The sequence below is a fragment of the Micromonospora sp. NPDC048835 genome (genome assembly GCF_040649995.1).
In the GTDB taxonomy this organism is placed as follows: Bacteria; Actinomycetota; Actinomycetes; order Mycobacteriales; family Micromonosporaceae; genus Micromonospora.
In genome coordinates, this window is the sequence record NZ_JBEZGM010000001.1 from 1 (window position 1) to 230,686 (window position 230,686).

The following is a 230,686-nucleotide window of genomic DNA, read 5'->3' on the forward strand; positions in this document are numbered from 1 at the left end:
CGCCGCACCCTGACCTGGGACTGCGGCACCGAAATGGCCGAACACGCCGCCCTGAGCATCGCCGCCGGTATTGATGTCTACTTCGCCCACCCCCACAGCCCCTGGCAACGCGGCACCAACGAGAGCACCAACCGATGGATCCGCGAATACCTACCCCGCGGCACCGTCATCCCCAACGACCACGACCACCTCAACGCCATCGCCGACCGACTCAACAACCGACCCCGCCGTATCCTCGGCTACAAGAAGCCCAAAGAAGTCTTCGCCGAACTGCTGACCAGCCAGATTGCTTCCACCGGCTGAGCACGGGGTTGCCTCCCGGCAGCGCGAGACCACTACATCCAGGATCGAGCACGATCATGAGGGGCCGCGCGAACGTCACGTCGCCAGGTGGCGCGCATCGGGGTGCAGTGCGGCGCACATTGGGGTGCAGTGCGGCGCACATCAGGGTGCAGTGCGGCGCGCACCGGGGGTGTACGGCGCGCTACGGCACTGCGGGGCGGTGCGGTGCGCATTCGGGTGCAGTGCTGCGCGAAGCGGCACCGCGGTGCGGCGCGCATTGGGGTGCAGTGCGGGCGGGTGTTCGGTGAGCGCGGGTGGGTCAGGGGGCCGGGAAGAGGTGGGCGTGCAGGGCGGCCGGGTCGGTCATCTCGGGTAGGCCGCGGGCGGCGAGCCAGGCTGCGGCGGCGGCCCCGTCGCCGGCGGTGCGTAGTGGCGCGTCCGGCCAGTGTCGGGTGATCTCGGCGCGGACGGCGGTGGCCAGTGGGGTGTCGGCGGTGAGGAGGCCGCCGCCGAGCACGATGGGTGTCACGGCTCCGGTGGGGCGGATGCGGCTCACGCTGTCGCTCAGGTGCGTGGCGGCTTCGGTGATCAGCGCGGTGGCGACCGGGTCGCCGTGGGTGGCCGCGTCGATGACCAGCGGCGCGAGTCGGGCCAGCTCGATGGCGGGTCGACGGGTCACCGTCTGGATGGTGGCGTCGACGGTGTCGCGGGGGCGGGCGGCGATGTCGGCGCTGCCCAGCAGCTCAGTGAGCACTGTGGTGGCCAGCGCGCCGAGCCTGCGGTCGGCGTCGAGGTCGGCGAGGAGCCGGCGTACCGCTTCCCGGCCGAGCCAGAAGCCGGAGCCGGCGTCGCCGAGGAGCCAGCCGTGCCCGTCGGCGATCCGGTCGAGCCGCAGGTCGTGCACCTGCGCGGTGATCGCCCCGGTGCCGGCGATGAGGATGGTGCCGTCCGGGGCGGCGGTGCCGGAGGCGTACGCGACCAGGGCGTCGCCGTGCACCTCGTACGGGCAGCGCAGGCCGGCGTCGTGCCAGGCCTGGTCGAAGGCGGCCCGCCCGGCCGGGTCGGCGAGGAGCCGGCCGGCTCCGGCGAGCCCGATGGTGCCGGCGGCCACCCGGGTCGGGTCGACGTCGGAGAGGGCCTCGCGCAGGGCGGTGAGCAGTTCGGCGGCGGCGTGTTCGGCGCCGTGACTTGTGGGGTTGCCACCGCCGGCGCGGCCGGTGCCGACGCGTTGCCCGGTGAGGGTGAGGGCGGTCGCCCGGGTGGACGTACCGCCGACGTCGAGGCCTACCACGACGGTGTCGGACATCGGCACGGGTCTCCTTGCGCGGAACGGCGATCTGGCCTGTTCATGCTGGTCGGCGGCGTCGTGCGAGGCAAGTTGTGGCGGGCGTGGAGGGCTGTGCGGCAGGTAACAGTTTGAAAACTTCGCCCACAGTCTTGACACGGAGGGGCGTTCAGTAAGAACTTTTACCACTAACAGTTAACAGTCTTTTCGGAAAGCTGAGGCTACTCATGGTTGATCACGAGGTGGACGCCGCCGCGGGGACCGCGGTGGTCGACGCCGACGTGATCGAGCGGAGAAGCTCCGCCTCCGACGGGGTGCTGGCCCGGGTCCGCAACGGGCTCGGCGAGTTGACCGGAGCGCTGCGCCGGGTCGCCGAGCACGTGCTCAGCGACCCGGAGGCCGCCGCCCGCTCGACCATAGTCGAGCTGGCCGAGCGCAGCGGCACCTCACCGGCGACCATCACCCGCTTCTGCCGGGCGATGGGCTTCGAGGGGTACGCGGACCTGCGGCTGGGCATCGCCTCCGAGACCGGCCGGGCCCGCTCGGCCGGCTGGACCGTCGACATCGGACGGGAGATCCAGCCGAGCGACCCGCTCGGACGGGTGCTCGACCAGATCATGGCCGCCGACACCCGGGCCATGCACGACACCGCCACCCTGCTCGACCTCACCGAGGTGGAGCGGGCCGCGGTGGCGATCGCCGGTGCCAGTCGGGTGAACATCTTCGGCGCCAGCGGCAGCGCCCTGGTGGGCGAGGAGATGCAGTTCAGCCTGCACCGCATCGGGGTGGCGGCGTGGGCGTGGAACGACGTGCACGAGGGGCTGGCCAGCGCCGCGCTGCTGCGGTCGGGGGACGTGGCGCTCGGCATCTCGCACACCGGGCAGACCCGGGAGACCATCGAGACGCTCGCCGAGGCCGGCAGTCGGGGCGCCACCACGCTCGCGCTCACCGGCTTCCCCCGCTCACCGTTGGCCGAGCTGGCCGACATCGTGCTGCTCACGGCCAGCCAGGCGACCACCTTCCGGCCGGACGCGCTCTCCGCCCGGCACCCACAGTTGGTGGTGCTCGACCTGCTGTACATCGCCGTCGCCCAACGCACGCACGACCGCGCGCACGCGGCTTTCCGGCGTACCGCGCAGGCCGTCGACGGGCACAAGGCAGCGAAGGGAACCCTCTCATGATCAGCGCCCAGGGGTACGCGGACGCCGTCCGCCCGGTCCTCGACCGGCTGCTCGACTCGGAGGCCGACGGGATCACCCGGGCCGCCGACCTGATCGCCGACAGCCTGCGCGACGGCGGCGTGCTCCAGGCGTTCGGCGCCGGGCACTCGGAGGCGTTCGCCGCCGAGCTGGTGGCGCGGGCCGGTGGGTTGGTCCCCACCAACCGGCTCTCGGTCCGGGACCTCGTGATGCACGGTGACGCCCCGCGTGACGTGCTCGCCGACCCCAAGCTGGAACGTGATCCCTCCATCGCCCACCAGATCTACGCGCTCGCGGCGCCCCAGCCGCGCGACGTGTTCGTGGTGGCGTCCCAATCCGGCATCAACGGCTCGGTGGTCGAGCTGGCGGCGCTGGTCACCGAGCGCGGTCACCCGTTGATCGCGGTCACCTCGGTCGAGCACACCGCGCGGGTGGCTCCACGGCACCCGTCCGGGCACCGGCTCGCCGACCTCGCCGACGTCGTGCTGGACAACGGCGCGCCGTACGGCGATGCACTGCTGCCGCTCGAGGGCGGCGGCGCGGTCTGTGCGGTCTCCTCGGTCACCACGGCGCTCCTGGCGCAGCTGTTGACCGCGGAGGTCGTACGACGGTTCCACCAGGCCGGGGAGGTACCCCCTATCTACCTCTCCGCCAACGTCCCCGGCGGGGACGAGCACAACCTCGCCCTCGAGTCGCGGTACGCCGGACGTCTCCGGCGTACCGCATGACCCGAATTCCACAAGGAGAGACGACGATGTCGATTACCCCCGAACACCCGGCCGCACTCGACCGTCGCACGGTGCTGCGTCGTGCCGCCGCCGTGGGCGTGCTCGCCACTCCGGCCATCGGCCTGCTTGGCGCCTGCGCCACCAGTGGCAGCGACGGTGACAACGAGCAGGTCGCCGGCGGCACCAAGAGCGAGAAGAACCCGCTGGGCGTCAAGGAGGACGCCGCGATCGAGGTGGTCATCTTCAACGGTGGCTACGGCGAGAAGTACGCCACCGACGTGCACGAGCCGCTCTACAAGGCGGCGTTCCCCAAGGCCGAGGTCAAGCACCAGGCCACCCAGGCCGTCTCCACCGTGCTCCAGCCCCGGTTCGCCTCCGGCAACCCGCCGGAGTTCGTGAACAACTCGGGCGAGAAGCTGATCGACTTCGGTTCGCTCGTCGCCGATGGTCAGCTCCAGGACCTCACCGAGCTGTGGGACGCGCCGTCGGTCGACGACCCGGCCAAGAAGGTCCGCGACACGGTGGTGCCCGGCACCATCGAGGCGGGTTCGTTCAACGGCAAGCCGTACGTCCTGTACTACGTCTCCACGGTCTTCGGTATCTGGTACTCGGCGAAGCTGTTCAAGGACAACGGCTGGGCGCCGGCCAAGACCTGGGACGAGTTCATCACCCTGCTCACCAACATCAAGGCCAAGGGCATCACGCCGTACGGCTACGCCGGTGCGAACGCGGCCTACTACCAGTGGAACGTGATCCTCACCCAGGCCGCCAAGATCGGCGGCACGGACGTGCTGAAGAACATCGACAACCTGGAGGACGGCGCCTGGAAGCAGGACGCCGTGAAGCAGGCTGCCGCCGCGTGGGCAGAGGTCGGGGCGAAGTTCAGCGACAAGAGCTTCGAGGGCCTCAAGCACACCGACGTGCAGTTGCGGCAGAACCAGTACAAGGTGGCCCTCTACCCCAGCGGTGACTGGATCGAGGGCGAGCAGAAGAAGGACACCCCGGCCGGCTTCGACTACCAGCTCATGCCGGTGCCGAGCCTGACCGCGTCGGACAAGCTGCCGGCCACCGCGCTGCGGGCCACCGCGGGTGAGGGCTACTTCGTCTCGGCGAAGAGCAAGAACCCCAAGGGCGGTCTGGAGTACATGCGTCAGATGCTGTCGAAGGCGGGCGCGAAGGGCTTCACCGAGGTGGTCAAGGCCCCGACCGTGGTCACCGCCGGCTCGGAGGGCTTCTCCTTCCCGCCCGGTGTGGCCAGCTCGCAGGCCGCGCTCAAGGCGGCCGGTCAGGACGTGTTCAACCTGTACTTCGACGGCTGGTACAAGGAGCTCGACACGGAGGCGCGGACCGCCACCAACGAGCTGATGTTCGGCCGGATCAACGCCGACGCGTTCGTGGAGCGGATCCAGAAGCGCGCCGACGCCATCAAGAAGGACAGCTCCGTCACCAAGTTCAAGCGCTGATCGATCGGAGCTAGGGTCATGCGGCACGGCAAGTATCCATTCGTGATCGGGTTCCTGTTCGCCCCGGTCGCGCTGTACGTGACATTCGTGATCTGGCCGTACGCGCAGGCGTTCCAGATCTCGATGACCAACTGGCGGGGGCTGTCCGCCCCGCAGTGGGTGGGCTTCGACAACTACCGGAGGTTGCTCGACGATGGGGCCTTCTGGAAGGCGGTCCAGCACCACGGCGTACTGCTGCTTGCCCTGCCGCTGATCACCATTGCCATCGCGCTGTTCTTTTCGTTCCTGCTCAACGTGGGCGGCAAGAGCAGCGGTGGTCAACGCCAGGGGGTCTGGGGGTCGAAGTTCTACCGGGTGGTGTTCTTCTTCCCCCAGGTCCTGGCGGTGGCCATCATCGCGGTGTTGTTCCAGATGGTGTACCGGCCGAACGAGTCCGGCCTGATCAACGGTGTGCTGATGAAGTTCGGCCTGGAGCCGATCCTCTTCCTGGTCAAGCCGAACCTGGCCCTGTGGTCGATCCTCGCGGTGCTGGTCTGGCAGGCGGTCGGCTTCTACGTGGTGCTCTTCTCGGCGGGCATGGCCTCCATCCCCGGTGAGATCTACGAGGCCGCCGAGATGGACGGGGCGACGAGGGTGACGCTGTTCTTCCGGGTCACCCTGCCGCTGCTGTGGGACACCCTCCAGGTGGCCTGGGTGTACCTCGGGATCGCGGCGTTCGACGCGTTCGCCATCGTGGCGGTGCTCTCGGTGGACGGTGGCGGGCCGGACGGCGCCACCACCGTGCTGGCCATGGAGATCTACCGCAACGCGTTCGTCTACTCGAAGTACGGCTACGCCTCGGCGATGGGCGTGGCGTTGTTCTTCCTCACCCTCACGTTCGCGGCGTTGACGCTGCGGCTCAGCAAGCGGGAAAGCGTGGAGTACTGATGAATCCGCAGTCGACGCTGCCGCCGACCCCGGCCGCGCTGCCGCCGAAGACCGGCGACCCGTCCGCCCCCGCCCGGCCGGGGCCCAAGGACCCTCGCTCGGAGGTACGGCTCTTCGCCGGCCTGGGGCACGTCGCGCTCGCCGTGTGGGCGGTGATCGTGATCGTGCCGATCCTCTGGACCTTCCTCGCCGCGTTCAAGAACACCAGCGAGATCTTCAGCAGCCCGTGGACGCTCCCGGCCGAGCTGCGGTGGGAGAACTTCGGTCGGGCCTGGACCAAGGCGCACGTCGGCAGGTACTTCGTCAACAGCGTGATCGTGGTGTCGTGCAGCACGTTCCTCACCATGCTGCTCGGCTCGATGGCCGCGTACGTGCTGGCGCGCTACAAGTTCTGGGGCAACCGGGCGGTCTACTACCTGTTCGTCTCCGGGTTGGCCTTCCCGGTCTTCCTGGCTCTGGTGCCGCTCTTCTTCGTGGTGAAGAACCTGGGTCTGCTGGACACCCACACCGGCGTGGTGCTGGTCTACACGGCGTACTCGTTGCCGTTCACGGTGTTCTTCCTGGCCGCGTTCTTCAAGACGCTGCCGTCGTCGGTGGCCGAGGCGGGGATGATCGACGGCTGCTCGCACACCCGGTTGTTCTTCCAGGTGATGATGCCGATGGCGAAGCCGGGCCTGATCAGCGTGGCGATCTTCAACATCATCGGCCAGTGGGCGCAGTACCAGTTGCCGTTGGTGCTGCTCTCCAACGCCCAGGACAAGTGGGTGCTCACCCAGGGCATCGCCGACATCTCGGTCAACGCCGGTTACGAGGCGGACTGGTCCGGGTTGTTCGCCGCGCTGACCATCGCCATCCTCCCGATGATCATCGTGTACGCGGTGTTCCAGCGTCAGATCCAGGCCGGCCTCACCTCGGGCGCGGTGAAGTAACAGACGCTCACCGCTCGCCGGTCGGGGTGTGCCAGGAGCGCCACAGCGCCGCGTACGCCCCGCCGGCGGCGACCAGCTCGTCGTGGCTGCCGATCTCGGTGATCCGGCCGTCGGCGAGCACGGCGACCCGGTCGGCGTCGTGCGCGGTGTTGAGCCGGTGCGCGATCGCGATGACCGTCCGCCCGACCAGCACGGCGGCAAGGGCGCGTTCGGTCCGCCGGGCGGTGGTCGGGTCGAGCGCGGCGGTCGCCTCGTCCAGGATCAGCGTGTGCGGGTCGGCGAGCACGAGCCGGGCCAACGCGAGTTGTTGGGCCTCGGCCGCCCCGAGCTGACGGGCGCCGTCGCCGAGCTGGGTGTCCAGGTCGTCGGGCAGCTCCGCGTACCAGTCGGCGCCCACGGTGAGTAGCGCGGCGCGCATCTGTTCGTCGGAGGCGTCCGGCGCGGCGAACGCCAGGTTGTCGCGTACCGAGCCGATGAAGACGTGGTGCTCCTGGGTGACCAGGGCGATCCGGCGGCGACGCTCGGCCGGGTCGAGGTCGGTGATGGGGCAGCCACCGATGCTGACCACGCCCTGGCGGGGCGCGTCGATGCCGGCCACCAACCGGGCCAGGGTGGACTTGCCGGCCCCGGACGGGCCGACGATGGCCAGCCGTTCACCGGGCTGGACCTCCAGGTCGATGCCGTGCAGCACGTCCGGTCCGTCGGAGTAGGCGAACCGCGCCCCCCGGACGACGAGCCGCTCACCAGACGACGACGCCATCCTGCCGGGTGACTCCGGCGGGACCAGGCCGACGCCGAGCACCCGGGCGTACGAGGCGAAGCCGCGCTGCGCCTGCTCCGTCCAGATCAACAGCCGGTCCAACGGCTCGATCGCCTGTTGCAGGTAGAGCGCGGCGGCGACCACCGCGCCGAGCGACACCATGTCCCGGGTGAGCAGGAAGCCCCCGACCAGCAGGATCATCGCGATCGGGAGCGGGTAGCTGGCCTCGACGACCGAGAAGAAGACGGTCCGCAGCGCGAGGGTGGCCCGGCGGGTACGCCACAGCACGGCGACGCGGCTGGTGCCGTGCCGGACGCGGTCGTCGGTCAGCCGCAGCGCCTCCACGGTGCGGGCGCCCTCGGCGGTGGTGGTCAGCGTCTCGGTCAACTCGGCGGCTGCCGCGCCCTCGGCGAGGTACGCGGGGCTGGCCCGGCGCAGGTACCACCGGGTGACCGCGACGATCGACGGGAGCCCGGCGAGCGCGGCCAGCCCGAGCAGCGGGTGCAGCAGGAAGACCGCGCCGAACAGCAGCGTCAACTGCACCGAGGTGATGACGATCGTCGGCACCACCTCCCGGACGGTGGTGCCGACCGTCGCGACGTCGACCGAACTGCGGGTGGCCAGGTCCCCGGAGCCGGCGCGCTCGACGACCGAGACCGGCAGGCCGAGGGTCCGGGAGACGAACCCCTCACGCAGTTCGGCGATGGCGCGTTCGCCGAAGCGGTGGCCGGCGTACTGGGCGTAGCGGGTGAGTACGGCGCTGGCCACGACACAGCCGGTGATGGCCAGCGCCAGCCGGTCGACGGTGGCCACCCCCGCGCCGGCGGTGACCCGGTCGACGATGGTGCCCAGCAGCCACGGCGGGGCGAGCCCGGCGACGGCGGCGGCGCAGTGCAGCGTCAGCAGGACCGCGACCGCCCGTCGTTGCCGGCTGATCAGGTCCCGCAACGCTCGGCGTACGGTGCGGCGGTCGGCCACCGGCAGTCCGGTCACCGGTACACCTCCTCGGCGTCGGCCGGGTTCTCCAGGTCGGGGTCCTCGCTGCCCCGGGCCACCAGGTGGCGGTAGCCGGGGTCTCGGTCGAGCAGGTCGGCGTGGCTGCCGGTGGCGGTGATCCGGTTGCCGCTCAGGTACGCGACCAGGTCGGCGCGGCCGAGCAGCAGTGGCGACGTGGCGATCAGCACGGTCGTCCGTCCGGCCCGCGCCGATCGCAGCCGCTCGGCGATCCGGGCCTCGGTGTGCGCGTCGACAGCCGACGTCGGGTCGACGAGGATCAGCACTTCCGGCTCGTGGTGCAGCGCCCGGGCCAGGCGGACCCGTTGCCGCTGGCCGCCGGAGAGCGTGCGACCGCGGGCGTCTATCGGGGTGTCCAGCCCGGCCGGGAGGGCGTCGACGACGTCCTCAGCCGAGGCGGTCCGCAGGGCCGCGCCGAGTCGCTCGTCGGTGTCGTCGGAGCCGGCGCGCAGGATGTCGCGCAGGGCGCCGGCGAAGACGTACGAGTCGTGGTCGGCGACGAGGATCCGGGCGCGCACCTCGTCCAGGGCGATCCCGGTCAACGGCACGCCGCCCCAGGTGACCCGGCTGGGCACGTACCGACCGAGCCGGTCGGCCAGGGCCAGGGCCGCCGCCGGGTCGTCCGCCGCGACCCCGGTCAGCCGGCCGGCGGGCACGGTCAGGCCGGTCACCGGGTCGTGCAGGTCGGCGGGTGCGGCCGGGCCGGCGGGCGCGGACGGGTCACCCGCGCGGCGCGCCTCGGGCACGGCTGCCGGCCACCGGCGACCCGGCCCGCCGACGTCGTCAGGTGCCACGTTCAGCAGGTCGGCGATCCGCCGGGCGGCGACCCGACCACGGATGAGCTGGTGACTGCCCTCGAGCAGGAACCAGACCGGCACGATCAGGGTCGCCACGTAGCCGTAGACGGCGACCAGCTCGCCGATCGTGACGTCACCGCTCACCGCCATCCGGGCCGTCAGCCACACCACCGCCGCCAGGAACAACCCGGGGATGGCGATCGTGGCCGCCTCGATCCAGCTGTTGACCGCGCCGACCCGGTAGCCCTCGGCGCGCAGCTCCTGGGACCGGGCCGCGTACCGCCTGGCGAACAGGTCCCGACCACCCACCCCGGCGAGCACGCGCAGCCCGGCCACGATGTCGCCGGACCGGGCGGTGAGCGCGCCCTGCTGCCCCCGGTAGACCGACTCGACCCGTTCCAGTCGGCGCAGCAGCGGCCCGATGACCAGCCCGACCACCGGCACTCCCAGCAGCACGCAGAGGGCGAGCAGCGGGGAGACCGACCAGAGCAGCACGGCGATCACCCCGTACGCCACGACCGCGCCGACGCCCGGCCCGGTCAGCGTCAGCACCTGCGCCGTCCACTCGATGTCGGAGCCACCGACGGTGGCCACCTCACCCGCGCCGACCCGGCGCGGCAGCACCGCGCCGATCCGGGACAGGTGACGCAGCAGAACCTCCGCCGAGCGGGCCTTGGCGTCCTCGCGGATGAAGGTCATCGTGCGGTGCCGCATGATGCCGAGGTAGGACTCCACCACACCCCCGAGGACGATCACCACGACCCAGAACGCCAGGGCGCGGGTGTCGCGTTCGCGCAGGCCGTCGTCGACCGCGCGGGAGATCAGGTAGGGCCGGGTCGCGAGCCCGATCATCCAGGCCGTGCCGATCAGGCTGCCGCGCAGCACCCGCCAGGGTTGGCAGCGCACCAGCCACCACAGGTACCGCATCGGACCGCGAGTGTCAGGAGTGCCGGGATCGGGATGCGGGATCTGCATGGGCACCTGGTCACGCTACCGAGCGGCCCCGACACCGCACCGACCCGGAACGGGTGAGGTGCGCCTCCGTTCCTGTCGCAGGTGGGAGGCAGAATCGCGTTCGTGCTGGTGGCGGTGGTGTCCGACGAGCGGGGTGGGGGTGTGCTGTGCCCGCTGGACGCCGCCGGCCAGCCGACCGGCCCGGCCGAGGCCGTCGTCGACCTGGCCGCCGCGGTCGCCGCCCGGGAGGCTGCTGCGCACCCACGCTGGGTCTGGTCCAGCGCCACGCTGGTCTACCCGTCGCTGCTGCGCGACGGCGTCCGGGTCGACAGGTGTCACGACGTGGAGTTGACCGAGGCGTTGCTGCTCGGGCACGCGGGCCGCTGGGGTGAGCCCCGCTCGCTGGCCGCCGCCTGGGCCCGGCTGACCGGCGCGGCGGTGCCGCCCGACCCGCCGCCGCGCGCCGCCGCGCCCCCCGGGCACGGCCAGGGCGCGCTCTTCGACACCCTGCCCGGCCCGTCGGGCCCGGGCATCGAGGCACTGACCCGGGTGTACGCCGACCAACTGGCCCGTGTCGCCGCGACCGAGCACCCCGGTCGGTTCCGGTTGCTGGTGGCCGCCGAGTCGGCCGGCGCGCTGGTCGCGGCGGAGATGGGCGTCGCCGGGCTGCCCTGGCGCGCCGACGTGCACAACGAGATCCTGCACGGGCTGCTCGGTGAGGCGTCCCCGGTCGGTGGGCCGCCGCGCCGGCTCGCCGAGCTGTCCGCTCGCATCGCCGACGCGCTCGGCGTACGCGGCCTGCACGCCGACTCTCCGGCGGAGCTGCTCAAGGCGTTCGCCCGGGTCGGGGTGGAGCTGCCCAACACCCGGGCCTGGGTGCTGCGCGGGGTGGACCATCCGGCGGTCCCGCTGCTGCTGGAATACAAGGAGCTCTACCGCATCTGGACGGCGCACGGCTGGGCTTGGCTCGATCAGTGGGTGCGCGACGGCCGGTTCCAACCGGAGTACGTCCCGGGTGGTGTCGTCTCCGGCCGGTGGGCCACCCGGGGTGGTGGCGCGCTGCAGATCCCGAAGGTGATCCGGCGGGCGGTGGTGGCCGATCCGGGTTGGCGGTTGGTGGTGGCCGACGCCGGTCAGTTGGAGCCTCGGGTGTTGGCCGCGGTCTCCGGCGACGAACGGCTGGCGGCGGCGGGCGGTGCCGGTGACCTCTACGCGGCCCTGGCCCGGGACTCGTTCGGTGGCGACCGGGCCAAGGCCAAGGTCGCCCTGCTCGGCGCGATGTACGGCCAGACCGGCGGGTCCGCGGTGCCCGCGTTGGCGGTGCTCAAGCGCAGCTACCCGACGGCGTTCGGTTACGTCGAGGCGGCCGCTCGGACCGGCGAGACGGGTGGCCTGGTGCGGTCGTGGCTGGGGCGCACGTGCCCGCCCGGTTCGGCCGGGTTCGGTGACCTCGACGACGAGCCGTCCGATCCGGTGGGGGCGCTCGACCCGCACAGTCCGCGGGCGCGGGCCGCCCGGTCCCGGGGGCGTTTCACACGCAACTTCGTCATCCAGGCCACGGCGGCGGAGTGGGCCTCCACGTTGCTTGCCACGTTGCGCGCGGAGCTGTCCGGCACCGACGCGGAGCTGGTCTTCTTCCAGCACGACGAGGTGGTCGTGCACGCTCCCGCGGGTCAGGCGGCGGCGGTCGCCGAGGCTGTCCGCCGGGCCGGCGAGCGAGCCTCCGGTCTGCTCTTCGGCGCGACGCCGGTCCGGTTTCCACTGGACCTGTCCATCGTCGACTGTTACGCCGACGCGGCCTGAGCCACGGGCCCCGGTCGGGGCGGGGCGCCCCCGGGCGGTGCGGTGCACGGTCCCGGCCCGGCGTGTAACGGTTGTGCTATTTCTCCTTTTCGCCCCGCTACCCTCGGCTGGCCGTCCTCGTTGCAGTGTCCGTAGGAGGGGCCGATCGGTAACGGTCGGTCCCGTGCTGGAGGGGGCGCAGCTGAACGGGATCGCAGGAATGATCATCGCGGCGGGTGGCGGACGACGGATCGGTGGTCCGGAGGCGCTGCTGCACCAGGGGGACAAGCCCCTGGTCAACCAGATGATCGACACGATGACCGAGGCGGGATGCGAGCAGATCGTGGTCGTCCTGGGCGCCGCCGCCGAGCAGGTTCAGGAGACCGCCGACCTGAGCAAGGTCACCGTTGTGATCAACAAGGCGTGGGGCACCGGAGTCGGCTCGTCCATCCGGGCCGGCCTGGCCGCGATGGACGACGAGGGGATCGAGGCGGTGGTGGTGGTCCCGGTCGACATGCCGGGTCTGACCGCCGAGGCGGTCAGCCGGGTGGCCGCGCTGCCGTACCCGGACGTGCTGGTCTGCGCCACCTACGACGGGCTGCGCGGCTACCCGATGCTGTTCGGCCGTCGGCACTGGCCCGGCATCGCCACCCTGGCCAGCGCGGACGTGGGCGCCCGACCGTACCTGTTGGCGCACAAGGACCAGATCGTCGACATCGCCTGCGACTCGGTGGCCGACGGCAGCCGGGTCGACACCCCGGAGCTGATGGAGATGTACGGGCTCACCGTCCCGCCGCAGCGCGTCGGGGTCTGACATCGCGCCCTCGCCGCCCTCGCCGCCCCGCCTGTCCGCGTCGATCATGGAGTTGTGGTGCCCGAGTTGGGCGCGAGAGGGAAGCTTGTCCCCCACCACAACTCCATGATCGACGGGCGGGACGGGGTGGGGCCGGGCAGCCTTGTGGGGCTGCCCGGCGGGGTGGGGTCTACTCCAGCTCGCCGGTGGCGGCGAGGCGCTGGTACCAGTGGGCGCTGTCCTTCCAGGTGCGGACCTGGGTGTCGTAGTCGACCCGGATGATCCCGAAGCGGCGGTCGTAGCCGTAGCCCCACTCGAAGTTGTCCAGCAGCGACCAGACGAAGTAGCCCCGCACGTCCGCGCCCTGCGCGCGGGCGTCGGCCACCGCGCCGATGTGCCCACGCAGGTAGTCGATGCGCCGGTCGTCGTGGATGCGACCGTCGGCCGACACCTCGTCGTCGAACGCCGCGCCGTTCTCAGTGATCATCATGGGCTGGTTCGGGTACTCGCGCCGCAGGCGCAGCAGCAGCTCGGTCAGCGCCGGCGGGTCGATGTTCCACCCCATCGCCGTGTACGGGCCGGGCTGCGGCAGGAAGTCGACGTTGTCCGCGGCAACCCACGGCGTCGAGGTCGACGCGCCGTGCCCGTCGGCGTCGGAGCGGGCCGACACCCCGTCCCACGCGCGGACCAGGGTGCTGGAGTAGTAGTTGACCCCGAGCACGTCAAGCGGCACCGCGATCGCCTTCTCGTCGCCCTCACGGACGAACGACCAGTCGGTGACGGACGCGGTGTCGGCCAGCAGGTCGGCCGGGTACTCCCCGTCGAGCATCGGGCCGAGGAACGCCCGGTTCGCCAACGCGTCGATCCGCCGGACCGCGTCCTGGTCGGCGGCCGAGTCCGACGCACCCCGGATGACGTGCAGGTTCAGCGTCACCGACAGCTCGGCGGAGGGCGCCAGCTCCCGGACCACCCGACCGGCCAGGCCGTGCGCGAGGTTGAGGTGGTGCACCGCGGCAAGCGCCGCCGCCGGCTCGGTCCGACCGGGCGCGTGCACCCCGGAGGCGTAGCCCAGGTACGCGGAGCACCACGGCTCGTTGAGCGTCGTCCAGGTGTGCACCCGGTCGCCGAGCGCGCCGACGATGCCCGCCGCGTACTCCTGGAAGCGCAACGCGGTCTCCCGCACCGCCCACCCGCCGGCGTCCTCCAACTCCTGTGGCAGGTCCCAGTGGTACATGGTCGCCACCGGGCGGACGCCCCGCTCGAGCAGCCCGTCCACCAGCCGCGAGTAGAAGTCGATGCCCGCCTGGTTGAAGGCGCCCGAGCCGCCCGGCTGCACCCGGGGCCAGGAGATGGAGAACCGGTACGCGTCGAGCCCGAGGTCGGCGATGTGCCCGAGGTCCTCGGTCCACCGGTGGTAGTGGTCGGCGGCCACGTCGCCGGTGTCCCCGTTGAGCGTCCGGCCCGGGGTGTGGCTGTAGGTGTCCCAGATGGACGGCCCGCGCCCGCCCTCGGTCGCCGCGCCCTCGATCTGGTACGCGGCCGTCGCGGAGCCCCAGACGAAGCTCTCCGGGAATTGGTGTTGCGTCATCGTTCCGTCCCCTGGATCTCGCAGATGTAGCCCGTCGAGGTGCCGGCTACCAGTTCGGCACTGGCCGTCCCACCCTCGTAGCGCACGTCGAACTCGGCGCCCGGCCCGTTGCCGGGTGACGGTACCCGTACCCGGGTGCGCTGCCCCTCGGCCGGTGCGTACACCCGCAGCCGCACATCGTCGGCCCACTCGTAGTCCGGTCGGTCCGTGCGGGAGCCGAACGGGATGACCGCGCCGGGCCGGGCCAGCACCGGCAGGCTGTCGAAGCAGTGCTTCTCGGTAAGCCACGCCGGGCCGGTGACCTGCGCGCCGGTGATCAGGTGCGTCCAGGTGCCGGCGGGTACGTAGTAGGTGACGTCGCCGTCGGCGCTGAGCACCGGGGCGACGAGCACGTCCGGGCCGAGCATGTACTGCCGGTCCAGGTACGCCGTCGCCGGGTCGTCCGGGAACTCCAGGAACATCGGCCGCATCACCGGCGTACCGTGACGGTGCGCCTCCTCGGCGGCGGCCGCCAGGTACGGCATCAGGCCGAGCTTGAGGTGGGTGAAGTGCCGCAGCACGTCCACGGCCTCCTCGTCGTACGCCCACGGCACCCGGTAGGAGCCGGACCCGTGCAGCCGGGAGTGCGAGGAGAGCAGCCCGAAGGCGACCCAGCGTTTGAACACCGCCGGGTCGGGGGTGCCCTCGAAGCCGCCGATGTCGTGGCTCCAGTAGCCGAAGCCCGACGACGCCAGGGACAGGCCGCCGCGCAGCGACTCGGCCATCGCGACGAACGTCGCCTCGCAGTCGCCGCCCCAGTGCACCGGGAACTGCTGCCCGCCGGTGGTCGCCGAGCGTGCGAACACCACCGCCTCGCCCTTGCCGCGCTCGGTCTCCAGTAGCTCGAAGACCGCCTTGTTGTAGAGGTACGAGTAGTAGTTGTGCATGCGCTGCGGGTCGGAGCCGTCGTGCCACACCACGTCGGTGGGGATGCGCTCGCCGAAGTCGGTCTTGAAGCAGTCGACGCCCATGTCCAGCAGTGCCTTGAGCTTGCCGGTGAACCAGGCGACCGCGTCCGGGTTGGTGAAGTCGACGAGCGCCATGCCGGCCTGCCACATGTCCCACTGCCAGACCGAGCCGTCCGGGTTGCGGACCAGGTAGCCGGCCTCGCGGCCCTCCTCGAAGAGGTACGAGCGCTGCGCGATGTACGGGTTGATCCAGACGCACACCTTCAGGTCGCGCTCGTGCAGCCGGCGCAGCATCCCCTCCGGGTCGGGGAAGGTCGCCGGGTCCCAGACGAAGTCGACCCAGTGGAACTGGCGCATCCAGAAGCAGTCGAAGTGGAACACCGACAGCGGCAGCCCGCGCTCGGCCATCCCGTCGACGAACTCGGTCACCGTCTTCTCGTCGTACGAGGTGGTGAACGAGGTGGACAGCCAGAGCCCGTACGACCACGCGGGGACCCGGGCCGGCCGGCCGGTGAGCGCGGTGTACCGGCGCAGCACGTCCTTCGGGGTGGGCCCGTCGATGACGTAGTAGGTCAGCGACTGGCCCTCGACGCTGAACTGGGTCTGCGTGACGACCTCGGAGCCGACCTCGAACGACACGTGCTCCGGGTGGTCCACGAAGACCCCGTAGCCGGCGCTGCTGAGGTAGAACGGCACGTTCTTGTACGCCTGCTCGCTTGCGGTGCCGCCGTCGGCGTTCCAGATGTCGACGGTCTGCCCGTTCTTGACGAACGGGCCGAAGCGCTCGCCCAGCCCGTACACCGTCTCACCGACGCCGAGGGCGAGCCGTTCGTGCACGTGCGGGCGGCCCTCGGCGTCGGTGACGACGCCGATGCTGCGCGCGGTGGACGCGGTGAGCAGCCGGTCGCCGTGCCGGAAGTCGACCCGCCACCCGTCGACGAGCGCGACCCGCGCGGTCAGCTCGCCGGTGGTCAGCGTCGCGCTGAGCCCGGTGACGTCGACGGTGACCGGGTGCGTGTCGTCGGTGCTCAACCCGAAGTGCGGCTCGCGGGGAAGCCCGCCGGTGTGGTGGGCGATGGTCACCCCGACGACGCCGGGGGCGGGGGAGAAGAACCGGACGGTGACCAGGGGGCGGTTGAGGGTGTCACCGCGGCCGCTGATCTGACCGGTGGGTGCGAAGACGGTGAAGCCGTGCTCGTCCGGCTCGACCGACTCGACGGTGCCGGGGCGCAGGACGCTGACGCCGGGGCGCAGCTGCCAGTACCCGTCGGTGAACTTCACTTCTCGGCTCCTGCCGTGATGCCGCGCGCCAGGGTGCGCTGGAAGATGAGGAAGAAGAGGATGGCCGGCACCAGACTGATCAGCGCGCCGGCGTTCGTGGTCGGCGCGTCCATCAGCCGGTCGCCCTGCAACGACGCGAGCGCGACCGGGATGGTCTGTGTCTGGTTGTCGATGAGCATGACCAGCGGGATGAGGAACTCGTTCCACGTCCAGATGAAGAAGAAGATGAGCAGCACCGCGAGGGTGGGCCGCAGGTTGGGGAAGACCACCCGCCACAGCACCGTCCACTTGCCGGCGCCGTCGAGCGCGGCGGCCTCCAGCAGCGAGCGCGGGAACGTGCCCAGCACCGAGGCGAGCAGGTACGTGCCGAACGCGCTCTGGATCACGGTGAAGATGATGATCACCGAGAGTTGGGTGTTGTAGAGGCCGACCTGCTTCGCCACGTAGTACAGCGGGTAGATCAGCGCCTCCTGCGGCAGCATGTTTGCAAGCAGGAACAGGCCGACGATCCACAGCCGGCCGCGGACCCGGCCGATACCCAGGGCGTACGCGTTGAGCAGCGAGACGACGACGCCGAGCACGGCCACCGAGCCGGCGATGACCGCGGAGTTCCAGAACTTGAGCGGGAAGTTCACCTCGGTCCAGTAGGTGCGCAGACCCGTGGTGTAGAACCCCGTCGGCCAGCTCAACGGGCCGCCCGACGAGTAGTCGCCGGGCGACTTGAACGCGTTGAGCAGCATGAACGCGAACGGCACCAGCATGACGAGCGCGCCGACGGTGACCAGGGCGAGCACCACCCAGCGGCTGACCCCCCGGTGGTGCCGGTCGGGTACTGGCCGGGCCGGTGTCACCGGCGCGGGGCTCGGTGTGAGCGTGACGGCCATGTCAGATCCCCCGGTCCCGGCGCTCGCTGCGGGCCTGCACCCAGATGAAGACCCCGGCGACCACCACGATGATCAGTGTCAGCACCATGGAGATCGCGGAGCCGTAGCCGACCTGCAACTTCTTGAAGAACGTGTAGTAGGCGAAGTAGGACGGCACGTTCGTGGCGTTGTCCGGGCCGCCCCGGGTCAGCGCGAAGATCGGCCCGAACACCTTCAACGCGGCGATGGTGCAGGTCAGGGCCACTACGAAGGTCTCCGGCCGGATCTGCGGGAGGGTGATCGCCCGGAACCGGTGCAGCCAGTTCGCGCCGTCGACCTCGGCCGCCTCGTATAACTCGGGGTCGACCCGCTGCAACGCCGCCATGAAGACGACCACCGGGTAGCCGATCTGCACCCAGATCATCACGGCCATCACGGCCGGCAGGGCGGTGTCCGGGTCGCCGAGCCAGTCGTGGCGTAACGCGCCGAGACCCACCGCGTCGAGGAGGCTGTTGAACGCGCCGTCGGGGCGGAGGATCCAGCCCCAGACGATGCCGGCCACCACCACCGGCAGTACCTGCGGGAGGTAGAACGCGGCCCGCAGGGCGGCGGCGGTGCGGGGCTTGAACCGGCGGCCGATGACGTCGAAGAGCACCGCGGCGAGCAGCAGCCCGAGCAGGGTTGGCACCACCACCATCGCGACGAGCATCCAGACGGTGTTGCGGAACGAGGCCCAGAACACGTCGTCGTGCAGCAACTGCTGGTAGTTGTCCAGGCCGACCCAGCGGGGGTCGCCGATGCCGGACCACTTGGTCAGCGACAGGTAGAGCGTGCCGACCAGCGGCGCGCCGACGACCAGCAGGAAGAGCACCGCTCCGGGGAGCAGGTAGAGCCAGTACGCCGCGTCGCGGCCGCGGCGTCGGCGGCGGGGCGCGGGCGGGGTGGGGGTCGCGGCCGGCGGTGTGGCGGCGACCGTCTCGGAGACTGCCATGGAAGATCCTTCCCGGTGGAGCGGGCGGGCGCGCCCGTGGTGCCGGTCGCGCCCGCCGCTCGCCGTGTCACTTGCCGGTGATCTCCTTGACGCCATCGGCGTACGGCTTGGCGATCGTGTCGAGGACCTGGTCGGGCGACTTCGAGCCGTTGATCAGACCCTGGAAGCCGGAGACCAGCACGTCGTAGTAGCCGGGAACCGGCCAGTCCGGGTAGAAGGCGAGCCCGTCGGACTTGCTGACCGTGTTGAAGTCCTCGATCAGCTTGCGGTCCTTCGGGTCGCTGATCTTCGACGCGTCGGCGGCCACCGGGACACCACCGTTGTTGCCGATCAGGTCCTGGATCTCCGGACGCAGGGTGATGTCGATGAAGTCGTACGCCAGGCCCTTGGCCTTGCTGTTCTCCGGGACCACCCAGATGTTGCCGGAGGAGCCGGCGTGCAGGGTGTTGCCGGGGAAGAGGAAGGTGTCCCAGTTGGCCTTCATCTCGGTCTTGAACCGGCCGTACCACCAGCTACCCGAGACGATCATCGGAACCTTGCCGCTGATGAAGGCGGTGCCCATGTCCTCGGCCTTGAGACTTGCCGAGTTCTTCGCGACGTAGCCCTTCTGCACCCACTGGGCGAAGGTGTCCGCACCGTACTTGAGCGGGTCGGCCTTGAAGTCGACCGGGCTCTTGTAGAGCTGGTAGTTGTCGACGAACTGCCGGTCGCCCTTGGAGAGCGCGAGCTGGTAGAAGAGCTGCCCGGCCGGGTACTCGGCGCCGGCCATGCCCAGCGGGGTGACGCCCTTGCCGACGAAGGTGTCCATCGCGGCGGTCATCTCGGCCATCGTGGTCGGGACCGTGACGCCGTTTCGCTGGAACAGGTCCTTGTTGTAGTAGACCGTCACGTACTCGCCGTAGTTCGGCACGCCGAACCACTTGCCCGAACCCATCACGCCCTTGTCGCTGTACCTGGCGGTGGTCTGCAGGCTGGGGCTGAGCTTGCCGGCCCAGCCGCGCTTGTCGGCCTCGCTGCTCAGGTCGGCCAACAGGCCCTGGGAGGAGAGCAGCCCGGCCGTCGCGTTGCCCTTGTTGTACTCCATGATGTCCGGGCCCTCGGACGAATTGATGATCATGCTGGCGTTCTGCTGGATCTGCTCGAACGCCTTGCGCTCGAAGCGCACCTCGACGCCCGGGTGCTCGGACTTGAAGATCTCGATCGCCTTGTCCCAGCCGACGCCCATGGCGCTGTTCTCGCTCTCGTAGTGCCAGAGCTTCAGGACCTTGGCGTCGCTGTCGTCCCCGCTGTCACCACCGCCGCAGGCGGCCACGGTGGTCGTCGCCATCGCGGCCAGGGCGATCGCGGCGACGAGCCGGTGGAATCGCTGCATTAGCATCCTCCTCGTTGAGTATCTAGCCGGTACTTCACGAGGCCCGTCGTCGCGTTGCAGCGCGGCGGCGGGCCGTCTACTGATCAGCCCCCATAGGTGGGTGGCTTCGGGGCGCGGCGGTCGACCCCCGGACCTCCAACGCGCACGGCAACAGTTGCTGGTGGCGCTCGGCGGCGGAGCCGCTGAGATGGCGCTCGGCGGCGGAGCCGTTCGGATGGCGCTCGGCCGCGGGGCCGTCCAGGTGGCGCACCAGGGCCTCGATCGCGATCCGACCCAACGCCGAGCCGGGTGACGTCATCGCGGTCAGCGCCGGGGTGGCCAGCTCGGCGACCTGCGGCGAGGTGACCATCGAGACGACCGAGACGTCGTCGGGCACCGACAACCCACGGCCGGTCAGCTCGCCGAGGATGCCGAAGATCGCGCTCTCGTTCATGGCCAGCACCGCGGTCAGCTCCGGAGCCTGCGCGAACGCGGCGGCCAGCGCGGCCCGCCCGCCGGCGGCGCTGTCCTCGGCCGCGATCATCACCGGCTCCAGGCCGTGCCCGGCCATCGCCGCCGTGAAGGCGTCCCGGGTACGCAGCGCGGGCCCGTAACCGCTGGCCAGCGTCGCGGCCGAGTGGTTGACGTAGACGATCCGACGGTGCCCGAGGCCGACCAGGTGCGCGACGGCCTCCCGGACGGTCTGGTCGAAGTCGATGTCGACGTAGGAGAGCGTGCCAGCGTCGCCGGTACGGCCGATCAGCACCAGCGGCACCCCCGCCTCCTGGAGCACGGTGACCCGCTCGTCAGCCAACTGGACCTCCATCAGCACGACCCCGTCCAGCATCCGCTGGCTGGCCAGCCGACGCAGGTCGTCGAGGTTGCTCCCGCCGACCGGCGAGAGCACCAGGTGGTAGCCGGCGCTGCTGGCCGCGGCGGCGGCGCCGGTGACGAAGGCGGTCTCGGTGGCGCCGAGGCCGCGTTCGTCCATCGGCATCAGCAGGCCGAGGATCCGGCTGCGGCGACTGGCCAGCCCCCGGGCCATCGCGTTGGGCTGGTAGTCGAGCTGCGCCATCGCCGCGAGCACCTTGTTACGGGTGGCCTGCGAGATCGGCCGGGTGCCGGTGAGCACGTACGACACCGTGCTGACCGAGACCTGCGCGAGGCGGGCGACGTCGTGCATGGTGGCCACCGCGCACCTCCTCCGGTCGGGGTGGGAACGCTCCCGAAACTGCGTCGAAGCGTTTCGACGAAGCGATTCGACAGGACGCTAGGCCACCTGTTACGGCGACGTCAATAGCCGATGTCGAAAAGAATTCACCGACCCCGCAGCACCCTGCGCCCGCCCGCCCGGCACCCTGCGCCCTGCGCCCGCCCGGCACCCTGCGCCCGCCCGGCACCTGGCACCCTGCGCCCGCCCGGCACCTGGCACCCTGCGCCCGCCCGGCACCTGGCACCCTGCGCCCGCCCGGCACTCTGCGCCCCGCGCCTGCCCCCACCCTGTACCCGCCGCGCGCCTGCCCTGCGCCGTCATCGCACCCGCGCTGTCCGTCCCTGCGCCTGCCCTGCGCCGTCCCCGCGCTCGCTGTCGCTCGCGCATGATCGTCGCCGCCAAGATCCGCGCAACATCGGGGATGTTGCTGCCTCCCGGTCGTCTGAGGCAGCAACATCCAGGAAGTTGCTCGGACCGCCCTCACCGCGCAACGAGTCGGCGGCAAGATCGTGCTCGATCCTGGATGTAGTGGTCTCGGCGCGTCGGCGATGCCACTACATCCAAGATCGAGCACGATCTTGGCGCGGGGCGCGGGGCGCGGGGCGCGGGGCGCGGGGCGCGGGGCGCGGGGCGCGGGGCGCGGGGCGCGGGGCGCGGGGCGCGGGGCGCGGGGCACGGGGCACGGGGGTGGGGCGAAGGGGCGGCCCGGTGCGTGGGCTGCGGGCATGGGCAGAGTGCGCGGGGGCGGCGGGCGGGTCCGTGGTGGTGTGTGCGCGGCGGGGGCGCGGGTCAGGGCAGGTTGAAGAGGGTGGCGGCGCTTTCCCAGCAGACCGCGCGCAGCCAGTCGTCGCCCAGGTCCAGCCGTGCCAGCCCGGTCAGTTGGTCGGCGTACGGGTACGGGATGTTCGGGAAGTCGCTGCCCAACAGGACCTTGCCGGCCAGCCCCAACTCGCGCAACCGGGGCAACTCGTCGGTGGGGAAGGGGATGAACTGGTCGAAGAAGGGCGTGAACGCCATTGTGGTGTCCAGCCGGACCTGCTCGTACGTCTCGGCGAGGTCCAGGAAGGCCCGGTAGTCCGGGGCGCCCATGTGCGCCACCACCGCGGTCAGCCGAGGGTGGCGGGCGAGCAGGGCGGCGAACGGGTCGGGGCCGGTGTGGAGGGTCCCGACCGGGGCGTGCCCGGCGTGCACCACCACCGGCACACCCGCGTCGGAGAGCATTCCCCAGACCTGGTCCAGCGCCGGGTCGGTGGGCGCGAACCCGCCGACCTGCAGGTGCAGCTTGAACAGTCGGGCGCCTTCCGCGAGGGCCGCCTCGACGTACCCGGGGGCGTCGGGCTCGGGGTAGAACGTGGCCGAGGCCAGGCACCCGGGGGTGTCGCGGGCGAAGTCCAGGGTCCAGCGGTTGAGGTCCGCCGCCATGCCCGGGCGGTGTGCGTACGCCAGGGCGCTGAACGCCCGTACGCCGAGCCGGCGCAGGTGCGCGATCCGGTCGGCGTCGCTCCAGCGGTACAGGATTGGCCATTCGGTGCCGACCAGGGGCCCGGCGGCGTCGAAGTAGGCCCACACCCGACGCAGCAGTCGCGGCGGCAGGAAGTGCACGTGCACGTCGGCGAGGCCGGGCAGGCCCAGCGCACGGCAGAAGTCCGGTACGCGTTCGTCCGCGTCGGGCGGCACCGTCAGGTGTTCGTCGGCCGCGTCGGGTGGGACCGGCAGGTAGTCGTCCGCGTCAGGCGGCACCGTCAGGTGTTCGTCGGCCGCGTCGGGCGGGACCGGCAGGTCGTCGTCGGCCGTGCCGCGCGGCTCCGGCGCGGGGTCGGTCATATGTCGATGTCGAATCGGCTCAGCACGGAGGGAGCGATCAGCCCGACGGTGGCGAGTGCCGAGACGACGGTCAGGGCGATGCGCATTCCGACCACTTCGGCCTTGCTGCCGACGCGTAGGGCGATGCGGTTGGGTAGGCCGATCATCATCCACATGCGCCGCTTGATCGGGATCGGCCAGAGGATCGGCACGCCGGCTCGGGTGATCATGTCGCCGAGGATGTGCACGAAGCAGCCCACGCCAAGGGCGGTGCCGATCAGTGGATAGCCGCGTCCGCCCGGCAGGTTGGCAAAGGTGAACCAGGCCGCCCCGGCCGATGCGAGGGTGATGATCACCCAGCCGGCCCGCTCGGCCCACTCGTCGAACAGCCCGCGTAGCGCCAGGCCGAACATGAAGAACAGGATGGTGATGACCGCCCACTTGCCGTACGCGGCGCAGAGCGCGGTGGTGCCCCAGCCGACCAGCACGGTGAACGGCAGCGTGTGGGTGAGCGTCCGGTGTCCGTTGTTGCGGCGTGGGTCCTTGCTGAGCTTCGTGGCGTAGTAGACCCCGAGGGAGATCTTCTCCATCACCTCGGCGGCGAAGAGTGAGAAGACTCCGAAGGTGCGGGCCACGGTGGCCCCGCCCTGGTTCTTGGTCACCTTGCCCGACATGTCGAGGTCGGGAAAGAGCGCGCCACCGGCGCACACCGCGGTGCCCACCGCCAGCGCGAGCGGCGACTGGTGGTAGTCGGCGAACTGCTCCAGTGCCCAGGAGCCAGCCAGCCACACCGCCGCGCCGGACAGCGCGTGTTGCGGTCCCATCATTTCGGCTCACCCTCCCCAGGGATCTTGAGCGCCCAAAACTACGCCACTGTAGTCAGCGTCGGCGCCGCAGGGGCATCACCCGGAAGGTCCACATTGGAGCGTGTCACAGGGTGGGGGTGAAGCTCTGCCGAATCATCGGCAAGTATGCCGCGTTGACCTGCCAGTCGAACTCTTCTGTCAACCACGAGACGGTGTAGGAGCGGTCGGCCGAGGTGTTGGCGAGCAACCGGAAGCTGTGCACCGGAACGCCGAGGGCGTTCTGCCAGCCGCACTCCCACACCGCGCCGCCCTCGAAGATGTCCATCGCGGAGATGTCCACCTTGCGGTAGCCGGGTAGGGCACCACTGACGGTCAGCCGCGCCTCCTCGGCCGTCCAGTGCGCCACCGGGTCGGCGCGGGCCGGCCCCGCCTCCACGCTGAGCACCCGGGAGCCGGCGGACTTCCGGAAGCAGGTCACCGGGCCCTCGGTCCAGCGCGCCCAACCCACCGGGGCGGCGATCCGGAACCCGGTCGGGTCGTCGTACCAGGTCCAACCCTCGCGCAGCCCGTACTTGGCGTCGGCCGGCGGCGAGACCGCCACCACCGGCGTCGCCGACGGCGGCGGCACCGACGCGCAGGCGAACGCCGCCGGCCGGGAGGTCGGCGCGCCACCACCCGCGCCGGACGGTGGGGTGCGCTCATCGTGCCGGTCGACAAGCGCCAGGGTGACGCCTCCCGCGACGAGCAGGGCGGTGGCCGCGCCACCCAGGGCGATCAGACGCCGCCGCCGGCGTGTCGGGCGCGGTGCCGGCGCCGCCGGCTCGCCCGGCGGAGTCACCGGGTCGGCCGGTCGGGGCGCGACGACCCGGCTGACGCCGCGGATCGCCGCGACCGCCGAGGAACGTCCGGATGCGGGCTCGTCGTCGCCTGTTGCCGCGCTGCGCAGCAGCGGCTCCGCCTCGACGGCGGTCAGCCGCCGCCAGGGGTCGCGTTGCAACAGGCCGGTGAGGACGGGACGCAACGGGCCGGCCCGACGCATCGGATCCGGGGGTTCGGTGGCCAACGCGCTGAGCGTCGCCATCGCGCTCGACCTGGCGTACGGTGACTGCCCCTCGACCGTCGCGTAGAGCGTCGCGCCCAGCGACCACATGTCGGTCCGCGCGTCGGACACCCCTTCGCGGGCTCGCTCGGGGGCGACGAACTGGGGTGAGCCGAGCACCGTGCCGGGCCCGGTCATCGCGCCGTCGCCGCCGTCGAAGGTGGCCAGCCCAAAGTCGGTGAGCATCACCCGCCCGTCGTCGGCCACCAGCACGTTGTGCGGTTTCACGTCACGGTGCAGCACTCCGGCGGTGTGCGCGGCCCGCAACGCGGCGAGGACCGCCAGCCCGATCCGGGCGGTACGCTGCGGGCTCAGCGGGCCGTCCGCGCTGATGATCTGCTGCACCGAGCGGGACGGTACGTACTCCATCACGATCCAGGGGCTCTCCCGGTCGTGCACCACGTCGTAGAGGCGGACCACGTTCGGATGGTTGAGCCGGGCGGCGGTGCGCGCCTCGCGCAGCGTCCGGAGCCGCAACTCCTCGCGCTCGGTCTCGGCCAGCCAGGACGGCGGTACGACCTCCTTCACTGCGACGTCGCGGTGCAGCATCTCGTCGCTAGCGAGCCACACCCGGCCCATCCCGCCGGTGCCGACCAGGTCGAGCAGCCGGTACCGACCCGCGATCAGCAACTGCTGCACGGCCGCTCCCCCTTGGTCACCCCGGAATCCACGATAGCCACCAATGGCGGCTTTCTCATCCACTGAGCGGCCTCGATCCACGCCGGACGGTGGTTCGGATCATGGCCATACGGTGCAGGTCAGCGGGGTGGTCGGAAACTATTTCGCACCGGTTGCCAGTCGGTGACGGCCCCGCCCCAGTCCTTGTCGTGGGTGATCCACCCGAGCGTCCAGCGGCCGGTGTCGACGGTCTGCTGCCGGGCGTGCAGCCACGGGCCGCTGTGGGGGGCCTGCCACCGGCACTCCCACTCCGCCCCGCCGTCGGCGCTGGCGAGCCGGATCTCGTCGTACGCCGGCAGGGCCCCGGCCCCGATGGCCGCGTCCCGGGCCGCGCGCAGCCGGACCAGCGGGTCGGCGCCGTTGCCGGGGGTGACGCTGAAGGCCCGACCGGTCGACGGGTCCTGGAAGCAGGCCACCCCGTCGTCGCGGGAGTAGTACCAGGTCGCCGGCACGGAGACCCGGAAGCCGGTGGTGTCGACGTGCCAGATCCAGCCCGGCGGCGGTCGGAACAGTTCGCCGGAGGCCGGGTCGCCGGCCTGCACCGGCGTGCCGGAGATGTGCGGGCGGACACACGCGAACGGCGGTGGGGGGCCGTCCCGCCCGTCCGGCGGCGGCCCGGGCCGGTCGGGGCCCGGTCCGCCCGGTCCCCCCGGGCCGCCGTCGGGTGGACGGTTCCACGGCTGCGGCGAGGGCGAGCTGGCGACGTCGTCGGGCTTGTCGCCGGAGAAGGTCAGCGCGGTACCGACACCTGTCGCGGCGGCCACCAGCAGCGCCACGCCGATCAGTGCCATCCGGCGGCCGGCGCGCCCCCGGGCCGCCCGGTCCGCGCCGGGCGCGGGGGAGGCCGTGGTGGGGCCGGAGGACGGGTCGGGGAGCGGGATGGTGACGTCCTCGTTCTCGTCGTCGACGGTGGCGGGATGGGCGACCAGGCCCGTCGTCGGCCCTGCGGTCGGGAGCCGGCCGCCCGGCGACGGCGGCTCGGCACGGCCGGTCGCGGCCACCGTGAGCAACCGACGGGCGGCGTCGTGGTCGAGGCGGTCACGGGGGTCGCGGCGCAGCAACCCCGCCAACACCGGCGCGAGCGCCCCGGCGTGCGGGGCCGGGTCCGGCGGTCCGGCGGCGAGTGCGCTCAGGGTGGCCATCGCGGTGCTGCGGGCGTACGGGGACTGCCCCTCGACGGCGGCGTGCAGGGTCGCCCCGAGCGACCACAGGTCGGCCGCCACCGTGGACGCCCCCTCGGCGGCCCGCTCCGGGGCCACGTACTGCGGGGAGCCGAGGACCATGCCGGGGCGGGTCATCGCGCCGTCGCCGCCGTCGAAGGTGGCCAGCCCGAAGTCGGTGAGCAGCACCCGGCCGTCGTACGCCACGAGCACGTTCTGCGGTTTGATGTCGCGGTGCAGCACCCCGGCGGTGTGCGCGGCCTGTAGGGCGTCGAGCACGGCCAGGCCGATCCGGGCCGCGCGGGTCGGGTCGAGGGGCCCTTCGGCGTCCACGACGTCCTGCAGGGTGCGCGACGGGACGTACTCCATGACGATCCACGGGCTGCCGTCGACCGCGACGACGTCGTAGAGCCGGACCACGGCGGGGTGGTTGAGTCGGGCGGCGGCGCGCGCCTCCCGCATGGTGCGCGAGCGCACCTCGTCGCGTTCGTGGTCGGTCAACCAACTCGGCGGAACGATCTCCTTGACCGCGACCTCGCGGTGCAGCATCTCGTCGTGGGCGCGCCACACCCGACCCATGCCCCCGCGACCCACCAGGCCGAGCAGTCGGTACCGACCGACGATCAGCACCTGTGCACGCTCCTCCTCAGCCGCTGTCCGGGCTACACCCTAACCAGCGGATCGGGAGTCACCTATCGGTCGGCCGACTCAGCCCAGCGCGGCGGTGAGCAGGTTTCCCTCCGGGATGGCGATCCGGGTGCGTCCGCCGGCCAGTTTCGCGGCGGCGCGGCGGGCCTGCACGGGGCCGTGTTCGCGGCGGGCGGTGGCGTAGCTGGCGGCGGTGCGGGCCGCGATGGTGGCCCAGCCGTACCGCTCGCCGACCATCGTGCGGGCCCGGCGGGCCAACCGCCGGGCGAAGACCTCGTCGCCGAGGAGTTGGTCGACCGCGCCGGCGAGCGCGTCCGGGTCGCTGTGCGGGAAGGTCACCCCGGTCACCCCGGGTTCGACGATCTCGGCGAGGCCGCCGGTACGGGCCACGGCGAGGGGTGCCCCGGCGGCCGCCGCCTCCAGCGCCACCATGCCGAACGGTTCGTAGAGGCTGGGGACCACTGTCGCGTCGGTCGCGCCGAGCATGGCCGGCAGTTGGGTGGAGTCGAGGAACCCGGTGAACCGGACGGTCGAGCTGAGCGCCAGTCGCCGGGCCTCGGCCTCCAACTCGGTGCGGTACGGGCCGTCGCCGGCGATCACCACGCGCAGCCCCGGGTGCCGTTCGCGCAGCCGGGGGATGGCGTGCACCAGGTGCTGGACGCCCTTCTCGTAGACCAGTCGCCCGGCGTACCCGACGAGGGGGCCGTCCGCGGCGAACCGTGCTCGGGCCGACGCGACCGCTCGGGGGCGGGCCCGCCAGGCCCGGTCGTCGACCCCGTTGGGCACCACGTCGACCTGGGCGGCCGGTACGTCGAAGAGCGCGGTCACCTGGTCGCGCATGTAGCCCGAGCAGGTGATCACCCGGATGGAGGAGCCGCTGAGCCAGTGCTCGACGCCGTGGATGGTGCGGTTCATCTCCTCCGGCAGCCAACCCTGGTGCCGACCGGCCTCGGTGGCGTGGATGGTGGTGACCAGGGGCAGGTCCAGGTGCTCGGCGAGGGTGACGGCGGTGTGGGCGACGAGCCAGTCGTGGGCGTGGATGACGTCGTAGGCGCCGGCCTGGGTGGCACGCAGCGCGGTGCGGGTGAGGGTGTGGTTGAAGGCCATCGTCCAGGCCAGCAGGCTGTTGGTGGCGAGCGGGAAGGCGACCGGGTCCTCGGGGGCGCGCAGGATGCGCACGCCGTCGGCGTACTCCTCCAGGGGTGCGCCGTCGGCGTGCCGGGTGACCACGGTGACCTCGTGCCCGGCGGCGGCCAGGGCGACGGAGAGGGCGTGCACGTGTCGGCCGAGACCGCCGACGAGCACCGGCGGGTACTCCCAGGAGAGCATCAGCACCCGTAGCTGTCGGGCGGGGTTGATGTCGATCACGTGGGCATCGAGTGACATGCGGCCCCCTTTGAGTTGTCCCCGGGCGCGCGCCGACCGACACCGGAGTCGATGTCGCCGTCGCGTCTGGATCGAGGCCAATCCTGCCGGGATCGCGATAACCAGCGGCGACACCACCGTTGCGGTCGTGTAAAGCGCTACCGGCTCTTTCGTCGCACCCGCAGCAGCTCGGCCACCGACCATGCCTGGAACGGGCACCCGGTAGCGCTGTGTGGCGCGAGGCCGTCGGCCGTTTCGCTTACTGAGCCTATCCCATATTCCATCAAATGTGCCTCAATGCCGACGAACACGTCATCGACGGACATCTTTCCTCGTCGGGCGGCGTCCACGTACGGGCCGAGCAGCCACGGCCAGACCGTGCCCTGGTGGTAGCCCCCGTCCCGGTCGGCCGGGCCGCCCCGGTGCCGGCCCACGAACTCCGCGGAGTCCGGGGCGAGGCTGCGCGGCCCGAGCGGGGTGAGCAACCCGCCCGCGACCCGCCGCAGCGTCACCTCGTCCGGCTGCATCGGCGCGTACGGCAGCGACCAGGCCAGCAGTTGGTTGGGGCGCAACGCGTCGTCGTCGTGCAGCGCGGCGCCTCCCAGCGGGTACGCCGGCGCGGGCGCGTCGAGCACGTCGTGCAGCCAACCGGTCGGCGCCGGGAACCGCTCCCGGAACGAGGCGGTGGCCTGCCCGTGTCGGCGCCACAGCTCGTCGGCGTTCTGCCCGGCCAACTCGGTCAGCTCGGCGAGCCCGGCCAGCCCGTTGATCCACAACGCGTTGACCTCGACCGGCTTGCCGGTACGCGGGGTGACCGGCACCCCGTACACCCGGGCGTCCATCCAGGTCAGCGCGGTGCCGGCGGCGCCCTGGGTGAGCAGACCGTCGGCCGGGTCGACGCGGATCCCGTACCGGGTGCCGGCGGTGTGGGCGTCGACCACGGCGCGTAGCGCCGGCAGCAACTCGTCGCCGAGGTCGGTGTCGCCGGTGACGGTGACGTGCCGGCTCACCGCGTGCAGGAACCACAGCGTGCCGTCGACGGTGTTGTACTCCACCCGACCGGTGTCGGCCGTGTTGGCGAGCATCCCCTCGGAGAGCGTCGCCGCGTACGCCCGCAGCAGCTCCCGGCCCTCGTCGGCGCGACCCGTGCAGAGGAACAACCCCTCGTACGAGATCATCGTGTCCCGCGACCACGCCCCGAACCACGGGTAGCCGGCCACCACGTCGACCGCCGCCTGCCGGGTGCGCACCACGAACGCGTCGGCGGCAAGCGTCAGGGTGGCCTCGATGTCGTCGGCGGGCTTCGCCGCCGCCACCACCCGCCGGTTGCGCTGACGCGCCGCCGCCACGATCTCCGGGGCCGGTGGCGGCTCCTCGTCGAGTCGACCGGCCCAGGCCCGCACCGACACCGTGTCGCCGGGACGTTCCAGCTCACCGGCGAAGCGGCCCGCGTACCACAGGTCCTCGTCCGCGTTCAGGCCCCGGTTGGCCTCCTCCCGATGGTGTACGCCAAGCCACCACTGCCCCTCGGGCGACCAACCCGGGCCGGAGAGCCGGTACGCGCCCTCGACCACCGCGCCGTCGGCCACCGCCTCGACCTGCGGGACCGGGCCGTCGGCCCGCCGTTCACCGTGCGCGTCGCGCCAGGTGCAGGCGGCCGACAACTCCAGCCGGACGGGACCACCGGCGACGAGCCGGTGCACCACCGCGACGCAGGAGCGGCCGGGAAACATCGCCAGCTCCCGTTCGATCACCACCGCGCCGATCCGCCACCGCCACCGGGGCAGCCCGTCGACCAGGTCGAAGCGCTCCAACAGCTCGAAGCCGCGCGGGTCCACGTCGCCCGAGGCCCACTCGTGCGCACCGAGGCGGACCCGTGCGCCGGACGGCAGGGTGACCGCAGGATCGAGACTGACCAGTCCCACCTGGCGGGCGGCCGGCGTCTCGCCGGGAACCACGAGCAGCCCGTGGTAGCGACGCGTCCGCAGCCCGCCGACAGTGCCCATCGCATAGCCGCCCAGCCCGTCGGGGACCAGCCACTCACGGCTTGCCGCGCTGGTCAGGTCGCCACAGACCTGCGGGCCGAAGTGAATGTCGATCAACTTTCCTCCACCGTCGGCAACGTGTAACACGCCACGACGAGAATGGCCGCTGTGGTCAAGTACCGCGGCGACGTCAAAGATGTGCATGTGATCACCGACCGATCGTCCTCCGACGCCTCGCCACCCGACGCTGAGCGGCTCCGGCTCGCCCAGGCCGACTCGGGGGAGCAGGACTGGCGTGCATGGGGTCCCTATCTGTCCGAACGGGCGTGGGGGACGGTACGGGAGGACTACAGCGAGCACGGTACGGCCTGGGACTACTTCCCGCATGACCATGCGCGGTCCAGAGCCTACCGGTGGAGTGAAGACGGGATGGCCGGCGTCTGCGACGAACGACAGACCTTCGCGTTCGCCCTCGCCCTCTGGAACGGCAAGGACCCGATCCTCAAGGAGCGGATGTTCGGCCTCGGCGGCGACAGCGGCAACCACGGCGAGGACGCCAAGGAGTACTGGTGGTACGAGGACTCCACGCCCACCCACTCCTGGATGCGCTGGCGCTACCACTACCCGCAGGCCGCCTTCCCGTACGACGAACTCGTCGCGGTGAACGCGTTGCGCGGCCGCGACGACACCGAGTACGAGCTGGTGGACACCGGAGTCTTCGACGACGACAGGTACTGGGCGGTGACCGTCGACTACGCCAAGGCGTCCCCGACCGACCTCTGCATGGTGGTGACCGTCGCCAACCGGGGCGACCAGCCGGCGACCCTGCACGTCCTGCCCACCCTGTGGTTCCGTAACACCTGGTCCTGGGGCCTGCCCGGCGGCGACCGGATCCCCCGGCTGACCGGCCAGGGCACTCGGCTCGTCGGCGAGCACCGGGTGCTCGGCCAACTGCTGCTGGAGGGCGACGGCGGCCCGGTGCCGCTGCTCTGCGACAACGACACCAACGCCGAACGGCTCTGGGGCCTGCCGGGCCGCTCGCCCTACCCGAAGGACGGCATCAACGACCACGTCGTCAACGGCGCGGCCACGGTCAACCCGGCCCGGGAGGGCACCAAGGGCGCGCTGCACTACGTGCTCGACGTGCCAGCCGGCGGGCAGCGCCAGATCCGGCTGCGGCTGACCCGTACCGCGTCGCCGCCGGCCGCCGCCCCGCCACCCCCGGCCGACCTCAGCGACGGCTTCGAGGCCGTGGTGTGGGCGCGGCGGGCCGAGGCCAACCGCTTCTTCGCCGGGGTGATCCCGCCTGCCGCCACCCCCGACGAGGCGCTTGTCGCCCGGACGGCAATCGCCGGGCTGATGTGGGGCAAGCAGTTCTACCACTTCGACGTCAAACGCTGGCTCGACGGCGACCCCGGCTCGACCCCGCCGGCCGGGCGTCGACACGGGCGCAACAGCGCCTGGTGGCACATGACCAGCTTCGACGTCATCTCCATGCCCGACCCGTGGGAATACCCCTGGTACGCCGCCTGGGACCTGGCCTTCCACTGCGTCAGCATCGCCCGGGTCGACCCGGGCTTCGCCAAGGAGCAGATCCTGCTCCTGCTGCGCGAGTGGTACCTGCACCCCAACGGGCAGATCCCGGCGTACGAGTGGGCGTTCGGTGACGTGAACCCGCCGGTGCACGCCTGGGCGGCGCTGAAGGTGTTCGAGATCGACGGCGGCCGGGACTACGAGTTCCTGGCCCGGGTGATGCACAAACTGCTGCTCAACTTCACCTGGTGGGTCAACCGTAAGGACACCGGCGGCAACAACGTCTTCGAGGGCGGCTTCCTCGGGCTGGACAACGTCGGGCCGTTCGACCGCTCGGCGGCGCTGCCGGTCGCCGGCGTCCTGGAGCAGTCCGACGGCACCGGCTGGATGGGCATGTACGCGCTCAACCTGCTGGACATCGCGATCGTGCTGGCCGAGCACGACCGGACCTGGGTGGACACCGCCACCAAGTTCTTCGAACACTTCGCCTACATCGCCGCCGCCGCGTACGAGCAGGGCCTGTGGGACGACGAGGACGCCTTCTTCTACGACGTGCTGCGCCTCGCCGACGGCACGAAGGTGCCGCTGAAGGTCCGCTCCGTCGTCGGGCTGCTGCCGCTGGCCGCCACCACCCGGCTCACCGCCCGGACCCTGCACCACCTACCGGAGCTGGGCGCACGGCTGCGCTGGTTCCTCACCAACCGACCGGAGTACGCCCAGGTGATCGGCAGCCGCCGACTGGGCCCCGACGGCCGCCAGCAGCGACTGCTGTCCATGGTCGGCCCGGAGCAGGTGGTCCGCCTCCTCGCCCGGATGCTCGACCCCGACGAGTTCCTCTCCGACTTCGGCCTCCGTACGCTGTCCCGCGCGCACCTGGACAAACCGTTCTCGGTCACCCTCGGCGGTCAGGAGTTCTCCGTCGGCTACGAGCCGGCCGAGTCGACAAGCGGCCTGTTCGGCGGCAACTCCAACTGGCGCGGGCCGATCTGGATGCCGACGAACTTCCTGCTGATCAGCGCGCTGCGCGACTACGCGGCGTTTTTCGGCGACGACCTCCAGGTGGAGTACCCGACCCGCTCCGGGGTGAAGCGCACCCTCGACGAGATCGCCGACGACCTCTCCGCACGGCTGATCTCGCTCTTCACCCAGGACGACTGGGGTCGACGGCCGATCTACGGCGCCGCACAGATGTTCCAGACCCACCCGGACTGGCGCGACCTGATCGCCTTCCCCGAGTACTTCCACGGCGACAACGGGGCCGGGTTGGGTGCCTGGCACCAGACCGGCTGGACGGCCCTGGTCGCCGACCTGATCCTCACCCTGCGCCGCTGACCCCCACCAGCGCCGCCGCCGGCCTGCCCCGCCCGCCTGCCTGCGCCACCGCCCGCGTGCCCCACCGCTCGTCCGCGCCGCTCGTCCGCCCGTCTGCCGCCGTCCGCGCCGCTCGTCCGCGCCGCTCGTCCGCCCGTCTGCCGCCGTCCGCGCCGCTCGTCCGCCCGCCTGCCGCTGCTCGCTCCGGATCACCCACCTGCCGGCAAGATCTGCGCAACTTCGCGGATGTTGCTGTGTCAGGGGCTGCGGAGGCAGCAGCATCAGGGATGTTGCACGGATCTTGCTGGGCCACCCGGGCCTCAACCCCGCTGGCGATGGGCATGATCGTGCTCGATCCATGATGTAGTGGTGTCGCCGGCGCGGGGAGGCCACTCGATCCTGGATCGAGCACGATCATGCAGGTCTCGGAGAGGTTCGCAGTTTGCACGGGCGTCGGCGCGTGGGCGGCGAGTGTGCACGGCCCGCAGCCCAGCCAGGTTGCTTGGGCAGCGAATGTGCGCACTCCTCACTATCGTGATCGGTCGTGGGGGAGTCGGTGGAGCCGGTGGGCGAGTTGAAGGTCCTCGATCAGTCCCGGCTGTGGCCCGCCATCGCGATACCGGGCGTGCTCATGGTCGTGATGATCGTTATCTGGGTGCTCTTCGACCTGGTCGGCTGGACCGTCCTGGCGTTCGGCGTTGGCCCGATCATCGTCGCCGTCACGCGCTCGCGAAACGCGGTGTTCGCCGACGACCTGGGTCTGCTGGTCCGTGATCGATCAGGTCTGCGGCGCTCGTACGCCTGGGCTGAGATCGAGCGGATGGGCTGGGTGGATATGGGGATGTGGGGAAGCAGCCTGGCGGTCTACCCCCGAGGCGGTCCCTACGACGTACCGGGGCCCAACGCGTCCACAAATGTGGGGCGCATCTGGCGTCTCGGCCGTCGGCGCTCCGTGAACCCCGTACCCGAGCTGCTCAAGACCCATGGCATCAAGGCGCTTACTGATCAGTGAGCCGTTCACGAAGCTCACGCCCGCAAGATCCGCGCAACATCTCGGATGTTGCTGTCTCAGGGGCCGCGGAGGCAGCAACATCGGGGAAGTTGCGCGGATCATGCGACGGGCGACGGGCGACGGGCGACGGGCGACGGGCGACGGGAGGGCCGGCGAGCCCCGCCAGTTCGAGCTATTCGACGAGCACCTTCACCGTGTCGGAGAGCCCGTCGTTGCGGTTGATGCCGACGAAGAATTCGCTTCCCACATGGGTGACATCTTCGATCTCGTCGACCAGGTTGTTGCTCGGGATTCCGATGTCGCTCTCCACATCGCCCCCGGACCAGTTGTACTGGTACACCCAGTTCCATCCGGTCGCGGGCGTCGAGGTGTTGATCGACTTGGTGTTCCAGATGTAGTTCTCCGAGCAGTCGATGCCCTGGTCGGAACGATTGTCGTGGCTTGTCAGGTTGCTCTTGACCAGCGTCCATCCACTGGTCAGCGCGCCGGCGCCGGGATGGGTCCACAGGCTGCCCAACCGGCGGGCCGCGTATTTGCCCGCACCGCTGGCCGCCGTCGCGCTGTAGCAGAACCCGCTGATGTTGCCGATCGGCAGGCGCACCTCACTGGTGGTGCCGACAGTTCCGTTGCTGTTCAGGCGAATGATCGTCACTTTGTCGCTCAGGAATGCGGACTGGCTCCCCTGGGCGGCAATCAGGGCCGGGCCCTGGCCCAGGTAGTTGGCGTTGTAGGCGAGGTCGTTACCGTGGCCGAGGGTCGGTATGGAGGTGGGTTCCCCGGAGCAGACCCAGCTGGCGCCGTCCCAGGTCGAGCCGTCCCGCAGCCACCGGGACAGGACGGGCTCCGCGCCGGCCGCCTTCGTGAAGACGATGTAGAGCTGACCGCCTGGCCCTGCCACCATGCCCTGCATGACCGTGCGACCGGCCTTGCACGCACTGCTGTTGGGGATGTCCAACCGGACCGCCCCACTTCGGTTGGTAGCGGCGGAGGCAGCGGCTGCCGGGGCGATGGCGATTCCGACTGAGAGTGTGAGCACGGTGGCGACGCTCGAGAGTTTCGTCAATTCGGTGTCTCTTCTCCAGGGGTGCGGCGGGCGAGAAGAGTGTATAGGCAGGTAGGAACCTGTCTATGTCCCGCTGTCACGGTAGCGCGCCGCCCGGGCGCTCACTGGTAGCCGACGTGAATGATCAGCTTGCCCTCTCTGGGGTCGGCCCCCACGTAGACGGACGCGGGGTCGAAGAGGGTCGGAGGCAGGCTCTGCTCCTCGGTGAGGCCCATCTCGCGGGCCAGCTCTTCGGGGGTCTGCCCGGCGGCCGGGGCCAGGGTGAGCTGCCACCAGCACCCACCGGAGGCGCACTCCTTGCCTTCGTCGACGACGCTCGCCCCGGCTGGCATCTCCGGTATTCGCGACTTCGGCGGCAACGCACCCTCGGAGCTGAAGACCCGCAACGTGAGAAACCACAGCACCCACAGGCAGGACAGCACGCCCACTGTGACGGCGGCGGCCACGAGCACGTGTTTCCTGCGTCTGCGCGGCGGGGTCCGCGATGTCATCCGGCGAGGATAGCGAGGCAGTGCCGGTCAGCCGGGGCGGCGGCGGACCCGGGTCAGCCGGTGAAGGGTTCGGGTGCGAGGCGGCCCCAGGCCACGAACGCGGCCACCGCGAGGTAGACGAGGTTCAGGGCGATGAACTTCGCCTCGTCATGACGCAGGTGGGTGATCACCGCGCCGATCATCAGCAGGACCCAGCAGATGGCGGTCACTGGCACCAGCACCGGCGCGATGCCCAGTACGGCGGGCAGGATGAGACCGGCAGCGGCCAGGAGTTCGAGGATTCCGAGGGTCTTGACGAAGCCCACGCTGGCGTCGCGGGTCCAGCCGCCGCCGTTGATCGAGGCCAACTTTTCCTTGGGTACGAAGATCTTGGTGATGCCGCCGGTCAGCGCGACTGCCGCCAACAGGCCGGCCGCGATCCACAGAGCCAGGTTCATGAGGTCCCTTTCGTGTCGAGGTCGCTCATGGGACACCGCTGGGCCGCGCGCTGTGACAGGTCTCCGGGTGACGCGGCCCACCGATGCCGGGTGTCACAGGCGGCGGGTGGCCGGTGTCTGGTGGGCGACGGGGTCGAGGTCGACGAGACTGGAGGGAATCGATGGATGCGGGGAGCACAATCGTGGGTGTGGACGGTCGTGGGGGAGCTGTCGACGCTTTCGTCACCCACCGGAACCTGCTCTTCACCGTTGCGTACGAGATGCTCGGCTCGGCCGCCGACGCGGAGGACGTACTCCAGGAGACCTGGCTGCGGTGGGCGGACGCCGACCTTGCGGCGGTGCGGGACCAGCGTGCCTACCTGGTGCGGATCACCACCCGGTTGTCGCTGAACCGGCTACGGGCGGTCGGCCGGCGCAGGGAGTCCTACGTCGGCTCCTGGTTGCCGGAGCCGCTGCTGACCGCACCCGACGTCGCCGACGACGTCGAGCTGGCCGAGAGCGTTTCGATGGCGATGCTGCTGGTGCTGGAGACGCTCGCGCCGACCGAGCGGGCGGTGTTCGTCCTCCGTGAGGTCTTCGACGTGGCGTACGACGAGATCGCCGAAGCGGTCGACAAGAGTCCTGCCGCCGTCCGCCAGATCGCCAGCCGGGCGCGGGCGCACGTCGCCGCCCGTCGGCCGCGTGGGGTGGTTTCTCCGGACGAGGGTCGGCGGGTGCTCAGCGCGTTCCGGTCGGCTCTGGAGACCGGTGACGTGCAGGGTCTGCTCGATGTCCTCGCGCCGGACGTGGTGCTCCTCGGCGACGGCGGCGGGATCCGGCAGGCGGTGCTGCGGCCGGTCGCCGGTGCCGACAAGGTGGCCCGACTGTTGTGTGCCACCCACCTGCGGGTCGCGACCATGGCGTTGCACTTCGCCGAGGTCAACGGTCGTCCGGCGCTGATTCTGCGGCTCGACGGCGCCGTGGACACCGTCCTCACGCTGCGGATCGACGACGGCCTCGTCAGCGGGGTCTACGCCGTGCGTAACCCGGAGAAGTTGTCGCACCTGCGGCACGCGACCGCCCTGCGCCGATGATGACCGCACAACCTAGTACGGCGGCGTCGGTGTGTCCGGTGGGTGCCGGCGTGCGCGTCGGGTGTCCGCAGCGGCGACGCCGAGCAGGACCAGGGCGGTGGCCGCGCCCGCGGTGAGTGGCTCGACGTGCGAACCGACCGGAGTCAGCAGGCCGAGGGCCAGTAGGCCGAGGGTCAGCAGGCCGACCAGCCGGGACCGGGAGACCCGGGCGAAGACCTGGTACTCGAGCGCCGCTCGGCCGGCGAGGAAGAGCACCGGGCCGCCGACGATGGCGATGAGCCAGGTCCCCGGGAGGTGACCGAGCGGCTCGGTGATGAACAGTTCGAAGCCGACGCCGGTCAGCACGATCCCCGCGATCATGATCATGTGGGCGAACGCCATGTCGGTGGCGAGCCGGGCGGCGTCGCGGGAGCGGTCGACGGCGGTGTCCAGCAGCCCTCCCGCCACGTGGAAGTAGATCCGCCAGAGGAGGACTGTGGCCGCCAGCGACAGGACGAACCCGGCCGTCTGGTCGGCGTGGAAGTCGCTGCCGCTGAAGGCGAGCCCGATCACGAAGATCGCCTCGCCGAGCGCGATGAGGAGGAACTGTTGGTACCGCTCGGCCAAGTGCTCGGCGGCGATCATCTCGACGCCGAGCCGTTTCGCGCCGAGTCGGGGGGTCGGCCAGCCGAGGAGCAGCCCGCTGTAGTCGCTCAGCACGGCGAGGGTCCAGAGTGCCCCACGGACGGTGCCGTCGTCGAGCAGCCCGCCGACGACCCAGAGTGGTGCGCTCAGGCCGAGCCAGAACAGGATCCGGATGGACTGTCGCGGGTCCGGTCGGCCGTGCCCGGCGATGTGGAAGTACAGCACTCGGCCGATCTGGAGGGTCACCAACGTGATGGCGAAGAGCGCGGCCCGTTCGCCGAAGGCGTCGGGCACGGCGACGGCCATCGTCATGGACCCGCCGAGCGTCATGATGATGACGGTCTGGACGATCGGCGCGTCCGGGTCCAGCCAACTTGTCGACCAGACCGTCACCGACCAGACCGCCCAGAGGGCCAGGAACAGCAGCAGGGCCTGTCCGAGGCCCGCGTACACGCCGCGTGGGCCGTCGGTGAAGTCGACGATCAGCCGCGCGGTGATCCGGGTGAGGGCGAAGACGAAGACCAGGTCCAGGAAGAGTTCCAGGAAGGTGGCCCGCTGTCGGGTGGTGTCGCCGCGCACCAGCCGGCTGGGGGTGCTCCTCATCGGCCCGCCTGGTGCCGCCGCCGAACGACCACGTGCCCTCCCGTCGCGGTGATCCGCTCGCCTAACGAGGCAGGGGGCGGTGGGGCACGTGCGGAGGGCGGCGCGCCCACCGACATCAGTCACCAATCTGTCACCTGGCGGGTACGGCAGGTGTGCGCCCTTACGCTCGTGGACGTGCCCGGACCTGCCGAGAAGGCCACTGAACAGGACCGGCGTGACCTGATCGTCACGGTCGCGCGAGAGTTGGCCGAGACGGAGGGTTGGGCGGGTCTGACCACCCGCCGGCTCGCCGAACGCACCGAGATCGACATGGGCGACATCTATCGGCACTTCCCTGACCTGGAGGCGCTGATCGCCGCCGTGGCGGTGTGTGCCTTCGCCGACCTGGCCGCCGATCTCGCCGAGGCGCACGCGGAGAGCGTCGGCGGCCCCGAGGGGGTCTGGCCGGCGGTCGCGAGCGCGTACCTCGACTTCGCGTACACGAATCCGGAGGTCTATGACGCGATGCTCGCGCTGACCCCCGACCTGGCCCTCGGCGTGGATGGCGTGCCGGCCGCGCCGCGGGCGGTCTTCGCCGAGCTGCGGGCGGCGCTGACGCCGCTGGCCGAGGGGCGGGACCCGGACACCCTCGCCGAGGTGGGTTGGAGCCTGTTGCACGGCGTGGTGATGCTGACCCGTGGTGGCCGGCTCCGACCCGAGGGACAGGACGACCGTGAGGCGTTGATCGCGCAACGGCTGCTGCGGTGGCCGTGACCACGGCACCGCCCACCCTCAGTTGAGGGGCTCGCGGTCGGCCGGGCCCTTGTCGGTGAAGCGGAACGTGGTGTTCAGCTTGGCGTTGCCCAACTCCTTGAGGATGAGGCCGTTGCCGGGGAGGTGCTGGAGGAACCGGGTCTCGCTGCCGATCGCGTACGTGCCGTTGCCCTTGGGGATGATGGTGAACCGCTGGATGGGGTCGTCCTGGTCGCAGACGGCGGAGGTGATGGTCAGCTCGGGCTCGATGTCCAGGCCGTTCACCTGCCAGCACGAGGGGTCGTCGTTGGCGGGGTGGCCGTCCTTCACACCGAAGGCCCTGATCACGTATTGGTCATTGCCGATCGGGGTGGGCACGAACAGGGTGCGACCGCCGGTGTCGCCGCCCTCCTCGATCCGCCCGCCCATCTCCAGCGCCTCCCCCGAACCCTGCACCCGGGTGATCGTGATTTCGCGTTTGCCGGACAGCAGTGGGTCGGTCGCCGCCGCTGCCGAGGTTGCGGGAGCCGCTGCCGTCGGCGTCGGCGCACTCGTCACGGCGCCCGTCGGCGTCGGCGTGCCCGCCGAGGTGCCCGGCGCCTTGTCGGCAGCACCCTGGCATCCCGCAAGCGCGCTGGTGCAGACCAGTAAGGCCGCGCCGGTGATCCACTTCATGTTAACCATGCCGTACTCCTCGAGAGCCGTCCCGAACCTGCCGGGCGGGAATCATCATGGGTGTCGCCTGCGCATGACGGCGGCCGCGCTGGAACGGTTCACGAAAATCCGGAAGATCTCAAATGGATCTTCCACCTATCCTGTCTGTCGGCCTATGAGGCGGTGGCACGGGGAGGGGACGGCATGACGGTCGACGTGGCGGCGCGGCGGCAGGCACAGGTGTTGATCTTCGATGCGGACGACACGTTGTGGGAGAACAACGTCGTCTTCGAGCGGGTGATCGACGACTTCCTCGGCTGGCTGGACCACCCCACCCTGGACCGGGTCGAGCTGCGGGCCGTCCTGGACGACATCGAGCGGGCCAACGCGGTGGCGCACGGGTACGGCAGCAAGGTCTTCCTGCGGAGCCTGGCGGAGTGCCTGGAACGGCTGCGCGAGCGGCCGGCCACCGACTCCGAACGGCAGGAGATCGACAGGTTGGCGGTGGCCCTCGTCGAGCACCAGGTGGAGCTGATGCCCGGGGTGGCCGACGCCCTCGACGAACTGGCCGAACGGCACGAACTGCTGCTGCTCACCAAGGGCGACCAGGAGGAGCAGCAGCGCAAGCTGGACGCCTGCGGCCTGCTGCACCACTTCGGGGCCGCGCACATCGTCGCCGAGAAGAACGTCGACACGTACCGGTGGCTCACCCGGCAGCACGGCTTCGCGCCGGCCGGCGCGTGGATGATCGGCAACTCCCCGAAGTCCGACATCCTGCCGGCGCGGGCGGCCGGGTTGAACGCGGTGTTCATCCCGAACGCGAACACGTGGGTGCTCGAGGACGACGAGTTGGACCCGACCGACGACGGGGTGCTGCGGCTCGCCGCGTTCCGTGACCTGCTGGCGCACTTCTGAGCCGTAACGAAAGCAAACAGCGTCCGCGATCATGGTCGCGTTACGCCGACCTGCCCGATTTTCACCGTGGGATCAGTCCTGCCGTCTGCCGCCCGACGTGGCTTGTCCGGCCGGTCGGAGCCGCCTAACCTGGGCCGGCGCTCACGGCCCTTCGGGGTGTGTCGGGGGCGCGTCGGCGTTCGGCGGGTGAGCACCGTGGAGCTGAGTGCGGAGCGGCCGCTCACCCCGTGACGGCGCCTGGCATCGTGCAGGCCCGCGCCGCGGGGTGCCCGGAGCTGTCCGCTCCCCTGTCGGACGGCCGAGGGTCAGGGCCGGGTAGTTGCGGACCCGGTCCTGGCCCGGCCCGCGAATTGTTCCCACCGTGCCGTGCGGGGCAGACCGCGCGCCGGTTCGACTGTCAGGATGGCGGCATGAAGCGCAGATCTCTCCTGCTCGGTGCGGCGGCAGGTCTGGCCGCCCCGGCCGTGCTCACCCCGGCCGCGCCCGCGCTCGGTGCGAGCGGGCCGCTGCGGCCGGCCTGGGGCACGGCCCCGGTGCCCGGTTCCCGGTTGGCGCTGCCGCTGCACAACCGGGCGAGTGAACTGCGGACGCTGCCGGCGGAGACGAAGCAGGTGATCATCGTCGGCGCCGCCAGCTACACCACCACGTACGCGACGCTTGAGGCGTACGTGCGGGTGCGCAACGGCTGGCAGCCGGCCGCGGCGAAGTTGCCCGCCCGGATCGGCTCGAAGGGCTTCAGCGACAACCACGTGGAGGGGGTGCCGACGACGCCGACCGGGGTCTACTCGATCGGCCCCACCATGTACGGCATCGCCGCCGACCCGGGCGTGCGGTTCCCCTACCACCGGTTGGTCAGCGGTGACTGGTGGAACGAGAACCCGTCGTCGTCGCGCTACAACACCTTCCAGCACAGCGCGACCAACCCGGGCGGGGCGAGCGAGGCGCTGTGGAAGGAGGTCCCCGCTTACACGCACTTCGCGGTGATCACCTACAACATGCCGCCGAACGTGTCGAAGCCGGTGCCGAACGCGGGCAGCGGGATCTTCCTGCACCAGTTCAGCACCAGCGCCGGCAACGCCACCGCCGGCTGTGTCTCCCTCGCCCACGATCACCTGGTCGACGTGCTCAACTGGCTGGACCCGGCGCTGTCACCGAGGATCGTGCTCAGCCCGTACGCCCAGCTCAGTCGATACTGAGGTCGCCTCGGCTCAGCCGGCCTCGCGCCGGACGATCGCCACCGCCACCCGGCAGAACTCGTCCATGTCCGGGTTGAACCCGGCGGCGATGTCGGGGTGCAACCCGGAGCGGGTCTCCTCCAACAGCCGCTGGCAGACCTGCTCGACCGGTTCGCCGGCGTAGCCGGCGCGGACCCGGTCGGTGGCCGCCTGAAGCGCCGAGGTCAGCTGTTCCTCCAACGGGCCGCGCAGCTTCTGCTGCACAGCGTCGAGCCCGCGGGGGTCGAGCGTGACATGTGGCTCCGACATCGGTGCTCCCTTCGTCGGCGTCCGCGATACCCCACCGCGGACGTCGGTCAAACCCCTGTCGGTACGGCGGCGACCCGCACCTGGTACGAGAAGTCCTCGGCCGGCTCCTCGTGGTACGACAGCCGGCGGATCTGCCGGTCGTCGTCGTAGAGAGCGACGTCCACCAGGACGCCGAGATGGGTGAGGCCGATGCTCGACACCCTCTTCTTGTCCTGCAACACGGCGCAGATGCCGCCGAGCAGGGTGCTGGCGTCGGACGTACGGTGCCCGGGCGGGCAGCGCAGCACCAGGTCGACCTCGATCGGCCCGGGCAACGGCGTCCAGCCGGTGCGCTGGGCCGCGATGAGAGCGGCCTGGAGCAGGGTGCGGACCCTCGTCGCCTGCCGGTGCCCGGCGGCGAAGATGGACAACGCTTCGGTCTTGACCGGTGGCAGGCCGCTCACCTCGAACGTCAGGGCGAGAGCGCGGGTGTCCTGCACGTCGGCACCTCCTCGTTGGGACGATCCTGCCCAACCGGGGGAGCGGCGGTGGGACGTTCCCGCGATTACCAACCGTTCGGGCAGGCGTGGGGTCGGCCGGAGGCGTGTCGACGGCGGCGGCGAACGCGCCAGCTACGGCGCTACGGAAACGCTAGCCGACGATGCCGTCGCTCGGTAGTCGGTCGTTCACCCGGTGGGGCGTGGTGCGAAGGCGCAGAACTCGTTGCCCTCGGGGTCGGCAAGCACCCACCACCAGTGCGCCTCGTCGAGCGGTTCGCGCAGCAGCGTCGCGCCCGCCGTGATCAGCGCCATCGGCTCCGGGTCGGCCAGCTCGACGTCCCAGTGCATGCGGTTCTTGACCGTCTTGGGCTCGGTCACCCCGTCGAACACCCAGTGCTGCCACGGGAGACCGGCCGCGCCTTCCACCGACGCGTCGATCGACCCGTGCTCGGCGGTGCCGCCGAGCACGCCGGCCCACCACGTCGCCTGGGCGGGCGGGTCGAGCGCGGCCACCACCAACTGGAACGGACCCGGACGGCTGTCGGCGTCGGCCGCGAGCGCGCAGAACTCGTTGCCCTCGGGGTCGGCAAGCACCCACCGGCCGTCGTCGTTCGGCTCGCGGACCAGCCGGGCGCCGTCCGCGAGCAGCGGCGCCGGGTCCGCGCCGGGCAACCGCAGATCCAGGTGTACGCGGGTACGCCCGACCCGAGGCTCCGGCACCTTGTTCACCCAGATCGACTCGGCTTTGGAGCGCGCCGAGCGGGGGTCCACCCGGGTGTCGTCGTCACCGGCGTCGGCCACGTCACCGTCGAGCATCCGGGCCCAGAAGGCGCCGAGGGCGAGCGGGTCGTTGGCGTCCAGACAGAGGTCCTTGAAGCGCGCGATCATGGTGCCAGCATGCCTGGTCCCGAGGGTTGCCCGCGCGCGTTGCGGAGCCAGCCCCGCCCGACGCCTCGTCGATCAAGGAGTTGTGCTGGGTGACAAAGTCCTCGCGGGACACCGAAACGGGCACCACAACTCCATGATCGACCGGGCCTTGGCCTGCCCTGCCCTGCCCGCGATCTTGCACTTACTGTCCCGGCATAGGTGGCATTCCACGCTTTTTGGCGACCGAAACTGCAAGATCGACGCGGTTGGCGGGGGCGGGGCGGGGCGGGGCACGCCTCGGGGGTGGGTCTTTCCGGGTCAGTGCTGCTTGGCGTACTCGATGAAGGTTTTCCAGGCCGTGGGGGCGATGTGCAGGGTGCCGCCGTCGCGGTCCTTGGTGTCGCGCACCAGCACCACGCTCGGCAGGTTGTCGGCGACCTCGACGCAGGAGCCGCCGTTGCCGCCGGACCGGGTCGACTTGCGCCACTGGGGGGTCAGCATGCCCATGACTTCGCCACTTCCTTGATCAGCTCGGTTGACTGCCGGCGGGGGAGCGCCTCGTTCCGCACGATCTCCCACGTCTTCGCCAGCTTAGCGACATCGGTTGGCGCATCGACGAACTGCGCGGTGAGCTGGTTGTCGGCGTGGGCCACCCGCTCGCCGTCCGGCATCTCGGCGATGATGAACTGACCGGCCAGCCCCAGATACATTCCAGCATCGACCGGGACGACGTGCACCTGGATATGCTCCGCCACCGCCAACTGGGCCAGGTGCTCGCACTGCTCGACCATGAGGCCCGGCTGGTCGAGCACCGGCCGGCGCAGCACCGCCTCGTCCAGCACGGCGATGAGCTGCGGCGGGCGTGGGCGGTGCAGGATCGTCTGCCGTTCCAGCCGTGAGGCGACGATCCGGTCCACGTCCTCGGCGTCGAACCGGCCGCCGGCCAGCGTCGCGCGGGCGTACCGCTCGGTCTGGAGCAGGCCCGGCACGTACGCCAACTCGAACCAGCGCAACGTGGTCGCCTCCCGCTCGAACTCGATCCACTCGCGCAGCCAGGCCGGCTCGGCGTCGAGCCGGGCCAACCCGTCGAGCATGCGGAGGAAGCGCCCGTCGGTCTGGTGGTGGGTGTCGACCGCCCTCATGTACTCCTTCGTGGGCGGTCGCCCGCCGGTCTCCACCGAGCTGACGTGCGACCCCGAATAGCCGATGCTCCTGCCGAAGTCGTCCTGACTGAGCCCCAGGCCCGTTCGGAACAGGCGCAGTTCCTCAAGCACGTAGTCGGTGACGCTGCCCATCGATTCCCCAACCTTCGCTCAGTCTCGCCCGGTGTGTCCTTCATGGGTGCTCACCTCGACCGCTGAGCTGCACGGATGACGCGAGCACGTATCGACGGTAGTGGTGTCATCACCAGACTGTCACCAGTGGCGGGTCCGCCGGTGGCCGCAATGGCGGCGGCAGGCTCTGCACCCGGGGTCGCTCCCGTTCCCCCCTTGCGGGAGCGGCCCCTTCACCCACCTTCAGGAGGACGATGTGTTGAGCCCTTTGGCGCGGTGGTGGTGATGGTGGTCCGGCCGCCCGTCCCGCACGTCGCCATGCGCCCGCTGTGGCGGTGCCGCAACTGCGGCCGGGAATGGCCCTGCCAGCCGGCAAAGCTCGCCCTGCTGACGGAGTACCGGACCAGCAGGACCGCGCTGCTGATCTACCTCGGCACCCTGATGCACGAGGCGACGAACCAGCTCACCCAACTCCACCCGGACCATCCACCGGCCCGGATGACCGAGCGCTTCCTCTCCTGGGCGAGGGCCCGCGGCTGACGCTCTCCGCAGTCGGCTGGGTGGCTGCGCCGGCGCCGCAGGTGTTCTACGGGATCAACTCAGCCGCGGAAAGCGCCTTGTCCAGCCGGCCGGCGACCAGGTCGTCGTGACGGATCACGAAGCTCCCGTCGCTCCGGTAGTAGTGCTCGTTCTCCACCGGGAAGCGGGCGAGCGACACCCACTCACTTGTCAGCCGGTGCGTCTCCGCCTCCACATGGGAATACCACTTGGCGACCGGGATGACCATCTCGCCGGTCTTCTCGCGCCACGCGAGGGTCTGCTCCGCGAAACTCTTGATCACCTCATGGTCGACATACCCGCCGATACAAGCGCTGGCGTACCCGTTGTCAGACGGCCAGAGGCCCTTGGCCAGGGTACGGAGTTCGTCCAGGTGCGGCAGGTCGCGCTTGAGGTCACGGGCCAACTGCTGCTGGAAGGACGACAGGTCGTCCTCGTCCTCGTGCTCCTCGTCGTCCTCGTCGTCCTCGTCGAGCCAATCGGGGAACTCCGCGCGCAGCGTGGCGACGACGTCGTACTGCTTGTCGACGGACGCATGGTCGGCGGGTCCTGCCGCCACCTCGGTGTCGGTGCCGACCGGCACATAGACCACTCGTCCGTACCTCTGCTCCCCGGTGGCAGCGGCCTGCCTGTGGTTCAGGAAGAACACCAGCGTGCCGTCTGCCGGCAGGCCGAAGCCGTCGACTCGTGGCAGCGCCGCGCAGTCGACCGAGAAGATGAACGGCAACGGACCGATCCCGTCGGACGGCCAGTCGATGCCCACCGGCAGCCGAGGCAACCCACCGAACTGTCCGACCGGACCGCCGCTGGATCCGCCGCTCAACCGGATCGACAGACGGAGGTGCTGGATGAACCGGCTGACCTCGTCGTCCGGGATGCCCGATGCGAGCGCTGCACGACGAAGCTGCCCCTGATGATCCATAGCGCAACATGGTGTCACGAGGACCAGCCCAGCGACCGGGGGCTGTCATGCCGACGAGCGCCGGGTAGGCCGCCATCAGGAGGCCGTAGCCGAGCGCGGCCGTCCGGGGCGTCCGGGGCGAGCGGGGGTCGCACGCCAGGGCGCGTCGGCAGGTCACCGCGTGCAGTTCCGTTGTGACAGCCAGGTTTCGCGACTTCACGGGTGGGGCAGTGTAGCCGCACAGAGCATCCGGACCGGAGCGTTTCCGCAGCTCACCGGCTCGGAATGTTTCGCCGTGCGCCGGGGCACGGATGCCCCTCCCCGGTCTTTCGCCGAGGAGAGGGGGAGGGCGATGACGGACCCCGAAACGGCTCGACACCGACGCCGGCCGGTAGCACGGCTGGGAGCGGCGGCCGCCGCACTGGCGCTCGTCGCACCGCTTGCCGCGTGCGGCGCGGACGACGCTGGCGGCCCGCCGACGATCAACCTGTACTACCCGCCCGAGCAGAACCTGCAGAAGGTCGTCGACGACTGCAACGCGCAGGCCCAGGGACGGTACGAGATCGCCTACCGGGTGCTGCCCCGGCAGGCCGACGACCAGCGGGTGCAGATGGTGCGCCGACTGGCCGCCGAGGACAGCGGCATGGACCTGCTCGGGCTGGACGTCACCTGGACCCAGGAGTTCGCAAGCGCCGACTGGATCCGCGAGTGGACCGGCCAGGACAAGGCCGAGGTCGAGCAGGGCACCCTCGCCGGGCCGCTCGACACCGCCCGCTACGAGGACAAACTGTACGCGGCGCCGAAGAACACAAACGTCCAACTGCTCTGGTACCGCAAGGACCTGGTGCCGCAGCCGCCGACCACCTGGGATCAGATGATCAGCGCGGCGCAGCAGCTCAAGGACCAGGGCAAGCCGTACCAGGTGCTCACCATGGGCGCCCAGTACGAGGGCCTGGTCGTCCTCTACAACACCCTCGCCGAGAGCGCCGGTGGGAAGATCCTCAGCGACGACGGCAAGAAGGCCGTGATGGACGACGGTACGGTCCGGGCGCTGGAGCAGCTGAAGAAGTTCGCCACGTCCGGTGTGACCTCGCCGTCGTTCAGCAACGCCACCGAGGACCCGGTCCGGTTGGAGTTCCAGTCCGGCTCGGGCGCGTTCCAGGTGAACTGGCCGTTCGTCTACCCGGCCCTGCAGGAGGCGAACCCGGAGCTGGCCAAGCAGGTCGGCTGGGCCCGGATCCCGGGCATCGACGAAGGTACGCCCAGCAAGGTCACCATCGGCGGGGTCAACCTGGCGGTCAGCTCCTACTCCAAGCACCCGGAGCAGTCCTTCGAGGCGGCCCGGTGCATCCGCAGCGCCGAGCACCAGAAGTTCTCCGCCATCAACGACGGTGTGCCACCCACCATCGAGGCCGTCTTCGACGACCCGGAGATGACCGAGGCGTACCCGATGAAGGACACCATCCTGGAAGAGCTGAAGGAGCCGGCGACGCGTCCGCTGACCCCCGCCTACCAGAGCATCTCGACCGTGATGTCGGCGATCCTGTCGCCGCCGTCCGGGATCCGTCCGCAGCAGACCGCCGACGAGCTGCGTGACGCCATCGCCGACGCCCTCCAGTCGAAGGGGGTCCTGCCATGAGCATCAACGCCACGCCGGCCGGCGCCGATGTCGCCGCCGACGAGACCACCGAAACCACCGGCCAGCGCCCCACCGTGCCCACCCAGCGTGGCGGCCGTCGCAAGCCCCCATTGAGCGAGAACAAGAAAGCCGAACGCCGGCTCGGTCTGCTGCTCTGCGCGCCGGCCGCGCTGGTCATGGTCGCGGTGACCGCGTACCCGATCATCTATTCGGTCTGGCTGTCGTTGCAGCGCTACGACCTGCGCTTCCCCGACCAGCGTGAGTTCATCGGGCTGGAGAACTACGTCACCGTGCTCACCAACGAGTTCTGGTGGACGGCGTTCGGGGTGACCGCGCTGATCACGGTGGTCACCGTGGCCGTCGAGTTGGTGCTCGGCATGGGCCTGGCGATCATCATGCACCGCACCCTGGTCGGCCGCGGTCTGGTTCGGACCTCGGCGCTGATCCCGTACGGGATCGTCACCGTGGTCGCGGCGTTCTCCTGGCGGTACGCCTGGACGCCCGGCACCGGCTACCTCGCCGACCTGTTCAGCGACGGCGCGCCCCTCACCGAGCGGGCCAGCTCGCTGGCGATCATCATGCTGGCGGAGATCTGGAAGACCACCCCGTTCATGGCGCTGCTGCTGATGGCCGGGCTGGCGCTGGTGCCCGAGGACCTGCTCAAGGCGGCCTCCACCGACGGCGCGACCGCCTGGCAGAAGTTCACCAAGGTGATGCTGCCGGTGATGAAGCCGGCGATCCTGGTCGCGTTGCTGTTCCGCACCCTGGACGCGTTCCGGGTCTTCGACAACATCTTCGTGCTGACCGCCGGGGGCAACGAGACCTCGTCGGTGTCGATGCTCGCCTACAACAACCTGATCCGGGGTCTCAACCTCGGCATCGGCTCGACGATGTCGGTGCTGATCTTCATCACCGTGGCGATCATCGCCTTCGTCTTCGTGAAGCTGTTCGGCACCGCTGCCCCGGGCAGCGACGACGGGGAGAGGCGCTGACATGGCTGTCGAAACCACGACCAGGGCAAAGCTGCGCTGGGGTCTGCTCGACGTCCTCGTGGTCGTCTTCGCGCTGGTCCCGGTGCTGTGGATCGCGTCGCTGTCGTTCAAGACGCCGGCCACCCTCACCGACGGCAACTTCATCCCCCGGGAGTGGACGCTCGACAACTACCGGACCATCTTCGACACCGACCAGTTCGTGCGCGCGCTGATCAACTCGATCGGCATCGCGCTGATCGCCACGCTGATCGCGGTGGTGCTCGGTGCGATGGCCGCGTACGCGATCAGTCGGCTGGACTTCCCCGGCAAGAAGGCACTCGTCGGCGTGTCCCTGCTGATCGCGATGTTCCCGCAGGTGTCACTGGTCTCGCCGCTGTTCGAGATCGAGCGCCAGCTCAAGATCTTCGACACCTGGCCGGGGCTGATCCTGCCGTACATCACGTTCGCGCTGCCGCTGGCGATCTACACGCTGTCGGCGTTCTTCAAGCAGATCCCGTGGGATCTGGAGAAGGCCGCGAAGATGGACGGCGCCACCCAGGGTCAGGCATTCCGGCGGGTGATCGCGCCACTGGCCGCGCCCGGGCTGTTCACCACGGCGATCCTGGTCTTCATCTTCTGCTGGAACGACTTCCTGTTCGCCATCTCACTGACCTCGACCGAGCGATCCCGCACGGTGCCCGCCGCGCTGTCGTTCTTCACCGGCGCGTCCCAGTTCGAAGACCCCACCGGGGCGATCTGCGCCGCCGCCGTGGTGATCACCGTACCGATCATTCTGTTCGTCCTCTTCTTCCAGCGTCGCATCGTGTCCGGTCTGACCTCCGGCGCGGTCAAGGGATAGGTGGGTAGTCATGGCTGACATCGTGCTGGACAAGGTGAGCAAGAGCTTCCCGGACGGGACCGTCGCCGTGCAGGACGTCGACCTGGAGATCGCCGACGGCGAGTTCGTGATCCTGGTCGGGCCCTCCGGCTGCGGCAAGTCCACCACCCTCAACATGATCGCCGGACTGGAGGACATCAGCTCCGGTGAGCTGCGCATCGCCGGGCAGCGGGTCAACGACAAAGCCCCCCGGGACCGGGACATCGCCATGGTGTTCCAGTCGTACGCGCTGTACCCGAACATGACCGTGCGGGAGAACATGGCGTTCCCGCTGCGGCTGGCGAAGCTCGACAAGGAGACCATCAACCGCAAGGTCGACGAGGCGGCGAAGGTGCTGGAGCTGACCTCGCTGCTGGACCGCAAGCCGGCGAACCTCTCCGGTGGCCAGCGTCAGCGGGTGGCGATGGGCCGGGCGATCGTCCGTCAACCGAAGGCGTTCCTGATGGACGAGCCGCTGTCCAACCTCGACGCCAAGCTGCGGGTGCAGATGCGTACCGTGGTGTCCCGCCTGCAGAAGCAGCTCGGCACCACCACCGTCTACGTCACCCACGACCAGACCGAGGCGATGACCCTCGGCGACCGCGTGGTGATCATGCGCGGGGGCGCGGTGCAGCAGGTCGGGCCACCACAGGAGCTGTACGACCACCCGCGCAACCTCTTCGTGGCCGGCTTCATCGGCTCACCGTCGATGAACTTCCTGCACGCCGCCGTGCAGGACGGCGAGCTGCACACCGCCCTGGGCACGGTGCCGCTCGGCGACCGGGTCCGCCGGGAGCTGGAGGCGGCCGACGCGCCGCGCGAGCTGATCCTCGGCATCCGGCCCGAGCACTTCGAGGACGCCGAACTGGTCGACGACGACACCCGCCGCCGGGGCCTGGAGTTCGAGGCACCGGTGGACATCGTCGAGTCGATGGGCTCGGACAAGTACGTCTACTTCACCGTCGAGGGTGAGAAGGCCAGCGCCGCCGAGTTGGAGGAGTTGGCCGCCGACGCGGGCGGCGCCGACTTCGCCGGTGCCGGCGGCCACCTGGTCACCCGGTTGTCCGCCGAGTCCCCGGTCGCCGAGGGGCAGAGCCGAAGGGTCTGGTTCAACCTGGAGAAGATCCACCTGTTCGACCCGGGCACCGGCCGCAACCTGACCCTGCACGAGGGCCGCTCAGCGGGTGCCCTCGCCGACTGACGCCCGAGCTGGACTTGACGACCGCGCGGGGCTGGGTTGAGGTCCCGGGCCGCGCGGGGCAGGGTTTACGTCTAGAACCGCGCCGATCTTGCAGTTTCGGTTGTCGATAGGGGCGGGATACGCCTTTTGTCGCCACAGGAAGTGCAAGATCGGCGCTCGGGAGGGAGGCGCGAGGGCGTGGGCGCGGGGGCGCGGGGGCGCGGGGCGGGGGTGTTTTCTGCGGGGTGGGGCTTTGCGTGGCAGGGTTGTTGTGGGTTCGTCGTGGAGCGGGGGGCACATGAATCGACGACTGGCCGCGTTGGCCACTGCGCACGGTGTCTCCACCTGGTACGAGGACTGGCGGCACCGGCGTGTCGAGGTGGCACCGGAGACCGTGGTGGGTGTGCTGGGGTTGCTCGGCGTGGATGCCAGCAGCCCGTCCGCCGTCGACGACGCGCTCGCCGCCGCCCGTGCCGTCGACCGGAACGCCCTGCCGGAGACGATCGTGCTCACCCGCGGCCGAGGTCGGGCGCTGCCCGGCCCGGGAGTGGTGACCCTGGAGGACGGTGGTCGCCACGCGGTCGACGGTGAGCTGCCGGCGGACCTGCCGCTGGGTTGGCACCGGCTGGCCTGCGCCGGCCGCGAGGTGACGCTTGTGGTGGTGCCCCGTCGGCTGCCCGTGCCTCCGCGCACCTGGGGGTGGATGCTCCAGCTCTACGCGCTCACCTCGGAGCACTCCTGGGGCATGGGCGATCTCGGCGACCTCGCCGAGTTCACCGGGTGGGCCGGTGCCACCGGGGCGGGGCTGGTGCTGCTCAACCCGTTGCACGCGGTCGGGCCGGCGCACCCGGTGGCGACCTCCCCGTACTCGCCGGCCAGTCGACGCTTCGTCAACCCGCTCTACCTGCGGGTCAGCGACACCGCCGCGTACGGTGCGGTGGACCCGGCGACCCGTGCGGTGGTCGACGCGTTGCGTCCCGACCGGGGGCCCCTGATCGACTACGACGAGGTGTGGGCCGCCAAGCGGCACGCGCTGGAGTTGCTGCACCCGTACGCCTCGCCGGTGGATCTTGCCGCGGACCCGGCGCTGACCAGCTTCGCCACCTGGTGCGCGCTCGCCGAGCGGCACGGCAACGACTGGCGCGCGTGGCCGGCGGAGCTGCACCACCCCGACGGCCCGGCGGTCGCCGAGCAGCGTCGGCAGCTCGCCGACCGGGTCGCGTTCTACGCCTGGTTGCAACACCTCTGCGACGAGCAGTTGGACGCCGTCACGGCGGCGGCCCGCTCGGCGGGGATGCCGGTCGGTGTCGTGCACGACCTGGCCGTGGGCATCGACCCGGGCGGCGCGGACGGGTGGCAGCTCGCCGACGTGCTGGCCCAGGGTGTACGGGTCGGCGCGCCGCCGGACGACTTCAACCAGCTCGGCCAGGACTGGGGGCTCGCCGCGTGGCGTCCGGACCGGCTCGCGGCCACTGGTTACGCCGCCTACCGGGACATGCTGCGCCGCGTCCTGCGGCACGCGGGTGGCCTGCGGGTCGACCACGTCGCCGGGCTGTGGCGACTGTGGTGGGTGCCGCCGGGCGGGGGTGCGGCCGAGGGCACCTATGTGCGCTACGACGCCGAGGCGATGCTCGGCATCCTCGCGTTGGAGGCGCACCGGGCCGGCGCGGTGGTGGTCGGTGAGGATCTCGGTACGGTCCAGCCGGCGGTGACCCGAGGGTTGCGGGGGCGCAACATGCTCGGCTCGACAGTGCTGTGGTTCGCCCGCGACGAGGCCGGTGACTTCGTGGCACCGGCGCGGTGGCCCCGCAACGCGCTCGCCACGATCTCCACCCATGACCTTCCCACCGCGCCGGGTTTCCTGACCGGTGAGCACGTGCGGGTGCGCGACGAGTTGAAGCTTCTCGGCACCGACGTGGCGGTGGAGCGGGACCGCGCCGCCGCCGACCGGGAACGGCTGGTGAGCATGTTGCGCGCCGAGAACCTGCTGCCCGGGCCGATGCCGCAGCTACCGTCCGTGACTGGCGCTTCCGCGGGTGCAGAGCAAAGGACGGATGTCGAGCCAACGCTGCCCGGCGCGACCGCGACCGCAGCGACGGCTGACGACGGCGAGGTGGTGGTGGCGATGCACGCCGCGCTCGCGGCCAGCCCGACCCGGCTGCTGGGCGTCTCCCTCTACGACGTGCTGGGCGAGGTACGCCAGCCCAACATGCCGGGCACGGTGCACGAGTATCCGAACTGGCGGTTGCCGCTGCCGGCAAGCGTGGCGCAGATCCGTGCGGACCCCCGGGTGGCCCGCATCGTGGACCTGCTCAGCGCCGCCCGCCCCCGACCGAACGACCCGGCAGCGCCGAAGCAGTGACGCCGGCGGGCAGTCAGGTCTGCCAGTCGTAGCGGGCCGGCAGCCCGAGGAAGTCGGCGTAGCGCCCGAGCGCCTGCTCCACCCGGGCGCGCGCGGCGGTGTCGAGCGTGGTGAGCGGCTGGATGGTCACGGTGACGGCGGTGCGGCCGATCTTGCGTTTCCACACGCCCACCACCCGGCCGGCGCGGACCACTGTGGCCTGGAAGATGCCGTTGTTGCCCGGCACCACGGCGGCCTGGTGGGCGGGGTCGAGCATCAACGTGCGGTCCCGGTAGCCGAGCAGATACTCGTCGAAGCCGGGCAGCGCCAGCACGTCGTCCGGTGCGGCCCGTGGCGCATCGGTAAGGGCCGCGTCGCTCAGGGCCGCGTCGGCCAGCGCCGCGTCGACGTACATCGGGGTGCCGTCGACGCGTACGGTGCTCAGCGCTTCGCCGGCGGCGACCAGGCCGCGGCGGGCGTCGGTCAGCGTGAGGCCGCTCCACCCGGCGAACTCGCGGTCGGTGACGGGCCCGTGGCCGCGGACGTAGCGGTGGGCCAGCACGGCCAGTGCCTCGTCCCGCTCCAGCCGGTGCGACCGGGGCGCCCACTCGTCGAGCAGGGCGAAGGTCTGCTCGGTGCCGACGTTCGGCGCCACGCAGGTCACGCCGCGCACGCTGGCAAACCACAGCAGGTGGTAGCCGCGCTGGCCGTCGGTGCCGAGGCCGGCTGCCCGCAGGGCGGCCAGGCACTGGGCGCGGGTGAGTCGACCGCCGCCGGCCAGCGCGGTGCCGAGGACGTCCACCGCCCGGTCCGCGTCGGTCTCGGTGAGCCCGAGCTGCGCCCGCCGGGTCGCCACGCCGGCAAGCGAGCGTACGCCGGTCAGCTCCAGCATCCAGCGGGCGTCAGCGGGTGGGACGAGGTGCACGGTGCCCCGCATCGGCCAGGTGCGCAGCGCCTCGCGTCGTTCCAACGCCGCCTGCACGTCGGCGATGCCGTGACCGGGCAGCCGGGCACCCAGCGACCACAGCCCGCTGGCCAGGTCCTGTGCCTGCATCGCACCGAACCACTCGACCACGTCGGCGACGGTGTCGGGTCGGGTGCCCGGGTGTGGGCGCAGCAGGAGGCTTGTCATCCGCAGCGTGAGCGCGGCGGCGGCGCTGTGGTCGACAGGCATCGGGCGCTCCTCATCGTGGCCGGGCGGTCAGCCTAAGGTCGTCCACCGACACTCCCGCTGGTGGGAGGCGTAACGGCGGTGGTCGGGGGAAAGCGGCGGCGGAAGTACGCGCGCCGCGCGTACGGAGGGGAGCCTCATGACTGCGGCAAGCGAGCCGGCCCGGGGCGCCGGCGTGACGGCCGGGTCCCGTACCCATCGGGGGGACGCCCGCGCCAAGACGAGCGCTGCGGCGACCTTCGCCCTGGTGTTCGGGGTGGCCGGTCTGTTCAGTGTGTTGACGGCGATCCTCGCCTGGCTGGGGTTGGTGCTCGGCATCATCGGGATCATCCTGGGCATCGTCGGCCTGAAGATGGCGAGCCGACCCGGGGTCACCGGTCGTGGCGTGTCGATCGGCGGCCTGGTGCTCAGCATCCTGGCCGTGCTGATCGGGCTCGGTCTGGCTGCGGGGATCACCACGTTCGTCAACAACGAGAACGCGGTGGACCGCCTGCAGACCCAGGTCGACAAGCTACGGGACAAGATCGACTGACATTGACGCGGTGAGCGGGGGCCAGGTGTGTCGCTGGCCCCCGCCCGGACGTGGGCGTGCCGGTGCGACTGGTGCCGGGCAGGCGACCCTGCCTGCGCTACAGTCGAAGCGGATCGCCGTTCCACTAACACGAGGAGCGTCGACCGTAGGAGCGCCCCGTGAAGGAGAGTCAGTGGCGGCGACGAGCCAGTCCCCGGAGGTACCGGCCCGCGGCAGACGGGCCGACGCGCTGCGCAACCAGCAGACACTCCTCGCGGCCGCCGCCGCGGTGTTCGTCACCTCAGGTGTCGAGGCGCCGATCCGGGAGATCGCGGCCCGCGCCGGGGTCGGCATCGGAACGATCTACCGGCACTTCCCGACCCGGGCGGACCTCGTCGTCGCCGTCTACCGTCATCAGGTGGAGGCCTGCGCCGAGGCCGGCCCGACCCTGCTGGCGAACGCCGCCTCACCCCTGGCCGCCCTCCGCCAGTGGGTCGACCAGTTCACCGACTTCCTGGTGACCAAGCACGGGCTGGCCAACGCGCTGCAGTCGGACGCCAGCGGCTTCGACGCGCTGCACACCTTCTTCGTCGACCGCCTCGTGCCGGTCTGCGGGCAACTGCTCGACGCCGCCGTCGACTCGGGCGAGATCACCCCCGGCACCGGCCCCTACGAGCTGATGCGCGGCATCGGCAACCTCTGCATCGGCCGCGACAACGACCCGCGATACGACCCCCGCCGGCTCGTCGACCTGCTCCTGCGTGGTCTCCAGCGACCACGCTGACCCGGCCTCGGAGATCACAGTAGGGTGGGCCACGTGCTTCGCCAGGTCACCGCGATCCGCTACGTCACCCCGCTGCGTGAAGGCGGGTCGCTGCCGGGCGTGGTGGAGGCCGACGACCTCGGCACCTACGTGGCGAAGTTCCGGGGCGCCGGGCAGGGCCCCAAGGCGCTGATCGCCGAGGTGATCTGCGGTGAGCTGGCGCGCCGGTTGGGATTGCGGGTGCCACCGCTCGTGGTCCTCGACATCGACCCGGTCATCGGGCGGGCCGAGCCCGACCAGGAGGTGCAGGAGTTGCTGCGCAACAGCGGCGGCGCGAACCTCGGGATGGACTTCCTGCCCGGAGCGCTGGGCTTCGACCCGGTCGCGCACCCCGTCGACCCGGCGCTGGCCTCTCGGGTGCTGTGGTTCGACGCGTACGTGGAGAACGTCGACCGGAGCTGGCGCAACCCGAACCTGCTGGTATGGCACCGGGAGCTGTGGCTCATCGACCACGGCGCCTCGCTCTACTTCCACCACAACTGGCCGCGCGCCGAGGCCGCCGTGCACCGCGCCTACCGGGCCGAGGACCACGTGCTCGCCCCGTACGCCGACCGGCTCGCCGAGGCCGACAGCGACCTGGCCCCACGGGTCACCGCGGACCTGCTCACCGAGGTGCTGGCCATGGTGCCGGACGAGTGGCTGACAGCCGCCGACTTCGAGTCCGCCGACGAGGCGCGGGCCGCGTACCTCAGGCACCTGACGGCCCGGGTCGCCCGCCCGGCCGACTGGCTGCCGCAGGGGAGCGGGGCATGAGACAACCCTTCGAGTACGCGGTGATCCGGCTCGTGCCCCGCATCGAGCGCGGCGAGCAGATCAACGTCGGGGTGTTGCTCTACTGCCAGCAGCGCGACTTCCTGGCCGCGCGGACGCACCTGGACGCCGACCGGGTTCGCGCCCTGGCACCCGACGTCGACCTGCCGGCGGTGGCAGCGGTGCTCGACTCCTGGGACCGGACCTGCTCCGGCGACGGGCCGGCGACCCGGATGCGCCTCGGTGAGCGGTTCCACTGGCTGGCCGCACCGCGCAGCACGATGATCCAGACCGGGCCGGTGCACACCGGTCTCACCGGTGACCCGGCGGCCGAGCTGGACCGGCTGATGGAGACTCTGGTCCGCTGACGCGGCCTTTCCCCTGATCGCGCTACGCCAGCGTCGTTGCCGGCGGAGCGCGATCCCCCGTTCAGGTGCCCGGTGCGGGGCGGCGGCTCGATCCCACCGGCACCGATGGCATCAGGATCGCCGTCCGCGCCCGTCGTCGGGCCGGAACGACCGGGAAGTTGCGGAAAAATTGAGACGGCGGACCGACACACGGCAGTGGCGCGCGCTGTCGTTAGACCGCGTCGGCAGCGGGTAGTCGCGGGAGCTGACCCGAGACGAGAAGGGGACACTCTGATGGCTGCCCAGACCAAGGTAGCGGTGATCTACTACAGCGCCACCGGCACCACGTACCAGATGGCGCAGGCCGCGTGCGAGGCCGCCGGAGAGGCGGGTGCCGAGGTGCGGCTGCGCAAGGTGCGCGAGTTGGCGCCGGACGAGGCGATCAGATCGAACGCCGGTTGGCACGCCCACAGCCTGGAGACCCAGGACGTGCCCGAAGCGATGATCGACGACCTGTCCTGGGCCGACGTGGCGATCTTCGGCGCGCCGACCCGGTTCGGCATGATCGCCGCGCAGCTCAAGCAGTTCATCGACACCACCGGCCCGCTCTGGAGCCAAGGCACGCTCGTCAACAAGGTCTACGCCGGGTTCACCTCGTCGGGGACGGTGCACGGCGGGCAGGAGACGACCCTGACCTCACTCTTCAACGTCTTCTACCACTGGGGTGGAGTCGTGGTCGCCCCCGGTTACACCGACAGCAGCCAGTTCATCGCCGGCAACCCGTACGGCGCCTCGCACACCAGTAACAACGGGGAGATCCCCCCGGACGCGGTGGCGCTCGGGGCCTGCGCGCTCACCGCCCGTCGTGCGGTGCTGCTGGGGACCGCGCTGAAGGCGGGCCTGGCCGGCTGACCGGCGGGGCGACTGAGCGGACGAGGGCGACCGGTGGCGCGGGCGGGGGCTCTCGGCCCGTCCACACCACCGGTCCATCCAGCCCTACCCCCGGGCCGGGGCGACTATGCGCCTCCGCCTGTGGTGGTCAGCGCATCCTGGCGGTTGGCGGGCAGCAGGTCGGTCACCAGCTCGCTGAGCACGGCGAGGCCGTCCGGGCTCAGCACCGACTCGGCGTGGAACTGCACCCCGGCGAAGCCGCGCCCACGCAGGGCGTGCACGGCGCCGTCGTCCGGGTCCCGGGCCAGCTCCACCGGCCCGTACGCGGTGGCCAGCCGGTCGGTGTCGGCGCGGGCGGTGAACGTGGAGTAGAACCCGACCCGGCGGGTCCTGCCGAACAATGCGACCTCCCGTTGCAACCCCTGGTAGGGCGCCTCCCGACGGCGCAGGGTCAGCCCGAGCAGCCCGGCCAGCACCTGATGGCCGAGGCAGACCGCGAGGGTGGGACGCCCGGTCGCCAGCAGCCCGGTCAGCAGCTCGCGCAGTGCCGCCATCTTCGGCTCGTCCACGTGCCGGGGGTCGCCCGGCCCCGGGCCGGCCACCACCAGGTCGTAGTCGTCGACCGGGCCGCTCGCGTGCCACGGCCGGGTCGTCACCGCGAGACCCAACGCGCTCAGTTGGTGGGCGAGCATGCCGGTGAAGGTGTCCTCGGCGTCCACGATCAGTGCCCGGCGGCCGACCAGCCCGGGGAGTCCGGGTGCGTCAGGTGAGCGCTGGTCGAGCCAGAACCGGGCCAGCGGGGCGTTGCGCGCGGCAAGCGCGTCGCGTACCGCCGGGTCGTCGGTAAGCGGTGCGACCGGCCCGCGGTCGCCGACGGACGCCGCGGGCGCGAGGCCGAGCGCGGCCAGCACACCGGCGGCCTTGGCGTGCGTCTCGGCCACCTCGCCGGCCGTCGTCGAGTGCCGGACCAGGGTCGCGCCGACCGGCACCCGCAGCCGGCCGGTGGGGGAGATCTCGGCGGTGCGGATCAGGATCGGGGCGTCGAGCGTCTGCCGGCCGGCCTGGTCGTGGCCGAGCAGCGCCAGGACGCCCCCGTAGTAGCCCCGGCCCCGGCGCTCGTGGCGGGCGATCACCCGGCAGGCGTTCTCGATCGGGCTGCCCGTCACGGTGGGGGCGAACATCGTCTCGCGCAGCACCTCCCGGGCGTCACGGGTGCCCCGCCCGGCGAGCAGGTACTCGGTGTGCGCCAGGTGCGACATCTCCTTGAGGTACGGCCCGATCACCTGGCCGCCGTGCTCGGCGACGGTGGCCATCATCTTCAGCTCCTCGTCGAGCACCATGTACAGCTCTTCGATCTCCTTCGGGTCGGCGAGGAAGCGCAGCAGGTCCGCCCGGTCGGCGACGCCGCCGGGGCAGCGGAAGGTGCCGCTGATCGGGTTCATCAGCACCAGCCCGTCGTCGACGCTGACGTGCCGCTCCGGGCTGGCACCGACAAGCGTGCGGGTGCCGGTGTGCACCACGAACGTCCAGTACGCGCCGCGCTCGGCGACGAGCAGCCGGCGCAGCGCGGCCAGCGCGGCCCCCAGCGGTGAGCCCTGCACGCGGGCGTGCAGGGAGCGGTGGATGACGAAGTTCGCGCCCTCGCCGCGGCCGATCTCCTCGGACAGCACCCGCTGCACGGTCCGCGCGTACTCCTCGTCGCTGACGTCGAAGCCGACGTCGACGGTGTGCACCGGCTCGTCGGGCAGCGCGGCGAGAACGTCGGAGAGTGGGATCCGCTGGTGCTCGCGGACCTGGAGGAACTCCAGCGGGGCGCCGTCGTCGACGCACGCGAAGCCGCGTTCGGTGATCTGCCGGTACGGCACCACGGCCAGTGTCCGTGCCCCGGGCGGGCCGGACGGCAGCGGAAGGTCGGTGAGCGCCTCGACGGTGTCGACCGGGCCGGTGAACAGGTCCAGGTCGTCGGCGCCGTCGCGGCGCAGCAGCGCGAAGGGGCCGGGGTCGACGCCGTCGGCGACGGCGGCGAGCAGGTCGGTCAGGTGGGTCATCGGAGTCTCCGTCGGGGTCGGTGCCGCCGTCGGGCGGCCCTGCGACCGGGAGATCCGGCGACCGCCTCGATGGCGGCCGCGTGGGTGGAGCTACGCGCGGGAGATGGCCGCCGGGTCGGCGGGCCACCAACTGGTCAGGTGCGCGAGCATGTGATCCACCCTACGCGCCCGTCGCCCGCCTGACACGGGGTAACTTGACCGGCGATGAACATTCTCGCGCTCGACCTGGGCACCTCCTCGGTACGCGGGCTGGTGCTGGACGCGGACGCCCAGCCGCTGCCCGGCGCCCTGGCCCGTCGCAAGGTCGACCTGGCCATGGGCGACGACGGCAGCGGCACGCTGTCGGGTCGGGACTACCTGGCGAGCCTGGTCGAGTGCCTGGACGAGCTGGCCGAGGCGGGGCACCTGCACGACGTCGGCTTGGTGGCGGTCTCCGCCCAGTGGCACTCGGTGCTTCCCCTGGACCGTGCCGGCGCCCCGCTGGGCCCGGTGGTCACCTGGCTGGACACCCGGCCCGCCCCGGTCGGGGGCACCGCCGGGCCGGCCGACCCGGACAGCTTCCACCAGCGCACCGGCTGCTGGTGGCACCGTTCGTACTGGTCCATGCGGTTGCCGTGGTTGCGGGAGCAGTCCGGCACGCCGATCGCCAGGTTCGTGGGTCTGCCCGAGTACGTGCTTGGCGAGTTGCTCGACACCGCGCCGATGTCGATCTCCCAGGCGTCCGGGACCGGCCTGTTGGACCTGCGCACGCTGCGGTGGGACGAGGAGGCGCTGGCGCTTGCCGAGGTGCGGGCGGAGGAGCTGCCGACCCTCGGTGAGCTGCACGGGCACGGGCGGCTGCGGGTCGACCTGGCTCGTCGGTGGCCGCAGTTGGCGCAGGCCCGGTGGTCCCCGCCGGTCGGTGACGGTGGGGCGTCGAACGTCGGCTCGGGCTGCGTCGACCCGAGCCGGGCCGCGGTCACCGTGGGCACCTCCGCGGCGGTACGGCTGATGCAGCGGATCCCGGCGGGCGAGCCGATGCCCCGTCTGCCCGAGCGGTTGTGGCGTTACCGGGTCGACCACGACCACGTGGTGACCGGGGCCGCGTACGCCAACGGGGGCAACCTGTTCGCCTGGGCGAACCGGGAGCTGCGGTTGCCCCGGGGCGCCGAGCTGGACGCGGCGTTGGCGCTGGTGCCGGCGGGCGGTGGCCGACCGGCGGACCCCCGCTTCGGCGGCGACCGGGCGCCCGGGCTGGTGCCGGCGGGCAGCGGTGAGCTGCGCGGTCTCAGCTTCGGCACCACCGCGGTCGACATCCTGGCCGGGCTGATGCAGGGGCTGTGTGACCTGGTGGCCGACGATCTCAGGGTGCTGGAGTCCACCATCGACAAACCGGTCGGTGTGGTGCTCGGCGGTGGGGCGGTGGCCGCGTCGGTGTGGTGGCGGCAGGCGTTCGCCACCGTGCTCGCACCGCGGCCGGTGTCGCATCAGCGCAACCCGGAAATCGGCGCCACCGGGGCCGCGTTGGTGGCGTTGGGGCGCTTCGGTGACGCGATCGAGCTCGCCGGCATCGGCCGGACGGACGAGCTTGTTTTACCGACCACGGCAGGACGTTCGCACCCGCAGTATCCTTCCTGAACCCCAGCCTCGCCCGGGCCGTTGACAGCGGTACCGAGCCTGGTTGGATGGACTGCGCTCCCCCGACCGCGGTGGACGCGGTAGGACGGAGGAGGCAGGGTGGCGGCAGGTCCCGACCCGGCGAACGGCGCGGTGTCGAACCATCGCCGGCGTCGCTTCGATGTCCGAGTTGTTCCGCATCGACGGCGGTCGCCGTTCCGGCTGCGCGACTGGCGGATGAGCACGAAGCTCGCCACCGTGCTCGTGGTGCCGTCGATGGCGTTCCTCCTGCTCGCCGGAGTGCAGACCAGCACCCTGGTGGGGCGGACGACGGCGTTGAACGACTTCTCCAGTCAGGTCGGCATCGGCCGGCAGATCACCGCGGCGGTGCACCAGCTCCAGCAGGAGCGGGACCGCTCGGCGGGGGAGTTGGCCGAGCTGCGTAAGGGTGGTGACCGGCAGACCACCGCGAACGACCTGAAGCCGTTGCAGGCGGCCACGGACAGGGCCATCGTGGACCTCAGTCGGGCCGCCGAGCCGTTGGCGGACGCGGACGCGTCCTGGCGGGTCGCCTTCTCCGAGGCGTTGGAGACGTACGACCAGGTGGTCGACATCCGCTCGGCGATTCCGCCGGCGGTGCTCAGCAACGAGACCATCCTGGGCAACTACAACCGGGCCGTCGGGTCGTTGCTGGATCTGCTCGCCGAGCCGAAGCCGGGCCAGAACCAGCCGGCGTTGAACGACGCGGTGCTGCGCTACGTCCAGTTGGCCCGGGTCAAGGAGCTCTCCTCGCGGGTGGGGGCCCAGCTCTACGCCGCCTCCCGTGCCGGCGGGTACGGCACCGAGGACCGGGTGGTCCTCGCCGACCTGCGCGGTCAGCAGCTGACCGCGCTCGGCGCGTTCCGGGTGGCCGCGACGAGCGCGCAGATCCAACGCTACGACGAGACCTCGGTGTCGCCGATGTTCCTGGTCGCCACCGGGTTGGAGGAGCGCAGCCTGTCCTCTGGTGGCGCGTCGCCCCAGGTGCTGCCGTCGGAGCAGTGGTGGTCGGCCAGCCAGCAGCGTCAGGAGTTGCTGCGCCAGCTTGAGGCGGGCGTGCTCGACGACGCCGTGCGGCAGGCCGAGGAGGCCAGCGATGATCAGCTGCGGACGACGCTGCTGGTCGTCGGTGGGGTCGCCACCGTCCTGCTGGCCGCGCTGCTGATCTCGTTGCTGATCGGGCGGTCGGTGGCCCGGTCGATGCGGCGGCTGCGCAGTCAGGCGCTGCGCATCGCCCAGGTCGAGTTGCCGGACGCGCTGGACCGCCTGAAGACCGTGACCGGTGGTGTACCCCGGATCGAGGTCGCGCCGGCGGTGGTCCGCTCGCTCGACGAGATCGGCGAGTTGGCCGAGGCGTTCGTGGCGGTGCACCGCAGCGCGGTCACGGTCGCCGTCGAGCAGGCGCTGATGCGGCGCAACGTCAACGCGATGTTCGTCAACCTGGCCCGCCGCAGCCAGGTGCTGGTGGAGCGCCAGTTGGAGTTGCTCGACGACCTGGAGCGCGAGGAGAGCGACCCGGACCAGCTTGAGAACCTGTTCAAGCTCGACCACCTGGCCGCCCGGATGCGTCGTAACGACGAGAGTCTGCTGGTGCTCGCCGGCACCGACTCCACCCGACGGTGGAACCGGCCGGTCGGCCTCGGTGCGGTGCTGCTGGCAGCCGCGGCCGAGATCGAGCAGTACCAGCGGGTCCGCAACGAGTCGGTGGCCGACGTGTACGTGGTCGGGCACGCCGTGGGTGAGTTGGTGCACCTGCTCGCCGAGCTGCTGGAGAACGCCACTGCCTTCTCCCGCCCGGACACCGTGGTGGTGGTGACCGCCCGGGTCGAGGCGGAGGCCCCGCTGATCGAGATCGTCGACCGTGGTCTGGGCATGAGCCCGGCGGCTCTGGTGCAGGCGAACGAGGTGCTTGCCAGTCCGCCGGCCGCGGACGTCGCGGCGGTGGAGCGGATGGGTCTCTTCGTGGTCAGCCACCTGGCGGCCCGGTTGGGCGTACGGGTGTGGTTGGCCGGCGGCGAGGACGGTCTGGTCGCCCGGCTCTCCCTGCCGGCGGAGTTGCTGGCGCCGGCGGGCACCGTGGAGCTGGACGCGCCCCCGTCGGCGCGGATGCTGGCGGCCACTGCGGCGCGCGGGGTGGCGTCGCCGTCCGGTGCGCTGCGGCAGTCCGCTGCCCCGTTGCCGGCCGGACTGGTGCGGGACCTGCCGGTGGCCGGCCGGCCGCCGGGCGTCGGTGTGCCGCGTCAGGGCCGCCCGGTGCCGGTGCGCGCCGAGGACGTGTTGAACCCGCCCGCCGCTCGTGGTGCCGGCGGGGGCTGGTATTCGCGGCAGGGCCCGGCCGCGCCGGTGGTGCCCGCACCGGCGGCGCCGCCGAGCATCCCGGTGACGGCCGGCACCAATGAGCGGGGGTTGCCGGTGCGGGTGCCCATGGCGCAGTTGAGCGCGGTCACCCGTTCGGCACAACCGATGACGGCACCAACCCGCACCGACCCGGACCCGGAGGCGGTCGGCGGCATGCTCTCGCGGCTCTACAGCGGGGTACGGCGCGCCGAGGCTGAGGACACCACCGAGATACCCGTGCCACCGTCCGGGGGGCACGACGAAGGGGGACGACGACAGTGACGACGTTGAGCCAGGAGGCGCGTGACCTGAGCTGGCTGGTGAGCGCGTTCGCGGAGCGGGTGCCGGGTGTGGCGCACGCGGTGGTGGTCTCCTCCGACGGGCTGCTGGTGGCGATCTCCGACCACCTGCCCCGTGACAACGCGGACAAGCTCGCCGCGGTGACCTCCGGGCTGATGAGTATCACCGCTGGCGCGGCCTCGATGTTCGACGGCGATGTCGTCAAGCAGACGGTGGTCGAGATGGGCCGCGGCTACTTCCTGGTGATGCAGATCCGCGACGGGTCGATTCTGGCCACGTTGGCCGCCGGTGACGCGGACATCGGCGTGGTGGGCTACGAGATGGCCAGGTTGGCGAAGCAGGCGGGGGAGATGCTCACCCCGGCCCTGCGGGCGGAGTTGCAGCAGGCGCTGCCCCGCTGAGTGCGCCGGCCGAGGCCCGGACGGTCACCGGCTCACCCGAGCCGAGCCGTCCGGGCCCGGGCGTCCGGGTGGCGGCGCGGTCAGAAGCCGCCGTCGGCGATGACGGACCGGTACCAGACGGCGGAGTTCTTGAGCACCCGCCGCTGGGTGGCGTAGTCGACGTAGACGAGGCCCCAGCGCTGGTCGTAGCCCTGGTCCCACTCGAAGTTGTCAAGCAGTGACCAGACGTGGAAGCTCTCCAGCGGCACCCCGTCGGCGATGGCCCGGTGCGCGGCGGTGAGGTGGTCGCGCAGGAAGGTGATGCGGCCGTTGTCCTGGACGGTGTCGTCGGTGCCCAGGGTGTCCGGTGTGGGCAGCCCGTTCTCGGTGATGGTGAGCGGGATCGGGCCGTAGTCGCGGGTGACCCGGGTCAGGAGGTCGTACATCCCCTCGGGGTAGATCTGCTGCCATTCGGCCTCGGAGGTCGCCCAGCGGTGTGCGGTGCCGCCGTCGGCGGTGACGTAGATCGGGGTGTAGTACTGCACGGCCAGCAGGTCGATCGGCGCGGAGATGATCTTCAAGTCGCCGTCGCGGATGCCCTGGGCCATCCGGCTGTGCGGGCCGAGGTCGGCGAGCAGGTCCTCCGGGTAGCTGCCCCGCAGCACGGAGTCGAGGTAGAGGCGGTTCTCGTAGCCGTCGTAGAGGTGGGCGGCCGCGGCGGCCTGCGGGGAGTCGTCGGCGGGGTAGCACGGGTGCAGGTTGAGCGCGGGGCCGATGCGGCTGTCGCTGCCGGTGGCCCGCAGCGCGCCGACGGCGAGCCCGTGGGCGAGTTGCAGGTGGTGGGCGACCAGGTAGGCGGCGTCCGGGTCCCGTCGGCCGGGGGCGTGGTGGCCGGTGAGGTAACCGTTCTGCACGACGGTCTTGGGCTCGTTGATGGTGAGCCAGGCCGGCACCCGGTCGCCGAGGGCGCGGAAGACCACGTCGGCGTAGTCGGCGAAGCGCTGGGCGGTGTCGCGTGACTCCCAGCCGCCGGCGTCCTGCAGCGCCTGGGGCAGGTCCCAGTGGAACAGGGTGGCCATCGGGGTGATCCCGCGCTCGTGCAGACCGTCGAGGAGGCGGCGGTAGAAGTCGAGGCCACGTTGGTTGGGCGTGCCGGTGCCGTCGGGCTGGATCCGGGGCCAGGAGATCGAGAAGCGGTAGCTGCGCAACCCGAGGTCACGCATGAGGTCGAGGTCCTCGGCGTAGCGGTGGTAGTGGTCGATGGCCACGTCGCCGGTGTCGCCGTTGCGGGTGCGCCCCGGAACGCGGCTGAAGGTGTCCCAGACCGATTCGCCGCGCCCGTCCTCCTTGGTGGCACCCTCGATCTGGTAGGCGGAGGTGGCCGCGCCCCAGCCGAAGGTGTCCGGGAAGCGCAGCGGGCCGGCGGGCCCAGTAGGTATCGACATGGATTCTCCTCATGGATACGGGACCACCGCCGAAGATTCGGGAGCGCTCCCATGATAGGGCAGGCGCTGCCAGCCGGTCAGCCGGCCGTCAGAGCGGCAGGCGTTGGCGGGTGAGAGGCGGGTGTGGCCCCGAGCAGCGAACGAGGCCGTCCGGGCGGCGCGGTGCGCCTGTCCCGTCGGCCTCTTTTCCTATCGTGTACGGGGGTTTAGTGTGGGGACGGGGGAGGGCAACCCCCGTCCCCACCGTAACTGCACACACACGGGCGAGATTTGGGTCCTGCCGTGCGTGTCGCGCGGGAGCCGGGCCACGCGAGTGGCTCTGGTTCCACCTCCCTCCATGTGGCGGGACGATGGCTGACGACGGCGTCCGGGCTGGCCCGTCGTCGGCCCTCGGTCTGGTTCCCCGGGCTCGTCAGAGACGATCCCAGCGATCTTCTTGTTGGAACCTTGTCGATGGAAGCGCTCCCATCGACCGATGTTGCGACTGTAACGCCCGTCACGCCTTTGTGAAAGCCCCAAAACGAGATCGAAACAAGGAGCTGATCCGGCGCTCCGCGCGCTTGTTGTGGGAGCGCTTCCATGGCACACTGTCGATTCGACGCGGCACGAGCCACACCGCGTGAGTGCGGGTCCACCGAGGGCAGCCGGCAGCACCAGCTCCGGTCACGGTCACCCGATCAGCCGGCGGGACCCCTCCCGTGCGGGCTGCACCGCCGTACCCCGGCCGGGCCCGGGGGAAGACCACCTTCCCGGCGCCTCGACATCCCCGCGGACCACCACCCTCGCGGGCAGGCGCCTTCGCCGGGACCATCCCGGCCTGGCCCGAGGAGACACCGCGCACATGAGACAACTGGCACGACGCCGTCGAGTGGCGATAGTCGCCGCCGCCGTGCTCGCCGTCGGCGGGGTGACCCTGCCCGCCGGTGCCGCACAGGCCGCGCCCGCCTGCGACGTGGTCTACGCGACCAACGACTGGAACACCGGCTTCACCGCCAACGTCACCATCAAGAACCTGGGCGACCCGATCACCAACTGGACGCTCAAGTGGACCTTCCCGACCAGCGGGCAGCGCGTCACCCAGGGCTGGTCGGCCCGGTTCAGCCAGTCCGGCAGCGAGGTCACCGCGACCAACGAGTCGTACAACGGCAACATCGGCACCGGGGGATCCACCACCATCGGCTTCAACGGCGCCCACACCGGGAGCAACCCGAAGCCCACCGCGTTCACCCTGAACGGCACGCCCTGCAACGGCACCCCGGCCAACCAGCCGCCGACGGTCTCGCTGGGCCTGCCGAGCGGGCCGTTCACCGCGCCGGCCGACGTGCCGCTGACCGCGACCGCGAGTGACCCGGACGGGACGATCAGCAAGGTCGAGTTCTACCGCAACGGCCTGCTGATCAACACCGACACCAGCGCGCCGTACGCCTACACCCAGGAGGACCTGCCGGCCGGCAGTTACACCGTGCAGGCCAAGGCGTACGACAACGGCAACGGCATCGGGGTCGACGAGAAGGCGTTCACCGTCGGCGCCGCCAGCGGTCCGACCCTGGTCGCCACGCCGTCCGCGGTGAGCGTGAGTGAGGGTGGCACCTCCACCTTCAACCTGAAGCTCAGCTCCGCACCGACGGCAAGCGTGCCGGTCACCCTCACCCGCACCGGCGACGCGGACATCACCGTCTCGCCGACCAGCGCCACGCTGACCCCGAGCAACTGGAACACCGGGGTCACCGTCACGGTCGCCGCGGCGGAGGACACCGACACCCTCGGTGGTGCCGCCACCATCACCGCCGCCGCCACGGGTCTCGCCTCGCTTGCGGTCACCGCCACCGAGATCGACAACGACACCCCGGGCGGCGACAACACCTACATCGCGAAGTTCCTCGAGCAGTACGGCAAGATCAAGAACTCGGGCTACTTCAGCCCCGAGGGCGTGCCGTACCACTCGGTGGAGACGCTGATCGTGGAAGCACCCGACCACGGTCACGAGACCACCTCCGAGGCGTTCAGCTTCTGGCTCTGGCTGGAGGCGAACTACGGGCGGGTCACCCAGAACTGGGCCCCGTTCAACAACGCCTGGACGGTGATGGAGAAGTACATCATCCCGACGCACGCCGACCAGCCGACCTCCGGCTCGGCGGGCACCCCGCAGTACGCCGCGGAGTACAACCTGCCCAGCCAGTACCCCTCGGCCCTGAACCCGAACATCTCGGTCGGGCAGGACCCGCTCCGCTCGGAGCTGCAGTCCACCTACGGCACCGGCGACATCTACGGCATGCACTGGCTGATGGACGTCGACAACACCTACGGGTTCGGCCGCTGCGGTGACGGCACCACCAAGCCCGCCTACATCAACACCTTCCAGCGGGGCACCCAGGAGTCGGTGTGGGAGACCATCCCGCAGCCCTCCTGCGACACCTTCAAGCACGGCGGCCAGTACGGCTACCTCGACCTGTTCGTCAAGGACACCGGCGCCCCCGCCAAGCAGTGGAAGTACACAAACGCCCCGGACGCCGACGCCCGCGCCGTGCAGGCCGCGTACTGGGCGCTGACCTGGGCCAAGGCGCAGAACAAGCAGGCCGACGTCGCGGCGACCATCGCCAAGGCCGCCAAGATGGGCGACTACCTGCGGTACGCGATGTTCGACAAGTACTTCAAGAAGATCGGCAACTGCGTCGGGGCGAGCACCTGCCCCGCCGGCAGCGGCCGGGACTCAGCGCACTACCTGCTGTCCTGGTACTACGCCTGGGGCGGCGCGTACGACACCAGCCAGAACTGGTCCTGGCGGATCGGCTCCAGCCACAACCACTTCGGCTACCAGAACCCGTTCGCGGCCTGGGCGCTGACCAACACCCCGGAGCTGGCGCCGAAGTCGCCGACCGCCGCAAGCGACTGGACCAAGAGCTTCGAGCGCCAGCTCGAGTTCTACACCTGGCTGCAGTCCGCCGAGGGCGGCATCGCCGGCGGTGCCACCAACAGCTGGGACGGCAGCTACGCCCAGCCGCCGTCGGGCACCAGCACCTTCTACGGCATGTTCTACGACGTCGACCCGGTCTACAACGACCCGCCGTCGAACCAGTGGTTCGGCATGCAGGCCTGGTCGATGCAGCGCATCGCCGAGCTGTACCTGCAGACCGGCAACGCGAAGGCCAAGGCGCTGCTGGACAAGTGGGTGCCGTGGGCGATCGCCAACACCACGCTCGGCACCACCTGGTCGATCCCGTCGGACATGGCGTGGACCGGTCAGCCGACCACCTGGAACCCGACCAACCCGCAGCCCAACACCGGCCTGCACGTCGAGGTGATCAGCAAGGGCCAGGACGTCGGTGTCGCCGCCGCCTACGCCCGGATCCTGATCGCGTACGCGGCCAAGTCGGGCAGCACGGCGGCGAAGACCACCGCCAAGGGTCTGCTCGACGCGCTGTCGGCCGCCAGCGACGCCAAGGGTGTCTCCACCACCGAGAAGCGTGGCGACTACCGGCGCTTCGACGACGTCTACAACGCGTCCACCGGGCAGGGCCTCTACGTCCCGCCGGGCTGGACCGGGAAGATGCCGAACGGTGACGCCATCGCCGCCGGCAAGAGCTTCCTCGACATCCGGTCCTTCTACAAGAACGACCCGGACTGGCCCAAGGTGCAGGCGTACCTGAACGGTGGTCCGGAGCCCGAGTTCAACTACCACCGGTTCTGGGCACAGGCTGACGTCGCCATGGCGTACGCCGACTACGGCAGCCTGTTCCCGAACGGCTGAGACGACCCGGGGTGGGTGGCGTGGACCGCCCACCCCGGGATCCGGCCCGGTCCGGGGAACGACGGACCGGGGCCGGCGGACGGCCTGACACCCACGGTCAGGCCGGGGTGGGCCGGCCATCTGGCCGACGCAGCGGATCGGTCGGCCCACCCCACCGCCCGGACTGAAGCTAGCCGCGAAAAAGCCCAGAAATTCAGGCCGTCGCGGGATCACACCGAGGACTGTGACGGAGTAACGTACGTCACCGGAGAGGCCGCTCCCCCCGTGGCGGCCTCTCCACTTATTTGCCCCGAGTCCGGCCGCGCCCGATCCAGTCAGCGGGGCCGCGTGACCGGGTGACGCAGCCCCGGGTGCCCGGCCGGCAGCGAACGCCGCAGCACCACCCAGCTCAGCGCCAACGCCGCGGCGACCAGCGGCCAGGTCAGCGCCACCCGGGCCACCACCAGCGCGAGCACCTGCCCACCCAGGTAGAGCGGCACGAACACGGCCAGCCGCAGCAGGTAGGTCGCCGTCCACACCCAACTGGCCCGGCCGTAGCCGCGCAGCAGCGCCGGATCGCGCCGCCACCGGGCACGCTGGCCCAGCACCGCGCCCACCAGCACACCCAGCAGCGGCCAGCGCACCACGATGCTGACCGTCCACGCCAGAGCGCTCGCTGCGTTGGACAACACCTGGATCAGAAAGAAGTTCTCGGCCCGGCCGGTGCGCACCGCGATCAACGCCGCGACGCAGACGGCGAGCAGCCCGATCAGCACCGAGCGCGGCCGGTCACCGCGGCGCAGCCGTACGCCGGCCACCACCGCGCCCACGGCCAACGCCGCGCCGACCCCGCCCCACAGCGACTCGCCGCCCAGCAGCCAGCCCGCCGCGAAGGCCAGCGGCGGCAGGGTGGCGTCGACGGCACCGCGCCGCCCGCCCAGCAGATCCGTCAACGACTCGGCCCGCGCCGGCTCTGCCGGACCGGTGTCGGCACCGGCCCGCGCCGGCCCTGTCGGACCGGTGTCGGCGCTGGTGCGCGCCGGCTCCGCCGGCCCCCGGCCGTCACCCACCCGTCGCTGCGGACCGGGCTCGGTCGGGTCGCTGTCGCGCTCCGGTGCTCCGCTCACCACCGCCTCCTCGCCTCCGGCACAACCTAACCGGCGATTGGCGGCAGGCCACCGATCGGAGCGCCGACACCTGCCGCTACGGTGTGCGGATGCGCGCGACGGCACGGGGTTGGACCGCGGTCTGGTTGGTCGTACTGGCCCTCGTCCAGGCGGCTGCCTTCCTCGCCGTGTGGCGGGTGGCCGTGCACTCCGAGGTCGGTCAGTGGGTGGACACGGTCGCCCTCACCGGCAACCGGATCGGGCAGGACACCATCGACGGTCCGGTCGACCGGATCCTCAACGCGATGTCGGTGGTCTCACTGCTGGCCGCGACCGCGACGATCGGGTTCATCGCCCTGATCCGGGGGCGGATCGCCCTGGCGATCACGGCGACCCTGCTGATCGCCGGCGCGAACGTCACGACCCAACTGCTCAAGTACGGGCTGAACCGGCCCGACTACGGTGTCGACCCGGAACGCGCCGCGGTGGGCAACAGCCTGCCCAGCGGGCACGCCACGGTGGCCGCCTCGGTGGCGGTCGCGTTGATGCTCGTGCTGCCGCGCAAGGTGCGGGCCGCCGGTGCCTTCATCGGTGCCGGCTACGCCGCGGCCGCCGGGGTGGCCACCCTCTCCGCCGGCTGGCACCGGCCCAGCGACGCGGTCGCCGCGTACCTCGTGGTGGGTGTGTGGGCGGCGTTGGCCGGGCTGCTCCTGTTGATCACCCAGCGGGAGCAGGCCGAGATCGCCCCGGGTGACGCGCACCGGGTCGCGGCGCTGGTGCTCGGGCTCGGCGGTGTGCTCGCCCTGGTCGCCTGCGGGTTCTCCCTGGCCTGGCTGCTCGACCTGCGCGACACCGGGCCGGAGGAGTTGGCCCGCCGGCCGCTGTTCGTCGGGTACGCGGGCAGCGCCGCCGGGATCGCCGGCGCGATGGCCGTGGTGATGGCGTTGGCGCTCACCGTCGTGCACCGGCTGGTGCCCCGGGTCAAGGGCTGAGCCGCCGGGTGGAGCCGGTTCGGGCGGCGTTCGCGGCCGAGTGCGGACGGTTCGGCGGGGTGCTGTCCGAGCTGACCGACGATGATCTCGGCCGGCCCACCGACTGCCCTCCGTGGACCGTTCGGGACCTGGTCGCGCACGTCCGCACCGGGGTCGGCCGGCTGGCCGACATGCTCGCCGCGCCGGCCCCGCCCCGCGCCGAGGTGGACGCCGCCGGGTACTTCGGCGTCGCGAAGTTCACCGCCGAGGTCGACGCCGACCGGATCGCCGGTGGACAGCGGGAGGCGCTGCGGGTGGGCCGGGCGGCGCTGGCGACCGAGTTCGACCGGGCCTGGCGGGCCACCGAGGCGGCGGTCGCCGCCGCGCCGCCGGACCGGGTGGTGCGAACGCGGCACGGCGACGCGATGCTCGTCGGCGAGTTCCTGCGCACCCGGGTCGTCGAGGTGGGTGCGCACGGGTTGGATCTGGCCGCCGCGCTGGGCCGGCCCGCGTGGCTCACCACATCGGCGGCGGCGGTCATCGGCGACCTGCTCACCGACGGGCGGCCGACTCCGGCGGGGTTGGGCTGGGACCGGCCGGCCCTGATCCGCAAGGTCACCCGCCGGGTGGCGTTGACCGCCCCGGAGCGGGCCGTGATCGACGCCGCCGGCTTCCGGTGGCTCTCCTTCGGTCGCTGACCCCGCGCGCCGTCGGCCGCAGCCCCTGCGGCGCGAGCCCGACCCCGAGGTCCGTGCAACTTCGGGGAAACTGTCCCCTCGGGGCTCCTGGACGCAGCAGTTTCCCCGAAACTGTGCGGATCTTGAAGGGGCGACGGTGGGGCGCGTCGGGTCAGCTCGCGGCGCGCGGGGCGGGGACGTGCGGGACGACACCGCGCAGGTGGCTGAGCACCACCGGGTCGATGCGACCCGGCACCAGCCGCTCCTCCAGGTTTTCCAGGCCGGCCCAGGAGACCAACGCCGCTTCCGTGTCGTCGGCGTGCACGGGATGGCCGAGCGCGGTGAGCAACGCCGCCACCTCGGCGGCGACCGCGCCGCTCAGGTCCAGCAGGGTGGCCGGGTCCGGCCGCCCGAACAGCATGGTGTGCACCGTGAGCAGCCGGCCCAACTCGGTGACCGGCTCCGGGTGGTCGTCCACGCGCAGGTCCACCACCACGTCGCTGGTGCCGCCGTACCCGGCGCCGCGCTCGACCACCAGCAGCCCGGCGCTCTGCCGACCCCGCCGGTCGCCGCCGGCCTCGTCGCCGGCCCGCAGCGCGGCGACCAGCCGCTCGGCGAACGGCAGTGCCGCTCCGGCCTCCCAGGCCGCGCCGAGGGCGTCCACGACCTCCGGCCCGGTGAGGATGTTGCCCTGTGCGGCCCACCCGTCGCCGGCCCGCCCGCCGGCCCACGGGTGGCAGGCCGGCCCGGTCCAGGTGGCACCGGCACCGCTGGCCCCCACCACGCCGAGTTGGCGGTGGTCCCGTTCCGGGTCGGCGGCGATCAGCCCGGCCACCACGTCGGCGGGGGCCACCCCGGTGCGCAGCAGGGTGAGGCCCTGCGGGCGGTAGGCGAGGTTGACGTGGGCCTGGGTGGCCAGCGCACCGACCTCGGCGGCGGCGGCCGGCACCAACGCCCCGGCGGCGAGAAACTTGCTGGCGACGGCGACGCCGTGCAGGCGGCCGTCGGCGGAGCGGGCGACGAGCGAGAAGGTCACCGGCCGACATTAGCCCTCCGCGCCGCGAAGACTCGGGTACGCGGGGCTCAGGGCGTGTGTCAAAGCCCCTTGCCGGACCGCCGCCTGGACTCCGCCTCGGCTCGGCCGAGGACTTTGACACACGCCCTAGAACGGCGGTGCGGCGGGCTCCGGCGGGGCGCCGTGGGCCCGGCGGGCGTCAGCCACCGCGACCGCGGCCAGCACCACCGCCCCGACCGCGGTCGCGGCGACCCCGGGCAGGTGCCGCAGCGGCACGGCCGACGCCAGCAGCACCAGCAGGGCGATCCACCGGGACGGGGAGACCCGTGCGAACACCTCGTACTCCAGGCGGGACCGCCCGGCCAGGAAAAGGATCGGACCGCCGAGCACCATGACCAGCCACGGCCCGGGGATCCGCTCCAGCGGACTCTCGATGATCAGCTCGTACCCGATCGCGGTGGCGGCGAGACCGATCACCATCAGCAGGTGGGTGTCGGCGGCGGACCGGCCGATGTTCGCGGGGTGCCGGGCCTTCGTCACCGCCTCGCCCAGGATCCGCCCGGCCCGCTGCACGTAGATCCGCCACAGCATGATCGAGGTGGCGAGCGCCAGCGCGAACGCCCACGCGTGCCCCGCCTCGTACGGGCCCTTGCTGTACGCGAAACCGGCCACCAGGATCGTCTCGCCAAGCGCGACGAGGAAGAACTGCTGGTACCGCTCGGCCAGGTGCTCGCCGGCGATCTCCCACTTGGAGATCCTCGAGCGGCCCAGGCCGGGCACCGGCCAGCCGCAGCGGGCCGCCAGGTACTCGAACGCCAGCGCCGTCGACCAGAGCACCACCTGCGCGTTGGTGCCCAGCATCGCGCCGCTGATCCAGAGCACCCCGCTCAGCGCGAAGATCACCGCCATCCGTACCTTCAGCCGGCGGTACGGGTGCGCGCCCAACGCGATCGACAGGATCACCGGCCGGGTCACCTGGGCGATCACGTACGCCACCGCGAACATCAGCGCGGTCTGGCTGAACGCCCGGGGGATCGCGACGCCCATCAGCATGCTGCACACCAACGCGGTGATCACCACGGTCTGCAGCGGCACCCGGTAGGGGTCGTAGCGGCTGGTCGTCCACGCGGTGCCCTGCCAGACCGCCCAGAGCGCGAGCAGCAACAGCAGGGTCTTGCCGCTGCCGGTGACCGCCTCCCAGATGTACTTCCGGCCCGTCTCCTCGGTCAGGTCCTCGAATGCGCGCGCCGAGATCCGGGTGAGCGCGAAGACGTACACCAGGTCGAAGAAGAGTTCCAGGAAGGTGGCCCGGCCCGGGGTGGCCACCCCGGGGACCGGCTCCAGGTGTCCTGCCGCCCTGGAACCCATGGTCAGCGGCCTGCGCCGTCGGTCCGGTCCACCTCGAAGTGGTAGCACTTCCCGTCGGCCCGTACGGCCGGAAGCTGGCGATTCTGCCCAACCCGGGGATCTTGCCCGGGGCCTGCGTCAACGGGCACGATCGATCGGTGACGAATCGATGGGGTATGACGGTGCCGCTGGGCGGGATCGCGCTGGCGCACCACGACGCGGCCTACGCGGCGCTCGACCGGGCCGGGTTCACCGACGTCTGGTCCTCCGAGGTCGCCGGGACCGACGCGTTCACCCCGTTGGCGCTCGCCGCGGCCTGGCAGCCGGGGCTGCGGCTCGGCACCGCGATCACCCCGGTCTTCACCCGGGGGCCCGGGTTGCTGGCGATGAGCGCGGCGGCGCTTGCCGAGGCCGCGCCGGGCCGGTTCGCGCTCGGCATCGGCGCGTCCTCACCGGTGCTCGTCCGGGACTGGAACGCGGTGCCGTTCGACGAGCCGTTCCGCCGCACCCGCGACGTGCTGCGTTTCCTGCGCGCCGCGCTGGCCGGTGAGACCGTCGACGAGGTCTACGACACGTTCACCATCCGCCGCTTCACACTTGAAGCACCACCGGCGACGCCACCGCCGATCCTGCTCGCCGCGCTGCGCCCGGGGATGCTGCGGCTGGCCGGCGCGGAGGCCGACGGGGTCATCCTCAACTGGCTCGGCGCCGACGACGTGCCGCGTGCCCTGGCCGAGCTGGGCGAGCGGCGGGCCGGCTTCGAGGTCGCCGCCCGGATCTTCGTCTGCCCCACCGAGGACACCGCCTACGCCCGGGCGCTGGGCCGCCGGCTCATCACCAGCTACCTCACCGTGCCGGCGTACGCCGAGTTCCACCGCTGGCTCGGCCGCGACGAGACGCTCGCGCCGATGTGGGCGGCGTGGGCCGCCGGTGACCGGCGCGGCGCCAACGCGGCGGTGCCCGACGAGGTGGTCGACGCGTTGGTGCTGCACGGCTCCCCGGAGCGGTGTCGCGCCGAGGTGCGCCGCTACGCGGACGCCGGTGTGGACGTGCCGATCATGGCGCTGCTGCCCACCCCCGAGGTCAGCGCCGGCGGCGCGGACGCGCTGCTCGGCCTGATCACCCGGTTGGGCACCACCTCCGTGGAGGTGGCAGCGTGAACCTCACCGACCGGATCGTCGTGGTCACCGGCGCGGCCGGCGGCATCGGCGCGGCGCTGTCGCGCCGGTTCGCCGCCGAGGGGGCCGCCGCCGTGGTGGTCGCCGACCTGGACGCCGAGGCGGCCCGCGCGGTGGCCGAGGACATCGGCCCGGTCGCGCACCCCCGCGCCGTCGACGTCACCGACGAGGAGCAGGTCCGCGCGCTTGTCGCCGACACCGAGCAGCGGTACGGCCGGATCGACCTGTTCTGCGCCAACGCGGGGGTGACCACCGGCGGGGGAGTGGAGGTCGACGACGCCGGGTGGGACCGGGCGTGGCGGGTCAACATGCTCGCCCACGTCTACTCGGCCCGCGCGGTGCTGCCCGGGATGCTCACCCGCGGCGGTGGGCACCTGCTGCACACCTGCTCGGCGGCGGGTGTGCTGACGGCGGTGGGCGACGCCGCGTACACGGCGACGAAGCACGCCTCGGTGGGGTTCGCCGAGTGGTTGGCGATCACCTACCGGGACCGGGGCATCCGGGTCAGCGCGCTCTGCCCGCAGGGGGTGGACACCCCGATGCTCGCTGACGGGCTCGCCGAGGGGCACCTGGGTGCGCGGGTGGTCGCCGCGTCCGGTGCGGTGCTCACCCCGGACGAGGTCGCCGCGGCGGCTGTCGCCGGGCTGGCCGAGGAGCGTTTCCTGATCCTGCCGCACCCCGAGGTCGCCGACTACGCGCGCCGCCGCGCCGAGGACCCGGACGGCTGGCAGGCCGGCATGCGCAAACTCATCCGCCGGTTGACCTCCTGACGGGTCAGGGCGCCGGAACGCGCCCGGCGGCCAGGAGGTGGGAACTGGCGGCGATCAGCGCCGGCTCGCTGCTGTAGACCCGAGCGAGGTCCACCGCCGCGGCGAAGACCGCGTCCCGCGCCGGCCCGTTCGCCGCCGCCTCCGCTGCCGTCCAGGCCGGGCCCTCGACCCCATGTACGACGATGTCGGTCAGCCCCACGGCGGAGCACTCGTCGGTGATCTCCTCGACCCGGTGGAAGTAGGCGTGGGTGAAACCGAGGCGCGGATCGTTGACGCCGTCGCTCAGCAGCGCCCGGGCCTCGTCGAGCAGTCTCTCGTCGAGTCGTCCGGTGGCGGCGGCGTCCAGCGGGCCGGCGAACCGGGAGATGGCAGCGGCCACGACGAGGCCGCCGGGGCGGGTGACCCGGGCCGCCTCGCGGAGGGCCTGAAGCCGGTCGGCTCGGCGGACCAGGTGGTAGAGCGGGCCGAGGAGCAGCGCGGCGTCGTACGTGTCGTCGGCGTCGGGGAGCGCACGCGCGTCGGCGACCCGCGCGTCGACCGGAGGGTGCCCGTCGCCTGCCTGCGCGACGTGACTCGGTACCAGGTCGACGAGGCGGACGTCGTAGCCGGCGACGACGAGAGCCCGCGCGTACTCGCCGGTGCCTCCACCGATGTCCAGCACCCGGGCACCCGGGTCGGGGAGGAGATCGCGCAGGAGCTGCATGGTGCGGATCCACTCCAGTCGCGCCTGCGGCCTGCCGGTGAGCCGCTGGTCCTCGCGGTAGTGCCGCGTGTAGTAGTCGACGATGTCGCTCGCATGCGTGTCCACGCGTCGATGGTCGCCGGTGGACGGTGCGCGGGGCCACCGTGTTTCGCCCGGACCCGCCCCCGGACCCGCCCCCGGCCCCGCCCCCGGCCCTGCCCCCGGACCCTGCCGTCGCTGATCAAGAGGTTTGCGTCAGGAGGAGGCCCGCAGCCGACGCAAAGCTCTTGATCACCGCGAGGAGCGGCGGGCGTGGCGCAGGGGAGTGGGGTTGACCGACCAGAGCAGGCGGCGCCACCAGGGGCGGGCGGAGCGCAGGCTGGTCACGTAGGCGGTGGACAGCTCGGCGGCGCGAGCCGCCTGGTCGGATGTCGCGGCGCCGGGGGCGAAGCCCACCTGGTTGAGCAGGGTGGCCAGTTCGTCGACGGCCGGGGCGGACGAGTCAGCCGAAGCCGGGCCACCGGCGGTTGTTGCGTCGCCGGTGCCTGCTCGGTCGTCACCGGCGGCCGTTTCGTCGCCCGAGGCGCCCGCTCGGGCGTCGGCGAGAGCGCGGTGGGCGTGCCCGGCGACCTCGGTGGCGGCCAGGTCGTCCCCGATCGGTCTGCCGGCCAGCCGGAGCGCGTCGGTGACCTCCCGCCAGGCGCCGGCGATGCGCTGGCCGGGGTCGCCCCGCACGAGCCGGCTGCGGGTCAGGGAGCGGCGCATCGCTAGCAGAGTGAGCAGGAGCGCCCCGACCACCAGCAGCAGGCCGCCGCTGCCGCCGGCGACAAGCACCGGCGTGGAGATCCCGTCGTTGCCGGGCTTGGCGTCGGCACCGGCTGCGGGCTCCGGTGAGGTGCTCGGCTCGGCGGTCGGCGCCGGTGCCTCCGACGGGGGCGGGTCCTCAGGTGTTGGACGGAAGTCCTCCTCCACCGGTCGCGGTTCGTCGTTCGGGCGGGGCAGTGGGTCGAACGCCACCCAGCCGAGCCCGTCGAAGAGCACCTCCGGCCAGGCGAACGCGTCACCGGCAAGCACCGGCCCCTGCCCGCTGGTCCGGAAGCCCACCACCACCCGCGTCGGGAGCCCGGAGAGTCTGCCGAGGACCGCGAACGCCGCCGCGAACTGCTCGGAGGTGCCCTCCTGCCCGCCGCCGTTGCGGGGTCCGAACAGGAAGAAACCCAGATTGGGGTACGCGTGCCCGCTCGGTGCGTCCGCCACCACCCGGTAGTGCTCGGCGAGGAACTGCTCGATCGCCGACGCCCTCGCGTACGGTGCGCCGTTGTCCTCGGCGAGTTGGGTGGCGAGCCGACGCATCGGGTCGGGCACCCCGTCCGCGACCCGCAGCACCCGGGCCACCTCGTCGCCGGCGGGCACGTTCGCGGTGGGCAGCAGGTTGGAGTCGGGGCGTTCCTCGGTGGAGGTCACCGCGTACCGCAGCCCCGGCGTCAGCCCCTCCGGTCGGATCAGCGTCCCGCTCGCCGGGTCGTACGCCACGCGTGCGCCACTGACCTGCTGGGGTGTCGCCACTGCGGGCAGCAGCCGACCGCTCAGCTCCGCCACGCTGATCTGCTGCCGGACCGTCTGCACGGTGCTGTCGCGGGCCGGGTCCGCGGCCGGCAGGATCCGGCCGGCGTTGCGGTACGTCGCGCCGACCCGCCAGGTCACCCCGTCGTAGTCGCTGAGCACCGCCAACCGCATCCGCACACTGAGCGTGCTGTCTGCCGACGGCTCGCTCGTCGGCGGGTCGGCCTCCGGGGCAGGGCCGGCGGGTGGTGCGTCGGGGCGTTGCGTGCTCACCTCGAGCAGTTTCTGCTCCGGGTGCAGGGCCCAGCCGGAGATGCGGATCAGCGGGTTCTCGTCGAGGGTCTGCACCTGTGGTGGTTCCACGTACCGGCGTGGGTCCACCGGCCGGCCGTCGACCTGCCCGGCGACGACCGGGCCGAGCAGCGCGACCAGCCCGATCACCAGGGCCACCCCGAGCGCCGCGCTGGCGGTCAGCCGCAGCCGCACCGCCGCGCGTACCCGGGGGGACAGGTCGGCGGTCGGATCGCCACCGCCGGACGACGTGGTGGGCGTCGCCAGGCCGAGGGCCGCGATCGCGGCGAACGCCACCGTCGGGGCGAGCGCCGGTTCGGCGTTCGGACCGACCATGTAGAGGGTGGCGGCGTAGAGCCCGGCCGCCGGCAGGTAGCCCAGCAGCACCCTGCCGGTGCGCAGCGCCACCTCCGCGCCGGTCAGCCCGGCCAGCCAGGCGGCGACCACCGGGACGAGCACCGTGTCCGGGGTGGGCTCCACCGGGATCATCGCGGTGAGCAGCCGGGGGATGCCGTTGCGGGCAGCGTCCACGGTGACCTCCAGCAGGCCACCGGGCATCTCGGCGTGGGTGGCGGCCAGCCGCAGCGACCACAGTGTCCAGCCGGCCATCGCGGCGACCGACACCGGCGCCACCAACCAGGACGGCAGCCGTCGGGCGGCCACGCTGACCAGCACCGAACCCGCAGCGGCACCGAGGACCAGCCAGGTCAGCAGGCCGCCCGCGTACACCCGGCCGAGCACCACCCCGGCGAGCGCCGTCAGCCCGATCAACGCCAGCGGCAGGACCGCCGCCCGCAGCGCCCGCACGGCCCGGGTCACCACCGGCGTACCCCGTCCCACTCGGCGGCGAACTGCGCGCCGTCGGCGGCGTCGACGACCACCAGGCCGGCGGTGCCCGGTGGCGTCGGCTCGGCCGCGCCGAACACCCCGACCACCACCGAGGGGTACGCCCCGCGCAGCGCGCCGACGTGGCCCAGCTCGTCGCGGCCGCCCGGCCCGGTCAGGAAGATCAGCGTGTCGCCGAGCCGGTCCTGCCGCAGCCGGGTGGTGGCCGCCCGCACCGCGTCGCGGTCCTCGGACAGTTCGGCGGCGGCGAGCCGGTCCAGTGGCCCGAGCGGGCCGTCGGCCCCGCCGTCGGGCGTCACGGTTTCGGCGGCGACCGACAGCAGCAGCACCGGCAGGTCGGCGCGGTGTGCGGCGGTGACGACCGACGCCGCCGCCTCACAGGCCGACTCGAACGACTCCGCGACCCCACCAGAGCGTTGCGGGTGCGCGGCGGCGCGGTTGTCCAGCAGGACGACCAGGCGCGGCAGGCTGGTGTCGACGTTCTCCCGGACCATCAGCTCACCCACCCGGGCGCTGGTGCGCCAGTGCACCCGGCGCAGCTCGTCGCCGACCACGTACTCGCGCAGCGAGTCGAACGTGATCGACCCGTGCGGGACCCCGTCCACCCGGCCGTCGAGGCTGCGCCCGGCGCCGCGGGGCACCGCCGTCAGCGGGTGGATGCGGGGGTACACCCAGACCGGCACCGCCGCGCCGTAGGGGCGGGCCAGCGCCACCAACCCCAGCGGGTCGCGTCGGGTCACCCGCAGCGGGCCGACCGGCACGACCCCGCGCCGGTCGGTCGGCACGTCGTAGCGGACCTCGGTGTCGCGCCCGGGTCGTAGGCGTAGCACCGGCACCGGCACGGTCCGCTGGCCGCACCGGTCCTCGGCGAGCAGGTTCGCCGAGCGCAGCCGGCCGGTGTTGCGCACGGTCAGCGTCATGCTCGCCGGTTCTCCGCGCGCCACCCGGTCCGGGTCCGCGTGGCGGGTCACCGTCAGCCGGGGTCGCCAGGCCGCGACAAGCGCGGCGTAGCCGACGGCCGCGCCGGCCGCCGCGCCGAGCAGCGTCAGCTCGGGGTACGCGAACCGGAAGCCCGCGCCCAGCAGCAGGACGGCGGCGACGAGCAGCCCGGTGCCACGGGCGGTGATCCCCATCGCGGTGCTGCCGGTCAGCCCTGCACCGGAGCGGGTTGCCCCGACGGCAGCGGCACCGGCACCGAGGCGACGGCCTGGCGGAGCACCTCCGCGGGGGTCAGCCCCCGCACCTGCGCGTCCGGGGTGAGCAGCAGCCGGTGCGCGAACACCGCCTCGGCGAGCGCCTTCAGGTCCTCCGGCATGATCCAGCCCCGCCCGTCGATGAGCGCGTACGCGCACGCCGCGCGGGTCAACGCGATCACGCCCCGGGGGCTGACCCCGACGCGTACCTGCGGGTGGGTGCGGGTGGCCGCGGCCAGCCGGACCGCGTACGCGTAGAGCGGCTCGGCGATGTGCACCCGGCGGGCCATCCGGACCATCTCTCCGACGGTGGCGGTGTCGGTGATCGGGGCGAGCGCCTCGGGGGAGCGCACCGTCGCGCCGCGCAGCACCTCCACCTCGACGGCCTCGTCCGGGTAGCCGACGGAGAGCTTCACCAGGAACCGGTCCAGTTGCGCCTCGGGCAGTCGGTAGGTGCCGTCCATCTCGACCGGGTTCTGGGTGGCGACCACCAGGAACGGCGACGGCACCGGGTGCCGGACCCCGTCCACGGTGACCGTCCGTTCCTCCATCACCTCCAGCAGCGCCGACTGGGTCTTCGGCGACGCCCGGTTGATCTCGTCGGCGATGACGATGTTGGCGAAGACCGGCCCCGGGTGGAACTCGAAGTCCCGGGTCGCCTGGTTGAAGATGGTCACGCCGGACACGTCCGACGGGAGCAGGTCGGGGGTGAACTGGATGCGCCGCCACTCACCCTTCACGGTGGCGGCGATGGCCCGCGCCAGGGTGGTCTTGCCGACCCCGGGCACGTCCTCCAACAGCACGTGCCCCTGGGCGAAGAGCGCGGTCAGCGCCAGCCGCACCACCTGCGGCTTGCCGAGCACCACCGCGTTGACGTTCTCGGCCAGCCGGGCGGCGAGGGCGGCGAAACCCTGCACCTCCGGCTGGGTGAGCGGCTCGTGGGTGTTCACGGTCGGTGGTGCTCCTCGCCTGGTGGTTCAGCAGGTGGGCAGGACCTTGATGTCATCGCCGCCCTCCAGGTTGAGCCAGGCCCAGGGAATGTAGTTCTTCCCACCCTTGTAGCTGACCTGCACCCACCAGGTGCTGCGCTTCTCGTTGTTGTAGATGTAGGCGTAGACCTCTTCGCCCGACTTCTTGCAGTACGCCTGGAGCCGGGTGCCCGGCTTGGCCCACCCCACCTGCTTGTCGTTGTCCTGCCGGGTGACCGAGAAGATCTCGTTGCCGTTGCGGCCTTCCCGGTCCCGGTCGCAGTAGGTCGACTCGGGCCCGGACGCACCGTTGCGGCAGGTCGCGACCCCGAACAGCGGCTGGGTGGCCTGCGCCTTCGTGGCGGTGCCCTTGCCGGCGGCGTTGCTCGCCGTCACCGTGAACGTGTAGGTGGTGCCCGGGGTCAGGCCGGTCATCGTGATGCTGGAGCACGCCCCGGCCTTCGCCGGCTTGCCGGTGGTGCTCAGCGTGCAGGTGGCCTGGCCGCCGCCGGCGTCCACGGTGAACGTCACGGTCGCCCCGGTGGCCGTCGACGACGAGCCGGTCACGGTGATCCGTGGCTCGGCGACCGTGCGGGCGGTGGCGGTGGCCTCCGGACCCGGCCCGGCCTCGTTGACCGCCTTCACCTTCACCGTGACGTTCTGGCCGTTGCCGAGCCCGGTGACTGTCGTGCGGGTGTCGGTCACCTCGCTGACCTTCCCACCGACGTCCACCAGGTACTTCGTCACCGGCCGGCCGTTGGCCTCGGCCGGCGCCCACTGCACCGTCACCGCACCCGGCTGGTTGGCGACCGTGCCGGCGCGCAGTTGCAGCGGCTGACCGGGCGCCGCGAACGGGACCACCGTGTTGCTGACCGGCGACGCCGCCGACCCGGCGCCCTTGCTGTTGACCGCCACCACGGTGAACGCGTACTGGGTGCCGTACTCCAGCTCACCGGCGGGCACCACCAGCTCCGTCTTGGTCGACTCGCCGGCCGGCGCGTTCGTCCCCGCCGAACTGGCCGTCACCGCGTACCTCGCGATGGTGTTGCCCTGCCCGTTCGCCGCCGGCCACTTCACCAGGACCGTGCCGTCCGGGCGTTCCTGCGCGGTGACGCTCGCCGGCGGGTCGGGCACCGCCGCCGTCGGCGTCACCGGGTTGCTGGTGCGCGGCGGCCCGTCGCCCTTGGCGTTGACGGCGTGCACCGCGAACCGGTACGTCTCACCGTTGGTCAGACCCTTGACCTCCACCGCACGCTGGTTCGCGCCCACCTGCAGGCGTTGGCCGGCGCCCTCCACCACGTACTTGATGATCTCGGCGCCGTTCGCGGCGGCCGGGCGCCAACTCACCCGCGCCTGGGCGTTGCCGGCGGCGGCGGTGACGCTTCGCGGCGCGCTCGGCTTGCCCACCCGCGGCTTCTTCGGCGGGGGCGGCGGCGGGGGAGCCGGCGGCGGGTCGCCACCGAGCACATCGTTGGCGTACTTGTTGACCTCGCGCACCTGGTGCTTGTCGTCCACCACCCGGGCGGTCGACGCGTCGGGGGAGTTGATGAACAGGTGGTTCTCCCGAACCTCCAGCTCCAGCGGCCCGTTGGCGCGCCCCCGGATCGTCTCGACGAGCTGGCCAGCCGCGTCGAAGGAGTAGATCGCCCCGGTCGCCTCGTCGGCGCAGTAGAACCGGTTCGCCCAGGCCACCGCCGGGCTGAGCCGATCCCCCTCACCCGGCACCGTGAACGTGCTCTCCTGCCCACCGTCACCGACGAGCACCACCCGCCGCTCCGCGGTCACCGTGACCGGAACCCGGGCGCCGCTGGTACGCGCGGGCAGCGCCGCCGGGCCGGACAGCGTCAGCGAAGTCGGGTGCACCTCACCGCCCTGCACCCGCACCAGCTTCCCGGCCGTGCGGTCGAGCACCGCCACCCCGTCGTCCAGGGCGGAGACCACCAGCTCGTGGCTGGCGTCGGCGACGTCGTACGACTCGACCTGCTTCGGGCTGAGCCCGGCACTCGCCGTGGCCGGCGCGGACGGCAGCTTGGCCGCGGTGATCGCCGAGACCGTGCCCTGGCTGGGCACCGCGATCCAGAGTCGACCCTTACCGTCGAAGGTGCCGCCGGTGATGCCCGGCGGATAGCGCACCGGCTCACCGACCGGGGTCAACGACCGCGGGTCGAGCTGCCGGACGATGCCCTGCACGGCGTCGACGACGAACGCCGCGTCCTCGTGCAGGGCCACACTCACACCCAGGCCGGGGGTGGTCCGGGTGGTCGCGCTGAGTTGCAGGGTCGCCAGGTCCAGGGAGCTGACCTGCCCCGTCTGCAAATCGCGCAGGACCAGCAGCCGGTCGGTCTGGGTGATCTGCATCGGGTGCTGCCGGGCATTGGGGATCTCGGTGCGGGTGTCGACCCGGGCGGTGACCCCGTTGACCCGGGCCAGCTCGCTGCGCGCCGCGCTCCACAGCCAGGAACTCGCGTCGTAGTTGGCCACCGCGTTGTCCGCCGCGCCCAACCCGAGCACGGTCAGCCCCATGGCGGCCAGCAGCGCGGCCACCGTGCCGACGGTCACCAGCCCGCCGCGCAGCCGGGACCGGGAGCGAAGAGCCTCGGTCGGTACGGCGTCGTCGATGCTGGCCACAGCCGGCTGCCTCCCCTGAGTCGTGGCAGGTGGCGCGCGCCTCGCGGCGACCCCTCCCCTGAGCCGGGTGCCATCATATGGCGCTGGTGGTGGCGGGGGAACCCGCACCGTCACCCCTGTGGATACCGAGCGTGTGCGCTGTGGACGTCCAGCTCAGCGCGGTGCCCGCTCGTTCTGGCCCGGCTCGCGCTCGCCTCAGCGCGGTGACGGCCGGTCGGACGGCTCCCCACTGGACGGGGCGGTGCGCTCCCGCCTCGTGCAGACCTGCCCCGAAGTCGCAAAGCTGTCAGTCGAGTAGACCGCCAACACGGTGAAACAGTGATCCACCCGGGAGTTCAGCCCGTTCACCGTGTAGCTGGTCCGCCCCGGGTCCACCGTGGCCATCACCCCCAGCGCCTGCCCGGCCCGCCCGGCGGCGACCATGAACGGCACCGCCCCGCCGGTCGGGTCCGTCCAGGTCAACGTGATCGTGGTCGAGTCGTCGCGAAGCTTCAGATCACCCGGCGGGAGCCCGGCCGCCGTCGATGCCGCCGCCGTCGGCGCGGTCCCGGTCGGCGGCGGGTCGTCCCGGGTCACCATCACCACACCCAGGCCGGCCACCGCCACGACGGCCACCCCGGCCGCCACGACCGCGCCGACAAGCGCCGCCCGGTTACGGCCCGCCGATCCAGCACGATCGGTGTACGCCGGCCGGTACGCCTCCGGCGCCGGGTGGTACTGCTGACCCGGGTACGGGGCGTGGTGCTGGTCCTGTGCTGGGTAGGGCGTCTGGGCCGGTTGCTGGTCCTGGCCTGGGTAGGGCGTCTGGGCCGGTTGCTGACCGTGTGCCGGGTAGGGCGCCTGGACCGGGTGCTGGGCCTGCGCCGAGAAGGGCGGCTGGACCGCGTGCTGGTCGTATGCCGGGTACGGGATCTGCTGCGGCTGGTCCTGATACTGGTCAGCCTGCGGCGGCGCGGCTGGTGGCGTCAGCGCCGAACTGACGCCCGGTGACCAGGCCGGTTGGGCAACGGGACTCGATCGAACGGCACCGGGGCCGGCCTGAGCGATGGTCGGGTTCGCCCGAGCGGCGGCGACGGTCGCGGGGTCCGCATTGGCGGCCATCGGGGCGGGCTGAGTGGCGGGCCAGCCCAGGCTGGCCTCGACCCCGACCGGCTCGCTCTGCGACGGAACGGCAGGCAACACCACGGTCTGGTCGGACAGTGCGCTACCGGCCTGCCCGGTCGGTGCCACCGGGGCGTCGAGGATGCCCAGCCCGGAGTCACCGTCCACGCCGATGCCGACCGGGTCCACTGTGATCTGCTTTGCGGTCGCGGGCTGCTTTGCGGTCGTGGTCTGCTTTGCGGTCGTGGTCTGCGCAGGGGTCGTGGCCTCTGCGGTCGTGGCCTGCTCTGCGATCGTGGTTTGCGTAGGCGTCGTGGTCTGGTCGGTGGGGTCGGCACCTGAAATGGGCAGGGGCTGCGGTGGTGCGGTGCTGCTCCAGGGCGGTGCGGTAATCCCCCAGGGCGGCACGGGCGGAGCGCTCACCGGAGGAGCGGAGACGGGGTGACCGTAGGGCGGCCCCGAGACAGGCGGCCCGAACCCGGGCGGTGCGGACACCGGGTAGCTGTGCCCGGGTGGTGCGGACACGGGCTGCCCGTAGCCGGCCGCTGCGAAGGTGGGCTGGCTGTAGCCGGGTGGCGCGGAGACCGGGTACGTGTGCCCGGGGGGCGCGGAAACCGGTGGGCCGTAGCCCGGCAGTCCGGAGGTGGGCTGGCCGTGGCCGGGTGGTGCGGAGATGGGCTGGCTGTAGCCCGGCGGTGCGGAGACCGGGTACGCGTGTCCGGGCGGAGCGGAGACTGGTTGGCCGTGGCTGGGGGGTGCGGAGACGGGTTGGCCGTAGCCGGGTGGTGCGGAGACCGGGTAGGGCGGGGCTGGTGGGCCCGACACCGGATACGGCGGGCTGGGCGGCGCGGAGATCGGATGCGGAGTGACGATCGGCGTGCTGATGGGCTGCGCCGGTGGCCCACCCGTCGGGTACATCGGCGCTGGGCGGTCAACGGTCCGGGAGGGGCCGGCCGTTGATGTCACCTCGGTGCCGGACACCGTGTGCGACTCGCTCAGCCCGCTTGGTGCGTGCGGTGCGCTCGGCGCGCTTGGCTGGGCGGCTGCGCGGGCGGCCTCCTCGGCGAGCAGCGGCTCGATCTGCCGTACCTGGACGGTGGGGTCGTCCCAGCGCGGTGCCGGCACGGCCGGTGTTGCCGGCGGGGCGCTCGACGCCGGCGCGGTTGGGGTCGACGGGCGAGGTGGCGCGGCGACCGCCGGCGGGGCCACCTGGTCACCCACTCGCTGACGTGGTGCCACGGCCGGCCCGGACGATGCCCGCTGCCCGGCCGGCGTGGTCGGCGGTATCTCCGTCATCCGCCGGGCCATCGGGTCGACCGTGGGTCGGCCCGGTCCGGGCGGTTGCTCGTCGGCGCGCGGCCGGGCCGGCGTCACCGCACTGGATGCGGCCGTCGGCGGGCCAGGCTGCGCCGATGCGGTAGAGGAGGCTGCCGGACGGACGGGCGCGATCCGAGGAGCCGGGATCGGTGCCGTTGGGGCGTTGACGGGTGGTGCGGGTGCGCGTACCGCTGGATTGGTTGATGGCGGCGTGGTCGGCGGTTGCGGCGGCGCCCACGGTGAGAGGGTGGGCGGCGGGCCACCGGCGGCGGGCCGCATCGCGGCGAGGGTCGCCAGCGACAGGGTCGGGCCGGAGAGCGCCGACCGGGCACCCGCCTCGGTCACCGGGGTGGCCACGGTTGGGTCGGGCGTCGGCGCGGGGTGCTGCTCGCCCGCCGTCGACGCGGGTGGGCTGAGGTAGGCGCGGGCTGCGCGTACCGCCGGATGGTCCTCGCCGAGCGCGGCGGGCCCGGCGGTGGCGACGCGGGTGTAGTTGCGGCGGGCCTCGTGGCGGTTGCCGAGTTCCTCGGCCACCTCGGCGAGTTCGAAGGCGAGTGCGAGCATCAACGGGTCAGAGTGCTCCCAGCGGCGCTCGCCCGCCGCGAACGCCTCCTCCAACACCCGGCGGGCGGCGAGCGGGTCGTCCTCCTCCCGGTGCAGCCGTGCCAGCACGTGCGCGGTGTGCAGCACCTCGGGATGATCGTCACCGTAGGGCGGGGGAGCGGACTCGACGGCCTCCGCGAGCAGGTGCCGGGCGGCGCTGAGGTCGCCCGCGGCGCGCAGGGCGAAGGCTCGGTGCTGGGCGGCTGCAAAGGGGGAGGGATGGGACACGGGGCAATGCTGCCGTCAGAGGGCCGCCGGACGCTACCCGTACACGGTTGGATGGTGGGTCGGTCAGGCTATTTGGGGCGGCTTGAGCAGCGGTGGAAGCACTCGGGGAGAGCTGCCGGAAGGCGATGTGCATGATCCACGGGCGGCGTGTACAGTAACTCCCCGTGCGGCCCGCCGCGCCGAACAGCAGGTGGAAAGATCATCTGGTCGGCAAGGTAGGCTGAACGTGTAGGTCCGGGTGGCGGAATGGCAGACGCGCTAGCTTGAGGTGCTAGTGCCCGTATAGGGCGTGGGGGTTCAAGTCCCCCCTCGGACACGAACCATAACCCCACGGTGCGCGCTGAGATCCACTGCAGCGCGCACCGTTTGCGTTTCGGTTTGGTAGGTGAGTCGCAATCCGAGTTGCCGGTAGACCTCGGCTTTGTCGTCCGGGTCGGCGTCGCGCAACACGGCGACGATGTCGCCGAGCGCTCGGACTAGGTCGGCGATCTGGGAGTGGCTCATTCGGCGTGGCTCTGTCTGCTGGGTCGTTTGAAGATCAGTTTCGGCTCGTGTCCGTTCGGCTTGGGTTTGGGTTATCCAGCCGGTGACTAGTGCGGGGTCTGCGCCGGCGTCGAGGGCGGCCCGGTATTGGGCGAGCTTTGCGTCACAGGCTGCGATCGTGGCCTGTGTTGCGGCCGTCTGTGGCGTTGTGTCCGTTGGTTGGGCGTCGCACATGGCGGTGATCGTTTGGTCGAGGTGGTCAGGGGTGAACGCGGATGCCAGCCACTCGTCGAGCGGGTCGGTGAGGGCGTCCTCGCGCAGGTAGACGTTGCGGGGGTGTTCGACCTCGTTGGCCAGGGCGTATTCCTGGGGGAAGCGGCAGCGGTAGTAGGCGGCGCCGTGGTTGTACTGACCTTGCATGCGTCGCTGACAGACGGCGCAGTAGATCATCCCCCGGAAGACGTAGGGGTTGCGGGCGCGGCGTTGGCGCTCCTGACGGTCGACGGCTCGCGCGCGACGGGTGAGTAGGGCTTGCGCTTGCTCGAAGGTCTCGTCGTCGATCAGGGGTGGGTGGGTGATCTCCTTCGAGACCACCCATTTGTCACGGGCGTTCCAGCGCATGACGCCGGTGTGGCCCAGTGCGACGTCGTCGACGTCGAGGAGGACTTCGTCGGTGCGTTGTTTGTTCCACACCTGCCGGCCGGTGTAGCGGGGGTTGGTGAGGATGACGCGGATGGCGCTTTTGGACCAGGCGATGCCGCTGCGGTGTCTGTTGCGGGCCCGGTCGTGTGCCGAGGGGCAGGGCACGTGGTTGGCGGTGAGTCCTTCCGCGATGGCGAATAGTCCGTAGCCGGCGAGGAACTCGTCGAAGATCCGGCGGACGATGGGGGAGGTCTGGGCATCCGGGGTGAGCCCGCGGAGGTGTTTGCCGTCGGCGGCCTTCGCGGGGTTGGGGTGAGGGCCGAGATCACGCAGGGTGTAGCCGTATGGCGGGCGTCCGCCGAGGTATCGGCCTTCCAGGAGTGTCTGGGCGGCCATGGCGGTGCGGACGCGCAACTTGATGCGGTTGCGTTCGCCTTTGCTCATGCCGCCGAAGACGGACATGACAAGTTCGTGTGCCTCGTTGTCGGGGTCGATGGGGCCGCCGATCTCGGGTACCCAGAGTTCGACGCCGTAGTGCGCGAAGAGTGGCACCGTGAGACCGAACTGGTTGCCGTAGAAGGCCCGGTGGGGCTCCCCCACAACGACGGCGGAGAAGCCCCGCCGGGGGTTACGTAGCGCAGAGAGAAGAGTGTTGGCCTGGGTTCGGCGTTGCCAGGGCAGCGAGCGGCTCTGGCCCACGTCGAAGTACTCAGTGACGATGCGGCCGCCGTGAGGCTGGATCAGCGCTGTCGCCCGGGTGAGTTGCCACCCTCGCGACGATTCCGGATCTTGGTTGTCCTCGGTGGAGACACGGCCATAAAAGGCGAAGGGCTTTGGTTGGGGGGAGGTCATCCGTTCTCCTGCTTTGAGTGCTCGGTGTGGCGGTCGTTCAGGTGTGTGAGCAGCTTTAGTAAGGCGGCAGCCGCCTGAGGGTTTAGCTCGGGTGGTTGGTCTGGAGCCACCACACTGCTAACCCCGGTAGATGTGCCACCGTCGACGTTGCCGACCGTCCATGAACGGCTGTTTGCGTTAGGTCGGTCAAGTTGCCTGCCTGGCGCTGATGGTGGCGTCGGGAGTGATGGCCGCTCGTGTGGGTCGCTGGATGGCTGCGTCATGCGCCTCCGTCCGGTGGTCGACCTGCAAGCCAGCCTTCTTGCGTTGCCCGCGTCTCGACTTTGGCTACTCGCATCCGAGGCTCGGCCGTTGGGTGGGCGTTGGCAGCGCCGGTGCGGTTGTGAGGCGATTCCGAGGCGTGGTGCCTTGATGCGTGGCTGGTTGGCGCCGTAGCGGTTGGGTGGGTTGTCATGGGTGAGTTCCTCCGGGAGCTGGATGGCTTGCTGGTTGGCGTCAGGACATAGGGAAGCGGCCGATGCCTGAGGCATCGGCCGCTGGTCACGTGGAGCGGGCGCTAGGAGTGCATGGCAATCGAGTAGGTGAACTTGCGGGATGTGGCGAGCCGCGCTGCCGGAGTGCGTTGCTGCGCTTCAGCACGGATCAGCAGTGCTCCGAGAGCGCTTCGTTCACACCGAAGAGGTCGCTGGTTCGATACCAGCATCGCCCACTCTCAGTTTTTGCAGGTCAGAAGCCCGTTACCGGAGTCATCGGTAACGGGCTTTGCGGTATGTGCGGCTTACATTGGGAGCAGATTGGGAGCAGCGCGGCTGGCTCTGGGTTCGGACCGGCATGGACCCGCCCGGCTGCGTGACCTGATTTGCAGCCCCGAGTGGGGACTGCTGGCTAGTTGAGACGCTGGTCCTACCGCTACCGGCGCCCACATCACGGGAGGGTGCCCCCGCGCTGTGGCTCACGGGCTGACTGGTGGCCGTCGGTCCGGTGGTCCGCCCACTCGCCGGTCCACATTGCGAGGTCGTGTACCCAGGTCTCCGTGCTTCGCCGAGACTTGGCGGCCCACTTCGTTGCGTTTTTTGAAGCGAAGTCGTCCAGGACCAGACGGTCAGTCGCGGTCCATGCGGGGAACTGGGTGAGCCACTGTTCTGCCTGTTCGGCGCTGTGGCCGCTACCGATCAGCCAAGGGATGAGCATCGCGAGTTCGACCCATGCGGCGGCCTTGGTTGCCCACGCCCAGTCGACGATGCGTAGGCCGAGTGGTGTCACGATCAGGTTCGCCGGATTGAGGTCCGAATGGATGAGTGTCTCGCCGTCCATCGCTGGGTGCGCGAATCCGAGCCGGGTTGCCGGGGTGAACCACGTCTCGTCGGGCGCCGGCGTCTCCTGAAGTGCTTTCAGTGCGGCTAGGAGCAGATTGAGATCCCTGCTGCCGGGAGACAGGTCGGGGTGGCGACCGGCAAGATGCTCGGTCCCCACCACCAGCCAGCCATCGGATTCGAACTGCCACAGGACTGCGGGCGGGTGCCGGTCGATGGCCCGGGTTACCGCCAGTTCGTAACGCAGAGACCGGACGCTCAACTCACCGGAGGCCGCCTTGACGAAGACCTGTCCGGCTGGTCCGGTCACTGTCGAGGCGATCTCAGCGTGGTCGCCGCTGGAAGCCTGGGCGACGTCAAAGGTTCCGCCGACCCGTTCGGCGATCCCTGCCGTGACACTCTCCGGCAGAGCGGTCCAATCCCTAGGCATTAATTCTCTTCTCTGCTACATGCCCGGCTGAGGCGGGATTGGCGGACAGCAGGGCGCAGCCCCGCCACCCCAAAGTTTGAGGTCGGCCCGATAGCCGGTCTCATGTCTCGTCCTCGCGAGTGGCGGATGGGTCATGGTCGCAGACTTGGATGACCGCTTTGGCCCTCGGTCGCGGTCGTCCTGGTTGGCTGGACGTCGCCGTGGAGAGGGCTGCGACGCATCGAACAGATGACCGGGCCTTCGGGCAATTGAATCGCCGATCCTGGGATGTAGCCATGCCGGACATGCAGGCTCTGCGCGTCGGGGGTGGTGCTCGTCCAGGACAGCAGGTTCACATGGTCGAGTCGGCTGCGATGGTGGCCGAGCAGGGCCGTGCCGTGTCCTGACCGCCTCGCGCTGGGCGACACGGCGAGGAACGCGAGGTGGTAGTGGGGCTCACTGGGTCGGTCTTCGGCGAGTAGCCGATCGAGTAGGTCGAAGCGATCGCTGTGGGCGCCTGCGGCATCCCCTAGGCGGGTGGGGTAGTTCGCTGGCGGCGGGATGGGTCGGTATCGGTGGAAGCCGACGGTGGCGGCGGTGGCGTCGTCGGTGAGGTGGACGTCGCCGTAGAACAGGGCGTGCTCGACCCAGATGGCGAGGACGTCGGTGAGGATGCGATGTCGTGGGCCCGGGTCGGGGATCAGCCATGTTGCGAGAGGGCTGGGATGGAGGGCGTCGGCGATGAGTGCGGCGACGTGGTCTTTGTCCGCCCAGCGGGCGGCGCGGATACGCGGGACAGTGTCCATGGCTGGGGTTCCTTAGAAGGCTCTTGGTTGCGGGGTCAGGAGTTGCTGCTGCTGGTTGCACGGGTGTGGACGAGGAACAGTTGGTAGTCGTCGACCAGGGGGCCGGTGCGGTCGCTGCCGGTTGGCGGTGTGAGTGCTGCTCTTTCGTAGGCGAGTAGTTCGCCGGTGGTGGGGTTGAGGATCAGCAGGAAGCGGATGGCGTCGGAGGTGGCGCTGACGCCGATGCCGGTTCGGCCTGCCCGGTCGGTCACCGGGCCGTGGTAGGTAATTCCGGGGGTGTCGCACCGGACGGTGAGGACCGCGGTGCGGGCGGCTTGGTTGGGAGTACGCCAGCCGAGCAGGTTGACGAGGCCGCGAATGACGGCGGTGGGCCCGAGGAATCGGGGCTGGGTGGCGTCGATGTTCGCATTGAGCGCTGTCGGGTCGGCAGCGATCGGGCCGATGGGTCCGTCCAGCTCGCCGGGGTAGTAGGTGCTGTCGTCGGTCGGCTGGTTGCTGTCGGGGTAGCGGCTGCGAACGACGCGTCCGGAGGCGTCATCGGCACGCCAGCGTTGCTCTTCGAACAGCACGATCCGCGTGGTGGTGCTGTTGCCCGCGATGGTGGTGTCCGTGGCCCACTGGAGTAAGTGGACGTAGGCGAACCGGCCCGGGATGGCATCGCAGCCGGACGGCCCCGCCGTGACCGCTGTGAGAGCCTGCCCCGCCGGGGACGACGCCGGCAGACGCGTCGGCGACGGGTCAAGTTTCTGCTGTGCGCGTGCCTTGAGCTGGGCTGCGGTCAGGGCGGCGGGCGACAGACACGGCGCCACGGCGGGGAGAGGCGCGGTGGCGTTGGAAGTCGAGGGTGCGGATTGGGTCGGCCCAGCGGTGCCCGTCCAGATCGGGATGGCCGTGGCGGTGGCGAGGAGGCCGAGCGCGCAGGCGGCGGCAGTGACCTTCACGGCTCGCCGGCCTACAGGGTGGGGCTTGTCGGTCGGGGGTCGCAGGTGGGGCAGGTTGTTCACGGTCAGCTTTCTTGAGGTGAGGTGAGGTGACTTGGGGCTAGCGGTAGGCGGCCGTGGCGAGGTCACCCACGGTGGCGTCTACGGCGGCGGTGATGTCCTGTACCGGCTGGTAGTGCTGCCCGGCGATGGCCTTCAAGCGGCTGGTCAGAGTGGTGATGTTGTTGTCGAGGTAAAGGTGGTGGGTGAGGCCGAGGTCGGCGACGAGGCCGGCAAGGGCTGCGGTGTGGTTGTCGGGTTGTTCGCGGCCGGAGGCGAGGTAGCGCAGGCGGGAGCGGGCGATGACGGCCCATTTGCTGTCGGTGGGCAGGTAGGTGTCGGCGCGCATGAGGCCGCCGAGGCGCCGGCGGGTGTGCTGGCGCAGGATCCCGCCGGCGACGAGGCCGGCGCGGGTGCGGTCGTAGAGGTCGTCGGAGAACCCGCGCAGCCACCCGCGCAGGGGTGGGTGGGTGTGGCGGATGGTGGCGGTCGCGGCGTCGGCGATCAGGTCCCCGACTGGCCGGTCGATGTGCGGGTGTATCCGTTGGTGGCTGGCCGGGCGGGTGTCGTCCTTCGGGTCGAGGGTCACCCGCCCGGCCAGGTACAGGTCGATCAGGACCGCGCCCGCGAGCCCGAGGGCGAGGGTCTGCTGGTGCACGTGGGGGTGTCCGGTGTCGTCGTCGTGGCCGAGGAGGAACAGGTCATCGCGCAGGGGCAGGCGCGGGATCGACGCGGTCATCGCCGGGTTCCTACCGCAGCCCGGCGGTGAGCCGCCGCAGCCGCTCGTGCGCCCCGCCATAGGCGGGACCGGCGGCGGGGAGCAGGGTCTTGTCGATGGCGGCGAGGACGGTGTAGTTGGGGTCGCACACGTTGCCGATCGGCGCCCGTCCCGCCTGCGACACGAGTTGGTAGGCGTCCAGGGTTTCCAGGCCGGTGAGGGCGCTGGCCCAGCGGACGAGGTCGTGCTGGGCGATGCGGTAGGCGTCCTCAAGGGGTCTCGCGCAACCGATAGTCAAGATGTCCCAGTCGGTCTCCAACCGAGGCCACCGGGTGGTGACGCCTTTGATGACGTCGATGGCGAGGGTGGTGGTCGTGGCGATTTCCACGCCGACGCCGCAGGCCTCGCCCTCGCCCTGGCGGGCGTGCCCGTCGCCGAGGGCCAGCATCGCCCCGTGGACGTTCACACCGAGGTAGAGGGTGGTGCCGGCGCGCAGGTGCGGGGTGTCGAGGTTCCCGCCGTGGGTGTCGGGCACGAGTGTGGATCGGGCTTCGAACGCGCCGGGGGCGACACCGATCGTGCCGATCATTGGGTCCAGCGGCAGGTCCACGCTGTGGTCGCTGCGGGTGGCCTGAAACCGTACGGTCCCGGCCTGCCGGTCGATGCCGTACACCCACACCCGCTCCTCCAGCGGTGGTTGCAGGGTGGCGGTGTGGGAGGTGGACGTTAGCGCCCCAAAGTGCGGGAACGTTGAGGACACACCCCAGTCCCGGGCCGGGGTGATGGCGGCGAGGTGGACGGCGAGCGTGTCGCCGGGCTCGGCGTCCTCGACGAAGAACGGCCCGGACACCGGATTGAGGTACGGCATGCGGCACACCTGCGACGGCAGGTCCGCCGGTCCCCTCACGAGACCACCGAAGCAGTCCTCGGTCGCGACGGTGAACACGTCCCTGCCGCGCACGTGCGCGACCGGCATCCGACCGCCGAAGGTATACGCCAACTCGTCCCGAGCGGGCCGGTAGGTGAACGAGTCCATGCCGGTCACACCCGCTCCACGTGACGTGCCTGCGGCTGCGCCGCCGCCAGCCCGGAGAGGGCAGGCCGGCGGCCCGACAGGTACAGACCAGCCAGGACGACCATCCCGAGGGTGAGCCAGGCCAGGCCGAGGCGCTGGGCGGCAATGTTGCCGTTGACCACCACCCACACCAAAATGGCGAAGCCGACCGCGGGCATGACCAGGTGCGCCCACCAGTTCCCGCTGCGCCGCCGGATGAGGTGATGCACCACGACGGAGACGTGCAGGACGAGGAACGCGACCATCGCCCCGAAGTTGATCAGCGACGACAATAGGGTGATCCCGTCCGAGCGGGTCGCCATGTACAGGCCCAGCGCCAGGGACACCGCGCCGGTGAGTAGCGTGGCGTTGATCGGCACGTTGCGCCGGATCGACACCTTCGCCAGGAACGCCGGCAACTGCTGGTCCCGGGCCATCGCGTACAGCAGCCGAGAGGTCGCGACCTGAGCGACCATCGAGTTCGGCAACCCCCACGCGATGGCTGTCGCGACCGCGCACAGCGTCGCCAGCCAGCCCCCGCCAGCCACGGCGGCGGCGTCGTAGAACGCGGTCCCGTTCGGATCACCGTCGGCGAGAAGCCCGCCCGGGTCGGGGACGAGCATCGCCGCCAGCCACGTCTGCGCGACGAACAACGCCCCCGCCAAGACGAGAACCGCGGCCATCGCCCTGCCGATCTGCCGGGAGCCGCCCTTGGTCTCCTCGGCCAACATCGAGATGCCATCGAATCCGAGGAAGGACAGCACCGCGATCGACACCGCCCCCGCCACCACCGACCAGGTGAACGTGTCGGAGTTGTAGAAGGCGTCCCAGCTGAACCGGCCCCTACCCGAGGCGAGGGCCCACCCGGCGACGGCCAGGAACACCGCCAGCACGATCAGCTCGCCAATAAGCATCACCCGAGTGACCACCGCGGTCATGCGGATGCCGACCGAGTTGACTATCGTGTTGACCGCGACGAAACCGAGTAGCCACACCCACACCGGCACCGCCGGGACCGTGGCGTGCATCGCCACCGACGCCACCAGATACAACAGCCCCGGTACGAGGACGTAGTCCAGGAGGATCACCCAGCCGGCGAGGAACCCAACCGGCGGGCTGATGCCGCGGCCTGCGTAGTTGTAGACGCTGCCCGACATCGGGAACGCCCGCACCATCTGCGCGTACGAGAACGCGGTGAACACCAACGCCACCACACCGACCGCGTACGCCAGGGCGACCATCCCGCCGGAGCCGGCATAGACGCTGCCGAAGATCGCCATCGGGGCGATCGGCACCATGTACACCAAGCCGTACGCCACCAGATCCCGGAAACGCAGCCTTCGGGCCAACTCCTGGTGGTACCCGTAACGCGCTAAGCCCTCTTGTAAATGCACTGCAGCCTTCCGATCCGATTGAGTCTTGATTGGGCGGGGACATCTTTACCGGCCAGGCCTGCGGGCCTTTCCGCTTCGAAAGGGTCGCTCGGTTTGAATAGCCGGGTCGATACCGGAAATGCGGACAGGGGAGTTGTCCGCATGAAGAGGGCGATGACACGGCGGCCCGGCCAGCGCCCGGTTCGGCATACGGCGTCCCGCGACTTGGGGCGGACGACTCCGGCGTAGAGTCGCCGATGTCCGAGGAGCACTCGTGCCGGTCCGGCGACGGGCGGGCCACGCAGAGTTGTTCGAGGAGGGGCCCGTGAACGTGGCGGATTCTGTTGCTGCTGTCTCGCTGGGCGACGCCGTCAGCGCGTCCGTCAGCTACGACCAGCTGCGCGTCTCGGACGGCACGCTTTATTGGTTAGAAACTCGCCCGGACGCAGGTGGTGTCACGACATTGACGCGCTGGCGGGGCGGCGAGGGCGTACGCGATGCCAGCCCTGCGGGGTTTAATGTGACTAACAGTGTCCACGCCTACGGTGGTGGATCTTTCGCGGTCGCCGAGGGATGGCTGTGGTGCGCTGGCGAAGGTGGCCTGTACGAGGGTCGTCACGGCGGTGAGCTCGACCTGGTCAGCCGGGCTTCCTTGGGAGATCTGACACTCGGCGACGGCGAGTTGCTGGCAGTGCGAGAGTCGGACCACGGCGACGAGCTGATCGCGATTCCGCTAACGGGCACACGACAGCGGAGAACCCTCGTCGCGAGCAGAGGTTTCCTCAGCGCACCGCGGCCAGGTCCAAGCTCCCTGGCCTGGTCTGCTTGGAGCGAGCGCGACATGCCTTGGGACGCCTGCGAGGTATGGGTGGCGTCCTACTCACCGCACGGGCACATTGAGTCACCGGTGAAGGTCGCCGGCGATGCCGACGAGTCGGCGATCGAGCCTCGGTGGGGACCCGATGGCGCGTTGTACTTCATGTCAGACCGCAGCGGTTGGTGGAATCTGTTCCGCTGGGATGGAGACAAGGTCGAGGCGGTGGCATCCATCATCGGTGAGTGCGCCGCAGAGCCGTGGGAGCTGGGTTACGCGTCATACGACTTCCTCGAAGACGGTCGAATCGTCGTGGCAGTACAGGACGGGCCGCGACACCGACTCGTTCTCATCGAATCTTCCGGCGCTGTCCGTCCTGTGGATCTGCCATACACGTCGATCAAGCCCTACCTGGCCGCGCTGGGGACGACGGTGGCGCTGATCGGGTCGTCACCGACGGTGGCGCCTCAGATCGCGCTCGTTCACCTGGGCAATAACGACCCGCAGGTGGAGGTGCTTGCCAAGTCGGAACATGTCGGGCTTGCGAGGGTTGAGGTGTCGACGCCGACGGAGCTGCGGGTCCGCGTCACAGACGGTCGTGAGGTGCTGGCGCTGGTGTATCCACCGGCGGGCTCGCCGGCGTCATGGCGGGCACCCGTGATCGTTCGGGCGCACCCTGGGCCAACCGCATCCTGCCTGCTGCGCCTGGACTGGCAGGCACAGTTCTTCACCAGTCGCGGATTCGCCGTTGTCGACGTGGACTACCTCGGCAGCACGGGGTACGGCCGGGCCTTCCGGGAATCTCTGTATGGCCGGTGGGGCCTGGACGACGTTGACGACTGTGCAGCAGTGGCAAACCACCTCTTAGCAGCAGGGCAAGCCACGCCAGGACAGGTTTTCATCCGCGGTGCCAGCGCTGGCGGATACACGGCGCTGCATGCCGTGGCACAGCAGGGCCCGTTCGCCGCTGCTACCGCCATTTCAGCGATCGTGGACCCTGACCGATGGACAAAGACGGTGCCCCGGTTCCAGCGTGCGCACGCCATGAGGCTTCGCGGTGGTGCCGGGCGAGTCGAGGCCGCCGCCGTCCGGCGACCCGTGCTGTTCATCCACGGCACTGCCGATGAAGTGGCAGCGATGGAGGATGTATGCGAGCTAGCCGATGATCTGGCGGCTCGAGGCGTTCCCCATGAGCTGCTGCTTCTTTCCGACGTCGGCCATTACGTGGCGACGTCCACGGGCGCCGGCGCCGCATTGGAGGCGGAGTTGGCTCACTACCGTGCTGCGGTGGCGGCTGCGGCGACCAGTTGAGGGGTCACACTGCCGCATGAGGCAGCTGATCGCGCACATACTCGCCGAACTCACGTACCTCCAGCTCGCACCGGTAGGGCTCAAGGTCCGCCTGGACCTCGACGACGCGCTGCAAGCAGCGGTGCGAAGCGGTCTTCGCCGTGTGATCTACCGCCTGTCGAGCGGCAGCGCAGGCTTCGTCGATGCGGCCGGCAGCGGCCAACGACGAGGCCAGTAGCGCGGTGTCGATGGCAAGACGACGAACATGCGTGGGGCTCAGCGCGCCGAGAGCGTCCCGCAGGTGCCGTTGGGTTTCCTGCGGTCTGCCCAGGTCATGGAAGCAGTGCGCGATCTCATCAGCCAGGTAGGCCGACGTGAAGTAGCGGATCCACGTCGGCTCGTCCTCAGGTCGGCTGCGGGCCAGCTGCCTTTCCGCGATGTCGAGGTGGTTGAGGCACTCGCCCTGTTGTCCGAGTCGAGCGTGCGACCGCGCTACCACGGCGTGCAGCCCTGCGCGCACTGCGGGCGTCGCCCGCGTCTGGCCCCCGTGCACCGCTGCGAGCGCCATCCGCAGAGCCGGCGCGGGATGACCGCAGTGCAGTGCGAGGTGGCCGATGTTCACGGCGAGCAGATAGCTGCCGTAAAGGCGGTCGTCCGCGGCCTCCGTCAGCCGCAGGGCGCGTAGGTAGCGACGCTGCGCGAGACCGTGGGCACCGGTATCAACCGCCTGATAGCCGCACAACTCAAAGAAGCCCGCTGCCAGTGTGCTGAGGCGCCGCCCAATCGCCGCCGAGCCGGGCGTCTTCGCAAGCAGGTGGTTCAACTCATCTTCTATGAAGCGCTGCACCTGGGCATGCACCCGACCAGCACCATGTGTGTGGTCCAGTTGCCTGAACATCGCCAGGGCGGTCTCAGCGGAGAAAAGATCCTCTTCGCAGACCTGATCCGGAGAGCCGGGTCGTTCGGCCATCGACAGAAGAGGGCTGGCTGTGGTGTTTAACCAGTCCAGAGCGGCACGATCAAGGACCCCGGGCTGGAACGGAACCCGCACGAGCATGCCAGGCGTTCCCGATGGTTGCGCCGAGTAGGTGGGCAACAGGTTGGTTACGCCAAGGTGGCCTGTGGGCGGCTCGCGCACGTTGTTGCGGCTCGCTTCAAGCAGCGGCAGCAGCCGCATCAAGGACCCGCTGGCTTCTAACGCCTTATCGCAGGCCTCAACGAACTCCCGGGAGGGAAACCGGTCCGCTGTCTCGACCCGACGAACCAGATCAGCGCTAAATCGGATCATTGCGCCCAAGCGTGCCTGAGACAGGCCGGCCCGCTCACGCAGCTGGCGTAGTTCGGCACCGAAGAAGTGGCGCTCGGACAGGGATGGCTGGAGATCCCGGGGGGCCTGACCCATGCACTGCCTCCTCGGGTCGTCGCTCCAAATCAAACGGCGGCCAGCAGCGTGGACACCGCCCAACTAGGGTCACGCACCCCTCGGTGCGATGCAACCAAGCATGCCTAGGACAGGTTGATTACCCACCCGCTTCGTGGATGCCTGGCATGCGGACACCGGATTCGTCCGCATGCCAGGCATTACCTTTCAGGGCCTCGAAGAGTGAATGTGAGAGCCAGGGAGCCGCCCACCCGTCAGCTCCGCACCCGGTGGCAAAGCGCCGGTCGATCGTTGGAAGCAGGAGCGCCGCCGGAGCTTTGGCGGTCTCTACCTACCGGAGGGAGCAGCCCATGAGCGTCAGCACCATAGACAGCGCGGCTTTGCGCCGTGCAATGGTCGATCGCCTGGCCCATGACCATGCGGCCAAGGGTCTGACGTTGCGGCCTGAGGTGGAAGCCGCAATGCGGAAGGTGCCTCGCGAGCTGTTCACGCCCGGCCTTCCCCTGGAGGAGGCGTACGAGAACAGGGCGGTCATCACGAAGCGGCGCGGTGAGGAGAACATCAGCTCGGTGTCGGCGCCATTCCTCATCGCGGAGATGCTCGGCCAGGCGGCCGACGCGCTGGGCGGCCTCCGCGGCCGTCACGTGCTGGAGATCGGTAGCGGCGGCTACAACGCCTCGCTGCTGCGGGAACTCGTTGGCGCGGCCGGTTCCGTGACCACGGTGGACATCGACCCAGACGTCACGGACCGAGCAGTCGCTTGCCTCAAGGCGGCGGGCTATGACGATGTCAAGGTCGTGTGCGCCGATGCCGAACATCCTGTTGAACCCGGCCGTCGCTACGGCTTGATCATCGTCACTGCTGGGGCGTGGGACGTCCCGCCGGCATGGCGCGAGCAGCTCACCGACGACGGCGTCCTGGTGGTGCCGCTGCGCACGTTCGGGATGACTCGATCGTGGGCGCTTCGCCGTTCCGGGGTCGGCCTGGTCAGCATGAGCGATCGGCAGTGCGGGTTCGTGCCGGTACAGGGCGACGGGGCATACGACGTGCAGTACGTCGACGTGGCCGATGGGGTCCACCTGCGCCTCGATGAGGGCCAGCAGCTTGACTCCCGGAGCCTCGACGGCTTGCTCGAGACGCGCCGGCAGGAGGCATGGGCCGGAGTAAGCCTGCCGCCTCCCACCGTGCTGGCGGACCTGGACCTGTGGCTTGCGACTCGCGTCGCTGCCGCAGGACAGGAGTTCGTCGTGCTGACCGCCCAGGATGCCGCTATCTCGTCCGGTGTCGTCGCGCCGTCGTGGCGGTTCGGGACACCTGCTGTCCTGCACGACGACGGCACGTTCGCCTACCGGTCGGAGCTGCGGTGGACCGGCGACGCGTTCGATTTGGGCGCGTACGCCCACGGCCCTGACACCTCCGCGGCGGCTGCGGCAGCGGGGCGATTGGTCGAGCACATGCGGGCTTGGGTGAGCGCCGGCTGTCCTGCGCCGGCACTGCACGTTCTGCCCGCGCAGACCCCCGACGGCGACTTGCCGGCCGGGACGGCCGTGGACAAGCGGCACAGCCGCATCGTCCTGGCCTTCACCACTGAGGGAAGGGAGTCCTGATGGAGTTCGACGAGTACGAGGTCGGCCAGGAACGCGTGGAGGGCGAGCTCAACCTCCGGCTGGTCGACGCTGGCCCGGCGTTGAGCGCGTACGCGACTGCCACCGACGACGGCTGCGGCTCGGGCAACACTGGCTCGAACGCCTGCTCCGGCGGCGGCAAGTAACAGCGGTCCCGCGCGGTGGGGTCCGACCTCACGAGGTCGGGCCCCACCCTCACATCCCTCTCCTTTGCCCCGCCGGTTCCGGGAGCGCGCGATGTTCCAAGCGACGGGTGCGGCCCTCGTCAGGGCAGCGTCCTACCCTTCCGATCTGACGTTGCCGACGTGGCCCGACCTGGCTGTCGAGCAGCCAGAACGGTGGCGGGAATGGCTACGGCAGGCCTGGGTGCTACCAGGGTTCGCCGCTGCCGTTACCCACGCCGCGCCGCAGCTGGCCGACCAGATCGCCCGTGTACTCGCCGAGGAAGCCGTGACCGGGCCGAGACTGCGCCGCGTGGTGGAGGCGACAGTCCGATACCTCCTGAGGTGGACGACGCGCGCGACGCCGTTCGGTCGATTCGCCGGAGTCGCTCCCGTGCAGCTTGGCCCGCGTGCGGCAGTCCGCTGGGGTGCCGAGCACCGGGAGGTGAGGTGCCCCGATGGCCGGTTCATCGTCGAGCACACAGCCCAGGCGGAACGGGACCTGCACGTGCTCCGCTCGGTCAGGGTCGTCACGAACCCGATCGGGTATCCGCGTGGCGGTACGTGGGTGGTGCCCTGCGGCCACAGCGACGGCGACCGGATCAGTAACGTGGAAATTGACCTCACCGACCCGGTACGACTGGCGGTGAAGCTTGCCAGCTCACCGATCGCGTTCGTCGACTTGACGGCCCGGATGGTCGAGCGGACCAACACGAGCCTGCCGGACCGCGCCGAGCGGCTCCTTGCCGCTCTCGTTGCCGCCGGCGTCCTCGTGTCCGAGATCCGCCCACCGGTGACGGTAACCGAGCCAGTCGCTCACCTCAGTCAGCACATCGACCTGCCTGACCCTGGCGAGGGTGTCCAGGTTGACCTGCGCGTCGACTGCGCCGTAACGCTGCCACCGGCCGTGGTCCGCGAGGCATGCGAGGCCGCAGCAGTACTTGTCAGCGTGGCACCGCGCCTGCCGGGCTGGGCTGTCTACCACTCCGCGTTCATCGAACGCTGGGGACCAGGCGCGGCCGTACCGCTGCCCGACGTCCTACGCGTCCTGGGTTTCCCCGCCGGATACCGCGGCTCACTGCGCCGCGACGCAACGGAGCTGACTAAACGCGACGTCCTCGTCGCGGAACTCGCCCAGCGCGCGGCCCTGCAGAACTGCGCCGAGGTGATGCTCGACGCCAAGCTCGTCGACCAACTGCGTGGCGACGACGATCGGCCTCCGGTCCCGCACACCGAACTTCAATTCACCCTTGCCGCAGCTACGCTCCGGGACCTCGACCGTGGCGACTTCACGCTCACGGTCGTCAGCGGCGCCCGCCACGCGGGCGCCGCAGCGGGCCGGTTTCTGCACCTGTTCACCCCGTCCGAACTCGCGCGGTTCTCGGACGTCTACACCCACCTGCCGACGACGCTGCCGGGCGCGGACGCGGTACAGATATCCGGCCCTCCACTGGGCAGCCGATTGGCCGCGCTCGCCCGCGCTCCCGAACTGCTGCCCGTCCTGCCCGTCGGCGACTTCCACCCCGAACCGCAGTGGACGCTCGCGGACCTGGCCGTCGCAGGTGATGGTCAGCGGCTTTGGCTCGTGTCGCGTAGGACAGGCCGGCCGGTCGAGCCGATGCTGCTCAACTGCCTGCTGCTGCCGACGCTGCAGCAGCCGCTCATCCGGTTCCTGACGGAGATCCCCATCGCGTGGACGGCACCGTGCGTCCCGTTCGACTGGGGCCGCTGCAACGGCCTGCCGTTCCTGCCACGCGTACGGCGAGGCCGGTCGATCCTGCATCCGGCCTGCTGGACCATCACCGCAGCCGCCCTACCCGAGCACGGTGCGCCGTGGCACCAGTGGCGGGCGGCCTGGCAGCGGCACCGTGACCAGCACCGGCTACCCGCAGACGTACTCCTTGGCAGCGGTGACGCACGGCTACGCCTCGACCTAGACGACCCCGCCCACCTGGCGCTGCTGCGCAGCCACCTCGACCGGCGCAGATACGCCACACTCACCGAGGCGCCGGGATGGGCCGGCTGGATTGACGGCAGACCCTCCGAACTCCTGCTCACCCTGACCCGCACCCCGCCGCGCGATGAGCTGCCTCCTCGACCGGCGCGTCCCGCCAGCACCGTGCAGCACCGACCCGGCCAATCGCTGTGGCTGGACGTCCGCCTCACCGGCCGAACCGAGCACATCCTCGCCGACCTGTCGAAACGCCCCGAGGTGTTGCCGGCTGGCTGGTGGTTCCTGCGCTACCCCGACCCGCAGCCCCACCTGCGGCTGCGCGTTCCATTGCGTGACGCCAACCAGTTCGCGGACGTTGCCCGCGACGTTGCCGTATGGGCTGAACGGCTCGACGAGCAGGGCCTGCTGACTGATTACAGCCTGGCCACCTACCGGCCCGAGACACGCCACGGCACCGGGCCCACCCTCGCCGCAGCCGAAGCCGTGTTCGCCGCCGACTCCCGCGCCGTCCTCGCCAACCTCACCGGCGACCGGCACGCCACCACCGCTGCCAGCATGCTCACCATCGCCCACGGCTTCAGCGGCGGCGGCCCACGCTGGATAACCGAACACGTCCCGCACCGCGGCGGCCCACGCCTGGACCCCACCCAGCTCAGTGACGCCCGCCGGACCCACCGAGACGACGAACTAACAGCGGCGCTCACCACGGCGCTAACCGCCTACCGGACACTCGTCGACCGAGACGGCCTCGACCCGGACCAAGTGCTGGCCGACCTGCTCCACCTGCACCACGCCCGCATGATCGGCGTCGACCTCGCCTCCGAACGGCACTGTCTCCGCCTCGCCCGCGCCGTCGCCCACACCATTCTCATCCGCGGCACGCCATGACCGCAGGACAGTCACTCGCCGACGGGGCAGCCGGCATCGCCCTCTGGCACCTCGAAACCGGCAGATGGCAGGCGGCATACGCCGCACTCCAGCAAGCAACCGCCGACGGAGTCAGCGCCACCGACAACGCCAGCCTCTACTACGGCGTACCCGCGCTCGCATTCGTCCTCGCCGCATCCGACCACCCCGCGCTCATCCGAGCCCAGGGCGTCGCCGCCGCCGCAACCGCCACGGTGGCCCGCCGTCGGCTGCACACCGCGCACCGCCGCATCGACCAACGCCAACAGCCCCCGTACGCAGAATTTGACCTCATCCGCGGCCTCACCGGCCTCGGCGTCGCCCTGCGTCGCATCGGCGACCTCGACATCCTCCGCGAGGTACTGACCTACCTCGTACGACTCACCGAACCCATCGGCGCGCTCCCCGGCTGGTGGTGCCCACACGGCCCCAACCGCACTGAGCCAGGACCAGCCGGAGGCCACAGCAACCACGGCATCGCCCACGGCATCACCGGCCCACTCGCACTCCTGGCACTCACCCTCCTCGACGGCATCACCGTCGACGGACACACCCAGGCGATAAATCGCGTCTGCCAGTGGCTCGACACCTGGCAACGCCGCACCAGCACCGGAACGTGGTGGCCCCAGACCATCACGCTCGATGACCTCCGCCGCGGCGACCCAAGCCAGCGCGGACCGCTCCGGCCGTCCTGGTGCTATGGCACGCCCGGCATGGCCCGCGCCCAGCAACTCACCGCGCTCGCCCTCGGCGACACAGCACGCCAACACCTTGCCGAAAGCGCGCTTATCGCTTGTCTGAACGACGCGGCCCAGATCCCTCAGCTCACCGACCGCGCCCTGTGCCACGGAACCGGCGGCCTCCTTACGACCGCCCGCCGCATCGCCGTCGACGCCCTGACACCCATACCCCTCGCGCCACTGGAGCGTCTCCACCAGCAGGCGCAAGAGGCGACCGACGAACCCGCAGGCTTCCTCGACGGGACATCCGGCGCCGCCTTGGCCGCGACCGGAACCACGAAGACCTCGTGGGACGCCTGCCTGCTCCTCTGCTAACCCGCCACCATCGACCGGACGGAACTGATGGAACAGAACTCCTGGAAGCAGGTGAACCTCGCCTACCTTGGCCCAGACCCCAGACATCGGGAAAGGCAAGCCGTCGAACACCTCACCCGCGTGCTACCCGCCGCCGAAGCCAAGGGCCTCATCACTTCGTGGTGGTTCATCCGCAAAGGCCCGTGGCGGATCCGCTACCTCCCCGCCACGTCCACCAACGATCCGATGCACCTACTGCTCACCGACACCGTGAACTGGACCACCGACATCTACGAACCAGAAACCCATGCCTTCGGTGGATCCGCCAGCATGAACGCCGCCCACGCCCTGTTCCACCACGACAGCCGACACCTCCTGGACTACCTGAGCGACAACCCCGACGACCGGCGGGAACACGCACTCATCCTCTGCACTGCGCTCATGCGCGCTGCCGACCTCGACATCAACGAGCAAGGCGACATCTGGGCTAGGATCGCCGATCAGCGCGGCCAATTGACCAGCCCAGGAACTCCCCAGGACCTGCGAGCCTGGACTGATCTCACCGCTGGTGTCCGCCGCCTCCTACTCGGCTCACCTCTCGTGGGCGGCATCGCCAGCGAGTGGCTGAGGGCCTTCGAAGACACCGGGAAGGCGCTGCGCACCCTCCGTGAGTCGGGCGGGCTCACCCGAGGAATCCGCGGAGTCATCGCGATGCACGTGATCTTCCACATGAACCGCCTCGGAATCCGCGCAAGCATCCAAGGCACCCTCGCCCGCGCCGCCAAGGAAGCAATCTTCGACGGCGTCTCTACCTAGAGTGAGAGCGCCGGCTGGCGAACGACCCGCTCGCTAGGCTCAGCCTGGATCTCCTAGCGACGAAGACCTGGTGTGGGCTTGCAGGCCGTGCGCGTCGCCATTTCCAGTCGGGCCCCATCTGGAACGCCGCGTTCTACGCCGGTCGGTGGAGTTGGTCGAGCGCAGAAACGACGGAAGCCTGTGGTGGCTCCGGCTCCACGATCGCCCTGATGGACAGTCGTAGAGGCCCTGTCGGTTCCCGGAGGGCGCCGTGTGCCGCCGTCGTGGCCTTTCATAGCTCGCCGAGGATCCGGGTGCGTTGCTCGGCGTATTCGCCGTCGCTGATCAGACCCTGCTGGTACACGGCGGCGAGTTGGCGGAGCCGGTCGGCGATCGGGTTGGGGGGCGGGGTTGTCGGGTCGGAGTGTGGACGCGTGACAGGGTTGTCGAAATCCGACTCGACAACGTCCACGGCGCCCGACGCGCTGCCCTTAGAGGTGGGGCGTCGACGGAGCGGGCGATGCTCCAAAAATCTTCGTCGAGGGCGGTGCTGCTGCAGGCGGCGGCGTGACGGCTGGCGAGGATGTCCATCGTCACGGGGGTTGCGATGTCTGCCTGGGTTGCCAGCTCGGCGGGGGAGATGCCGGCGAATTCGGCGTAGACGCATAGGTAGCGGGCCAACGCCCGGCGGGCGGGTGGTGCCTGCGCGTCGATTGTGGCAATGAGGAGCCCGAAGCGGATCCGACGGCGGGTGGCGGGCAGCTACCGTCGGCGCCCGACTGCTACTGCTGGAGTGCGTCGTACTTTTCGCCGGTAGTTCGGATGTGCTCAGAGATCGCTGACCACACTTGTTCTGCTGTCCTGTCGCCGAGCAGTCGTTGCGCCAGGTCCATCTCGCTGACGGCTTGACGCCACATCAGGCGTACTTCGTGCGACCAGGCTGACCGGTAGATACGTTCGGCGAGTTCGTCCAAAATTCTAGTTCGCTCGGGATGAGGGGACAGGATCTCAGCTGCTAGGCGCGGAGCTCGGGCTTGTTCGTCGAGGTGCAACTGCCCGAACTGGTCAAGGAACAGCCCCTCTACGACTCCTTCGCGATAGCCTAAGGGCCAAGCAACCGCGTCTTGACTCAGCGCGCATGCCTCGACCCCGTCGATGCGCACAGTGAAGGTGTTGCGAGACGCCCGCTGCCCAACGGCCACACCTAGCTGACGCTGATCGGCATGCTCCAACTGCGGAAGGCCCACCGCCGCGAGCCGGGTAGCGAGGGAGCCTATGCTGAACGAGCTCGTGCTGAGATCGGCGATCAAAGGCTGCAGCGATCCGAGGAGTACCAGCTGTAACCGCCGGAGGGCCCAGCGGGTCCACAACAGAGCCGCGTCAACGGCGGTTTCCAAGATCTCGTCTTCAAGAATTGGCAGGACTGATCGGCCATGACCAGTGCCGTAGGTATTGCGTAGCTCGCGCAACATCCCGGCCAGCTTGCGAGCCGAATTGGCGGCTTGGCGGACCACCGCGTTCGCCGCTACTCCCGGTCCCACCTTGTACTCAATCTCGCGATGTGCGTCACCCAACACCTTGTCGAACTCTTCGCCACTACCGGCGGGGCGACCGCGAGCATCGAGCACAACGCGCGCGGTCGCCTCGACGAGGTCCTTGGCCGAACCAACCACCAGCGGACGGTCATTCGTAGCCACCGCTGACCGCAGTCGTTGAAACGGATCTTGGATTGCTGCCCAAGCGGCGTGTCCCAACGCCTCCGGCCGGGGAAGCTCTGCAGTCAGCACGTGCGTCGTCATTCGTGGATCATGCCAGCCCGGACCACACCGAGCAGCAAGTGGCTATCGGGATCGAACCGTTATCCCCGCCGTTCGCTCGGTGCCGTGGCCTTCACATTTGAACGGTGGCTGACCGCCGCGAAGCGCTGTTGGTCCGCGGATGGGAGGCTACGAGGATGCTTCGGGTTGGGCGGCCGACGTGCCGATCAGAAGTTCCCGGCCCCCGCCCACCTCTTCTCCTGCGAGTCAATTTACTGCTGCCCTAAACTGCGGCTACCTCCACGGTTGCCGCGGCAGCTCGATCGGCCGGTGATGCGATGAAGGGGTGCTCGGAGAGCGTCTTCTGGACCTTGAGGCGCCACCCGTCCTTGAGGTCACCAACCTGTAAAAACATGTCGGCCACGACACTGAGGAACCGTCGTTCGTCAGTCAGAGGAATGTCCGGAGCGGGATGTGGCCGGTGTTGCTCGACGGGGGAGGGTCCGGAGGGGACGAGGTCGAGCATGAGGTCGAGGGTGCAAGCTCGCACGCCCCGCTTGGCGTGGTCAGTCTCATTTTCGCTGTGAACCATCTCGCAGCCCACAGCGCGTAGGCCGGCGGTCTGCAGCGCGCCGAAGACGGCGGCCCAGGCGCGTGGGCTTCGGTTGGCGTAACTAAAGATGAGGTGTCCATCCGGACGGAGCGTCCGTCGGGCCTCCTTGAAGATGCGGCCTAGCAGCGCCTCGTAGGCACCGTCATCGACGAGTTGGCCAGTGGTGCTGTTGACCACGGCTTCGCCGGTGAGCGCCTCGTTGGTGAGCTTTTCGTTTGCGAGGCGAGCCCAAGCACGCAAGGGGCCCGACAGTTCTGCGTACTGAACATCGTCGTGATACGGCGGATCGGTCAGGGCAAGGTGCACCGAGTTTGCCGGCAGAACCATCTGTTCACTGCTACCTTCGACAACCCGTACGTCCCACTCGTTCATAGCTGCGGCCGGTGCGTTGGTGGTGAGCGGCCCTTGGACGAGAAGCTCGCGGCCGGTCTTTTCCTGCAGCCATGTTGCGGACTTGACGAGCTGGTTGAGGCGCCGAAGGACGGTTCCCCGCCCGCGGCCGACGCCGCCCCAGACGTTGGGCTCGACGGCGACGGTGGTGAGATTGAATCGATGGCCCGCCATCGATTCGAAGCTCTTGAGGTAGAACCGGTCCCATCGAGACAGGTGGCCGGCCATCTCAGCGCTGCCGACGACGGCCAATTCCGCCGCGCGCACGACAGAGGGATCTTGCGAGCAGCGGCTTGCGAGGTCGAGTATCCGTTCGAGCATGTGCCGCTGCCGGCGCGGGTAAAGGTCCTGCCAGCGGTGGAAGCCGTGACGGGTGAGCACGCTGGTTTCTTGGCCGGGTGGAATTGGCCCCAGGTCAGCCACCGGCTGCCATCCGCTTGAATCGGCCGTCTCGCGCTCAGCGGCGGTGGGGATGTCGACCTCACGGGCCGTACGGCTGGAACGGTCGACGAGCACGATCTCCCACTGCCAGGTCTTGGCTCGATCGGCAAGGCGGTCTGTTTTGCCGCATTCGCAGGTGATCGTTCGCATCGGGGTGTAGGTGGCCGTTGGCTCGACTAGGAGGCGGCAGATCGGGCATCGTCGACGTTTGTCGGACATGGCTGAGAACAGGTGGCCTCGTCGGCATGCCAACCACGCTTGGGGGTTTCCGCTCTCCTTGCGAGCACGTAGCGACACGAGCGCATGAGGGAACATGCGCGCGCGCTTACCACAGTCGGTGCACTCGCCAGTTGCTACTCGGATCGTGTGGGATACGACGCCCCTGGTGCCGTCGGAGAGTGTGGTGCCGTAGGCGGCTTCGACCTCACTGTGGATCCACTGCTCGATCGTCGACGCCGCCTCCCGGAGTTTGTCGGGCGCGGGCAGACCGAGCATTGCGGTGAGTCCAGCCGCTGGCCAGGGGTTGAGGTCCTGGGCGTACACCTGGTGACCTCGTGCGACGGCTGCGAGCGGGATCACGCCACCGCCGGCGAACATGTCAGCTACGAGCAGTCGACCGGGCATCATCGCGTTGAACGCGTCGATGACCGCTCCGTTGACGGCGCTAGTTCGCCGAGCCCACCATCGGTAGGTGCTGACCGGCGGAAGGTGGAGTTCCCGGTTGCGGCTTTCGGCTCGCGCTTCCGCACTGACCTTGAGGTAGTCGAGCCCGCCGAGTGGGCTGCGGAGCGGTTCATTCCGGGGGGACGACGGGGACGGCGTTGGCGGGTCGGTCGTTGGGGCCGTCATCGCGGTCATCGTTGTCCTAGGTTCGCTCACTTAACCGTGGGGGCGTTCGTGTCACGTACGTGAGGGTGCGTGTCGTATAGCTGAACAACTGATCATGTTACGGCGTGGTTCGCCTGATTGGGAATCACCCATGCAGGCTTTCGATCTAGCACGGTTCGTCCGGCTTGCGAAGCGGAAGGCCGGAACGGAGGCATTGAGCACTGAGCGTAATTCGACATGACGCCCAGCGGCCTCGCAGCTGGCCGCCGCCGAGTGGCGGGTCCGCAGGCAGCGCAGCGGCGAAATCGCTGTGAGTGAGCCATCCGGCGACCTGCATGACCGGCTCGCCGGTGGCGGGATCCTGCTCCCGGCGGGTAACCACCAGCGACCATCGAGGGTCGCGTTCGGCGACGGTGGCCTCATTTCGGCTAATGAAGAATTCAACCCAGCCCGGTGGTGCTGAGGTGGCCTTGACCTCGAGCCGGTGACGCTGACCGGTGGCATCGGGGCTGGCAATGTCGTAGCCCAAGGTGTCGTCGATCAGGCTGACCTGGGCCACGTCGGGGAGCATATGCTGCATTCCCGCGCTGCGCAGATGGGTCCGGCATGCATCGAGTACCGCCTGCTCGCCTTCGTCCCCGAACTCCTGCAGCACCTGAAGATCAACCTTCCTGGCCGCAGCAAGTAGCATGGCGTCGCGTTCGCGCTCGTCTTCGAAGGTAGAGGCAAGCGCCGTAGCAACGTCGTAGGGCACGAGCTCCCAACGGACCTCGTCGGTCGTCGCCATTTGCGCCAGCCACACCTCGCGCTGGTCGGTCAGAATCTTGAAGAGCAGCGCCTCAACGAACGTGTCCACCGGCAATCGGGACATGGCCAGCAGATCGTTGGACGGGACGACAAGGTGTCGCTGAGTCGCGACCAGGCCCGCTCGGGTAAGCAGTCGTTCACCCTCGGTGAGGCTGCGGTGATCGTGTAGCGCCCCCGTCGCGAGACTCCGGTAGCTTCGGTCGAGCGCGTGCCGAGGCTCGCCATCCGGCTTGAGTAGCCGGGCGACGTAGAACGCCGCCTGAAGGTGACGGTGACTGGGATGGATCGGTACCGGCTCGGACAGCACAGCTGCTCACTGTTCCTGGCCGGTGATATGGGCAAGCAACGCGGCCATATCCGCATCGGTCTCGATAGGCGGTCCGTAGTCTTCGTCGTCGGGCAATGACATCCTTACCAGCTCCTTGTCGTCCAAGGCGCGGGCAAGGTTGGTGGCCTTGTCCCGGATCCGGGCATCGACAACCTGATCAACGGTGTCATCCGTGATCATGAAGAGCAGTGTCGTGCGCTGGCCGGGATCCATGCCGAGTCGATGGATGCGGTCGATGCTCTGCAGGTAGTGGCCGGCGTTGAAGGTCCTGTCGAAGTAGATCGCGTCATGGCAGTCGTGGTGCAGGCTGACGCCCTCGCTCATCGCCGCTGGATTGGCCAGCAGCACTTTGCAGTCGTCGTCAGTCCGGAAGCGCCGCAGCTCCGACTCCCGGGTGACCGCTGCGGTCGGCGCAGTTGTGACGGACGGAACCCCGCCATGGATCATGGCGGGCTGGTAATCGGCCAGCCACCGTTTCAGGCCTTCCAGGTTCGAGACAAAGTTTGACCACACCAAAGTCTTACGGGGGCCGGTCGGATCAGCGGCGTTCTGAGCGACGATTTCGCGGAGACGGGTGAACTTGGGGGGTGTCTCGTAGCGACCGTAGCCGACGATCATTTCCCACAGACGGCTTCCGGGTTCGACGGGCAACGGTGGGTGGGCGAACTCGCCAGGCAGGTCGCGGGATCCGACCGCGAGCAGCTGAGGGTTGCTCGCCGCCTCGAGCAGGTACATGACGATCGTGCCCATGCGGGCCAGCTCGACGCGGTCGTTCATTGACACTCGCAGCATGCCGGCGTAGCGATCGCGAAGACCTGAGTAGATCTCGCGCTGCAGACCGCTTAGCGGAACCACGACCCGGCGCAGAGTGGGAGGCGGCAGCTCCAATTCCCTTTTTGTGGTCCGCACGAAGAGCGGCTGAATCGCCCGGTTGATTGCGTGGAGTGCCTCCGGCTGAGGATTGGTCGTCAGTGCCTCACCCGGAATGATCCGTCGGGACTGCCCGGGCCACAGAAACTCGTACAGGGCGACGAAGTCCTGCGCCGACTGTGGGGCGGGCGTACCCGTCAGGATGTCCCGTCGAGAGGCGGAGAATGCAAGATCGAGGCACGCGCTGCCGTGCTGGCCGACACGGCCGGCCTTCATCCGGTGTGCCTCGTCGAGCAGCACCATGGTCCGGCCTTTGCGGACCCACTTGGTGAGCCCGCTAAGGTTCGCCGCTAAGCGGTGATAGTTGACCAGCAGGATCTCGGCTTCCTGGCTGCCAGGCGTACCGAATACCTTGACGTGCGGTGCCGTGCCCGGCTCGAAGCACGCCTCGACCTCGGTCTGCCACGCGTCGAACGCCGAAAGCGGCGCAACTACCAGGAGCTGGTCGATTCTCCCGGCATGGTGCTCGGTCTCATAGACCGCGTAAGCCACGGTTGTCTTGCCGGCACCGGGTACGGAGAAATTCGCGCCGTGCGCCAGGCTGAGCAATTTGGCCGCATCGCGAAGTTGGAACGGCTTGAGCCGCCTGGCGAAGCGGCTGCCGTCTAGTTGGTGCTGCACCTCTTGGGTAGTCACCAGTGCGCTTTCCTGGTGACGTGCACGCTCGAGCTGTTTGCGTTCACGCTTGATGGTGGTGATGATCGCTATTGCCTCAGGCGCCCAAGCGATGTCGACGTTGTAGCGGTTACAGGCAGGACTTAGCCAGCCGATGTTCTCGCGGAAGCGCTCGAGCGGCACCCGGACTGAGCGTGCCGGGTCGCCTTCGTAGCCCCACTCGACACGCAGCTGGCCCCAGAACACATCTGGGACGGCACCGACCTTCTGAGCGAGAACCACGTTCGCCGCCGAGTCGAAGTCGAGCGAGATGGCCGGGCCGTCGGTCACAGTCGATTCTCCGCGGTGGCGAACCCGCGTTCTGCCAGGTAGTGCAGCAGTTCGTCGTGCGAGCGCAAGTAGGCTTCGAGTGCCTGTTCGAGCGCTGCCGGGTCCGGCTGGTCGCCGTCATCCTCGAGCTCGCTGTGTGCCCGTCGTACTCGGTCACAGGCGGCACCAGCAGCGTTCAGCTGTCGCCGCGGGACGTCCAGGGCATCCTGGCCCTGATCATCCTGTGCCTTGCTGTCTGCCGCCGTTTGCATGGCAGTCTTGACCGCGTCGAAGAACGTATTCTTGGGCAAGGTCGTGGTGCCCTCGTCGGTCGGCACCTCAACCTCGGCGTCCCAGTCGTTGTCATTGTCGACCTTGCCGTGACGGACGAGCACGTCGAACAGCGGCTGAAGAGTGACCTCGCCGGGTTGATCGACAGGCAGGTCCTCGTCGAGGTCGTCGAGGATGGAAAGGCCACCCAGGTCCGCGTGGGGAGCCGTCTGTTGTCCGATCGTCAGAGCCTTCGCAGCGGGCCGTAAGTTCGGCTGCTCCTCGAACGCCTGGAGCACGTAGCTGTCCAGATAGGACTCGTCGATGTGCCGCACCCTGCGGTAATCCATTCCCGCCAAAAGGCCGACTAGTTTCGCCTGCTTGACACGCCGCGCAGCATCAGGGCCCTTGCGTGTGACCATCCTCCGGTAGGATTCGTCAATCTCAATCAAATTCTGACGGTCGTCATCAAAATCCGGCCAGCGAAGTGCTCCACTGCTGGCGGCGATCAGTTCTTCAATGATCTGCCGAAGCCGGTCTTCGGCCTCTACCTCCTCGGCAGCTGCACGGCGGTCCTTTGGCGATGCGGGATCATAGTGCGGCTTCATCTGCACGCCGATCTCGTCCGGTTTGAGACCAGAGTCCAACAGGTCCTTGATGAAGATCAACTGATTAGTGAACGAGTACGGCTGCTGGTAGTTCCGCCGCATTTGAAAGCTGAACTCGATCTTCATGATCTCGTCGCTGTCGGCGTTATCCGGCAGCACTTGGACCTTGACGAATTCAAAGCGACTCTCGTGCGGAAGCTCCTCATGCAAGTCCCGCAGCGCAACTGCCCTGGTGTTTGCGTTGATCAAAACACCTTCGTGCGTCACCAGCCCGGGCTCGCGCTGATAGTCGTAGCGAAGCATGGCCTTGACCTCGCTGTAACCGCTGGTTTCTCGAATGAGGTCAGCCAGGAGCCGCTGCGCCTCGTCGCTATGCGGGTCCGTCTCGATGATGGAGCCACTCGCCCCAAGACTATCGACCTGAGCTCGTACGCGATGCGTGCGGTGGTTCAGCAAGACATCGCCTACTGGGACAGTGACCACGGGCAGCATGATGTTCTCGCCGCGCCATTCGAACGGTCTGCGCTCGTTCTGATCCGTAACTGCCGCCTTAGCCGCCGCGACGACCTCGCGCCTGGCTTGCTGAGTCAGCGAGTTCATGAGCGAACCTCCAATGGATCAATAACCAGCTCGACGGGCTGCGCGCCGCTATCCTGCCCGGTCGGTATGACACCCCCACCCTCTGCAACCATCGCGGCGAGCGCATCCGCCAGCTCAGCGACCGTCCGCTCCGTATAGATTCGTCCATCAAATGGACGAGCAAGCTCGGCCGTGGTGTTCCGTTCTGCCCAACCTGGGCCAACCAGAACCACGCTGCAAGCGATGCCCAGGCGCGCCGGAAGTGTGCCCAGCCTGGCACCGCTTTTCCTCGCGGTTCCGCCGTCCCGTGCAACCGAGACGGCGACCGCGTGCGTCACCGTCGGCGAATGCACCAGCACGGCGAGTTGCCCACCCTCGTTGCGGCCATTCTCTGCGGCAGCGGCCGGGTTGGCTCCTACGCGCGTCAGCAGCTCACGTGACGCCCCGTCCATCGCAAGCCGGCGGTACGGGACCGGGCGCTCGTCAAGCAGCTCGCACAGGGAGGCCGTTACCGCAGCTTGGACCTTCTTGCCGGTACTGCTCCGATGGGCGACCCATGCACTGCCCACCGCTCGCTGGGTCAGCAAAATTTCGTAGGGGACGCCGTGAGCCCGCATCTGCTCAACCAGCGCCCAGCCGCGCTGCCGCCCAGGCTCGTCGTCGATTTCAGGCAGCAGGTGTTCGACCGGTCGGGCCGGCTGGGCGGCCGGACTGCTCGCCGTCACTCGGCCGGTGATAACCGCGTCGATGACGTCAAACACTGCCTTCAGCTGGTCGTTTTTCCACTTGCCACATAGGTCGGTGGGGACCGACGCGCCGCGGACTCTGGCGCGCAGATCCCGATAAGACAAGCCCGCTGCTGCGCAGAGCGCGGTCACGACATTGCGGTCGTCCTGCTGCGCGGCGATGACGGCGGCCAGCGTCACGCTCGTCAGGGTGCGAGTCGCGGTGCGGGCGGCCAGCGTGTCAAGGGCGGCTCTGTATTGCGCCGGACGTAACACCTCATCCAACGCGAGAAGCTCCTGGCTCGGATCCAGTTCGGAAACCACCTCTGCGCGGCAGACCTGCCGAATCACCCGGCCAGCTAGTCCTTGAACATCGGCCACCGGCGCCTGATCCTCAATCGTCAGCAAGGACGCCAAGAGGTTCGGCAGATCGATCGGCTGAGACACCGCCCGTTCTTCGCTGAGCCACGCCAGTGCATCCCTTGTAGACGATCTTCGGGTGACTCTCCGGATGTACGCCTCGGCGTCCTGCAGATCCAAACTAGATCCTTTCAACTTGCGGGACGAACCCCAGGCACCCTTACCCGACGCGTCATCGCCAACGCAGCAATGGTGACCGCCAAGGCGGCCGGTCCGATTCTGCCGCACGACGGGTGGTTACGTCCTACCCCGAAGGGCGGACGGGCGGCTTCTTGTGAGCAGGCCGCAGCGGCACGACGTGTGGCAGTGAGCCGTGCCGCCAGGTCCCGCGCAACTAGGCGAGCATTACTGCGCAACGCGGCAGACCCGCCGTCGGTCTTGCATCCCCGACCCTCAACTCGATCGATGATGTTCACGCCGACCAGCCTTTACGGCATCGCCCGCCGTCGGCACAGAATCACCGCCTAACGGTTCATATAGCAACTATCCACCGTCAGCTAGGGCACCTGGGCTTACCACTGCGACGACCGGCTGACTGTTCGCGCCCGCGTCCCCTGAGAGCACCTGTGTGGCGATGAGGGCTTCGACGGGCGAACTCGCCGGCAACAGCGCTGACACCGGCTCTCGGCAAATTTCCCCCGGTTCACGGCGTCGACCAGCGCTACCGAGCCCGCTGCACTGTCGGAAAGTCGACCTGAAAGTTGAGTCGATTCACTTGGGTGCGCAGGCCCGAGCCCGGTCGACCGCCGCCGCCCGGGCTCGAAATGCGCGTCGTCACTGACGCAGGCGGCACCCGCCTTGCCGCGAGCCTGACCATTGGCAACCCTGCATAGTCAGGCGCTTGCCGACCGGCTTGACCGCGTGTGGTCGAGTCCTCGCTCATCGGCCTCGAACTGAGCGCAGGAGTGATGGGCGACCAAGGCAGCGATCCTGCGAGGCCAGCCGTTGGCCAGTAGCCACCGACCACCATCGAGAGCGTTTAGGCCTGTGTCTGCAGCGCCAGGTGCTTAGCCCAGGTCGCGTAGCCCGGCCGAAGCCAGCAGCGCCCGAGCGTCAGCGTCGTCGAGAACATGAGCTATGCGGTCAGCCTTCGAAGCGACTGCCTGCACCGAGCAAGACCGGACGTCCGTGGACTGCAGTGGACGCTGCAATCAGGTGTAGCCGCTGCTCGCGCAGCTCATCGACGGCTGCTTGCTCCTTCACACCGGAGAGGTCGACGAGGCCAAGAGCGCGCTGAGGAACAGCAATTAGCCCGATGTCTCGACGTGCTTCACGATGTAGCCGTCACACGGGTAGGTTTCCGCCATGCAGGCGACGCCCCAGCCGGTCCATGAAGCAGCCGCCGGTCACGCCGAAGCGATCAACGCGCTCGGCAGCCGCGCGTTCGGAGTCAGCTGGAGCCTTGCGTTCCCACGACCGGGGAACTTGCACAGCACAATCACCCAATCGCCCCGAAACGGTTGGGCGTTCACCGTCACCCTCGACGACAACAACCAGGTGACCGGGTTCGCCGTGATCAAGCCTCACATGGGCGAGGGCCACGTCATGCACGAAAGCGTCTGGTGCGAACTCGCGTTCGTAGCCGTTGCGGACACCCATCGTGGCCACGGGCTTGGAACGTACCTCGTCGCCGACGCGCGGCGCCGCGCCCTCGCCGCCGGCCGGCTCGGGATGATGGCCACTATCCAAACCAAATCCGTCGACTGGTACAGCCGCCTCGGTTGGCGCATCGGTGACCATAGCCACGCCCTCGTGATCCCCGACGTTCGCACCCGACGCTACGGACCGATGGTGTGGATCCACCAGTCCAGGATGACCCACCCCCGATGGGCGTGGACCCGCCTCGACTCCACCCGACCCGTTACCGCCTGGACGTCTCGCGGCGGACACGTCGCCCAGCGCGATCTCCTCGCTGAACTGGCCGCACAGGAAGCGTGGACCTGACTGAGGCCCTTCCACGGCAGGGTCCTCTATTCAGTCGATCCGGTGACCAGACAGCTCTTCGCTGACCTAGGCGTTCAGAAGATCTGAAAGCAGCCTCGTCAACCGGTCATGGTGCGCAGTGCTGGCATCAAGTAGCAGGTCAGCCTTTGGACTGGCGAGGGTCACGGCCTCTGAGGGTGCCTGCGCTCGTCAGGACACGATCCGTCGAGACGCGGGCGCACGGGATCCGTCTCGGAGAAACACCATAGTGACTCTTATGGACGACGGACTGGAGCTCCTCCCGCTCTGGCGGAGCGAGGGTGACTGGCTACGGTTGGTGCAGGGCTGGTGGCTCGTGTCCACGGCGGGTTGTCCTGGCGGATATGTCAGCGAGGTGGTGACGATCCGAGTCACCGGCTTGCACCATCAGGGCCGCCCGGATCACCGAGGTGCGTACCCGGTTGGCTGAGGGTGACGACGGTCATGACCCTGATGACTCATCACTGGGTTCGCTAGCTTGCAGGCCCGCCAGGACAACCGGATTGTCCAAGTCAGGATGTTGGGCGCCGGGCTGCGGCCCACGAACCTCCTGCTCGAACTGCCGTCGCGCGATACTCGCGGACTCCGCCGCTGTCTCGATGAGCGTGTCAATTAGTGGTGACACTCAAGTCTTGGATGAAATTCTGGGGCAGCGCCAGTTGCGCCTGACCTCGAAGCTCGGCAGCTGTTTGGCATCTGGCAGGAACCATCCACTGGTGGATAGGTATGACCGCAACGATCACGGCTGACCCTGCCGGGGCCTCACACGTAGCATCACCGCAGTCATCTTCGGATTGCACCAGGGGGGCCGTTTACCGAGTCCTGCTACCGAAAGTGCTGGTCAGGGCGGCCACGGGGGAGGTCGCGACTCCACCAAGCACAAGCACGAGGGTTGCACCACCGCACCCAACCCGCGCGGCAAGCCACTGCAGTCACAGCGGCAAATGCCGGGTGTGACCCCGATGGCCGATACTCTGGGTGCTCTCCGGAGGTCGACCGCTCGCCGTATCGGCCCTCGGGGTCTGCTCGGGCCGCACTACCCTGCGTCGGCGCGGATCGTCCGACTGCAATATGGGCTGTTCGCGGTCGAAGGGTACGCGGGTATCGGGAGGCAGCGCGAGTGGTGCGGAGTAACGCTTCTCGCGGTTTCAGATTGGGTCTGGCTGCGGGAGCGCTCATCGGCTATGTCGTCAGTCGCCGCGGGTACAGCATGGTGCAGAGCGTGTTGCCGAACGCCGCCCCGGCGGGTGCGAGCGAGAACGCCGGCGATGGTGCGAGCGGGAATGCCTCCGGCCCTGGGGTACCCGGGTCGTCCGGGCAGCAGGTTGGTCGACTGCCCGGCCCGGCCGCGGTCCGCAAGCTGCGCGACGTCGACGACCAGGACCGGGCCGTCGCGAAGCGGCAGATGGTGGCCCTGATGGTCTTGCTTGTGCTGGCGGGTTCCGCGAGCGCGTTCGGATACAGCCGGATCAGCTACCAGGCCCCGCCGCTTCGGGACAACGCCGACAGCCCTGCCTACGAGCTGACCGTGGGGGCCAGGATCCATTCAATGAGGTTCGAGATCAACAATCTGGTCACGACCATTCAATTTGCAATCTCCGGATGGGGCTCTGAATCCAAGGTGGCCCTCAGCTCGAACGACGGAGACAACGCGGAGATTCTGGAGGCGAAAGCGCAGGCCGTCAACGGGGAATCGATCGAGGCGAGCGGCTGGCGCGCAGTCACCAGCGAGGACGGCTATCTCGAACTCGTCCCGCAGATGAACTCGCCGCCGTCGTCGATCACCCTGACCCTCAGGAACGGCAGCCTGACCCGTTCAGGTCAATACCAGTTCCTACGGACCAAACGGATCGACATCAGTGGTGCGGACGGCTCGACCGAAACGGCCGATGGCCTCGTGCTAGTCAACTCCGGCTCCTACACCGTCGAACGCCTCGCGACTGGAGGCGTGAGCCGTCCAGGAGAAACGGAGGGCGCCACCACCCGGTACGCGGTGAACGTCGCCCAGATCCGCGGAAGCTGGAACAGCGTTCTCCCCGTACCGGCGGTCTCCATCGACATGGTCGACGTCGAACGACAGCGCGGCCGGGATCCTCTCCTGCTCGCCCTCGGCGCGGGGCTCGGGTTCGCCGGCGGCCTGCTGATCGAGATAGTGCTCACCGCCGCTCACCTCGTAACGTCGAGGAGGCGGACGAACCCACCGGCCGGGTCGGAAATCGAACATGACTACCCATGCCGCGGCAAGTAGCAGGCTCACCTTACCGCGCAGATGTCCCCGGCCCCGATCCGCTTGATCGTATCGGCATCGGTCAGCCCTGTCGAAAAGCCCATTAGCACAGGCCAGCCATCCTGTTCCTCCGCAATGTAAAACTCCGGCCCGAGACTGTTCTCTTCCAACATGAACCGCGCCCCGTAGATCTGCCGTGCCTTCCCAACACTGTCGCCCAACCGCAGACCCTCGACCGTCGCCGCCGCCTGCACATCTTTCCCCACCGGAGTGATCGGGTCGGCTGGCCTCGGCCCGATCAAATAGCCCATCAATCCGTCCGCGCTGAAGACCAGAAACACACCGTCCCAGTTTAGGAACTTGGACATCGCATGGCTGTCGCACCCCGCCTCTCTCGACTCGAAAGGGCCATACTTGGCATGGACCCGGCCGGAGACCGACTCGATCGAGTCACCAAACTTCGCCAAGCCGATGCCGTCCTTACTCAACACCAACGACGTAGTGCCGGGCGCCTTTCCATCACCAGGCGACGAGGAACCGGAACACGCCGCAGCCACCAACACCGTGACCGCGAACACCGCGATGGCCGTCCTTCGGACGGACCCACGAACATCACTGGACACCTGGCCTCCCGAACATGTCTGCTGTTGCCGGCGTACACCTCAGCACCCGGGCGCACCGTAGCCCAACCGGCTCCAGACCCTCGGGGCCGGCGGACAGGTAACGAGACGCTGCAACTCTTCACCGTCGTCCGCCCCACGGGGGAGTTAACGCAATTGTCAACCGAATCCGCTCTTCGCACCGGCGCGATCGTGGCCCTGCCCAGCGGCCGAGTGGCCTACACCGAACGCGGCTCCGGCCCGACCGTTGTGTTCGTGCACGGTCTGCTGGTCAACGCCAACCTCTGGCGCAAGGTCGTGCCAGCCATCGCGGACTCGGGGTTTCGCTGCATCGCCCCGGACTGGCCGCTCGGCGCGCACCAGTTGCCCATGCCGGCCGGCGCCAACATGACGCCCACCGGCGTCGCCAAGCTGATGGCAGAGTTCCTCGACGCGCTCGACCTGACCGACGTCACCGTGGTCGCCAACGACACCGGCGGCGCCCTCACCCAGATCCTGATGGCCAACCATCCGGAGCGGCTCGGCCGTGTCGTGCTCACCCCGTGCGACGCGTTCGAGGAATTCCTGCCCGAGCCGTTCACCCGGCTGCCCAAGCTGGTTCGACTGCCTGGCGCGGTCTGGCTGGCCAGCCGACTGCTCCGGCTGCCGATCGTGCAGCGGCGGCCGTCCACCTTCGGCTGGCTGGCCAAGCGTGGCATCCCCGCCGAGATCATCGACTCCTACCTACGGCCGAGCTACGACAGCCAGCAGATCCGCAGGGATACCAAGCGGTTCATCGTTGGTGTGCACAACAGGTACACGCTGGCCGCTGCCGAGGCACTGACCGGATTCAGCAAGCCGGTGTTGCTGGTCCGCGTGGGGGACGACCGGATCTTCCCTGCCCGGCTCTTCGAACGACTCGCAGCAACCCTGCCCGACGCCCGCCTGGTCACGGTCGCCGATTCGTCCACCTTCGTGTCGGAGGATCAGCCCTCCGAACTCGCCCGGCTGGTCGTGAGCTTCGCCGCCGCTTAAGCACTCATGTTCAGCGCTGGTCGCAGGTCGGCGCGGGTGAGCGGGGTCTCGCCGGGGTGCTTGCCAACCTGGCGGGGATCGAGGCGCATCGGCGTCGGCGCGAGGAGGCGCCGGCGACCGTCCGCCACGCGGAGCGGATCTGGGGCTGGCTCAGCGACGACGATCCGTCGGTGTATCGGCCCGAACTGGCGCTCACCCTGAACACGGTCAGCCTGCGCCACAACGAGCTGGGGCAGGTGAGCGCCGCGGTGGCGGCTGCCGAGGAGGCGGTGGGATCTTCCGCGACCCCGTCCGGGCAACGCGGGGCCTTCGAACTCGACCTGGCCTCTGCCTTGGCAAACCTGAGCGGCTACCTCTGGCAGCTGGCCCGTCGCACCGAGGCGTTCCAGTACAACGCCGAGGCCGAGGAGGTCTTCGGCCGCTGGGGCGGGGCGAACCCGCAGGCTTTCTCCCTGCACCTGCGCCACGTCGGGAGAGCATCGCGGCGATGCGCGCCAAGCAGTCTCCGGTCGACCTGCTTCGCCGGGAGCTGGGCGCAGTCGTTCAACAGCTGACGGCGTACCTCACCTGCTCGGAACAGGCCGCCGGCGAGGCTGGGTAGAGCCGACCCGGCTCGTGCCCACACGCCAGCCGCTGAGCGCTTCAAAGTTTCCTGGCTGCTTCCTCACCCCTTCACAAACACGTCCTTCGATGGCAACGATCGTCAGAGACGGTTGCCGTCCACCCAGTGCCGAGGAGGCCCCTATGCGGGTAACCCGAGTCCCTGCCCGTTTCCCACGCGTCACACGCCACGCCGCCGCAGTCGTCCTCGCCGCCGTCGCTGCTCTGGTCGGCATCAGCGCACAGCCCGCGTCCGCCGCACCTCCCGGAATCCCATCGAAGGCGACGGCGCAGTCGCAGCTCAACGCCCTGACCGTGGCGACGCAGGGCTCAACGAGTGGCTACTCGCGGGACCTGTTCCCGCACTGGATCACGATCAGTGGTAGCTGCAACACCCGCGAGCAGGTCCTCAAGCGCGACGGCACCTCCGTCGTCGTCGACAGTTCCTGCGCGGCCACCTCGGGCCGTTGGTACAGCCCGTACGACGGCGCGACCTGGACGGCGGCCTCCGACGTCGACATCGACCACGTCGTGCCCCTGGCCGAGGCGTGGCGCTCCGGCGCCAACTCCTGGACCACCAGCCGTCGGCAAAGCTTTGCCAACGACCTCACCCGTCCGCAGCTGATCGCGGTGACGGATAACGTCAACCAGTCCAAGGGCGACCAGGACCCCTCCACCTGGCAGCCGTCGTTGTCGTCGTATCGGTGCACCTACAGCAAGATGTGGATCACCGTGAAGTACAGCTGGGGCTTGACCCTGCAGTCGTCGGAAAAGTCCGCCCTGCAGAGCATGCTCAACACCTGTAGCTCCTGAGCGCGATCCGGCTGGCGGTCTGCGCCCCCGAGGTGCGGACCGTCAGCCGGGTGCTAGGTCTGCTGTGGCGGCTGGCTGTCGCCGGACTGCTTGCGCCACTGGCCGCCCGCGTCGGCGGCGAGCAGACGCTTGACCATGGCGAGCGCCTCGTCTTCGGTGTCGAACTCCCACCGGAGCACCCGGCCGGTCTCGCTGTCGCCGGCTCGGGCGGTGACCTTCCACCGGACCTGGCGGGTGAGCCACACATCTCGGCGGCCCAGGCGCCCCCAGATCCCGTTCCACCAGCGCGCCGCCACATCCTCCACCAGCGAATCGTACAAGCGTTCGATCAGCGGATGATGTTGGGTAGCGATGTGGCCGGGCCGGGGTGGTGTCGTTCTCTGGTCGGAACACAGGCCGCCGCGGCTTTGGTCGGTTGGCTGCCCATGCCGACGTCACTGGTCCTGGGGGACAGGTCCGTCGTACCGGAAGGTTGGCGGGTCGACCTCCCCGGCGCAGCGGAGGTAGCGGTGCTGCACCGGCTGGCTGGGATGCTCGCGGGCACCGAGGTAGGCGCCGCTCTGCGGCAGAACGATGGCCTGCGGAAGGGACCCGTCGTCGTCAACCTCAATGTGGGTGAAGCGGCCGTCGGCAGGTCCGCCGAGCAGCCATGCCTCGACGGCGGGCATCAGCGACTCACCGTCAGCGTGGCGGCGGCTGTCAGTAGCCCGGCGACGGCGGCGATGAGGGCGGCCGTTGCGCCGATCAGGCCAGTGACACCGGCGAGGTGCTCCAGCGGTGTCGGCCTGTCGGTGCGCCGTGATCGGTTGCGTCCACCCCGGGTCATGGCTGCACTCCTTCGTCATTGGATGGGACATGGCGTCGTCCCCGCGGAGGTACTTCAGCAGTGGTGGTCCAGCCGATCAATGCCTGATCGCATTTGCTGTGGACAACTCAGGTCCCTGTGGATAACCAGATGATCACCGCGGGCGTCTGGGATCATGCGCCGCTCGTTGCCGACCCCGAGCGAGGTGGGTCGATGAGAACGCCGTCATGGGCCCACACGTGGTGACCGTCGGGCCATTGAATAGCTGGCCCGTCGTCGGCATGGAGACGGTCCTGCTCGTCGAGTGTGAGCAGGGTGGGTCGCTCACTCATGACCACGGTTTCCGGGAAGGGCCACCAGGGTCCGCTAGTGAGCGCGACGTCCCGGCAGCCCTGCCAGGCGGCGCCGGGGTCCGTATCGAAGACTCTGCGGTAGGTGTCGATGGCCGCCAGGACCATGAGGTCGGGGTAGAGGCACCAGGCCGGGTCGAAGAATCGGTCGTTGAGCTCCGGTGTGCTGTAGCGGACGACGGCACGGGCCTCATCGTTCTGGTCGACGAGCCCGTGCTCGTCGGACCAGTACCAGGCCGGTTGGAGCGTGTAATCCGCGCTGATCGCGTGGTCGATCGCCGACCACGCCGGGCTCAGGACGTGCCGGTAGGTCTGATGCACGGCGTGAAGCACGGGCCGCAGCGCCGACCGCTCGGACGGCAGGACCGGCGGGCACCGGTAGGGGCGCTCCATGAGGTCGTACCGCTCGTCCATGCCGTCGTAGCGTTGCTCGCCGTAGAACCCCTTGCGTTCGAAGTGGTAGTGGAACTCGCCGAAGGCGCTGAACCGCTCAGTGTCGCTGGCCCGATCGATGAGTGGGGCGCGGGCTGCGGACAGCGCCTGGTTCAACACCGCGCGACGCACGGAATTGACGAGGGGAGCCTGCCCTTCTTCGAGCAAACTCCTGATGAGCTCGAGTGCGGGCCAGGGAGACGGGCACCAGATGAACTCTGTGGGCTCGGGCCTGCCTGCGGTGCGGTAGGCGGCGCGGGCTGCGGCTTCGGCGGTGTCGTGGTCGGCGGGTTCGGTTGTCAGGACTGCGCGGGCCCATGTGCGGGCGATGCCGTCGATGGGGTGGGCGGGTGTGTTCGAGGGCTTCACGGTTCCATCCAATGCGTGTTGATGTCGTTGGCAAGAGGCACGTAGGCGGGAGACGGCCTCACCATGCGGATTCCTCGAGGAGGTTCGTCGGCGGTTCGGCGGACGGTGACGCTGGTGCGGTTTCGGCTGGCCTCTGCTGGCCGTGAGTGATTGACAGGTGACGTGAATGTGATCCTCATGTTTGACTATGGACATGGGGTCGGGGGAAGCACGGTTGTCGATCGACTGCGGCAGCGCCGGCACCCAGGCCGTCCTGGCGTGGGCCGACGGCAGCGCGCACGTGCTGTCATTCGACGGGAACCCAGCCCTACACAGCGCGTCATACTTGCCTGCGAACGGACAGGCGGCAGGGCCGCCCGCAGCGTTCATTCCGGGCCCGCGCGGTCCGGTGGAGGACGCGGCGGCAGGTGACGCTGGTGGCGACGCGCTGGAGGTGGCGGCGTCGCCGCTGCGCCGGGTCGCCGCCGAAGCCGAGCGGGTCGTCGGTCAGCCGGTGCGGGATGTGCGGGTGGTAGTCCCGGCGGGGTGGGGGCCCCGGCGGCGGACCTGGATGCGGCAGGTCGCCCACCGGGCCGGGTTGCCGCAACCGCGTCTGGTGGAGGCCCCGGTGGCGGTCGCCGAGTATCTACTCACCACTGGTGTGCGGGTGCCGGTCGGTGCGTTCCTTGTCGTCTGTGACGTCGGCGCTGGCGCGGAGGTGACGGTGCTGCGCCGCGGGCCGGCCGGGTTCGAGGTCCTCGCGACCCTCGCCGACGCCGCGGCTGGCGGCACGGCAATCGATCACGCGCTCGCCGACGCCCTCATCGGCCCGTCGATGGCAGAGGGCCAGCGCGCGTCGGTGGCGGACAGCGTTCGAGTGGCCAAGGAAGCGTTGGTAAGCCATCCGGCGGTCACGGTTCCGCTCCCGGACCGGCCGCCGGTGATAGCGAACAGCGCGATGCTCGACGAGGCCGTCCGGCCGGTGGCGTGGCGCGTGGCGCAGCTGACGCAGGAGACAGTCGCCGCCGCCGAGCTCACGGTCGGCGACCTCGCCGGCATCTACTGTGTGGGCGGCAGCGCCCAGCTACCGCACCTCGCGGCGGCGATCGCCGAGCACACAGGCACCGCACCCATAGTCGTGCCCGAGCCGAGGCTGGTCGCGGCTCGGGGCGCCGCGGACGTCGGCGCCGTCGATACCGGAACTGTCGAGCGGGTGGAGGTGCCGGTTCCGCCCGTGCGGCGGGCGGCGGCGATCGCGGTACCCGGCTTCGCGTCGCTCGCCCTGATCTGGCAGTGCCTCCTGACCGCCGAGGAGCACGGGGTGCTCGGTGTGTACTACTCGGTGAGTGTGAACTGGGGCGAGTTCACGATGGCGGCCGTGATGGCCCTGCTGGCGTGCCTGGCCGCGGGCACGGTCCTCGGCTCGCTGATCGCCGCCCGCAGTCCCACCCCCGGCACCCGAACCGAAGGGGGAAGGGTCAGCGTCGGGATCCTCGCCGCGGTGTCCCTCGGCGCGGCGATCGCTGGCCTGTACGCGGTGGTCACCAGCCAATACTTCGGAATGCCCGTAGGCCCGTACCTGAAGTGGGCGCTGTGGCCCATCGCACCGGTGTCGGTAATGGCCGTGGCGATGGCGGTCGTCGCCGCCCGGCAATGGCGTTCCCCGCACGGCGGCTGGTCGGCGCTGCTGGCCGCGCCGACCGGATCCATCGTCGCCGCCACGCTCGGCATGGGGTTGATCCAGTACTCCCTGACCGCCGACCGGTGGCCGGACCGGATCCTGTGGATCGACATCGCCGGCCGCGTCGGCGGTCTCCTCCTCGGCGTCGCCGTGGTCATGGCCGTGGTGACGCCCCTGATGTTCCGCCTCATCCTCGCCGCCCCGCTGGCGGTGATCTGCGCGGCGATCGTCAGTAGACGGGCCGCCGGCATGCTCGGCGTCATCTACGCCATCGCCGTCGCGACCTGGTGGGCTACTCGGCTCTGGAGCCGAATCCTGCGCCCCGCCCCGCCCAGTCCCGCCGCAGCGCCCACGGGCCCGGTTCGGGCGCACATGTCACCGGGTGGAGGCGGGTGACATGCGGTGGCCGCGGCAGCTGATGTCGCTACTGTTCGTCCTGACCCTTCTGGCCGGCCCTCCGATAGTGCTGCTGTCACTGGTCGGAGCACCCATACAAGGTTGGCCGAACGCCGCTCAGGCACGGCAGTGGGTGCAGAACCCGCTGACCGAACAGACCCTCACCGCCGCGCTGACCATCGCGGCCTGGCTGGTGTGGCTCCTGCTCGCCTACACGGTCACGATCCGGGTGCTGACCCGCCTGAGCGCGACCGTGTCGTGGCTGCGGCGCATGCCGCTGCCGACACCCTTGCAAGCCACCGCCGGTGGCATCGCCGGCGCAGCCGTCCTCGGCGTCAGCTCCCACGCGATCACCGCACCGCCACCGCCGCCCACCCAGCCGGTAGCGGCAGGAAACCTGGATGAGGCCGGTAACCCCACCCCACCAAATAGCGACGTCCTGGCCGACGCGGGGATCAGCGTCGCCGGTGGCTGGCTGCCGCGCGACGTGGCGGAGCAGGTCAGCGCCGCGGTGGCGCTGGTGTGGCTCCGCCGCCGCCGCTCCTACCGGCCCCGCCCGCCCGGTCCATCGAGCCGCGAGGACACGGACCTGGCGCCGCTGCCCCCGACAGTGGCGGCCGTGCAAGCCGCCCTCGCCGATGCGACGCCACCGCCTAGCGAACCCGGTGCCGCCTCGGCGGGCTCGTCGCCGCTCGACCGGCCAACCGTTGGCGGGGCTTTCCCCCGAGCTGGGGTCGGCCTCAGCGGGCTGGGGGCGCAGGACGCGGCGCGAGGCCTGCTCGTCACCAGCCTCCTAGCTGGGCGTCATCACCCGGCAGCGTCCGTGGTGGTCACCCGATCCGTCCTGGCCGGGTTGCTCGGCACCACCGCCGAAATGCTGGGTCGGCGCCTGCCGGGGCTGGCCGTCATCGACAACCTCGGGCAGGCAGCAGGGTTCTTTCCCGGAGACCACCCTGGTCGTGGCCTGGGCGGACGAGACCCGGCACACCGAGACACGCAGGAGGGCGCCGGCCCACCCGGACCAACCCTCATCGTCGACGAGGCGTCCGCGACGGACAACGCCGAGACCCTGGCGAGTCTGGCCACCGCCTCCGCCGCGGTGGCCGTGCTGGGACGGTGGCCGGCCGGCCAGACGCGGCAGGTCGACCCGTCGGGGCGCAGCCATCACCTGGACGGCAGCGGGTCAGCCGGGCCACGGATGTGCGTCCTTACCCAGGTCACGGCTACCGACCTGCTCACCGTCATCGCCCACCCCGACCCGGCACCGCCAGAGCCTGGCACCTCCGCCCCGTCGCGCAGCTCCGCCCTGGCAGGCCGGTCCCCGCAGTGGGAGGTCACTGCCCAAGACCACCCCGTCCGCTCCGGCAACGACAAACGACGCCTTCAGCTGCGCGTGCTGGGCGAACCGACACTGCTGCTGGACGGCCACCCTGTGGAGGTCCGGCGGACCGCCGCGCTCCAAGTCCTCGTGTTCCTCGCCGCCCACCCCGACGGCGCCGACACCCGACAACTGACCGACGCTATCTGGCCGGGCCTGCCCCGCCGCTCTCTCACCGGCCGCCTCTACACCACCCTCAGCGACCTCCGCGCCACCATCCGGTCCACCGCCGGGGTGAACCTCATCGAGCACAGCGACGACCGGTACCGCCTTGACCCCACCGGCGTCACCGTCGACCTGTGGCGCTTCCACCACGCGGTCCGCGACGCCACCACCGCCGTCGCCACCGATGCGACGACCTGGAAGGCGGTCATCGACGCCTACCCCGCTGACCTCGCCGCCCGACGGACCTGGCCCTGGCTCGACCCGATCCGCGAGGCCACCCGCCGGCACGTCATCGACGCACACGCGGCTCTCGCCAGCGCCAGCCCTGACGTCCGTGAGGCCCTGGCATGGCTGCAGGCCGGTATCCGCATCGACCCCTACAACGCCGACCTGCACACCGGCGCGGTCAGTGCACTCATCGCCCTCGGCGACCACGACGCGGCGGACCATCTGCGGAAGGATTACGCCCGTCGTCTCGCCGCAGCGGGCATCCTTCCCACCGACACGGCTCTCACGACAGCCACCCTCAGGGACCAGCCCGCCATCCCCACCCGGTAACGCCGCCCGCTACGAGCGCACGGGCAACCCACTTCGGGAAAGCCCGAACTGTGCTACCCCTGCGCTTCCGGCTCCGTTTCCGCCTCCGGCTTCCCCGTACTCGGTCCCAGACAGCCAGCTCGTCCTGCTGACAAAGGCGCGTCTTGGCCTCACCAGATGCCGCCCGTCGCACCGTCTCGTCTCCTATCGACTGCCTCTGAGCTGGGGTTGTGAGGTCGTGTGAGGTCGTGTGAGGTCCTGTCAGCCAACGGAACCGCGTCGTCTCCTGCCGCTCGCCCTACCGTCGATTCGTGGCCAACGTTTCACGGCGCTGCCAAGCCGGCTCGGTGCCGGTCGGCGTCCGGTTCCCACACACGGCAGCAAGGGAGGGGCGATGAGGTCTACGGTCGCTCACACGTCGGCGGTCACGCTGCTGGTCGTCGCTGTGCCGGTCACGCTCGTCCGCGTCGGCAGGTGGCCACACCCGCAGGGCTCGTGGACCACTCTGCTGCGCGGCTGGGTCGAGGAGCCCCTCAGCGGCGGCTTCCTCGCCGGCATCGCCTACCTCGCGGCGTGGCTGCTGTGGGGAATGCTCGCCGCCGCCATCACGGCCCGCCTGTACGCCCAAGCCGCCCGGATGTCACGGCGACTGCCACGACTGCACCTGCCAGGGCCGCTGCAGGGCATCACGGCGGCTGTCCTGGGAGCGACCGCCGTCAGCGCGGCGGCCACCGCGACGCCCGTCCACGCCAGCGCGACCACCACCGCCGCGGCGGAGACGACCGATGCACCGCAGGACTCAGCAGCCACCGCGCGTGCGCACGCCGACGACCAGACCACCTCACCAGCCAACGGCAGGAGCCAGGCCCAGCACACCTACACGGTGCGGCGCGGCGACACGCTGTCCCGCATCGCCCAGGACCGCCTCGGCGACGCGGACCGCTGGCCCGAAATCTTCACCGCCAACCGTGGCACCCGCTTCCCCCACACCGGTGGGACACTTCGCGACCCTGACCTCATCTACCCGGGCTGGACACTGCGACTACCTCCCACGGTCGAAGCACCACGCCCGTCGCCCCGACCGGCGCCTGCCCCAACGCCGACCACATCAGCTCCCTCAGAATCGCCCAGCAGCCCGACCGGAACGGACACCGACGACGGCCTCGTGGAGTCCGCCCCAGCGCCCACGTCCGCGCCAGCCGACCATGCTTCGGCATCGGGACCGGCTGCCACACCCACCACTCGCACCGCCGACGACCGAACCACCCCAACACCGCGACCTCAGCTGGGTGTGTCGCTCGGTACGGGTAGCTGGCTCGACATGGGACTCACCGCCGCAGTCCTCGCCGCGGTTGCCCTCGTTTGGGTACACCGCCGTCGCCGCTACATCCCCCGGCAACCCACCGCGCGCCCACGCCTCGACGACCCGAGTGTCGAGGCGATGCCGGCGGTGGTCACCCGGATCCGTCGCGGCCTACGGGCCCTGACACCGAGCGCGACGACGATTCCTGACCCGGGCCCCGACCTCGACCCTCCGCCCGACGACCCCGTCGCGGACGCTGACTCGGACCCGGTAGACGCGGCCGACGACGAGACCTCCACGCTCACGGTGCACGAGTCGCAGCCGCCTATACCCGCGCCGGCCCGCCCGCTGATCGTGTGGCCGTCTGCGGGACTCGGTCTGATCGGGCCCGGAGCCGAGGCAGCGGCCCGAGGCGTGCTGGTGTCCGCCCTCGCCGCCGGCGGGCCGGATGACCCCCATAGCCGCCACCACGTTGTCATCGCTTCGGACACCCTCGCCACGCTGTTAGGCACCCCCACAACCACGCGGGCGGGCACCCCGCGGATGACCATCACCAGCGGACTCAGCGATGCTCTGACGCTGATCGAGGAGCAGACGCTGCACCGCGCACGCATGTGCGTCGACTACGAGGTCGACACGATCGCCGACCTGCGGGACCGGGACCCGATCGCCGAGCCCGTGCCGCCGACGGTGCTGATCGCCGCCCCCACCGCTGCTCATGAGCGCACCCGCATCGCCGCGCTGCTCACGCAAGGGCACCGACTCGACATCCACGGCGTAATGCTCGGCGCCTGGCCCGATGGCGACACCATCCTCGTCGCTGAAGACGGCTCCACCAGCATCATTAAGCACGACGCGAAACAGCACAGCTGTCCTTCCGCCGTCGGCCGCCTGAGCGTCATCAACCGCAGCGAGACCACCGAATTGCTGCGGCTCCTCGCCGAGTCCCATACCGGCGAGCCTCAACCGCCAGCACCCGCGCAGCGCACACAACTACCCGCAACCGTCAGGCACCTCGACCCCAACAGCAGTCCGACATCCCCGAGCGACAAAGAGGCTGTCCCGCGGCCCGGCCCGCGCCCCGCCAACGCTGGTCGCCTCAACGTCCTTACTCCGGCCCAGGGAGTCGACCTTCCCGCCGAAGTGCAGCCCAGCGAGCCCCGCGCACTGGCACCGACCGCACCGCCGCGCCTTGTCACCGGTCAGGGACCACGACTGGCCGCAGCCAGCGGCGCCATCGCCGGCCTGCCCGATCACACCGATATGGGCGACCCCGACAGGCTGGTCGGCGCCGCCCACGACCCGAACCCCGCACCCGAGAATTCCGCCGCCGCACACCCGCACGAGCGCCGCGATCACGCCGGGAATGAACCGCACCCGGCGGGCGACGACCAGTCTTCCCGTACCGGCGGACGTGTCGACGTTCGAGTGCTCGGCGGGGCCCGCATCGTGGACATGGACACGACCACGCCGCTGCGCGCGAAAGCCCTCGAGCTGTTGGTCTACCTCGTCGTTCAGGACGGCGAGGCAGCACAGGACAACATCCTCGACGACCTGCTGCCCGACGCCCCCGCGTCGAAGGCGCCGCACCGCCTGCACACCTACGTATCCGCACTACGCAAAACCCTTGTCCTCACCGGAGGATCCGCCACCTACCTCACTCACCCGTCGCGCCGCTACGCGCTCAACCGCGACGCCCTCGACACCGACCTGTGGCGCATGCGCGCCGCGCTGCGCGACGCCGCGCTCGCCACCACCGACGCCGACCGCACCGCCGCACTGCAGCGCGCCGTCGACGCCTACGACGGCACACTCGCCGACGGCTTCGACTACGAATGGATCGAGGCATACCGCGAGGGCATCCGCCGCCAAGCCCTCGACGCCCACCTCGCCCTCGCCGCCGCTACCACCGACCCGAAACAAGCCCTGGCCGTCCTGGAGGCCGCCGTGCGCCACGACCCGTACGCCGAGGCCTCCTACCAGCAAGCGATGCGCGCCCACGCCGCACTCGGACACCTCGAGCAGATCCGCTCCCTACGCCGAGCCCTCACCCGCCGGCTCGACGAGATCGACGCCGAACCCAGCGATGACACACTCAGACTCGCCGACCGGCTCATCGCCGACCTGCGCCGGCAGATGCCCACCGGGAAGACCGACTCTCTCAACAGCGGTCTGCACCCATGACGCCGGACCCTTCGGCGGCACCCGACGCTCGTCGTGGCAGCCTGCGCGATCAGCCCAACCGCTGCGGCGACGGCCCGCAGGCGACGAACTGGGACCGCAACGGCACCGCGTGGCCGCTGCGAGCAGCCGTGCTCACCGGCCATCCTGGGCCCGCCCGCAGCCCTCAGGCCGGATCGGCGCACCGACAAGCTTCGTCGTCGACGACGCTCGACGAGGTGGACGCCGACCTGGCCACGGCAGTCCGGCAGGCCGCCTGGATACGCCAGGTGTTCTACGTCCTGGTGCTGCTGGTCGCCCTCGTTGGACAAGTCACCGGCGCCGTCCAAACACTCGGCGTCCCGCTGGTCGTCGCGATCCCGGCCGTCGCGGCGCTCGAACTGGGCGGCGTGGTCGTGATGGCCAACGCCGACGTGCGACGACGCCTCGGCGAGCGGGCGATCGGATCACGCCTCCTGTCCGCAGTGATCGCCGCCGGAGCCGTGGCCTTCAACTGGGCCGCCCACCCTGACCACCTAGTTGGCGGCTTCTACGCAGGCATGTCCGCCCTCGGATACCTCGTCTGGCTGATGCACGCCGGCAACCAGCGCCGCGACCGGCTGCGCGTCACCGGGGGCCTGCCGCCCACACCACCGGCCTACGAGGTGTTCGGGCACTGGGTCTGCCACCCCGTCGTCACCGCCCGGGCGCGGTCCATCGCCAAAGCTGACGGTCTCGACCTGTACGAGTCCCTCGCGGCGGCCCGCACCGCGATCGCCCGCCGGCGGCGCGACGCCGCGATCGCTAAGGTGCTCCATCGCAAGATCCGAGCGGCGATGGACCCCACCACCGCCGACATCGCCGTCCGCTTGTACGACCTGGACGAGATCGCCGCACGCCTCGCAGCCACGGCCGACTACAACGGGCTGACCGGGCTCCTGGCCGCTGACCTCGCCCCGGAGCGGATCATGGCGGCTCATAGATTTGGTCACCGCCGTCGCTGGTTCAGGCTAGAGCGCCTCGCCGACACACCACCGGCACCTGAGCCCACTCCATCCGCGCCGCAGGCGCCCGCCGCGTCGGTGGCGGACCGGCCTCGCGATGACCGCCAGGAGCCGAAACCAGAGCCAGAGGAGAACCCTCAACCGGCCCCGAGCGGCCACCAACAGAGTGCCGAGAGCAGCCACGCCGGCCCGACTAAAGCTCAGTCCCCGGACGATCCGGCCGACGCGGGACCGGCAGACAGGACCGTGGAGGACAAGGACATCCTTGGCACGAACGCCGACGAGGAGACGGACGACGGCGATCAGAATGCTGCCGCCGACGACGCCAACGACAACGAGGACTCGGATATGCCCCGGGGAACCGCGCAGGCAGTGGCCTACTGGCTGCGCAAGGAGCCGAATTTGGACCCTGAACTGCTCGCCGAGAGGATCGGCAAGTCACTGCGATCGGTCTACCGATACCTGCCGCCGGACTACCCCCGCCGACCGGGGATCGCCAGGCGACGGCCCGGACGCCAGCCCGGCCCCCACCAGCGCACGGACCGCAGCGAGTGACGTCAACAGCCACGACCCGCGCCATCCGTCGGCGTACAGGTCCGAGTGCATTGGCAAGTGCACCGCCACGAACAAAGATCCACGTGACGGCCAGGCCTGGCGGCAGGCGTGAGCTCCTATCGTCATTTGGGACGACCTTCGTCCGGCTGGGGAGGTCACCGCGTCGCCGTAACCACAGAGGAACGCGGGGTCGCGGCAGTTCCAGGCGCTCCCGGTGGATGGATAGACCACGAGTGAGGTAGTCGATCGGGCCTCCCACAGTCCAATGTGATCTGCATCCACGACGCCCGGCGTGACATGCTTCCGCCATGCAGGCTCAGGATCTAGTCCGATCCCGGATCCGCGATGTGCTCGCCGTCCCCGGCATCGACGGACTCGTTGCTGCCTATTTCAATCCCGACGGACCATTCGCCGGTACGTCGTTCGACCTTGTCGGCGAGAACCCACCTGACGTGCTGACCATCGACGACGTGTTCGCAACCACATTGCTGGACATCTCCTGGCATCCGCTTGCTATCCGCACACTCCTCGCTGACAGCGACCATGTCAGCGCAGCGCTCGCTGCGATCCGCGCCGACCTAGACCTGTGGAACGCAGGTCCTCACGACCTTCAGTCAGCGGCGGTGCTGCATCGGTGGCTCGACGACCTGCCTGGGGTCGGACCGGTGACCGCGAGCAAACTCCTTGCCCGCAAGCGGCCCAGGCTTGTACCCGTCCATGACGAGATCGTGCTTCGTGTGCTCGGTCCGCCGAAGGAGCAATTCTGGGTGACGCTGGCAACCGCGCTGAAGGAACCCGCCCTCCGTGATGAGATTGAGGGGCTCCGCCCAGCCAGCGTGCACTCAACCAGCCTGATACGCCTGCTCGACGTCGCGATCTGGACACGCCACAGCCGTTCGCGCAACGCCTGCAATGCCCGGAGGCTGGTCGGAGTGCCCGAACCTAGCATGCCTTCACCCGAAAAATCGTTGCGGCGCATGTCGGCTACGACTGGGACAGACGGCTGAACCGGACGGTCGGCGACTGGCCGGTGCCGGAATCAACACGTATTGGCAGGGGATGCCCCGGACCGATTTCTCCTCTCACTTACAGATAGACAGCATTCTGGGGATCGGCACGCGTGCGCGGCGGTATGAGCGAACGTTCGATCATCGGTCGCGCTCCCGGCCATGAAACAAGCAGGAAAGAGGTTATATCCCGCACCGGAGACATTTATTGCATGCAGGTCAGTAGGCGGCTTGGCGCTTACGACGACGCGATATCAGGACCATCAGCAGCGGCAGAATCTGCAGTAGGATTAACGCGAATCGAAGCAGCCATGTAGCGACTCCAACCCAAACGTTCTCGCGACTCAGTTTGCCGAGCGCGTTCATGCTGGCCAGTAGGCCTGTAGGCAAGGTGGCATCGCTAGCCAATGATTCCTGAATTAACCCAGAAAAAATCACGACAATTACGGGCTCATAATAAAATGCCCCCATGATGGCCGCAAGAATAATCCTGCCCGCAATCGAGAGCCGTGCCCATGTGTAACCCCTTGACGAGACCCCCGAAATTAGCGTTCGCTGTAAAACTAGATTGAAGCTGGCCCAAAGGACTGCCAGGATCATTGCAGCGACGGCATCCAGGCCAATGAAATCCAGGGCGACATAGAACGCCAAGGCCTCCAAAACCGATACCGTCAAGATGACGGCACCGAGTCGCATGGCTTGAATTGCGGGGTCAACCTGTTGGGCGATCCGCGGCTCGTAAGTGCCAGCGATCAGGCGCAACCAGCGCCCGACAGCCAGTTCCTCGTAGGCCCGGCCAGTGCCGTGTGGTTCATGGCGCAGATGCTCACCTTCTCGGGCAACCCTGGCCTCAAGTCGGATGTAGCTGAGCGAGATTGCGGCGGCTGCTACAGAGGCAACCCCTATTGCCCAATAGCCGGAGCGACCAGCCAACGATAATCCAACCGATATCGCCAACCCGATTACTGCGACCATCGCGCCAATAGTCGCCACACGCTCTAAACGATTTCGACTGGAGATTGATGAGCGCGCAACCCACAACGACTCAGATTGAGCCAGTTGTTGGGCGCAGTGCTCGATGACCTTGTCCAAGGCGTGACGTAGCGCCGCGCTGGGGGCGTCTTCGCGGTCCGCCAGTGCGGATTGCATTTCAAGAGCGTCTTTGATCTTCGTCCGTAGGCGGCTTTGTCGCGTCCTGAAAGCAATTTGGGCGGTCATAGCAACCACCAGGCCGGCCACCGCTGTCCAGGCGCTCACCACTTCGGGATCCGGCGTCACGCGATCAGAATACACACCCCGCGCAACTATCAAACTCTCATTCGTCGTTGTTCGACCTGCATTCCGCTGCTGAGCCATTATGTGTGCGAGGGGAACGTTTAGATCGGTAGGTGGCAAGGAATGCGAGTCCACCAGTTTTTCTCTTCCATGAATTGTTGTTTGTCATAATTCCTACCACGACCACACTGAAGCGGACTCTTCTCGGCTATTTGTTCATTGACTTGCGAACGGGGCCCGGCCAGGCTTCGGTTGAGGCGTCCGGGCTGTCGCTCTCATTTCGGCTGCCCACGCTGGTCGTGTGGCTCTCATTGGCCTGCGCGGCCCGGGTATCGCCCTACGGGCGGGGAGCGGCTCAAGAGGGGGTTTGCTCGGCTCGAAGTAGCTTCTTCTCGTGAACCCTGCTGGGCTGAGCGAATGCCGCCCAGCCCACCTCGGTTGCCGCCGTGCTACCCCGGCGATCTGGGCTGAGCCGTACCGTTGGTGTTGTCGTGCGGTGGCGCGGTGGTGTCGTTCCCTCCCGCGTCCTCGCCCGGTGGGTCAACCTCCACGACCCCAAAGAGTCGCTCGATCACCTGGAGCGACTGGGTCGAGTAGCGGTCCGCGAAACCCCGACAGATAGCCGGCTTGGCCTCCGGATACGGAGAGTAGGGAAGGGTGTCGTGACAGACGACGAACCCCTCGTTGCGCCGTGCATCGTCGACCAGTTCACGGAGGCGGCCCTCGGAAAGGCGCATGAGGTTACCGGGCCGGAAGATGCACGTGCGGCACTGCCTGGACAGCATCCGTGACTTCCGCAGGACCGGATCGCCGACGCTGAGGTCCGGGGCCGCCTCCAATGACGTGTCGCCTCCGTCAGGTGCCGCCGGACCGACCGCAGGATCGCCCGGTACGTGCGCCTTTTGCGCGTCGGTGGGGAGCTGATTGAGCCAGTGGATGATCTGATCGATGTGGCCTCGTTGTAGGCCGGTGGCGCTGTCGACGGGGACTAGCAGGGTGGCGCTGCTACGCGCGGTGCGGTCGGTGGCCTCTGCGGCATCCCGGCCGCTGAACTCGTCGTCGAGAATGGCCAGCGGCCGTCCGCCGATGGCGCGGTACAGCGGGGCGAGCTTGAGCTGGCGGCCGAACCGCACGCCGCCATCGCCTATGTCGATGACCGGCAGGTCGGCCGGCAGGCCGAGCCGGGGTGCGATCCAGGTCGCGGCGATCGCGCCCCAGCTTGTGCACCAGACGAGGTCGGCGTCGCGCGAGAGTTCTCGGAGCCAGGCGCCGTGGTCGGGGTGCAGCCACACCTCGCCGGAGACGTGCTGGCCGGTGGGACCGGGACCGTCGTAGTGGTGTCGGTGGTAGCCGAGCTGGCTGGCGGCGGGCTGGTGGTCGGGGTTGAGGACGCCGTCGACGTCGATCGCTACCACGGGTCGTACCCGGTGTGCTGCGGCGGTGCCGGCTCGGCGTCGGTGCTGTTGCAGCGGTAGTGCTGGCTCGCGCGGCTCGGGGATGGCGGCCAGGCGCTCGTCGGCGCCCTGGTAGCACTTCTTGCAATAGAGGACGCCGTCATCGACGAAGATGGTGACGGCCGCGAGGCAGCAGGGTGAGAGGTACATCGGCCCCCAGGGACGCTCGACGTACGGCAGATCGTGGCGGTCGACGAAGATTGGTTCGGCCGGCGACGGGGTGGGTTCAGCGGCAGACATGCTTGTTTCCCTCAGTCTGTGGGCGTGGGGTCGCCTTGGTGCACGGCGCGACATTTGACCCGGAGGTCTCGGGCGAATTGACGCTCCATGCGGCGACGGAGACAAGTCGTGTGCGGGGTTCGTCTGTGCGCCTGCGTCGCGGGCTGCGGGTCATGGGCCTCGGGTGGACAGCGGGGGACGGTCCAGACGGTGTGGTCGGGATCCGTCCCCGGTGTGCCCTGTGTCGACGAGGCCCCGCGACGGGTGCGGGTTCAGGCCCTGGTCAGGGCGTCGATGGCTGCTTGGCCGATGAGGTTGATGCAGGTGGTGGGGTCGCCGACGGTGATGGTGGTGGTGTCGTCGTAGACCCTGGGCGGCCAGCCCTTGTTGTCGGGTGCGAGCCAGAGGACGGCGCAGCCGGTGTGGTGGAGGCGGGTGATGGTGGCCTGGCTTTCGTCGGGGTTGACGTAGTGGCCGTCGGAGACGACGACGAGCAGCCGTCCGGTGCCGGGGGTGGACAGGTGCAGGAGCCGGTCGGCTTCGGCGCAGGCTTCGACGAACCGTTCCGTGCCGGCGTCGGCCCGCATGTCGCGGACCGTGGTCGGGCGGCGGCCGGGTGGAATGAGCACGGTGATCCGGTCGCCATAGGCGAGGGTCGCGCTGGTGGCTCCGGCGCGGGTGGCGGCGTGGGCGACGATCCACGCGGCGGAGGACATGGGTTTCGCGAAGTCCTCCATCGAGCCGGAGGCGTCGATGAGGATGCCGACGGTCAGCTCGGGGTCGGGGACGGGGCGGCGTACGGTGCGCTGCCATGGCTGGGCGGTGGGGATGGCCCCGGCCGCGCGTTGGGCGGCGAGGGTGACCGCGGCGCCGGTTCGCAGCCGTCCGGGCGGTGCGGCGCTGGGTTCGCGGGTGCGGGCGGGTTCGCGGTGGCGGGCGCGGCGCAGCAGGGCGGTGAGCCGGTTGGCGGCGTGGCGTTCGGCGTCGCGGGCGTCGCGTTCGGCCCAGGTGATCGGCGTGTCGGTGTCGACGTGGATGCCCGGTCCGTGGGGACGGCTGCTGTCGCTTGCGGGTTCGGGGGTGTCGGCGGGGTTGTGGAGGATGGTGTCGAGGGCGCCGGAGATGGCTGCCGCGATCGCGCTGGTGGTCGCGTCGTCGGCGGGCAGGCCCGGGCTGATGGTCGGGTCGATTCCGAGTAGGCGGCACCAGCGTTCGCCGAGTTCGATCATGCGGGTGGTGTCGGTGTCGCCGACGGTGTGGGCTTCCCGCCAGACTGCGCGTAGGCCCCGGATGAGTTTGCGTCCGAGGACCGTGGCGATGGCGCGTCGTGCCTCGCGAACGTCGGCGGAGTAAAGGATCCGGGCGTCGACGCGGGCAAGGAGCAGTCCGGCGCCGTATGCGGCACTCCACAAGGTGTCGGTGGGTGTGTCGGCGGGGTCGATGATGCTGGTGACGGCGCTGCGTAGCCACCGTCGGTCGCGGGGTCGGGTGTCGCGGTAGCGGCGTTCGATGCGTGACTCCTCGAGCAGGAGCGCGGCTTCCCGGACGACGGGCGCCACGGTGGGCGGTGGGTCCCACTGGGAGTGGATGACGTGGGCGCATTCGTGCAGCAGGACGCCGTAGGCGACGGGAACCTTCGACCGGTGCCCGGGCCGGCGAGGGTCGGCGATCGCCGGGTCGGCGATGAGGTCGGCGTCGACCTGGATCTGGGCGGTGGCGGGGTAGCTGAAGCCCGGTGGGCCGCTGTCGGCCGGGGTGACGGTCACGCTGGCGTCGGGTCGGCCGGTCAGTGTCGCGGCCTGCTTGGTCCAAGCCGCTGACCACCGGCCCCATGCTGTGGCGGCCGGGGCCGGGGCCGGGGAGGCGGGGCTGGCGCCGGAGGGGCGCAGGTGCGCGGAGACGCTGGTCATGACGGCCTGCCTTACTTCTGCTTGCCGAGGGTGAGGGGGGTGATGGTGGTGCCGCGGTAGGCCCGCTGCAGGGCTTCGACGACGGCTTGCCGGTCGGCCTCGGGTGCGACTGCGGCGAGGTTTGCCACGGCGGCGGCGAGGCCGAGGCTCCCGGCGACGCGCTTGAACGCCAGGAGCTCGCGCAGTTGCGGCGCCCAGTCGATTTCGTGCTTGCGCATCCGCGCGTTGAGGGCGATCGCCGCGTCGATGGCGCCGTTGGGTACGCCGAGGGATCGGGCGAGTTGGAAGTCGGTGGTGACCTCGATGTGCACGGAGAACCGGGAGGCGAGGGCTTCGGTGAGGATCGCTCCGTGCACGCCGGGGTTGTGGCCGGCGCAGACGAAGAACCCGTCGGTGGCGGTCACGACTTCGTTGTGGTGGGCGGCGATGGTGATGGTGGCCCGGCCGTCCATCGCCGGATACAGGGCGGCGAGCACGCGGGGTGGGATGAGGGTGGCGTCATCGATGAACAGGGCGCGTCCGGCGCGCATGGCGGTCACGAGCGGCCCGTAGGCGAAGGCGAAGCCGCCGTCGGGCAGCGGGACGTAGTTGCCGACGAGGTCCTCGACGGTGGTGTCGCCGTGCCCGGCGACGGTGATCGCATCGGGGTAGGCGGCTTCGATGAGGCTGGTCTTGCCGGTGCCGGGTGGCCCGTAGAGCAGGACCGGGATGGTGTCGCGGCGCAGCTGGCGCAGCACCTCGACGTCGGTGCTGTCGCCGAGCTGGCGGGGCAGGTACCAGACCCCGTTGGGGCGCAGGACAGCGCCGGGACGCGGGGGAACCGGGCCGGTCGGCGCAGGTGCCGGCGCGGCGGTGGCCGTGGGCGTGGGGGCGGCGGCCGAGGGGGCGCGGCTGGTGCCGGCTCCTGCGGTGAACGCGTCGATGCCCTCGGCGGTGATGGTGTACCGGCGGGGCGATCCGGTAGACATGGTCGCCCAGCTGCGGTCGACGAGGCGGTTGAGAACGGATCCGATCGCCCCGGACGACCGGCCGGGCAGTTCCTTGCCCAGGTCGCCGATGGAGAAGGCGCGGTGCGGTTCGGCCGCGAGAAGGGCCAGGACCGGCCCGAACATGGGTCGGGGCTTGGCCTTGGGCTTGGCGGGTCGAGCGGGCGAGGTCACCGGGCACCTCCGACGGTGGTTGCGGTCGGGGTGCAACCGATACCTGCGCTCCCGGAGGTGATCAAGTCGTACCCGCGCAGCCGCGGCGCTGGCGTGTGGCTGACTGATCGGCGGACTGGTGTGCTCAGGTGTGGCATGAGGTGCTCCTTGGCGAATATGGCCGCCGCACGCCCCTTCCCGGGGCGCGCGGCGGCATTGGTGAGCCACAGCGGGCGGGAAGTGCGCACGTAGCCGTGCTCGGCTACGCGGAGCGGTGTTCAGGTCGGGGCGCCTACCGGTGGGGAAGGCACGGTCGGAATCGGGATCGCAGGCCGGCGTCCGGCCCGCGTACGGTGCTCCAACTGCTTGCGTGTCGGCGGCGGTTGTGCCGGTGCCAATCTGGCCTTGGTCGGGTCTGGGCCTACGCCTGGTCGGGCAGGTCGCCGACGATCCGGTCGCAGGCGTACGGGTCGACGGCCTCCCAGCGCCAGCTGCGGCCCATCACCACGTACCGGCCGTCACCGTCCGGGGCGATGCGTCGGATGGCTTCCGGGTCGTTGGACATGGTGCGCTGGTCGGCGACGATGACGTCGCCGTCGAAGGACAGGTCGGCCAACGCGGCGTCGACCCGCCGGTCCAGTTCGTCCTCCGGTACGCCCTCGTCCCGGAGGCGGTGGCGGTACTGGTCGCGGTGCCACTGCTGGTCGGTGACGATTGCCTCGGCCACCGCACGGGTGCAGGAGAACACCGCCCACCCGTTCCAATGGTCGATCAGGGTGCCGACGAACCCGACCGCGAAACGGTCGCCGCCGTCCGGGCCGGTGATCAGCGCCCACTCGCCGGAGAACACGCCGACGTCGCCGACACGTACCCTCTCGGGGCGCAGGTGGGACACGTCGCGGCCGGTGGGGCTGGCCGCGAGGTGACACAGGTCGGCGATCCGGTCGGTGGCGGCGGTGTCGAAGGCGTCGCGGTAAACGGCCATCGCCTCGTCCCGCTGCTGAATGCGCAGCCCGAACCAGCCTGTGGAGTCGCCGGTGGCGTCGGCGAATAGCTCCCACCCGGCGGTGTCGACCGCATCACCGACCGAGGTGTAGCGGGGCAGGGCGTCGAGGACGGCGGAATCTCCTTCGTCGATTCCGGCGAGGACCCGGCGGGCGGCCAGGCGGGTGTCGCCGCTGGCGCGGGCGCCGATGGTGTCCTGGGCCCACCATTCGGCGGCGGTGCGGCCGGCCTCGGTGCCGGCGGCGCGCATCCGCTGCAGCGCGGCGGCCCATCCGGTGGCCTCGGCGACTGGCCCGCCGGTGGGCGGCGGGGTGGTAGTGATCGGTTGGATGCGGTCGCCGGCGTCGAGGCACATCGACAGGGCTGAGCTGCTGTCCCAGGTGACATCGACGATGTTCTGCTGCTGGTCGTGGCGGCGGACGGTGCCGGTGTCGCCGGGCCGCAACTGGGTGTGCGGGTCGCTGGTGTGGACCAGGGCGACGCGCTGGCCGGGCTGGCAGGTCATGGTGCTCTCCGATCGGTGAGTGGACAGGCCGTCGCCGCCGGTGGGTGGCGGTGGCATTGGGGCGGGTGTGCTCATCGGGTGCTGCCCGTCGTGTCACCCGTCGTGGGGGAGTGCGGTGGCCAGGGCTTGCGGGTGAGGTGGGCGCCGAACATCGGGTCGGTGGCGACCGAGGAGCCGCAGCGGGTGCAGCTGGTGGCGGTGTCGTGGCCGTAGCCGGCCATGGACGGCACCTCGACGTGGTCGATCTCGTCGACCGCGCCGCAGACGGTGCACACCGTCATCTGCGAACCGCCCTCCTGGAGGGCGGGTGTGGTGACGAACAGGTCCTCTACCGGGTCGAGGTGGTGGACGCTGTGCCGCAGCCAGCGGCCGTGGACCGTCGCCTCCTACACCAGCAGCAGCCGCTGGTCGGGGCGCAGCAGGTACATCCACTCGTCGAACCCGTCGAGGTTCTCCCGCAGCGAGCCCTGCCGGATGGTGTTGTTCTCGGTGACGGACGGGTAGCCCAGTCCCGCTACGGGCGGCTGTCGGTGCCATCGCCGGGGCTTGGGGTTGACGGAGAGGCTCCACCAGTTGCGGGCCAGCAGCGCGGCGGCCATGGCGTCGGTGTCGCGGCCGAACGTGTCGGTCCAGATCCGGCGCAGCAGCGGCACCAGGACCTCCGGGTCCTCGCCGAGCTGGATGGACCGGGCGGTGTACCTGCCGCGTAACGCGGCCACACCGATCAGCGCGGGTGTGCTCACGTGCATCTCCTCCTCAAAGGACGTGGGGTTACGCGGTCGTCCCGGGTGGGACGACCGCCGAGCGTGGATGGCATGGACCCGCCGGTACTGCTCGCGGCCGTCGCGGGACCGCGGTACTCGAACCGCGCGGTGTTCCTCCCAGGGGCCACCTGCGGTGACAGGAGGCTGCGGCTGAGGCGGGCATGTCGGTGCAGGGAATTACCGTGCTCGTATGGCTGCACGGATGGACGACGCCGGCGACATCGCGGCTGCCTTGCGGGGGACTGCTCTTCAGGGCCACCCCGTGGGCGAAGGGCTCGGCCGCACCTTCCTGGTGGAGCAGGTCGATCCTGCTCGGCTACTCGATGCGTGGCAGGCTGCTCATGCGGCCATGCCGGCTACCGGTCGGTGGCCCGTCTTCACGTTGCCGGGCGACCTCGACCACGAACCGGATGCTGATGAGCTCGCCGACCTGGACCGGGTGGCTCGGACGCTGGATCCGTGGTCGGTGTATCAGCGATACGGCCGCGAGGACGCCCAGGACCAGGGAGACGTGGAACGCTATGTTCGGGCGTTTCTGGGTGACGACGTGGTCGCCTCGGCTCTCGAGCAGTTGGCCCTGCCCACCACCTCGACAGCTCTACAGCGGTGGACCTATGACACCCTCCTCGCCGATCCGCAGCTCGCCTCCCGAGCCTTCCGCGGGTGCGAATACCTCGTCGGCACCGCCCGATGGCATACCTACCCGGACGTGCAGCTGGTGCTGCTGCCCACGACGTCGCAGTGGCTGGCCCCCGCCTGGGTGCCCTACTTCGGAGCCACCAGCGACAACGGCATCCCAGCGTTGGCAGCGGCCATGTGGCAGTGGGATCAGCGGTGGGGCGCCGCCCTTATCGCTGCCTGGGGAACCATGCTGCAGCTCACCGCGCAACGCCGGCCGCAGCCCGGCCCGCAGGCGTGGGAGCTCGCCGGGCAACTGATGGCCGTCGGTGGCAGCTTGCAATGCGAACAGTGGCAACTCGCGATCGCCCTTACCCGAGGCGACGCGTGGTTCCTGCACGACCGCCCCTGATCGGTGCCCCATCACCGTCTGCCCGCCCGAGCGGGGCGTTCTGAGCGGCCATGAAGGGCACTGGGTCGATCGCGCCGTTCGGGCTGGCATCGCCGTTGTGGTGCACCTCGTAGTGCAGGTGCGGGCCGGAGCTGTGGCCGGTGGAGCCGACGACGCCGATGGGCTGGCCGGCGGCGACCGGCTGCCCGACCGTCACCATCGGGGGGTGGTCCATGTGGCAGTAGCGGGTGAGTAGGCCGCCGGGGTGGTCGATGTCGACGTACCAGCCGCACCCGCGCGTGCGAGCGGGGTCGCCGTCGCGGTGGCAGCCCCAATCGGCGCCGGTGTCGGCGTGGACGGCGTTGCAGCGGACGGTGCGGACGGTCCCGGCGGACGCGGCGCGGATGGTGGTGCCGCGCGGGGCGCTGAGGTCGACGCCGTCGTGACCGGGCCGGTCCGAGCTACGAAAGCCCGACCCGACAGGGGCGAGGACCGGCTGCGTCCACGGGCCGGTGGCCCCGCACCCGGCCAAACCGTCGGTGGGTAGACCCGTGGTGTCGGCGATCGCGATCACCATCTGAGTGGCCGGTCCCTCCCATGTCGCGTAAGCGTCGGGGAAGGCGCTGACCTGCACGGCCTGGGCGGCCTCGGTGAGCGGCATCGCCTGCCAGCCGCGGATCGTGGCCAGCTCGTCGAAGAACCTCTCCGACGCGTAGACGGGGTCCTGGAGCTGGGCGGGGGTGCCCCATCCTTGGCTGGGGCGCTGCTGGAACAACCCGATTGAGTCCCGGTCGCCGCCGGCCAGGTTCCGCAGGCTGCTCTCCTGCATGGCGGTGGCGACCGCGATTACCCAGCCGCGCGCTCGTAGCCCGAGGCGAGCGCCGGTGGTGACGATCGCGGCGGCGTTGCCGACCTGGTCGCTGTCCCAGTCACCGATCGCCGGCCACATAATCGGCGGCCCGGGTGGCGACGCGGTGCTGTCTGACGTGGACCCGGGAGTGGTGACCATGGGGACGCATCCGGCGGTGGCCGAGCCGCCGGCGAGTAATCCGCCGAGCCCACCGGCGCAGAGGATGAACACGGCGATGAGCGCCACCGCGACTGACACCAGAGATCGGAGCTTCACGTCGGCCCCCAACGGCCGAGGGGAGAGGTGAGGTAGGGAGCGCGGTAGGGCGTGGAGTGGCGCTGGACGAGGGGAGAGGCGTGGCCGGGCATGACTTGTCCTCCTGGTTGCCGGCTAGCCGAGGCTGTGGACACCGACCGGATCGCCGTCGCCGGTGTGGACGGTGACCGTGTCGTCGGCCGGGCTGATGACGTAGATCCACGAGGCGTCGAGGTCGACCGCGCGGCTGAGCGGGAAGACGGTTGCGGGCTCTGGCTCGGTGTCGTCGAACGTCACGCCGACACCGTCGACGGGGTGCTGGTGGGGGAACGACCGGGTGTCTGGGGTGACGTCGGATCCGAGGTAGTACCAGTCGTGGGCGAGGACCGCGTCGATGAGGGCTTGAGTGTCGCGGCGTGCGGTGGTGGCCCAGATGCCGCGCAGGTGCGCGATGAGCGCCAGGGGGTAGCCGTCGAAGTGGACGTAGCGGGCGTGGACGGTGCTCGGCTGGGCGGGATCGATGGCGCTGACGTAGCAAATGTTTCCCACGGGTCGTGTCTCCTCGTCGTGGTGGTGTGTTCGGGTACGGCGACGACCGCGTGGCCGTGGTGGGCCACGCGGTCGAAGGTCGCGAGGTCTCTTGGTCCGGGCCGGGCGGCGTTGGTCGTTGCGTCTGGGCTGCGGCTACGCGGCGTAGGCGGCGGTCAGGGTCGCGCCGGGGACGCGGCGGGGCAGCCGCTGCGGGACCCGCGGCAGTAATTGCGTGGCAGCGGCGGCGAGACCGTTGGCGAACCAGCCGACGAATCCGAGGGACTCGCGGGCCGGCCGCCGTGGTGTGGGTTCACGGGCGGGTGTCGGCTGTGGCGGTGGTGTGGCTCGCGCGGCGCGCATCGCCCGTTGTGCCTGCCTGGCGGCCGAACACGGCCCGCTCTGGTCGGCGCACTGCAGGTTGGCGCACCGGTTGCCGGGTCCGGGTTGGTGGGCGGTGAGGACGTCCACGGCCAGCCGCCACAGCAGGGGGTCGGTGACGTCACGGGGGAGGAAGGCGCGGTGGGACGGTCGGGTTCGGCTGCGGTCAGACATGGCGGGTGACCTTCCGTCGGGTTGTGGGCAGGGGTCACCGTCCGGTCGGGGCCGGTCGTGTTGTGCCTGGTGGCAGCCCCCGGACAATGACCCAATTGATCGACGCTTCCCTCTCGATGAAGGTCAAGTCGTCTGCCTGGGGTGGTGCCGTAGGGCACAGGTGTGCGGCGCGCGGGCGAGGTCGGGACCCGCGCTCCCAGCGGGGGCGTCGGCGGCCGTCAGGAGGCCGTCGGCGTGATTCGGCCGGGCCTGCTGGTGGTCTGGACGAGACGCGCCAGTGCGGAGCGAGTGGCCGTCGCGTCGTCGTGGTCGACGTGGTCGTCAACGCGGACCACGGGGTGCGGCTCGCCCCGCAGCCTCGTGATCCGGTAGCCGCGGAGGTCGGCGTCGACCGCGTCAACGCGGCGAATCTCGTGCAGGTCGTCGGACCCGACGAGGACGTCCTCGTAGCAGACGGCCCAGGCCAGCAGGCGAAGTCCGGGGGTGGGATCGGCGAGGAGGTCCGTGATCAGGCCGATGTCGACGCAGGCCGCGAGGGTGGGCCGGGCGGCCGCCTGGTTGATGTCGAGCGCGGTGGCGAGGTCCGGTAGGAGGTCGGCGAGTCCGGCGCGGTAGCGGCCCATGCGGGTGTCGTTGAGCGGTAGGTGCACGGCCCGCATCTGGCGTCTCGTGCCGCGCGGTGCGGTTGGGGCCGGCCGGTCCTGGACGAGCAGCAGGAGAGGCGGGCGGCCCCAGCCGACAAGGTCGGCGCTGGCCTCAATGTGCAGCAGGCACCCGGTCAGGGTGTGGACGGTGTTGAAGGACATCATGGGGATCGGGCTCCTTGACATACGCAGAAGCCCCGCAGGCCGGATCGGCCTGCGGGGCTTCTGGTGCGTGCGGGGACGTGGTGCGGTTGGTGCCGAGGGCGTGTTACCGCAGGTCGCGGTAGCGGATGACGATTCCCGGCGGCGTGGCATGGTCCGGGTCGTGGGCGCGGACGCCACAGCGCTTGCGTTTGGCCAGGTACATGGCCTGGTCGGCCGCGTGCAGGAGGTCGCGGGGCAGCATGTCCGGCTCGGCGAGCGCGTAGCCGACGCTGGCGGTGACGATCACCTGCTGCCCGGCGATCTCGTACGGGAGCTCCGAGATGCGCCGGTGGGCGGCCTCGGCGGCAGTCTCGACCTCGCCGGCGTCGCCGTGCACGACGAGGGCGAACTCGTCGCCGGCGAGATGCGCGGCCAGGGCTACCGACGGCCCGATGGCCCTCAGGCGGCGTCCGACCTCGCGCAGCAGGTCGTTGCCGTGCTCGTGGCCGTAGGTGTCGTTGACCTGCTTGAACCGATCGAGGTCGATGAGGACGAGTCCGAGCGGTTCCCCGAGCGAGAACGTGGCCTGAAGGTGGGTCCACAGGGCCCGCCGGTTCGGCAGGTCGCTCGTGTCGTTGTGCGTGGCAAGCCGGTGCCAGTAGGACCGGTCACGGTCGCGGGCAACCAACGCCCGCCGCTGATGGTGAATGATGTGCCGCTGCCGGGAGAGCAGTGCCGCGGCGACGGCGAGACCGGCGAGGAGTCCGCCGGCCGCCGTGAGGTACGGGCTCAGGTGACACACTTGACGTCGCTCCTTCTGTACTAAGGAGCACCGGGGCGGGCGTGGTTCCGCCAAGTTCGACGCCCGCCCCGGGCTACCAGCGGTAAAGGGGTCTGCTAGGTGGTTGTCGGGGCGAGTTGGAACGTCGCTGGCCTCTCGGCGACCTGAACGGCGACGCCGTCGGTGACGAGCTTGTGCACGGCGTTGACGACCGCGCCCGCGCTGGCCTTGGCCGAGTCGGTGCCCTCGTTCGCCTGGTCGATGGCCTTGCACAGTTGGCTGGTCTTGAACGGCTGGCCGGGATGGGCTTCTAGCACGTCGAGGATGGCCCCGCGCAGGCTGCCCTTGGACCGGCGTGGCTTCCCGCCATCGGATGCGCTCGGAGCCTCGGATGGGCTGCTGGGCGCAACGATGTCGTCGCTGCCCTCCGGGTCCTGACTGGGCGCGGAGTCTGCCTGACCGGACGCGTCGGCTGCGGGCGGATTCTCGGCGTCGGCCGGGGAAGCCTCGCCGGCCTCCACCGGCGTTGTGGTCGGTGCGTCGGGGACGTTGTCCGGCTTGGCGGGTGGCTCCTGTAGGGCTGGCTGGCCCGCGTCGCTGTCCGGTGCTCGTAGGCGTTCGTCGTCCGGCTGGAGACTGGTCGATTCCTCGTCCGGGCTCGCCACCGAGGCGGTGTTCGCCGCCTCTGCCGGTCCGGGGGCCTCGTCCGGTCCGTGAGCCTCGTCCGCGTTGTCGTCCGCCACTGCGGGGGGCGGGTCGCGCCTGGCGTCGGTCGTGGCCGCCGGCGGGTCGCCGCTGTCGGTGCTGGTCGCCGCGTTCACCACGTGCTGCCAAAGCGTGCGGCCGTCGTCGGCGCGCAACGATTCGGCCTGGCCTGCCTCCGCCAAATTGCGAAGTCGTTTGGTGGCCGTCGAGTAGCCGACGCCGGCGCGCTGCGCGATCGCGGCGGCCGTGTCCTGGCCAAGTGCGGCCAGAGCGGCGGCGACCTTGTCGAGAGCGCTGGGCGCCGCGGTCTGATCGGTGGGGTTGTCCATGAGTCCTCCCTGTGGCTGTTGATGCGTCTGCTGGGATGTGGCGTGCACTGATCCACGCTTCGATGACGCCTCGTGATCAAGTGCGGTGACCGGATCTCGGGATGCCGTCGACGCTCGGGGCCTGCCAGGCCCCCGTGCTGGTGGGCGGTGCGGCTATGGCTGGCCGAAGACGCGGTCGCAGCGGCTCGGGTCGACCGGCAGCCACGGAAGGCCCCAGCCGATCCGGTACCGCCCCCGGTTGGGCTCGACGAGGTGGACGCCGCCGCCGAGGGACACCGGACGGGCGATGGTGAGGGTGTGTCCGTCGAAGCCGACGGTGCGCCAGTCATCGCCGACGTAGGTGGCCATCGCGTCGAACGTCTGGGTAAGGGCGATCACGGCCTCGTGGTCGAGGGCGAGTTCGAAGCTGCCGTTCCACCAACCGGTCACCGTCGCGAGGTAGCCCTCGTGGTAGCGGTGGAAGCCAGGGACCGGCTCGTAGCGCAGCCACCGACCGGAGAAGACGGCTGTGCTGCCCTGACGCGGCGTGTAGTCAGGACTCGTCACTGCTGGCCCTCCTGCGGGTCGATATCGCCAGCGGTGGAGGAAGCGCCGAGGTGACTCGCGGCCGCGACCTTGCGGACGCTGGACCAAGCAACCCCTGACGCCTGCGCCGATTGGGCGAGCCAGTCGGCCGCGTCCTGCAACCATGCGCGGATGTCGTCGACGGCGTCGATGACCTCGCTGCGCCCCTCGCTGTCATCGAGGCTGGCGAGGTGTGCCTGGCGGGCCTGGTCGAGGAGGTAGGACCCGGTCTGTGCGTGCACCCGGGCGAGCAGCCGAGTGCTGCGGTGCAGGTGCCCGATCAGGGATGCGACGTCGGAGGGCGTCGGCAGGGTGAGCAGCGCGCTGAACGGTCCGGTGGCCGTGTGCAGCCAGCGGGTGAGGTGCTCGGCGGCGGTGATGGCGCTGCCCAGTCGGGCGGGGTCGTAGGGACCGTCGACAGCGAACAGGCGGCTCAACTCGTCGAGCCAGGGGTTGGTCTGACTGTCGACCGGAAGCGGATCGGCGACGAGGGCCGGCTGGGAGTGTTGGCCGTCGGCAGCCGCGCAGATCGGGCTGTTGTCCGCCAGATGCCACCACGGAATGCCCCCGCGGTAGGCGTTGGTCCAGTGCGTGGCGGGTTGGTCTACCACCGGCTCATTGCAGACGGGGCAGATCGGAAGGTAAATCATAGAGCGGTGTCCCTTCAAGCAGGGTGATGACGGCGACCAGGGCCTGGTCGCCGACGGCTCGGTGAGGTGCGAGGGGTTGGTGCCGGCGCTCGCCGGCTTACGCGCAAGAGGGAAAGGGCGGCCGTCTCGCTGGCCGGCAGCGCTGTCAGCGCCCCTGCCGGAGGCGGCTGGCAGGCCGGGGCGACATGCGGCGGCTCGTGGGCATCTGCCGACACCGTGAGCCGGTCGCCAGGATGGTGAGCAGGGCATCGCGTCGGCGCGTGCGGCGACCCGAAGCTGCGCGATGAGGTGCGCGTGGATGGCTAGCGGTTCGCGGCGCTGCGGCGCGGGGCGCGGACGCAGTCGGCGGCGAGGCGCTCGACCTCGCCGACCAGGACCATGACCCGGCCGCTCGGGCGTGTTTCCTTCTAGGCGGGCTCTGTCAGAGCGCGACCGCGAGCAGTCGCTGGTTGGGGTCGATGGCGGAGAGCAGCCGGTTGGCCTGTTCGAGGTAGGTCACCCGGTCGGCCATGGCGTCGCTGGCCGGGGCCAGCTTCGCCCCTTCGGCGGTGATCAGCGCGTCGCCCGCCCGGGCGGTGAGAGCGCTGTGGTGCTGGTAGGCCATGCAGCCGGCCTGGTACATCTCCAGTTCGCCGAGGCGGATCTGCCCGGCGCCGTAGGTGGCGGCGTTGTGCATCCGGATGGCGTTGACACGGGGCTGATGGGTGAAGTCCGCGACGGCCGTGTCCCACGGGTACTGCTGCGGGTCCGCCAGGTGGCGGGCCTCGTAGACGTGCCACGGCGTGGCGTTGCGGGTGCCGTGCACGGCGCGGCTGAACAGTTGGTGGCGGATGCCCGCCCCGACACCGGCGGCTTGGCGCATGCCGCTCAGGTCGAGCAGTCGCGCTGGTCCGCCGGCGCAGTAGGCCGGGCGTCCCTTGCGCAGTCCGAACATCTGGCTGCGCTGCCACAGGTGCAGGGCGGGACTGGCCCAGAAGCGGGGCGACAGCGTGCCCTGCACGCCGAAGTTGCGGTCGAGTTGGTGTGCGGTCAGGGATTCGCGGGGCACGTCGCCCGGCACGCAGACGATCATGGTGCGGATCGTCGCCGTCGGTGTGACAGCAGGCGAGATGGCCTTCCGGGTCGGGTTCTTGGGCATGAGTGGTCCTCCTTGGGGTTGGGCGCGTCAGGGCGCGCGGAGATGACCGGCCCACTGGGGTGCGTGGGTCGGTTGCGGGAGAGGTGCGGTGCGGGTTGGTGGGGTGCGACCTGGGGTCGCCGCGCGGCGCGGTGCCGACCGGCCCCGGGTGGGGCGGGTGGGCGAGGCGCACCGGTAGGTGCGGCGGTGGTTCCGAGGTGGGACCGGACCGGGGTGGGGATTTATGAGGGGTGTTAGTGCCGTGAACGGTAGCTGCCTGTTCTGTCAGGCCGATCCGACGAGTTGATCGCCGGAAAGTGGGGTTGACCTGCGCTGTGAGGCATTCCGGCTCGTAGCGGAGTCCTCGTCGGCGCGGACGCTGTGAGCCTTCATGGCTCTCACAGATGACCTTGTTTGCTGACAGACGTCGGCGACGGTCGTCGGCTTGCCGGAGGAACTCACTCTGCAGGTGTCGGCGCGCTGGCTTGCAATGTGATTTCTACGGGTGGTCAAAGCGACGTGGGTTGGTGACCGTGTCGGGGCCGTGGTCGCAGGGCAGCTCGTGCAGGTACCGCCGGTGGGTGGGGTCCGATACGAGGGTCCACACCCGGCCCCCCGGGTCGGGGCCGTGGACGGCGGTGGCGATCGGGCTGGCGGTGCGCAGTCCGGCGAGCACTGAGAGGAGGCTGGCCTCCCGGCGCCGGCTGGGGACCCAGAACAGCACGGGGTAGCGGGGGCCGAAGGTGGTGAGGCGTTCGTAGCCGCGCAGCTTGGCCACGACCCGGGCGAGGTTCTCGGTGTCATTGTCGTGCTCGAGAAAGAAGCCGGTCGAGGTGCCGCCGACGGTCCATACGCCGTGCCCGTCGGGGCGGATGCCGGCCTGGGCGTAGACGGTGGTGGCGTGCTGCTCGGACCACCAGCGCGACAGCCGGGCCTCGGGTGTGTGGCGGGCGGTGGCAATGAGGTCGGTGAAGAACTGGTTGACGCCGAGCAGGTGGTTGACCTGGCCGCTGGCGGCGATCCGCTTGGCCCGCTCCACGGAGCTGCGCGGCGCTTTCCCGCTGGTGCCGGTGGGGTCGTGGTAGACGGTCGGGTGTAGCTGCAGTCCGACGGGACCGAGGGTGTAGAGCAGCGACCCGTACCGGCCGTGGGCGCCGCTGCGGCCGAATCGGTGCAGCACGTCGAGGCGGTGCAGGATCGTCAACCGCCGTTGGGCGGTGCGCCGGGTGTCGAAGAGGGCGCTGGTGATTTGGTCGGTGGACAGCAGGTAGTGCTCGGCGAGCAGCCTGAGGAGGGCGTGGTCGCGGGGAACGATGCGACCGAAGACGGCTAGGGGATCGGGGTTGCGGGAGGCGGGAGGAACGCGGGAGTACACGACGGTTGCTCCTGGGCAGGATGGGGTTCCCCTCCCGATCGGGAGGGGTGTCTGGGACGAGGGAGGCCGGTGCGGAGGGCCTGTCACGGGGTGTGTGCGGCACTGACAGCCCAGGTCAGCACTGTGCTGCGGATGCCCGGCGGTCACCCGTGACGATCCCGGTGACGAGCCGGTGCGCGACCCGGGCGACGCCACTGCCCGACAGAGACAGTTAGCTCCGGTCGGTCTTCGGACGGGAGCGACGTTCGTCGGGTCTGCGGCTGAGCCGTTCGACGAGGTCGTCGACGGCGCTGGTGTCCTGGCTCGGTACCGCCGCTGCGGCGGCCTGACGGATGACGGTCGCCTCCCCGACGATCGGCTTCGGCGGCCGGGTCTTCATGGTGAACGCCGGGGTCTGGCGGCCGTTGACGACCAGCCGGGCGGCGGCGGTGTACGCGTCGAGGTGGGCGAGGTCGTGCTCGCCCAGTTCCGGAACCGTGTGGCGGGACAGGACCTTCGCGTCTTCCGGCGCGACGGTGAAGTAGATCTTGTTGCGGGCGTTGGCCGACGCCGCGGCGAGCAGGTCGCGGGGGAACTGGGCGAGGTCCTGGTGGGCGAGCACGAGTGACAGCCGGTACTTGCGGGCTTCGGCGAGCATCGTGTCCAGGGAGTTGGCCAGGGTCAGGAAGTTTTGTGCCTCGTCGATGATCAGGGTCGCGTCGCGGCGCCGGTCGGGTTCGACGCCGGCGCGGGCGGTGGTGGCTTGCCATACCTGCGCGAGGATCAGGGAGCCGAGCAGCCGGCTGGTGTCCTCGCCGAGCACTCCCTTGGGGATGCGGACGAGCAGCACTCCGCCGTCGAGGACGCGGCCCATGTCGAAGCTCGATTTGGGGTAGCGCATGGTGCGTTTGACGAAGTCGCGCAGCAGGAACGCGCGCAGCCGGGCGAGGACCGGTCCGATGACCTGCGAGCGGAGGCTGTCGTTGAGGCTGTCGTACCACTGCCAGAAGCCGCTGAGTCCGGCCGGGTCGTCCAGGTCCACCGTCATCGCCGAGCGGAACTGGGGGCTGTTGAGCAGTGGGGGGATGTGTTGCAGGGTGACGTTGTTGTGGCGCAGCAGGGTCAGGCAGGCCACCCGCATGACGTCGTCCATCCGCGGTCCCCACGCCTTGGCGAAGATGTTCCCGAAGATCGACACGAGGTTGTCGACGACCAGGTCGGGGTCGTCGCCTTCGAGAGGGTTCAGCGTCGGGGGGTTGTCCTGGTCGGGGTCGAAGAGGACGACGCGGTCGGCGGCGGTGGCGGGGAGCCGGTCGAGGATGTCCAGGACGAGGTCGCCGTGCGGGTCGATGACGACGGTGCCGCGGCCGGCCTTGATGTCGTCGAGGGCCATGTTGACCAGCAGCGTGGTCTTGCCGGAGCCCGTGGAACCGATCACATGCATGTGATACCTCGCGTCCGCCACCGTCAGCCCGACACTGTGGCCACCGATTTCGGCGTCGCCGAGCATCTTCACCCCACGGCCGCCGCCGGGGACGGCGACCGGCGCCGGCATGGACGCGGCCCGCGCCCGGTCCAGGCCGGGCACCGCGAGGTCCTGCGGCAACGCGGCGAGGGCGGCGAGTTCCGGGGCGGAGGTGAGGAATCCGGGTCCGAGGCGGCGTGCGGCGAGGACGGCCACCGGCGCTCGCATGCGGGCGCGGTGGGTGAGCCGGTTGCGGCCGGTGTGGATGGCGAACGCCGAGGCGAGGGTGTCGGCGATGCCCCGCAGCCGGCCGGTCGGGTCGGCGCCGGGGCGCCGGTTGGTGGTGGCGACGGCGTAGCGGATGCCGGTCTGCCACAGCGGGTTTGCGGTCTTGTCGAGGATCGCCCGGACGTCGCGCTCCACGGTGGGATCCCGACGGGACACGGACGCCGTAGACCGGCCGGTGCCGCCGCTGCCGGGCAGGAACGCGTCCAGCAGCCACAGCACCGGCGCGGCCGGGTTGATCGCCGGTACGGCGGTGGTGCCGGCCCGTAGCCGCCCGGCCGCGCGGCGGGCCCGTGCCGCACGCCGGGGTGTGGCCGGGCGGGCGAGGACCTGCACGCAGGCGTACTCGCTGGGTTTGAGCTGCGCGCCGGCGGCCATCAGCGGGCGCAGCGGGTCGGTGTCGTGGTCGGTGGCCAGCGGCAGCCACTCCGCGTACACGGGCAGCAGGTGCCCACCCGCCGCGGGGTGCGCGTCCAGGGGGATCGGCGGCGGGGGGTTGTCGTCGGTGGTGGTGGCCGAGCTGGGCCACGCCGCCCGCACCGCGGCCTCGACCGCTCCCGGGGGGACGGTGCCGGGTACCCAGATCGAGATGAGCAGTTGCCGGCCGGACCACGTGTACTGCCACACGACGTGCGGGGCGCCGTGGAGCAGGCGCCGCCGCCGTGACGGGGTCAGCACGCCGGCCAGGTTCGCCCACAACGCTGGCGCGCTGTGCGGGTCGACTTCCGGCGGCGGCGCGATCGTCACGAGGCGCGCGCCGCGGGCGTGGTGGCGGAGCCGCCCGATCTCGACCAGGTTGCGGACCGCGATCCACACGATCAGCCCGCCAGCGGCGACAGCCGCCAGCCACGGCCGCTGTGTGGCCCACACAGCCGCGTCAAGCACCGCGGCCGCCGCTCCGGTAGGGGGCGGGACGGGGCCGGCGCCCGGCCCGCTGGTGGGGCCGGGCACCGGGGATACGAGCGCTGAGCTGAGGGCTTCGGTCGGCGGTGTCACAGATCGCCCTCCTCCTCGTCGAGGTCGGCCAGTTCGACCGGATCGGTGGTGCACAGGGCGTGCTCCGCGTCGGAGGCGATCGACTCGAAGCTGGTCCTGCTCGCCCCGGAGATCAGCAGCCCTTGGCCGCGGCGAGTCGAGAGCAGCAGCCGCCGCTCACCGTCGGTGAGCCCGAACGCCTCGCCGACGGCATCGATGGCCTGCGGCGCCTGCCGCAGCAGCACCTGGGTGGAGGCGTTGGACACCACCGCCTGGCCGAGATCGGTGCCCAGCACGTCGGCGGCGTCCTGGGTAATGACGGTCAGCCCGGCGTTGCGCTTACGTGCCGCCTTCGACATACGGAACAGGAAGCGCGCGCCTTCGCCGTCGCGCATCAACAGCCACGCCTCGTCGACCACCACGAGCCGCCGCCGCGACGGGCGTTGTGGGGCGTCGACGGTGCGCCAGATCGAGTCCAGCGCGAGCAGGGTGCCGACGGTGCGCAGTTCGTCGGGCAGGTGCCGCAGCGACCACACGACCAGGTGTCCGACCGGTGCCTGGGTGGTGGGTGCGTCGAACAGGTCGGCGAAGCTGCCCTGCACCCACGGTGCGAGCCGGGCGGCCAGCGTCGCGGCGGCCGGGTCGTCGTCGGCGCGTAGCGTGGCGGCGAGGTCGCGCAGCAGCGGCGCCGGCCGGTGATGCGTGGCCGGGTCCGCGGTGATCCCGGCGGCACGGTAGACGGCGAGGATGGCCCGGTCCAGCGCGGCTCGCTCCGCCGGTGGCGGCTGGTGGCCGAGCAGCACGCTGATGAGCGTGTGCAGGAACAGAGCGCGGCGGGTCAGCGTGTCGGGACGCCGGTCGCCGACGGGCAGATCCAGGGGGTTGATCTTCACGCCGGGCAGGCCCAACCGGACGATGCTGCCGCCGACCGCGTCGGCCAGTCGCAGGTACTCGTCCTCGGGGTCCACCACCGCGACCTGCACCCCCTGGTAGAGGTTGCGCAGGATCTCCAGCTTCACGAAGTACGACTTCCCGGCTCCGGAGCGGGCCAGGACGATCGAGTTGTGGTTCTCCTGCGTCCAGCGGTCCCACCAGACAATCCCGGCGCTGGCCGGGTTGATCCCGTAAAGGACACCGCCGGTGGCCGGCGGGTCGCCGGGCAGCGGTGCGGGCAGGTCCGGGCTCGACAGCGGAAACGCGGCAGCGAGGGCCTGGGTGTCCATGGTGCGCAGCATCCGCAGCCCATCGCAGGCGAGGGGCAGGGTGGTGGTCCAGCCGGGAAGCTGCCGCCACGTCGCGGGCTGCACCTCCAGCAGGGTGGACGCGGCGGCGGCCCGGACCTGCGCGCACGCCTGCAGGAGTTCGTCTTCGGTGCGGGCGTGCACGGTCAGGTACAGGCCGACGCGGAACAGCTTCGCCGCGCCGCGGGCCAGCCGCTCGGCCAGGTCACCGGCGTCATCTGCGGCGGCGTCGACGTAGGGGTCGGCGAGCTTGCCGCGCTCGGAGTCGGCCCGCCGGGACGACTCCAGCCGTGCGCGTTGTTTGCGGAGCCGGTCGGCGGCGATCGGGGCCGGCAGCGGCTCGATGTGCAACGCGAGGTCGAGCCGGCCCGGCCAGGACAGCAGCGGCTCCAGCCACGCCGGGCCCACTTCGGCCGGGTATCCGGTCACGACGAGGGTGGCGGCGAAGCCGTCGCCCACGCGCAGCCACCGGGGTGTGACCTCGACCGTGGCTGGCGCGACCGCCGACGCCAGCGAGTCCGGCTGCGGCTGCGCCTTGTCGTCGCCGAACAGTCTCTTCCTGATCATCGTTGGCTCCTTGTCCTGCGGGTGAGGGCCGCCGCGGTGATGACGGCGTCGGGCGCGGCCAGGCCGCCCGGCCGCGGCGGCCGGTACGGGTCGGCGGCGCCGGCCAGGGCGGCGGTGACCGCCGAGCCGTCCAGCACCCGCGGACTGACGCCGAGGCCGGCCAACGCCCGCACCGTGTCATCGGCTCGCCGCCGCGCGGCATGCGCGCGCTCGCCGGCCGCCGCGCGGGTGACGACCAGGACCTGCCGACGCAGCGGGTCCCGCCGGGCGGCGAGGTCGCCGAGGAACTCCGCATGATCGGCGCACGCCTCGCGCAGCCGCGGATGCTGTTGGGCGTCCACGGCGGCGGCGAGAGCCCGGCTGTGGGAGGCCAAGTCGACCGGTTGCGCGGACACGACGATCTGCGTCGGCGTCGACAGGCTGTTGAGCCACCGACCCCACCCCTCGATCAGGGCCGCCTGCTCGCCGGGTGTGCGCAGCGCGAGGTTCACCGTGGTGGTACCGACGATCGCCGCCCGCGCGCCACCGAGGCTGACCTCCCCGTCGTCGTCGATGGCGTCGGCGGGCAGCCGCAACGGCGCCGGCAGCGGCACCCGGCCGCGCTGGGGCGTGTCGACCCAATCCGGCGCCCCGGTATCCGCCGCGATGCTGGCGTTCGACAGCGACCGGGGGGTGCGGGTGTGGCGGATTGCGTGCAGCAGCCACACATCCATGGACAGGCCGTCGCGGCGGCCCAGCGCCAAACCGATGACCAGCCCGCCGAGCACCACACCAGCACCGATGAACACCGGCACCGGCACGACATCGTGCAGCGCGCGCCACGCGGCGTAGAAGCACAGCGCGCCGGCGGCGACGATCGCCAGCTGGTGGAACGTCAGCCCGTAGGCGACCTTGTCGGGGGCGTCGACGTCGGCGGGCATCCGTGCCCTCATCGGCGCTTCGGGATCAGGTCGGGTCATCTGATGCTCCTCCGAAGGGTGTTCAGGCCGGGGACGGTGCGGGCCAGCTGCTGCACCACGACGACGCGGACCACCGCGCCGAGCATGGTGCTCGTGCCGCGTCCGGTCTGGCCCGCCCAGCGGGCCAACAATGTGGGGATCTTGACGGTGGTCCAGAGCAGCACCACCACGACCAGGAGGTTCACTGTTCCGCCCGGGTCGACGGGCAGGCCGAACACGGGCAGCATGGTCGCCGGGTTGAGCAGTGTCTGCTGCCCCGCGGTGAGGAAGAACGCCTGCGCCACGGGGATCGCCAGACATCCGGCGTAGGCGCGCCACCACAGCCGGGCGAGGGCGTCGGTCTGCGGCAGTGCGTGGCAGGCCAGCGCTAGCGGCGCGATGCTCGTCATCACCAGCAGCGCCACGAACCGGCCGATCAGCTGGAACGCGGCCGTCACGACCAGGACGGTGATGAGCAGGATCAGGATCAGGAACAACAGTGGGACGGTGCGGTCCTGTGCCGCCGCGAGGTGGGTGCGGATCGCGGTGAACGCGCCGTCGCCGTCGTAGCCGCCCTCGCTGATCGCCGCGGTTAGGGCGTTGGCGAGATCGATGAGCTGGTCGCAGGCCAACTGGGAGAAGTGCGCGGCGGTGAACCCGACGACCAGTCGCGGGAGGAGGTCCTTGATCGTGTACCGGGATTGTTCGTCGCCGCCGGCGACCATGACGAGCAGGCCGGCGGCGACGAACGCCAACACGAAGACGGTGTCCACGATCCAGACCGACCGGCCGGTGAGCGCCTGCACCTGCGGCAGCACGGTGACCTTCGGTGTGGTGAGCAGAATGCCGGTGATGAGGTCGAAGATCGCGTTGAGGCAGGCCAGGATGGCCGTGGTGAGCCAATCAAGAACATGGTCGAGGACCCATCCCATGACGATCAGCCCCCCACGATGCCCCGGACGACCTGCAGCAGGATCGGGGCCAGGACGGCCAGGCCGTAGCCGACCAGCGCGTTGCGCAGGGCGAGATTGCCTTTCTCGACCTGCGACGGGTCACCGCCGGCCGTGGCCCGGTATACGCCGGCCAGGACGAGGAAGAGGGTGGCGATGGCGGCCAGGATGCCCATGACCCAGGCCTGCAGATTGGCAATCACCACGGGCAGCGAGTTCGCCGCCAGGTGAACGGCGGCACCGGGATCGGCGTTCGCGGCGGCCGGGGCGGCTAGCGACAGGCCGACACCGCCCAGCGGTAGAGCCGCACGGAGTGCGAGACGAACGACTCGCGGGATTCGGAGAGTTTGCTGTGGGGTGCGGGACATTGCGGTTCACCTCCCGCCGCGCCCCGGCCACGAACAGACCTGACCGGGGGCGGCGATTGCTCGAAGCGGTCCGATGGGACCGCCGCCGGGCGCAGGCGAGCAGCGCACGAACCGCGTGAGCCCCGGGAGGAGCTCGTCCTCCCTCATGGGTGGGTTGCGGTCATCAATGTGGTGTCAGCGCATCAACTGGCGCGGCACCCGAGGCGCGCGGATCGCGGCTGCTCGTGTCGCCCGGCGGCGGGCGGGACCGGCGAGCGGTACAGCCCGCCGAAGTCCCGCACCCCCAAACCGGGATTTGTGAGCCCGGGCGAACACTTGCCGCGCTCACCCCGGTCCAGGCAGGCCTGACAGGGCTGGTGAAGGGCTATCACTGCTCGACAGCCTTGCCTGCGGGCGAGGACTCGCAACCGGCTCGGAACCGCTGCGTGCGAGCGGTGTGAGGGCCGCCGGGGCTCACAGTTCTTGACAAGGCCGAATTGGTTCGCCCGTCCGTTCCAGGGTGCTTAGGACGACGGCGGAAAGTTCTGATCGTCGGAGCGGAGGGGTACGGCTGAGCGGTGCCTGCGCCGCAAAACGTGCCGGCGGGCAGGTCTGCTGGCAATCCTGCGCTGGTCTTCTGCTGCCAGCGCTGGGTGCTACCTCCGGAGCAGCTCTGCTGGGACGGGCGCTCGGCAAGCGGAAACGGCTGTGGCCCGACGGTGCACGTCGGGCCACAGCCGTGCCGGTTGGATGTCAGGCGGCTGCGGCAGCCTGCTGCCGGGCGGCTTCGCGGCGGGCGGCCGCGGCACGTCCTGCGCGACGCCCGCCGCGCTGCTCGGCCTGCTGCCGCAGCCGCGCCGTGGTCTCCGGCGACGCGATCCCGGTCAACAGCCCGTCCGCGAGGGCCTCGGCGACGCGGCTGTCGATGCGGGACAGCCGCATGCGCAGGGCGTCGACGCTGACGCCATTCCTCGCGGCGATGGGCTCGATCGCCCGTCGACCGAGCCGCACGTCGATGTAGGGCTGCTCGTCCTCGGGGTCGACGATCCCGAGGGTCACCGCGCGGCGGAGCAGGAGGTCCGGATGCCCGTACGGCACCGGCGGGGTGCGGGAGCCGGAAACGAGGTGCTCGATGTCCTGCACCGGCAGGCACTGATGCTGCTGCAGCCGCAGGTCCCGCCCGGCTCGCCACGCCGCCTTGCACAGGCTCGCGTACGGCGCGGGTTTGCCCAGGTCGGCCCGGTCGCGAAGCGCGGTCAGGAACCCGGTCAGAACTTCGGCGTCGATATCCGCAGGGTCGCCGGTGTAGCCCTCGCCCAGGTGGGCCGCGTACTGCTGCAGCGCCGGCATCGCCATACCGACCGCGGCGATGACCCAGTGCGGCCCGTCGAGACGGGCGCGTCGGATCAGCTCGCGCCACACCTCGTCACGCGCCGTGTAGGCGCGGGGGTGGCGCAACAGCCAGTCCCGCAGCGCGGGCAGCGGCATCACCGGCTGCGGCAGACACGCGTCGCAGAAGAACGCCGTGCAGTCGAGAGCCAGCGGCGCGGGCTCGCAGGTCAGCGCGGCGAAGGCGGTCGCCGCCGCGTCGAGGGCGGACGTCGGCCAGTTCGTAGCGTCGGACACGCTCATGTCAACACTCCTGTGACACCGAAGGGATGCGAATGCCGTCGCCGGCGTTGTCACGGCGATCGGTGGCATCAATTGCGCCACAGCAGGCTCACACGGTCCTGACAGAGCCGCTCAGGGCGCTGTTCGTCGCCCTCGACTAGGCCTCTGTCAATGGCCCGCCCGCCCGGCGCGCCACCGCCGCTGATCGTTGGCAAGAGCCTGACAAAAGTCGGCTGACCTGCCCTGTGACACCCTGACAGAGTCTGCGACCGCGCGGTTCGAAGGTGGTGGCACAGGCTCACGTCGTGAGCCGCGAGATGGCGCGGACGACCTCACAGAGGACACACGCGGCCTGCTCTGACAACCGGGTCGGCTCACAGCGCCGCTGTCACCGCTCGCCGGGGACGGCCCGCGCGGACTGCCGACGTACCCGTGACAGTCGCGGGCAGGCTGTCACCGCTGGACATCCCGCACCCTGTCACAGGCGACGCGCCGCGCCGATGACAACGGCCCGGCACACGAAGTTCGGCAACCTCTCACAGCGCTGGTCAACGCTCATCCACGTCGACGCCCGACGCGTTCTCTCCAACCGGCGCCGGCACCGTCAGGGCGTTCTGTCAGTGACCCAGCGTCACAGACAGAAATGAGTGGGAACGACGCCGGTCCCGTCGCGGTAGGCCACCTGCCGATGGCTGCCGCCACGTCCCGCGCACCAGGCAGGACGAGGAAAACCGGGACAAGCCGCTGCCGGGTCGCGCGTTGTGAGCGGTTGTGGGCTCGGCAAGTGTTCGCCGAGGCTCACAAAACCCGGTTTGGGGATGTCAGCGCTTCACGGCGCGGCGCGGAGCCGACAGCACATGAGCGAGCACACGCCGCACCCACACCAGCAGGCCGACCACACCAAGCCGGCCGACGCCACTCTCATCGACCTAATCGCCGGCGACCCGCCGGTACCGATCACGGTCTGGCGCACGGCCCGTACCAACGCCGACCCGCACACCAGCCTGCCCACCCGTCTGGCCTACCGCCTCGTCGCCGCCTACAGCCGGCCCGGGGAAGCGGTGGCCGACCTCACCACCGACCACGTCCTCGCACCGATCTGCGCGCAGGGCGGGCGCCAGCACCACCGCGCCTGGTTCACCGACAGCTCCAGCCTGATCATCGGACCCGCCACCGCCGGCCCGCAGGCGCCCACGACCGCAACGAACCCGCTCACCGCGCCCGACGAACTGGAGGCCGGCGACGCGCAGGACCCGCCCGAGTTGGTCGACTGGTTCGGCGACGACCTCACCGACCCCGACCTGCCCGGCGCCGACGCCACGGTCGTCCGGCCGCCCCACGACGGCCCGCTGGACGCGGCCACCAGCCTGGTGGTCGCCACCTGGCCGCTGCATGAGGCCGGCACGACGGCCCGGGTCCGCCTCGCCTGGCTCCTCGCTGCCTGCGCGCGGCTACTGCGCCCCGGCGGCTGCCTCGTCCTCGTCGTCGGCGTCCCCGCCGGCACGCAGCCCACGCCGGAGGACTTCGGGCCGCTCGTGGCCGCCGCCTCCGCGGCCGGACTGGGCTACCTGCAGCACATCGTCGCCGTCGAGGCCGACACCGACGGCGACCAGTTCGTCTACTACGGCACGGATGAGGAACTGCTCACCCTGGTCCACGCCAACCCCGAGCAGTGGTCGGTCGCCCACCTGCGGGTGCACGCCGACCTGATGGTCTTCACCCCGCACTCGACTCCAGGGGCTGGGGTGGAACGGCGCCGTGGCCGCGACGGCGGTGAGCGCCATGGCTGAGCACACCACTGCAGGATCCTCCGGCGCGAGCGAGCCGGACACCAACAGCTCCCCAGTGGGCGAGGACTACCCGGGCCGGCACCGCGAGTACGAAGGCCGCCACCGCGCCGATCCTGGGAGTCTGTCCGTCTGGGCTACCGCCCAGTCGACCGGCCCCGTCCAGCGACGCGGCCGGTACGTGCCGGAATCGGTCAAGCATCCCGCCCGGATGCTGCCCGCCATCGCCGCCCACGCGATCGCCGTCTACACCCAGCCCGGCGATCTGGTCCTGGACCCGATGTGCGGCATCGGCACCACCCTGGTCGAGGCCGTCCACGCCGGCCGCGACGCCTTCGGCATCGAATACGAGCCGCAATGGTCGAACATCGCCGACGCCAACATCCGCCACGCCCACGACCAGGGCGCCAGCGGACGCGCGTCGGTCATCCGCGGCGACGCGACCCGGCTGATGTCGCTGGTGCCGAAGGCCCTCACCGGGCAGGTGGCGCTCGTGGTCACCTCACCGCCGTACGGGCCGACCGTCCACGGCCTCGTCCGCCCCGGCGAGCACGGGGTCGTCAAGTACGACGACCGGTACAACGACGGCGAGGACAAGGGCAACCTCGCCTACCGCGACCTGACCGGTCTCGCCGACGGCTTCGCTGAGATTCTGGGCGGCTGCGCGACCCTGCTACGACCCGGCGGCGCCGTCGTGGTCACCGCCCGTCCGTGGCGCAAACGTGGCGAGCTGGTCGACCTGCCCAGCGCCGTGATCGCCGCCGGTCTGCGCGCCGGACTCGTGCCGACCGAGCGGTGCGTCGCCCTCCTCGCCGCCGTCCGTGACGGGCAACTCGTCGCCCGCCCGTCGTTCTTCCAACTCCAACAGGTCCGCAAGGCCCGCACGTCCGGGGTGCCGATGCACCTCATCGCCCACGAAGACGTTCTGATCTTCACCAAGACGCGCACGGCTGAGGACGGATCCGGGGTGGTCACGTGAGCCCACCCACCCACCGTTACCTGTCCCTGGGTGCCGGCGTGCAGAGCGCCACGCTGCACAGGCAGCGAGTGCCGCTGGACAAAGTGCAGCTGCGCCCACGTCCTCAACCCACAGAAGCGCCTGGCTGCGGCCCCTGGTCCTGCCCACACGGCGAGCCGGTGACAGGCGACGCCGGGCGCGGGGAGGTGACGTGAGCATTGCCCACACCACCGCCTTCCGCATCGGATCGCTGTGCACCGGCTACGGCGGCCTCGACATGGCCGTCGAGCTGGTGCTCGGCGGCCAGCTCACCTGGTACGCCGAAACCGACCGGCACGCCCGCACCGTCTGCGCCTACCACTGGCCTGGCGTACCCAACCTCGGCGACATCCGCACCGTCGACTGGACCCGCGTCGAGCCCGTCGACGTCCTCACCGCCGGGTTCCCGTGCCAGGACATCTCCAACGCCGGCAAGCGCGCCGGCATCACCGGAGAGCACTCCAGCCTGTGGAGTTCGATCGCCGACGCCGTTCGCGTCCTTCGACCGCCGCTCGTGTTCGTGGAGAACGTCGCCGCCCTCCTACGGCGAGGATTCGACGTCGTCGAAGCCGACCTGGCCACGATCGGGTACAACACGAGCTGGCTATGCCTACGCGCGTCCGACATCGGCGCCGCCCACCGCCGCGACCGGCTGTTCCTGCTGGCCGCACCCACCCCACGACCCGGCGGAGGTGCGGACGCTGCCGACACCCTGCGCCCGTGACGGCAAAGGACCCGGCCACCAGCACGGCCTACCCGACCTCATCGAACCCTCGGGCACCACCCACGGCCTCCTACCCACCGACACCGCAGAGCGCACCGCTCGCACCAGCCACCACGCGCACACGCCCACCGGGGCCGCACGGCTACTGCCCACCCCCAGGGCGAGCGACACCGGCACGCCCGGACGACGCGCGGGTGCCGGCTTCCGGCCCCCGCTGTCCGAGGTGTTGCTGCCCACCCCGCGGGCCACCGACGGCGAGAAGGGCTGCCCAGGGCAGCGCGGCTCGCACGGGGACCTCACCCTCCCCTCCGCAGCGGTGCGGGTCCCGGCCCGGATCCTGCCCACCCCGCGCGCGTCCGACGGGCGCGGCCCAGGGCGCCACGGCGACGGCGGCGCGGACCTGCGCACCACCATCACCGCACTCGGGCAGCCCGACGAGCAGCGGTGGGGCGGCTACGCCGACGCCGTCGCCCGCTGGGAGCTGCTGCTCGGCCGCCCCGCCCCCGAACCCACGCAAACCGGCCGGCACGGCAAACCCGTCCTCGCACCGCCGTTCGTGGAATGGCTCATGGGCCTGCCCGAGCACTGGGTCACCAATCCCACGCTCGGGCTGCCCCGCACCACCGCACTGCGGGTCCTCGGCAACGGCGTCGTCCCCGCCCAAGCGGCGACCGCCCTGCGACTGCTGCTCTGCCAGCACACCTAGCGCTGCCAGCCCCCGGGTGGCTCGTCGCGGGCGCATCCACGAACCGTCCGCGACGAGCCACCACCCGCGGTGCCCAGCCGCCAGAACCTCCGACGTTCGGGAGTCCACCCATGCCTGCCAACCTGCCCCGCGCCCGCCGCCGACCACCACCGGCCACCCCCACCTCCAGCACACAACAGCGGGCCACGACGAGCAGGCCTTGCAGCTCTACACCCCAGCCGAGGCCGCCGCCCGACTACGCGTCCCGCCGCCTCGGCCACCGCCTCGCCGGCGTGCGCGGCATCTACAGCCACGTCACCGAACCGATGATCACCACCGTCGTCGATGCCCTTCAACGCCGGTGGGAAACCAACCAGCCCGACCGCACTGTCGACACCGTCCGACGACTGCGCGCCGTCGCCTAGCAGGAGAGGATGAGTCATGTCTCAGGCCTTCGTAGCGGAACCACCGTGCGCGGTGTGTGGGCGACCGGCAGCACACGTCGAACTCGTCTCACCCGGTACCCGACCTGCGGACTGGCAGCGCTGGTCATCGCAGCAGCGCGACGCCTACGACGCTGCCCGACAGCGTCACGACGACCAGCATTGGTGGCTGCTGTTCTCCGGGATTGAGGCGGGCAACGGATCCGGCCGACCGGTGGACCTGGAAGAGGCGCAACGGATTGCCGACGCCTTCGCCCAGCCGTACCGGTACGCCGCCGTAACCTCCGCGGGCTTCTACGACGACGCCGGATTTTGCGGCCAGTGCGACGCCCCGTACTGCTACCACCATTGGAACGTCTCTAACACCGGCTACGGAAAATGCCCGCGAGGCCACGGCAAAAGCCTTGACCCACACTGGTGGCCCGATGATCTTTAGCAGCCTTAGGCGGCGAACCCAGTGGGAGTACGTGGCTAATGCGTCCGCGCAGATGGCGGGGACGCCGTCGTCGCGCTCAGTGCGTCCAGCCCGCGGCGTGCAGACTGTTGTGGAACCAGCCCCCTTGACTGAACGGCTGGATAGTTTTGTCGTCGCCGACGTGGTGCGGGAAGAGGGCCAGGACGTGGGCGAGGTCCTGCTCGGCCGGTCGGGGCAGTTGGAGGAGTGCCTCGTCGAGTGTCAGGCCGCTCGCCTTGACGAACCCGGGATGGTTCCTGAGATATGCCGCGACGTGGTCCACTACGGCGGCGAGACGCTGGTGCAGTCGGTCGGCGTCCGGTGCGTCGCGGCTGTCCCGTAGGTCGACCAGTTGCCAGGCCGGCCCGAACACCGGCACCAGTTGTCCGCCTGCCGCGTTGAAGAATTCCAGGGCCCCTCGACGGGTGTCGGCATCTCCGAACCCATCCTCGATCATTTGTCGCACGTTCGAGTAGACGTGGGCGAAGGTGTCGTCGGAGGCGATCGCGATGATCGTGGTGATCGTGCGCGGGGTGGTGAAACTTGTTGTCGAAGATTCGTCCACTCTGCTTTCCTCCCGTACAAGCATGATGTGGAAGCTCGCCTATCTCCTTAGGCTAGGCAGTCAGGTCAACCGCTGACGCGCCGCTCGGGCCCGACGTCTACGGGCTCACCTGCGTCGCATGATCGCGTGCAGGGTCCTGCTGCTCCCAACCTCCGTCACGTTAATGAGTTCCCACCCCGTGTGGCTGAGGTAGTCGGCGGCGGCGAGCGCCTGGCCGATGCTGGCCCCGCCGGGCGCATAGGCGGCCACGGCAAGGTGCCGGTGGGGGTAGGCGCGTAGATCGACCAATTGCTGCAAAACCGCCGCCGCGGTGATGGCGCGGGAGCGAGCGACAGATTCGATGGTCTCGCGGGGCATGCCTCGACGATAACGGTAACCAGCACGGGCGATCACCTGGCGCAGCTGACGGTATGGTCAACAGCGTGAAAGCTCGGTCCCGGAAACGGGCGCTGGTTGTCGGCCTTCTGGTAACGCTCGCGGTTACCGGAGGATGTGACGACGGCGGACCAGCGACGCCCCGTGCCGTCACCACCTCGCCGACCGTCGGTACTCCCGCCACCAGTAGCCCGGCGCCCGCCGTCGGCCCTTCCTACGACGCCACCAACCTCGACCTCTGCCGGCGCACGGACCTGACGCCCCTAGCGGACTTGTCGGTGAAGGTCGCTCGTACCGATCCGAAGCCGCCGCTGGCGCGGCAGGGCTCGTCGTGCCTGTTCGAGATGCGCACCGCGGACGACCACCAGGCGAACCTGCTAGTCGAAGCCTCCTCGCTGACGAGCGCCGAGGAAGCCGGACGCCTCTACACGGCGACCCAGCAGGTGACAGCCATGACGGCCGACGGCCCCGTCGCCGACGTCGGCGAGGAGGCCGAGGGGTTCCTCAAACGATCGGACCCTGGCTTCAAGTACACCGAGTACATGCTCCACGCCCGGGACGCCAACCTGGTGGTGAAGGTCTGGCTCGCGGTCGGCGGCGATTCCTACCTGCCTAAAGAGGCACTCGCCGCGAAAGCGCTGACGATCCTCAAGGCGACCTACACCGCCGTGCCGCACGCCTGACGACAGGCTCTACCCGCGGACGGCTTCCGGCCAACGGCCGCCGGGGAGCTTGGAGTAGTCACCGACCTGCGTCGCGATGTCCCGGACGTTACCCAACGCGTCAACGAAACGTTCACCGATCCGCAGGAGGGTGTCCAACCCTGCGGTGACGATATCGCCGACAGCCTTCGCCAACGTGTCGATGGCCCAGGGAATGTTGATGACCGTCGTCGCGTCGACGGCGGCCTGGGCGAACTTACCCGCCAGGTTGGTGACGATCGTCGCTAGCTCGACCGCGTAGTCAACGTTGGCCCTAGCGATCTTGAACAGCCACTGACTGATGAACTCCGCCTTGAGAACGGACTCGTCAACCGCCGCCCGCTGTTTGACAGCCTTGTCGGCATAAGCGCGGGCCGCGTCGCCGGTCCACTTGACCAGGTTCTGGTCGATTGGCTCACTGATCGCGAACGACAGCTGGGAGACGGGCGTCTTCACCTCGGTGACCCACCGAAAGCTCATCGAAATGAGCGACAGCACCGGCATCTGGTGCTCCAACGCGTGATCAACCCGATCCATGACCTCCCGCAGGCCGCGGCGCGCGGCGTCAATGTTGTGCTTGATCCACAGCAGCGCCGCCGGGCCGATCAGCCACGCCCACTCGTTGACCCGCGAGACAACGTCGTTGAACCCCTCGACGGCAAGGTCCACGCCGACGCGGATCTGGTCGAAGGCCTTGTTGAACGGCTCGCCGTATTCCAGGTCCGGCGGTGCGGGCTGCATGGGCTTAGATCCTTCCGGGTCGCGACGTCCGTGTTTAGGCTTTGTAGATCGTGTTGAGGTCCAGCGAGATCACCTCATCGGCCCGGTCGTAGGCGTCGGCGACGCGCCGAAGGGCGTCACCGACCTGCTCAAACTCCGTCGCCGCCCCGGCGAGGATCGCGACCATGAAGGTGTGGAAGTCGCGGTACGCGGCTGAGTGGACGCCGGCGTTGACGTCGCCGATGTAGAAGGCAGAGGCGTCCAAGTTCAGCCCGTCCGTGGCGCCCTTGATGGCGGTAGCGCTGTCGGACAGCTGCAACCATTTGCCGCCCTCGGTACGCAACGCGTCGGTGATGACGTTCAGCTCATCCACCTGACCACCCCTCAAGGTCGTGTTGATCTGCCCCTGCCATGTCGAAGGCGCGAAGGACGGACCGGGCTTCGAACTGCAGCTGACCGGCGTCGGCACGGGCGATCCGTGCCGTGTCGCCGGTGATACCGACAATGCTGTTCGCCCGAATCCGCAACGTCAGACAACCATTGGGGCTGGTCAGGACCTGCTCGACCGGGGCAACGCGCAGCTGTGCCACCCGATCCAACTCCGCGTCGAGGCCCTTCAGCGTGCGCCAGGTCGCCCGCGACCACACGTCCTCGTCAAGCTCGGGCGACGCCTGCACCGAGGTTTGGCGTGGCGGTGTCGACGACGCCTGCCCCTGCTGAAGTTCCGTCAAGGCGGCCTGTTCGAGCGCGGCGCCGACGGCGGCGCTGTAGGCCTCGAAGAGCACGGCCGGGAACCGAGCCACGCCAACCTCGCCGCGCCACTCACGGCCAACCGTGACGGTGTCCACGCGGCGTTGCGTGTCGATGACCACGAAGACCGATCCGGTCGCATCAGATCCACGAAAACCACCCGTGGGGGAGAGATGCCCACGCTCGCGCAGTAGCTGCCCGACCTGTCGCTGAAGCGCCGCCTCGTCACCGACGAAATCAAGGCTTGCTAGCGACAGGCGTGGGTCGCGTCTGTCGTTCATCCGTGCCTCGGTTCCTCACGTCAATCAACGGGTGGCCATCGGCCTGATCTCCAGAAGGCAGGACCACCGTACGTGAAACCTCATCAACTCGCAGTACCCGTGCGCGCCCCTCGATGCGAAGCCGTCATCAGGCAAACCGGTCCGAATGCGCTGCTCGGGCGGCTCGCCGATGCCTACGCCTTCGGGCGCAAGGCCCGCAGCTCGGTCATACGGCGACGCGACTCAGCGATCACCGCCTGGGCTTCGCGGATAGCTGCTCGCTCGCGTGAAACGCTGTCCCGTTGGTGGGCCAGGTCAGCCTCAATGCCTAGATGCTTGGATTCCGCTCGCCATTCCGGGTGAGCCGCATCCAGCCAAGCCCTTGCTTCCTTGGCAATCTGGCGTGACCGCTCATAGAACGCATGCTCTGACCTGAACGGAGCCCAGGCGACACCGCCGGGTGCGAGGTCGTAGACGTCCAGGAAAGTCCACGACCATTTGCTCGTGGTGTTGGTTGCGTTAGCGGTGCGTCTCCCGGGCGGCTCGAGCACATACTCCTTCCCGGGTTCTACGCCACGGGTAATCTGTGACGCCGCCCATACCCAGTCGCGGTCGCCCTCCTGGTCCCAGCCGGCGTTCAGCACGTAGCGACCGTCGATGAGTTCGGTGGAACGGACCGTGTTTCGCTCGGTGAAGCAAGGCTCGGCGGGGTCAACCCGCCCTCGCCCGGCATCCCACGTCTTCCAGTCAACGCGTGCCGGCTCGACGGTGGTGGCCAGCCGATGGCCTTCCGAGCTCGTCCACGTGTAGACCGTTGCCTTCTTGGCCATGCGCCGACTCCTCGCGTCCTGGGGGTGTTGGAGATCGTGCCTGATCGGTGCGACATCCCCGAGTCCTGGGGGCCGCCGGGGCCGATCGCTTGAAGAACGCGGTGAGTGTCGTCGTTCGGCATGACGATTAGGAGCGCTCGTTCCAGGTGCACAAGCTGTACTGAGGCTGCGTCGAAGCCGTCGTGCCTCTGGCTGTCCAGCACGACCTCGAACCAATCCCATCGGGATCGTGAAGATCTATGGGCATCACCGGCCTCGTCCTTAGGGACGAGGGGCGATAGCGGATACCCATGCGGCAGCCCGTCCTCGGTGGCGGGGGAGTAGTTCGGCGGCGGCTTCTGCTTTGGCGCGTTCGACGTCGAGTTCGGCGATGATCGAGGTGTAGACGTCGGTCATGGCGGCCGAGGAGTGGCCGAGGAGTTCCTGGATGTCTTTGAGGTCGGCGCCGGCGGCTTTGAGGTAGGTGGCGGCGCAGTGCCGCAGGTCGTGCAGTCGGATCGGGGGTAGGTCGGCGTCGCGGACGAGGGCTTCGAAGCGGTCGGTGACGGCGTTGGGGTGCCAGGGCTTCCCGTCGGGTTGGACGAAGAACAGTCCGGTGTCGGGCCAGGTGTGGCCGGCGGCGAGTTTCCATTGGGCGCGGCGGGCGTGGTGGGCGCGCAGGACGACGCGGGTGATGCTGGCCATGGCCATGATCCGGTTGCCGGATTCGGACTTGACCTTCTTGATCACGGGTGTATAGCCGTGGGTGGCCATTTGTTGGGTGACGCTGATCAGGCAGTTGTCGAGGTCGACGGCGGTGTCGGTGAGTCCGACGGCCTCGCCGCGGCGTAGCCCGCGGTGCAGGATGAGCGCGAACAGTGGGTAGAGGGCGATGTCGTGCTCTTCGGCGTGGTCGAGGAACGCGCCGGCCTGCTGAGGGGCCCACACCATGACGGGGCTGGGCCGCTCGCCGGTGTCGCGCCACCGTTGTACGGCTTTGGCGGTCCATACCCGGGCTTTGGGGCGTACCCCAGAGGGCAGCTCGATGTGGGCGGCGGGGTTGAAGTCGATGAGCCGGTTGTTGCCGCGGCGGATGGCGTCGTTGAGTGCCTTGCGCAGGGTGGCACGGATGCGGTGCATGCTGGCCGGTTTGGTGGTGCGCAGGCCGCGGACCCTGGCGCGGATGACGGGGTCGTCGCTTTGGCGGCCGATCTCGATGGCGGTGCTGCGGTCGGCGATGGCGGCGAACATGGCCTCGACGTGCTCGACCCGTAGTTTGACCAGGGCGATGGCGCCGAGGTACGGGACCAGGTGGACGCGGATGTGCGACTCGTAGGCCAGCAGGGTGTTGGGTTGGACGCTGCTGAGGCTGCGGCGGGATGCCAGCCACGAGTGCAGGTATTCGCCGATGGTGGTCGTGACGGTGGCGGGCAGTCCGGCGCGGACCCGTCGGGCGATGGTGTCGCGGTCCGGCAGTGGTGCGCCGGCGGCGACGGCGAGGAGCATGTCGGCGATCTCGGCGGCGACGGCTGGGTCGTCGCTGGCGAGGGCGAGCAGGGCTTTGGCGTGGTCGCGGTCGCCGGTGGCGGCGTCGCGGGTGTCGAAGGTGCTGCGGCGTAGTTGCCGGCGCGCCTGGCCGGGGTGGGTGGGCAGTTCGAGTTGGTAGGCCCACCGGCCGTGGGTGGGATTCCACGCTCCGCTCGCCTGGCGGATGAGGGGGCAGCGATTACCGAGTTTGCGGCCCTCGCCGTCGCGACAGGAACAGCGTTTGAAAACGGGCCCTCTCGCCCTGTTCAGGCGTGTCCCTCGGGTTGAGCCTGCGGCAGTAGGTGACTGCGGGTTCGGTCGGGGATGATCCTGAATTGCCTCGCCGCCTGGGGTCGGCTCGTGCTCCGGCACTGGTGCCGGTGGTTGGCCGTGGTGGCTGGACGGTAGGTGCAGGGCGTGGAGGATGGCCGCAACCGGCACCCGGTAGCGGCTGCCAAATCGGAGCACCGGGACGGGGAACTGGTCGCACTTGGCCAGGTTGTACGCAACCGAACGAGACAGTCCCATGATCCGTGCAGTAGTCGTCAGATCGGTGACTGCGCCCAAGGCGCTGATTCGTTCACCAGTCCAACGGTTGTCCGGGCCGTCGCCGCCCAACCCGGCCGGCGACACCGGACCGGGGACATGCTCCGAGGTCTTCATTTAGCTCGCCCAATGGCCAAGAAGAGAGGCCGCCTGATTGTCGTTGGATCTCAACGGCAAGCGAGGGATTTCTGCGATGCAGCGGGTCGACGACTGCAGAAAGCCAGCTGCTCCCTGCGGACGATTCGAACCAAGCACTGACAGTGTGTGATGAAATCCAGTGGCAGGTGCCATTTATCCTGTCAGAGTCGGGTATCTGACTTGATTGGTCGGTCGGACACTGAAGCCAGCTCAGTCGAACACTTCGCTGGTGTCGTCGTCTGCTCACGTTCCTGCGAAGACGGCGGCGGCATCATGCCCGCGCACCGGGCAGCAAGCCTAAGACTCGCTTGAGATGATTCAACGGCATAGGGACGGCACGGCGAGATGCCACACACCCTCGGTGATCGGGTTCAGCGACATGCGACAGGATAAGCCCTAGCGGCCAGGGCGTTCAGCTTCGAAACGCAAGGCACGTTCGGCGCTGTCAAGCAGGTCTGCGTAGGTGAGGATTTGGATGCGGCTGAGGTGGGCGTTGTAGGAGCGGATGGTCTGGTCGATCTGTCCGCGGGTTACACCGGGAACAGCGACGCGGTCGGGATGGCCGATGAGAACAGTGCCGCGACCTCGCCGGTAGTCGTACTCGACGCCGAGCTCGTTTCGCTGCAAGGTTTGCAGAGTGGCGCCGGTTTCGTCGAGCGAACGGAGGTAGTTCAGGCACTGGCTGACCGCTTCGTGGACCTCGTTGGCGACGATGAGGTGGTTGCGGTGGCTACGCACCAGCCTGCTCTCCGGCCCTTTGAGCTCAACGATATGCAGGCTGCCGTCGGCGCTGATGAGGGGGATGTCGTACTGGTCGAGCGGCACCAGAGTGCGTCGGGCGATCCCGACGTACTGCCCGCCGAATAGCCAGTAACGATCGCCGATGGCAGCCTGCATCTTTGTCTCGTTGGCCTCCGGATCCAGCGCCAGGACGCGCAGTTCGGCCACCACGGCGCGCCGATGCCGAATGATGGCCGCCTCCGCCGCCGACAGACCTTCCGGGGTTGAGGTAAGCCCGGATAACACCTCGTCGACATCGTCGCGCTGGGCGAGCATCATGCCGAAGCCGACAGAGTCGAAACCGGAGCCCGCCCGCGCCTCCTTGACCTGGCCGATACGAGTGGCCACGGCCTGGCTGAACGGGGCGAAGCCCAGGTCCGGATGGGGCTCAGTGACCGAGAAATCGGGCGGGCGTCGTGAAGCTAAGTAACAAATGGCGTCGTACATGCCGTCGCCCAGCATCCGGCGGAAGAATTCAGTGAGCCGACCTTGGTGGGACAATACGTTGTCGTCGCCGGAGGTGAACGCCACACCGGGCCGGCGCCTGCGTGGGCGACTGGTCTCGTCGGAATCCTCCAGAACAAAGAACAGGCCCACGCAAGGTTTCATCGCCCGGGTCCGGTCCTGGTCGTACGCGCGGGCAAAGTCGGCGGCGGCGCCCAGAATCTCCCCAATCCTGTTGTTGAGGTTGTTTCCAAACGATGGACCAGTGGAAACCATGATGTCGATGACCGCGACCGGGATGCCCTCGTCGAGAACGATCAGGTCCCATCGGCGCGACGTTGGACGATATCCGCCAGGAAGGTCCAGGGGCGCGTCTAGGTGGATCGCGGCCCGGTCAACTCCACGCTCGACGAGCATGTCGACGAGCAGACGCACCAGTGCCCGATGAGCGCTGCCGGTATGGACACTTCCGGCGGCGCCGGCCCAACCGAGCCCTTCGCGGCTCGCGGAGCGCGCCTCCCAGAGCTCGCGCATCGCTTGCTCAACCGCGTGCTGGTCGTCCAGCCTCCGCATGTTCACATCCTCACTGCCGCACAACCAGGCCCGGCGCTTCGACGGCGTTGTCCGTGGCCATGATCGAAGTATGACGTGCGGCATCGAGAGCAGCTCATCTGCCGCGCAGCGATCGCTACCTTGTGTCCGTGTCCGTGTCCGCGCCTCCGCCCATTGGCCGGGCTCGCTGCTGTCGTCGAGAGACGCGCGGCCGAAGCCGAGCTTCCCGGGCGGGTACGGGTTGCGGGCGCCAGGTGGCCGGTTTGCCTAGGTTGGGTGTCCGTCATTCGATGTTGGCGGCGGGGCTGCCGTCGTCCTCCAAGCCGAAGCGTTCCATGTGGGCTGCGGCGGCTTGGTCTCCCGCACTACGACGTAGCCGAATCAGCATGGGGAGGCCGTCCCTGTCGCCATGGTCAGTAGCCAGTAGCGCCCAGTTCGTCGCTTGGACCCGATCGCCTTGCTCTTCAGCTATTTCGGCCAGTGATATCAATGCCGCGGTTATTCCGTGGTCGGCGGCTCTGCGGTACATGTCGGTGGCACCGAGGAGGTCGCCGGATTGGTGGCGCAGGCCGGCCAGCGACCACAACCCGGTCACGTCGCCCTGCTCGATGGCCTGCTGGTATCGCTTTTCGGCGGCGTCGAGGTCACCGTCGCGCTCGTGGAGGGCGGCTAGCGAGAGCAACGCTGCGATGCTGCCTCGGTCGGCTGCCCGCTGGTACAGCTGGTGAGCGGCTGACCTGTCACCCATCTGTTCGCGTAGGGCGGCCAGGGACATCAGCGCGGACGGCGTTCCGCTGTCAATAGCCTGCTGGAGCCTTTCCGCGTCGTCACTGAGGCCGATCCGCTTCAGAAGTTCGGCCAGGGACAAGAGCGCGTATGCATCGCCGTGGTCAGCACCTCGCTGGTACAGGACTCTGGCGCTGATGATGTCGCCGAGACGTTCACGGGTCGCACCGAGCGCACCGAATATCGTCGCGTCGCCCCGGTCGGCCGCAAGGCGTGCAACCTGCTCTGAACCGGCCGAGTCCCCCAACCGGTCGCGAGTGACCGCAAGTACCCTGAGCGCGGAGATTCGGCCCTGATCTGCGGCCCGCAGCGCCGCGTTCAGCGCGCCGTCCGGATCCGCAGCCTGCTCTAGCAGCGAGACCAGTCTGTCCCAAGACTGTGCATCGCCCCGGTCGGCTGCTTGCTGGTACAGGTCGATCGCGCCGGGCAGATCCCCGGCCCGTTCACGCAGCTCCGCGCTCGCAGACAGCTCACCGGCGTCGTCGTCAACTGTTGTGGTGCCGCTCTGCCTCAATGCGGCTGCGCCGCTTTGGTCTCCGGCGCGTTCTCGCAATGCGGCCAAGGTCCAACGAGCCTCGTCGTCTCCGCCCTGGATCGCGAGTCGGTACAGCGCAGCGGCACGCCGGTACCGTCCGCGGCGCTCCGCGTGGCCGCCGATGGTCCGTAGGGTGACCGGGTCGCTGACGGAGGTTGCCACGGCGTCCCAGAATCCAGCCGGCGGGAAGATGGACGCGCGCTCCGCTGCACCGCGCTGTTGAAGGTAGTCGGCAAGCCGGTAACCGGTAAGGGGCTTGGCGCCATGTTCAGTGGGGCGAGGACGGATGTGGCTCAGCGGGCCTGCGATGCCGTGACACGGTTTAGCGGTATACGCGAGAGCTTCTTGCCACCAGTCGTCGGCCAGCTGGTTCCACTCGACATCAGCCAAGTAGCTAGGCGCCGCTCGTGCGAGCAACTCGTGCGGCAGTGACAGCGGATGCCCGAGGCGACGCGCGTCGATGGCGGCGGTGAGTACAGCGCGGGCCGAAGGTGGAGCGTTGCGATATCGCTGCATCAGTTCGGGAACGCCGGCCAGGTATTGCGTGATACGCCCGGCCTCGGCGTTTTCGACGGCATCCCGCAGACGCTCGTCGGACGCGGCCACAAGCCGTCGCACCTCGGCCGGTGCCCATACGTCCGGCACCGTGATGTCGGCGCCGATCAGAAGCTCTCGGGCCTGCGCGTGCAAATCGAGGTCACTCGCAGGTGGCGGACCTGTTAACGCGTCCCAATAATACGGCCAGATTGTCCCCAAGATCAGTACCGGCCCGCGGGCCGGATCACGCAGCAGGGTCCGCAATCGGGCTGCTACTCGCTCTCCTAGCCTCGGATCGGGGGTGAGCAAGTAGTGCTGTGCCTCGTTGAACCAGACCACGGTGTGCCCGGGGACCTGCGCGAGATGCTGGTCGGCGGCGTCGGGCCGGGTTGGGTCGAACGGGTGCCACACCCGCCACTGCGCGGGCAGACGCTGGATCGCTTCCCAACAGGCACGTGTCTTTCCCGTGGAGGACGCCCCCACAAGCATTGCGATGCGGCTCTTGCCCGAGGAGGCTTCGTTGACAACCTTGGCCAACTCGTGGTCGTGCCTGCGCTCGACGTACGGGGGCAGCGGCGGTAGCGGGCGATCCATCTGAATTGCGGGGTGTACCTCGAGCGCCAGCGGGTCACACTGCCGGACCGGCCGCCCGAACCGGCTGTCCGCAGGCGTCCCGGCGGCCCGCGTCCAGAGTGCACCGATGTCTGCGGCGATTGCCGCGGTGTCCCGTCGGCCAGCCACGTGTGCGAGGACCACTGCCGTGGCGATCGTGTCTTCACGTCCTGGTGGAAGACGCGCATCTCCGATGATTCGGTTGACGGTGTCACGGCCGGGGGCACCTGGGAGGTCGAGTTCATCGGCCAAACCGGCCACGTCTGCGGCGATCAAGTCAAGGGTGGGCCGTCCGGCGTCCACGTACAAGCGGTAGATCGCATCCTTGAGATCTTTGAGCGCCCCGGGCTCCAGCGGCACCCGCCTGATACCGCGTGCCCGGCGTCGTCCCGAACCGCGGCTGTCGCTATCCATCGCGGCCCATCGTCGCCGATCGCACGCCGCGCATGCGCAACCCCCACCCCGACCGCACCCATCGCAATCCGTCCGGCGGCGACAAGCCGCCGTCAAGGATAAGCCACACCCAGACGCAAGGACTAGGAGGAATCCATGCGCGACAGGACCAACCGCCGAGCAAACGCCGTGCAGATCCGTCTCATGCTCACCGCAGTCGGCGGTGCAGTCGCAGGAGCGACCCGCGCCCTCGTTGGATGGCTGCTCAATCAGTGGGCGTAGCTGAAAATCGAGCGGTACATGCGCTAGTGCCAATCGGCGATTCCGTAACATATCGGCCTTCTATGTTGATGTTAGGTGTCGCTTGTGTGGGTGCTGGCGGCTCACTAGACCGCGTTCGGCAAGCGCGCGGGCACCGGCCTGCGCGGCAGCAGACCGTTTCGTCGGTCAACCGCCGGCGGGCTCGTGCGAGATTGGGGGAGCGGGCTGGGCGCACACGGACGCACTGAACGGCACTGAACAGCGCCCAAGGCCCTGAACGGCATCCATCTGCACCCACCGCAAACTGCAGTTCTCATTTCCACAGGTCAGAGTCATTGTGGCGTCCTGCCTCACCGCGAAGTGCTCTGCGGTTCTGCGCCGCAGTCGACAACTATCTATATCGCCTGACAAGGGGTGTCCGGAGATGAAGGTGGTAAGGAGCCGTTGGTTGGCCCGGCCTTGGAACTGGGAGCAGGTTGACGAAGACGTCACCGCGACCGAAGTGCTCACCGATGCCGGGCAGAGACGAGAGCTCTGGTCTACGGTGATGCGATCAAGCGGTTCGGTGTGACCTCCCAGCAGAGGCCGAAGTGGTCAGGCGTTGCTGCTTCCGGGATGGCTGGCGCCGGTTGGCGTCTCGGTTCGCCTAAGACCGCGTTTGAAGGCGTGTTGCAGATCGATGTGGAGCGGTGCGGGTGAGCTTGCCGGAGTCCGCCGCAGTTCCGTCATTCGAGACACCGATCCCACGGGCGGTGTCCTGAGCAGGCACTTCTGGTTGGTGACCTCTTCGGCGGATCCGAAGGCGTCAGCACTGGGGGCCCAGGTTGTCAGTCGGGCGATGAGCGACTGGCCGACGTGCGGCTGACCGGGGGCGGAGTGAAACGGTGGTGCGGTCCTCGCAGGGCCTGTGGATGATGGTTGGCGTGATTGAGAAGGGCGGCGGGTCTGCGGAGCAGCGCCTGTACGACGCTGTGGCGCATTGGAACACAGACACCGGGTACGGGTTGGCGGACCTGATCCATGCCGCTTGTCAGGCGTTGATCGACGGGCTGGACTCGCCGACGTTGCGTGAGCTCGCCGGTGCTTCGGCGCATGACTCGTCCTGGGATATCGGCGATCTCGTGGGCAAGTCACTTCGGGAAATAGGGATTCCCTATCCGGGCACTGTCCCTCCAGGCTTCGCCCTTGCCGCAGGTGGAGGAGTCGCCCGCCGGCCAGGAGTCGACTCTCTCCGTCTGGAGGTATCGCCGGTGCCCGGCGACGCGGGCGGCGAATTCCAGGTCCGGGTCTACGTCAACGGTACGGAGATGACCTCTGCCGGAGCGGGTCTCGGGATGGACCCGTACGACGTCCTTGTTCCCACCAATCGTCTCGTGGCCGCCTCCGAGCCGTGCACCGTTGCGATCGCCCGATGCGAGTGCGGTGTCTACGGCTGTGGGTCCACAGACGTCACCATCGCGCGGGATGGCGATCTGGTCCACTGGGACTGGTCGCTGGAGGTGCCCATGACGCGGGGCGTGTCGTTCGTAGCTGCGGAGTACGACGTGGAAGTCGCACGGGTGGCTGCGGATCATTCGTGGGAGACGTCCGAGCGTGCCGCCGGACGGCGCGTCCTTACGGACGTGGACCGCGATCGGCTGCTTACCTACGGCCTCAGACCCAGTTGGGTGGCCAACGATTACCGCGATCAGGAGCTGTTTCAGGTCGCCCTTCAGCTCGACGGTGACTACCAAATCTTCGTCGGCACCCCGTGGCGCGGTCGCAGCCACGAGGAACTGGCGGATGAGGTGTGCGCCACCTTGGCACTTCCTCCCAGCGCCTGGCACGCCACCTGGCACGCCATCATCCCCACGCTCACCAAACCGCCGAAGATCGCGGGGCCTTCCTGGCGACCCGCGCGGTTCTAGCAGCAGCTAGCCGACACCGGGTGGGTCTGCTGCACCGATAGGTGGCAGCGGGTCTGGGACGATCTCGCCATGGCGACCTATGAAGTTGCGCTGGTGCTTCTCGTCAATTCCTCGGAGGCGGTACTCCTGCAGCATCGCGATGATCAAACGTCGGCTTCTCCGAACCAGTGGAGCCTGCCGGGTGGTCATGTCGAGCCGGGCGAGACGCCTGAACAGGCGGCCCACCGGGAGCTATTGGAGGAGACGGGCCTGAGGACGGGTGAGTTGCATGCGTTGTGGAGCGGCCCACGCCCGTACGAGGCCGGCTTCCCGCACACGGTGACTGTTCACGTCTTCCGCGGCAGGACCGAAGCCTGTCAACAAGATGTGGTGGTCGGCGAGGGCCGCGCAATGGTGTTCGTCCCGCGGGATGAGGTTCTCAACCGCGACCTGGCCGTGACGACCGCCGTAGTCCTGCCGCTCCATCTCGACAGCGTCGGCGAGACGCATTGATCTGCCGCTGACGTGGTGCGGCGTTCGTGGGCGTGTTGCCCCATCGATCTAAGCGGATGCGGGAGCCGGCGCTGGTGCCGACCAACGCGCTGGGCCGACAGCTCACCATCGGTCGGTGGTCGTCGGCCCGGGGCGTGCCCGGTCTAGGGGGAGCAGGTTGGGAGCAGTGGGCCGTGGCAAGGGCATTGCTGACGTCATCGCCGACAGCCTTGAACTGCGTCCAACGGCATCGAACGGCGCTCAACTGCACCCACCCCTACCTGCGCCTTCACGTTCTCCCAGGTCAGAGCGGGTGCGGCGTCCTGTTTCACCGCGGAGTGCTCCGCGTCTTGGCGCAGTAGTCGATAGCTCTCGATACTGCCTGGCGGGGGAGTGTGCGCCGGTCATAGCGGTAAGGACCTGCTGGATGGCGTGGCTTTGCAGGTGGGAGCAGATTGGGCGCAGGTCGGCGAAGTGCTCACCGCGCCCGAAGCGCTCACCGACACCGCGCAGACCCGAGGGACCTGACCTGCGGCGATACAAGCGAGCGGTTCGGCGTGACCTCCAAGAGAAGACCGAAGAGGTCAGCCTTCGTGCTCCTCGCCTGGCCGGTGCCGGCTGTCGTCGTGGAGCCCGCTGACGTCATCAAGAGGGTCGTGCCGCATCGGCGTACGGCTCTGGGATCCGCCGTTGGTGGCACCGGCATGGATCCCGCTCAATAGAGGGCCGGCGCCGGCAGCCGGTGTCCTACTCCCGGCGTGTCGGTGGTGGCGCCGTCGCCAAATGACCAGCGCTCTCGAGATGACTAGCCCGACCATTGTGGGAATCAATGCCCTGTCCGGCGATCGTCCGAACCACCGAGGCGGTCCTCGCGGGAACTGTGTCAAGCTGCCGATACAGCAAACCGACCATATCGGAGCGCCCTGTGACATCGCCAAACCCGGCCGCGGCAGCGGTCGTCGCTGTGGGGGACGACACGAGCGGGGTCAGCGGGAGCGGATTCTTCGTCGGTCGCGGTCTGGTGCTCACTTGTGCGCATGTCGTGAGCTTCCGGGCCGGCTCGGTCCTCGTGACCTGGCGTGGTTCGCGCCTACCGGCGAAGGTGATGGCTGTGGAGCCGCTGGGCGCCGGGTCCACCACCAGTGTGTCCTCGCTTCCGGATCTGGCCCTGCTCCAACTTGAGGACGCTACCGGGATCGACCATCCCGTCCTCGGAATCAGCCTGGATGAGCCGCCTATCGGTACTCAGGTCGGCGTGCACGGCTACGCCCGTGACGGCTACTCCGGCGGTCCGATGTTGTGGTCCGGACAGTTGTTGCTGGAGGGGTTCAGCGGGGAGCTCCTTCGTAGTGGCGGGGCCGAGATCCCGCGCGGCATGGCCGGCGGCCCGGTCGTCGATCTCGGCACTGGACACCTGGTCGGCGTGGTGAAGGCGACGCAGTCGAGCACACCGTTCGGTGGCTTGGCCGTCCCGGCCCGCGTGGTCCGCGACTTCCTCGAACGGTCCGCTCCGCCTGCCGATCCCACCGAGGGTCCACCCCAACCAGCCGACTTCGTCGATCGGCTTCGCGAGGCGCGGGCGGCCGCCGGAAACCCGCCCTACGAGGTGATGGCGACCAGGGCGGACGTGAGGCCCGAAGAGCTGCTCGCAGTCGATACGCACACGTGGCCCACGTGGGGGCGCGTGCTGGCGTTCCTGACCGGCCTCGGCGTCACCGATCCGGAGAAGCTCGCCGTCTGGCGTCAGGAGTGGGAAGCGGCCCAGGCCCCGGCCGGGGGTCCGCCGCTGCCGCTGCGCGCCGGCATCGGTACCCGGGGGTTTACCGACGCGCCTGCCGCGGCCGACCTACTCGGGCGCGGCGTCCTTGTTGATGTGCTTGTCGACCTCCTCTCGCCCGACGGCGGCGAGGAGGGCGTGGCGGATGTGGACGGCCGACCGTCCGAGGACGCCGCGGGCGCGCAGCCCCCGAGGTGGCCGGAGGACCACGAGGGCCCCCGGGTGATAGCCGTTGACGGGCCATGGGGCAGCGGCAAAACCACGATCATGCGGCTGGTCCAGGATCGGCTCCAAGCGAACGCGCGGGCCTGGAAGAGCCGCGACCGGGCGACCTGGCCGCGGCGACGCAGATGGCTCGAGTGGTGGCGGAGCCGCCGTCTGACGGCCGTCGGCGCCCACCGATTGCTGTCGGTGTGGCGGCGACTCGACCCCGGGTGGGACGAGAAGCCGCCCGCCAAGCTCGAGCCGACCCAGCGGCGTCCGCCGACGGTGGCCAGGTTCGAGCCGTGGGCCCACCAGTCCAGCGAGCAACTGTGGGCCGGCCTCACCAAGGTGATCACTCGGGCCGCGGTGTCCGCTTTCTGCGGGAGTCCTGGTGCGGCCCGGCGTTTCTGGTTCGCCCGCAACGCCGAGCGCCTCGATATCTCCCGCCTCCGTCGGCAGCTGTGGAAAGGCGTCGCATCGCCGCTTCTGCGGCTGTCCGCGATCGTCGCCGTTGTGCCGGTTGTAGTCCAACTTATCCGGCCGGAGACCAAGGTACGGGTCCTCGGGATGACCCCGCTCGTCCTGGCATGGCTACTGCCTGCCCTGATCCTTGCGCTGGGCCTGCTGCACACGGCGTGCCGTTACCTGTTCGGCCGGGCGGCTGCCTTTCTGCCCGAGGAGCTGTTCGAGGGGCCGGTGCTAAGCGGCGGTCTCGCGGTAGCCAGCCCCGACCCGACCCTGCGGGATCCGCTCTACCATGCCCAGTCGGGCAGTCTCTATCTCGTTCAGCATGACGTCGCCCTAGTCCTGCGCTACCTGCGGGAGTCTGGGCGCGAGCTCGTCGTGTTCGTCGACGACCTCGACCGCTGCACACCGCAGACGGTGACCGAGGTACTGCAGGCGATCAACCTGTTCCTGTCCGGCAACCTTGCCGGCTGTCGATTCGTGATCGGGCTGGACCTGGTGGCGGTCGCCGCGCAGGTAAACGGGGCGTACACGCATGTCAGCAGCGATGCCCTGTGCCACGGGGACGACCCCACCCCAGGGTGGAGCTTCCTGCGAAAACTGATTCAGTTGCCGGTGACCCTGCCTCGCCTAGCCGAGCAAAGCGTCGAGACCTACCTGAACGCCCTTCTTCAAGCGGATCTGGTGTTCCCTGCCCGGGTCGACGAGTTCTCCAATCAGGTCCGTGGTGTGGCCCCCGCCGCTACCCCCGACCTGGGCCCGGCAGCACCGGTCGAGTCCTCGCCAGATCGCGTCCAAGAGACCACTGTCCGGCGCGGCTACCTCGAGCGTGACGAGAAGATCCGACGCTTCCTGCTCGAACGGGTACTCGCCGCGCCCGATCCGTCCGGGCGTGAGAGTAAGCGCCTAGTGACGATCTGGCAGTTCTACGTGCGCCGACTGCTGCTCCAGGCCCCCGCGATGCCGATGGCCCACCTGGTCGTGCTCTCCCAGCGGCTGGTCATCGTCGCCGAGGTGGTCGCGCGCTGGCCAGCCCTCGCGCGCCAACTACGGGCGGTGCGCGAAAGCCACTGCGGCCTCTACCGGCTGGCCATGGTCGCGGACGACTATTTGGCGTGGTCCCGGGTGGTCAGCGAGCTGAAGCTCGACGACCATCCGCACGCCAAAGCCCTGGACCAGATGCGGCAGCTCCTCAACGATTACGACGGCGTGGCGGTCGCAGACCTCTTCGAGCGGCTTGAGACGGGTCAGTCGGTGCAGCCGGCGGTATGAAACTGATCAAGTGCGAATCACGAACTGTCAGTGCCGTGCCGTCCCGGTGCCCACACGGGCGCCGGCCTGCGCGACCGAGGGGACCGTGCCGGCTGACGGCTGTCGGAGGTGTTGTGCCGAGATGAGGGGAGCAAGCTGAAAGCAGACGGAGGCACTGAACGGCATTGAACAGCGCCCAACCGCAACGAACGGCATCCAACTGCACCCACCCCGACCTGCACGTTTCTGTTTTCGCAGGTCAGAGTCGGTGCGGCGTCCTGCTTCACCGCGGAGTGCTCAGCGGTCCTGAGCAGCAGTCGACGACGCTCTATGTCGCCTGGCTGGCTGGTGTGCCCGGGTCAAAGCGGTAAGGAGCCGTTGGTTGGCCCGGCCTTGCAGCTGGGAGCAGATTGGGTGCAGGTTGGCGAAGAGGTCATCGCACCCGAAGTGCTCGCCGACGCAGGACAGAGACGAGGGCTCGGACCTGCGGTGATGCGGTCGAGCGGTGGGGTGTGACCTCCCAGTGAAGGCCGAAGTGGTCAGGTGGCGCTGCTCCCAGGGTGGCTGGCGCCGGCCAGCGTCTCGTGTCGTCTAACGCCGCGCTCGCAAGTGTCTCTGAATTTGATGCGGAGCGTTGCGGGTGAGCGCGCTGGAGTCCGCAGCCGTTTCGTCGGCTGGAGACCTCTTCGGTGCGCTCGGAGGCGTCAGCGACGGCGTCCCCGCGTGGAGTGCTCGCCGTCGCTGTCGCCTCCGTGGCTACCGGTTCCACCGTGAGTAATGGGCGTGCAGCGCGGTGTCGGTTCGGCGTTGGTCGAGGTGGCTCCGAGATTCGGGCTTGTCAGGCCGTCAGGCAGTTGCCGAGGCGTGCCAGAGGCGAAGTGCTCGGTCGCGAAGCGGCTGGGAGAGTTCGCGTGAGTCCTTCAAGTCGGCCAGTACGTCGCGCAGATCCCGGGTTGGCCAGCCGGCGTCCAACCAATCGAGTGCCAGTGTCGGCCAGTAGCTTCCCCATGCGGTGAGCGCGAACCGCACGAGGGCGGGAAGCGGTGTGTTGGCGATAGGCACGGCAGACAGCTCTGCACTGACGTCGCTCGGGGTGCGCTCCAACAGTGGCAACAGCCACACGAGCCGAGCCCTGGCCGGGTAGACCAACCCGTCGGCGGCGCCATGGATTAGCCAAGTGCCGACACCATCCCGGACGAGGAGCAGGCCGTTGTTGATCCTTACCCTCAGATGGAGACGATCGTCGGCAGGGCCCATGCCGAACAGCCTGTCATGCACTGATAAGGCGCGGCATCCGAGAAGGCGATGGTAATGGTCGGGGCCGTGGGGAGCAGGTTGGAAGGGCTCCGATCCCACCTGCAATCAGTGTGTCCTCTGTGTTGGCGCCTTCGAGACGGACTCGAAGGTGCCAGCCTTGGCGCACGCCGCGGAAGCGGTAGGCGGGCGGCGCCCGCACATGCCGATGAGGCGCGCGCCGTATCGTGCTGGCCATGATCGAGACCGCTGCGCCGAGGACGCGCAACCGGAGTGGCACGGCCGCACTCGTGCTTGGGTGCATCAGCCTGCTTCTGTCGCTGATCGCGTGCGGTGTGGCGGGGCTGTCTGTCGACAGCAATGACATAGACCTGCTCCCGGTACAGTCCAAGCCAGAGGTCGCCAGCGCGGCCCAGGTGGAAGCCGTCGCTCACGTGACCCTGCCGCCCGGCAGCGTGCTGCTCACCGCCGGGTACAGCAACGGCTTGGAAACCCAGCTCTCGGCGAAGGTCCGCATGCCGCGCACCGAACTCGACGCCTTCGTCGCGGCGGCGAATTTCACAACGGCTCTCGCGCCGGGGCTTCGGGCAGTCGACGCCAAGCACAACGTCGGCGGCGGCAACCTGTGGGACCCCGAAACCGCCAAGACCATCTCCGGCCTCGACGAGGAGCAACCCACGGCAGAGGGCACACGTCGAGCGCTCCTGGTCAACCTGGACGCACCCGATGCAGTCACCGTGTACCTGTACGCCAGCCGCGGCTGAACCCCGCAGGCATCCGCTTCTGCCGCTGACAAGGCGCGGTGACCGTGGGCGTGGCTCCCCGGTCGACCGATGCGACGACGGGAGTCAGCGCTGGTGCCAACCAAGGTACCGGGCTGGCAGCTCACGATCGGTGGGCGGCCCGGTGCCAGCCCGGTTGGGGAAGCAGGTTGGGAGCAGCGGGTGTCGGCACCGCCTGAAAACTGACCACGTGGTTCCGGGTGAATCGGGATCACCTCCTGAAGCATCGGGAGGTGCTGAGCGTGGAGGACTGGGCGGAGCGAAATGAGCAGCAAGGCTGCTCAGGGGCGACACCTCTCGTCGGATACCGCGCAGACGTCTCCTTGTCTCTCCTGGCCGGTATCGAAGTACGCCGTCAGGTATGCCTGCGGGTTCAGCTCGCTATCCCTGATCAGTGAGAAGATCTCCGCTCCATGTCTCGGGCGTCGAACATTCGGTACGCCTGAGCGAGTCCCGCGAAAATCGTGTCTGTCCGGTCAGCCGCGTACCCGAGCGCCTCGGCCTCTGCAAGCGTTATCGCTTGGTCGAAACTCTCCGCACGCCACAGCGTCAGCCTTTCCTCGTACGACTGACCCTTCGGATCGGACCCGACGCGGAAGACACACCGCACGGAGAACCAACCCACCTCACTCAACTGCGCCTCACTGCTCGGCCTGTCCACCCGCACATCATCCAGCAGGAGTCGTCCATCAGCGAGCCTGATATGCCTGCACGGTCGCGCTTCTACCGCCGCCCGGGCCCACTGGGAGGCAGCCAGCGCGGGGCCGCCGAAGCCCAGTGAACAGATAGATCCACTCCGGACGCGATGCCGCGATCACCCGCACGCGATCATCGTTGGTGACGACTGCGTGCGACATCGCGGTGGGGCGCGTCGGCTAACGTGCATCACCGTCCGAGACGTCGTGCCGCTTTGCCGCCGCCCGCAGCGCTGCCATGATGGCGTGCCCGGGGTAGTCGATCATCGTGGGGTAACGTCGACGGTGGTAACAGTCCCAGTAGCTGGCAACCCGCTGGCCGGTGAGCGCCACGAACGCCGGGTTCTCGGCGGCAAATCGCCCGTAGACGGAGTCCGTCGGACTGTTTGGAACAACCACCTCCGGCGTGAGTACTCGCCGAATGACCAGCAGAATCTCGTCCACGTATTCGCCCACCAACTGCACCAGGAACGGCGCCACCCACGGTTGGATCAAGCCGACCACCCTCTCTAGCCGCCGCTGCCGTACCCGCCCATCGTGGTGTCGGGTGTACAGGCAATCCAGCACCGCCCGCTGGGTGGCAGACAGCGCCGCCTCTGCGGCAACAGACGGCTCGTCGGAGTAGATCCGGTATGGAATCAGGACCGGCTCGCCATCGACCAGCACACGGAACGGCGACGTCGGCGGGTGCGGCGCCGACGGTAGGACTGCCAATGCCTTCTGCACGTCATCAGCGAGACGACCTGGGAAGGCAGCCCCCAAGGCTGCGGACTCACCCAACTCCGAGTTCACTAACTTCACGGGTGATCGTAGCCCTGGCGGCGCCGCAGCTAGAACGAGACATCGCTTAGAGTGCGATTCTCGCTTGCGGTGGAGAGCAGCCTGAGGAGTGGCATCATTCCCTGATGATCAATTTGCCGCAGCTGGTTGCGGACTTCGCAACTGCCCTACGAGAGACCGACGCCCGACGCCCCCAGGCCGTCAGCTCCACAGGGCGGGCATACCAGCCGGGCATTGGCCCCCACACTGAGCAGCACACGATCCGGCTCGTCGCCGAGGAACTCGTCGCCCTGGACCCCGCCTACCAGGAATACTGCCTTGATGTTCCTTACCCTGGTGCCAGCCGGCAACGCTGTGACTGGTGCCTGGGGTCGCCTTCGGCGTGGGATTGGGCGATCGAAGCCAAGATGCTGCGGCTGTTTGGCGACAACGGAAAGCCGAACGACAACATGCTCACGCGTGTGTTGTCGCCTTACCCCAAGCACCGGAGCGCACTCACCGACTGCGACAAGCTGGCGAGTTCGGCACTTCCAGGGCGGAAAGCTGTGTTGATCTTTGGGTACGACTACGACGGGTGGGAGATGGACCCAGCCGTCGTGGCATTCGAAGCGCTGGCCCATCGAAGGGTCGACCTGGGCGATCGCCACACGGCTACCTACGACCGCCTGGTTCACCCTGTCCACCAGCGCGGCCGTGTGTTCGCTTGGGAGATCGCTGGTTGTCCTATTGATTGACGTCCTAGGTGTGCTGTCCAGGGAGGTTGGTCATGCCGCTGACCAGGCGCGGCGATTGTGGGCGTGCTTCCCGATCGACCGATGCGGCTGCGGGAGCCAGCGCTGGTGCCAATCAAGGTACTCGACCGGCAGCTCGCGATCGGTCGGCGGATGGCGGCCGGCTCCACACTCGGGAGCCGGAGGTGACCCACTGGCGTCCGTAGCCGGGTGCGGCTGGCGTGATCGGGTGATTAGTCGGCGCGGTTCAGCGTGACGGCGCTGTGCGCGGGGGTGTTCGCCCACAGTGCTCGCAACGTGGGGTGGCGCTGCATCTCCCACTCCGCTTCACCAATCGCACGGTCTCGCTCCGGGCCCGGTGGACTGAAGTCGAACCCGGTGTCCTGGACGTTGAACCCGTCGAGATGGGCGAGCGCGGGTGCGTCCGGGAACGCCAGGTCCAGGCTCAGCTGCCAGATTTCTGGCTTGTACCAGTCGGTCTCGGTCCAGGTCCCCCGCACGTCGACGGCGAACTGTCGGGTGAAGCTCAGACTGGGAAGCCGGTCGCGCCAGCTGTACCGGCCCTACTGAACAATGAAGCCATCGGCGTCGCTGTCCGGCCCTGGCTCCAAGCCGTCGACCGGCTGGGCAAGAAACTCGCGGAACGCCTTCCACGCCGCCTCGACGTTATCGAACCAGTCCGGAGTGAGGCCGTGTCGACATAGCAGCTCGAAAAGCTCTTCCGGCGACTCGCGCTACGCGATACCCACGGCCCAGCCCTCCCACCCGTAACCCAACCACCCACCCGATTAGGTGGACTTCCACCTGCGCGTCCAAGCCGCCGAAGCCCTTACTGGCCGCGCCGGTCACCAGGTCCGCGAGGCTCACGTCAGATCCGATAATCTTCCGGCTATCCCCTCGTCCACGGGCCATCGTGGCCTCGCGGCGAGCGGCGGGTAGACCCGACCCGGTCCCGACGGTGCTCCGGGTATCGATCAGGTCTTGTCGGCGCCAGTTGTCGATTGTCTGATCGCTGATCTTCAACTTCCGGACCAGCTACCGGGCCAGTGTCGACCGAGCCCAGTTGACGATGCTGGCTGCCAGCGGCGACACCGTCTCGAACTGCGGCCGATGTCGGGTCTGGAGTAGATGTGGATGATCGATGGGTAGGTCGGGTAGGTCGTTTTCGCGGACACGGACGACGAGATGCCCAGAGGTCAGTAGGTCGACCGTTTTCTCGAGATCCAGGGCGGCCTTGTCTCGATGCCAGTACTCTCCGTCGTACTCAATAGCCAGAGGTCGCTCGGCTACGACGGCGAGCACATCAACCCGCCAGGCCGGCCCGCCGCCCGATCGCGCGATTCGGCCATCTTGCCGTGTCGTGGGGATCAGCGTCTTCATAGCCTCGGCGAGCGCGGTCTCGATCGCTGACGTGCCGGCTGTCGAGCACGTCGGGCACCCCGTACCAGAAGATCGAACCATCACCGGGGCCGCCCACTCGTGACTCGCGTCAGCGGGGCAAACCCATCGCACGGTGGTCGAGGAGAACGGCTTCACGTGATAGGCGCTGAGGGTGTTAGCAGGATGCCATTGTGCGGCCAGGTCGGGATCGCGGTACGCCAGGCTACGCAGAATGGTTTCGCAAAGTGGGCAGCGCAGCGCGGGCTGCAGGATGCGGTCTCGCGGTGACTCCTCCCACTCATGCCCGCAACACGGGGAGATCCACCAGATACGCCGCCGAGAGGTCTCGCCCACCTGGTCAGGCGTAAGCCTGTTCTTGGCTGGATGCCATTGTGCCGCCAGCTCCGGGAACGCCGTGGTGAGCGGTTCGGCCCTTCCAGCCCGGCAGTGCTGGCACCCCTGCGTGTAGTAGAGATATGCGCTCATTCTGGGCTTATGCCCATTGGGACACTCGAGCTTCCACATTCCGCGGTCACGCAGGGTGAGGTCTTCGATGGGCTGCTCATCGCGCCAGGCCGCGACTACCTCGGGCAGGTCAACCAAGCGCAGGGTCATGAGCCGTTCAAACTCTGCATCCCAAGCATCCCGGCACTGTGGGCACGAGCTTGTGGAGATGCTTCCGTCCCTCGCGGCGACGACGTAGACGGGTGCCTCAAAGTTGTGCCCGGAGCCGCAGATCCACCAGAAGGCGCGCCGTGATTTGGCCGTCACAGTTGCCGGCGTCTCGGGGTGGTTCGCATCTGCGATCCAGTGCTCGCCAGCGTCTGGGTGTGTCTCCTCCAGCGGCTGCCGGCGGCGCCGGTCCGCGTCAGTCCGTCCCACCACAGCAGTCTCAATCATTGAAGGTGCTCTCTACTCAGCAGGTGTGCCGTGAGCGCCGGCGACCTCGGTGAGGAGCACAGCCACCGACCGTGACGGTGGAACTGACCGGCGCTGACCTTACGGCAGTGCGTCAATGGCCCAGGCAGCGAGACGAAGTCAGTTGATCAGCTGCCCACATCTGCCGCCGATAAGGCGCGGCATCCGTGAGCGCGGCCGGTGACGGCCAGGCCGCAGGGGCAGGTCGGGAACGCCTGAGGCTAGCGGTCGCTGGCCAGGCGTCGGCGTCCGCAAGGGCCGCTTGGTCCAGCAGTCACCAACCGTTGCTGAACGCCCCTGCGGACCGTCCGTGTCAGCCTTCCGGCAACAGCCCGGTCACGAGCTCGGGATTGGGGGAGCGGGTTGGGAGCAACCGGGTGCGCTGAACGGCCTTCAACTGCACCGAACGGCACCCAACGGCGTGCAACTGCACCCACCCCTGCCTGCGGCTCCGCTTTGTCGTAGGTCAGAGTCGGTGTGGCGTCCTGTGTGGATCTGAAAAGGTCTTGACCAAAGATAGACTTGCAGGGGTGCTCAGCGAGTACGCCGGAGCCCATCTGGGATAGAGGTTGAACCAGATAGGCTCCGGCGCCTTGGAGAGTGGGCTGGCATATCGGTGGCGCCGGCCCGGACCGCTCATCACGGTGGATGGTGCCGAGCACGCTGCGGACTTGCTTTGCTCCTGCGGCTCCGAGGTATGACAGGTGTTGGCGTCACGCCTCGGGGCGGCGCGGTCAGCGCCGTTGCCTCAGCTCGGGTACGGCGCCGGGCCCGGTATTTGATCACGGTGTCCCACATCTGAAGCTTGTGCTGCGACTCCTGCGGCACCAGGAGCTGAACCAGTGCGATCACCGTGGTGCTGATGATGATGAGGATGGCGACCGCGAGTAGCGCACCCCAAGGCACGCCCACCATGTTGCCGAAAAACGACAAGACACTGGTGAAGCCGAGTCCACCGAGCACGCTCCTCATGATGCCCCCACGGTGATTTTGTAGTCGGGAGCAGACTGCACGCGCTTGCGGAAACTGCTGAGCCGGCCTTCAACCGCCTTGACCGTCAGATTCAGTTCGGCGGCGATCTGGATCTGGGTCTTGCCGGCTGCGATCATCCCGAGGATCAGCTTGGTCATCGGCTGCGCCGTGTTGATCACCCGCTGCAGGTCTACGCGGAGGACTGCGAGGTCGGCGATGCTGGCCGTAAGCCGAGCGCCCACCTGGTCGAAGTCGATCTCTTCGGTCACCGCGAGCCGTTCCAGCTGACCCATGTGCTGCTTGGACCAGGTTTTGTAGGCCCGGGGAAACTCATAGGCGCACGCGCCGATGAAGTAAGTACGCAGGGATGCTCCTCGCACCCACGGTTTCCACTTGCCCTGGCCGATGGCTCGCTTGCGGAAGTCCTTCACTGCTCTGCTGATGATGTCCAACGCCAGTTCGTCGCGAGCCGCCTCGGAGTTGGCCAGCAGGAACATGTCCTCAGGAAGCATCGAGACTCCGCGCTCCGGAGCGAAGCGTTTGAGGACACGCCGCAGCTGGTTGGTCCGCAGGAACGCTTTGATTACCGGTAGCGCGTAGGTCCAGAGATCATCGAATAGTTCGTGGTAGGCCACGCCGTCCCACTTGTGGCCGGGGCGGATCTCTGTGCGGACGTACTCGGAGAGGCCGGCTTCGAAACGGACCTGCTCCGCCAGGCGGGCGTCGGTGAGGCGCGCCTCAGCACGCCGGCGCTCGGGCGAGTCGAGCTCGTACTCGTGCTCGATCGCTTCCAGGAGGTCAGCGATAGGGTCGTGAGGACTCCAACGGCGAGGCGACATCAGACCCGCCCTACCCTTCGGTTCCACGGCGGTGTTATACGCGGCGAAAGACATGTCTGGGGATTAGGCACTCTCGAGCTGATTTCCCCTGACCCTACTTTAGTGAACTGGGTCACACTGCTGGTCTGTCGGGCGGGAGGGTTCGCAGCGCGAGGTGCACGCAAGGTGAGACTGTCCTGCGCCCGACATGGTCGGGGCGCGAACATGCAGGCCGAGCCTCGCACCGCAGCAGTTCGGGGATCCCCGGCCTACTCCGGTCGCCCTGCCTAACTGGATGGCCAACCGTTGGTGCTGGCTGCAGATCCGAAGGACCACGGTTTGATCGCCGCGCTGCGGACTGCGAAACCGGAGGTACTGGCAGCGGCAGTCGATAATCATGGCGTGACGTCATCACCTCAGGATCGTCGCCGGCGGTGGAGGCGAGCACGGTCCGCAGCTGCTGTGACAGCAGCACTGTGCACAGTGCTGCTTGTCGTGTGGTTCATGCCGGTGTTTGCCGGAACCGACGCCGGCTCCTATGAGGCGACCGCGATCGCTGCGGTCGCGGCGATCACGGCGGCGCTGCTGGTCGTAGTACCCGCCGTGCTCGTGGTCGCGATTCAGGCGCTGTCCCAGTTCTCGTGGCGCACCGTCCGAGTCCTCGCGGACCGGCAGATGGCGGTATGGGTCGTCATCGCAGCAATAGTCGGGGTCTGCGTGCCGCTGGGCTTGGCCGTCAACCCGAGCCCTCTCACGACACGGATTGCCTTTACCTGCTTCATCGCGTCGATCGTCATCGTCGCCTGGGTGACCTGGAACGGCGCTCGTCACGCCACACCGGAATGGCTCGTCCACCACGTGTCCACGAGTGTTCTACGGCCGCGCGGTCGCTGGACGGGAGGACGTCAGAGACTCGTGCGGCGCGTCGCCGTACTCGGCGACCTGGTCGGAAGCCCTCGCCTGCCGGTTCGCGAGCACCGGCTTGCCGCCGTGACCTGGGTCGTCGCCCTGACCGCAAAGGCTCAGACTGGCGCGGACGTCGACGACGTCGCGCAGGCGTTACGCGAGGTCGGCGCAGACCTCAGCCGCGAGGTGACACCGGACCATCGGGCAGCGATCGCGGCCATCGCCGCCTTCGGTGTGCATATGAGCAGGTCTCGCTCAATCAACGACGCGGTCGTCGATGTTCTGTTCGACCTCGCGGTGCAAAACCGCGCTTCAGGCCGGCACCAAATAGCCGCAGAAGCCCTCGATGCCGTCGTGGACGCCGTCAGCGCCCGCCTCGCCGAGGTGACTCCGTTACAGCGGGTGCTCACGGTGGTGGACCTACCACCCTCATCCGTCGACCCGCAGCCCACGCACACCACGGCACCGACCTCGCGCTCCCGGTTTGCCATTCCTCGGCCAACGGTCATCCCACCCGCGCAGCCAGACCTTGACCGGCCCGCGTTCGAGCGCGTCAGAGAACTCGCGCGTCAGCCAGTGAACGTCGCGGACCTCAACGAACTGCTCAATGACCTCAGCCCCGACTGGGCCCGCGAGCAACCCCTCAGCCGAGAGGCTACGTCTCATGGCGACCAGGGATACGAGCTGCTGGAAGCCATCGTCGACCGACTGATCGCCGTCCTCGCCTCACCCACGCCGTCGTCAACCGGCTGGTCCGGCGGACATCATGAGGCGAGCGGCTTCACCGCAGACATCGAGCGTCTCGGCCGGCTAGGTCGCCGCCTTTTCACCGGCCACCGGTACTCACGATGCGACGCCATCGAAACCCACCTGGAGACTGTCGCTGCAAAACTCATCCGCGCTGAAACCACCCCCCAGGTACCGACGGACCGTACCGGCTGGCGTATCGCCCACCTGGCGCGCCGCCCCAGTCCGGCATCGATGACCGCCGCCACCTTGTGCGACCTGGCGACCGAGGCGTTCGAGGCCGGCTATGACCGGCGGGCGCTGCTGACCGGTCGTCGCCTACTCGGTCTTGCCGCAGCCGCGGCAATCGCTGGCGATGACGTAGCAACCCGCTCATACACCGAAGCGATCTACACGTTCGTCAACCGAACCACCCGCCACAGCAGCTCGGCGGCCGTCGTGGAACGCGGTGCCCTCATCATCTCGGGACTGATCCGCGAGTCGGATGACCTGCGCCGGGCGCTACCGGCACAGGAAGCGGACACGGACGGCGCCGCAAGCCTGCTGCGCATGCTTCCGTGGCAGGCGTTCGGGTTCGAGTTCGTCTTGGCCACCGCAGAATGGCAATCCGAGCTGCGCGCTGCGAACTGGCTCCCCGACGCTCGCACACGTCAATCGGACCGAATCAAGCCCGGTCGCCTCCTTCCTTCCCTCTATGAGAAGGCCATCGAGGAACTCGGCTCCCATCTCGCAGTGTCCGATCCGACCTATCCAACCGCGCTCCTGCTGACGCTCTGGGCCGACGCGGTAGTAGCACGAGCGGACGGGGACAACGCACCAGCCAGCAAGCTCGCCGCCTACCTGACGGACCAACTGGCGGAACTCGACGACCACGATGAAGGCGAATGGCCCGAGTCTGACGACCCCTCGTGCGACGACGAGTGGAACCGCCTTGACGACGTCCCACGGCCAAGGTCCATCAGCGCCCATCTACGGCGCCTCGTCGACACGATCACCGTCTGGGCGCAGACCGAAAGCGTCCCGGCGCCGGTGATACCGCCCGCCAACGAGGGCGGCCGCCACCTGCTCAGCGTGCTCGCCGAGGCTGCTCGAACTCCCCATTTCCAGAACTGGACTTACCACGGCGTAGCCGACACCGAAGGCAGCAGCTTAATCGTCATCCAGTACCCCGACGAGGAGAGGATCTTGCTGCGGGACCAGGAAGCAGGTGCCCGAGGCCTGTTCACCTGGGGTTATTCCGGTACCGGCCCACACACGCTGGCCGACGCGCTCGCCTCACACGCGGCCGGCACGCTGCAGCGTTGCACCGACTGCTTCGGGGCCAGCCCCATCACCCGGGGCTTGATCGACTGCGAGGCCTGCGCGAGCAGCGGTCACCGGCGAGGTCTCGCCGACTTCGCGCGACTGTTGGTCAGCCGCATAATCAGATCCTTGCCGAAGGACCCCGATATTCCTACAGCGCTACCAATCGTCATGTGGACCTTCACCCGAGCCGAACTCATCCAGGCAACGATCAGCCGTGGGCCTCGTCGAATGCCGCAGACTCGTCCCGCCTCTGCCCAACGCCAAGTTGAACGGGTGATCAGCCCTGGTCAGCGCATTGGCGCCCCTGCTACTTCTGCCCAACCGTGACGCGGTGGCGGAGAAAAGTTCTGAGAAGAACGCGGTGAGCATAGTGCGCGCCCGTCGTTCGTTTCGCGACTCATGGGCTCCGAACCGGTATACCTCATAAACCGGCGAGGGTGACCTTGCGGCTCCCGGCCGCGTCTGGCCGACGCCGCGGCCACGGGCCGGGAGTGGGGGAGCAGGGTGGGAGCAGCCGCGTGTCCTGAACGGCGTTGAACTGCATCCATCGGCGCACAACGGCGCTCAACTGCACCTGTTCCCACCTGCGGCTCCGCGTTGCCGCAGGTCAGAGTCGGTGCGGCGTCCTGGTTCCCGCGGAGTGCTCAGCGGTTCTGCGACGTAGTCGACAACGCTCTATGTCGCCTAATAGGGGAGTGTGCGCAGGTCAAGGCGGTAAGGAGCCGTTGGTTGGCCTGACCTTGCAACTGGGAGCAGATTGGGTGCAGGTTGGCGAAGTGGTCTCCGCGACCGAAGTGCTCGCCGACGCCGGACAGAGGCGAGGGCTTTGACCTGCGGTGATGCGGTGGAGCGGTGCGGCGTGACCTCCCAGTGGATACCGAAGAGGTCAGGCTTCTAGTCTCCCGACTGGCTGGTGCCGGCCGTTGAACTGAGGCCTGCCGGAGCCAATCACGAGGTCAGCCCGCATCGATGCGCGGCTCTGGCTGTCGTCGCGGTGGCGTCGGTAGAGATCTCGCGAGCTGAGACCCAGATCCCACTGGCGAACTACTGAGAAGGGCTTCCTGAACGGTGGCCTCTTCGGCGAGCCCGAAGGCGTCATCAACGCGTCGACTCGGGCGCCAGCCACCGGCAGGATCCGGCACTTACTGCACCCATGGTTCGGCCGCACGCCAGGTCGCAGTGGAGGGAGGCGGGGGTGGGTCGGACGGGTCGCCCGCGTTCGCGTACCGTAGCGGCGATTTGGTGTTGGGGCGTGTGTCCGAGCCGTCGAACTGGAAGCAGTGGTACGCACCGGAGCTTGGCGCGCGTTCGGCGACGAGCCATGGGGACAGCGTCACCGGTGCCCCGGCGTGTGGCAGCAGGAACACTTGGCCGGTGATGGTGGGATCGGTCGTTGCCACGGTATGTGCGAACGGGCCGCTTGTTCCGCGGAGCCGGTCGAACTCCGCGTGGAACAGCATCCCGTCGTATGTCATCGTCGTCGCTACCCCGATGTCGGCGCGCCAGAACGCGGCGGTCCGGGCCGCGAACCGTCGAAGCAGCCCGTCGAGATGGTCGGCGTGGGCGGCAGTGGATGTCGTACGGCCGTGGGCGATGCCGTTGCGCAGATTGACCAGATCCTGCACGCGCTGGGCGCCGCCGCTGGGGATGAGGCAGGCGAGTAGGCGGGTGAACTCGCTACCGGGGCTGGCCAGGGTCAGCAGCCGCGTGCACACCGTCAGCCAAGTTCCCATGCTGGGCCGGGCGAGCTGCGCTGCCGTCACTCCTGCCAAGGGCGCCGGCGGTGTGGTGGCCAGCCCAACCATGGCCGCGAAGCGCAGCACCGCCTCCAGCGCCGCGAGGCCGGCATTGACCTGCCGATCCACGTCAGTGGCACGCCAGTACCGAGCGAAGTGGGCCGCCAACGGCGCGGGAAACCCTCCGATCGCCTCCTCTAGGGCTTGGGCCTGCCATTTGACGTGCACTTCGGCGCAACGGTCGAGCAGCTCGGTGCTGGCGTCATCCTTGTCGACCCAGTCGGCGGCACCGAGGCGCATGGCGCGGACGGTCTGCTGCTTCGAGCCCTCTCCTGACAGCACCAGCGCCGGGGTGCGCAGGCCTTCCGCCTGCAGGCGTTCGAGGAGCCAGAGGCCGCCCCAGTCCTCCGGCGGCATCTTCAGGTCCACGATTATCAGGTCGAACGGCCTGCCGGTGGCAGCCGTTAACGCGGCGGTCCCGTTGTCGACGAAGTGTAGGCGCGCGCCGGCCCGCTCGACCGGGCGGCAAAGCGTGCGGGCGACGTCCGGCTGGTCGTCGGCGACCAGCACGTGTACGTCGGCGAGCTGTCGGATCATTCGTCCGTCCCCTCGGTAGGGGAAGTCAGCGGAAGCCGGACGTGCCACTTCGTTCCAACAGGCGATTGAATCCACGCGAGCTGCCCGCCGACTCGCTGCAGGAGCGACTCGACCGACAACAGACCGATGCCGCTGCCGCCCTGTTTCGTGGTGCGGATCCTGGCACCCGAGTCCAATGCGGCGACGACGTCTGCGCCGATGCCTGGGCCGTTATCGGCGACTTCAATGATCGCGGTCTCCTCGTCAACGGTCCAGTCCATCCGGATGCGGCCGCCGCTGGCCATGGCCTCCACTGCATTCGCAGTCAGGTTGTCCAGGATCAGCCCGAGCGAGCGCTCGTCAATGGCGGCTTGGGCGGCGGTGTCCGTCGCCGGCGTGTCCAGCCCGACCCGGTCGGGCAGGCGGGTCAGCAGGTCGCGGGCGTACTGGCGGAGGAACGGCCGCAGATCAACGACGCCGTCGGCTGCGGCGTCTGGTACCGAGGTCACGGCCGTCAGGCTGAGGGCCAGGCGCTGCATCCGCTCTAGGTGCCGGTACGCGTCGGCCTGCTGTTCGTGGTGGCCGGCTGGGGTGGCCGCTACCGCACTGGAGGCCTGGCGGGACGCGCTCGCGTGGTTCTTGATGTCGTGTAGCACGTCAGCCACCCGTCGGCGGAACGGGTCAGGGCTAGGGTGCAGCGCGGCGAATGCGGCTTGGCTGACCGGTCCGGGGTTTAGCGGGAGAGTTAGCCCGGCGATTTCCACGTCGACTCCGCCTGGGACCGGGCGCATGACGCCTGACCAGGTGACGGCGGACCACAGTGCGCAGGCGTGCGCGAGATCCGGCTTCGTTGGGCCGGTGAAGCGCACGCGCAGCGGGCGCTCGCCGATCACCATGGCGGTCGCGAAGGCTTTTGAACGGAGCATGATGTTGGCCGCCGCGTCTAGGACGGCGCGCTCACGGGCGGTCAGCGTTACGGCTGGCACCGGCCCGGTGAGCGCCAATCGGTCCCGGTGAAAGCTGGTCCACTCGCCGACCAGGTGCACCAATTCGGTATCCGGCTCGTCCGCGCCCATGCACCGAAAGAGCTGGCACAGCCGGACAATGCGATCGGTGAGCGTCCGGTCCAGCCCAGCCGGCTCGGTGATGGCCCTGATCGCGTCTAATGTTTGTAGCAGCTCAGCATCGATCGCCTGTTCCCGCGTGTCGGCAAGGTACCGGGCCCGCCGGAACGCGTTGGTAAGGCCAGCTACCAGCTGTGGACTGGACCGCTTTCGCAAGTGCCGGTCTGTCCGGTCGGCCCATTCCAGCAGCTCCTCCGGGCTCTGGATGAGATCCAGGCCGAACTGTTTGGACGCCGCCCAAGCGGCGACGGGCGGGTTGTTGGAGGCGAGAATCGACGCCTGCTGCGCCAGGACCAGCCGGTTGAGCGCGTGGCCGCCATCGTCCGGGATCCCACTAGCGGAACTGGCGATAATATCCAGCACGCGTCGGGAGACCTCGTGTTTCGCAGCGGTCTTGCCGGAGGCGCCCTCGCCGGTGACGGCTACCGAGTCACCGAGCAGCGGGCTGGTCAAGATCGCGGTGGCCACGAAGACGGCCTGATGGCTCGGCCCGGACGACTTGAATTCGTACGCGATGTCCAGCCGCAACCCGCTGGCGGCTCGCTGCAGGCGGGTAGTGTCGTCGAGGTCCCGGGCGCGGCCCGGCGCGATCATTTGCCAGGCTGGCCGCCATGCGGGCGGCCACTCCGACTGGAGCGTGGCTGGGCGCCGCTTGCTGAGGTAAACGGCGGCCATGACGGCCTGAAACACGTTCGCCGTAATCTCGGGTGAGGTGCCCAGGATACTTTGGCCGGCCCCGAGCAGCAGGCCGCTAGTTAGGTCGGCCCACCGGCAGGCCCGCTCGTACGCGTCGTTGGGCAGAGTGACCACAAGGAGAGTGTCAGGCCGCTCAACGACCGCCCGGCGGGCCACCGCGAGGCTGTACTCGTGCTCGAGCACGTGTGAGCCGACTAGCCCGAGCAGCTGGTTGCTGCGCTGGCCGGCTCGGGCGGTCTCGGACTGGTGCTCATAAGTCCAGGACGAGTGGATCAACGCCTGGGATAGCAGCGGCCGAGCGGTCGGCGGGAGCGCGAAGGCTCGCTGGATCCGGTCGACCGTCCAGGCGTGATCGCGGTAGCCGAGCATCTCGCGGGCCTGCCCGGCAGGCCGGACTGCCGTCACCGTGGCCGCCGCTGCCGGGTAGTACCGCTGGACGAACTTGCGCGCAGCCTCGTGTGCCGCTGCCTTCTTGCTACGGCCAGTGCCTGTGGTGCGCCGGCCCCGAGTATCCGTCGCAACGGCGTGGTAGGTCGACTGGTGGTCCGGACCCTCGCGCTCATAGGCGTACGTCACCGGCGCGGCCCTCGCGGCCGCCTGCAAGACGGTGACCGGGTCGTGCACAACCGCCGTCCGGCGGGCGTCGGAGAGCAGTCCGCCAGCCAGGCGGGTGGCCGAGTCGTACAGGTCGAGGACACACAGCAGGCCGACCACGCGCCGGAAGAGGTCGGCGACCACACGGTTCGGCAGCGGCTCGCCAACGAGGCCATGCCCGACCGCGGTCGACTCAGCGATCCATGACTGCCGGGCTGCCCACGCCGGCAATGTCGAGGCGATGTGGCCGATCTCTGTACTCAGTGGGCCGGGCTTATCGCCGGGTACCCAAGCCAGCCCTTCGACCGCTGCGTGTCGCTGAAGGAAGGTGCCGCCGAGGCGTGCGAGCGCGTCGAGGAGGCCGCGCGTGACGCCCGGCAGCTGACGGGTGTTTTCGTAAAGATACGAATTGTGGATCAGAGCGACCCCGAGCGCATCGACAAACCCGCTGTCCCCGATAGGTGCCCCGCATTGCCGTAGCGCCTCCAGCGCTGGGTCGATCGGGAACCGTCTGCGGGATGCTCCCGTGTCCGGCCAGCGGTCGTGTGGGGTGCTCATTGGACGCACGCTACAAGCCTGGATCGGACGGAGGAATCCACCGGAGGGCCTGCTCGATGGGGTGGGTGCGACGGACCCGGGCATCGACGATGGCGAGGCTTCAGGTAAGACAGCAGTCGACCGGAGACTCTCGGCCGCAGCCACTGCCAGCCGACTGCTCAGCTACAACCAGGTCAACTACAGCACCTACCCCGCAGTCCAGCGGTACACCTCCAGCGCCGCGACGACCCCGGTGAATGTCGCCCTGACCGCATCGGTGATCACCACACCGGTGGCCATTCCGACGGTGGTGTACACCCCACCACCGTGTGCCGCGACCGGTTGGGGTGTCAGGTAGCGGTCAGGCACCTACTCCCCATCGCGGTTGTTCCCGATCCTGTCCGTATGGATCCGGCCCAAGCGTGCGCAAGCCATGGGTGGAGCGTCATTACCTCGGCCTCCACCAACTCCCAGTTCGCAGGCGTCCTCGCCGGTTTTGTGTTCACTGGCATCGTGATGCTGTTCGCCATGCGGGGTGGCCGATACACCCAGGCGCTGGCGGTGCTGAGCCCGACCTTCATCGTGCTCGGCTTCGACAGCTACCTCTTTAGCCACGTCACTGGCAGCGGAAACGACGGCGAATGCGCCCGGGTCTGGACCGACGGAATGTTTGCCAGCGGCATGCTCGGCGTCGGCGCCGCCGGCGTCGTATCCAGCATCTGCTGGCTGCTGGCAGCCCATCTCGACACCCACGCCAAGCAACCGCATCCAGCAGACGCCAGCACAGGCCAGACGAACACGGGCCCGCGGCCCGAACTGGCCCAGCCGGACCTGGCGGTCGTCAACCTGCCGCGCATCGCGGCCGGGATGATCTACGGCGTGACAGTCGGGATCTGCCTGCTGCTGGCGATGACGGCAGACCGGTACCTGCGACTTGTCTCAGATGACGCGCCTCGAATGCTCTGGCTGTGGGTCGTATGGGCCGTGCCGGTGGCGGTCCTGTTGGGCCTCGCTGTCCTGGTCCTCGCCCGGTGGCGGCGACGCGCGCGGCGCCAGCACGTGGCAGAGAACAAGACGCGGACCTCGCGCGTTCGGTCGCTGACGTTCGTGGTGTACGGGATGCTCGCCTACGGCCTGCTGACCCCGGTACTGGCCGGCGTTATCGCGAGCGTGGGCGATCACTGGTGGCAAGATCCCGGTCCGCAGATCGTGGTGCCTGCGGTCCTCGTCGAGCTGGTGTTCGCCACGCTGCTGCTCGTGGCGCTTGTCCTCGCGGCACCGCCAATGCCGCCGCTTGCGGCTCGCCGGCACGAACCGAATGGCTTTTACGACGAAGCCGGCGTTCCCGTACCGACCCAACCGGACCCCGTCGGCGCGGAGGTCGGTGGTGCCGTCGACGACCATCCGGGACCACGCGCACAGACCGAAAGTGCGTAAGACAGGCACGAGAAGGGCTCGAAGCCGGACAGCCGGGAGCAGGGCATCCGCGCTACGTCTACCGCATCGGCGACGGCAGCGCTCACCTGCACGTCTGGTGATTCGCCCGGCCGGAGGGGCCAGGCGAGCAGCTCTACGGATCCTCGCTGGTCGTCTGGGACGACCTCCTGCCGAGTATCCCGCCGAGGCGGACGGCGCGATTGTGGTTGATGCCCCGGTCGCCTCGGGTCGTGTCCCAGCCACGGCGAATTGCCGGTTAATACCTGGGCCCAGTCGCGCCAGTCCTCCAGCCCGGCACAGCAGCCCGGCGTCACACAGTCCCGATATGCTGCCGCGAACCCGTAGGCCCCCGGCAGCAATGAGGAAGTCCTCAGCCAGCAGCGCGTTCACGACCTCATCGCGGCCGCCAGGTGGCTGAATCTCAAGCCGACCGGCGAGCGCGGCCACTATCAGCCCCGTTCATCGCCGCAGCCGGCGTTGAGCACCAACCACTCAACGCGAGGTCATCCATCGGTTGGTTACATCGACGAGCTTCGTCCTCGGCAGAGACCCTCACCATCTGGTCATCGTCGGCCATCAGTTGATGTCAGAGCGCTGCGCGAGCGGGTCACACTGTGAGATGGCAGGGGCAGCATCCGAAGGGCGGTTGAAGTGGCGTTCGATGCATCGCAGTACGTCGTCGGCGACGATTGGGCGTACCGGTCTCGGGACACGGCGCCGTCGGAACGCGTGCGCATCAAGGCTGTCACGCCGAAGAAGGCCAGTGCGAGCATCGAGGTGGAGTTCCTCGACGACGAGGGCCGTCGTCTGCAAACCGTGTCGTCAGCCCGGCTGAAAGCCCGGTGGGTCGACGTGGAAGCCTACGACGCCCGGCAAGCGGACTGGCAGCGCATCGACGACTTCGAGCTCGACTCCGTCGAGCGGAGCGCGGTTCTCACCGTCTACTCCGGCCTCATCCCTGAGGATGTGGCAGAGCTGGACTGGCGTCCGGTCGAAAACGCAACGATCATCAAGGATCGCGCGAAGCTGACCGACATCCTTCAGGTGCCCGTAGGGGAGATCCTCGCGACGGTTCAGTGGTTCACCACCGATGACGCCACGATCGTCTCGCCCGCCGGCGCTGTCATCATCGCGGAGGCCGCCTGCCGAGCCCACTCACACACCATCCTGGAGCACGTGATCGAGGAGGAGGCGGCAGCCCGGCACAAGTGCAAACACGGTGGCCCGCATCCCATCCACAAGGGCGAGAAGTCCAGTCCGGAATGGGAGTATCGGTGGTATCGCGAGCATGTTCGGCCCGAGCATGAACTTCTGCGGCAATGGTGTGGCCACCGTGCCGTCGTAGCCCACGAGCGCCTCACGGCCGCTGAAGCGGAGAACCACCGCCTCGACCTCCTCGTCGTGCAACTCATCAAAGCTCTCGACGTCGCCGGTGAAACCATGCAGGCTGAACGATTCGCCGAGGAACACGAACGCGAGCGGATCACCCCTTACGTCGCCCGACCCGTCGTCGACCGGCCGCTGCACTGGTCCGAGATGCCGGTGCGTGAAGTCCCGGTCTATCGACGCCGCCGCTGGGGGTAGGCGACCATCACTGATAGTTGCTCCTCTTCGGAGCCTCGGCGCCATGACGCTCACGCCGACCTTCAGTTGCCGCTCGCGCTGATTCGGGAAACAACGGCGCCGTGGCGCTGTTGCCCAGTGCGTGGTTCGACGACGTGCAGGGCGACCTAGAAGCGGTGCGGCGGATTCGGCCGCGGCTCCGTCGTCCTGGCCTCCAGCTCAGGCGTCGCCGTCTGGCTCAATGTAGCCGTGTTTGAGTAGCACGGCCCGGAGCTGGTCTTGCCACGTCTTTTCATCGGCGTCGAGCTATCGGTGCCGGTGTGTGCACTGCCAGTTCGGCGGCGGTTCCTCGGGGACGAGACACCCGCCGAGCGCAAGGTCGCCGTCGGTAGCGGCAACGTGCGCTTCTGGGACCGGGAGGCCGAAGAGTGGTGGGACGCCCGTCGTGTGGCACTCGGGGCAGGCTGGAATCACCTCGCTACGGTACCGGTCCTGCAGCGTCTACGCGGACGGGTGGACCGCGGACGGGTCGAATCAGAAGGCTGGCTGGGAGAGCGGACCGTATGAGGCCGACGTCAGGTGCAGGTAAGGAACCGCTGGTTGGCGCGGCCTGGCGTGCCCATGCGCCCGCGTCGTTCTCGCAGCGACGTCAATCGTGCCACGGTCGCGGAATCGTGAGGTCCTCCACCTGGATCCAAGGCGACTCGTATTGTTCAGATACGGATGTAATAAGGAGCCTGACCCTGCTGTAGGCGACGTCGTCGATTTGCCTTAGTGGCAGCTGCCGGGTTTCGCCGATGGAGAGCCCGTCTAGGTGCGCTTCACGCTCGGGGCGAGTGTCGCCGGGTGCACGACCGCAGATTTCTACTTCTGCTGGCGACAAGACTTCCACCACCAGGTCTTGCACCGGGCCGTGCTCGGTAAGCGTCAACCACACGAAGTACTCGAAGATCGGGTCTTCGCCGGGGAAAATCTCGATCTTGTAGCGTGGCCTCACTTCAGCATGTCGTCTTTGGCTTTCCACGTCCGCCACTCTCAAGGCAGCATCGGCCGACCGGTCAGCTGCGTGCTGTGACCCTTCCGCCGCGTCGGCTGAGCGGCGGGCTGAGTTGCCGTTCCACCACGCGACGGCCAAGGCGACGAGGCTGATGACAACGGCAATCGCGGCTAGGGTCTCGGACATGAGCGAAGCGTAAGACACGGTGGAACGCCATCTTCATCTGCCGTTATAAGGCGTCCGTGCCGGCGCTTCCAAGCGACCAATGTGGTCCAGGAAGCCACCGCTGGGTAACAGCCAGCTGCAGGTGTGCCAGCTCACGATCGCCGACCTACCGCCGAAGGGACGAACTCGACCGGGAGACTGCCCAGGCCTGACGCCACAGGTCGCCCCGTCTTCGCTCTGCCGAAATAAGCATAGAAGTGTTGTACGTCCCAACGGTGCCATGATCGCAAGCGGCGGTCCGCGATCCTGCTCGTGCGACGCAGCCTCTCGTTGCCCTCTCTGGACGGGGCATACCCGGGCACGCAACCGCGGCGAACAGCCTAGTCAGATCACGAAGGCTTGCATTGGTGCCGCTGGACGCGTTCCTATGCCCCCCGGCGCGGTGCTCCTTCAGTGACTCGATTGAGCGCTGGAGAAAGACCTACGGCTGCCGGTTGCCGGTCGCCCCGCGCGTCGGCCTCGGCCTGCTTTACCTGTGACGGCTCGACCAGTGAGAGCCAACCCTGTGAGAAGGGAGGGCCTTTCGACCGATTGGGCGCTTGCTGGGCGGTACCCACGTCATTAGGTTGCTTGGGGTGGGGTGGCGTTACCGCTGGCCCCTGTATTGACAGCCGGCATCTGATTGGGGTGACCGGCACCTGATTGGGGTGAGTCGTGGAGGACCGTGCGATTGTTCCCTCGCGAGACGACGACGTGGTGCGGTCGGTCGGCCGCGGGCTCATCGATCTAGGGCTTGGTCAGGGTGGCTCGCTGCTTGTCCCTGGCAGACGGGCGTGGGCACAGGAGACCGCGCGGGAGTTGTTCCGTGCCTACAACGAGCGCCCGGACGAGGGCTCCGATGCGTTCCTGGTCAAGTTGCAACGGCAGCTCGACGACGCCTCCGATGAGGTCAAGCTGCTGGTTGCGGAGTTGTTGACCCTGCAGGCGCTGCCGCTGAGCAACCTCACCCCGGTAACCAAGCGCAGACGTGTTGAGGCCGTACTGGCCTGGATGCGTAAGCCTGTGACCATCCCGGAGCCGGTCCTGGCCGCTTTCCAGCAAAGGACCTGGAACGGGGGGACCGGCGCCCACACGATGTTGTGGAAGTGGCTGGCTGACGCGGTCCAGTTTCTCCTGGCTTGGTGGGCGTTACCTGAGCAACGGCGCGCTCTCGCTCTGAGTGACCCCTGGGTGTGGCAGGAGGTTGTGTACGAGAAGAAGCTGATGCCCTCGTTGCGAGAGGCGCTGCTCTACCTCGCGTTCCCCACGCACTTCTTGCCAATCGTCAACGTGGCCCATAAGCGGGCGATCCGCGACGCGTTCGCACCGGGCGCCGCAGTCGCGCCGACGCAAGACCTCAACAAAGACCTCTTCCACATCACCACGCAGGTGCAGAAGCAGGTCGGTGAGCAGCGAGTCGACTTCTACCGGCCGCCGTTCGCGAGTCAGTGGAAGCCGCCACCGCAGGGCCGGCGTGCCTGGCTCGTCCGGTCCCGGACGAGTGAAGACGTGCTCGACCAGTGGAAGAGCAACCAAATCGTCTCGCTGGCGGCCACCCGCATCGGCCAGGTGCCAGCGGGATCAGAGCGATCCGCTGTGCGGTCAGCCGTGGATGCCGGGTTCGGGCATCTGGACTACGCCGGGCGGCTCGTGCTCGCCACGGAGTACCACGCGTTCCTGTCGCTGATGAACGTCGAGGACATCGTGGCGACAGTAATCAACGACGAGCTGCACCTCGGCGTGATCGATGGAGCACCGGACTACGTTCTCGACGGAGACGACCTGCTGCTGATCAGACCGGTGCAGTGGGTGGCGATTGACCCGGTTCCGGTGGACACCCTCCCCGCGCCCCTTCCAACGGAGCTGGATCAACAAGGTGTCGTCGTTGACCTGACCGGTGCGCTGGAGGCGCTTACGGGTCTAATCGAGGAGGTGGTTGAGCCTGCCGGCGTCGAGGCGGATGGCAACAGTCGTGGCAGGCAAGCCTCGCACACCGTGCCTACCTTGCCGCCGGCTAGCAGCGACCTCGCCGATCGCCTGAACCTTCCACAAAACTGGTTGCAGAAGCTGCTCGATCTGTGGCAAGAGCGGTCCCAAGTCGTCCTCTTCGGCCCACCTGGGACGGGCAAGACGTTCATCGCCCAGGCAGTGGCCAGACACATCGCAGAACGGGATGCGATCCGTCTGGTCCAGTTCCACCCCTCGTACGCCTACGAGGACTTCTTCGAAGGCTTCCGGCCCGTGGAGGGCGCAGACGGCACGGCGGTGGGCTTCGCCAAGGTTCCCGGACCGCTTCGGGAGATCGCCGCAGCAGCCAAGGAGAATCCGAGCAAGCCGCACGTCTTGGTCATCGACGAGATCAACCGCGCCAACCTCGCGAAGGTCTTCGGAGAGCTGTACTTCCTCCTGGAATATCGGCAGGCCACCGTCCGCCTTCAGTACTCGCCGGCGGAGGCGTTCAACCTGCCGCCAAACGTCTTGCTCATCGGCACGATGAACACCGCCGACCGGTCAATTGCGCTAGTCGATGCCGCCATCCGCCGCCGCTTCGCATTCGTCGAGTTGCACCCGGACGAGGAACCGGTCTCGTCGGTGCTGCACGCGTGGCTGAAGAAGCAGGGCAAGGCCGATGACGAACGCCCCGCCCTGCTGGGTGCCCTCAACGCGGCGATCGGGACCGCCGACCACGACTTCAAGATCGGCCCTTCCTACTTTATGCGCCCCACCGCCCAGCACGTCGACGGCCTGATACGGATTTGGGACCACGACCTCCTGCCCCTGCTCGAGGAGCACTACGCGGGACGCCTATCGCGCGCAGCGGTCCGCAGCCGGTTCGGGCTGTCCGCAATCCGCACGGCTATCGCCACAGAAGGGGTCCCTAACGGGCGGGCAGGCGAAGACACCGACGCGGCGCACATCACCGTGCCAGCCCAGAATGCCGACGGCGCCGGGAGCCTGGCGTGAACACCCGCACCACACCCGGTTCCGTCGTCCTCACCGAAGTCGGATCCAAAGCGGTCGTGCTGACACTGGACGACCATCAGGTCGCCGCTCTGCGTGCTGCGGACCTCGTTACCCTGAGCCCTGCCGTCGGCGGCCAATGGAAGATCAGGGCCGGCCGGAAGGTCGGGGCTATCCGTGTCGGCAATCTCGAGGTCGAAGTGACGCCGAAGGTCGGCCTTGCCAACATGCTCTTCTTCCTCGGCTACGCGACCAACCCCGGATTCCGCCCGGAAGACGTGGCCGGCGTCCCCGCTGCCGGGCTGTGGCCTGCCCTGGCCACATCACTGATCCGCCACGCCCGTCGCGCCCTCGCCTCCGGCCCGCTACACGGGTACGCCACCATCGACGACTCCCTGCCGCTCGTACGCGGACGAATCCGGTTCGGCGACCACGCGGCCGCACGCCCCGGTCTTCCGTTACCGATCGACGTGCGGTACGACGACTACAGCAATGACATCCCGGAGAACCGGCTCCTGCGCACCGCCGTACAACGCATGCTGACCGTGCCGCGACTTCGCGACGCCGATCAGGCGGATCTGACCGAACTGGATGCTCGCCTGGCCGGGGTACGCGTGCTACCGCAAGGGGCTCCACCGCCCGTGTGGCGCCCGAGCCGGCTCAACGCCCGATACGCCCCGGCGCTACGCCTCAGCGAGCTGATTGTTCAGCACTGCTCGGCCGACCCCGGCGCCGGCCGCTATGCCATCGCAGCCTTCGTCGTCAACATGGAGAAGGTCTTCGAAGCGTTCATCGGCGTGGCCCTTCGCGAGGCGTTATCTAACTACAGTGGCCACACCGAGACACCTGGCAGGTGGACGCTCGACGTAGGGCAGAGCATCCGGATCGAACCCGACGTCCTGCACATCATCGACGGACGACCGGTGGCCGTCTTCGACGCCAAGTACAAGATCGAGCCAGGGGCAGGGAAGCCGAAAAACCCCGACGTCTACCAGATGCTCGCGTACTGCACTGCGCTGAACCTGCGCAGCGGTTGGATTCTTTACGCCCAAGGCACAGGACCGGCCACCACATGGCATGTCAGCAACACCAACACCACCATCAACTACCGACCACTCAACCTGCGTCAACCGCCTGAGCAACTCCTCAAAGACGTTAATCATCTCGCCGACCTCGCCATGCGCGAGGATGGTGCCTCCGCATGATCACCAGCGTGTAAGAGCTCCTAACTCTTGAGCGTTTGAAGTCGGCACCAGCAGATGATGGTGCAGTCAAGGGTGAGGAACGCCTTGTGGGAACCGAGGTGGTCAACCGGCGGCGTCCCGGCTGGACAGGTCCGGCGACCAGCGTCCTGGGCCGCGGCGATACGGCGTCGGAACCGCTCAATTCGCGAATGCCTCTCCGCGGCGTCGAGGCGTCGACAGCTGTGCCATGACCGGGAACATCGATCTCACGGGCAACGCTTTGCCCCGTGTCTCCTAGCCGCTGACCTCTTCGGCGCATCCGAATAGTTCACACCGCCCGCTTCTGCCGGCGCTCACCAGGCGACAGAGGGCACGTCGGTGAGACGTACGTCAAGGTCAACGGGTGTGGCGACACGTGTACCGGGCGGTCGACCAGAACGGGCAGCTCATCGACGTGCTCATCTCGCCCGCCGGGACGCCGGCGTGGCCCGGCTGTTCTTCCGATGGGCGCTGTCAACGTTGAAGTGACACCCGCCGAGGTGGTCACCGCCGCCGCTGCGGCTATCCCGGCGTCCCCGACGAGCTGATCCCGCATGCGTGGCACGACGTCGAGCAGTACGCCAACAATCAAATCGAGGCTGGTCACAGCCATTTCAAACAGCGGCTGAAGTCGATGCATGGGGCTGCGAACGGACAAGGCAGCACAGGGGATCATCGACGGACACGCGGCCGTCCCGAACCTGCACTAGGACACTACGAACTCGCCGTCGACGCCCCGCCCGCTCGGCGGGTCGCCGCTGCGTCCACCGAACTCGCCCAGGCGACCTGACTTCGGACCGAGATGGTTCAACACGGCAGCCGATCGCGCAACGCAACGGCGCCGTTGGACATCCTCCTGAAACCTCTCGGCTCCTGGTCTCGGATGTCCACCGAAGAGGGCCAGGACCAGGCTGCGGAACGTCGCTGGATGACTCATCAGCGGAAGGGCCGCCGGCATGGCGGGTTCCAACCCTTCGGCCGCTGGCGTCATCCCACGGCCTCGGATAGCGTCCAACGCCTCAGTCCTCACTGCCCCACGGCCAGTGAAACCCGAGTGGTGTCTGAAGGAAACGCAACATGCCGCGCTTGAAAATGGCCTTCACCGGCTTGAATAATCACGATCTCCGTGAGCTTCTCGCGGCCAGCCCGTCCCTCGCTCAGGCCGTCGCACCGCTGGTGCGGGTCACGGCTGCGGAACTAATGGGGGGACGGCCCCGCGCATTGCGGTCCCTCCGATCGGAAGCAATGCGTGCCGATGCCACGCGCCTGCGAGCGTGGCTTGTACCCCTTATGCGGGATGTCGAGGACCGTTTCCCGGAGGATCTGCGGAAGGGCCGAGTGATTTCTTCTGACGAAGGCGTGGATGCCTTGGTCGGCCACCTCCGCAAGCATGAACCATACGCGGTCGCCGTGATCTTCCTCGCCGCAGTGGCCGATGGCGGCGTCTCGGGCGGCGAGTTCCTCGATGATCGCTGGGACGAGATCGTGGCACGCTTGACGGGCGAGGCCGATTCCGTGCCGGATATCAACCCGTCCGATCCGAGCGCTCCCAATCTGGGCCCGCCCGATACCGCCTTGCCCGATCCCGTTAAAGAGCTCGACGATCTCGTGACTGTGGTGGCCGAGATCCGGGCCGAGGGCGCCGAGGTGGCGCGGGCTCTGCGGGAGGAAGCGGACACCATCGACTCGGTAAGGCCGACAGCGGACTCGCTTGCCGACCTCACGGGCTGGTTTCGGCGCGCGGATGAGGTCATCAGCTCCACCGGTGATCTGCTCGGGAAGGAGCCGGAATCGTTGGCCGAGGCGGCAGCTGTGCTGGCGGAACGGCAAGAGGCGCTCCGTGAGGCGGAGGAGCGTGTCCGGCAAGCCGAGGAGGAGCGCCGCAAGCAGGATGAGGGCCGGCGCGTCGTGACAGAGGCTGCGGCCAAGCTGCGCGAACTCGGCCTTTACGACCAAGCGGACAAGATTCTGGCGAAGCTGGACGTCGAGAAGCCTCCGGCATCCCACCCCCCTGGCACGGACGACGGGTCCAGCGAGGTGCCGGCCGACCTTTTGCCTGAGGAAGTCGATGGGATCGTGCCGGATGAGCCGATGGATCCGGCATTCATCGAGGAACTCGAGGAGCCTTTCGCTCCAGAGCCAGCCCAGCAGGTTGGCCCCGAACAGGCCGATGCCGAAGCCGTAGTTGAGGTTTCTGAGCCCGCCGAAGCCGTGGCCGAGCCCCCCAACCACCTAGTCGGGCTCGAAGCCATGGGGGCCGATGTGTCGGCGTCACCCTGGGACGAGGGTGTACCGCCGCCAATCGTCAATCTGTTGCTCGAGGAGGAGTACGGCCTGGCCTGGCTGCTCACCCGGGCAGCGGGCGAATCGAAGGTGCGGCAGCAGGCTCTGCACTTCTTTGCGGCCGCGATGAGCGGTGACCCGGCCGACCTGGCGGCAAAGCAGGCTGGTTTCGCCCCGGACGAGGAGGATGTCAACACCGCAAGCGTCGACGAGGCCCGAGTGCTGCTCGCGGCGTGCCTGCGCTTCGGGCTGACCACCGGCTACTCCCCACTGGGGCTGCAGCAGCTGGTGGACAGGGCCAGCATGGAGTCCGAGCCGTCCCACGAGCTCGTGGTGACCGCGGTCCCGGCCGTCCACCGTGGACAGGTGCGGCTTGCTGGCGATGATGCCAGTTTCCCGCAGATGCTGGAGCAGTGGTCGGGTCTCGCCGCCGCAGCAGAGCAGCTGCGGCAGTCGTTGTTACTCCGCAACATCAAGATGCACCGGGCCACACGGATCCTGCACGACCTGGTGAAGGACGGCAACGAGCTGGGCATTGCCCTTACCCAAGTCGCGCAGCTCGCCGACGCCGGCCTGCCGACGAACGGCAGCCCGGACGAGCGGATCAAGCAACTCCAACGGCTTGCCGCCCAGCTGCACGATCGGTCAAAGGTGCGCGGCCTGATCGACAAAGCTGATGCCCGCGTCAGCACCAAATCGCAGCTTCGCAACGAGATCGTGGCGAACGCCCGGACCCGGCTAGAGGCGTCGATCGACGAGGTCCGCGATTTCATCGAGCAGGCCATGGGCCTGTACGCGGCGATCCGGCAGCCCGACCGCTCGATGGAGTTCCTTCAAATAGATGCGCTGCGGCGGGCCTCAAGGCAGTACCGGCAGCCAGCGGAGATTCGCACGGTCGGCTCAGCGGCACTGCATCAGCTTGCCCTCTGGATCGCCTCGGAACCCGCCCCGGTCGGTGTGCACACGGTCGAATCCCTCGAACAGCACGCCGCCCGGCTCGTGTACGAGGTGGACCGGGACGAGGACGGCCGCCCAGACGAGCAGATGACGCTGCAGCAACTGCGGGGCGCACTCGCCGGAAGAACCCTTGCCGAGGCGGTGCGTGGCCATCTCAAGCGGGGAAACGTAGCTCTGGCCCTGCGACTGCTCGACGAAGCCAGCGGAACCGAGCAGAACGATCTGCGGCAGGCATGCCAGCAGGCCCGGCGGGATCTGAGGCAGCGGCACAGCAAGGCTGTGGCCTCGGTGGAGTCGGCGATCGCCAAGCTGCGGTCGGTGGGCCGGGACGAGACCGCGCACCGACTCGAGGAGGACCTCGAAGGGCTGCGCGCAACACTCGTCGACCGTTTCGATCTGACCATGGGGCGTCTCGACGCGGTGCTCCAGGAGGCCCGGTCGAAGCTCACGGAGTACCGGGAGGAACTGCGCGAGCGCATCAGCGACGTCTCCCAGTCGCCTATCGACGCAACCCGTATCACCAACTTGCTGGACAACGGCGATGAGGTCACCGCTGAGGAGTTCCTCACCCTGCTGGCCGCAGGCCAGCAGCTGCCGGAGGATGACGCCGAGCCGACCGACGACGACTTCACGGCGTTCTTTCCCCGGGTCGTCGAGATGGCCACAGAGGCGACCGCAGCGGTCGGCGATCCGACGGACGACGTCATCGCACAGCTTCAGCGCAAGCTAGGCACCGGCGACCCGATGTCGGAGATCATCCGGGACGGTATCGCCTCGTGGCGTACGCTGCGCCAGCTCAAGATCGCTAACACCCAGACTCCCCACCTTCGCCGCCTGATCGGCGACGTGCTCCGTATGCTGGGCTTGGTTCCAGCCGAGGGCAGCTACCTCAACACCCTTTCTGACGCGCCGCGCACCCGGTCCGCGCTCTTTCAGGTACGCGCGAAGCTGGCAGGCCGCTCGTACGTGCCGCAGTTCGGCACGCAGGCCAACGGCCGCTACAACGTCGCGATCATGTGGGAGCGGGCGACGCCCGGTCGTCTGCTAGGGCTGATCCCGGACCGGCTCCGCACCGGCCCCAACATCATCTTGTACTTCGGCACCCTACCTGCCCAGCAGCGGCTTCAGCTGCGGAACTTGAGCAGCCCGGGCCGCGACACCAGCGGTACCGTGCTGCTAGTCGACGAGGCGGTGGTTGGTTGGCTGGCCTCCCGGGAGGAGCCAGACTTCCGACTCACCCAGCGGATCACGCTGCCATTCAGCTCGATCAACCCATACACGCCCTTCGCCGGCGGTGACGTACCTGACGAGGTCTTCGTCGGACGTGACCGCGAAAGGGCAGAGGTGGAGTCGCCCACCGGCTCAATGTTCGTCTACGGCGGCCGGCAGCTGGGCAAGTCGGCACTGCTGCGCCGGGTAGAGAAACTCTTCACCGAAACCACCGGCCGAGCGTCCACCGGCCGCCGAGTGGCCCTCTACCTTGACCTCAAGTCGGAAGGTATCGGCGAGTCACACGAGCCCAAAGAGCTGTGGGCCCTACTCAACCGCCACCTCAAGGCGCTGGAGGTGCTGCCGTCCGGGATGGCTGCCAACGCCGGCCCGCAGGTCGTTGCCGATGGCATTAAACGTTGGCTGGACAAGCACGAGGCTAACCAGCTGCTGTTGCTGCTGGACGAGGCCGACCTATTCCTGACCGCCGACTTCGCCCCAAAGGACTCCGACTCCGGGGCCCGCTTCCAGACCCTCCAGCGGTTGAAAAACCTGATGGAGTCCTCCGGCCGCCGATTCAAGCCAGTGTTCGCCGGTCTGCACCAGGTACAACGGTTTCACGACTCGGCCAATACCCCGGTGGCGCACGGCGGCACCGACATCCTCATCGGACCGCTGCGCGCGGCCGAGGTGCGCAAGCTGGTCGCGGAGCCGCTGCGGGCGATCGGGTACGAGTTCGAGCGCAACGAGCTTGTCTGGCGGGTCGCCGCGTTCACCAACTACCAGGCCAGCCTGGTGCAGATCTTCTGTGAGGCTCTGGTTAACCACCTGCGCGAACGTCCGCTGTCGTCGTCCGGCGGCCGTGTAACCATCACCAGCGAAGACATCGACGCGGTGTACACCAACCGAGACGTCCGCAACCTGATCGAGCAGCGCTTCCGTTGGACCATCAACCTGGACAACCGGTACCGGGTCATCGCCATCGTGGTCGCGCTGCTCGGCAACGAGTCGCCGGCCGGTGCCCGGTTCAACCCCGAGGACCTGCGCGAGTACTGCGAAACATACTGGCCGGAAGCGTTCTCCAGCGACGTCCTCACTCGGAAGGAATTCATCCGCTATCTCGACGAGATGGTCGGGCTGGGGGTGCTGCGCCGCAGCGGCGAGTCGTACGGCATGCGCTCGCCGAACGTGGCCCCCATGCTGGGTACGCAGAGCGCACTCGACCAAGAGCTGCGCGAGGCATCCACGCATTTCGAGTTGCCCTACGAGTACAACCCCACGATGAGCCGCGCGGCGATGACGAACGCTGCCCGCGGGTCCGGTCCGCTGCGCTCTCCGCTGACCGACGCAGACATCGCCGACCTGATCGGTGAGCGTAACCACGACAGCGGGAGCGCCTCGCGCGTCTTGCGAACGGGTGCCCGGTACTCCACTGCCCTGGTGATCGGCTCGCCCGCGCTAGGCATCGACCGGGTGGTGGAGGCCCTCACCATGAGTGCCGCATCGCGGGAGCACCTGAACTTCGAGAGAGTGACACTTGCAGACGTACCGCGGCACCTCACTGGCAGCAGCCGAGGACGACATCGCTTCCTTCTGGTGGAGTGTCCACCGGGACGGCGCCAACAGTTCGAGGCAGAGTACGCGCGGGCGCTCCGGGCGGTCGCCGCGCTACGCACCGTCCGTGCCATCATGGTCGTGAACTCGGCCGACTACACGCTCCCGGTAGAGGATCCCGAGGTCTCGGGTGATGTGCTGCGACTGAACTTGCGCCGTTGGTCGGCCGAGGGCTTGCGGGCCTGGCATGACTTCCCTTTCGACAACCCGCAGGAGCGGCGCCGACTGCATGAGTTGACGTCCGGCTGGCCGGGCCTCGTCGAGAACGCCGTCTTCTTGGTTTCGAGGGGGCGATCAACCGAGGACGTACTGGACAGCCTCACTGTCCCCTTCAGTACTGACAAGCGCGCTGCGACGTTCCTGTCCGGCGCCGGCCTCACCGAGCACCTCGACGAGGCAATGCTGTGGGCCCAGTACTGCGCCACCATCGACCCAGTCACCCATCGGATCGCCGTGGAGCCGGTGACCCACGGCGACCTGGAGGCTATCTGGAACAAGGACGCCGACCACTTGCTCAACCGCATGCTCGACCTGGACATCGCCGAGCAGGACGCCGAAGGCAAGGGCTGGCTGCTAGACCGAATCGTCGCAGCCGCTCTACTCAGCTGCGGCACGTAGTCGATGGACGACGACATCTGGCGACTGCCCGGACCGTCACGCCTGGTCGCCGAAGCCGTGCGGGAAGTGAAACGCGGCCGCCACACCGCAGTGGTGCTTCCAGCAGTCCTCGGTGATGACAAGGACTTCGTGTCCGGGCTGACCAGTTCCCTGACCACCGCGCTGTGGGCGGCCAACGAGGATCCGCGACGGGTTACCACGGACGAGGAGGACAGCGAGCCGCTGGCCTGGCTGGCCCAGGCCCTGGACGTCAACGAGAGCCCGCTCAGCACAGCCCAGTTGCTTGACCATGGCGAGGCTGCGGGTAAAACGGCCGTCCTCGACTGCACCCCGCTACACCCTAAGCTCCGCCACGAGGTTGCCGCCACCGTCACCCGTCTGGTGACCGAGTCCAGGCCTCGTCCTGCAGACTACCGACCGCGCCTACTGCTGATCTGTACCCGCGACGCTCTACCGCGTCTCGGTGCCGATCACACCGACGTGACGTTTGAGCCTCTCTGGTGGTGGGGACGCCTGACTAGGTGGGACGTCGCGGCGCAGATCCAGCAGACGATAGAGGCACGGTCCGAGCCCGGTGTCCTGCGAGACGTGCGCCTGGAGACGCTGATCGAGGTCTGCCGGTGGGACATACGTCTGGCCACTGCTCTTGCCGACGGCTGGGACGGGGACCCCGACTTGCTGCCAGCACTGATCGACGAGGCCGCTGCGCCGGCCGTCGCGAAATTCCCGCCCGGCCGGCTAGCGCGCAACTCCGGGCGACGACCCACGGGTGACCTGGTCGATTACTGGGATAACGGCGCCGTAGACCTCTGGCACGACGAGTGCGTGCCAGCCATCCGGTCAGCCACCGACCGGGCGAAGGCAGTCCGGCACGCCATCTGGGCTGCCCAGGCCCGAGTCCTGCTGCCCTGGATTGAGACGCGCCGCCAGGCGGTCGCTGCGGACCTGCTCCGGGCACGCGGGAAGACGGCAGTGCAGTCCGTGATCGGCGGCGCGTCCGACGTACTTGAAGTGGGTCCGCTCTTCGTGGCGGTAAAAGCGCTGTCCGGCCGGAACCGGCCCGCCTTGCGCGATGCGGTGTACCTGCTGTGGCAGGCGCGAAACAAGCTCGCCCACTTGCAAGCCCTGCCAACGAATGAGCAGCGTGATCTTGTTACCGCGTTCGCGGGCCTAAATCTGGAACCTGGCCGAGGATGAGTTCGCGGCGACGATGTCTCCTGGTCGACGGCGCCGGTTCACCGGAAAACTCCCCGTCGAGGGCGGAACCGCGCCCGCATCCGGACCGAACCAGCGGGCGACCCAACCATGTCGACAACCAGGTTGCACAGCCGAGAAGGGACCTTCGTCAGGAATCCCGTAGGCATGGCGCAGATCATCACTATCATCGACAGCCGTCACAAGTTCAGCGAAAGGCAGGCCCGGTCCATGTGCGGTCGCGATCGGGGGAGCGGGTTGGGAGCAGTTGGGTGCGCTGAACGGCGTTGAACTGCATCGAATAGCGCACAACGGCGCTCAACGGCACCTGCCCCCCCACCTGCGCCTTCTCGTTTCTGCAGGTCAGAGTTGGTGCCGCGTCCTGGTTCCCGCAGAGTGCTCCGCGGTTCTGCGTAGTAGTCGACAGCGCTCTATATCGCCTGGCAGGGAGTGTGCGCAGGTCAAGGCGGTAAGGAGTCGTTGGTTGGCCCGGCCTTGCTACTGGGAGCAGATTGGGTGCAGGTTGGCGAAGAGGTCTCCGCGCCCGAAGTGCTCATCGATGCCGGACAGAGACGAGACGCTTTGACCTGCGGTGATGGAGATCGAGCGGTGCGCCGTGACCTCCCAGTAGAGGTCGAAGTGCTCAGGCGTTGCTGCTCGGGGTGGCTGGCGCCGGCCGACGTCTCGGTTCGTCTAAGGCCACGTCTGCAGACGTGCTGCAGATCGATGTGGAGCGTGGCCGGTGAGCTTGCTGGAGTCCGCCGTAGTTCCGTCATTCGAGAGACCGATCCCACGGGCAACGTTCTGACCTGGCCCTTCAGGCTGGAGAGCTCTTCGGTGAGCCCGAAGGGCGTCATGGGCCGCGCTTGACCCCGAAGCCTCTGCGACCCCGCGACCCCGCGGGCCGGTGTTGCCGGCAGGCGGGGGCCTGCACGTGATGCGCGCGCCGCATCCCCACCACGGCCTCCTAGCGGGACGAGGCGTTCCGGCGCTCGAACGAGTCGTCAAGGTGAGTTTGACGCCGTACGGGGTGGCGGTTCGGTCACCGGGGCAGTTCGACGTTAACCCAACTCGACGTGCAGCAGATCGGCTGCTTCCTCGACGGTGGCCACGAACTCGTCCGGGGGGATCCTGGCGACGGAGACCTTGCCCAGGTCATCCGGAAAGGGATGGTCCGGCCGCCAGAACGCGAAGACGATCACTAGAACGTCATCCAGGTAGGCGTACGTGGAGACGGTGTCGACGGTCTCGCCCCACTGCATGAACCAGGACTGCTCCCGAAACTCCGTGTCGTCTGCGTGGAGCAGCCGGAAGATCTCGTCCGGTGTGCGGCCCGGGAAGGGACAAGGCTTGACGTCGCGTCGGCGCACCTGCGCCGCGCTCGACCGCATAACGCAGATGAAGGACGGGAGGAAGGCGTAGTTGTCCTCGGTGGTCAGCCTCCTGCCAGCCGCCCACAGGTCGACGACGCGGAGTTGGTGCGGCTCGACCTCGCCGATCTCCACCGCAAACGTGGCCCGGTCACCGAAGCGTCGTGTCATCAGCCCACAGGCGCAGTCATAAGGAAGGCTGTGCCTGACGGGGTAGCTTGCCATCCCTCGGCCAATGCCTTGCGGACAATCGCAGCGACCGCCGACGGGAGAACGGGCACGGCCGACCCGCCAATCCAGTTACTTGGATGGTCCTGAGGCATGCTGACCAGCAGCACCCTGCCCTTGCAACCGACCTGTTCTACAGCGACAGCGAGCGGTCGCTCACACAGCCCTTGGACATAGGTTGGTCTGCCGCGCACTCGCCACCTGTAGGTGACCCCGTCAACCGTTATGAGCCGAGAGCCCTTCTTGACCAACGCCATGACGACCCTCCTCGACGTCAGACGACCGTGCCCGATGCAGCGGTCAGTATGGGGGCAGCGCGGGACGCCCGATCAGCGAGGCAGACACGCCGCGCGCCGCCTGCCCCCAGAATGTCGCTTCGCCCCGTGTAGATCAACGCGATTCGCAAGCTGAGCGTCGGCCGCTGCCCTAGTCACCTTGCTTGGGCTGGAAGTAGCGCTGATTGATCCGTGCAGCGCCGCCGGGCTTCCCCGCCAGGATCTGACGCCCCTGCCACTCGACGGTCCGCTCGTCACTCCAACCTACGCAGAAGTGCAGTCGCCCTCCGGCGTAGAGGTTGGCAGGTTGCCACAACGTCATCGGTAGCAGATCAACCAAGAGGGCTTGCATGGCGTGAGGGTAGCCGTAGCCCCGCTGAGAGGCTGCCGGCCACCGCGAGTGACAGACTGAGTGACGACCGAGGTCGCCACATCTCGGATACCGGTGGACGACGACGGATCGTTTCCGGAAGAGGTCACTGCCGCGCGGAACCGGTTCCGTCAGCAGTAGCCACGTATCTGGAGGGATGTGCGGCTTGCCGGGAACAGCGCGTCGCTCTTCGCGGTAGCTCGCTGGGCGTGGTGTCCACCGTGGTTCCGTCACCCGAGACACCGATCCCACGGACGACGCCATGACCAGGCCCTTCAGTCTGGAGACCTCTTCGGCGGTCCGACGAAGATGTCAGCCATGGTGCTCCCGGCCGTCACTTGGGCGACGTCCGCTCATGTCGATGAGAGTGCGTTCGATGCTGCCGGTGGCCTATCCTCCCGTGCGTGGATGAGCGCATGTGGCACCAGAGTTCCGACGTTTCCCTTGTCATCCGTACCGATTCTGCCCATCCGCAGGAATGGACAGCGATTCAGGCGGCGATCGTTGAACCGCAGACAGAAGACGGATTCACCGCTTCCGTTGCATTCGTCGATGATCGTGCGTTCGAGGGGATCACGCCGTCGCAGCTCCTGGAGGTGGTGCCCGCGGATTTCAATCATGCCGTTGCCTTCCTCGTCGACACGAAGGCACTGACCCACCCTGATCGGCCGATCCTGGTGGTCAACCTCTACGACTACGTGGAAGATCTAGAGGACCAGGGCAAGGGGTCGCAGTACGGTGCCACGTTCCGAGTCCTGCCGTCCGAGACGTGGTCGGTTCAAAACAACCTCACGATTTCGAACATGGACTGGGAAGAGTTTGCCGACAATGCGAACGGCGAAGGCATCTTCCGCGGCTTCTAGTAACACGCAACCTGATGCGAACATCTGCCGCCGACATGGCGCATTAGCCGTCCGTACACTCCCACGGCCAGTGCGGCATCGAGATTGCCCGCCGAATCATCAGGCGATGATCGTGGCTGCAGAGCTGGCCGGCCAGCGCCATGGTCGGCGTGACTGACCAAATTGCTGGACGAGTCGGCTGATGGACCTACCCGAGCAGCGCCGCGGCCGCGGCCAGGGTGGCCAGCGACAGCGTCGTGGTCACCACGACCGCCCGGTTGGCCACCGCCTCGCCGACGCCGTACTCCTGGCCGAAGATGAACGTGTTCTGCGCTGTCGGCAGGCCCGCGCACACCACCACGGCGAGCAACTGCGGCGCGGATAGGTGCAAGGCCAGCCCGGCCGCGTACGCGATGACCGGCTGTGCGACGAGCTTCAGCGCGGTGATCACGGCCAGCTCGGCCGGCTCGGCCCGCGACGGCGCCGTGCGGTGCATCGACGCGCCGAGCGCGACCAGGGCGGCCGGAACCGCGGCGCCCGACAGTCTCGCCAGCAGATTGCTGACTGTGGGCTGCCGGGTCAGCGAGCGGTGGGGTTGGCTACTCGGCCCAGTTCGGTTGCGGCGAGTTGGCGCAGGGTCTGGTTGGGATCGCGGGTATACCGGTGGAGGATGTTCGGGGCAGCGTCGGGCGCGAGGTGTCGTGCCACGACGGCGACGCGCTGACGGACCAGTGGATCTGGGTCGTCCGCCAATTCGACCAGGAGCCGCCCCCGGTGCGATGACCTGCGATCGGCGCTGGCGAGTCCGCTGAGGGTGGCCGCGCGTACTGCGGCCTCGCCGTCTCGTGCCAGCATCGTGAGTTGCGGCGCCACGCGGGGATCCGAGTCGGCCGCCTTGGCGAGCGCTTTCGCGGCTTGGACTCGCAGTTGTGGGTCTTGGTCGGCAGCCAGCGCCAGTAGCGTATCGACCGCCGCCGGCCCGCCGACCGAGCCGAGGGCTTCCGCAGCGTTCTCGCGGACGGGCCGATCGGGGTCCTGGAGGAGCCGTTGCAGGGCCGGGGTCGCCTCGTGACTGCCGAGTCGCCCGAGCGCGTAGGCGACCATGGACCGTACTCGCGGTGTCGGGTCGGCGGCGAGGGCAACGAGCGGTGCGACCGCGTCAACCCGGCCGGTGTAGCCAAGCCTGCTTGCGGCCGACACTCGGACCTGCTCGTTCAGATCACGCAACGCCAGAACGAGCGCGCCGAATGCCCAGTCGTCGCCGGCTGGGTCAGGGATCGAGCCGACCGCCATGGACCTGATCTCCGGGTCGGCGTCGGTCACGGCCGCGGCCAGCAGCTCGACATCCTGTGCGTCGACCACGAACCCGAGCGCCCACAGCCCCACACGGCGCAGCTCCGGCGTCTCACCCGTGGCGAAATCAAACACCACGTGCCGGCTGGCGGCTCGATCCGCGTGCAGCAGCTCGATGATCTCGGCCTGCAAACTGTCCTGGTCGTCCCCGAGATCGCGCGCCGAAGCGCGTAGCAGCACCGGCAGCGCCGCCACACCCTCGATGCCAGCCAGGACACCGGCAATCAGGTCCCGGCCGTAGAAGTTTCCTTCGTCGAGGAACCGGTCCAGTACCTCCTGCAGCCGGGGTACCAAAGCAGTGTCCCCGGATGCGGCCAGTGTCGTGACGGTCGGCGCGATGTCGTCGTAATCGTCCTCAAGCTCCACGGCATGCCGGACGACAGCCTCCAACGCCTCACGGCTGTCGATCATCCGGTCACCCGGCCACACCACCACCCGGCGGTGGAACAGCCAACGCGTTTTCTGTGGCGACCTCTTCGGCGTGCCCGTAGGAGTCAGCGTTGGCGTTATCTGCAGCGGCCGGGGCGGTGTCCGCTCATGCCGAAAGTCGTGCACCTTCGTACGCCACGTGACCGCCTTCTAGGTGGTCGCAGCCGGATCGCCGGGCATAGTCGTCCCGCAGCGTCCAGTGCGCGCCTCGTACGATCGCTGGCATGTTAGGGGTGCACTTCGCCATTACGTCCGAGCAGGAGCGCTTGCTGCTAGCGGCGGACGACGACAAGGTGGGCGAGTTCCTTGAGGAGCTAGAGGAGTCTCGGGAGGACGGCGCTTTGACGGTTGACACCGACAAAGCCTGGGACGCGATCCACCGCTGTCTGACCGATGGCACGCTCGACCCAGACGGCGGCGTGTATCCGTGGTCCCACGCGGTGCTCGGTGGCTGGCACCTACACGTTGACTGGTACGTCGTGTACGTCAGCGCCGCCGAGGTGAGGGATGTGGCCGAGGCACTGCGAACTGTCGACCGAACCTGGCTACGCCGCCGCTTCGATGCGATCGATGGCCGCGACTACGACGGTGCCCAGGACGACGAAGATTTTGAGTACACCTGGAACAACTTCGTTGATGTTCAGACGTTCTACGACCGGGCCGCGGCGGCGGACCGCTCAGTAATCTTCACCGCCACCTGAGTCATGATCCGCGTCTTATCTACCCCTAAGAGGCGCGCCGATCTGGCATGGTGCTCGGCTCAAGGAGCGTTCGCGTACGCAGCGTCGCGCACCTGCTCCGAAGACATTCCGCCAGGCAGCGCCGCCAGTACGGCGTCCCGCAACGCCGGCGCCTGCTGCACTGCGACCGGCGGCGTGGCGATCAGCGTCCCGGACGAGCCGCGAGCAGTAAGGGCAGATCGTGGCTGGTGAGCAGGGTAACCGGTTGATCGTCGAGCACGAGGAGATTGTTGGGGTCGACTTTTCCCGGCAGGGATTGACTGGGCTCGTCGGCGTCGGTGCCCGTTTCGAGCGGTGCCGCTTCGACGGATTGCGGTTCCAAGACGTGGCGCTCGGCGCGGGCATGGAGTTGTCGCAGTACGTCGAGTGTTCCTTCGATGGTGCGGTGCTGACCGGAGGGGCTGGCTACTCCCGGTTTGTCGGTTGCACCTTCCGCGACACGGAGATCCGTGATCTGACGGCGAGCTATTTGGAGCTTGTCGACTGCGTCTTCACCGGACGGATCAGGTCGACGACCTTCTGGGGCATTCCGCCCGGCTCCGCGGAGCGGTTCGCCAGCGATCTGACGTTTTTGGCGAGGCAGGGGCGGGTGGAACCGCCGGGGTATCGGGCGCTTGCGTTGCGGGAGTCCAACGAGTTTCACGGTAATGATTTCTCTGGTGCTGACTTGGTCGATACGGCGTTTCGCTTCGGCGTGGACCTGACTCGGCAGCGCCTGCCGAGCGGCCCGGACGACCTGTACGTGCCTGACGCTGAGGCCGCCCTGCACGGTGCCCTGTCACTGTTGGCCGACCGGCCGGCGGATGACGTTCACGCCCGGGTTGAGCGGTCGTTGCGGCGGATGCTCGACCGGGAGGTCGGCAACGGTCAGCGGCAACTGCTGTTCCGCGAGGCAGACTACAAGAGCCCGGGGGCGCTGAAGCCGCAGGACCGGCTCATGTTCGAACTCCTGCGGCAGGCCACCGGCACCTAGTCCTGATCGAGGTCACGTGAGGACAGGACGTCAATTCTGCCGTACGGCCGGAATTGAACCGCACCTGCCGCGATCCGCGACTGCAGCTGGACTGTTGGGCCTTGGTTGAGCCGTTTCGGGAGCCCGCTCACGGTGAGCGGGCTCCCCGGAGCCTGGCCCGGCTCGAACGGTGCTGCCATCCCTGGATCAGTGACGTGCGGTACCGGCGCCGCACGTTGGGCAGGCCGGCCTGCGAGGTTAGTGCGTCAAGCCCTGGTAGGGGAAGTTCGTATACGTCGCCGGTTGTTCCTGCTCCCCATTCCGGTCGGGCCCGCTGCCAGCCATGGCCGTAGCTGCGGGGAGGTGACTGATCCGATGGCCGTACCTCGGCCAGCGTCCGCGATCTGGCGAGGAACGACTGCGGGACCATCCACCGCCGGGCGCCCACCGCAGCCCAGTTACGAGCCGGGGATCGGGGGAGCAGGTGGGGAGCAACAGGGTGCAACCAACGGCCTTCAACTGCACCGAACCGCATCCGACAGCCCGCAACTGTACCCTCCCCTGCCTGCGGTTTCTCATCTCCGCAGGTCAGAGTCGGTGCAGCGTCCGGCTTCCCGCAGAGTGCTCCGCGGTTCTGCATAACAGTCGACAGCGCTCTATGTCGCCTGCTAGCGGAGTGTGCGCCGGTCAAGGCGGTAAGGAGCCGTTGGTTGGCCCGGCCCTGCAGCTGGGAGCAGATTGGGTGCAGGTTGGCGAAGAGGTCTCCGCGCCCGAAGTGCTCACCGATGCCGGACAGAGACGAGGCGCTTTGACCTGCGGTGATCGAGATCGAGCGGTGCGGCGTGACCTCCTAGTAGAGGTCCAAGTGGTCAGGCGTTGCTGCTCCCGGGATGGCTGGTGCCGGTCGGTGTCTCGGTTCGCCTAAGGCCACGTCTGAAGGCGTGTTGCAGATCGATGTGGAGCGTTGTGGGTGAGCTTGCTGGAGTCGGCCGTGGTTCCGTCGTCTGAGACGTCGATCCCACGGCAACGCCCTGACCAGACCCTTCGGGCTGGTGATTTCTTCGGCGGAGCCGAAGAGGTCACCACCACAGCTAGACTTGCGCGAGCTTCAGAGTGGCGCTGAGCGTCATCGGCGGTGGGGCAATGGGTCGTGTCGCCCCTCGGACACGAACCATAGGCCCACGGTGCGCGCTGAGATCGGTTTCGGCGTGCACCGTTTGCGCTTCCGGGTGGTATGTCAGCCGTAGGCCCAGCTGGCGGTAGACCTCGGCTTTGTCGGTGGGGTCCGCGTCGCGGAGCACGGTGACGATGTTCCCAAGGGCCTCGACCAACGTGATGATCTCTGCCTGGGTCATCCGGCGCGGTGCGTCGAAGTTCCCTGCGTGCAGCTCCGTTTCGGCTCGGGTCCGTTCGGCCTGTGTCTGGGCTATCCAATTACTGACGACTGAGGGGTCGGCTCCGGCGTCGAGGGCCGCCCGATAGCGCTGAAGTTTCGTGTCGCAGTCGTTGATGGTCGCGCGGGCGGCGGTGATGGTGGGGGATGGGTGGTCGCCCAGCTGGGCGTCTGCCATCGCGGTGATCGTGTTCTCGATGTGGTCGGGGTGGAATGCGGTGGTGAGCCAGGTGTCGAGTGGGTCGGTGAGGGACTCCTCGCGGAGGTAGACGTTGCGGGGATGGGAGACGTCGTTGGCGAGGGCGTATTCCTGGGGGAAGCGGCAGCGGTAGTAGGCGGCGCCGTGGTTGTACTGGCCCTGCATCCGCCGGTTGCAGGCGGCGCAGTAGATCATGCCGCGGAAGACGTACGGGTTGCGGGCGCGGCGTTGCCGTTGCGGGAGGTCCTGGCCCAACCGGTGTCGTGCGAGCAGCGTCTGTGCCTGTTCGAAGGTGGCCTCATCGATGATCGGTGGGTGGGTGATCTCTTTGGAGACGACCCACTTGTCCCGCGGGTTCCAGCGCATGACTCCGGTGTGACCGAGTGCGACGTCGTCGACGTCGAGGAGGACCTCGTCGGTGCGTTGTTTGTTCCAGACCTGCCGTCCGGTGTAGCGGGGGTTGGTGAGGTTGACGCGGATGGCGCTTTTGGACCAGGCGATGCCGCTGCGGTGGGGGTTGCGGGCCCGGTCGTGTGCGGAGGGGCAGGGCACGTGGTTGCTGGTGAGTGCTTCGGCGATGGCGTAGAGGCCGCTGCCGGTGAGGAACTCGTGGAAGATTTGGCGGACGATCGGGGCGGTCCGCGGGTCGGGGGTGAGGCCGCGTAGGTGTTTGTCGTCGGCTGCCTTCGCCGGGTTGGGGTGGGGTCCGAGGTCCTGCAGGGTGTAGCCGTATGGGGGGCGCCCGCCGAGGTAGCGGCCTTCGAGCAGGGTCTGAGCGGCCATGGCGGTACGGACGCGCAGCCTGATGCGGTTGCGTTCGCCTTTGCTCATGCCGCCGAAGACGGACATGACCAGTTCGTGGGCTTCGTTGTCCGGGTGGATGGGGCCGCCGATCTCCGGTACCCACAGTTCGACGCCGTAGTGGGCGAACAGTGGCACGGTGAGTCCGAATTGGTTGCCGTAGAACGCGCGGTGGGGTTCTCCGACGACGACGGCGGAGAATCCGCGTTTGGGGTCGCGGAGCGCCGCAAGAAGTCGATTGGCGTGCGGGCGGCGCTGCCACGGCAGCGAACGGATGTCCGGTGACCGTGCCGCGGCAGTGATCACACCTGTGGGCAGGACACTCATACTGGGGCGTATGGCCCAGGATGCTTCGTCGGTTGACGCCGTTCTGCGCTTCGCCGCTGCCCTGCACGAGATGCGTGGTCGGCTACTCGCCGACTTGTCGCCCGTCGCAGACATCGCGGATCTTCTGGCGGCGGTTCGGTCGCGCCGGGAGTTGCCCCGGGAGGGCCTGACCGGTAGCGGCATCGGGTATACCGTCCACGGCGCGGGGTGCCGGATGATCAGTTCCGACGGCAGGGAGGTGGACGTCGATCTGGTCACCGATCCGCTGCTCGGGCGCGAGGTTGAAGCCTTCGATGCCTGGCGGATTCGCTGGTTCCTCGACGAAGCCGCCGACGACGGCTACAGCAATGAGGACATCGTCGTGGCCTGCACCCAACTTGTTCGAGAGGGTTACCTACGAGATGTGGTTGAAGGCAGTTGGTTCGCGCTGCCTGACGCTCCGCCAGCATAAGTCACCCACAGAGAGCAATCCACCACCGTCCGTCTTGAAGCATCGCACCTCGCAGCTATCCGCATCTGCCGCCGATCGCGCGCTACGTGGCGTCATCACGATCGCACGAAGCCGGTGCCGACCATGCCGTTCAGTGGTACTCCTCGTCATGCTCACTGGGCAGTGTCGGCGTGCGGGAGCTTCGACTAAATCAGCTCGTTGAGCTGGGAAAATGCAGCTAGCGGCCTTCGTCGTTTCCGGGCTGAGGAAGACGGTTACGGTCCCACCGTTGCGCATAGGTGCGCGACCGGCGGCGGGCCCGACGTCACCGACGGCCGTCCGAGCAGCTGGAGTCGCCGCCGGTCCCCGCACGCCTCCTGGTCCAGGCCCTCCGGCAGGAACTGCACCATGTCCGGCAGCGGCTGCTGCCCGCCGCCAGCGATCTGCGTCAGGCGGCCGTTCGGCGACCGTACCCGCTGATGCGTCACCCTGACCAGCCCGAATGCCTGCAACGTGTGGTGCGCCTCGTATGTCTCCGGCCCGATCCCGAGCATCCGCACCCCCCCAGCCGGCAGGATGAAACCCTCCGGGTCTCGCTTGTGCTTGGACGCGGCCATGAGCAGGAACGCCAACTCGGCGTCGGTGAGCATGCTGATCCAGCCGCGGGTGAACAGCCCCGCCACACGCGGGCGGCCTCCGGAAGCACCCGGAGGCCGCCCGAACGGCATCCTTCCACCTTGGACAAGCAGAGGAGCAATACGGAGCAGGCAGTGCCCACGGCCAGAGGACACCACCACCGAGCCCACGAACACTGCACCGGCACACGCCGGAACGGCTGTTCGGCGCAACCGCCGCAGCCGCAGCGACGGGCGGCCCACCGGGCAGGACATCGCGCAGAACGCCGGCCGGGGTGGCTGGCGGGGAGTCGGCCAGCCAGCCGACCAGCCCGGCTACGAACCACCACCCGCGAAAAGCCCGGCCTCCCCTGCGCTGGGCCGTCATCGGCCTCGCCGCCCTCCTCGCCGGTGCCGTCACCAGCACAGTTGGCCATGGCGATGGTGTTTTTCGGCGTGGGTCACCAGGGGATGACGCCCCGGGCGTCGAAGAATCCGCCGCTGGGACCGTCTGGTCCGATCTGGGCCATCCGTACGATGATTTCGGCGCCCTGCTCGATGGTCTGGTGGCCGGCGTGGAAGTTGAGGTCGGTTGCGGTGAAGCCGGGGTCCACGGCGTTGATCCGGATGCCCGGGTACGCCTTGGCGTATTGGACGGTCAACATGCTGACGGCTGCCTTGGATGCGGGATAGGTGATGTCGGGATAGAAGTGGGCCGGGCTTTCGGGGTTGCTGAGTTCGCGCATCAGTGACGCGCCGCTGCCCACGTTGACCACGGCCGGCGCGGCGGAACGCTGCAGCAGGGGGAGGAACGCGTGCAGCATCCGGATGTGCCCGAACACGTTGGTGTCGAACACGCGGTAGGCGAGGTCGGCGCTTACCTCGGCGGCGGGGATGAAGCCGCCGTCGGCCTGCCGTGGTTCGATGCCGGCGTTGTTGACCAGGACGTCCAACCCGCCCTCGGCCGCGACCTGCTGGGCCGCTGCCGTTACCGAGGCGTCGTTGGTCACGTCGAGCAGCAGGAAGCGGGCGCCGAGTTCGTCGGCGGCCCGTCGCCCGCGTTCGGCGTCGCGTGCGCATGCGTACACGGTGTGTCCGGCGGCCACGAGTTGCCGGGCGGTCTCGAAGCCCAGGCCCTTGTTGGCACCGGTGATGAGGATTGTTGTCATCACAGCTCCCGCAGTTGCAGTAACAGGTGATTAATGCTTTGGCCCGGCATCAGTCGCTGATGTGATCGTGCCATTACGCAGCGGCGTCAGGCTGCGCTTGAATGGAACTGCCTGTTGGCGGGTCTGACCCGCTACCGGGCGGGTGTCGATCGGGTGCCGGCCCGCCGACACCCCGAGTCCGGGCGTAGCTCTCCGTCCTGACTGCCACGGTCGGCCAGCGGGTGCGACTCGTCGCCCGTGCGATGGACGGGGTGATCAGGCGGGGATTGCGGTGCTTCGAGGTGGGGTGGCGGTGCCGTGGATGCGCTTGGCGTGCTTGGCGTACGTGCGTGGCGCGATGATCGGCATGAGCAGCCGGATCGGGAGCGGGGCCTCCGCGAGGATCCCCTTGATCACCTCGGGATCGGCCTCGTACATCATCATGCCCAGGGCCAGCGGCACGCTCTTCTTCGGGGCGTCCTTCATCCCGTGCTCGCCCATCTGCTTCCACTCCGCATGGGTGACGTGCTTTTCGGCCAGCGGCAGGATCTCGCGCTCCTCCAGCGTCATGTGCTCGGCCACCGCGGTGTAGAGCCGCTCGCAGGCGTCGGCCAGGTCGTCGCCGCCGCGGCCGGTGGCCCGCCAGCCGGGAAGCAGAGCGGCCACCGTCTCGTTGGCCTCCTCGATGGCGTGATGCTGCTTCTCCATGATCGGCACTACGGCCGTCGCCTCGGCACCGCCACGCGCGTTCAGCAGGGGCCAGAGCAGCGCATCCTCGCCCTGGTGATGCAGGTGCAAGATCATGGTCACGAGCTCGGCATGCGCGCCGACGATCTCCGCTCGCGCGGCATCGCCGGGCGTGACTCCGCGGACGACCCGCGGAAGTAGGCCGAGCTCCCGACGCATGAGGGCATGCGCCATGTACATGTCGCGGACATCGGCCATGGGTTCGTTCTGATTGCGACTCACGGTGACCTTTCGGGGTGCATCAGGGGGTTTGTTCATCGTCGGTTACGGGGTCGGGCCTTAGTGACGGCACACGTTGAGCGATCGTGCGCCCGGTCACTCGGGGGTCAGTGGGAATTGACCAACCACCTCATCCGGCGAGCGCGGACTCGCCTGTACGGGTGGGGTGGGTACGGCATCGACGGCGGGCGTCACCACGGCAGCGGGCCGGTCTCCGGGGGTGTGGTGGGGGAGTCCAGCCATGCGTCGATGAGCGCGGTGAAGTCGTGGCCGGTCTTCCTGTTGACGTACGCGGTGAACGACGCCCGGGTCTGCTGGGTGTGCAGGTTCTCCTGCACCCAACCCCGTGCCAGGTCGAAGAACCGCTCGTCCCCTAGCGCCTGGTGCAGTTGGCGGAGCATCGCCGCGCCGCAGGTGTAGACGTTCGTCGCACCGAACTCGGCCGGGTCGGGCTCGCTCGGTGGGCCGTACTCCTTGCGCAGTTCCCCGTCGCGTTGCCGGCTCGCCTTCACCATCTCCGCGTCCGTGAGCCCGTACTTGTCCTGCTCGTAGAGCTTCTGCACGTAGAGGGCCCAGCCCTCGTTGAGCCACATGTCGCGCCAGTCGGTGAGCGTGACGGCGTCGCCGAACCAGTGGTGGGCGTACTCGTGCACTGTGGTGAGGTCGAACATCTTGTCGCCGCGTTGCGGTTGGACCTCGCCCAGGGTGACCATCTGCTGGG

The 230,686-nt window shown here is 69.3% G+C and carries 182 protein-coding genes, 1 tRNA gene and 2 pseudogenes (1 of these 185 cut by a window edge); 76 read left to right on the forward strand and 109 right to left on the reverse strand.

Going from position 1 to position 230,686, the window contains the following annotated elements; all coding sequences use genetic code 11:
* Positions 1-303: IS30 family transposase (locus AB0C15_RS00005; protein ID WP_357346971.1), on the forward strand; the 303-nt coding region annotated here is incomplete at its 5' end.
* 298 nt (positions 304-601) lie between these two features.
* Here the strand turns inward: AB0C15_RS00005 and AB0C15_RS00010 are convergent.
* Positions 602-1,588 (reverse strand): BadF/BadG/BcrA/BcrD ATPase family protein, encoded by a 987-nt coding sequence (locus AB0C15_RS00010; RefSeq protein ID WP_357346973.1) that lies wholly within the window; start codon positions 1,586-1,588, stop codon positions 602-604.
* Between the two features lie 206 nt (positions 1,589-1,794).
* Here AB0C15_RS00010 and AB0C15_RS00015 point away from each other — a divergent pair, with 206 nt between their 5' ends.
* From AB0C15_RS00015 to AB0C15_RS00035, 5 genes are read left to right on the forward strand one after another with little or no spacing between them, the layout of a single operon-like run.
* A complete protein-coding gene (locus tag AB0C15_RS00015; RefSeq protein WP_357346975.1) occupies positions 1,795-2,748 on the forward strand; it encodes a MurR/RpiR family transcriptional regulator in 954 nt (317 codons plus the stop codon).
* A complete protein-coding gene (locus AB0C15_RS00020) occupies positions 2,745-3,494 on the forward strand; it encodes an SIS domain-containing protein (RefSeq protein WP_091403970.1) in 750 nt (249 codons plus the stop codon). Before AB0C15_RS00015 ends, AB0C15_RS00020 begins: the two co-directional genes overlap by 4 nt.
* Before the next feature lie 26 nt (positions 3,495-3,520).
* The gene (gene ngcE / locus AB0C15_RS00025; protein WP_357346977.1) at positions 3,521-4,957 is read left to right on the forward strand and encodes an N-acetylglucosamine/diacetylchitobiose ABC transporter substrate-binding protein; all 1,437 of its coding nucleotides are present in this window, start codon (positions 3,521-3,523) and stop codon (positions 4,955-4,957) included.
* 18 nt (positions 4,958-4,975) lie between these two features.
* Positions 4,976-5,884 (forward strand): sugar ABC transporter permease, encoded by a 909-nt coding sequence (locus tag AB0C15_RS00030; RefSeq protein WP_357346979.1) that lies wholly within the window; start codon positions 4,976-4,978, stop codon positions 5,882-5,884.
* A complete protein-coding gene (locus AB0C15_RS00035) occupies positions 5,884-6,813 on the forward strand; it encodes a carbohydrate ABC transporter permease (protein ID WP_357346981.1) in 930 nt (309 codons plus the stop codon). The genes AB0C15_RS00030 and AB0C15_RS00035 overlap by 1 nt, the downstream gene beginning before the upstream one ends.
* 7 nt (positions 6,814-6,820) lie before the next feature.
* On the opposite strand, the gene AB0C15_RS00040 is transcribed toward AB0C15_RS00035, so the two are convergent.
* Together AB0C15_RS00040 and AB0C15_RS00045 are read right to left on the reverse strand one after the other, a co-directional pair.
* Entirely contained in the window at positions 6,821-8,566 is a 1,746-nt protein-coding gene (locus tag AB0C15_RS00040; RefSeq protein ID WP_357346983.1) for an ABC transporter ATP-binding protein, read from the reverse strand.
* Complete coding sequence (locus AB0C15_RS00045; RefSeq protein ID WP_357346985.1) at positions 8,563-10,311, reverse strand: ABC transporter ATP-binding protein; 1,749 nt, start codon at positions 10,309-10,311, stop codon at positions 8,563-8,565. The genes AB0C15_RS00040 and AB0C15_RS00045 overlap by 4 nt, the downstream gene beginning before the upstream one ends.
* Positions 10,312-10,431: 120 nt before the next feature.
* Between AB0C15_RS00045 and AB0C15_RS00050 the strand changes: the two genes are divergently transcribed.
* Both AB0C15_RS00050 and AB0C15_RS00055 read left to right on the forward strand, forming a co-directional pair.
* A complete protein-coding gene (locus AB0C15_RS00050) occupies positions 10,432-12,141 on the forward strand; it encodes a bifunctional 3'-5' exonuclease/DNA polymerase (RefSeq protein WP_357347865.1) in 1,710 nt (569 codons plus the stop codon).
* A 199-nt stretch (positions 12,142-12,340) separates the two neighbouring features.
* Complete coding sequence (locus AB0C15_RS00055) at positions 12,341-12,934, forward strand: nucleotidyltransferase family protein (protein WP_357346987.1); 594 nt, start codon at positions 12,341-12,343, stop codon at positions 12,932-12,934.
* Between the two features lie 169 nt (positions 12,935-13,103).
* On the opposite strand, the gene AB0C15_RS00060 is transcribed toward AB0C15_RS00055, so the two are convergent.
* The 12 genes from AB0C15_RS00060 to AB0C15_RS00115 form a co-directional block, all read right to left on the reverse strand.
* On the reverse strand, positions 13,104-14,501 hold the full coding sequence (locus AB0C15_RS00060) for a GH1 family beta-glucosidase (protein WP_357346989.1): 1,398 nt from the start codon (positions 14,499-14,501) through the stop codon (positions 13,104-13,106).
* Complete coding sequence (gene yicI / locus AB0C15_RS00065; protein ID WP_357346991.1) at positions 14,498-16,729, reverse strand: alpha-xylosidase; 2,232 nt, start codon at positions 16,727-16,729, stop codon at positions 14,498-14,500. Before yicI ends, AB0C15_RS00060 begins: the two co-directional genes overlap by 4 nt.
* Positions 16,726-17,613, reverse strand: a complete 888-nt coding sequence (locus AB0C15_RS00070) for a carbohydrate ABC transporter permease (protein ID WP_357346994.1) — start codon at positions 17,611-17,613, stop codon at positions 16,726-16,728. The genes yicI and AB0C15_RS00070 overlap by 4 nt, the downstream gene beginning before the upstream one ends.
* A 1-nt stretch (position 17,614) precedes the next feature.
* Entirely contained in the window at positions 17,615-18,583 is a 969-nt protein-coding gene (locus tag AB0C15_RS00075; RefSeq protein WP_357346996.1) for a sugar ABC transporter permease, read from the reverse strand.
* A 67-nt stretch (positions 18,584-18,650) separates the two neighbouring features.
* The gene (locus AB0C15_RS00080; protein WP_357346998.1) at positions 18,651-19,955 is read right to left on the reverse strand and encodes an extracellular solute-binding protein; all 1,305 of its coding nucleotides are present in this window, start codon (positions 19,953-19,955) and stop codon (positions 18,651-18,653) included.
* 76 nt (positions 19,956-20,031) lie between these two features.
* The gene (locus AB0C15_RS00085; RefSeq protein WP_357347867.1) at positions 20,032-21,117 is read right to left on the reverse strand and encodes a LacI family DNA-binding transcriptional regulator; all 1,086 of its coding nucleotides are present in this window, start codon (positions 21,115-21,117) and stop codon (positions 20,032-20,034) included.
* A gap of 819 nt (positions 21,118-21,936) precedes the next feature.
* Positions 21,937-22,824, reverse strand: coding sequence for an amidohydrolase family protein (locus AB0C15_RS00090; protein ID WP_357347870.1), 888 nt, complete (start codon positions 22,822-22,824; stop codon positions 21,937-21,939).
* Positions 22,825-22,967: 143 nt separating this feature from the next.
* A complete protein-coding gene (locus AB0C15_RS00095; protein WP_357347000.1) occupies positions 22,968-23,777 on the reverse strand; it encodes a metal-dependent hydrolase in 810 nt (269 codons plus the stop codon).
* Positions 23,778-23,880: 103 nt separating this feature from the next.
* On the reverse strand, positions 23,881-25,494 hold the full coding sequence (locus AB0C15_RS00100; protein WP_357347002.1) for a serine/threonine-protein kinase: 1,614 nt from the start codon (positions 25,492-25,494) through the stop codon (positions 23,881-23,883).
* Positions 25,495-25,613: 119 nt separating this feature from the next.
* The gene (locus AB0C15_RS00105) at positions 25,614-27,323 is read right to left on the reverse strand and encodes a serine/threonine-protein kinase (RefSeq protein ID WP_357347004.1); all 1,710 of its coding nucleotides are present in this window, start codon (positions 27,321-27,323) and stop codon (positions 25,614-25,616) included.
* Between the two features lie 78 nt (positions 27,324-27,401).
* Positions 27,402-28,727 (reverse strand): glycosyltransferase family 4 protein, encoded by a 1,326-nt coding sequence (locus AB0C15_RS00110; protein WP_357347006.1) that lies wholly within the window; start codon positions 28,725-28,727, stop codon positions 27,402-27,404.
* A gap of 137 nt (positions 28,728-28,864) precedes the next feature.
* Complete coding sequence (locus AB0C15_RS00115; protein WP_357347007.1) at positions 28,865-30,808, reverse strand: amylo-alpha-1,6-glucosidase; 1,944 nt, start codon at positions 30,806-30,808, stop codon at positions 28,865-28,867.
* Between the two features lie 42 nt (positions 30,809-30,850).
* Here AB0C15_RS00115 and AB0C15_RS00120 point away from each other — a divergent pair, with 42 nt between their 5' ends.
* Together AB0C15_RS00120 and AB0C15_RS00125 are read left to right on the forward strand one after the other, a co-directional pair.
* Positions 30,851-33,556 (forward strand): glucosidase, encoded by a 2,706-nt coding sequence (locus tag AB0C15_RS00120; RefSeq protein ID WP_357347009.1) that lies wholly within the window; start codon positions 30,851-30,853, stop codon positions 33,554-33,556.
* A gap of 523 nt (positions 33,557-34,079) precedes the next feature.
* Positions 34,080-34,547: a hypothetical protein gene (locus AB0C15_RS00125; RefSeq protein ID WP_357347011.1), complete on the forward strand. Its 468-nt coding sequence runs from the start codon at positions 34,080-34,082 to the stop codon at positions 34,545-34,547.
* 172 nt (positions 34,548-34,719) lie between these two features.
* Here the strand turns inward: AB0C15_RS00125 and AB0C15_RS00130 are convergent, their stop codons facing one another.
* From AB0C15_RS00130 to AB0C15_RS00140, 3 genes are all read right to left on the reverse strand, one after another.
* Positions 34,720-35,583, reverse strand: coding sequence for a hypothetical protein (locus AB0C15_RS00130; protein ID WP_357347013.1), 864 nt, complete (start codon positions 35,581-35,583; stop codon positions 34,720-34,722).
* 128 nt (positions 35,584-35,711) lie between these two features.
* Positions 35,712-36,101: a hypothetical protein gene (locus AB0C15_RS00135; RefSeq protein WP_357347015.1), complete on the reverse strand. Its 390-nt coding sequence runs from the start codon at positions 36,099-36,101 to the stop codon at positions 35,712-35,714.
* A 53-nt stretch (positions 36,102-36,154) separates the two neighbouring features.
* Positions 36,155-36,538, reverse strand: coding sequence for a DoxX family protein (locus AB0C15_RS00140; RefSeq protein WP_357347017.1), 384 nt, complete (start codon positions 36,536-36,538; stop codon positions 36,155-36,157).
* Positions 36,539-36,726: 188 nt separating this feature from the next.
* On the opposite strand from AB0C15_RS00140, the gene AB0C15_RS00145 reads away from it, so the two are divergent.
* Positions 36,727-37,611 carry an RNA polymerase sigma-70 factor gene (locus AB0C15_RS00145; protein ID WP_357347019.1) on the forward strand — a complete coding sequence of 295 codons (885 nt, stop codon included), beginning with the start codon at positions 36,727-36,729 and terminating at the stop codon, positions 37,609-37,611.
* A gap of 12 nt (positions 37,612-37,623) precedes the next feature.
* On the opposite strand, the gene AB0C15_RS00150 is transcribed toward AB0C15_RS00145, so the two are convergent.
* Entirely contained in the window at positions 37,624-38,838 is a 1,215-nt protein-coding gene (locus AB0C15_RS00150) for a low temperature requirement protein A (RefSeq protein ID WP_357347021.1), read from the reverse strand.
* Between the two features lie 174 nt (positions 38,839-39,012).
* Between AB0C15_RS00150 and AB0C15_RS00155 the strand changes: the two genes are divergently transcribed.
* Positions 39,013-39,591, forward strand: a complete 579-nt coding sequence (locus tag AB0C15_RS00155) for a TetR/AcrR family transcriptional regulator (RefSeq protein WP_357347023.1) — start codon at positions 39,013-39,015, stop codon at positions 39,589-39,591.
* 18 nt (positions 39,592-39,609) lie between these two features.
* On the opposite strand, the gene AB0C15_RS00160 is transcribed toward AB0C15_RS00155, so the two are convergent.
* Positions 39,610-40,254, reverse strand: coding sequence for a hypothetical protein (locus AB0C15_RS00160; RefSeq protein ID WP_357347025.1), 645 nt, complete (start codon positions 40,252-40,254; stop codon positions 39,610-39,612).
* Positions 40,255-40,428: 174 nt separating this feature from the next.
* Here AB0C15_RS00160 and AB0C15_RS00165 point away from each other — a divergent pair, with 174 nt between their 5' ends.
* The gene (locus AB0C15_RS00165; protein WP_357347027.1) at positions 40,429-41,139 is read left to right on the forward strand and encodes an HAD family hydrolase; all 711 of its coding nucleotides are present in this window, start codon (positions 40,429-40,431) and stop codon (positions 41,137-41,139) included.
* 410 nt (positions 41,140-41,549) lie between these two features.
* A complete protein-coding gene (locus AB0C15_RS00170) occupies positions 41,550-42,335 on the forward strand; it encodes a L,D-transpeptidase family protein (protein ID WP_357347029.1) in 786 nt (261 codons plus the stop codon).
* Positions 42,336-42,347: 12 nt separating this feature from the next.
* Here the strand turns inward: AB0C15_RS00170 and AB0C15_RS00175 are convergent, their stop codons facing one another.
* From AB0C15_RS00175 to AB0C15_RS00195, 5 genes are all read right to left on the reverse strand, one after another.
* Complete coding sequence (locus AB0C15_RS00175; RefSeq protein WP_357347031.1) at positions 42,348-42,623, reverse strand: hypothetical protein; 276 nt, start codon at positions 42,621-42,623, stop codon at positions 42,348-42,350.
* A gap of 47 nt (positions 42,624-42,670) precedes the next feature.
* Positions 42,671-43,102, reverse strand: a complete 432-nt coding sequence (locus AB0C15_RS00180; RefSeq protein ID WP_357347033.1) for a hypothetical protein — start codon at positions 43,100-43,102, stop codon at positions 42,671-42,673.
* 186 nt (positions 43,103-43,288) lie between these two features.
* Complete coding sequence (locus tag AB0C15_RS00185; protein ID WP_357347035.1) at positions 43,289-43,990, reverse strand: VOC family protein; 702 nt, start codon at positions 43,988-43,990, stop codon at positions 43,289-43,291.
* A gap of 297 nt (positions 43,991-44,287) precedes the next feature.
* Complete coding sequence (locus tag AB0C15_RS00190; protein ID WP_357347872.1) at positions 44,288-44,470, reverse strand: DUF397 domain-containing protein; 183 nt, start codon at positions 44,468-44,470, stop codon at positions 44,288-44,290.
* Complete coding sequence (locus AB0C15_RS00195) at positions 44,464-45,264, reverse strand: helix-turn-helix transcriptional regulator (protein ID WP_357347037.1); 801 nt, start codon at positions 45,262-45,264, stop codon at positions 44,464-44,466. Before AB0C15_RS00195 ends, AB0C15_RS00190 begins: the two co-directional genes overlap by 7 nt.
* A 264-nt stretch (positions 45,265-45,528) precedes the next feature.
* On the opposite strand from AB0C15_RS00195, the gene AB0C15_RS00200 reads away from it, so the two are divergent.
* Positions 45,529-45,783, forward strand: coding sequence for a flavin reductase (locus AB0C15_RS00200; RefSeq protein ID WP_357347039.1), 255 nt, complete (start codon positions 45,529-45,531; stop codon positions 45,781-45,783).
* Between the two features lie 46 nt (positions 45,784-45,829).
* Here the strand turns inward: AB0C15_RS00200 and AB0C15_RS00205 are convergent, their stop codons facing one another.
* Complete coding sequence (locus AB0C15_RS00205) at positions 45,830-46,723, reverse strand: DUF1963 domain-containing protein (RefSeq protein ID WP_357347040.1); 894 nt, start codon at positions 46,721-46,723, stop codon at positions 45,830-45,832.
* Between the two features lie 331 nt (positions 46,724-47,054).
* On the opposite strand from AB0C15_RS00205, the gene AB0C15_RS00210 reads away from it, so the two are divergent.
* The 5 genes from AB0C15_RS00210 (at position 47,055) to malQ (ending at position 53,731) form a co-directional block, all read left to right on the forward strand.
* Positions 47,055-48,341: an ABC transporter substrate-binding protein gene (locus AB0C15_RS00210; protein ID WP_357347042.1), complete on the forward strand. Its 1,287-nt coding sequence runs from the start codon at positions 47,055-47,057 to the stop codon at positions 48,339-48,341.
* The gene (locus AB0C15_RS00215) at positions 48,338-49,333 is read left to right on the forward strand and encodes a sugar ABC transporter permease (RefSeq protein WP_357347044.1); all 996 of its coding nucleotides are present in this window, start codon (positions 48,338-48,340) and stop codon (positions 49,331-49,333) included. Before AB0C15_RS00210 ends, AB0C15_RS00215 begins: the two co-directional genes overlap by 4 nt.
* A 1-nt stretch (position 49,334) precedes the next feature.
* Positions 49,335-50,171 (forward strand): carbohydrate ABC transporter permease, encoded by an 837-nt coding sequence (locus tag AB0C15_RS00220; protein ID WP_357347046.1) that lies wholly within the window; start codon positions 49,335-49,337, stop codon positions 50,169-50,171.
* Positions 50,172-50,181: 10 nt separating this feature from the next.
* On the forward strand, positions 50,182-51,390 hold the full coding sequence (ugpC, locus tag AB0C15_RS00225) for a sn-glycerol-3-phosphate ABC transporter ATP-binding protein UgpC (RefSeq protein ID WP_357347048.1): 1,209 nt from the start codon (positions 50,182-50,184) through the stop codon (positions 51,388-51,390).
* 277 nt (positions 51,391-51,667) lie between these two features.
* A complete protein-coding gene (gene malQ, locus AB0C15_RS00230) occupies positions 51,668-53,731 on the forward strand; it encodes a 4-alpha-glucanotransferase (protein ID WP_357347050.1) in 2,064 nt (687 codons plus the stop codon).
* A 13-nt stretch (positions 53,732-53,744) separates the two neighbouring features.
* On the opposite strand, the gene AB0C15_RS00235 is transcribed toward malQ, so the two are convergent.
* Positions 53,745-54,884: a winged helix DNA-binding domain-containing protein gene (locus tag AB0C15_RS00235; RefSeq protein WP_357347052.1), complete on the reverse strand. Its 1,140-nt coding sequence runs from the start codon at positions 54,882-54,884 to the stop codon at positions 53,745-53,747.
* A 136-nt stretch (positions 54,885-55,020) separates the two neighbouring features.
* Between AB0C15_RS00235 and AB0C15_RS00240 the strand changes: the two genes are divergently transcribed.
* The 5 genes from AB0C15_RS00240 to wrbA all read left to right on the forward strand — a co-directional run bounded on the left by AB0C15_RS00240 (position 55,021) and on the right by wrbA (position 58,224).
* Positions 55,021-55,413, forward strand: a complete 393-nt coding sequence (locus AB0C15_RS00240; RefSeq protein WP_357347054.1) for a hypothetical protein — start codon at positions 55,021-55,023, stop codon at positions 55,411-55,413.
* Between the two features lie 172 nt (positions 55,414-55,585).
* Positions 55,586-56,176, forward strand: a complete 591-nt coding sequence (locus tag AB0C15_RS00245) for a TetR/AcrR family transcriptional regulator (RefSeq protein WP_357347056.1) — start codon at positions 55,586-55,588, stop codon at positions 56,174-56,176.
* 33 nt (positions 56,177-56,209) lie between these two features.
* Positions 56,210-56,968, forward strand: coding sequence for a HipA family kinase (locus tag AB0C15_RS00250; RefSeq protein ID WP_357347058.1), 759 nt, complete (start codon positions 56,210-56,212; stop codon positions 56,966-56,968).
* The gene (locus AB0C15_RS00255) at positions 56,965-57,333 is read left to right on the forward strand and encodes a DUF3037 domain-containing protein (RefSeq protein ID WP_357347060.1); all 369 of its coding nucleotides are present in this window, start codon (positions 56,965-56,967) and stop codon (positions 57,331-57,333) included. Before AB0C15_RS00250 ends, AB0C15_RS00255 begins: the two co-directional genes overlap by 4 nt.
* 273 nt (positions 57,334-57,606) lie before the next feature.
* Positions 57,607-58,224 carry an NAD(P)H:quinone oxidoreductase gene (gene wrbA / locus AB0C15_RS00260; RefSeq protein WP_355008396.1) on the forward strand — a complete coding sequence of 206 codons (618 nt, stop codon included), beginning with the start codon at positions 57,607-57,609 and terminating at the stop codon, positions 58,222-58,224.
* Positions 58,225-58,328: 104 nt separating this feature from the next.
* Here wrbA and AB0C15_RS00265 read toward each other — a convergent pair whose 3' ends face one another.
* Positions 58,329-60,251 carry an anthranilate synthase family protein gene (locus AB0C15_RS00265; protein WP_357347063.1) on the reverse strand — a complete coding sequence of 641 codons (1,923 nt, stop codon included), beginning with the start codon at positions 60,249-60,251 and terminating at the stop codon, positions 58,329-58,331.
* A 204-nt stretch (positions 60,252-60,455) separates the two neighbouring features.
* Between AB0C15_RS00265 and AB0C15_RS00270 the strand changes: the two genes are divergently transcribed.
* From AB0C15_RS00270 to AB0C15_RS00280, 3 genes are all read left to right on the forward strand, one after another.
* Entirely contained in the window at positions 60,456-61,868 is a 1,413-nt protein-coding gene (locus tag AB0C15_RS00270) for an FGGY family carbohydrate kinase (protein ID WP_357347065.1), read from the forward strand.
* A 99-nt stretch (positions 61,869-61,967) separates the two neighbouring features.
* Positions 61,968-64,505: a nitrate- and nitrite sensing domain-containing protein gene (locus tag AB0C15_RS00275; protein WP_357347067.1), complete on the forward strand. Its 2,538-nt coding sequence runs from the start codon at positions 61,968-61,970 to the stop codon at positions 64,503-64,505.
* 5 nt (positions 64,506-64,510) lie between these two features.
* The gene (locus tag AB0C15_RS00280) at positions 64,511-64,924 is read left to right on the forward strand and encodes a roadblock/LC7 domain-containing protein (RefSeq protein ID WP_196925059.1); all 414 of its coding nucleotides are present in this window, start codon (positions 64,511-64,513) and stop codon (positions 64,922-64,924) included.
* A gap of 80 nt (positions 64,925-65,004) precedes the next feature.
* Here AB0C15_RS00280 and AB0C15_RS00285 read toward each other — a convergent pair whose 3' ends face one another.
* Entirely contained in the window at positions 65,005-66,348 is a 1,344-nt protein-coding gene (locus AB0C15_RS00285) for a GH1 family beta-glucosidase (RefSeq protein WP_357347069.1), read from the reverse strand.
* An 841-nt stretch (positions 66,349-67,189) separates the two neighbouring features.
* Between AB0C15_RS00285 and AB0C15_RS00290 the strand changes: the two genes are divergently transcribed.
* The gene (locus AB0C15_RS00290; protein WP_357347071.1) at positions 67,190-70,096 is read left to right on the forward strand and encodes a glycoside hydrolase family 48 protein; all 2,907 of its coding nucleotides are present in this window, start codon (positions 67,190-67,192) and stop codon (positions 70,094-70,096) included.
* A gap of 314 nt (positions 70,097-70,410) precedes the next feature.
* Here the strand turns inward: AB0C15_RS00290 and AB0C15_RS00295 are convergent, their stop codons facing one another.
* The gene (locus AB0C15_RS00295) at positions 70,411-71,028 is read right to left on the reverse strand and encodes a DUF3159 domain-containing protein (RefSeq protein WP_357347874.1); all 618 of its coding nucleotides are present in this window, start codon (positions 71,026-71,028) and stop codon (positions 70,411-70,413) included.
* Positions 71,029-71,285: 257 nt separating this feature from the next.
* Between AB0C15_RS00295 and AB0C15_RS00300 the strand changes: the two genes are divergently transcribed.
* Positions 71,286-72,173, forward strand: a complete 888-nt coding sequence (locus AB0C15_RS00300; RefSeq protein ID WP_357347073.1) for a phosphatase PAP2 family protein — start codon at positions 71,286-71,288, stop codon at positions 72,171-72,173.
* Between the two features lie 8 nt (positions 72,174-72,181).
* The gene (locus AB0C15_RS00305) at positions 72,182-72,850 is read left to right on the forward strand and encodes a maleylpyruvate isomerase N-terminal domain-containing protein (protein ID WP_357347075.1); all 669 of its coding nucleotides are present in this window, start codon (positions 72,182-72,184) and stop codon (positions 72,848-72,850) included.
* Positions 72,851-73,001: 151 nt separating this feature from the next.
* Here AB0C15_RS00305 and AB0C15_RS00310 read toward each other — a convergent pair whose 3' ends face one another.
* Both AB0C15_RS00310 and AB0C15_RS00315 read right to left on the reverse strand, forming a co-directional pair.
* The gene (locus AB0C15_RS00310; RefSeq protein ID WP_357347077.1) at positions 73,002-73,865 is read right to left on the reverse strand and encodes a DUF1028 domain-containing protein; all 864 of its coding nucleotides are present in this window, start codon (positions 73,863-73,865) and stop codon (positions 73,002-73,004) included.
* 126 nt (positions 73,866-73,991) lie between these two features.
* Positions 73,992-75,212, reverse strand: coding sequence for a low temperature requirement protein A (locus AB0C15_RS00315; protein WP_357347079.1), 1,221 nt, complete (start codon positions 75,210-75,212; stop codon positions 73,992-73,994).
* A 155-nt stretch (positions 75,213-75,367) separates the two neighbouring features.
* Here AB0C15_RS00315 and AB0C15_RS00320 point away from each other — a divergent pair, with 155 nt between their 5' ends.
* Together AB0C15_RS00320 and AB0C15_RS00325 are read left to right on the forward strand one after the other, a co-directional pair.
* Positions 75,368-76,351, forward strand: a complete 984-nt coding sequence (locus tag AB0C15_RS00320; RefSeq protein WP_357347876.1) for an LLM class F420-dependent oxidoreductase — start codon at positions 75,368-75,370, stop codon at positions 76,349-76,351.
* On the forward strand, positions 76,348-77,139 hold the full coding sequence (locus AB0C15_RS00325; RefSeq protein WP_357347081.1) for an SDR family oxidoreductase: 792 nt from the start codon (positions 76,348-76,350) through the stop codon (positions 77,137-77,139). The genes AB0C15_RS00320 and AB0C15_RS00325 overlap by 4 nt, the downstream gene beginning before the upstream one ends.
* A 4-nt stretch (positions 77,140-77,143) precedes the next feature.
* Here AB0C15_RS00325 and AB0C15_RS00330 read toward each other — a convergent pair whose 3' ends face one another.
* The 6 genes from AB0C15_RS00330 to AB0C15_RS00355 all read right to left on the reverse strand — a co-directional run bounded on the left by AB0C15_RS00330 (position 77,144) and on the right by AB0C15_RS00355 (position 88,559).
* Positions 77,144-77,947, reverse strand: coding sequence for a class I SAM-dependent methyltransferase (locus AB0C15_RS00330; RefSeq protein WP_357347084.1), 804 nt, complete (start codon positions 77,945-77,947; stop codon positions 77,144-77,146).
* Between the two features lie 165 nt (positions 77,948-78,112).
* Entirely contained in the window at positions 78,113-80,497 is a 2,385-nt protein-coding gene (locus AB0C15_RS00335) for a transglutaminaseTgpA domain-containing protein (protein ID WP_357347086.1), read from the reverse strand.
* On the reverse strand, positions 80,491-81,654 hold the full coding sequence (locus tag AB0C15_RS00340) for a DUF58 domain-containing protein (protein WP_357347088.1): 1,164 nt from the start codon (positions 81,652-81,654) through the stop codon (positions 80,491-80,493). The genes AB0C15_RS00335 and AB0C15_RS00340 overlap by 7 nt, the downstream gene beginning before the upstream one ends.
* 14 nt (positions 81,655-81,668) lie before the next feature.
* Entirely contained in the window at positions 81,669-82,664 is a 996-nt protein-coding gene (locus tag AB0C15_RS00345) for a MoxR family ATPase (RefSeq protein ID WP_357347090.1), read from the reverse strand.
* Between the two features lie 27 nt (positions 82,665-82,691).
* Positions 82,692-85,310, reverse strand: coding sequence for a fibronectin type III domain-containing protein (locus AB0C15_RS00350; protein WP_357347092.1), 2,619 nt, complete (start codon positions 85,308-85,310; stop codon positions 82,692-82,694).
* A gap of 195 nt (positions 85,311-85,505) precedes the next feature.
* Entirely contained in the window at positions 85,506-88,559 is a 3,054-nt protein-coding gene (locus tag AB0C15_RS00355; RefSeq protein ID WP_357347094.1) for a tetratricopeptide repeat protein, read from the reverse strand.
* A 232-nt stretch (positions 88,560-88,791) separates the two neighbouring features.
* On the opposite strand from AB0C15_RS00355, the gene AB0C15_RS00360 reads away from it, so the two are divergent.
* Positions 88,792-88,875 (forward strand) — tRNA-Leu (locus tag AB0C15_RS00360).
* Here AB0C15_RS00360 and AB0C15_RS00365 read toward each other — a convergent pair.
* The 7 genes from AB0C15_RS00365 to AB0C15_RS00395 all read right to left on the reverse strand — a co-directional run bounded on the left by AB0C15_RS00365 (position 88,857) and on the right by AB0C15_RS00395 (position 97,210).
* Positions 88,857-90,536, reverse strand: coding sequence for a recombinase family protein (locus AB0C15_RS00365; protein ID WP_357347096.1), 1,680 nt, complete (start codon positions 90,534-90,536; stop codon positions 88,857-88,859). The two genes, AB0C15_RS00360 and AB0C15_RS00365, sit on opposite strands and share 19 nt — an antisense overlap.
* A gap of 924 nt (positions 90,537-91,460) precedes the next feature.
* Positions 91,461-92,279, reverse strand: coding sequence for a phosphotransferase (locus AB0C15_RS00370; protein ID WP_357347098.1), 819 nt, complete (start codon positions 92,277-92,279; stop codon positions 91,461-91,463).
* 131 nt (positions 92,280-92,410) lie between these two features.
* Entirely contained in the window at positions 92,411-93,064 is a 654-nt protein-coding gene (locus tag AB0C15_RS00375; RefSeq protein WP_357347099.1) for a GNAT family N-acetyltransferase, read from the reverse strand.
* A 35-nt stretch (positions 93,065-93,099) separates the two neighbouring features.
* Positions 93,100-94,005 carry a hypothetical protein gene (locus AB0C15_RS00380; protein ID WP_357347101.1) on the reverse strand — a complete coding sequence of 302 codons (906 nt, stop codon included), beginning with the start codon at positions 94,003-94,005 and terminating at the stop codon, positions 93,100-93,102.
* Between the two features lie 100 nt (positions 94,006-94,105).
* Positions 94,106-94,783, reverse strand: coding sequence for a GPP34 family phosphoprotein (locus AB0C15_RS00385; RefSeq protein WP_357347103.1), 678 nt, complete (start codon positions 94,781-94,783; stop codon positions 94,106-94,108).
* Between the two features lie 10 nt (positions 94,784-94,793).
* Positions 94,794-95,807: an acetamidase/formamidase family protein gene (locus AB0C15_RS00390; protein WP_357347105.1), complete on the reverse strand. Its 1,014-nt coding sequence runs from the start codon at positions 95,805-95,807 to the stop codon at positions 94,794-94,796.
* Positions 95,804-97,210: an APC family permease gene (locus AB0C15_RS00395; protein WP_357347107.1), complete on the reverse strand. Its 1,407-nt coding sequence runs from the start codon at positions 97,208-97,210 to the stop codon at positions 95,804-95,806. Before AB0C15_RS00395 ends, AB0C15_RS00390 begins: the two co-directional genes overlap by 4 nt.
* Positions 97,211-97,514: 304 nt before the next feature.
* Between AB0C15_RS00395 and AB0C15_RS00400 the strand changes: the two genes are divergently transcribed.
* A complete protein-coding gene (locus AB0C15_RS00400) occupies positions 97,515-99,314 on the forward strand; it encodes a prolyl oligopeptidase family serine peptidase (protein WP_357347108.1) in 1,800 nt (599 codons plus the stop codon).
* A gap of 4 nt (positions 99,315-99,318) precedes the next feature.
* On the opposite strand, the gene AB0C15_RS00405 is transcribed toward AB0C15_RS00400, so the two are convergent.
* Positions 99,319-100,695 (reverse strand): helix-turn-helix transcriptional regulator, encoded by a 1,377-nt coding sequence (locus tag AB0C15_RS00405; protein ID WP_357347110.1) that lies wholly within the window; start codon positions 100,693-100,695, stop codon positions 99,319-99,321.
* Between the two features lie 329 nt (positions 100,696-101,024).
* Between AB0C15_RS00405 and fxlM the strand changes: the two genes are divergently transcribed.
* The 5 genes from fxlM (at position 101,025) to AB0C15_RS00430 (ending at position 107,170) form a co-directional block, all read left to right on the forward strand.
* Positions 101,025-102,281 (forward strand): methyltransferase, FxLD system, encoded by a 1,257-nt coding sequence (gene fxlM / locus AB0C15_RS00410; protein WP_357347112.1) that lies wholly within the window; start codon positions 101,025-101,027, stop codon positions 102,279-102,281.
* Positions 102,281-102,445, forward strand: coding sequence for an FxLD family lanthipeptide (locus AB0C15_RS00415; RefSeq protein WP_357347114.1), 165 nt, complete (start codon positions 102,281-102,283; stop codon positions 102,443-102,445). The genes fxlM and AB0C15_RS00415 overlap by 1 nt, the downstream gene beginning before the upstream one ends.
* A 91-nt stretch (positions 102,446-102,536) precedes the next feature.
* Positions 102,537-105,302 carry a lantibiotic dehydratase gene (locus AB0C15_RS00420; RefSeq protein ID WP_357347116.1) on the forward strand — a complete coding sequence of 922 codons (2,766 nt, stop codon included), beginning with the start codon at positions 102,537-102,539 and terminating at the stop codon, positions 105,300-105,302.
* On the forward strand, positions 105,299-106,375 hold the full coding sequence (locus AB0C15_RS00425; protein WP_357347118.1) for a lanthionine synthetase C family protein: 1,077 nt from the start codon (positions 105,299-105,301) through the stop codon (positions 106,373-106,375). The genes AB0C15_RS00420 and AB0C15_RS00425 overlap by 4 nt, the downstream gene beginning before the upstream one ends.
* Before the next feature lie 27 nt (positions 106,376-106,402).
* A complete protein-coding gene (locus AB0C15_RS00430) occupies positions 106,403-107,170 on the forward strand; it encodes a thiopeptide-type bacteriocin biosynthesis protein (protein WP_357347120.1) in 768 nt (255 codons plus the stop codon).
* 271 nt (positions 107,171-107,441) lie between these two features.
* Here the strand turns inward: AB0C15_RS00430 and AB0C15_RS00435 are convergent, their stop codons facing one another.
* The 7 genes from AB0C15_RS00435 to AB0C15_RS00465 all read right to left on the reverse strand — a co-directional run bounded on the left by AB0C15_RS00435 (position 107,442) and on the right by AB0C15_RS00465 (position 116,889).
* On the reverse strand, positions 107,442-107,621 hold the full coding sequence (locus tag AB0C15_RS00435) for an SHOCT domain-containing protein (RefSeq protein ID WP_357347122.1): 180 nt from the start codon (positions 107,619-107,621) through the stop codon (positions 107,442-107,444).
* A gap of 310 nt (positions 107,622-107,931) precedes the next feature.
* Positions 107,932-108,948: an abortive infection family protein gene (locus AB0C15_RS00440; RefSeq protein ID WP_357347124.1), complete on the reverse strand. Its 1,017-nt coding sequence runs from the start codon at positions 108,946-108,948 to the stop codon at positions 107,932-107,934.
* 241 nt (positions 108,949-109,189) lie between these two features.
* On the reverse strand, positions 109,190-111,208 hold the full coding sequence (locus AB0C15_RS00445) for a hypothetical protein (RefSeq protein WP_357347126.1): 2,019 nt from the start codon (positions 111,206-111,208) through the stop codon (positions 109,190-109,192).
* Positions 111,209-111,344: 136 nt separating this feature from the next.
* On the reverse strand, positions 111,345-112,292 hold the full coding sequence (locus tag AB0C15_RS00450) for a DUF3883 domain-containing protein (RefSeq protein ID WP_357347128.1): 948 nt from the start codon (positions 112,290-112,292) through the stop codon (positions 111,345-111,347).
* 6 nt (positions 112,293-112,298) lie between these two features.
* On the reverse strand, positions 112,299-114,188 hold the full coding sequence (locus AB0C15_RS00455) for a DEAD/DEAH box helicase (protein WP_357347130.1): 1,890 nt from the start codon (positions 114,186-114,188) through the stop codon (positions 112,299-112,301).
* Positions 114,185-115,645 carry a hypothetical protein gene (locus AB0C15_RS00460; protein ID WP_357347132.1) on the reverse strand — a complete coding sequence of 487 codons (1,461 nt, stop codon included), beginning with the start codon at positions 115,643-115,645 and terminating at the stop codon, positions 114,185-114,187. The genes AB0C15_RS00455 and AB0C15_RS00460 overlap by 4 nt, the downstream gene beginning before the upstream one ends.
* A complete protein-coding gene (locus tag AB0C15_RS00465; RefSeq protein WP_357347134.1) occupies positions 115,642-116,889 on the reverse strand; it encodes a hypothetical protein in 1,248 nt (415 codons plus the stop codon). Before AB0C15_RS00465 ends, AB0C15_RS00460 begins: the two co-directional genes overlap by 4 nt.
* A 1,185-nt stretch (positions 116,890-118,074) precedes the next feature.
* Between AB0C15_RS00465 and AB0C15_RS00470 the strand changes: the two genes are divergently transcribed.
* Together AB0C15_RS00470 and AB0C15_RS00475 are read left to right on the forward strand one after the other, a co-directional pair.
* A complete protein-coding gene (locus AB0C15_RS00470) occupies positions 118,075-118,713 on the forward strand; it encodes a GNAT family N-acetyltransferase (protein ID WP_357347136.1) in 639 nt (212 codons plus the stop codon).
* A gap of 1,228 nt (positions 118,714-119,941) precedes the next feature.
* A complete protein-coding gene (locus AB0C15_RS00475; RefSeq protein ID WP_357347138.1) occupies positions 119,942-120,979 on the forward strand; it encodes a hypothetical protein in 1,038 nt (345 codons plus the stop codon).
* 5 nt (positions 120,980-120,984) lie between these two features.
* On the opposite strand, the gene AB0C15_RS00480 is transcribed toward AB0C15_RS00475, so the two are convergent.
* The gene (locus AB0C15_RS00480; RefSeq protein WP_357347140.1) at positions 120,985-121,536 is read right to left on the reverse strand and encodes a hypothetical protein; all 552 of its coding nucleotides are present in this window, start codon (positions 121,534-121,536) and stop codon (positions 120,985-120,987) included.
* A 198-nt stretch (positions 121,537-121,734) separates the two neighbouring features.
* On the opposite strand from AB0C15_RS00480, the gene AB0C15_RS00485 reads away from it, so the two are divergent.
* From AB0C15_RS00485 to AB0C15_RS00495, 3 genes are all read left to right on the forward strand, one after another.
* Positions 121,735-122,592, forward strand: coding sequence for an alpha/beta hydrolase (locus AB0C15_RS00485; protein WP_357347142.1), 858 nt, complete (start codon positions 121,735-121,737; stop codon positions 122,590-122,592).
* Positions 122,593-122,648: 56 nt separating this feature from the next.
* Positions 122,649-123,146, forward strand: a complete 498-nt coding sequence (locus AB0C15_RS00490; protein WP_357347144.1) for a hypothetical protein — start codon at positions 122,649-122,651, stop codon at positions 123,144-123,146.
* A 190-nt stretch (positions 123,147-123,336) separates the two neighbouring features.
* Complete coding sequence (locus tag AB0C15_RS00495; RefSeq protein WP_357347146.1) at positions 123,337-124,005, forward strand: HNH endonuclease family protein; 669 nt, start codon at positions 123,337-123,339, stop codon at positions 124,003-124,005.
* A gap of 53 nt (positions 124,006-124,058) precedes the next feature.
* On the opposite strand, the gene AB0C15_RS00500 is transcribed toward AB0C15_RS00495, so the two are convergent.
* From AB0C15_RS00500 to AB0C15_RS00515, 4 genes are all read right to left on the reverse strand, one after another.
* Positions 124,059-124,310 (reverse strand): hypothetical protein, encoded by a 252-nt coding sequence (locus AB0C15_RS00500; protein WP_357347148.1) that lies wholly within the window; start codon positions 124,308-124,310, stop codon positions 124,059-124,061.
* Between the two features lie 129 nt (positions 124,311-124,439).
* On the reverse strand, positions 124,440-124,673 hold the full coding sequence (locus AB0C15_RS00505; RefSeq protein WP_357347150.1) for a hypothetical protein: 234 nt from the start codon (positions 124,671-124,673) through the stop codon (positions 124,440-124,442).
* The gene (locus tag AB0C15_RS00510) at positions 124,673-124,831 is read right to left on the reverse strand and encodes a hypothetical protein (protein ID WP_357347151.1); all 159 of its coding nucleotides are present in this window, start codon (positions 124,829-124,831) and stop codon (positions 124,673-124,675) included. The genes AB0C15_RS00505 and AB0C15_RS00510 overlap by 1 nt, the downstream gene beginning before the upstream one ends.
* Positions 124,832-124,983: 152 nt before the next feature.
* Positions 124,984-125,961 carry a DUF6745 domain-containing protein gene (locus AB0C15_RS00515; RefSeq protein ID WP_357347153.1) on the reverse strand — a complete coding sequence of 326 codons (978 nt, stop codon included), beginning with the start codon at positions 125,959-125,961 and terminating at the stop codon, positions 124,984-124,986.
* Positions 125,962-126,349: 388 nt separating this feature from the next.
* Here AB0C15_RS00515 and AB0C15_RS00520 point away from each other — a divergent pair, with 388 nt between their 5' ends.
* From AB0C15_RS00520 to AB0C15_RS00545, 6 genes and pseudogenes are all read left to right on the forward strand, one after another.
* Positions 126,350-128,017, forward strand: coding sequence for an Hsp70 family protein (locus AB0C15_RS00520; protein ID WP_357347155.1), 1,668 nt, complete (start codon positions 126,350-126,352; stop codon positions 128,015-128,017).
* A 1-nt stretch (position 128,018) separates the two neighbouring features.
* Complete coding sequence (locus AB0C15_RS00525; protein WP_357347157.1) at positions 128,019-130,118, forward strand: hypothetical protein; 2,100 nt, start codon at positions 128,019-128,021, stop codon at positions 130,116-130,118.
* A 616-nt stretch (positions 130,119-130,734) separates the two neighbouring features.
* Positions 130,735-131,016: pseudogene (locus AB0C15_RS00530) on the forward strand (hypothetical protein); the annotation flags it as partial.
* A gap of 402 nt (positions 131,017-131,418) precedes the next feature.
* The gene (locus AB0C15_RS00535; protein WP_357347878.1) at positions 131,419-133,584 is read left to right on the forward strand and encodes a BTAD domain-containing putative transcriptional regulator; all 2,166 of its coding nucleotides are present in this window, start codon (positions 131,419-131,421) and stop codon (positions 133,582-133,584) included.
* Between the two features lie 281 nt (positions 133,585-133,865).
* On the forward strand, positions 133,866-135,119 hold the full coding sequence (locus AB0C15_RS00540) for a hypothetical protein (RefSeq protein ID WP_357347159.1): 1,254 nt from the start codon (positions 133,866-133,868) through the stop codon (positions 135,117-135,119).
* A 308-nt stretch (positions 135,120-135,427) separates the two neighbouring features.
* Positions 135,428-136,126 (forward strand): DUF6308 family protein, encoded by a 699-nt coding sequence (locus tag AB0C15_RS00545; RefSeq protein ID WP_357347161.1) that lies wholly within the window; start codon positions 135,428-135,430, stop codon positions 136,124-136,126.
* Positions 136,127-136,345: 219 nt separating this feature from the next.
* Here AB0C15_RS00545 and AB0C15_RS00550 read toward each other — a convergent pair whose 3' ends face one another.
* The 7 genes from AB0C15_RS00550 to AB0C15_RS00580 form a co-directional block, all read right to left on the reverse strand.
* On the reverse strand, positions 136,346-137,404 hold the full coding sequence (locus AB0C15_RS00550; protein ID WP_357347163.1) for a DUF4407 domain-containing protein: 1,059 nt from the start codon (positions 137,402-137,404) through the stop codon (positions 136,346-136,348).
* A gap of 446 nt (positions 137,405-137,850) precedes the next feature.
* Positions 137,851-139,149, reverse strand: a complete 1,299-nt coding sequence (locus tag AB0C15_RS00555) for an HAD domain-containing protein (RefSeq protein WP_357347165.1) — start codon at positions 139,147-139,149, stop codon at positions 137,851-137,853.
* 197 nt (positions 139,150-139,346) lie between these two features.
* A complete protein-coding gene (locus tag AB0C15_RS00560; protein WP_357347167.1) occupies positions 139,347-140,984 on the reverse strand; it encodes a VWA domain-containing protein in 1,638 nt (545 codons plus the stop codon).
* A gap of 11 nt (positions 140,985-140,995) precedes the next feature.
* On the reverse strand, positions 140,996-142,144 hold the full coding sequence (locus AB0C15_RS00565) for an AAA family ATPase (RefSeq protein ID WP_357347169.1): 1,149 nt from the start codon (positions 142,142-142,144) through the stop codon (positions 140,996-140,998).
* A gap of 400 nt (positions 142,145-142,544) precedes the next feature.
* The gene (locus AB0C15_RS00570; RefSeq protein WP_357347171.1) at positions 142,545-143,708 is read right to left on the reverse strand and encodes a DUF4314 domain-containing protein; all 1,164 of its coding nucleotides are present in this window, start codon (positions 143,706-143,708) and stop codon (positions 142,545-142,547) included.
* On the reverse strand, positions 143,705-143,914 hold the full coding sequence (locus AB0C15_RS00575) for a hypothetical protein (RefSeq protein WP_357347173.1): 210 nt from the start codon (positions 143,912-143,914) through the stop codon (positions 143,705-143,707). Before AB0C15_RS00575 ends, AB0C15_RS00570 begins: the two co-directional genes overlap by 4 nt.
* Before the next feature lie 105 nt (positions 143,915-144,019).
* Positions 144,020-144,376: a hypothetical protein gene (locus AB0C15_RS00580; protein WP_357347175.1), complete on the reverse strand. Its 357-nt coding sequence runs from the start codon at positions 144,374-144,376 to the stop codon at positions 144,020-144,022.
* A 211-nt stretch (positions 144,377-144,587) separates the two neighbouring features.
* Here AB0C15_RS00580 and AB0C15_RS00585 point away from each other — a divergent pair, with 211 nt between their 5' ends.
* Positions 144,588-145,427 carry a DUF4253 domain-containing protein gene (locus AB0C15_RS00585; protein ID WP_357347177.1) on the forward strand — a complete coding sequence of 280 codons (840 nt, stop codon included), beginning with the start codon at positions 144,588-144,590 and terminating at the stop codon, positions 145,425-145,427.
* Here the strand turns inward: AB0C15_RS00585 and AB0C15_RS00590 are convergent.
* The 16 genes from AB0C15_RS00590 to AB0C15_RS00665 all read right to left on the reverse strand — a co-directional run bounded on the left by AB0C15_RS00590 (position 145,387) and on the right by AB0C15_RS00665 (position 162,282).
* Entirely contained in the window at positions 145,387-146,532 is a 1,146-nt protein-coding gene (locus tag AB0C15_RS00590) for a peptidoglycan DD-metalloendopeptidase family protein (RefSeq protein ID WP_357347179.1), read from the reverse strand. The two genes, AB0C15_RS00585 and AB0C15_RS00590, sit on opposite strands and share 41 nt — an antisense overlap.
* A gap of 114 nt (positions 146,533-146,646) precedes the next feature.
* On the reverse strand, positions 146,647-147,060 hold the full coding sequence (locus AB0C15_RS00595; protein WP_357347181.1) for a hypothetical protein: 414 nt from the start codon (positions 147,058-147,060) through the stop codon (positions 146,647-146,649).
* Positions 147,061-147,195: 135 nt separating this feature from the next.
* On the reverse strand, positions 147,196-147,594 hold the full coding sequence (locus AB0C15_RS00600) for a hypothetical protein (RefSeq protein ID WP_357347183.1): 399 nt from the start codon (positions 147,592-147,594) through the stop codon (positions 147,196-147,198).
* Positions 147,595-147,812: 218 nt separating this feature from the next.
* Complete coding sequence (locus AB0C15_RS00605) at positions 147,813-148,403, reverse strand: hypothetical protein (RefSeq protein WP_357347185.1); 591 nt, start codon at positions 148,401-148,403, stop codon at positions 147,813-147,815.
* A gap of 103 nt (positions 148,404-148,506) precedes the next feature.
* Positions 148,507-149,184, reverse strand: coding sequence for a GGDEF domain-containing protein (locus tag AB0C15_RS00610; RefSeq protein ID WP_357347187.1), 678 nt, complete (start codon positions 149,182-149,184; stop codon positions 148,507-148,509).
* Positions 149,185-149,279: 95 nt separating this feature from the next.
* Positions 149,280-150,197, reverse strand: coding sequence for a MarR family transcriptional regulator (locus tag AB0C15_RS00615; RefSeq protein ID WP_357347189.1), 918 nt, complete (start codon positions 150,195-150,197; stop codon positions 149,280-149,282).
* A 153-nt stretch (positions 150,198-150,350) separates the two neighbouring features.
* Entirely contained in the window at positions 150,351-150,743 is a 393-nt protein-coding gene (locus AB0C15_RS00620; RefSeq protein WP_357347191.1) for a hypothetical protein, read from the reverse strand.
* Positions 150,740-151,372 (reverse strand): hypothetical protein, encoded by a 633-nt coding sequence (locus tag AB0C15_RS00625; protein ID WP_357347193.1) that lies wholly within the window; start codon positions 151,370-151,372, stop codon positions 150,740-150,742. Before AB0C15_RS00625 ends, AB0C15_RS00620 begins: the two co-directional genes overlap by 4 nt.
* Before the next feature lie 460 nt (positions 151,373-151,832).
* Positions 151,833-152,549, reverse strand: a complete 717-nt coding sequence (locus AB0C15_RS00630) for a hypothetical protein (protein ID WP_357347195.1) — start codon at positions 152,547-152,549, stop codon at positions 151,833-151,835.
* 478 nt (positions 152,550-153,027) lie between these two features.
* The gene (locus tag AB0C15_RS00635; RefSeq protein WP_357347197.1) at positions 153,028-153,903 is read right to left on the reverse strand and encodes a replication-relaxation family protein; all 876 of its coding nucleotides are present in this window, start codon (positions 153,901-153,903) and stop codon (positions 153,028-153,030) included.
* A gap of 211 nt (positions 153,904-154,114) precedes the next feature.
* On the reverse strand, positions 154,115-156,517 hold the full coding sequence (locus AB0C15_RS00640) for an ATP-binding protein (protein WP_357347199.1): 2,403 nt from the start codon (positions 156,515-156,517) through the stop codon (positions 154,115-154,117).
* Positions 156,518-156,624: 107 nt separating this feature from the next.
* Positions 156,625-158,415: a DUF87 domain-containing protein gene (locus tag AB0C15_RS00645; RefSeq protein WP_357347201.1), complete on the reverse strand. Its 1,791-nt coding sequence runs from the start codon at positions 158,413-158,415 to the stop codon at positions 156,625-156,627.
* Complete coding sequence (locus AB0C15_RS00650; RefSeq protein WP_357347880.1) at positions 158,412-159,335, reverse strand: PrgI family protein; 924 nt, start codon at positions 159,333-159,335, stop codon at positions 158,412-158,414. Before AB0C15_RS00650 ends, AB0C15_RS00645 begins: the two co-directional genes overlap by 4 nt.
* A 35-nt stretch (positions 159,336-159,370) precedes the next feature.
* Positions 159,371-160,285 (reverse strand): conjugal transfer protein TrbL family protein, encoded by a 915-nt coding sequence (locus tag AB0C15_RS00655; protein WP_357347203.1) that lies wholly within the window; start codon positions 160,283-160,285, stop codon positions 159,371-159,373.
* A gap of 5 nt (positions 160,286-160,290) precedes the next feature.
* A complete protein-coding gene (locus tag AB0C15_RS00660) occupies positions 160,291-160,671 on the reverse strand; it encodes a pilin (RefSeq protein ID WP_357347205.1) in 381 nt (126 codons plus the stop codon).
* 732 nt (positions 160,672-161,403) lie between these two features.
* The gene (locus tag AB0C15_RS00665) at positions 161,404-162,282 is read right to left on the reverse strand and encodes a hypothetical protein (RefSeq protein WP_357347207.1); all 879 of its coding nucleotides are present in this window, start codon (positions 162,280-162,282) and stop codon (positions 161,404-161,406) included.
* A gap of 836 nt (positions 162,283-163,118) precedes the next feature.
* Between AB0C15_RS00665 and AB0C15_RS00670 the strand changes: the two genes are divergently transcribed.
* The 6 genes from AB0C15_RS00670 to AB0C15_RS00695 all read left to right on the forward strand — a co-directional run bounded on the left by AB0C15_RS00670 (position 163,119) and on the right by AB0C15_RS00695 (position 167,333).
* On the forward strand, positions 163,119-164,051 hold the full coding sequence (locus AB0C15_RS00670) for a hypothetical protein (RefSeq protein ID WP_357347209.1): 933 nt from the start codon (positions 163,119-163,121) through the stop codon (positions 164,049-164,051).
* The gene (locus AB0C15_RS00675; RefSeq protein ID WP_357347211.1) at positions 164,044-165,027 is read left to right on the forward strand and encodes a DNA methyltransferase; all 984 of its coding nucleotides are present in this window, start codon (positions 164,044-164,046) and stop codon (positions 165,025-165,027) included. The genes AB0C15_RS00670 and AB0C15_RS00675 overlap by 8 nt, the downstream gene beginning before the upstream one ends.
* A gap of 190 nt (positions 165,028-165,217) precedes the next feature.
* Entirely contained in the window at positions 165,218-165,769 is a 552-nt protein-coding gene (locus tag AB0C15_RS00680) for a DNA cytosine methyltransferase (RefSeq protein ID WP_357347213.1), read from the forward strand.
* Positions 165,738-166,475, forward strand: a complete 738-nt coding sequence (locus tag AB0C15_RS00685; protein ID WP_357347215.1) for a hypothetical protein — start codon at positions 165,738-165,740, stop codon at positions 166,473-166,475. The genes AB0C15_RS00680 and AB0C15_RS00685 overlap by 32 nt, the downstream gene beginning before the upstream one ends.
* 272 nt (positions 166,476-166,747) lie before the next feature.
* On the forward strand, positions 166,748-166,879 hold the full coding sequence (locus tag AB0C15_RS00690) for a hypothetical protein (RefSeq protein WP_357347217.1): 132 nt from the start codon (positions 166,748-166,750) through the stop codon (positions 166,877-166,879).
* A gap of 16 nt (positions 166,880-166,895) precedes the next feature.
* Complete coding sequence (locus AB0C15_RS00695; RefSeq protein ID WP_357347219.1) at positions 166,896-167,333, forward strand: hypothetical protein; 438 nt, start codon at positions 166,896-166,898, stop codon at positions 167,331-167,333.
* A 76-nt stretch (positions 167,334-167,409) separates the two neighbouring features.
* Here the strand turns inward: AB0C15_RS00695 and AB0C15_RS00700 are convergent, their stop codons facing one another.
* Complete coding sequence (locus AB0C15_RS00700) at positions 167,410-167,916, reverse strand: hypothetical protein (RefSeq protein WP_357347221.1); 507 nt, start codon at positions 167,914-167,916, stop codon at positions 167,410-167,412.
* Positions 167,917-168,021: 105 nt separating this feature from the next.
* Positions 168,022-168,273 carry a transcriptional regulator gene (locus AB0C15_RS00705; RefSeq protein ID WP_210787601.1) on the reverse strand — a complete coding sequence of 84 codons (252 nt, stop codon included), beginning with the start codon at positions 168,271-168,273 and terminating at the stop codon, positions 168,022-168,024.
* A gap of 65 nt (positions 168,274-168,338) precedes the next feature.
* Between AB0C15_RS00705 and AB0C15_RS00710 the strand changes: the two genes are divergently transcribed.
* The gene (locus AB0C15_RS00710) at positions 168,339-168,974 is read left to right on the forward strand and encodes a hypothetical protein (protein WP_357347224.1); all 636 of its coding nucleotides are present in this window, start codon (positions 168,339-168,341) and stop codon (positions 168,972-168,974) included.
* 9 nt (positions 168,975-168,983) lie between these two features.
* Here AB0C15_RS00710 and AB0C15_RS00715 read toward each other — a convergent pair whose 3' ends face one another.
* The 7 genes from AB0C15_RS00715 to AB0C15_RS00745 form a co-directional block, all read right to left on the reverse strand.
* Positions 168,984-169,733: a hypothetical protein gene (locus AB0C15_RS00715; protein ID WP_357347226.1), complete on the reverse strand. Its 750-nt coding sequence runs from the start codon at positions 169,731-169,733 to the stop codon at positions 168,984-168,986.
* A gap of 34 nt (positions 169,734-169,767) precedes the next feature.
* Complete coding sequence (locus AB0C15_RS00720) at positions 169,768-170,085, reverse strand: hypothetical protein (RefSeq protein WP_357347228.1); 318 nt, start codon at positions 170,083-170,085, stop codon at positions 169,768-169,770.
* Positions 170,078-170,743 (reverse strand): hypothetical protein, encoded by a 666-nt coding sequence (locus tag AB0C15_RS00725; protein ID WP_357347230.1) that lies wholly within the window; start codon positions 170,741-170,743, stop codon positions 170,078-170,080. Before AB0C15_RS00725 ends, AB0C15_RS00720 begins: the two co-directional genes overlap by 8 nt.
* A 173-nt stretch (positions 170,744-170,916) precedes the next feature.
* Entirely contained in the window at positions 170,917-171,552 is a 636-nt protein-coding gene (locus tag AB0C15_RS00730) for a hypothetical protein (RefSeq protein ID WP_357347231.1), read from the reverse strand.
* A gap of 261 nt (positions 171,553-171,813) precedes the next feature.
* Positions 171,814-173,721, reverse strand: coding sequence for a site-specific integrase (locus tag AB0C15_RS00735; RefSeq protein WP_357347232.1), 1,908 nt, complete (start codon positions 173,719-173,721; stop codon positions 171,814-171,816).
* Positions 173,722-174,138: 417 nt separating this feature from the next.
* Positions 174,139-175,539, reverse strand: coding sequence for a Shedu anti-phage system protein SduA domain-containing protein (locus AB0C15_RS00740; protein WP_357347234.1), 1,401 nt, complete (start codon positions 175,537-175,539; stop codon positions 174,139-174,141).
* 262 nt (positions 175,540-175,801) lie between these two features.
* The gene (locus tag AB0C15_RS00745) at positions 175,802-178,402 is read right to left on the reverse strand and encodes a hypothetical protein (protein ID WP_357347236.1); all 2,601 of its coding nucleotides are present in this window, start codon (positions 178,400-178,402) and stop codon (positions 175,802-175,804) included.
* 1,163 nt (positions 178,403-179,565) lie between these two features.
* On the opposite strand from AB0C15_RS00745, the gene AB0C15_RS00750 reads away from it, so the two are divergent.
* The 3 genes from AB0C15_RS00750 (at position 179,566) to AB0C15_RS00760 (ending at position 184,738) form a co-directional block, all read left to right on the forward strand.
* Positions 179,566-180,549 (forward strand): hypothetical protein, encoded by a 984-nt coding sequence (locus tag AB0C15_RS00750; protein WP_357347238.1) that lies wholly within the window; start codon positions 179,566-179,568, stop codon positions 180,547-180,549.
* A 69-nt stretch (positions 180,550-180,618) separates the two neighbouring features.
* Positions 180,619-181,041 carry an NUDIX domain-containing protein gene (locus AB0C15_RS00755; protein ID WP_357347240.1) on the forward strand — a complete coding sequence of 141 codons (423 nt, stop codon included), beginning with the start codon at positions 180,619-180,621 and terminating at the stop codon, positions 181,039-181,041.
* 808 nt (positions 181,042-181,849) lie between these two features.
* The gene (locus tag AB0C15_RS00760; RefSeq protein WP_357347242.1) at positions 181,850-184,738 is read left to right on the forward strand and encodes a P-loop NTPase fold protein; all 2,889 of its coding nucleotides are present in this window, start codon (positions 181,850-181,852) and stop codon (positions 184,736-184,738) included.
* An 825-nt stretch (positions 184,739-185,563) separates the two neighbouring features.
* Here AB0C15_RS00760 and AB0C15_RS00765 read toward each other — a convergent pair.
* The gene (locus AB0C15_RS00765; RefSeq protein ID WP_357347244.1) at positions 185,564-185,974 is read right to left on the reverse strand and encodes a hypothetical protein; all 411 of its coding nucleotides are present in this window, start codon (positions 185,972-185,974) and stop codon (positions 185,564-185,566) included.
* A 233-nt stretch (positions 185,975-186,207) separates the two neighbouring features.
* On the opposite strand from AB0C15_RS00765, the gene AB0C15_RS00770 reads away from it, so the two are divergent.
* A complete protein-coding gene (locus tag AB0C15_RS00770; RefSeq protein ID WP_210786764.1) occupies positions 186,208-186,735 on the forward strand; it encodes a hypothetical protein in 528 nt (175 codons plus the stop codon).
* A gap of 893 nt (positions 186,736-187,628) precedes the next feature.
* Here the strand turns inward: AB0C15_RS00770 and AB0C15_RS00775 are convergent.
* A complete protein-coding gene (locus AB0C15_RS00775) occupies positions 187,629-188,174 on the reverse strand; it encodes a hypothetical protein (RefSeq protein WP_357347246.1) in 546 nt (181 codons plus the stop codon).
* Positions 188,175-188,353: 179 nt separating this feature from the next.
* Between AB0C15_RS00775 and AB0C15_RS00780 the strand changes: the two genes are divergently transcribed.
* Positions 188,354-188,962, forward strand: coding sequence for a hypothetical protein (locus AB0C15_RS00780; protein WP_357347248.1), 609 nt, complete (start codon positions 188,354-188,356; stop codon positions 188,960-188,962).
* A 230-nt stretch (positions 188,963-189,192) separates the two neighbouring features.
* Here the strand turns inward: AB0C15_RS00780 and AB0C15_RS00785 are convergent, their stop codons facing one another.
* The 5 genes and pseudogenes from AB0C15_RS00785 to AB0C15_RS00805 all read right to left on the reverse strand — a co-directional run bounded on the left by AB0C15_RS00785 (position 189,193) and on the right by AB0C15_RS00805 (position 193,122).
* Entirely contained in the window at positions 189,193-189,459 is a 267-nt protein-coding gene (locus tag AB0C15_RS00785; protein ID WP_357347250.1) for a hypothetical protein, read from the reverse strand.
* Positions 189,460-189,994: 535 nt separating this feature from the next.
* Positions 189,995-190,954: a zinc-ribbon domain-containing protein gene (locus AB0C15_RS00790; protein ID WP_357347882.1), complete on the reverse strand. Its 960-nt coding sequence runs from the start codon at positions 190,952-190,954 to the stop codon at positions 189,995-189,997.
* Between the two features lie 45 nt (positions 190,955-190,999).
* Positions 191,000-191,239: pseudogene (locus tag AB0C15_RS00795) on the reverse strand (zinc-ribbon domain-containing protein); the annotation flags it as partial.
* Between the two features lie 657 nt (positions 191,240-191,896).
* On the reverse strand, positions 191,897-192,220 hold the full coding sequence (locus AB0C15_RS00800; protein WP_357347252.1) for a hypothetical protein: 324 nt from the start codon (positions 192,218-192,220) through the stop codon (positions 191,897-191,899).
* Positions 192,221-192,225: 5 nt separating this feature from the next.
* The gene (locus AB0C15_RS00805; protein ID WP_357347254.1) at positions 192,226-193,122 is read right to left on the reverse strand and encodes a hypothetical protein; all 897 of its coding nucleotides are present in this window, start codon (positions 193,120-193,122) and stop codon (positions 192,226-192,228) included.
* A gap of 408 nt (positions 193,123-193,530) precedes the next feature.
* On the opposite strand from AB0C15_RS00805, the gene AB0C15_RS00810 reads away from it, so the two are divergent.
* Entirely contained in the window at positions 193,531-196,332 is a 2,802-nt protein-coding gene (locus AB0C15_RS00810) for a hypothetical protein (RefSeq protein ID WP_357347256.1), read from the forward strand.
* 815 nt (positions 196,333-197,147) lie between these two features.
* Here the strand turns inward: AB0C15_RS00810 and AB0C15_RS00815 are convergent.
* Both AB0C15_RS00815 and AB0C15_RS00820 read right to left on the reverse strand, forming a co-directional pair.
* Entirely contained in the window at positions 197,148-198,338 is a 1,191-nt protein-coding gene (locus AB0C15_RS00815) for a response regulator (RefSeq protein WP_357347258.1), read from the reverse strand.
* Complete coding sequence (locus AB0C15_RS00820; RefSeq protein WP_357347260.1) at positions 198,335-201,289, reverse strand: ATP-binding protein; 2,955 nt, start codon at positions 201,287-201,289, stop codon at positions 198,335-198,337. Before AB0C15_RS00820 ends, AB0C15_RS00815 begins: the two co-directional genes overlap by 4 nt.
* A gap of 61 nt (positions 201,290-201,350) precedes the next feature.
* On the opposite strand from AB0C15_RS00820, the gene AB0C15_RS00825 reads away from it, so the two are divergent.
* The 3 genes from AB0C15_RS00825 (at position 201,351) to AB0C15_RS00835 (ending at position 204,289) form a co-directional block, all read left to right on the forward strand.
* On the forward strand, positions 201,351-201,626 hold the full coding sequence (locus AB0C15_RS00825) for a hypothetical protein (protein ID WP_357347262.1): 276 nt from the start codon (positions 201,351-201,353) through the stop codon (positions 201,624-201,626).
* 47 nt (positions 201,627-201,673) lie between these two features.
* Positions 201,674-202,705: a hypothetical protein gene (locus tag AB0C15_RS00830; protein WP_357347264.1), complete on the forward strand. Its 1,032-nt coding sequence runs from the start codon at positions 201,674-201,676 to the stop codon at positions 202,703-202,705.
* 651 nt (positions 202,706-203,356) lie between these two features.
* Positions 203,357-204,289: a hypothetical protein gene (locus AB0C15_RS00835; protein WP_357347266.1), complete on the forward strand. Its 933-nt coding sequence runs from the start codon at positions 203,357-203,359 to the stop codon at positions 204,287-204,289.
* A gap of 628 nt (positions 204,290-204,917) precedes the next feature.
* On the opposite strand, the gene AB0C15_RS00840 is transcribed toward AB0C15_RS00835, so the two are convergent.
* Positions 204,918-205,451 (reverse strand): hypothetical protein, encoded by a 534-nt coding sequence (locus AB0C15_RS00840; RefSeq protein ID WP_357347268.1) that lies wholly within the window; start codon positions 205,449-205,451, stop codon positions 204,918-204,920.
* Between the two features lie 693 nt (positions 205,452-206,144).
* Here AB0C15_RS00840 and AB0C15_RS00845 point away from each other — a divergent pair.
* The 4 genes from AB0C15_RS00845 to AB0C15_RS00860 all read left to right on the forward strand — a co-directional run bounded on the left by AB0C15_RS00845 (position 206,145) and on the right by AB0C15_RS00860 (position 217,531).
* Entirely contained in the window at positions 206,145-208,433 is a 2,289-nt protein-coding gene (locus AB0C15_RS00845; RefSeq protein WP_357347270.1) for an AAA family ATPase, read from the forward strand.
* Positions 208,430-209,635: a restriction endonuclease gene (locus AB0C15_RS00850; RefSeq protein ID WP_357347272.1), complete on the forward strand. Its 1,206-nt coding sequence runs from the start codon at positions 208,430-208,432 to the stop codon at positions 209,633-209,635. The genes AB0C15_RS00845 and AB0C15_RS00850 overlap by 4 nt, the downstream gene beginning before the upstream one ends.
* Positions 209,636-210,943: 1,308 nt before the next feature.
* Entirely contained in the window at positions 210,944-216,334 is a 5,391-nt protein-coding gene (locus AB0C15_RS00855; RefSeq protein WP_357347274.1) for a hypothetical protein, read from the forward strand.
* A 3-nt stretch (positions 216,335-216,337) separates the two neighbouring features.
* Positions 216,338-217,531 (forward strand): hypothetical protein, encoded by a 1,194-nt coding sequence (locus tag AB0C15_RS00860; protein ID WP_357347276.1) that lies wholly within the window; start codon positions 216,338-216,340, stop codon positions 217,529-217,531.
* Between the two features lie 1,058 nt (positions 217,532-218,589).
* Here the strand turns inward: AB0C15_RS00860 and AB0C15_RS00865 are convergent.
* Together AB0C15_RS00865 and AB0C15_RS00870 are read right to left on the reverse strand one after the other, a co-directional pair.
* A complete protein-coding gene (locus tag AB0C15_RS00865) occupies positions 218,590-219,069 on the reverse strand; it encodes a hypothetical protein (RefSeq protein ID WP_357347278.1) in 480 nt (159 codons plus the stop codon).
* Between the two features lie 483 nt (positions 219,070-219,552).
* On the reverse strand, positions 219,553-219,753 hold the full coding sequence (locus AB0C15_RS00870; RefSeq protein WP_184176561.1) for a hypothetical protein: 201 nt from the start codon (positions 219,751-219,753) through the stop codon (positions 219,553-219,555).
* A 422-nt stretch (positions 219,754-220,175) separates the two neighbouring features.
* Here AB0C15_RS00870 and AB0C15_RS00875 point away from each other — a divergent pair, with 422 nt between their 5' ends.
* Entirely contained in the window at positions 220,176-220,634 is a 459-nt protein-coding gene (locus AB0C15_RS00875) for a hypothetical protein (protein ID WP_357347280.1), read from the forward strand.
* Between the two features lie 187 nt (positions 220,635-220,821).
* Here AB0C15_RS00875 and AB0C15_RS00880 read toward each other — a convergent pair whose 3' ends face one another.
* Together AB0C15_RS00880 and AB0C15_RS00885 are read right to left on the reverse strand one after the other, a co-directional pair.
* Entirely contained in the window at positions 220,822-221,196 is a 375-nt protein-coding gene (locus tag AB0C15_RS00880; RefSeq protein WP_357347884.1) for an AEC family transporter, read from the reverse strand.
* A complete protein-coding gene (locus tag AB0C15_RS00885; RefSeq protein ID WP_357347282.1) occupies positions 221,193-222,377 on the reverse strand; it encodes a HEAT repeat domain-containing protein in 1,185 nt (394 codons plus the stop codon). The genes AB0C15_RS00880 and AB0C15_RS00885 overlap by 4 nt, the downstream gene beginning before the upstream one ends.
* 242 nt (positions 222,378-222,619) lie before the next feature.
* Between AB0C15_RS00885 and AB0C15_RS00890 the strand changes: the two genes are divergently transcribed.
* Both AB0C15_RS00890 and AB0C15_RS00895 read left to right on the forward strand, forming a co-directional pair.
* Entirely contained in the window at positions 222,620-223,096 is a 477-nt protein-coding gene (locus AB0C15_RS00890; RefSeq protein WP_357347284.1) for a YfbM family protein, read from the forward strand.
* A gap of 244 nt (positions 223,097-223,340) precedes the next feature.
* Positions 223,341-224,108, forward strand: coding sequence for a hypothetical protein (locus tag AB0C15_RS00895; RefSeq protein WP_357347286.1), 768 nt, complete (start codon positions 223,341-223,343; stop codon positions 224,106-224,108).
* A 1,070-nt stretch (positions 224,109-225,178) separates the two neighbouring features.
* Here AB0C15_RS00895 and AB0C15_RS00900 read toward each other — a convergent pair.
* Positions 225,179-226,807 carry a recombinase family protein gene (locus AB0C15_RS00900; protein WP_357347287.1) on the reverse strand — a complete coding sequence of 543 codons (1,629 nt, stop codon included), beginning with the start codon at positions 226,805-226,807 and terminating at the stop codon, positions 225,179-225,181.
* A gap of 10 nt (positions 226,808-226,817) precedes the next feature.
* Between AB0C15_RS00900 and AB0C15_RS00905 the strand changes: the two genes are divergently transcribed.
* Complete coding sequence (locus tag AB0C15_RS00905; RefSeq protein ID WP_357347289.1) at positions 226,818-227,258, forward strand: hypothetical protein; 441 nt, start codon at positions 226,818-226,820, stop codon at positions 227,256-227,258.
* A gap of 254 nt (positions 227,259-227,512) precedes the next feature.
* Here AB0C15_RS00905 and AB0C15_RS00910 read toward each other — a convergent pair whose 3' ends face one another.
* From AB0C15_RS00910 to AB0C15_RS00925, 4 genes are all read right to left on the reverse strand, one after another.
* A complete protein-coding gene (locus AB0C15_RS00910; protein ID WP_357347291.1) occupies positions 227,513-227,920 on the reverse strand; it encodes a hypothetical protein in 408 nt (135 codons plus the stop codon).
* Positions 227,921-228,312: 392 nt separating this feature from the next.
* Positions 228,313-229,020: an SDR family NAD(P)-dependent oxidoreductase gene (locus AB0C15_RS00915; RefSeq protein ID WP_357347293.1), complete on the reverse strand. Its 708-nt coding sequence runs from the start codon at positions 229,018-229,020 to the stop codon at positions 228,313-228,315.
* Between the two features lie 255 nt (positions 229,021-229,275).
* Complete coding sequence (locus AB0C15_RS00920) at positions 229,276-229,968, reverse strand: hemerythrin domain-containing protein (RefSeq protein ID WP_357347295.1); 693 nt, start codon at positions 229,966-229,968, stop codon at positions 229,276-229,278.
* Positions 229,969-230,156: 188 nt separating this feature from the next.
* A protein-coding gene (locus AB0C15_RS00925; RefSeq protein ID WP_357347297.1) for a M1 family metallopeptidase crosses the window boundary here: on the reverse strand, positions 230,157-230,686 show its final stretch. It continues 940 nt past the right edge of the window; the window shows 530 of its 1,470 coding nt (coding positions 941-1,470); its start codon lies off the right edge, out of view — the gene reads right to left on this strand; it ends in the stop codon at positions 230,157-230,159.

What these genes read in the sequence shown, in the direction of transcription:
- AB0C15_RS00205 (WP_357347040.1), bottom strand. Translation starts at nt 46,723, where the DNA reads ATGGATCATCAGGGGCAGCTTCGTCGTGCAGCGCTCGCATCGGGCATC.
- AB0C15_RS00140 (WP_357347017.1), bottom strand. Translation starts at nt 36,538, where the DNA reads ATGAACCTGGCTCTGTGGATCGCGGCCGGCCTGTTGGCGGCAGTCGCG.
- AB0C15_RS00170 (WP_357347029.1), top strand. Translation starts at nt 41,550, where the DNA reads ATGAAGCGCAGATCTCTCCTGCTCGGTGCGGCGGCAGGTCTGGCCGCC.
- wrbA (WP_355008396.1), top strand. Translation starts at nt 57,607, where the DNA reads ATGGCTGCCCAGACCAAGGTAGCGGTGATCTACTACAGCGCCACCGGC.
- AB0C15_RS00375 (WP_357347099.1), bottom strand. Translation starts at nt 93,064, where the DNA reads ATGGACACTGTCCCGCGTATCCGCGCCGCCCGCTGGGCGGACAAAGAC.
- AB0C15_RS00320 (WP_357347876.1), top strand. Translation starts at nt 75,368, where the DNA reads ATGACGGTGCCGCTGGGCGGGATCGCGCTGGCGCACCACGACGCGGCC.
- AB0C15_RS00085 (WP_357347867.1), bottom strand. Translation starts at nt 21,117, where the DNA reads ATGCACGACGTCGCCCGCCTCGCGCAGGTCTCGGTCAGCACGGTGTCG.
- AB0C15_RS00235 (WP_357347052.1), bottom strand. Translation starts at nt 54,884, where the DNA reads ATGCCTGTCGACCACAGCGCCGCCGCCGCGCTCACGCTGCGGATGACA.
- AB0C15_RS00575 (WP_357347173.1), bottom strand. Translation starts at nt 143,914, where the DNA reads ATGACGGTGTGCACCGTCTGCGGCGCGGTCGACGAGATCGACCACGTC.
- AB0C15_RS00780 (WP_357347248.1), top strand. Translation starts at nt 188,354, where the DNA reads ATGATCAATTTGCCGCAGCTGGTTGCGGACTTCGCAACTGCCCTACGA.
- AB0C15_RS00745 (WP_357347236.1), bottom strand. Translation starts at nt 178,402, where the DNA reads ATGGATAGCGACAGCCGCGGTTCGGGACGACGCCGGGCACGCGGTATC.
- AB0C15_RS00900 (WP_357347287.1), bottom strand. Translation starts at nt 226,807, where the DNA reads ATGAGTGTCCTGCCCACAGGTGTGATCACTGCCGCGGCACGGTCACCG.
- AB0C15_RS00010 (WP_357346973.1), bottom strand. Translation starts at nt 1,588, where the DNA reads ATGTCCGACACCGTCGTGGTAGGCCTCGACGTCGGCGGTACGTCCACC.
- AB0C15_RS00385 (WP_357347103.1), bottom strand. Translation starts at nt 94,783, where the DNA reads ATGACCGCGTCGATCCCGCGCCTGCCCCTGCGCGATGACCTGTTCCTC.
- AB0C15_RS00495 (WP_357347146.1), top strand. Translation starts at nt 123,337, where the DNA reads ATGCGGGTAACCCGAGTCCCTGCCCGTTTCCCACGCGTCACACGCCAC.
- AB0C15_RS00340 (WP_357347088.1), bottom strand. Translation starts at nt 81,654, where the DNA reads ATGGGGATCACCGCCCGTGGCACCGGGCTGCTCGTCGCCGCCGTCCTG.
- AB0C15_RS00545 (WP_357347161.1), top strand. Translation starts at nt 135,428, where the DNA reads ATGCAGGCTCAGGATCTAGTCCGATCCCGGATCCGCGATGTGCTCGCC.
- AB0C15_RS00815 (WP_357347258.1), bottom strand. Translation starts at nt 198,338, where the DNA reads ATGATCCGACAGCTCGCCGACGTACACGTGCTGGTCGCCGACGACCAG.
- AB0C15_RS00715 (WP_357347226.1), bottom strand. Translation starts at nt 169,733, where the DNA reads ATGCAGCCCGCACCGCCGGACCTGGAATACGGCGAGCCGTTCAACAAG.
- AB0C15_RS00615 (WP_357347189.1), bottom strand. Translation starts at nt 150,197, where the DNA reads ATGGACAACCCCACCGATCAGACCGCGGCGCCCAGCGCTCTCGACAAG.
- AB0C15_RS00370 (WP_357347098.1), bottom strand. Translation starts at nt 92,279, where the DNA reads ATGCCTAGGGATTGGACCGCTCTGCCGGAGAGTGTCACGGCAGGGATC.
- AB0C15_RS00820 (WP_357347260.1), bottom strand. Translation starts at nt 201,289, where the DNA reads ATGAGCACCCCACACGACCGCTGGCCGGACACGGGAGCATCCCGCAGA.
- AB0C15_RS00135 (WP_357347015.1), bottom strand. Translation starts at nt 36,101, where the DNA reads ATGACATCGCGGACCCCGCCGCGCAGACGCAGGAAACACGTGCTCGTG.
- AB0C15_RS00015 (WP_357346975.1), top strand. Translation starts at nt 1,795, where the DNA reads ATGGTTGATCACGAGGTGGACGCCGCCGCGGGGACCGCGGTGGTCGAC.
- AB0C15_RS00605 (WP_357347185.1), bottom strand. Translation starts at nt 148,403, where the DNA reads ATGATGTCCTTCAACACCGTCCACACCCTGACCGGGTGCCTGCTGCAC.
- AB0C15_RS00080 (WP_357346998.1), bottom strand. Translation starts at nt 19,955, where the DNA reads ATGCAGCGATTCCACCGGCTCGTCGCCGCGATCGCCCTGGCCGCGATG.
- AB0C15_RS00095 (WP_357347000.1), bottom strand. Translation starts at nt 23,777, where the DNA reads ATGATGGGACCGCAACACGCGCTGTCCGGCGCGGCGGTGTGGCTGGCT.
- AB0C15_RS00075 (WP_357346996.1), bottom strand. Translation starts at nt 18,583, where the DNA reads ATGGCAGTCTCCGAGACGGTCGCCGCCACACCGCCGGCCGCGACCCCC.
- AB0C15_RS00460 (WP_357347132.1), bottom strand. Translation starts at nt 115,645, where the DNA reads ATGAACTCGCTGACTCAGCAAGCCAGGCGCGAGGTCGTCGCGGCGGCT.
- ugpC (WP_357347048.1), top strand. Translation starts at nt 50,182, where the DNA reads ATGGCTGACATCGTGCTGGACAAGGTGAGCAAGAGCTTCCCGGACGGG.
- AB0C15_RS00195 (WP_357347037.1), bottom strand. Translation starts at nt 45,264, where the DNA reads ATGGGCAGCGTCACCGACTACGTGCTTGAGGAACTGCGCCTGTTCCGA.
- AB0C15_RS00665 (WP_357347207.1), bottom strand. Translation starts at nt 162,282, where the DNA reads ATGAGCGTGTCCGACGCTACGAACTGGCCGACGTCCGCCCTCGACGCG.
- AB0C15_RS00220 (WP_357347046.1), top strand. Translation starts at nt 49,335, where the DNA reads ATGGCTGTCGAAACCACGACCAGGGCAAAGCTGCGCTGGGGTCTGCTC.
- AB0C15_RS00365 (WP_357347096.1), bottom strand. Translation starts at nt 90,536, where the DNA reads ATGACCTCCCCCCAACCAAAGCCCTTCGCCTTTTATGGCCGTGTCTCC.
- AB0C15_RS00045 (WP_357346985.1), bottom strand. Translation starts at nt 10,311, where the DNA reads ATGCGGTACCTGTGGTGGCTGGTGCGCTGCCAACCCTGGCGGGTGCTG.
- AB0C15_RS00770 (WP_210786764.1), top strand. Translation starts at nt 186,208, where the DNA reads ATGATCGAGACCGCTGCGCCGAGGACGCGCAACCGGAGTGGCACGGCC.
- AB0C15_RS00735 (WP_357347232.1), bottom strand. Translation starts at nt 173,721, where the DNA reads ATGAAGACCTCGGAGCATGTCCCCGGTCCGGTGTCGCCGGCCGGGTTG.
- AB0C15_RS00470 (WP_357347136.1), top strand. Translation starts at nt 118,075, where the DNA reads ATGCAGGCGACGCCCCAGCCGGTCCATGAAGCAGCCGCCGGTCACGCC.
- AB0C15_RS00525 (WP_357347157.1), top strand. Translation starts at nt 128,019, where the DNA reads ATGCGGTGGCCGCGGCAGCTGATGTCGCTACTGTTCGTCCTGACCCTT.
- AB0C15_RS00020 (WP_091403970.1), top strand. Translation starts at nt 2,745, where the DNA reads ATGATCAGCGCCCAGGGGTACGCGGACGCCGTCCGCCCGGTCCTCGAC.
- AB0C15_RS00860 (WP_357347276.1), top strand. Translation starts at nt 216,338, where the DNA reads ATGGACGACGACATCTGGCGACTGCCCGGACCGTCACGCCTGGTCGCC.
- AB0C15_RS00270 (WP_357347065.1), top strand. Translation starts at nt 60,456, where the DNA reads ATGAACATTCTCGCGCTCGACCTGGGCACCTCCTCGGTACGCGGGCTG.
- AB0C15_RS00600 (WP_357347183.1), bottom strand. Translation starts at nt 147,594, where the DNA reads ATGTCTGACCGCAGCCGAACCCGACCGTCCCACCGCGCCTTCCTCCCC.
- AB0C15_RS00120 (WP_357347009.1), top strand. Translation starts at nt 30,851, where the DNA reads ATGGCCGCTGTGGTCAAGTACCGCGGCGACGTCAAAGATGTGCATGTG.
- AB0C15_RS00585 (WP_357347177.1), top strand. Translation starts at nt 144,588, where the DNA reads ATGGCTGCACGGATGGACGACGCCGGCGACATCGCGGCTGCCTTGCGG.
- AB0C15_RS00420 (WP_357347116.1), top strand. Translation starts at nt 102,537, where the DNA reads ATGTTCCAAGCGACGGGTGCGGCCCTCGTCAGGGCAGCGTCCTACCCT.
- AB0C15_RS00670 (WP_357347209.1), top strand. Translation starts at nt 163,119, where the DNA reads ATGAGCGAGCACACGCCGCACCCACACCAGCAGGCCGACCACACCAAG.
- AB0C15_RS00725 (WP_357347230.1), bottom strand. Translation starts at nt 170,743, where the DNA reads ATGAACGACAGACGCGACCCACGCCTGTCGCTAGCAAGCCTTGATTTC.
- AB0C15_RS00905 (WP_357347289.1), top strand. Translation starts at nt 226,818, where the DNA reads ATGGCCCAGGATGCTTCGTCGGTTGACGCCGTTCTGCGCTTCGCCGCT.
- AB0C15_RS00290 (WP_357347071.1), top strand. Translation starts at nt 67,190, where the DNA reads ATGAGACAACTGGCACGACGCCGTCGAGTGGCGATAGTCGCCGCCGCC.
- AB0C15_RS00165 (WP_357347027.1), top strand. Translation starts at nt 40,429, where the DNA reads ATGACGGTCGACGTGGCGGCGCGGCGGCAGGCACAGGTGTTGATCTTC.
- AB0C15_RS00660 (WP_357347205.1), bottom strand. Translation starts at nt 160,671, where the DNA reads ATGTCCCGCACCCCACAGCAAACTCTCCGAATCCCGCGAGTCGTTCGT.
- AB0C15_RS00915 (WP_357347293.1), bottom strand. Translation starts at nt 229,020, where the DNA reads ATGACAACAATCCTCATCACCGGTGCCAACAAGGGCCTGGGCTTCGAG.
- AB0C15_RS00510 (WP_357347151.1), bottom strand. Translation starts at nt 124,831, where the DNA reads ATGACCCGGGGTGGACGCAACCGATCACGGCGCACCGACAGGCCGACA.
- AB0C15_RS00150 (WP_357347021.1), bottom strand. Translation starts at nt 38,838, where the DNA reads ATGAGGAGCACCCCCAGCCGGCTGGTGCGCGGCGACACCACCCGACAG.
- AB0C15_RS00865 (WP_357347278.1), bottom strand. Translation starts at nt 219,069, where the DNA reads ATGACACGACGCTTCGGTGACCGGGCCACGTTTGCGGTGGAGATCGGC.
- AB0C15_RS00285 (WP_357347069.1), bottom strand. Translation starts at nt 66,348, where the DNA reads ATGTCGATACCTACTGGGCCCGCCGGCCCGCTGCGCTTCCCGGACACC.
- ngcE (WP_357346977.1), top strand. Translation starts at nt 3,521, where the DNA reads ATGTCGATTACCCCCGAACACCCGGCCGCACTCGACCGTCGCACGGTG.
- fxlM (WP_357347112.1), top strand. Translation starts at nt 101,025, where the DNA reads ATGAGCGTCAGCACCATAGACAGCGCGGCTTTGCGCCGTGCAATGGTC.
- AB0C15_RS00315 (WP_357347079.1), bottom strand. Translation starts at nt 75,212, where the DNA reads ATGGGTTCCAGGGCGGCAGGACACCTGGAGCCGGTCCCCGGGGTGGCC.
- AB0C15_RS00650 (WP_357347880.1), bottom strand. Translation starts at nt 159,335, where the DNA reads ATGCCCGCCGACGTCGACGCCCCCGACAAGGTCGCCTACGGGCTGACG.
- AB0C15_RS00440 (WP_357347124.1), bottom strand. Translation starts at nt 108,948, where the DNA reads ATGACGACGCACGTGCTGACTGCAGAGCTTCCCCGGCCGGAGGCGTTG.
- AB0C15_RS00730 (WP_357347231.1), bottom strand. Translation starts at nt 171,552, where the DNA reads ATGGCCAAGAAGGCAACGGTCTACACGTGGACGAGCTCGGAAGGCCAT.
- AB0C15_RS00070 (WP_357346994.1), bottom strand. Translation starts at nt 17,613, where the DNA reads ATGGCCGTCACGCTCACACCGAGCCCCGCGCCGGTGACACCGGCCCGG.
- AB0C15_RS00740 (WP_357347234.1), bottom strand. Translation starts at nt 175,539, where the DNA reads ATGCGGAGGCTGGACGACCAGCACGCGGTTGAGCAAGCGATGCGCGAG.
- AB0C15_RS00765 (WP_357347244.1), bottom strand. Translation starts at nt 185,974, where the DNA reads ATGGGCCCTGCCGACGATCGTCTCCATCTGAGGGTAAGGATCAACAAC.
- AB0C15_RS00175 (WP_357347031.1), bottom strand. Translation starts at nt 42,623, where the DNA reads ATGTCGGAGCCACATGTCACGCTCGACCCCCGCGGGCTCGACGCTGTG.
- AB0C15_RS00805 (WP_357347254.1), bottom strand. Translation starts at nt 193,122, where the DNA reads ATGTCTTTCGCCGCGTATAACACCGCCGTGGAACCGAAGGGTAGGGCG.
- AB0C15_RS00425 (WP_357347118.1), top strand. Translation starts at nt 105,299, where the DNA reads ATGACCGCAGGACAGTCACTCGCCGACGGGGCAGCCGGCATCGCCCTC.
- AB0C15_RS00790 (WP_357347882.1), bottom strand. Translation starts at nt 190,954, where the DNA reads ATGACCCTGCGCTTGGTTGACCTGCCCGAGGTAGTCGCGGCCTGGCGC.
- AB0C15_RS00405 (WP_357347110.1), bottom strand. Translation starts at nt 100,695, where the DNA reads ATGGGTCAGGCCCCCCGGGATCTCCAGCCATCCCTGTCCGAGCGCCAC.
- AB0C15_RS00505 (WP_357347150.1), bottom strand. Translation starts at nt 124,673, where the DNA reads ATGCCCGCCGTCGAGGCATGGCTGCTCGGCGGACCTGCCGACGGCCGC.
- AB0C15_RS00560 (WP_357347167.1), bottom strand. Translation starts at nt 140,984, where the DNA reads ATGACCAGCGTCTCCGCGCACCTGCGCCCCTCCGGCGCCAGCCCCGCC.
- AB0C15_RS00255 (WP_357347060.1), top strand. Translation starts at nt 56,965, where the DNA reads ATGAGACAACCCTTCGAGTACGCGGTGATCCGGCTCGTGCCCCGCATC.
- AB0C15_RS00555 (WP_357347165.1), bottom strand. Translation starts at nt 139,149, where the DNA reads ATGTCGCGCCGTGCACCAAGGCGACCCCACGCCCACAGACTGAGGGAA.
- AB0C15_RS00200 (WP_357347039.1), top strand. Translation starts at nt 45,529, where the DNA reads ATGGTGGTCCGGCCGCCCGTCCCGCACGTCGCCATGCGCCCGCTGTGG.
- AB0C15_RS00890 (WP_357347284.1), top strand. Translation starts at nt 222,620, where the DNA reads ATGTTAGGGGTGCACTTCGCCATTACGTCCGAGCAGGAGCGCTTGCTG.
- AB0C15_RS00160 (WP_357347025.1), bottom strand. Translation starts at nt 40,254, where the DNA reads ATGGTTAACATGAAGTGGATCACCGGCGCGGCCTTACTGGTCTGCACC.
- AB0C15_RS00705 (WP_210787601.1), bottom strand. Translation starts at nt 168,273, where the DNA reads ATGCCCCGCGAGACCATCGAATCTGTCGCTCGCTCCCGCGCCATCACC.
- malQ (WP_357347050.1), top strand. Translation starts at nt 51,668, where the DNA reads ATGAATCGACGACTGGCCGCGTTGGCCACTGCGCACGGTGTCTCCACC.
- AB0C15_RS00430 (WP_357347120.1), top strand. Translation starts at nt 106,403, where the DNA reads ATGGAACAGAACTCCTGGAAGCAGGTGAACCTCGCCTACCTTGGCCCA.
- AB0C15_RS00870 (WP_184176561.1), bottom strand. Translation starts at nt 219,753, where the DNA reads ATGCAAGCCCTCTTGGTTGATCTGCTACCGATGACGTTGTGGCAACCT.
- AB0C15_RS00645 (WP_357347201.1), bottom strand. Translation starts at nt 158,415, where the DNA reads ATGATCAGGAAGAGACTGTTCGGCGACGACAAGGCGCAGCCGCAGCCG.
- AB0C15_RS00755 (WP_357347240.1), top strand. Translation starts at nt 180,619, where the DNA reads ATGGCGACCTATGAAGTTGCGCTGGTGCTTCTCGTCAATTCCTCGGAG.
- AB0C15_RS00060 (WP_357346989.1), bottom strand. Translation starts at nt 14,501, where the DNA reads ATGACGCAACACCAATTCCCGGAGAGCTTCGTCTGGGGCTCCGCGACG.
- AB0C15_RS00110 (WP_357347006.1), bottom strand. Translation starts at nt 28,727, where the DNA reads ATGTCACTCGATGCCCACGTGATCGACATCAACCCCGCCCGACAGCTA.
- AB0C15_RS00695 (WP_357347219.1), top strand. Translation starts at nt 166,896, where the DNA reads ATGTCTCAGGCCTTCGTAGCGGAACCACCGTGCGCGGTGTGTGGGCGA.
- AB0C15_RS00055 (WP_357346987.1), top strand. Translation starts at nt 12,341, where the DNA reads ATGATCATCGCGGCGGGTGGCGGACGACGGATCGGTGGTCCGGAGGCG.
- AB0C15_RS00830 (WP_357347264.1), top strand. Translation starts at nt 201,674, where the DNA reads ATGGATCCGGCCCAAGCGTGCGCAAGCCATGGGTGGAGCGTCATTACC.
- AB0C15_RS00265 (WP_357347063.1), bottom strand. Translation starts at nt 60,251, where the DNA reads ATGACCCACCTGACCGACCTGCTCGCCGCCGTCGCCGACGGCGTCGAC.
- AB0C15_RS00240 (WP_357347054.1), top strand. Translation starts at nt 55,021, where the DNA reads ATGACTGCGGCAAGCGAGCCGGCCCGGGGCGCCGGCGTGACGGCCGGG.
- AB0C15_RS00475 (WP_357347138.1), top strand. Translation starts at nt 119,942, where the DNA reads ATGGTGCAGAGCGTGTTGCCGAACGCCGCCCCGGCGGGTGCGAGCGAG.
- AB0C15_RS00415 (WP_357347114.1), top strand. Translation starts at nt 102,281, where the DNA reads ATGGAGTTCGACGAGTACGAGGTCGGCCAGGAACGCGTGGAGGGCGAG.
- AB0C15_RS00885 (WP_357347282.1), bottom strand. Translation starts at nt 222,377, where the DNA reads ATGATCGACAGCCGTGAGGCGTTGGAGGCTGTCGTCCGGCATGCCGTG.
- AB0C15_RS00570 (WP_357347171.1), bottom strand. Translation starts at nt 143,708, where the DNA reads ATGAGCACACCCGCCCCAATGCCACCGCCACCCACCGGCGGCGACGGC.
- AB0C15_RS00030 (WP_357346979.1), top strand. Translation starts at nt 4,976, where the DNA reads ATGCGGCACGGCAAGTATCCATTCGTGATCGGGTTCCTGTTCGCCCCG.
- AB0C15_RS00185 (WP_357347035.1), bottom strand. Translation starts at nt 43,990, where the DNA reads ATGATCGCGCGCTTCAAGGACCTCTGTCTGGACGCCAACGACCCGCTC.
- AB0C15_RS00190 (WP_357347872.1), bottom strand. Translation starts at nt 44,470, where the DNA reads ATGCTGACCCCCCAGTGGCGCAAGTCGACCCGGTCCGGCGGCAACGGC.
- AB0C15_RS00675 (WP_357347211.1), top strand. Translation starts at nt 164,044, where the DNA reads ATGGCTGAGCACACCACTGCAGGATCCTCCGGCGCGAGCGAGCCGGAC.
- AB0C15_RS00630 (WP_357347195.1), bottom strand. Translation starts at nt 152,549, where the DNA reads ATGCCCAAGAACCCGACCCGGAAGGCCATCTCGCCTGCTGTCACACCG.
- AB0C15_RS00210 (WP_357347042.1), top strand. Translation starts at nt 47,055, where the DNA reads ATGACGGACCCCGAAACGGCTCGACACCGACGCCGGCCGGTAGCACGG.
- AB0C15_RS00855 (WP_357347274.1), top strand. Translation starts at nt 210,944, where the DNA reads ATGCGGGATGTCGAGGACCGTTTCCCGGAGGATCTGCGGAAGGGCCGA.
- AB0C15_RS00445 (WP_357347126.1), bottom strand. Translation starts at nt 111,208, where the DNA reads ATGACCGCGATGACGGCCCCAACGACCGACCCGCCAACGCCGTCCCCG.
- AB0C15_RS00035 (WP_357346981.1), top strand. Translation starts at nt 5,884, where the DNA reads ATGAATCCGCAGTCGACGCTGCCGCCGACCCCGGCCGCGCTGCCGCCG.
- AB0C15_RS00535 (WP_357347878.1), top strand. Translation starts at nt 131,419, where the DNA reads ATGGGACTCACCGCCGCAGTCCTCGCCGCGGTTGCCCTCGTTTGGGTA.
- AB0C15_RS00215 (WP_357347044.1), top strand. Translation starts at nt 48,338, where the DNA reads ATGAGCATCAACGCCACGCCGGCCGGCGCCGATGTCGCCGCCGACGAG.
- AB0C15_RS00655 (WP_357347203.1), bottom strand. Translation starts at nt 160,285, where the DNA reads ATGGGATGGGTCCTCGACCATGTTCTTGATTGGCTCACCACGGCCATC.
- AB0C15_RS00840 (WP_357347268.1), bottom strand. Translation starts at nt 205,451, where the DNA reads ATGTCCGAGACCCTAGCCGCGATTGCCGTTGTCATCAGCCTCGTCGCC.
- AB0C15_RS00760 (WP_357347242.1), top strand. Translation starts at nt 181,850, where the DNA reads ATGCCCTGTCCGGCGATCGTCCGAACCACCGAGGCGGTCCTCGCGGGA.